176 protein-coding genes and 3 pseudogenes (1 of these 179 only partly in view) are annotated in these 203501 nt (G+C 66.9%); 85 read left to right on the top strand and 94 right to left on the bottom strand.

The features are described from left to right. The 5 genes from MX571_RS22995 to MX571_RS20455 form a co-directional block, all read left to right on the top strand. The coding region (locus MX571_RS22995) for a DUF8022 family protein (protein ID WP_497007254.1) at positions 1 to 165 on the top strand (165 nt) is incomplete at its 5' end. Between the two features lie 129 nt (positions 166 to 294). Then, positions 295 to 2124 (top strand): acetyl/propionyl/methylcrotonyl-CoA carboxylase subunit alpha, encoded by a 1830-nt coding sequence (locus MX571_RS20470; RefSeq protein ID WP_247420290.1) that lies wholly within the window; start codon positions 295 to 297, stop codon positions 2122 to 2124. Positions 2125 to 2662: 538 nt separating this feature from the next. Next, positions 2663 to 4009 carry an APC family permease gene (locus MX571_RS20465; protein ID WP_247420287.1) on the top strand — a complete coding sequence of 449 codons (1347 nt, stop codon included), beginning with the start codon at positions 2663 to 2665 and terminating at the stop codon, positions 4007 to 4009. A gap of 35 nt (positions 4010 to 4044) precedes the next feature. Next, positions 4045 to 4224 (top strand): AMP-binding enzyme, encoded by a 180-nt coding sequence (locus MX571_RS22820; RefSeq protein WP_247420285.1) that lies wholly within the window; start codon positions 4045 to 4047, stop codon positions 4222 to 4224. An 87-nt stretch (positions 4225 to 4311) separates the two neighbouring features. Beyond that, on the top strand, positions 4312 to 5487 hold the full coding sequence (locus MX571_RS20455) for a CaiB/BaiF CoA transferase family protein (RefSeq protein WP_247420283.1): 1176 nt from the start codon (positions 4312 to 4314) through the stop codon (positions 5485 to 5487). Positions 5488 to 5540: 53 nt separating this feature from the next. Here the strand turns inward: MX571_RS20455 and MX571_RS20450 are convergent, their stop codons facing one another. From MX571_RS20450 to MX571_RS20440, 3 genes are all read right to left on the bottom strand, one after another. After that, a complete protein-coding gene (locus MX571_RS20450) occupies positions 5541 to 5990 on the bottom strand; it encodes a MaoC family dehydratase (RefSeq protein ID WP_247420281.1) in 450 nt (149 codons plus the stop codon). Positions 5991 to 6042: 52 nt separating this feature from the next. Continuing rightward, on the bottom strand, positions 6043 to 7029 hold the full coding sequence (locus MX571_RS20445; RefSeq protein ID WP_247420278.1) for an LLM class flavin-dependent oxidoreductase: 987 nt from the start codon (positions 7027 to 7029) through the stop codon (positions 6043 to 6045). An 89-nt stretch (positions 7030 to 7118) separates the two neighbouring features. Further along, a complete protein-coding gene (locus tag MX571_RS20440; protein ID WP_247420275.1) occupies positions 7119 to 8708 on the bottom strand; it encodes a long-chain-fatty-acid--CoA ligase in 1590 nt (529 codons plus the stop codon). Between the two features lie 524 nt (positions 8709 to 9232). On the opposite strand from MX571_RS20440, the gene MX571_RS20435 reads away from it, so the two are divergent. Beyond that, complete coding sequence (locus MX571_RS20435) at positions 9233 to 10429, top strand: 3-hydroxyacyl-CoA dehydrogenase (protein WP_247420272.1); 1197 nt, start codon at positions 9233 to 9235, stop codon at positions 10427 to 10429. A gap of 916 nt (positions 10430 to 11345) precedes the next feature. On the opposite strand, the gene MX571_RS20430 is transcribed toward MX571_RS20435, so the two are convergent. Both MX571_RS20430 and MX571_RS20425 read right to left on the bottom strand, forming a co-directional pair. Then, positions 11346 to 13337, bottom strand: coding sequence for a TRAP transporter permease (locus tag MX571_RS20430; RefSeq protein ID WP_247420270.1), 1992 nt, complete (start codon positions 13335 to 13337; stop codon positions 11346 to 11348). A gap of 9 nt (positions 13338 to 13346) precedes the next feature. Beyond that, on the bottom strand, positions 13347 to 14432 hold the full coding sequence (locus MX571_RS20425) for a TAXI family TRAP transporter solute-binding subunit (protein WP_247420268.1): 1086 nt from the start codon (positions 14430 to 14432) through the stop codon (positions 13347 to 13349). 213 nt (positions 14433 to 14645) lie between these two features. On the opposite strand from MX571_RS20425, the gene MX571_RS20420 reads away from it, so the two are divergent. After that, the gene (locus tag MX571_RS20420; RefSeq protein ID WP_247420256.1) at positions 14646 to 15785 is read left to right on the top strand and encodes an acyl-CoA dehydrogenase family protein; all 1140 of its coding nucleotides are present in this window, start codon (positions 14646 to 14648) and stop codon (positions 15783 to 15785) included. A gap of 50 nt (positions 15786 to 15835) precedes the next feature. On the opposite strand, the gene MX571_RS20415 is transcribed toward MX571_RS20420, so the two are convergent. Together MX571_RS20415 and MX571_RS20410 are read right to left on the bottom strand one after the other, a co-directional pair. Next, positions 15836 to 16978 (bottom strand): thiolase family protein, encoded by a 1143-nt coding sequence (locus MX571_RS20415; protein WP_247420244.1) that lies wholly within the window; start codon positions 16976 to 16978, stop codon positions 15836 to 15838. Then, positions 16978 to 18141, bottom strand: a complete 1164-nt coding sequence (locus MX571_RS20410; RefSeq protein WP_247420935.1) for an acyl-CoA dehydrogenase family protein — start codon at positions 18139 to 18141, stop codon at positions 16978 to 16980. The genes MX571_RS20415 and MX571_RS20410 overlap by 1 nt, the downstream gene beginning before the upstream one ends. Before the next feature lie 133 nt (positions 18142 to 18274). Here MX571_RS20410 and MX571_RS20405 point away from each other — a divergent pair, with 133 nt between their 5' ends. The 4 genes and pseudogenes from MX571_RS20405 to MX571_RS20390 all read left to right on the top strand — a co-directional run. Further along, positions 18275 to 19066 carry an IclR family transcriptional regulator gene (locus MX571_RS20405; protein ID WP_247420932.1) on the top strand — a complete coding sequence of 264 codons (792 nt, stop codon included), beginning with the start codon at positions 18275 to 18277 and terminating at the stop codon, positions 19064 to 19066. 544 nt (positions 19067 to 19610) lie between these two features. Next, positions 19611 to 20765: a galactonate dehydratase gene (gene dgoD, locus MX571_RS20400; protein ID WP_247420929.1), complete on the top strand. Its 1155-nt coding sequence runs from the start codon at positions 19611 to 19613 to the stop codon at positions 20763 to 20765. A gap of 2 nt (positions 20766 to 20767) precedes the next feature. Further along, positions 20768 to 21619, top strand: coding sequence for an SDR family NAD(P)-dependent oxidoreductase (locus tag MX571_RS20395; protein WP_247420915.1), 852 nt, complete (start codon positions 20768 to 20770; stop codon positions 21617 to 21619). Between the two features lie 77 nt (positions 21620 to 21696). After that, positions 21697 to 22155 (top strand): annotated as a pseudogene (locus MX571_RS20390) (helix-turn-helix domain-containing protein); the annotation flags it as partial. Positions 22156 to 22447: 292 nt separating this feature from the next. On the opposite strand, the gene MX571_RS20385 reads toward MX571_RS20390, so the two are convergent. Together MX571_RS20385 and MX571_RS20380 are read right to left on the bottom strand one after the other, a co-directional pair. Beyond that, a complete protein-coding gene (locus tag MX571_RS20385; RefSeq protein ID WP_247420912.1) occupies positions 22448 to 22861 on the bottom strand; it encodes a potassium channel family protein in 414 nt (137 codons plus the stop codon). Positions 22862 to 22966: 105 nt separating this feature from the next. After that, entirely contained in the window at positions 22967 to 25216 is a 2250-nt protein-coding gene (locus tag MX571_RS20380; RefSeq protein WP_247420909.1) for an NADP-dependent malic enzyme, read from the bottom strand. A gap of 148 nt (positions 25217 to 25364) precedes the next feature. Here MX571_RS20380 and MX571_RS20375 point away from each other — a divergent pair, with 148 nt between their 5' ends. After that, entirely contained in the window at positions 25365 to 26336 is a 972-nt protein-coding gene (locus MX571_RS20375; protein WP_247420906.1) for an aldo/keto reductase, read from the top strand. Positions 26337 to 26382: 46 nt separating this feature from the next. Here MX571_RS20375 and MX571_RS20370 read toward each other — a convergent pair whose 3' ends face one another. From MX571_RS20370 to MX571_RS20355, 4 genes are all read right to left on the bottom strand, one after another. Further along, positions 26383 to 27153, bottom strand: coding sequence for an SDR family NAD(P)-dependent oxidoreductase (locus MX571_RS20370; protein ID WP_247420903.1), 771 nt, complete (start codon positions 27151 to 27153; stop codon positions 26383 to 26385). A 292-nt stretch (positions 27154 to 27445) separates the two neighbouring features. After that, positions 27446 to 28687, bottom strand: a complete 1242-nt coding sequence (locus tag MX571_RS20365; protein ID WP_247420898.1) for a mandelate racemase/muconate lactonizing enzyme family protein — start codon at positions 28685 to 28687, stop codon at positions 27446 to 27448. 222 nt (positions 28688 to 28909) lie between these two features. Then, positions 28910 to 30358 (bottom strand): 2,5-dioxovalerate dehydrogenase, encoded by a 1449-nt coding sequence (gene xacF / locus MX571_RS20360; protein ID WP_247420895.1) that lies wholly within the window; start codon positions 30356 to 30358, stop codon positions 28910 to 28912. Positions 30359 to 30474: 116 nt separating this feature from the next. Continuing rightward, complete coding sequence (locus MX571_RS20355; RefSeq protein ID WP_247420947.1) at positions 30475 to 32730, bottom strand: glycoside hydrolase family 3 N-terminal domain-containing protein; 2256 nt, start codon at positions 32728 to 32730, stop codon at positions 30475 to 30477. Between the two features lie 211 nt (positions 32731 to 32941). On the opposite strand from MX571_RS20355, the gene uxaC reads away from it, so the two are divergent. Together uxaC and MX571_RS20345 are read left to right on the top strand one after the other, a co-directional pair. Beyond that, positions 32942 to 34309, top strand: a complete 1368-nt coding sequence (gene uxaC / locus MX571_RS20350; RefSeq protein WP_247420892.1) for a glucuronate isomerase — start codon at positions 32942 to 32944, stop codon at positions 34307 to 34309. Positions 34310 to 34397: 88 nt separating this feature from the next. Then, entirely contained in the window at positions 34398 to 35141 is a 744-nt protein-coding gene (locus tag MX571_RS20345) for a ThuA domain-containing protein (protein ID WP_247420890.1), read from the top strand. A 62-nt stretch (positions 35142 to 35203) separates the two neighbouring features. Here the strand turns inward: MX571_RS20345 and MX571_RS20340 are convergent, their stop codons facing one another. Then, positions 35204 to 36298, bottom strand: coding sequence for a Gfo/Idh/MocA family protein (locus MX571_RS20340; protein WP_247420878.1), 1095 nt, complete (start codon positions 36296 to 36298; stop codon positions 35204 to 35206). A gap of 143 nt (positions 36299 to 36441) precedes the next feature. On the opposite strand from MX571_RS20340, the gene MX571_RS20335 reads away from it, so the two are divergent. Then, on the top strand, positions 36442 to 37362 hold the full coding sequence (locus MX571_RS20335) for an NAD-dependent epimerase/dehydratase family protein (RefSeq protein WP_247420875.1): 921 nt from the start codon (positions 36442 to 36444) through the stop codon (positions 37360 to 37362). Between the two features lie 427 nt (positions 37363 to 37789). Next, a complete protein-coding gene (gene gfo6, locus MX571_RS20330; protein WP_247420865.1) occupies positions 37790 to 38881 on the top strand; it encodes a D-xylose 1-dehydrogenase Gfo6 in 1092 nt (363 codons plus the stop codon). A 79-nt stretch (positions 38882 to 38960) separates the two neighbouring features. Here the strand turns inward: gfo6 and MX571_RS20325 are convergent, their stop codons facing one another. The 7 genes from MX571_RS20325 to MX571_RS20295 all read right to left on the bottom strand — a co-directional run bounded on the left by MX571_RS20325 (position 38961) and on the right by MX571_RS20295 (position 48312). Further along, on the bottom strand, positions 38961 to 41168 hold the full coding sequence (locus tag MX571_RS20325) for a glycoside hydrolase family 3 N-terminal domain-containing protein (protein WP_247420862.1): 2208 nt from the start codon (positions 41166 to 41168) through the stop codon (positions 38961 to 38963). A gap of 94 nt (positions 41169 to 41262) precedes the next feature. Then, complete coding sequence (locus tag MX571_RS20320) at positions 41263 to 41616, bottom strand: hypothetical protein (RefSeq protein WP_247420859.1); 354 nt, start codon at positions 41614 to 41616, stop codon at positions 41263 to 41265. Between the two features lie 112 nt (positions 41617 to 41728). Continuing rightward, positions 41729 to 42187 carry a universal stress protein gene (locus MX571_RS20315; RefSeq protein WP_247420855.1) on the bottom strand — a complete coding sequence of 153 codons (459 nt, stop codon included), beginning with the start codon at positions 42185 to 42187 and terminating at the stop codon, positions 41729 to 41731. A 100-nt stretch (positions 42188 to 42287) separates the two neighbouring features. Beyond that, positions 42288 to 44504, bottom strand: a complete 2217-nt coding sequence (locus tag MX571_RS20310) for an ABC transporter ATP-binding protein (protein WP_247420851.1) — start codon at positions 44502 to 44504, stop codon at positions 42288 to 42290. Further along, positions 44505 to 45527: an ABC transporter permease gene (locus MX571_RS20305; protein WP_247420846.1), complete on the bottom strand. Its 1023-nt coding sequence runs from the start codon at positions 45525 to 45527 to the stop codon at positions 44505 to 44507. Then, positions 45517 to 46515: an ABC transporter permease gene (locus MX571_RS20300; RefSeq protein ID WP_247420843.1), complete on the bottom strand. Its 999-nt coding sequence runs from the start codon at positions 46513 to 46515 to the stop codon at positions 45517 to 45519. The genes MX571_RS20305 and MX571_RS20300 overlap by 11 nt, the downstream gene beginning before the upstream one ends. Before the next feature lie 42 nt (positions 46516 to 46557). Further along, positions 46558 to 48312, bottom strand: coding sequence for an ABC transporter substrate-binding protein (locus MX571_RS20295; protein WP_379752048.1), 1755 nt, complete (start codon positions 48310 to 48312; stop codon positions 46558 to 46560). A gap of 276 nt (positions 48313 to 48588) precedes the next feature. On the opposite strand from MX571_RS20295, the gene MX571_RS20290 reads away from it, so the two are divergent. After that, on the top strand, positions 48589 to 48822 hold the full coding sequence (locus tag MX571_RS20290) for a hypothetical protein (RefSeq protein WP_247420836.1): 234 nt from the start codon (positions 48589 to 48591) through the stop codon (positions 48820 to 48822). 28 nt (positions 48823 to 48850) lie between these two features. Here MX571_RS20290 and MX571_RS20285 read toward each other — a convergent pair whose 3' ends face one another. Next, entirely contained in the window at positions 48851 to 49759 is a 909-nt protein-coding gene (locus tag MX571_RS20285; RefSeq protein WP_247420833.1) for a HEAT repeat domain-containing protein, read from the bottom strand. Positions 49760 to 49920: 161 nt separating this feature from the next. Between MX571_RS20285 and MX571_RS20280 the strand changes: the two genes are divergently transcribed. Continuing rightward, a complete protein-coding gene (locus MX571_RS20280; RefSeq protein WP_247420830.1) occupies positions 49921 to 51228 on the top strand; it encodes a DUF7405 family protein in 1308 nt (435 codons plus the stop codon). After that, positions 51225 to 52862, top strand: coding sequence for a CRTAC1 family protein (locus MX571_RS20275; RefSeq protein ID WP_247420827.1), 1638 nt, complete (start codon positions 51225 to 51227; stop codon positions 52860 to 52862). The genes MX571_RS20280 and MX571_RS20275 overlap by 4 nt, the downstream gene beginning before the upstream one ends. Before the next feature lie 21 nt (positions 52863 to 52883). Here the strand turns inward: MX571_RS20275 and MX571_RS20270 are convergent, their stop codons facing one another. Beyond that, complete coding sequence (locus MX571_RS20270; RefSeq protein ID WP_247420815.1) at positions 52884 to 54410, bottom strand: glycoside hydrolase family 43 protein; 1527 nt, start codon at positions 54408 to 54410, stop codon at positions 52884 to 52886. 118 nt (positions 54411 to 54528) lie between these two features. Here MX571_RS20270 and MX571_RS20265 point away from each other — a divergent pair, with 118 nt between their 5' ends. Beyond that, a complete protein-coding gene (locus MX571_RS20265; RefSeq protein ID WP_247420813.1) occupies positions 54529 to 55398 on the top strand; it encodes a fumarylacetoacetate hydrolase family protein in 870 nt (289 codons plus the stop codon). Between the two features lie 48 nt (positions 55399 to 55446). On the opposite strand, the gene MX571_RS20260 is transcribed toward MX571_RS20265, so the two are convergent. Continuing rightward, positions 55447 to 57636, bottom strand: a complete 2190-nt coding sequence (locus MX571_RS20260) for an endo-1,4-beta-xylanase (protein ID WP_247420797.1) — start codon at positions 57634 to 57636, stop codon at positions 55447 to 55449. A gap of 241 nt (positions 57637 to 57877) precedes the next feature. On the opposite strand from MX571_RS20260, the gene MX571_RS20255 reads away from it, so the two are divergent. After that, a complete protein-coding gene (locus MX571_RS20255) occupies positions 57878 to 58852 on the top strand; it encodes an endo-1,4-beta-xylanase (RefSeq protein ID WP_247420795.1) in 975 nt (324 codons plus the stop codon). A 45-nt stretch (positions 58853 to 58897) separates the two neighbouring features. Here MX571_RS20255 and MX571_RS20250 read toward each other — a convergent pair whose 3' ends face one another. The 3 genes from MX571_RS20250 to MX571_RS20240 form a co-directional block, all read right to left on the bottom strand. Beyond that, positions 58898 to 60340 (bottom strand): MATE family efflux transporter, encoded by a 1443-nt coding sequence (locus tag MX571_RS20250; protein ID WP_247420792.1) that lies wholly within the window; start codon positions 60338 to 60340, stop codon positions 58898 to 58900. A 70-nt stretch (positions 60341 to 60410) separates the two neighbouring features. Further along, on the bottom strand, positions 60411 to 61364 hold the full coding sequence (locus MX571_RS20245; RefSeq protein ID WP_247420788.1) for a mannonate dehydratase: 954 nt from the start codon (positions 61362 to 61364) through the stop codon (positions 60411 to 60413). 105 nt (positions 61365 to 61469) lie between these two features. Beyond that, entirely contained in the window at positions 61470 to 63548 is a 2079-nt protein-coding gene (locus MX571_RS20240; protein WP_247420785.1) for an alpha-glucuronidase family glycosyl hydrolase, read from the bottom strand. Positions 63549 to 63748: 200 nt separating this feature from the next. Between MX571_RS20240 and MX571_RS20235 the strand changes: the two genes are divergently transcribed. Next, positions 63749 to 64513: an IclR family transcriptional regulator gene (locus MX571_RS20235; RefSeq protein WP_247420783.1), complete on the top strand. Its 765-nt coding sequence runs from the start codon at positions 63749 to 63751 to the stop codon at positions 64511 to 64513. A 454-nt stretch (positions 64514 to 64967) separates the two neighbouring features. Then, positions 64968 to 65777: a hypothetical protein gene (locus MX571_RS20230; RefSeq protein WP_247420780.1), complete on the top strand. Its 810-nt coding sequence runs from the start codon at positions 64968 to 64970 to the stop codon at positions 65775 to 65777. 547 nt (positions 65778 to 66324) lie between these two features. Here MX571_RS20230 and MX571_RS20225 read toward each other — a convergent pair. Together MX571_RS20225 and MX571_RS20220 are read right to left on the bottom strand one after the other, a co-directional pair. After that, positions 66325 to 67317 carry an aldo/keto reductase gene (locus tag MX571_RS20225; protein ID WP_247420778.1) on the bottom strand — a complete coding sequence of 331 codons (993 nt, stop codon included), beginning with the start codon at positions 67315 to 67317 and terminating at the stop codon, positions 66325 to 66327. A gap of 368 nt (positions 67318 to 67685) precedes the next feature. Then, entirely contained in the window at positions 67686 to 68420 is a 735-nt protein-coding gene (locus MX571_RS20220) for a sugar phosphate isomerase/epimerase family protein (RefSeq protein ID WP_247420775.1), read from the bottom strand. Between the two features lie 133 nt (positions 68421 to 68553). On the opposite strand from MX571_RS20220, the gene MX571_RS20215 reads away from it, so the two are divergent. Then, complete coding sequence (locus MX571_RS20215) at positions 68554 to 69549, top strand: aldo/keto reductase (protein WP_247420772.1); 996 nt, start codon at positions 68554 to 68556, stop codon at positions 69547 to 69549. Positions 69550 to 69604: 55 nt separating this feature from the next. Here the strand turns inward: MX571_RS20215 and MX571_RS20210 are convergent, their stop codons facing one another. The 4 genes from MX571_RS20210 to MX571_RS20195 all read right to left on the bottom strand — a co-directional run bounded on the left by MX571_RS20210 (position 69605) and on the right by MX571_RS20195 (position 75642). Beyond that, complete coding sequence (locus MX571_RS20210; protein ID WP_247420769.1) at positions 69605 to 70621, bottom strand: NAD-dependent epimerase/dehydratase family protein; 1017 nt, start codon at positions 70619 to 70621, stop codon at positions 69605 to 69607. Between the two features lie 152 nt (positions 70622 to 70773). After that, entirely contained in the window at positions 70774 to 71871 is a 1098-nt protein-coding gene (locus MX571_RS20205) for a Gfo/Idh/MocA family protein (RefSeq protein ID WP_247420764.1), read from the bottom strand. Positions 71872 to 72206: 335 nt separating this feature from the next. After that, positions 72207 to 73481: an orc1/cdc6 family replication initiation protein gene (locus MX571_RS20200; protein WP_247420762.1), complete on the bottom strand. Its 1275-nt coding sequence runs from the start codon at positions 73479 to 73481 to the stop codon at positions 72207 to 72209. Between the two features lie 1417 nt (positions 73482 to 74898). Continuing rightward, positions 74899 to 75642 carry a DUF7260 family protein gene (locus MX571_RS20195; RefSeq protein ID WP_247420760.1) on the bottom strand — a complete coding sequence of 248 codons (744 nt, stop codon included), beginning with the start codon at positions 75640 to 75642 and terminating at the stop codon, positions 74899 to 74901. 730 nt (positions 75643 to 76372) lie between these two features. On the opposite strand from MX571_RS20195, the gene MX571_RS20190 reads away from it, so the two are divergent. Further along, positions 76373 to 76990, top strand: coding sequence for a class I SAM-dependent methyltransferase (locus MX571_RS20190; RefSeq protein ID WP_247420757.1), 618 nt, complete (start codon positions 76373 to 76375; stop codon positions 76988 to 76990). 62 nt (positions 76991 to 77052) lie between these two features. On the opposite strand, the gene MX571_RS20185 is transcribed toward MX571_RS20190, so the two are convergent. The 11 genes from MX571_RS20185 to MX571_RS20135 all read right to left on the bottom strand — a co-directional run bounded on the left by MX571_RS20185 (position 77053) and on the right by MX571_RS20135 (position 84724). Beyond that, the gene (locus tag MX571_RS20185) at positions 77053 to 77580 is read right to left on the bottom strand and encodes a PIN domain-containing protein (protein WP_247420755.1); all 528 of its coding nucleotides are present in this window, start codon (positions 77578 to 77580) and stop codon (positions 77053 to 77055) included. Continuing rightward, entirely contained in the window at positions 77581 to 77883 is a 303-nt protein-coding gene (locus tag MX571_RS20180) for a hypothetical protein (RefSeq protein WP_247420752.1), read from the bottom strand. Between the two features lie 238 nt (positions 77884 to 78121). Then, on the bottom strand, positions 78122 to 78277 hold the full coding sequence (locus tag MX571_RS20175) for a hypothetical protein (RefSeq protein ID WP_247420750.1): 156 nt from the start codon (positions 78275 to 78277) through the stop codon (positions 78122 to 78124). A 24-nt stretch (positions 78278 to 78301) separates the two neighbouring features. Then, entirely contained in the window at positions 78302 to 79579 is a 1278-nt protein-coding gene (locus MX571_RS20170) for an MFS transporter (RefSeq protein ID WP_247420747.1), read from the bottom strand. A 21-nt stretch (positions 79580 to 79600) separates the two neighbouring features. Further along, positions 79601 to 80725, bottom strand: coding sequence for an MBL fold metallo-hydrolase (locus tag MX571_RS20165; protein WP_247420745.1), 1125 nt, complete (start codon positions 80723 to 80725; stop codon positions 79601 to 79603). A 99-nt stretch (positions 80726 to 80824) separates the two neighbouring features. Beyond that, positions 80825 to 81229, bottom strand: coding sequence for a helix-turn-helix domain-containing protein (locus MX571_RS20160; protein ID WP_247420742.1), 405 nt, complete (start codon positions 81227 to 81229; stop codon positions 80825 to 80827). A gap of 66 nt (positions 81230 to 81295) precedes the next feature. Beyond that, positions 81296 to 82276 (bottom strand): sulfite exporter TauE/SafE family protein, encoded by a 981-nt coding sequence (locus MX571_RS20155; protein ID WP_368409084.1) that lies wholly within the window; start codon positions 82274 to 82276, stop codon positions 81296 to 81298. 17 nt (positions 82277 to 82293) lie between these two features. After that, positions 82294 to 82443, bottom strand: coding sequence for a DUF7512 family protein (locus tag MX571_RS20150; RefSeq protein WP_247420737.1), 150 nt, complete (start codon positions 82441 to 82443; stop codon positions 82294 to 82296). Between the two features lie 94 nt (positions 82444 to 82537). Further along, entirely contained in the window at positions 82538 to 83017 is a 480-nt protein-coding gene (locus MX571_RS20145; RefSeq protein ID WP_247420732.1) for a YeeE/YedE family protein, read from the bottom strand. Next, positions 83014 to 83511 carry a YeeE/YedE family protein gene (locus MX571_RS20140; protein ID WP_247420729.1) on the bottom strand — a complete coding sequence of 166 codons (498 nt, stop codon included), beginning with the start codon at positions 83509 to 83511 and terminating at the stop codon, positions 83014 to 83016. The genes MX571_RS20145 and MX571_RS20140 overlap by 4 nt, the downstream gene beginning before the upstream one ends. 22 nt (positions 83512 to 83533) lie before the next feature. Beyond that, positions 83534 to 84724, bottom strand: coding sequence for an MBL fold metallo-hydrolase (locus MX571_RS20135; protein WP_247420725.1), 1191 nt, complete (start codon positions 84722 to 84724; stop codon positions 83534 to 83536). Between the two features lie 230 nt (positions 84725 to 84954). On the opposite strand from MX571_RS20135, the gene MX571_RS20130 reads away from it, so the two are divergent. From MX571_RS20130 to MX571_RS20120, 3 genes are all read left to right on the top strand, one after another. Then, positions 84955 to 85200 carry a sulfurtransferase TusA family protein gene (locus MX571_RS20130; RefSeq protein WP_247420713.1) on the top strand — a complete coding sequence of 82 codons (246 nt, stop codon included), beginning with the start codon at positions 84955 to 84957 and terminating at the stop codon, positions 85198 to 85200. A gap of 2 nt (positions 85201 to 85202) precedes the next feature. Next, positions 85203 to 85811, top strand: coding sequence for a DsrE/DsrF/DrsH-like family protein (locus MX571_RS20125; RefSeq protein ID WP_247420711.1), 609 nt, complete (start codon positions 85203 to 85205; stop codon positions 85809 to 85811). 151 nt (positions 85812 to 85962) lie between these two features. Next, on the top strand, positions 85963 to 86628 hold the full coding sequence (locus MX571_RS20120; protein ID WP_247420944.1) for a DUF2270 domain-containing protein: 666 nt from the start codon (positions 85963 to 85965) through the stop codon (positions 86626 to 86628). Positions 86629 to 86814: 186 nt separating this feature from the next. Here MX571_RS20120 and MX571_RS20115 read toward each other — a convergent pair whose 3' ends face one another. From MX571_RS20115 to MX571_RS20100, 4 genes are all read right to left on the bottom strand, one after another. Beyond that, the gene (locus MX571_RS20115; protein WP_247420708.1) at positions 86815 to 88080 is read right to left on the bottom strand and encodes a PQQ-binding-like beta-propeller repeat protein; all 1266 of its coding nucleotides are present in this window, start codon (positions 88078 to 88080) and stop codon (positions 86815 to 86817) included. A 138-nt stretch (positions 88081 to 88218) separates the two neighbouring features. Next, complete coding sequence (locus MX571_RS20110; protein ID WP_247420706.1) at positions 88219 to 88974, bottom strand: halocyanin domain-containing protein; 756 nt, start codon at positions 88972 to 88974, stop codon at positions 88219 to 88221. 51 nt (positions 88975 to 89025) lie between these two features. Beyond that, on the bottom strand, positions 89026 to 89697 hold the full coding sequence (locus MX571_RS20105) for a halocyanin domain-containing protein (protein ID WP_247420703.1): 672 nt from the start codon (positions 89695 to 89697) through the stop codon (positions 89026 to 89028). Between the two features lie 201 nt (positions 89698 to 89898). Continuing rightward, entirely contained in the window at positions 89899 to 90834 is a 936-nt protein-coding gene (locus tag MX571_RS20100) for an FAD-dependent oxidoreductase (protein ID WP_247420700.1), read from the bottom strand. 680 nt (positions 90835 to 91514) lie between these two features. Here MX571_RS20100 and MX571_RS20095 point away from each other — a divergent pair. The 5 genes from MX571_RS20095 (at position 91515) to MX571_RS20075 (ending at position 98731) form a co-directional block, all read left to right on the top strand. After that, a complete protein-coding gene (locus MX571_RS20095; protein WP_247420698.1) occupies positions 91515 to 92438 on the top strand; it encodes a nucleoside hydrolase in 924 nt (307 codons plus the stop codon). 122 nt (positions 92439 to 92560) lie between these two features. Continuing rightward, on the top strand, positions 92561 to 93793 hold the full coding sequence (locus MX571_RS20090) for an iron-containing alcohol dehydrogenase (RefSeq protein WP_247420697.1): 1233 nt from the start codon (positions 92561 to 92563) through the stop codon (positions 93791 to 93793). 67 nt (positions 93794 to 93860) lie between these two features. Further along, entirely contained in the window at positions 93861 to 95339 is a 1479-nt protein-coding gene (locus tag MX571_RS20085; protein ID WP_247420695.1) for a CoA-acylating methylmalonate-semialdehyde dehydrogenase, read from the top strand. Positions 95340 to 95477: 138 nt separating this feature from the next. Beyond that, positions 95478 to 97376, top strand: a complete 1899-nt coding sequence (locus tag MX571_RS20080) for a CocE/NonD family hydrolase (protein ID WP_247420692.1) — start codon at positions 95478 to 95480, stop codon at positions 97374 to 97376. A gap of 140 nt (positions 97377 to 97516) precedes the next feature. After that, the gene (locus tag MX571_RS20075; protein ID WP_247420684.1) at positions 97517 to 98731 is read left to right on the top strand and encodes a CaiB/BaiF CoA transferase family protein; all 1215 of its coding nucleotides are present in this window, start codon (positions 97517 to 97519) and stop codon (positions 98729 to 98731) included. A 43-nt stretch (positions 98732 to 98774) separates the two neighbouring features. On the opposite strand, the gene MX571_RS20070 is transcribed toward MX571_RS20075, so the two are convergent. Further along, positions 98775 to 99464, bottom strand: a complete 690-nt coding sequence (locus MX571_RS20070) for a haloacid dehalogenase type II (RefSeq protein ID WP_247420681.1) — start codon at positions 99462 to 99464, stop codon at positions 98775 to 98777. A 161-nt stretch (positions 99465 to 99625) separates the two neighbouring features. Between MX571_RS20070 and MX571_RS20065 the strand changes: the two genes are divergently transcribed. Then, the gene (locus MX571_RS20065; RefSeq protein ID WP_247420678.1) at positions 99626 to 100513 is read left to right on the top strand and encodes a fumarylacetoacetate hydrolase family protein; all 888 of its coding nucleotides are present in this window, start codon (positions 99626 to 99628) and stop codon (positions 100511 to 100513) included. Between the two features lie 57 nt (positions 100514 to 100570). Here the strand turns inward: MX571_RS20065 and MX571_RS20060 are convergent, their stop codons facing one another. The 6 genes from MX571_RS20060 to MX571_RS20035 all read right to left on the bottom strand — a co-directional run bounded on the left by MX571_RS20060 (position 100571) and on the right by MX571_RS20035 (position 105698). Continuing rightward, on the bottom strand, positions 100571 to 101581 hold the full coding sequence (locus MX571_RS20060; protein ID WP_247420675.1) for a TatD family hydrolase: 1011 nt from the start codon (positions 101579 to 101581) through the stop codon (positions 100571 to 100573). A 129-nt stretch (positions 101582 to 101710) separates the two neighbouring features. Beyond that, positions 101711 to 102415 (bottom strand): 3,4-dihydroxy-2-butanone-4-phosphate synthase, encoded by a 705-nt coding sequence (gene ribB / locus MX571_RS20055; protein ID WP_368409080.1) that lies wholly within the window; start codon positions 102413 to 102415, stop codon positions 101711 to 101713. Between the two features lie 111 nt (positions 102416 to 102526). Next, positions 102527 to 102961, bottom strand: coding sequence for a DUF120 domain-containing protein (locus tag MX571_RS20050; protein WP_247420673.1), 435 nt, complete (start codon positions 102959 to 102961; stop codon positions 102527 to 102529). A gap of 88 nt (positions 102962 to 103049) precedes the next feature. After that, complete coding sequence (gene lipP1 / locus MX571_RS20045; RefSeq protein ID WP_247420670.1) at positions 103050 to 103991, bottom strand: LipP1 family hormone-sensitive lipase; 942 nt, start codon at positions 103989 to 103991, stop codon at positions 103050 to 103052. A gap of 60 nt (positions 103992 to 104051) precedes the next feature. Continuing rightward, positions 104052 to 104438: a VOC family protein gene (locus tag MX571_RS20040; protein WP_247420667.1), complete on the bottom strand. Its 387-nt coding sequence runs from the start codon at positions 104436 to 104438 to the stop codon at positions 104052 to 104054. Between the two features lie 93 nt (positions 104439 to 104531). Beyond that, complete coding sequence (locus tag MX571_RS20035; RefSeq protein WP_247420664.1) at positions 104532 to 105698, bottom strand: LLM class flavin-dependent oxidoreductase; 1167 nt, start codon at positions 105696 to 105698, stop codon at positions 104532 to 104534. A gap of 185 nt (positions 105699 to 105883) precedes the next feature. Between MX571_RS20035 and MX571_RS20030 the strand changes: the two genes are divergently transcribed. The 4 genes from MX571_RS20030 to MX571_RS20015 all read left to right on the top strand — a co-directional run bounded on the left by MX571_RS20030 (position 105884) and on the right by MX571_RS20015 (position 109223). Further along, complete coding sequence (locus MX571_RS20030; protein ID WP_247420661.1) at positions 105884 to 106312, top strand: nuclear transport factor 2 family protein; 429 nt, start codon at positions 105884 to 105886, stop codon at positions 106310 to 106312. A 79-nt stretch (positions 106313 to 106391) separates the two neighbouring features. After that, on the top strand, positions 106392 to 107123 hold the full coding sequence (locus MX571_RS20025) for an ABC transporter ATP-binding protein (RefSeq protein ID WP_247420657.1): 732 nt from the start codon (positions 106392 to 106394) through the stop codon (positions 107121 to 107123). Next, positions 107120 to 107818 carry an ABC transporter ATP-binding protein gene (locus tag MX571_RS20020; RefSeq protein WP_247420655.1) on the top strand — a complete coding sequence of 233 codons (699 nt, stop codon included), beginning with the start codon at positions 107120 to 107122 and terminating at the stop codon, positions 107816 to 107818. Before MX571_RS20025 ends, MX571_RS20020 begins: the two co-directional genes overlap by 4 nt. 202 nt (positions 107819 to 108020) lie before the next feature. Continuing rightward, positions 108021 to 109223 (top strand): ABC transporter substrate-binding protein, encoded by a 1203-nt coding sequence (locus MX571_RS20015; protein ID WP_247420652.1) that lies wholly within the window; start codon positions 108021 to 108023, stop codon positions 109221 to 109223. A 56-nt stretch (positions 109224 to 109279) separates the two neighbouring features. On the opposite strand, the gene MX571_RS20010 is transcribed toward MX571_RS20015, so the two are convergent. From MX571_RS20010 to MX571_RS19995, 4 genes are all read right to left on the bottom strand, one after another. Continuing rightward, positions 109280 to 110614, bottom strand: coding sequence for a nickel pincer cofactor-dependent isomerase, group 22 (locus MX571_RS20010; protein WP_247420650.1), 1335 nt, complete (start codon positions 110612 to 110614; stop codon positions 109280 to 109282). A gap of 133 nt (positions 110615 to 110747) precedes the next feature. After that, a complete protein-coding gene (locus MX571_RS20005; RefSeq protein WP_247420648.1) occupies positions 110748 to 111743 on the bottom strand; it encodes a branched-chain amino acid ABC transporter permease in 996 nt (331 codons plus the stop codon). After that, positions 111740 to 112603 carry a branched-chain amino acid ABC transporter permease gene (locus MX571_RS20000; protein WP_247420645.1) on the bottom strand — a complete coding sequence of 288 codons (864 nt, stop codon included), beginning with the start codon at positions 112601 to 112603 and terminating at the stop codon, positions 111740 to 111742. Before MX571_RS20000 ends, MX571_RS20005 begins: the two co-directional genes overlap by 4 nt. Before the next feature lie 240 nt (positions 112604 to 112843). Further along, entirely contained in the window at positions 112844 to 113470 is a 627-nt protein-coding gene (locus tag MX571_RS19995; protein WP_247420643.1) for an FAD-dependent oxidoreductase, read from the bottom strand. 120 nt (positions 113471 to 113590) lie between these two features. Here MX571_RS19995 and MX571_RS19990 point away from each other — a divergent pair, with 120 nt between their 5' ends. The 5 genes from MX571_RS19990 (at position 113591) to MX571_RS19970 (ending at position 118500) form a co-directional block, all read left to right on the top strand. Continuing rightward, positions 113591 to 114364 (top strand): SDR family NAD(P)-dependent oxidoreductase, encoded by a 774-nt coding sequence (locus MX571_RS19990; RefSeq protein WP_247420641.1) that lies wholly within the window; start codon positions 113591 to 113593, stop codon positions 114362 to 114364. Positions 114365 to 114487: 123 nt separating this feature from the next. Continuing rightward, positions 114488 to 115405 carry a CoA transferase subunit A gene (locus tag MX571_RS19985; protein WP_247420639.1) on the top strand — a complete coding sequence of 306 codons (918 nt, stop codon included), beginning with the start codon at positions 114488 to 114490 and terminating at the stop codon, positions 115403 to 115405. A 1-nt stretch (position 115406) separates the two neighbouring features. After that, positions 115407 to 116165: a CoA-transferase subunit beta gene (locus MX571_RS19980; RefSeq protein WP_247420636.1), complete on the top strand. Its 759-nt coding sequence runs from the start codon at positions 115407 to 115409 to the stop codon at positions 116163 to 116165. Positions 116166 to 116293: 128 nt separating this feature from the next. Then, entirely contained in the window at positions 116294 to 117259 is a 966-nt protein-coding gene (locus MX571_RS19975; RefSeq protein WP_247420634.1) for a VOC family protein, read from the top strand. A gap of 176 nt (positions 117260 to 117435) precedes the next feature. Next, positions 117436 to 118500 carry a 2,3-butanediol dehydrogenase gene (locus MX571_RS19970; protein WP_247420628.1) on the top strand — a complete coding sequence of 355 codons (1065 nt, stop codon included), beginning with the start codon at positions 117436 to 117438 and terminating at the stop codon, positions 118498 to 118500. Between the two features lie 27 nt (positions 118501 to 118527). On the opposite strand, the gene MX571_RS19965 is transcribed toward MX571_RS19970, so the two are convergent. Further along, the gene (locus MX571_RS19965) at positions 118528 to 119343 is read right to left on the bottom strand and encodes an IclR family transcriptional regulator (protein WP_247420626.1); all 816 of its coding nucleotides are present in this window, start codon (positions 119341 to 119343) and stop codon (positions 118528 to 118530) included. 1481 nt (positions 119344 to 120824) lie between these two features. On the opposite strand from MX571_RS19965, the gene MX571_RS19960 reads away from it, so the two are divergent. The 4 genes from MX571_RS19960 (at position 120825) to MX571_RS19945 (ending at position 125304) form a co-directional block, all read left to right on the top strand. After that, a complete protein-coding gene (locus tag MX571_RS19960; protein WP_247420623.1) occupies positions 120825 to 121613 on the top strand; it encodes an IclR family transcriptional regulator in 789 nt (262 codons plus the stop codon). 100 nt (positions 121614 to 121713) lie between these two features. Then, positions 121714 to 123195 (top strand): dihydrolipoamide acetyltransferase family protein, encoded by a 1482-nt coding sequence (locus MX571_RS19955; protein WP_247420621.1) that lies wholly within the window; start codon positions 121714 to 121716, stop codon positions 123193 to 123195. A gap of 70 nt (positions 123196 to 123265) precedes the next feature. Next, the gene (locus MX571_RS19950; protein ID WP_247420619.1) at positions 123266 to 124306 is read left to right on the top strand and encodes a thiamine pyrophosphate-dependent dehydrogenase E1 component subunit alpha; all 1041 of its coding nucleotides are present in this window, start codon (positions 123266 to 123268) and stop codon (positions 124304 to 124306) included. Next, positions 124306 to 125304, top strand: coding sequence for an alpha-ketoacid dehydrogenase subunit beta (locus tag MX571_RS19945; RefSeq protein ID WP_247420615.1), 999 nt, complete (start codon positions 124306 to 124308; stop codon positions 125302 to 125304). Before MX571_RS19950 ends, MX571_RS19945 begins: the two co-directional genes overlap by 1 nt. Before the next feature lie 75 nt (positions 125305 to 125379). Here the strand turns inward: MX571_RS19945 and lpdA are convergent, their stop codons facing one another. From lpdA to MX571_RS19920, 5 genes are all read right to left on the bottom strand, one after another. Continuing rightward, positions 125380 to 126792: a dihydrolipoyl dehydrogenase gene (gene lpdA, locus MX571_RS19940; RefSeq protein ID WP_379752020.1), complete on the bottom strand. Its 1413-nt coding sequence runs from the start codon at positions 126790 to 126792 to the stop codon at positions 125380 to 125382. Between the two features lie 112 nt (positions 126793 to 126904). Next, entirely contained in the window at positions 126905 to 127672 is a 768-nt protein-coding gene (locus tag MX571_RS19935; RefSeq protein WP_247420610.1) for an SDR family NAD(P)-dependent oxidoreductase, read from the bottom strand. Between the two features lie 84 nt (positions 127673 to 127756). Beyond that, positions 127757 to 128509 carry an MBL fold metallo-hydrolase gene (locus MX571_RS19930; protein ID WP_247420607.1) on the bottom strand — a complete coding sequence of 251 codons (753 nt, stop codon included), beginning with the start codon at positions 128507 to 128509 and terminating at the stop codon, positions 127757 to 127759. A 5-nt stretch (positions 128510 to 128514) separates the two neighbouring features. After that, on the bottom strand, positions 128515 to 129396 hold the full coding sequence (locus MX571_RS19925) for an MBL fold metallo-hydrolase (RefSeq protein WP_247420606.1): 882 nt from the start codon (positions 129394 to 129396) through the stop codon (positions 128515 to 128517). A 193-nt stretch (positions 129397 to 129589) separates the two neighbouring features. Then, a complete protein-coding gene (locus MX571_RS19920; RefSeq protein ID WP_247420603.1) occupies positions 129590 to 130681 on the bottom strand; it encodes a zinc-dependent alcohol dehydrogenase in 1092 nt (363 codons plus the stop codon). A 125-nt stretch (positions 130682 to 130806) separates the two neighbouring features. Here MX571_RS19920 and MX571_RS19915 point away from each other — a divergent pair, with 125 nt between their 5' ends. Next, the gene (locus MX571_RS19915; protein ID WP_247420601.1) at positions 130807 to 132297 is read left to right on the top strand and encodes an amidase; all 1491 of its coding nucleotides are present in this window, start codon (positions 130807 to 130809) and stop codon (positions 132295 to 132297) included. Here the strand turns inward: MX571_RS19915 and MX571_RS19910 are convergent, their stop codons facing one another. From MX571_RS19910 to MX571_RS19900, 3 genes are all read right to left on the bottom strand, one after another. Continuing rightward, a complete protein-coding gene (locus MX571_RS19910) occupies positions 132298 to 133245 on the bottom strand; it encodes a 3-hydroxyacyl-CoA dehydrogenase family protein (RefSeq protein ID WP_247420598.1) in 948 nt (315 codons plus the stop codon). Between the two features lie 64 nt (positions 133246 to 133309). Then, on the bottom strand, positions 133310 to 134143 hold the full coding sequence (locus MX571_RS19905) for an HpcH/HpaI aldolase/citrate lyase family protein (RefSeq protein ID WP_247420597.1): 834 nt from the start codon (positions 134141 to 134143) through the stop codon (positions 133310 to 133312). Continuing rightward, positions 134140 to 135483: an NAD(P)H-dependent oxidoreductase gene (locus MX571_RS19900; protein WP_247420594.1), complete on the bottom strand. Its 1344-nt coding sequence runs from the start codon at positions 135481 to 135483 to the stop codon at positions 134140 to 134142. Before MX571_RS19900 ends, MX571_RS19905 begins: the two co-directional genes overlap by 4 nt. A gap of 244 nt (positions 135484 to 135727) precedes the next feature. Between MX571_RS19900 and dctP the strand changes: the two genes are divergently transcribed. From dctP to MX571_RS19885, 3 genes are read left to right on the top strand one after another with little or no spacing between them, the layout of a single operon-like run. After that, a complete protein-coding gene (gene dctP / locus MX571_RS19895; RefSeq protein ID WP_247420592.1) occupies positions 135728 to 136777 on the top strand; it encodes a TRAP transporter substrate-binding protein DctP in 1050 nt (349 codons plus the stop codon). 25 nt (positions 136778 to 136802) lie between these two features. Next, positions 136803 to 137336 (top strand): TRAP transporter small permease, encoded by a 534-nt coding sequence (locus tag MX571_RS19890; protein WP_247420590.1) that lies wholly within the window; start codon positions 136803 to 136805, stop codon positions 137334 to 137336. Beyond that, positions 137333 to 138640, top strand: coding sequence for a TRAP transporter large permease (locus MX571_RS19885; protein WP_247420588.1), 1308 nt, complete (start codon positions 137333 to 137335; stop codon positions 138638 to 138640). Before MX571_RS19890 ends, MX571_RS19885 begins: the two co-directional genes overlap by 4 nt. Before the next feature lie 34 nt (positions 138641 to 138674). Here the strand turns inward: MX571_RS19885 and MX571_RS19880 are convergent, their stop codons facing one another. Together MX571_RS19880 and MX571_RS22815 are read right to left on the bottom strand one after the other, a co-directional pair. After that, positions 138675 to 139553 carry an alpha/beta fold hydrolase gene (locus MX571_RS19880; RefSeq protein WP_247420586.1) on the bottom strand — a complete coding sequence of 293 codons (879 nt, stop codon included), beginning with the start codon at positions 139551 to 139553 and terminating at the stop codon, positions 138675 to 138677. A gap of 721 nt (positions 139554 to 140274) precedes the next feature. Then, the gene (locus tag MX571_RS22815) at positions 140275 to 140517 is read right to left on the bottom strand and encodes an SDR family oxidoreductase (RefSeq protein ID WP_368409079.1); all 243 of its coding nucleotides are present in this window, start codon (positions 140515 to 140517) and stop codon (positions 140275 to 140277) included. A 118-nt stretch (positions 140518 to 140635) separates the two neighbouring features. Here MX571_RS22815 and MX571_RS19875 point away from each other — a divergent pair, with 118 nt between their 5' ends. The 3 genes from MX571_RS19875 to MX571_RS19865 all read left to right on the top strand — a co-directional run bounded on the left by MX571_RS19875 (position 140636) and on the right by MX571_RS19865 (position 143722). Next, positions 140636 to 141949, top strand: a complete 1314-nt coding sequence (locus MX571_RS19875) for a tyrosine-type recombinase/integrase (protein WP_247420584.1) — start codon at positions 140636 to 140638, stop codon at positions 141947 to 141949. A gap of 499 nt (positions 141950 to 142448) precedes the next feature. Beyond that, a complete protein-coding gene (locus tag MX571_RS19870; protein ID WP_247420582.1) occupies positions 142449 to 143324 on the top strand; it encodes a ParA family protein in 876 nt (291 codons plus the stop codon). Then, the gene (locus MX571_RS19865; protein ID WP_247420580.1) at positions 143321 to 143722 is read left to right on the top strand and encodes a DUF7970 domain-containing protein; all 402 of its coding nucleotides are present in this window, start codon (positions 143321 to 143323) and stop codon (positions 143720 to 143722) included. The genes MX571_RS19870 and MX571_RS19865 overlap by 4 nt, the downstream gene beginning before the upstream one ends. A gap of 361 nt (positions 143723 to 144083) precedes the next feature. Here the strand turns inward: MX571_RS19865 and MX571_RS19860 are convergent. Beyond that, positions 144084 to 144950, bottom strand: a pseudogene (locus MX571_RS19860) (alpha/beta fold hydrolase). A 371-nt stretch (positions 144951 to 145321) separates the two neighbouring features. On the opposite strand from MX571_RS19860, the gene MX571_RS22545 reads away from it, so the two are divergent. Together MX571_RS22545 and MX571_RS19850 are read left to right on the top strand one after the other, a co-directional pair. Further along, complete coding sequence (locus tag MX571_RS22545; RefSeq protein ID WP_368409082.1) at positions 145322 to 145537, top strand: transcriptional regulator FilR1 domain-containing protein; 216 nt, start codon at positions 145322 to 145324, stop codon at positions 145535 to 145537. 245 nt (positions 145538 to 145782) lie between these two features. Further along, positions 145783 to 146688: a DMT family transporter gene (locus MX571_RS19850; protein ID WP_247420573.1), complete on the top strand. Its 906-nt coding sequence runs from the start codon at positions 145783 to 145785 to the stop codon at positions 146686 to 146688. Positions 146689 to 146862: 174 nt separating this feature from the next. On the opposite strand, the gene MX571_RS19845 is transcribed toward MX571_RS19850, so the two are convergent. After that, positions 146863 to 148107 carry an MFS transporter gene (locus tag MX571_RS19845; RefSeq protein ID WP_247420571.1) on the bottom strand — a complete coding sequence of 415 codons (1245 nt, stop codon included), beginning with the start codon at positions 148105 to 148107 and terminating at the stop codon, positions 146863 to 146865. Between the two features lie 457 nt (positions 148108 to 148564). Between MX571_RS19845 and MX571_RS19840 the strand changes: the two genes are divergently transcribed. From MX571_RS19840 to MX571_RS19825, 4 genes are all read left to right on the top strand, one after another. Then, entirely contained in the window at positions 148565 to 151441 is a 2877-nt protein-coding gene (locus tag MX571_RS19840) for a bacterio-opsin activator domain-containing protein (protein WP_247420568.1), read from the top strand. 127 nt (positions 151442 to 151568) lie between these two features. Then, positions 151569 to 151760, top strand: coding sequence for a rubrerythrin-like domain-containing protein (locus tag MX571_RS19835; RefSeq protein WP_379752010.1), 192 nt, complete (start codon positions 151569 to 151571; stop codon positions 151758 to 151760). 3 nt (positions 151761 to 151763) lie between these two features. Then, a complete protein-coding gene (gdhB, locus tag MX571_RS19830; RefSeq protein ID WP_247420566.1) occupies positions 151764 to 153047 on the top strand; it encodes a glutamate dehydrogenase GdhB in 1284 nt (427 codons plus the stop codon). Between the two features lie 600 nt (positions 153048 to 153647). After that, positions 153648 to 155201, top strand: coding sequence for an alkaline phosphatase family protein (locus tag MX571_RS19825; RefSeq protein ID WP_247420562.1), 1554 nt, complete (start codon positions 153648 to 153650; stop codon positions 155199 to 155201). 1549 nt (positions 155202 to 156750) lie between these two features. Here MX571_RS19825 and MX571_RS19820 read toward each other — a convergent pair. Next, on the bottom strand, positions 156751 to 157524 hold the full coding sequence (locus MX571_RS19820) for an IclR family transcriptional regulator (RefSeq protein ID WP_247420560.1): 774 nt from the start codon (positions 157522 to 157524) through the stop codon (positions 156751 to 156753). Positions 157525 to 157618: 94 nt separating this feature from the next. Here MX571_RS19820 and MX571_RS19815 point away from each other — a divergent pair, with 94 nt between their 5' ends. From MX571_RS19815 to MX571_RS19740, 16 genes are all read left to right on the top strand, one after another. After that, positions 157619 to 158953 (top strand): MmgE/PrpD family protein, encoded by a 1335-nt coding sequence (locus tag MX571_RS19815; protein WP_247420558.1) that lies wholly within the window; start codon positions 157619 to 157621, stop codon positions 158951 to 158953. Between the two features lie 50 nt (positions 158954 to 159003). Then, positions 159004 to 160221 carry an acyl-CoA dehydrogenase family protein gene (locus MX571_RS19810; RefSeq protein ID WP_247420556.1) on the top strand — a complete coding sequence of 406 codons (1218 nt, stop codon included), beginning with the start codon at positions 159004 to 159006 and terminating at the stop codon, positions 160219 to 160221. Positions 160222 to 160226: 5 nt separating this feature from the next. Then, entirely contained in the window at positions 160227 to 160769 is a 543-nt protein-coding gene (locus MX571_RS19805; RefSeq protein WP_247420555.1) for a MaoC family dehydratase, read from the top strand. After that, positions 160769 to 162247, top strand: a complete 1479-nt coding sequence (gene scpC, locus MX571_RS19800) for a succinyl-CoA:acetate CoA-transferase ScpC (protein ID WP_247420553.1) — start codon at positions 160769 to 160771, stop codon at positions 162245 to 162247. Before MX571_RS19805 ends, scpC begins: the two co-directional genes overlap by 1 nt. A gap of 12 nt (positions 162248 to 162259) precedes the next feature. After that, complete coding sequence (locus tag MX571_RS19795) at positions 162260 to 162406, top strand: hypothetical protein (RefSeq protein WP_247420551.1); 147 nt, start codon at positions 162260 to 162262, stop codon at positions 162404 to 162406. Continuing rightward, positions 162406 to 163575, top strand: a complete 1170-nt coding sequence (locus tag MX571_RS19790) for a thiolase domain-containing protein (RefSeq protein ID WP_247420549.1) — start codon at positions 162406 to 162408, stop codon at positions 163573 to 163575. The genes MX571_RS19795 and MX571_RS19790 overlap by 1 nt, the downstream gene beginning before the upstream one ends. After that, on the top strand, positions 163572 to 164033 hold the full coding sequence (locus MX571_RS19785) for a Zn-ribbon domain-containing OB-fold protein (protein WP_247420546.1): 462 nt from the start codon (positions 163572 to 163574) through the stop codon (positions 164031 to 164033). The genes MX571_RS19790 and MX571_RS19785 overlap by 4 nt, the downstream gene beginning before the upstream one ends. 45 nt (positions 164034 to 164078) lie before the next feature. Next, complete coding sequence (locus MX571_RS19780; protein ID WP_247420544.1) at positions 164079 to 165713, top strand: class I adenylate-forming enzyme family protein; 1635 nt, start codon at positions 164079 to 164081, stop codon at positions 165711 to 165713. A 70-nt stretch (positions 165714 to 165783) separates the two neighbouring features. Continuing rightward, positions 165784 to 167052: an ABC transporter substrate-binding protein gene (locus MX571_RS19775; RefSeq protein WP_247420541.1), complete on the top strand. Its 1269-nt coding sequence runs from the start codon at positions 165784 to 165786 to the stop codon at positions 167050 to 167052. Positions 167053 to 167074: 22 nt separating this feature from the next. After that, a complete protein-coding gene (locus tag MX571_RS19770; RefSeq protein WP_247420538.1) occupies positions 167075 to 168004 on the top strand; it encodes a branched-chain amino acid ABC transporter permease in 930 nt (309 codons plus the stop codon). Continuing rightward, complete coding sequence (locus MX571_RS19765) at positions 168001 to 169029, top strand: branched-chain amino acid ABC transporter permease (RefSeq protein ID WP_247420535.1); 1029 nt, start codon at positions 168001 to 168003, stop codon at positions 169027 to 169029. Before MX571_RS19770 ends, MX571_RS19765 begins: the two co-directional genes overlap by 4 nt. After that, the gene (locus tag MX571_RS19760; protein ID WP_247420533.1) at positions 169011 to 169694 is read left to right on the top strand and encodes an ABC transporter ATP-binding protein; all 684 of its coding nucleotides are present in this window, start codon (positions 169011 to 169013) and stop codon (positions 169692 to 169694) included. Before MX571_RS19765 ends, MX571_RS19760 begins: the two co-directional genes overlap by 19 nt. Further along, positions 169691 to 170404 carry an ABC transporter ATP-binding protein gene (locus MX571_RS19755; RefSeq protein WP_247420518.1) on the top strand — a complete coding sequence of 238 codons (714 nt, stop codon included), beginning with the start codon at positions 169691 to 169693 and terminating at the stop codon, positions 170402 to 170404. Before MX571_RS19760 ends, MX571_RS19755 begins: the two co-directional genes overlap by 4 nt. Continuing rightward, entirely contained in the window at positions 170401 to 171153 is a 753-nt protein-coding gene (locus tag MX571_RS19750; RefSeq protein WP_247420517.1) for an enoyl-CoA hydratase/isomerase family protein, read from the top strand. The genes MX571_RS19755 and MX571_RS19750 overlap by 4 nt, the downstream gene beginning before the upstream one ends. After that, positions 171150 to 171527 (top strand): hypothetical protein, encoded by a 378-nt coding sequence (locus MX571_RS19745; protein ID WP_247420516.1) that lies wholly within the window; start codon positions 171150 to 171152, stop codon positions 171525 to 171527. The genes MX571_RS19750 and MX571_RS19745 overlap by 4 nt, the downstream gene beginning before the upstream one ends. After that, positions 171520 to 172317: an alpha/beta fold hydrolase gene (locus MX571_RS19740; protein ID WP_247420515.1), complete on the top strand. Its 798-nt coding sequence runs from the start codon at positions 171520 to 171522 to the stop codon at positions 172315 to 172317. Before MX571_RS19745 ends, MX571_RS19740 begins: the two co-directional genes overlap by 8 nt. 40 nt (positions 172318 to 172357) lie before the next feature. Here MX571_RS19740 and MX571_RS19735 read toward each other — a convergent pair whose 3' ends face one another. The 4 genes and pseudogenes from MX571_RS19735 to MX571_RS19720 form a co-directional block, all read right to left on the bottom strand. Next, complete coding sequence (locus MX571_RS19735) at positions 172358 to 173497, bottom strand: acyl-CoA dehydrogenase family protein (RefSeq protein WP_247420513.1); 1140 nt, start codon at positions 173495 to 173497, stop codon at positions 172358 to 172360. Positions 173498 to 173581: 84 nt separating this feature from the next. After that, positions 173582 to 174172 carry a flavin reductase family protein gene (locus MX571_RS19730; RefSeq protein WP_247420511.1) on the bottom strand — a complete coding sequence of 197 codons (591 nt, stop codon included), beginning with the start codon at positions 174170 to 174172 and terminating at the stop codon, positions 173582 to 173584. 73 nt (positions 174173 to 174245) lie between these two features. Beyond that, the gene (locus tag MX571_RS19725; RefSeq protein WP_247420509.1) at positions 174246 to 175871 is read right to left on the bottom strand and encodes a class I adenylate-forming enzyme family protein; all 1626 of its coding nucleotides are present in this window, start codon (positions 175869 to 175871) and stop codon (positions 174246 to 174248) included. 55 nt (positions 175872 to 175926) lie between these two features. Continuing rightward, positions 175927 to 176701: pseudogene (locus tag MX571_RS19720) on the bottom strand (enoyl-CoA hydratase/isomerase family protein). A 118-nt stretch (positions 176702 to 176819) separates the two neighbouring features. Here MX571_RS19720 and MX571_RS19715 point away from each other — a divergent pair. Further along, complete coding sequence (locus MX571_RS19715) at positions 176820 to 177575, top strand: citryl-CoA lyase (protein WP_247420506.1); 756 nt, start codon at positions 176820 to 176822, stop codon at positions 177573 to 177575. Positions 177576 to 177671: 96 nt separating this feature from the next. Here MX571_RS19715 and MX571_RS19710 read toward each other — a convergent pair whose 3' ends face one another. From MX571_RS19710 to MX571_RS19675, 8 genes are all read right to left on the bottom strand, one after another. Continuing rightward, positions 177672 to 178463, bottom strand: a complete 792-nt coding sequence (locus tag MX571_RS19710) for an IclR family transcriptional regulator (protein ID WP_247420504.1) — start codon at positions 178461 to 178463, stop codon at positions 177672 to 177674. Positions 178464 to 178512: 49 nt separating this feature from the next. Further along, on the bottom strand, positions 178513 to 179664 hold the full coding sequence (locus MX571_RS19705) for an acyl-CoA dehydrogenase family protein (protein WP_247420502.1): 1152 nt from the start codon (positions 179662 to 179664) through the stop codon (positions 178513 to 178515). An 80-nt stretch (positions 179665 to 179744) separates the two neighbouring features. Next, positions 179745 to 180923 carry a CaiB/BaiF CoA transferase family protein gene (locus tag MX571_RS19700; RefSeq protein WP_247420500.1) on the bottom strand — a complete coding sequence of 393 codons (1179 nt, stop codon included), beginning with the start codon at positions 180921 to 180923 and terminating at the stop codon, positions 179745 to 179747. A gap of 39 nt (positions 180924 to 180962) precedes the next feature. Next, positions 180963 to 181910 carry a branched-chain amino acid ABC transporter permease gene (locus MX571_RS19695; RefSeq protein WP_247420497.1) on the bottom strand — a complete coding sequence of 316 codons (948 nt, stop codon included), beginning with the start codon at positions 181908 to 181910 and terminating at the stop codon, positions 180963 to 180965. After that, positions 181903 to 182784, bottom strand: a complete 882-nt coding sequence (locus MX571_RS19690) for a branched-chain amino acid ABC transporter permease (protein ID WP_247420494.1) — start codon at positions 182782 to 182784, stop codon at positions 181903 to 181905. The genes MX571_RS19695 and MX571_RS19690 overlap by 8 nt, the downstream gene beginning before the upstream one ends. 4 nt (positions 182785 to 182788) lie before the next feature. Further along, positions 182789 to 184033, bottom strand: coding sequence for an ABC transporter substrate-binding protein (locus MX571_RS19685; RefSeq protein WP_247420491.1), 1245 nt, complete (start codon positions 184031 to 184033; stop codon positions 182789 to 182791). A gap of 83 nt (positions 184034 to 184116) precedes the next feature. Further along, positions 184117 to 184845 (bottom strand): ABC transporter ATP-binding protein, encoded by a 729-nt coding sequence (locus MX571_RS19680; protein ID WP_247420490.1) that lies wholly within the window; start codon positions 184843 to 184845, stop codon positions 184117 to 184119. Next, entirely contained in the window at positions 184842 to 185558 is a 717-nt protein-coding gene (locus tag MX571_RS19675; RefSeq protein WP_247420486.1) for an ABC transporter ATP-binding protein, read from the bottom strand. Before MX571_RS19675 ends, MX571_RS19680 begins: the two co-directional genes overlap by 4 nt. Before the next feature lie 114 nt (positions 185559 to 185672). Here MX571_RS19675 and MX571_RS19670 point away from each other — a divergent pair, with 114 nt between their 5' ends. Beyond that, positions 185673 to 186881: a CaiB/BaiF CoA transferase family protein gene (locus MX571_RS19670; protein WP_247420483.1), complete on the top strand. Its 1209-nt coding sequence runs from the start codon at positions 185673 to 185675 to the stop codon at positions 186879 to 186881. Positions 186882 to 186916: 35 nt separating this feature from the next. Here the strand turns inward: MX571_RS19670 and MX571_RS19665 are convergent, their stop codons facing one another. Next, positions 186917 to 187315: a MaoC family dehydratase gene (locus tag MX571_RS19665; RefSeq protein WP_247420480.1), complete on the bottom strand. Its 399-nt coding sequence runs from the start codon at positions 187313 to 187315 to the stop codon at positions 186917 to 186919. Next, on the bottom strand, positions 187312 to 187824 hold the full coding sequence (locus MX571_RS19660; RefSeq protein ID WP_247420477.1) for an FAS1-like dehydratase domain-containing protein: 513 nt from the start codon (positions 187822 to 187824) through the stop codon (positions 187312 to 187314). The genes MX571_RS19665 and MX571_RS19660 overlap by 4 nt, the downstream gene beginning before the upstream one ends. 76 nt (positions 187825 to 187900) lie before the next feature. On the opposite strand from MX571_RS19660, the gene MX571_RS19655 reads away from it, so the two are divergent. From MX571_RS19655 to MX571_RS19625, 7 genes are all read left to right on the top strand, one after another. Continuing rightward, the gene (locus tag MX571_RS19655; protein WP_247420473.1) at positions 187901 to 189163 is read left to right on the top strand and encodes an acyl-CoA dehydrogenase family protein; all 1263 of its coding nucleotides are present in this window, start codon (positions 187901 to 187903) and stop codon (positions 189161 to 189163) included. Further along, entirely contained in the window at positions 189093 to 190334 is a 1242-nt protein-coding gene (locus tag MX571_RS19650) for a thiolase family protein (RefSeq protein ID WP_247420471.1), read from the top strand. Before MX571_RS19655 ends, MX571_RS19650 begins: the two co-directional genes overlap by 71 nt. Next, complete coding sequence (locus MX571_RS19645; RefSeq protein ID WP_247420469.1) at positions 190327 to 190743, top strand: Zn-ribbon domain-containing OB-fold protein; 417 nt, start codon at positions 190327 to 190329, stop codon at positions 190741 to 190743. The genes MX571_RS19650 and MX571_RS19645 overlap by 8 nt, the downstream gene beginning before the upstream one ends. An 825-nt stretch (positions 190744 to 191568) precedes the next feature. Further along, complete coding sequence (locus MX571_RS19640; RefSeq protein WP_247420467.1) at positions 191569 to 192567, top strand: hypothetical protein; 999 nt, start codon at positions 191569 to 191571, stop codon at positions 192565 to 192567. Beyond that, a complete protein-coding gene (locus tag MX571_RS19635) occupies positions 192564 to 193001 on the top strand; it encodes an OB-fold domain-containing protein (protein ID WP_247420465.1) in 438 nt (145 codons plus the stop codon). Before MX571_RS19640 ends, MX571_RS19635 begins: the two co-directional genes overlap by 4 nt. Then, entirely contained in the window at positions 192998 to 194161 is a 1164-nt protein-coding gene (locus MX571_RS19630; RefSeq protein WP_247420451.1) for a thiolase family protein, read from the top strand. Before MX571_RS19635 ends, MX571_RS19630 begins: the two co-directional genes overlap by 4 nt. Before the next feature lie 108 nt (positions 194162 to 194269). After that, positions 194270 to 195052 (top strand): enoyl-CoA hydratase/isomerase family protein, encoded by a 783-nt coding sequence (locus MX571_RS19625; RefSeq protein ID WP_247420448.1) that lies wholly within the window; start codon positions 194270 to 194272, stop codon positions 195050 to 195052. 26 nt (positions 195053 to 195078) lie between these two features. On the opposite strand, the gene MX571_RS19620 is transcribed toward MX571_RS19625, so the two are convergent. From MX571_RS19620 to MX571_RS19590, 7 genes are all read right to left on the bottom strand, one after another. Next, a complete protein-coding gene (locus MX571_RS19620) occupies positions 195079 to 195870 on the bottom strand; it encodes an enoyl-CoA hydratase/isomerase family protein (RefSeq protein WP_247420444.1) in 792 nt (263 codons plus the stop codon). A 178-nt stretch (positions 195871 to 196048) separates the two neighbouring features. Further along, the gene (locus MX571_RS19615; RefSeq protein WP_247420441.1) at positions 196049 to 198382 is read right to left on the bottom strand and encodes a xanthine dehydrogenase family protein molybdopterin-binding subunit; all 2334 of its coding nucleotides are present in this window, start codon (positions 198380 to 198382) and stop codon (positions 196049 to 196051) included. 140 nt (positions 198383 to 198522) lie between these two features. Further along, on the bottom strand, positions 198523 to 199761 hold the full coding sequence (locus MX571_RS19610) for an acyl-CoA dehydrogenase family protein (protein WP_247420438.1): 1239 nt from the start codon (positions 199759 to 199761) through the stop codon (positions 198523 to 198525). Positions 199762 to 199838: 77 nt separating this feature from the next. Continuing rightward, positions 199839 to 200111 (bottom strand): AMP-binding enzyme, encoded by a 273-nt coding sequence (locus MX571_RS19605; RefSeq protein WP_247420430.1) that lies wholly within the window; start codon positions 200109 to 200111, stop codon positions 199839 to 199841. Positions 200112 to 201044: 933 nt separating this feature from the next. Next, positions 201045 to 201833 carry an enoyl-CoA hydratase/isomerase family protein gene (locus MX571_RS19600; protein WP_247420428.1) on the bottom strand — a complete coding sequence of 263 codons (789 nt, stop codon included), beginning with the start codon at positions 201831 to 201833 and terminating at the stop codon, positions 201045 to 201047. Between the two features lie 77 nt (positions 201834 to 201910). Next, a complete protein-coding gene (locus MX571_RS19595) occupies positions 201911 to 203245 on the bottom strand; it encodes an ABC transporter substrate-binding protein (RefSeq protein WP_247420426.1) in 1335 nt (444 codons plus the stop codon). A 168-nt stretch (positions 203246 to 203413) separates the two neighbouring features. Beyond that, positions 203414 to 203501, bottom strand: partial view of a branched-chain amino acid ABC transporter permease gene (locus MX571_RS19590; RefSeq protein WP_247420424.1) — the end only. The gene runs 947 nt beyond the window's last position; 88 of the gene's 1035 nt are visible here — the last part of the coding sequence; the start codon falls outside the window, past its right edge — the gene reads right to left on this strand; its stop codon occupies positions 203414 to 203416.

Here is a 203501-nt window from a genome sequence, read left to right as displayed (position 1 = left end):
GCCGCGGCCCGCACCGCCGACGAGGAGACAGAGGAGACGTGGGACGGCGAGCGATGGGCGTTCGCCGGTCGAGTCGCGACGCTCCAGCGTCGCGACGTGCGGGTACCGCGAGAAGCACCGACCGACCCCTGGACCGCCAGCGGCCGAACCGCTCGAATGCGCTGAGCGTGTCGAGACCCCCGGAGACGCCCCGAGCAGGAGTCGACGTTCCGACGGACGCGACTCGGCACCGGTTCGCTGGTGCGTGCGTCGACCGGTAGAGTAAGGTGCGCTGCGGGGGCAGATTGGGCCGAGATGTTCGAGAAGGTACTCGTCGCCAACCGTGGCGAGATAGCGGTCCGAGTCATGCGTGCGTGTGAGGACCTCGGAGTCGCTACCGTCGCCGTCTATAGTGACGCAGACAAGAACGCTGGACACGTCCGGTACGCGGACGAGGCGTACAACGTCGGTCCCGCGCGTGCGGCCGACTCCTACCTGGACCAGGGGGCCATCGTCGAGGCCGCGCAGCAGGCTGGCGCGGACGCCATCCACCCCGGCTACGGCTTCCTCGCGGAGAACGCCGACTTCGCCGCGCGCGTCGAGGAAGCAGAGGGCGTCACGTGGGTCGGGCCGAGCAGCGACTCGATGGAGCAGGCCGGTGAGAAGACCAACGCCCGCACGGTCATGCAGGCCGCGGACGTCCCCATCGTTCCGGGGACGACAGACCCCGTCGAGACGGTCGACGAGGTCGAGGCGTTCGGGAACGAGCACGGCTACCCGGTCGCCATCAAGGCGGAGGGCGGTGGCGGCGGTCGCGGGATGAAGGTCGTCGAGGACGAGAGCGAAGCCGCTGACCAACTGGAGGCCGCCAAACGCGAGGGGGAAGCGTACTTCGACAACGACTCGGTCTACCTCGAACGCTACCTGGAGAGCCCTCGACACATCGAGGTACAGATCCTCGCCGACCACCACGGCAACGTCCGCCACCTCGGGGAGCGCGACTGCTCGCTCCAGCGTCGCCACCAGAAGGTCATCGAGGAGGGCCCCTCGCCCGCGCTCACCGACGACCTCCGGGAGCAGATTGGGGAGGCCGCTCGGCGGGGTGCGGACGAGGCCGACTACTACAACGCCGGCACCTTCGAGTTCCTGGTCGAGGACGACGACGACCGGGAAGCGGGGGACCTGCTCGACGCCGATTCGGACTTCTACTTCCTGGAGGTCAACACCCGCATCCAGGTCGAGCACACCGTCACCGAGGAGATTACGGGCATCGACATCGTCAAGTGGCAACTGCGGGTCGCCGCCGGCGAGGAACTGACCTTCTCGCAGGACGACGTCGACCTGAGGGGTCACGCGATGGAGTTCCGCATCAACGCCGAGAACGCTGCCGAGGAGTTCGCCCCGGCTCAGGGCGGTGCACTGGAGACGTACGACCCGCCCGGCGGTATCGGCGTCCGGATGGACGACGCGCTCCGGCAGGGCGACGACCTCGTGACCGACTACGACTCGATGATAGCGAAACTCGTCGTCTCCGCGAGCGACCGCGAGGAGTGTATCGCCCGCTCGAAGCGCGCGCTCCGCGAGTACACCATCGAGGGTATCCACACCATCCGGCCGTTCCACCTGATGATGCTCGACGATGACGCGTTCGTCGGCGGCACGCACACGACGAACTACCTCGACGACCACATGGACGAGACGCCCATCGAGGAGTACCAGGGGCGGTACGGTACGGAGGCGTCGAGTTCGTCGACCGAGGAGGAGACCGTCACCCGCGAGTTCACGGTCGAGGTGAACGGCAAGCGGTTCCAGGTCGACCTCGAAGAGAGCGGCGTTCCGGAGGCGTCGACTCCCCAGCGACCCACCGACGACGGCCCCGCCCGCAAGGGTGGTTCCTCGAACGACGACGACACCACCGCCGTCGCTGGCGACGGGGAGGTAATCGAAGCCGAGATGCAGGGGACGGTCCTCGAGGTGGCCGTCGAAGAGGGAGAGACGGTCGAACCGGGCGACCCCGTCCTCGTCCTGGAGGCGATGAAGATGGAGAACGACATCGTCGCGGAGATGGGAGGGACGGTCACGGAGGTGGCCGTGGAGGCCGGTAACTCCGTCGACCAGGGCGACGCCCTCGTCGTGTTGGACTGACGGTCGCGCCGGGCCGACACGGACCGAGCCGTGCCGTGGCAGTCAACCGTGGACTGGCTGGCCGACAGCGGCCCCTTCGAACCGCCCCTCACACGGGCGGTGGCGCGTCCGATTCGGTGGAACGACTGTCACTCACCGACCGCGGACGTCCGACCGACCGTGCCCGGATTCCTCGGCCGGACCGTCGGCCCGTTGCTGTCGCAGGGGGCGCTCCACTCGTAGCCCGCTTCGTGAGTGAACACGAGCAGTCCCTCCCAGCCGTCGAGGAGACACCTGGAGAGCCACTACGGACTCGTGCTCGCGTCGGGTGGCCGTCAGGTCGTCGAGGGGTCCCGTCCGTCCCGGTAACGGACCGCCGCCCTCTGCTGGTCGCCGAGTGTTCCCCGATTACCTTTCGAATCGGTCTCCGACCAGAGGACGGTCGTCGAACGCACTGCTGGTCGAGGGGCACGCGCAGGTCGACTCCGGCCACTGCGACCGACCGGACCCGAAAACCGTGGATTCATGGGGACCTCGGGCGGAGGTCGTTCACGAACGCATGACGGACCAGCCCGCCTCCGAGTCGACCGATCATCTCGGTCTGTTCGACTGTCTCCTCCTGAGTGTCGGTGGCATGATCGGCTCGGCCATCTTCGTCTTCCCCGGGTCGACGGGGCGACTCGCCGGTCCCGCTGCCCCGCTCGCGTGGTTGCTCGCCGGCCTCCTGATGACCGCCATCGCGCTCTGTTACACCGAACTCACCCTCGCTTTCCCGCGCACCGGGGCGCTCGCCATCTTCCCGTACGAGACGCTAGGGCCGTCGACACGGCTCCGGGCGTTCGCCAGCTACCTCGAAGGGGTCGGCTACGCCATCGGCTGGGTGTTCGGCATCACGGTGTCGGCGCTCGCCATCGCGGGGTACCTCGGGACGGTCGTTCCGGCGGCGGCGGGCCACACGACCGGGGTCGCACTCGCGGCGGTCGCTCTCGTGACCGCAATCAACCTCCTCGGTGGGCAGGTCACGAGTCGGCTCAACCTGCTCCTCACGGCCGTCCTGCTCGCCGTCCTCGTCGCCTTCGTCGCCGTCGCCACAGCACGGGTCGACCCGGCGAGGACCGCTCCGCTCGCCGTCGGCGGCCCAGCGTCGTTCCTCGCCGCGGTCCAGATATCGATGACCGCGTACGGCGCCTGGACGGTCGTCCCGGCCGCTATCGGTGAGATACGCGAGCCAGCGTACACCGCACCGCGGGCCATCCTGCTCTCGCTCGGCGTCACGACCGTCCTGTACGCTCTCGTCGTCTTCGCCCTTCACGGCGTGGTACCGGTAGACCAGTTCCTGGCCGACGGTGCGACGCTCCGGACACCGCTGGCGACGGCCGCGACGATACTCGGCGTCGAGTGGCTGAGGTACGCGCTGGCGCTCGGCTCGGTCGCCGCCATCTTCACCACGATGCTCGTCGGGACGATGAGCGCGAGTCGCGTCCTGTTCGCGCTCGGCCAGAACGGGACGCTGCCGTCGCCGTTCGCGTCGGTCACCACGGGGACCGGAGTCCCCAGCGTCGGCGTCGTCGCGGTCGGCGGGTCGGCGGCCGTGCTCTCGCTGTTCCCGGGGTACTTCTACGAACTGCTCGTGGTCGCGTCTATCGTCGGGACCGGCATCCCGTACGGCATCAACCTCCTCTCGTTTCTGGGGCTCAGGCGGTATCGAACCGACGTGCAGCCGTCGTTCCGGGTTCCCGCTGGCCACCTGGTCGCCGGCGTCGCCGGCGTCGGACTGGTCGTCGCGATGGTCGGCCTCGGCCTCACAGAGGTTGTTTGGTCGACGGTCGCCATCGCGCTGCTGACAGGGTACTACGCGATCCGGCGGCTCTTCGGCTCCTCGCCAGCACGGTCGGCGTCTTCGTAGCGCGAGGTGGGCGGGGCCTGCCCCGGGGGGAGATAGTGAAGGCATTCGTCACCCTCACCGCGGGCCGGGAGGCGTCGCCGGAGTTGCGCGACGAGATCAGTTCGTTCGCACGCGAGACCCTCTCGAAACACGAGTACCCCCGCGAGGTGGCGATCGTCGACGAACTCCCGAAGACTGCCAGCGGGAAGATCAAGCGGGCGCAGTTACGCGAGTGACCGGGTCGGACCGGCCTCAGCCGGCGGGTCCCCGAGCCGCGACGACGACGGCGGGCTTTATTGCATGGGTGGGCGTCAGCATGCCACATGGACCTGCAGTCCATCACGGTACTCGACCTGTCACGCCTCCTGCCCGGCCCGTACGCGACGCACCTGCTGGCCGAGATGGGGGCGGACGTCGTCAAGGTAGAAGCGCCGAACGGCGGCGACTACGCTCGCTACGCCGAGCCGACCGTCGACGGCGACTACGGGGCGATGTTCGCGGCCATCAACCAGGGCAAGGAGAGCATCACGCTCGACCTCAAGTCCGACGAGGGTCGGGAGGCGTTCCTCCGACTCGCGGCCGAGGCGGACGTCGTCTTCGAGCAGTTCCGTCCCGGCGTCGTCGACCGACTGGGAATCGGGTACGACGACGTCGAAGAACGGAATCCCGACGTCATCTACTGCTCGCTGTCCGGGTACGGACAGTCCGGCCCGTACAGCGACCGGGTCGGTCACGACCTGAACTACGCGGGCTTCGCCGGTCTCCTCGACATGACGCGTCGCGACGAGGAGGAGCGCCCTCGCATCACCGGCTACCCCGTCGGCGACATGGCCGGCGGCGTGTTCTCGGCGCTCAGCATCGTCGGTGCGCTGCTCGGTCGGGAGCTAGGAAACACCGGCGGGAACTACCTCGACGTCTCGATGACGGACGCCGTCCTCTCGTTCTCCCAGGCGGTCGGGTCGCTGGCGAACGCCGGTGAGGACCCGCGCCCGGGCGAGACGAACCTGACGGGACTGTACCCCTGCTACGATATCTACGAGACGAGCAACGGGCGACACCTGACGCTGGCAGCACTCGAGCCGAAGTTCTGGGAGAACCTCTGTGCGGCCATCGACAGACCGGAACTCGTCGACAAACACCAGTCCGACGACCCGGCGGTCAGGCGGGCCGTTCGCGACGAACTGCGCGAGGTGTTCGGGTCACGGAGCCTCGCCGAGTGGGAAGCCGACCTCGGCGAGCAGGAGGTCATGATCGGGAAGGTGAACACGCCACGCGAAGCGCTCGACGACCCTCACCTCCGGAATCGCGGCGTCGTCGACGCCGACGGCGAGGGGTTCCCCAGAATCGGGTATCCGGCCGAGGTACACCATGGGCTCTCGGGCGGGGGGGGGCAGGCCCCCGGACTGGGCGAGCAGACGAGCGACGTGCTGCGACGGTTCGGCTTCGAGGCCGCGGAGATCGACGCGCTGTTCGACAGCGGTGCCGTCGAGGGCTCCTGACGCTCCGAAGCGCTGGTCGGCGCTGCGGCCGCGACCGAACGGCCGGCGCTCCGCTACCCGTCTGGGTCGCGCACCTCGACCATCCCGAGGCCGATCCACGAGATGACGACCTCGCCGTCCTGGTTGATGCCCTCCATCTTGTTGTCGACGTAGCCACGGCTGGGGTCGCTCTCCGAGCGGCGTTTGTCGACCACCTCGACCCGGAGGTGGAGCGTATCGCCAGGCGTCACCGGTTTCCGCCAGCGGAGTTCGTCGACGCCGCGTGCCCCCATGCTCGCCTGGTCGTGCACGTACCCGTCGACCAGCATCCGCATGCAGACGGCGGCGGTCTGCCAGCCGCTGGCGATGAGTTCGCCGTACGCGGTGTCCTGGGCCGCCTCCTCGTCCGTGTGGAACGGCTGCGGGTCGTACTTCTCCGCGAACTCGACGATCTCCGCTTTCTCGAACTGGTACTCCCCGAACTCGGAAGATTCCCCGACCGCTATGTCCTCGTAGTATCGCACACTGCGAGTGAAGGATGGTACCGACTATCAAATCATGGGTCCGACCGAGCGACTACTGTAGCTGCGTTATCGTCTCCCGGACGACGTCGTCGCTCGCCCACCGGCTCGGGAGGTACGCGACGGGCGAGTCCGCACCAGCATCGACGAAGCGCTCGAAGCTCTCGGCCGCCTGCTCCGGCGTGCCACAGGCGCCGATAGCCGAGACCATCTCGTCGGTGACCGCGTCCTCCGCACCGGCCTGCGTATCTGCCTTCCAGCCGTCCTGAATCGCTTCGGCCTCCTCCTCGAAGCCGAAGTTCGCCACCATCTGTGCGTAGTAGTCACCCATCGCCCCCACGTAGAACGCGATCATCGAGCGGACGGCTCCTTCGGCGGCCTCGGGGTCCGTCTCGGAGATGCAGGTCGGCACCCAGGGGGCGATGTCGACGTCCGCGAGCGACCGGTCGCCGCGGTCGGTGCCACGCTCGACGGCCTCCAGCGCGTCGCCGACGGCCGTGTTCGGGAGCAGCAGGGGTATCCACCCGTCCGCGAACTCGCCGGTGAGCTGGCGGTTGACCTCCCCCATCGCCGCGACGTAGATGGGACAGTCGTAGGTTCGCTCCACGTCCAGCGCGAACCCGGAGAGGTCGAACAGCTCACCGTCGTACTCTACCCGGTCGCCCGACAGGTACGCGCGGACGATTTCGACGTACTCGCGGGTTCGCCTGAGCGGCTCGTCGAACTCTGCGCCGTGGAAGTTCTCGATGACCGCGGGGCCGCTCATCCCCAGGCCGACGCGGAACCGCCCGTCCGACAGGTCGGCGAGGGTGTTCGCCGTCATCGCGACCAGCGCTGGCGAGCGTGTGTAGACGTTGAAGATGCCCGAGCAGACGTCGATGGACGCCGTCCGTTCGAGCAGCCGAGTCATGGTCGGGACGGAGCTCCGCCCCCAGGATTCGCCCTGCCAGTACGTTTCGAGTCCGGCGTTCTCCGCGAGTTCGACGTACTCGACGATGTCCTCCGGAGCGTCGCCGCCGAGGGTGAGACCGTTCGCGCGCATCGTTCGTGTTGCTCCGGTGGCACTCAAACGCTTTTCGGTGGTTGCACTGCGGCCGGTCGCCGTCGTCGAGCGTCGCACACCCCGATACCCTATATCGACGACCCATCGACGTCGGACGGCTGGAGTTCGAACTTCTGAATCTTGCCACTCGGGTTGCGTGGCAGTTCGTCGACGAAGTAGTACTCGCGGGGGCGTTTGAAGTCGGCGAGTTCGTCGCGGGAGCGGCAGAACTCGTCGAGGCTGTCGGCGTCCGCCCCGCTCCCGACGACGTACGCGACGACACGCTCCCCCCACTCGCCGTTCTCCTCGCCGACGACCGCGACCGCCTCGACCGCCTCGTGGTCGTAGAGGACGTTCTCTATCTCGGTCGGGTAGATGTTCTCGCCGCCCGAGATGATCATGTCGTCGATGCGGTCGACCAGGAACAGGTAGCCGTCCTCGTTGACGTACCCGGCGTCGCCGGTGAAGAACCAGCCGTCGCGGATGGCGTCCGCGGTCAGTCCGGGACGGTTCCAGTACTCGGTCAGCATCGGTGGCCCCTGGAGGATGATCTCGCCGACGTCGCCGCGCTGGACGACGTCCGTCGGAGCGACCGGGTCGTCGGGGGATTCGGTCTCGGTCGGCGAGACGATACGTAGCTCGTGGTTGGGCGCGGCCCGACCGACGCTCCCGAGCTGGTCGTGGACCTCGTCCGGCCGGATGAACGTCGCACAGGGCCCCATCTCGGTCATCCCGTACGCAGTCGCGTAGTCCTCGCAGAACGTCTCGATGCACTGTTCGAGGAGCGTGGGCGGCATCGGGGCGGCCCCGTAGATACCGAGCTGGAGGCTGCTCCCGTCGAAGTCGGCGGCGTCTTCGGCGGCAGACAGTAGCTCCGACCACGTCCGGGAGGCGACGAACAGGTGCGTGGCCTGCTCGGCGTCGACCACGTCGAGGACTCGCTCGGGGTCGAACTGGTGGAGGACGACCGTCGTCGCCCCGAGGTTCAGTCGCGGGCAGAGACCGCAGTTGAGTTCGGCGTTGTGGTACAGCGGCATGGCCGAGACGCCGACGTCCGTGTAGTCGAGGTCCAGCCGACCGAAGTACAGCATGTTGTGGTACGTCGCGTCCTGGTGGGAGTGGACGACACCCTTCGGTCGTCCCGTCGTCCCGGAGGTGTACATGATGGCGTACTGGTCGGTCGGTGCGACCTCGATCTCGACGGGACCGTCGTCCGCAGTCGAGACGGTCTCGTGGAACCCCCTCGCGTAGTCTGGCGTCGACTCGACGTCGTCGTCGACGTACAGGTACCGGTCGACCGTCCCGAACTCGTCGCGGCCGGCCTCGACGGTCTCTCGCGTCGCCTCCTCGAACAGGAGGACGCTCGAATCCGAGTCGTCGAGGATGTAGCCGACCTCCCCCGGTGCGAGACGGTAGTTGATAGGGTTGAACACCGCTCCCGCCCGGAGGAGCCCGAACATCGCCACGACGAACTCTGCGGAGTTGTACATGAGCAGCGAGACCCGGTCGCCCGGTTCGACGCCGAGGTCCCGGAGCGCGTTCGCACACCGCGTCACTCGGCGGTCGAGTTCCTCGTACGTCAACCGGACGTCCTTCCGCGGGTAGACGACGGCCTCCCGCTCGGGGTACTTCCGGGTCGTCCGGGCGAGCGTTCCCGGTAGCGTCGGCAGGTGAGTCACGTCGAGTCACTCGTCGGACTCGCTGTTAGACCTTTCGTCGCTCGAACACTCGTCGGGGGTCGGGAGTCGGGGACGGCCGGTTCGAGAGACCTCGCCGTGCGCCGCTCCGAGCAACGACGGGAAGTGACTGGTCCAGTCCGAGATGATTCGCCAGGTCGACGTCCGGCTAGCTCCGCCTCCCGGTCACCGACGACGGCGGCCTGGCAGGGCGCTCCTGCGAACACGTCGCTCGTGTGAGAGGCAGCAATCGATTCCGCAGCCGGAAGGAACAATGGTAACAAGCACCAACATCCTGACCCGGTCGGTGCTCCAGCCATGCTGCACCTGGCCGGTGGCGTACCGTTCATAAACGCTTGTCACGTGCGACTCCCCATCCCTGGGGACACTTTTCACGAGACGCTCGTCGGCTTCCTGGTGTCGCCGCTCTCGGTAGAAGGCCACGAGTATCATCTCCAACCGATAGGAAGCAGTCCGTCCGAATCCATACAGTATCCTTTTTCTCCCACCGTCTGTGAGCAGGTAGTATGGTCGTAGACCGCACCGAGATAGAGACCGTCGCCGTCGTCGGCAGTGGACAGATGGGCCGTGGCATCGCGGCCGTCGCCGCGCTCGCCGGCTACGACACCTACCTGAACGACATCGACGAATCACAGCTCGAGGAGGCGAGCGAGCGAATCGAGTGGTCGTACGACAAGTCCGTCGGGAACGGTCGAGTGACGCAAGAGGACGCCGACGCTGCCCTCGACCGACTGGAGTTCACGACCGACCTCGACGAGGCGGTCGGCGACGCCGACTTCGTCACCGAGGCCGCAGTCGAGCAGCAAGCGGTGAAAGAGGACATCTTCGAGGACCTCGACGAAGCCACCCCCTCCGAAGCGATTCTCGCGACCAACACGTCCGGGCTCAACATCACCCGCCTCGCAGAGGTCACGGACCGGCCAGCACAGGTGGTCGGTAGCCACTGGTTCAACCCGCCGATGCTGATGGATCTGGTCGAGGTGATCATGACCGAACACACGCCCGACGACGTGGCGGGGACCGTCGAATCGCTCGTCGAATCGTTCGGCAAGACACCGATTCGCTGTCGGATGGACGTCCCCTCGTTCATCGTCAACCGCCTGATGCGGCCCTACGGTGAGGGAGCGGCGTGGATGGTCTACAGGGGAGAGCACAGTATCGAGGAGATCGATTCGGCGATGAAGTACAAGGAACGGTTTCCGATGGGGCCGTTCGAACTCGCCGACTTCACGGGCGGCATCCAGATTCGCGTCGAGGGCGAGCAGGACCACCTGACCGAAGACCGCCCCATGGCGTACGACACGGAGGTCTGTCCGATACTGCACCAGTTGTACGACAAGGGGCGGTACGGTCGGAAGTCGGGGGCCGGGTACTACGACTACGACGAACGCGACGAGCCACAGATCGCGGTCGACGCTGGCCAGGGGTTCGATACCCTGCTCGTCTGGGCGCCGATCATCAACGAGGCCGCCAAGATGGTGCAACACGATGTCGCGAGCGTCGAGGACATCGACACGGGTGCGAAACTCGGCGGCAACTGGCCGGTCGGTCCACTCGAGAAGGCAGACGAGGTCGGTGCATCGGTCGTCCTCGACCGACTGACCGAGGTCGCGAGCCGTCACGACGACACCAACAAGCAGGCCGAGACGCTCCCGTGTGACCTGCTGGTCGAGAAGGCGAAGACCGGAGACACCTTCTACTAACGGGTCACCGACAGTCGAGGCCGATACTTTCCAGGGACTCCGGGGGGTAGTCACCGTCGTCTACGTCGTCGGGCGGGAACGGATGCGTGTCGACTCCTCTCACGTCTCGCTATCTGTACACGCGTAGGCGCTGGAGTGGCCAGGAACCGCCCCCGATTTCGGTCGAGTAGCCCGCTTCTATCGAGTTCCGAGTCTCCTACGGCCCCGCGAGGGTACTCCCTTCGGTTACGATTGCATCCGCACTCTCACGTCGCGATGGACGGGTCTGACCGGTGGTCGGTCGACGGAGTCTCGACTGCTCCAGGGAGGCCAGTCGTCTGGTACGTGCTTTCGCGCCGAAGAGAATACCAGTTCTAGTGCAATACACAACCTGTCGCACAACCGAAGTCCGGTTAGAGAATATCGTGTCCAGTACTTAGCCGAGGAAGGTTCAGTGTATATTTCCACTGTATCCTTCAGCGATAGCTTATTCCCAACACTATTCACTCATCGAAAACACACTCGCCCATATATGATAGTCCAGTATTGCCATTCTGGACAATACAACCCGGTTAGAAACCACCAACACACCCCCCGTGTGGCCGACGATAGCCTCCCGACAGACGTCCGCGAAGCGCAGACGACGGTCGGTCTCGACCGCGCCGGTGAGAGTGCAGACCACTCCCAGAACGTCGAGCTACGGAATCCAGCCGGCCCTGCTCGATTGCGCCCTGCCTCCCATCGCTAGCGAGTCCGTCGCGTCGAAGCGCTCGCCATCGGTGCGAGGGGTCGGCTCGACGCTCAGGGAGTCGACCCTGTAACGAGGGTCTCGTACTCACAGATCACCATTACGACACACCCTGCACGACACCTCGCCGCGGGTCGAGCGAGGTACGCCGTCTCGTGATACAGAGGGGCGACGGGGGACGCGAGACACCTACTTCGACGGTGACACGGCGGCTGGCAGGCGGTCGAGCTGGCTCAGTCCCAGCCCGGCGAGTGCGAGCGTCGCCGCGACGACCTGTACACCGGTCATCGGGGCGTAGAGCGCGACGAACGAGAGCGCGATGTACGCCGCCCGGTGGGGCAGGCCGAGGTGGTGTTTCCCGTCGAAGCCGGTGGTCGCCGCCACCAGTGCGACGACCCCCACGAAGACGATACCCGCGTGGAGCAGCGTCGCCGGGAACGACCAGAAGATGAGACTCCGATTGGAGATGAACGCGAAGGGGATGAAGAAGCCCGGCGCACCGATGCGCAGCGCCTGCTTCCCCGTCTGCAGGAAGTCAGCGTCCGCGATGCGCGCCCCGACGGCCACCGCCACAGCCACCGGTGGCGTGATAGCGGAGAGCATCGCGAAGTAGAAGACGAAGAGGTGGGCGGTTATCTGCGGGACGCCCACCTCGATGATGCCCGGCGCGACGAGGATGACCACCAGGATGTAGGCGGCGGGCGTCGGCATCCCCAGTCCGAACAGGATGCTGAGCACCATCGCCATCAGGAGCACCGCGACGAGGACGCCGCCAGCCAGCCCTACCATACGGATGCTGATCTTCTGGGCCAGACCGGTCTGGGTGAGCATGCTGATAATGATACCCATCGCGGCGAGCACGCCGACGAGCGGAGCCATCTCGACCGCGCCGTCGCGGAAGCCCCGGAGCGTCTCCCGGGTCGTCCCGACCAGCGTCCCGACGGACGGCCCGTCGACGACGAGGTTCCGGACGTACATCGTCACGACCATCGTCACGGTCGTGTAGAGCCCGGCGCTCAGCGGCGTGAGCCGCAGGACGACGAGCGTGTAGACCAGAACGGCCAGCGGGACGGCGAAGTGCGCACCCCCCCGGAGGACGCTCCGGTCGAACTCGCCGGTCCGCTCGGTGGTCCAGCCGAAGCGCAACACGACGAACTGGACGGCGATACCGACGCTGAAGTAGAACAGCAGTGCCGGAATCAGGCTGGCCTGGATGATGCGGACGTACGGCACCTGCAGGATGTCGGCCATGATGAACGCCGCGACGCCCATCACGGGCGGCATCATCTGTCCGCCCGAGGAGGCGACGCTCTCGATGGCCGCCGCGAAGTCGTCGCGGACGCCCTGTCGCTGCATCATCGGGATGGTGAAGCTCCCGGTCGTCGCGGTGTTGGCGGCGGCGCTCCCCGTGATGGAGCCCATCGCCATGCTGGAGACGACCGAGACCTGCACGACGCCCGACCGGAGCTTGTTGCCGAGTTCCGTCCCCACGTCGAGGATGTAGTCGAGCGCTCCGTAGGTCTTCGCCATCCCGGCGAACATGATGAAGATGGCGACCCAGGTCGTCCCGACGCCGAGGATGAACCCGTACGTGCCGGTGAGCCCCACGGCTCCGAACCGGGCGACGTCCTGCCAGGACATCCCCGTGTGACCGAGGAAGCCGGGGAGCCACGGCCCGGCCATCGCGTAGGCGACGGCGACGACGACCACCGAGGTGATGGCCAGGCCGTAGGCGCGTCTGGTCGCGTCGGCGACGAGCAGGACGATGAGCGCGCCGACGACGAAGTCCATCTCGGTGTACCCGAGGATGGGGGCGTCGAACTGGAGGCGCTGGAAGTTCAGCTCGATGTACGCCGCGACGGCGACCGCGACGACGGCCCCGAGCAGCGTGAAAATCCCGTCGTACGGTCCGAGGAGCGACCGGAGGCGGCTACCGAGGGAGCCGTCGTGGTCGAGGTCGCGGTCGCGGTACGCCTCGACATCCTCGGTGCCGAAGACGTGCTTCTTCGTCTCGTAGAGGTAGAACAGGGCGACGCCGACCCCGAGGAAGAGGTTGGAGTGTCTGACCCGGACGAACGGTCGTTCGTAGGCGTAGTACAGCATGTACGCTGTCAGCGCGACGCCGATGACGTAGATGAGCCCCGAGAGCGCCCGTTCGCGGGTGACGGTTGAGTCGTTCATCGCCGGAGGCTACTCCTCGCCGCGGGTGAACTCGTCGGACCAGAGTCCCTGCTCCTCGTAGAAGTCGGCGGCGGCCGGGTGGAAGGGGATGTCGTCGTAGGCGTTCTTCAGCCAGAACTCGCCGTCGGCGAGGTTGCCGAGCAGTCCGTGGTACTCGCTGAGCCCCTCGCGGTTCTCGTACATCGTCGCCAGGAGGTCGTAGACGGCGTCGTAGCTGAAGTCGTTCCTGACGATGAAGTTGTACGCCAGCGACGGCATCATCGCCGGTTCCGGGGTGTACGCGTAGTTCTCCAGGTCGCCGGTCTCCACCTCGGTGAGCAGCAGGCCGGGTTCCTCCTGCATCTTCGAGACGACGTCGTCGCTCCACCCGAGCATCCGGAGGTCGACCGTCCCCTTCATCTCCTGGAGCCAGCCGGGTTCGACCGAGAAGTTGACGAGCGTCGCCGCGCCGACGTCCAGACGGCCCTCGCTCATGGCGCTCCCCTGCCCGCCGTAGTCGATGCTGACGCGTTCGTAGTCCTCCGTCGCGTAACTCAGCGCGGTCTCCAGCATCTCGGCCGTCCCGGAGCCACGGGGGGTCGGCGAGACGCGGCTCCCCGACTCGATGTCGGAGGCCGTCTCCCACCCGCCGTTGGGCGTCGCGAGGAACCACCCGAGGTCGTAGAGGTGGAACACCTGGTTCGGCGTGAACGTGAGCTGGTCGAACGGCTTCTCGCCGGCGTTGATCTTCGCGGCGGCCCAGTTCTGGATGTACGCTATCTGGACCTCCTCGCGGTCGAGCCGACCGATGTTCGCGTTCGTCCCTTCGCTCGGTCGCGCGTCGACGCGGACCGCGTCGCTGTTCTCGTTGACGACCGCGGAGATACCCTGGCTCATGGCGTACGCCGCCGTCGTCTCCGTCGACGTCGTCATCACCATGTCGGTCCGGCCCGACCCGCCACCGGAGCCGTTGCCGTTCGACCCGTTGCCGTCGCCGCCGCTGCCGTTACCCCCCTGGCTCGAACAGCCAGCGACACCGGCCACACCGGCCGTTGCGACGGTCCCCTTCAAGAACGCGCGACGCTTGATACTCTCAGCCGTGGAATCGCTTCCCATTCTGAATCATCATTCAGAACACCGGCATTAGTAAGTTCTGGTATCGGCTACTATCCCCGAACAGCGTTCGACGCCGCTCGACCGGGACACAACGTTGTACATCCACATCTCTTCGCGATCGCTCGCCCGCGGAGGCGCTGACTCCAGCGCTCACCACTCGCCTCGTGAATCGACCATCGGTAGGTACTTGTGAACACGGTCGGACGTCGGGCCATGGCGTTCAGCCTCAGCGACGAGCATCGCGCGATACGGCAGGCGGTCCGCGAGTTCGCCGACGAAGAGATCGTGCCGGTCGCACAGGAACACGACGAACAGGGGACGTATCCCGAGGAGATCCGACGGACGGCGGCCGAGTACGACTTCGTCGCGCCGAACATCCCCATCGACTACGGCGGGGCCGGGATGGACAAGCTCTCGACGGTCCTCGTCACGGAGGAGCTGTGGCGCGCGGACCCCGGCATCGGGTCGGCCGTCGGGTCGGCCGGCTTCGGGACGGACATGATCATCGAGTTCGGCGACGAGTGGATGAAAGAGGAGTGGCTCCCGCGCATCGCCGACGGCGAGACCGCCTCCGCCAGCGCCATCTCCGAGCCCGCTCACGGCTCGAACGTCGCAGGCATCGAGACGCGGGCGGAGAAGGACGGTGACGAGTGGGTGCTCGACGGCAACAAGATGTGGATTACGAACGGTACCGTCGCCGACGTCGCCGTCGTGATGGCGAAGACGAGCCCCGATGAGGGCCACCGCGGCATCACCGCCTTCCTCGTCCCGACCGAGGTCGAGGGCTGGAAGCCGACGAAGATAGACAACAAGCTCGGTATCCGGGCGTCGGACCTCGCCGAAATCGTCCTTGACGACGCGCGGATTCCCGAGGAGAACGTCATCGGCGAGGTGGACCAGGGGTTCTACCAGCTGATGGAGTTCTTCGCCTCCGGGCGGACGAACGTCGCCGCCCAGGCCGTCGGGGCCGCACAGGGGGCGTTCGACGCGGCGCTCGACTACGCCGGCGAGCGCGAGCAGTTCGACCAGAAGATCGGCGAGTTCCAGGCCATCCGCCACAAACTCGCGGAGATGGCGACGAACGTCGAGGCCGCCCGGGCGCTCACCTACCGCGCCGCCTCGGCCGTCGAGGAGGGCGACCAGTCGATGGCCGCGCAGTTCTCGAGTATGGCGAAGCTGTTCGCCTCCGAGCGGTCGGTCGAGGTCGCCGACGAGTCCATCCAGGTCCACGGCGGGGCGGGCTACGTCTCCGACCACCCGGCCGAGCGCTACTACCGCGACGCCCGTATCACGAAGATCTACGAGGGGACGAGCGAGATCCAGAAGAACATCATCGCCGACCGACTCCTGTAGACGCAGTCGAATTCGGGGACGCCCGACGCGCGCCGATTCAGGGGGACGGATTACGGTGCGAACAACTCGACGGCCGCACCCTGCCCGTACCCGACGCACTCCGTGGCGAGCCCGGACGACGCGTCGCGACGCCGCATCTCGTGGACGAGCGTGACCGGGAGCCGTGCCCCCGACGCTCCCAGCGGGTGGCCGATGGCGATAGCGCCACCGTTGACGTTGAACACCTCGTCGTCGAAGCCGAGTTCGCGCTGGCAGTACAGCGTCTGGGACGCGAACGCCTCGTTCAGTTCGACGAGGTCGTAGTCGTCGGCCTCGGTGCCCGAGCGCTCGAACAGCCCCTCACACGCCGGAACCGGACCGATTCCCATCACTTCGGGGTCGACGCCGGCGACCTCGTGGTTCCCCACTTCGGCCAGTACGTCGAGGCCACGTTCCTCGGCGAACGCCCGCGAGGTGAGCAGGAGGCCCGCCGCGCCGTCCGATATCTGCGCCGCGGTCGCCGCGGTGACCGTCCCGTCCTCGTCGAAGGCGGGCGGGAGCCCCGCGATGGACTCGGCCGTCGTCCCGGGGCGGAGGCCCTCGTCCTCGGTGACCGTCCCGTCGGGCGTCTCGATGGGGACGATCTCGTCGTCGAACCGACCCGCCTCGGTGGCGGCGACCGCCCGCTGCTGGGAGCGCGCGCCGTACGCGTCCTGGTCCGCCCGGGAGACGCCGTAGCGGTTCGCCACCGCCTCGGCAGTTGCCCCCATCTGGAGGTCGTCCGGGTCCCAGGCGGCCGCGATGCCGGGGTAGTTCCCGATGCCGTACTTCCGCGAGACGCGGGACATCTGCTCGACGCCGCCGGCCACGACGCAGTCGCGCTGGCCGGCCCGGATGGCGTCGGCCGCGGAGAAGAGCGCCTCCGCGGAAGAGGCACAGAGCCGGTCGATGGTCGTCCCCGGCACGGACTCGCCGAGGTCCGAGAGGAGCGCGACGACGCGGGCGAGGTTGTTGCCCTGCTCGCCCTCCTGTTTGGCGCAGCCCCAGCGAACGTCGTCCACCTCATCGCCCGAGAGTCCAGTCTCGGCGAGCATCCGGTTCACCAGCGGCACCGAGAGCTCCTCGCTGCGGACCGCCGAGAAGACGCCACCCTCCTTCCCCTGAGCCGTCCGGACCGCGGAGACGACGACCGGTTGGTGTAGCTTCCCGGCCATCACTCGTAGGCGGCGAAGCCGGTGAGGTCCTGACCCAGAATCAGCGTGTGGATGTCGTGGGTCCCCTCGTAGGTGTAGACGGTCTCCAGGTTGGCCATGTGGCGCATCGGCGAGTAGTCCGCCGTGATGCCGTTCCCACCGAGCATCTCGCGGGCGATACGCGACTGGTCGCGCGCCATCCGCACGTTGTTGCGCTTGGCCATCGAGACGTGCTGAGGACGCATCTCGCCGCGCTCTTTCAGTTCCGCGAGGCGATGTGCCAACAGCTGACTCGTCGTGATCTGCGTCGCCATCTCCGCCAGCTTTTGCTGTTGGAGCTGGAACCGGGCGATGGGACCGCCGAACTGCTCGCGGTCGGTCGCGTACTCACGAGCCGTCTCGAAGCAGTCCCGCGCCGCACCGATAGCGCCCCACGCGATGCCGTAGCGCGCCTGCGTGAGACACGACAGCGGTCCTTTCATCCCCTCGACGTCCGGCAACAGGTTCTCCTCGGGGACGTAGACGTCGTTCAGACCGATCTCGCCCGTGATGGAGGCCCGCAGCGACAGCTTCTCGTCGATCTTGTTGGTGGAGACGCCGTCGCGGTCCGTCTCGACGAGGAAACCCCGAACCGGTGTGTCCTCGGCCGACCGGTCGCGCCCCCAGACGATGGCCACGTCCGCAATCGGCGAGTTCGTGATCCATGTCTTCGAGCCGTTCAGGACGTATCCTTCGTCCTCGGCTTCCGCGTAGGTCTCCATCGCGGTGGGGTTCGACCCGTGCTGTGGCTCGGTCAGACCGAAACAGCCGACCGCCTCGCCCCGCCCGAGAGCGGGCAACCACTCGTCTTTCTGCTCGTCGCTGCCGAACGCGTGGATGGGGTACATCACGAGCGCCCCCTGCACGCTTGCCATCGAACGCAGCCCCGAATCGCCCGCCTCGAGTTCCTGCATCAGCAGACCGTAGGCGGTCTCGCTCAGGTCGGGGAGGTCGTACCCATCCAGGTTGGGCGCGTAGAACCCCAGCTCGCCCATCTCCTCGACGAGGTCCGTCGGGAACGTCCCCTCGATCCAGTGCTCGCCGACGTCCGGGCGCACCTTCTCGTCGACGAACTCGCGGGCCGTGTCGCGAACCATCCGCTCCTCTCTCGTCAGGTCTCCCTCGAGACCCACGTAGTCGAGCATACACTGGTGGGTCGAGAGGGGCTGGCTTAACGGTTCGCACCGTGTCCGCAGGTGCCACAGGTCGGATTGCGTGACTCTGGCGTTTCTCGATAGTGAATTTGATAGTTCCCCGGCCGGATTACCCTGTAGACCGATGCCAACGCGTGAACCACCGGGAGAGGGGGAAGAAGGGGCGCGGCAGACGCTCAAGAGTATCGAGAATACGTTCGCCATCGTTACAGAGCTACAGGAGCGAGAGGAGGCGGGCGTCACGGAACTCGCGACGGCGACTGGGCTCTCGAAGAGTTCCGTCTACAAGCACCTCGCGACCCTCTCGGCCGGTGACTTCGTCGCCAAGGAGGGAGAGCAGTACCGACTCGGTCTCCGGTTCCTGGACATCGGCGCGCAGGTCCGCTCTCGCCTCGACGGTGCGCACGTCATCCGGACGAAGCTCCGTGAGATAGCCGAGGAGACCGAAGAGACCGCGCAGTTCAGCACGATGGAACACGACCGGGCGGTGGTGCTGTTCCGGGACACCGGGCGACGGGGCGTCCTCACGAAGGGCAGGGTCGGCAAGCGCTTCTACCTCCACCAGACGGCCGGCGGGAAGTCGATACTGGCACAGCTTCCCGACCACCGCATCCGCGAGATAATCGACGAGAACGGCCTTCCCGCCGCGACGCCGAACACAATCACCGACGAGGCGGCCCTGTTCGAGGAACTCGACGGGGTCCGCGAGCGAGGGTTCGCGTACAACTACGAGGAGAGCACGGAGGGTCTCCGCGCCGTCGGCGTCCCCCTTCGAGAGCCGGACGGGACGGTCCTGGGAGCGTTCGCGGTCGCCGCACCGACCCACCGACTGAAGGACGACCGCCTCGAGACCGAGATCCCCGACCTCGTGAAGAGCGTGGTGAACGAACTCGAACTGAACCTCGCACACTCCTAGTCCGAGCCGTTCGCCATCGGTGGAATATCAGTCGGAACGAACCAGCAGTCCGCTCGATGGAGCTGTGACGCCTCTCGACGACGAACGTGACGAATGAGAACGAGCCGTCTGGACGGCGACGACGTCCGCCACGATGTCGATGCCGTCGACACTGGCTGTCACTGGGGCTATCAGCCGATTGGGCAGAGATCAGACCGTATTTCACGATAGCTAGTTCCTCGAAGTCCGACCGGTGATGACTGGAGTCGGTCGACCCGACCGAGCGCTCCCCGGAGCGTCGTCGGCTCGACGAGGCCGTCGACGATCTCGCTGCTGAACCGCCGCGAGACGCAGGGGCCAACTCCGAATCTGCACGCGCCGCTGGATAACACCGCTAGAGTTGTTATCTATTCGCCCGCCCCCTGCATTGGGGAGACGCCCGACGGCGGAGGTGCCGACTGTCGAGGCGATGGGTCCGACACCACGAGTACGGCGGTCTCGCCGGACGGTGACTCCGGCGGACGCGAAGGGTTATTAGCGAACGGTCAGTTGGTGGCCGTAACACATGACGAAGGTCGTCGACTACGAACTGTTCGAAGTGCCCCCCCGGTGGCTGTTCCTCCGGGTCGAGACGAGCGACGGGCTCGTCGGCTGGGGCGAACCCGTCGTCGAGGGGCGCTCGAAGACGGTCCGGACCGCCGTCGAGGAGCTGCTGGACAACTACCTGCTCGGGGAGGACCCCCACCGCATCGAGGACCACTGGCAGGCGATGTACCGCGGCGGGTTCTACCGGGGCGGTCCCATCCTCATGAGCGCCATCGCGGGCGTCGACCAGGCGCTCTGGGACATCAAGGGGAAGGCGTTCGACGCGCCCGTCCACCAGTTGCTCGGCGGCCGCGCTCGCGACCGCATCCGCGTCTACCAGTGGATCGGCGGCGACCGCCCGGCCGACGTCGGCGAGGCCGCGGGTGAGAAGGTCGACGAGGGGTTCACCGCGCTGAAGATGAACGCCACCTCCGAGATGCGCTCGGTCGACACGCCCGCGAGCGTCCAGGCGGCGGCCGACCGCATCGCGTCGGTCCGCGAGGCCGTCGGGCCGGAGGTGGACATCGGCGTCGACTTCCACGGGCGCGTGGCGAAGCCGATGGCGAAGCGACTGGCGAGCGCGCTCGAACCGTACGATCCGTTCTTCATCGAGGAGCCGGTGTTGCCCGAGCAGAACGAGTCGCTCCCGGACCTCGCCGCTCACACCTCCATCCCCATCGCGACGGGCGAGCGGATGTTCTCGCGCTGGGACTTCAAACAGGTGCTCGCCGACGGGGCCGTCGATATCATCCAGCCCGACCTCTCGCACGCGGGGGGCATCACCGAGGTGAGGAAGATAGCGAGCATGGCCGAGGCGTACGACGTGGCGCTCGCGCCACACTGCCCGCTCGGTCCCATCGCGCTCGCGTCGTGCATCCAGGTCGACGCCTGCTCGCACAACGCGCTCATCCAGGAGCAGAGCCTCGACATCCACTACAACGAGGGCGGCGACGTGCTCGACTACCTCGCGGACCCGGACGTGTTCACCTACGACGAGGGCTACGTCGACGTACCGACCGGGCCCGGTCTCGGCATCGAGGTGAACGAGGAGTACGTCCGCGAGCAGGCGGAACGGGACGTCGACTGGCACAACCCCGTCTGGCGGCACGACGACGGGAGCGTCGCGGAGTGGTGACGATGGCGGACGACACCCCATCGGACGTGACCGCGACGCCCCGTACGACCGACCCGACCGAGAACGCAGTCCCCGGCCGGTTCGACGGGAAGACGGCGCTCGTCACCGGGAGCACCCGCGGCATCGGCGAGGGCGTCGCTCGACGGTTCGCCGCCGAGGGAGCGGCCGTCGTCGTGACCGGGCGCTCGGCGGAACCCGGAGAGGCGGTCGTCGAGGACATCCGCGACGCAGGGGGAGCGGCGCGGTTCGTCCGCGCCGACATGCGCGACCCGGACGACATCGAGGTCCTCGTCGGAGCCACCGTCGAGGAGTACGGCGGCCTCGACGTCCTCGTCAACAACGCCGGCGTCCAGACCGAGACCACGGCGCAGGACGCGACGATGGACGACTGGGCGTTCGTCGTGGAGACCGACTTCCGCTCGTTCTGGCTCGGTGCGAAACACGCCGTCGAACACATGGGCCGTGGCGCGAGCGTCCTCAACATGTCCTCGAACCACGCGCTCCTGACGATGCCGGGGCTGTTCCCCTACAACGCCGTGAAGGCCGGTATCGACGGGATGACGCGGGCGATGGCGCTCGACTTCAGCAGGCAGGGTGTCCGCGTCAACACCATCAACCCCGGCTGGGTGGAGATCGCTCGCACGCGCGAGGAACTGGCCGACGTCGACCGGGAGCGAGTCGAGGCGATGCACCCAACCGGCCGCATCGGTACCCCGGCGGACGTGGCTGGCGTCGCGGCGTTCCTCGCCAGCGACGACGCCGCGTTCGTCACGGGTGCCAGCCTCGTCGTCGACGGCGGCCGGAGCGCCGTGATGGAGGACGACGCCTACGTCGACTACCGGACGAGCGACTGACACGTCTGGCCGACTTCTCCCCCCGAGAACCGGGCAGTATTCGTTAGAACTAACTACTCGAAGTTCGTTGGTGGAGTATGGACCACCTCGACGACATCACCCTCGACGAACTCCGGCGGGCACTCCGGGAGATAGAGGGAAGTACGCCGGCCCAGCGACTCACGGCGGCCATCGCGTACAAGAACGGCGTCTCGCAGACGGAGCTCGCCGAGTGGTACGGCGTCGAGCGGCGGACCATCTACAGCTGGCTGAAACGACTCGACGACGACGAGTCACTGGTGGACGCCGTCTCCGACGAGGAGCGGAGCGGTCGACCGCGAAAGCTCGACGACGAGCAGCTACAGCGGCTGACGGAGACGTTGCACGCCCCACCGACGGACGCCGGGTACGACGCCACCGCCTGGTCGCCGTCGCTCGTGCAGCGGCACCTGGAGGAGGCGTTCGACGTGAACTACTCGCTCCCGAGCTGTCGTCGACTGATGAAGGAGGCGGGACTCTCGTATCAACGTCCGCTCCGCCCCGAGGACGACTCCGACGCAGGGGTCGACACCGGCCGCTGGACGCACTGAGTAGCCCGGATTCGAGACTCGAACACGACGGCGGGAACCCGGCAGAGGACGTCACCGTCGGCGCTCGCGTCTCCTCGAACGTCGATAGAACGCGTCTCCCCGTCGACGGTTCGAGACGAGCGCCCCCTTCGAGTTACGAGAGCGTCGCATCCCGTCACGTGAGTCGATTTCAGGGTGCGTACGGCCCCCGAAGTGAGCGGGAGACGGCCCGTCGTGACGACGAGTAGTGGGCGACGGGCGAGGGCGATAATTCGAGTCGTTACTTCTGACGGAGAAGGTGGTCCGCAGCGATGTCCGCGGCGGCGGCGGCCGGGTAGACGATGTCGTCGATGGCGGCGAGGTGCTGGTAGTCGCGTTCGCCGTCGTAGGCGACGCGGGCGAGCGTCCGGATCTCCGGAGCGATTTCGCGGGCTAGCCCGCAGACGATGACGTTCGTCGGCGTGTGGTCGGTGAGCGCGGCGACGACGTCCGCGTCTGCGACGCCCGCCTCTTCGAGGATAGCACGGTCCTCGCCGTCGCCCTCGACGACGTGACCGACCTGCTGGGTCGCCAGCGTCTCGCACTTTTCGGCGTCGCGTTCGACGACGGTGACCGTGTAGCCGTGGTCGATGAGTTGCGTCGCGGTGTGTCGACCGACGCGACCGCCTCCGACGATGACTGCGGTGCCGTTCATGGCTCCTCTTGTCACACCAGCGACTTGAGGACTTCGGCCACACAGGCGTGGCACCGACCGCCGACGGGCGCGGACAGTCGACGCAACTCGACTCTCGGACGTGACTCAGACGTCCGACACCGCGACGGCCGCCAGGTTGACGACGTCCCGCACCTCGTCCCCGCGCTGGAGGACGTGGACGGGCTTGTCCATGCCGACGAGCATCGGGCCGATGGCGTCCGCACCGCCGAGGCGCTGGAGGAGTTTGTAGCCGATGTTCCCCGCTTCCAGGTTCGGGAACACCAGGACGTTCGCCGGTTCGTCCAGGTCCGAGAACTCGTAGGTGTCCGTGAGCATCTCCTCGACGACGGCCGTGTCGGCCTGCATCTCACCGTCGACCGGGAAGTCGACGTTCGGGTCCGAACGAAGCAGCTCGGCCGCGCGACGTGGCTTCGCCGTCCCCCGGTTCTCGACGCTGCCGAAGTCGGAGTACGACAGCAGGGCGGCCCGCGGGTCGACGTCGAACCGGCGAGCGAGGTCCGCGGTCAGCCTTGTGACTTCCGCGAGCACGTCCTCGTCGGGGTCCTGATTGACCGTCGCGTCCGCACAGAACACGACGCGGTTCCCGAAGGTGAGCAGGTAGACGCCCGCGACGTAGTCGACGCCCGGTGCGGTGCCGACCACTTGCAGCGGCGGGCGCAGTGCATTCGGATAGTGGTGGACGAGGCCGGTAAGCATCGCGTCGGCGTCGCCCGTCTCCACCATCACGCTCGCCAGGTAGTCGGCGTCGCCGCGGAGGAGTTCCTCGGCCTCCCGTCGGGTGAGCCCCTTCCGTTTGCGCAGTTCGTGCAGGCGGTCGGCGTAGCGGTCGACGTCGGCAGTTGCGGGGTCGACGACCTCGGGGTCGAACTCCAGGCCGAGGTCCGTCCGCGTGCGCTCGACGTCGGCGGCGTCACCGACGAGCACCGGATGGGCGATGCCCTGGGTCGTCAACTGGAACGCGGCACGGAGAATCTTCTCGTCGGCCCCCTGCGCGAGGACGACGCGCTTCGGGTCCGCCTTGGCCTTCCCCCGGACGACGCGCATCAGTTCGCGGTCCTTGCCGAGGCGCGCTTCGAGTCGCCGCGCGTAGGCGTCGAGGTCCGCCTCGTTCCGGGCGACGCCGGAGTCCATCGCGGCCCCGGCGACGGCGGGCGCGACTTCGAGGAGGACGCGCGGGTCGAGCGGTTTCGGGATGATGTACTCCGGACCGAACTGCAGCGGCTGGTCGCCGTACGCCTTCACGACGGCGTCGGGGACGTCCTGACGGGCGAGGTCCGCGAGCGCCTCGGCGGCCGCGACCTTCATCGCCTCGTTGATCTCGGTCGCGCGCACGTCGAGCGCACCGCGGAAGATGAACGGGAAGCCCAGCACGTTGTTGACCTGGTTCGGGTAGTCCGACCGACCGGTGGCCATGACGACCGTGTCGTCGCGGGCCGACTTGGCGGCCTCGTAGCCGATCTCCGGGTCCGGGTTTGCCATCGCGAAGATGATGGGATTCTCGGCCATCGACTGCACCATCTCCTGGGAGACGATGCCGCCCACCGACAGCCCGACGAGGACGTCCGCCCCCTCGATGGCGTCGGCCAGGTCGCCGCCCTCGGTGCCGGCCGCGAACCGGCGCGTGCGGTCGTTGAGGTCGTCGCGGTCGGGCGTGAGGATGCCGTCGATGTCGCACATCGTGATGTTCGCCGGCGGGATGCCGAGGTGGGTGTAGAACTCCGCGGTCGCCGTCGCCGCCGCACCCGCACCGGAGAACGCCACCTGGAGGTCCTCGACGTCCTTGCCGAGGATGTCGGTCGCGTTGAGCAGCGCCGCCCCGGAGATGATGGCGGTGCCGTGCTGGTCGTCGTGGAACACCGGGACGGACATCTCCTCGCGGAGGCGGCGCTCTATCTCGAAGCATTCGGGAGCCTTGATGTCCTCCAGATTCACTCCCCCGAACGTCGGTTCCATCGCCGCGACCGTCTCGACGAACTCGTCGACGTCGGGGGTGTCGAGTTCGACGTCGAACACGTCGATGTCGGCGAAGCGCTTGAACAGCACGCCCTTCCCCTCCATGACTGGTTTCGACGCCTGCGCGCCGATGTCCCCCAGCCCCAGGACCGCACTCCCGTTCGAGACGACGCCCACGAGGTTCCCCTTAGCGGTGTAGGCGTAGGCGTCGTCGGGGTCGTCGGCGATGGCCCGGCACGGGGCGGCGACCCCCGGCGAGTACGCCAGCGAGAGTTCCGCCTGACTGCTCGTCGGCTTGGTCGTGGCTATCTCCACCTTGCCCGGCGTCGGGCTGCGGTGGTAGTCGCGCGCATCGTCGTCCAGTTCGTCGCCGTCGGGCATTGTCGTGGTCGAACGAGAGTTGGCCGCCTCGACGCATAGTTCTTCCCTCACGGTCGCCAGGGGTGCGCTGTCCGGTCGCCCCGGTCGGAATCAGTCAGTTCTGCCGGGAGACGAAGCTAGTGGGCGATCCCACGCGAGTCGCCAGACGATGGAGTACACGACCCTCGGAGAGACGGGCGTGGAGGTCTCGCGCATCTGTCTCGGCTGCATGAGCTTCGGGCGCGGCGAACCGTGGATGCTGGACGACGAGGAGGCGACCGACCTCATCGACCGCGCTATCGACCTCGGCGTCAACTTCTTCGACACGGCCAACGCCTACTCCGGCGGCGAGAGCGAACGCATCCTCGGGAACGCGCTGGCGGGCCACGACCGCGACGAACAGGTCGTCGCGACGAAGGTGTTCTTCCCGGTCGAGGAGGGGCCGAACCGCTCGGGGCTCTCGCGGAAGACCGTCGAGCAGGAACTCGACGCCTCGCTCGGCCGACTCGGGATGGACACGATAGACCTCTACCAGATTCACCGCTGGGACGACGACACGCCCATCGAGACGACGCTCCGCGCCCTCGACGACGCGGTCCGCCGAGGAAAGGTACGCTACCTCGGCGCGTCCTCGATGTGGGCCTACCAGTTCGCTGACGCACTCCACGCCAGCGACCGCCTCGGCCTCGACCGGTTCGCGACGATGCAGGACCACTACAACCTCGCCTACCGCGAGGAGGAGCGCGAGATGCTCCCCCTCTGCCAGCAGGAGGGTGTCGGCGTGATTCCGTGGGGACCGCTCGGACAGGGCTACCTCGCACGGCCGCACGAGCAGCTAGAGACGACGACCCGCGCCGACCCCTCGAACGTCCACAACCCGACGCCGGAGTACGGCGCGGCGGGCGGCGAGGAGGTGAACGAACGCGTCGAGGAACTCGCCGAGGAGTACGGCGTGACGATGGCCCAGCTAGCCCTCGCGTGGCTGTTCCAGAACGAGTTCGTCGACGCCCCCATCGTCGGCACGACGAGCGTCGAGCACCTCGAACAGGCCGTCGAAGCGCTCGACGTGGACCTCTCGGCGTCGGACGTGGAGTACCTCGAAGCGCCGTACGAGCCGAAACCCGTCATCGGGCACGACTGAGACGGCGAGGTGGCGGTGGGATGGTTACCGTTCGGTCACGGCGCGTTCACTGCGCGCTGTTGTCGTAGCCGCCGTCGACGACCACCACCTCGCCCGTCGTGAACGAGGCGGCGTCGCTCGCGAGGTAGATGGCCGTCCCCGCTATCTCGTCGGGCGTGGCGACGCGTTCCATCGGCGTCCGCTCGTCGACGGTCTCGCGGAACTCGGTGCCGTCGTCGAGTTTCGGCCCCGCCATCTCCGTCTTGACGAACCCCGGCGCGATGGCGTTGACGCGAATCTCCGGGGCGAGGTCGGCCGAGGCAGCGCGCGTGAGGCCGTCCACGCCGCTCTTCGCCGCGACGTAGGAGGCCCGCTCCTCGCGGGCCTGTCCGGCCGACATCGAGGAGATGTTGACGATGCTCCCCTCGCCCATCACCCGGCCGAACACCTGACACGCCCGGAAGACGCCGGTGAGGTCCACCTCGATGTCCTGTGCCCACTCCTCCTCGGTCATCTCGGTGATGGAGGCCTCCGCGTTTACCCCGGCGGAGTTGACGAGCACGTCGATGGAGCCGAGCGTCTCCTCGGCGACGGCACACAGCTCCTCGACGGACTCGCGGTCGGTCACGTCGCAGGTGACCGCCGTCGTCGTCGCCCCGCGTTCGCGGAGCTCCTCGGTGACCTGTTCGACGCTCTCCTCGGTCCGGCTGGTCGCGACGACGTCCGCACCGTCCTCGGCGAACGCGAGGGCGATGGCGCGGCCGATGCCGCTCGTGCCGCCGATGACGACCGCTGACTTCCCGTCGACGCTGACCGCTGGCGTGGAGTCGCTGTCCATGAACACCGCAAGCGTCCGGTGGCGACCTCTTATGTCTACCTGTCCGTAGACTGTCCGTGCAGACGAACTATCGGCTCGTTGGTCGGAAGCGGGGTGGCCACGGCGACCGCTCTCGGCGCGACACCTCCCCTGTTCGACTCGGCCGACGCTTCGTCGGACGACGCCGAGACGAGCCCCGCGAGTTCGGCGTCGCTTCGCTCGGTCGAACTGTTCGAATCGGAGGTTCGCGGGCTCGACGCGGCTTACGCCTCGTCGAACGTGTCGGACCAGCGGTCCGCTGGCTCGACGACCATCAGGCTTCGTCGAACAGCGTCTCACCCTCGACCATGTGCTCCTCGACGGCGTCGAGGTCGAGCGTCAGGCCGAGACCGGGCTCCTCGGGGATGGCCATCCGACCCTCCTCGATGAGGTCCTCTTCCTCGACGAGGTCCTCCCACCAGCCGAGCTGGTAGGAGTGGAACTCGACGGCCAGCGAGTTCGGGATGACCGCGGCGACCTGCGCGCTCGCCATCGTCCCGATGGGCGAGGAGACGTTGTGCATCGCGACGGGGATGTAGTACGTGTCGGCCATGTCCGCTATCTTCCGCGTCTCGCGCATCCCGCCGACGCGGGGCAGGTCGGGCGCGACGATGTCGACGGCCTGCTCCTCGAAGAGGCGGCGGTGGCCGTGTTTGCGGTAGACGTTCTCCCCGACTGTGATGGGCGTCGTCGGCGCGGACTGCGTGACGGTCTTCTGGACGTCGTGGTTCTCCGGCGGGACCGGGTCCTCCAGCCACCAGACGTCGTAGTCCGCGAGTTCGGCACAGAGGCGCTTGGCGCTGCCCGCGGAGAACGACCAGTGGCAGTCGAACGCGACGTCGGCGCGGTCGCCGACCTCCTCGCAGACGGCCTCGACGATGTCGACCTTGTGCTGTATCTCCGGGCCGCGCAGGTGGCGGTTCGCGCGGTCCTTCTCGTGGCCCGAGGGGACGTCGAGGTCGAACTTCAGCGCGTCGTAGCCCAGTTCCTCGACCACCCGTTTCGCCTCGCGGGCGTTCGACGCCGGTTCGGACTCGTCGCCCGCGTGGCAGTCACAGTAGATGCGCACCTCGTCGCGGTACTTCCCCCCCAGGAGCTGGTACGCCGGGATGTCGAGTACCTTCCCGGCGATGTCGTGGAGCGCGATCTCGATGCCCGAGATGCCCGAGACGACCTTCCCGGAGATGGAGCCCTCGCCGGACATCTTCTGGATGAGGTGTTCGTAGAGGCGGTCGATGTCGAGCGGGTTCTCGCCGATGATGAAGGGGGCCATCCGCTCGATGATCTCGGCGTCGCCGCCGCCCCAGTAGGACTCGCCGGTGCCGACGATGCCCGCGTCGGTGTAGACGCGGACGAGAATCCAGGGGTAGTTCCCGTCGACGAGCGTCGTCTGGACGTCCGTTATCTCGACGTCGCGGCCGCCGCCTCGCTTCGCCTCGAGGCCCATCGACTCCGCCGACAGGTCCCGCATGGTGTACTCTGCGTTCGGATCGCGAAGGCTCCGATAGTTCGGCATACACCTCCGACATCTGTGGCGGAGTATTTCACGTTTGGCATCGATAGAGCGACCGAGACGGCCACAGTCGTCACTCTCGCGGGTCGACATCGGACGGGACGGGCCCGTCCGTCAGACCGCGTCGGTCGACCGGTCGCACGCGACGACGCCGTGTCGTCTGCCATCCCGTCGAGAGCGCGTGGCGACGCGACGGCTTCGGCGACGACTACACCGCTGACCGTCTCAGAACTCGTCGTAGACGGTCCGCTGGATGGTGTAGAAGTCGATGCCGGCGTCACCCTGTTCGCGCCACGTCTCGGTAGAGGACTGCTTGAACCCGCCGAACGGGACGTGCAGTTCGAGGCCGGTCGTCTTCGCGTTCACCTTCGCGACGCCCGACTCCACCTCGTGGACGAACCGCTCGGCCTCCTCGTGGTCGTTCGTGACGATGCTGGCGGAGAGGCCGTACTGGGAGTCGTTGGCCGTCTCCAGCGCCTCCTCGAAGTCGGCGACCTCCGTGACCGAGACGAGGGGGCCGAACACCTCCTCCTGGAAGATGCGGAAGTCGCGCTCGACGCCGCTGAAGACGGTCGGTTCGACGTAGTAGCCGTCGCCCAGGTGCTCGCCTTCGGGCTGGCCGCCGCCGGTCTCGAGCGTCGCCCCCTCCTGCTCCGCGACGTCGACGTAGTCGAGGGTGCCCTCCAGTTCGGACTCGCTGACCTGCGGGCCCATGTCGTACTCGTCGCCGGGACCGATATCGATGTCCTCGGCGCGGGCGACGAGGGCGTCGACGAACTCGTCGTGGACCGACTCGTGGACGATGGCGCGCGAGCAGGCGGTGCAGGCCTGCCCGGTGACGCCGAACGCGCCGTTCGCGACGATGTCGGCGGCCTGTTCGACGTCGGCGCTCTCGCCGACGACGGTCGGGTTCTTGCCGCCCATCTCGCACTGCGCGCGCTTGCCGGCGTCCGTCGCGGACTGGTACACCTGCTGGCCGACCTCGGTCGACCCGGTGAACGAGACGGCGTCGACCTCTTCGTGTTCGATAAGCGGCGGACCGAGTTCCGACCCCTTGCCGGTGACGACGTTGACGACGCCGTCCGGGATGTCGGCCTCGTCGAGCGCTCCCGCGAGGGCGAGGGCCGTCCCTGGCGCGAGTTCGGCGGGCTTCAGGACGACCGTGTTGCCCGTCGCGAGCGCCGGGGCCATCTTCCACGCCGGGATGGCGATGGGGTAGTTCCACGGCGTGATGAGGCCCGCGACGCCGACCGGCTGGTCGACGGTGTAGAGGTCGGTGCCCGCGCTGCTCGCGGACTTCCGGCTCCCACCCAGGTCGCGGGTCTTCTCGGCGTAGTAGTAGAAGATGTCGATGGCCCGCTGTACCTCGCCGCCGGCCTCGCCGCTGGTCTTCCCCTCCTCGCGGACGAGCAACTGCGTCAGCTCCTCCTTCCGCTCGGCGAGGTTCGCCGCCGCCTCGCGGAGGATAGCCCCGCGCTGCGGGGCCGGCATCGTCGCCCACTCCTCGCTGGCGTCGGCCGCCGCCTCGACGGCCGACTCCACGTCGGCGGCCGTCGACCGCTGGTACTCGGCGACGACCTCGTCGGGGGCCGCCGGGTCGGTACACTCGAACGTCTCGCCGTTCTCGGAGTCGCTCCACTCTCCGTTCACGTAGTTCTGCTGCGTACTGGTCACAGGCGAGGCATTGCTCCACCGGTACACGACTCTTACGATTGCGGAGAAAACGCCCACTGGGCGGCTCGAACGGCTCCGTCGGTGACACGTTCGGGGAACGACCGGAGACTGCGCCCCTACTGCGGCTCGACGGACGTCTCGGCGAAGTACGTCCGACCGGTCCGCGGGACGGCCTTCGTGTCCGTCACCTCGACGGACGCGCTCGCGGCGACATCGGCGGCCGAGTGGCCGACGCGGAGTTCGTACGGACCCTCGTGCACGGTGAGGTCCATGGCCTGGTCGTGGTACGCCAGTTGCGTCGCGTCCACCTGGAACGAGACGCGGGCGGACTCACCGGCGTCGAGCGAGACGCGCTGGAACCCCGTCAGCTCCTGGACTGGGCGGGCCTGGTCGGGCGACTCGGCGCGGGCGTACAGCTGGACCACGTCGGTCCCCGCCCGGTCGCCGACGTTCGTGACGGTGACGCTCGCGGTGACGGACCCGGACGGGTGGAGTCGACTCGACGAGCAGTCGAAGTCGTCGTACTCGAAATCGGTGTAGCTCAGACCGTGGCCGAACGGGAACAGCGGCGAACTCTCCGTCGAGACGTAGTCCTTGGTCGCGGAGTTGGGCCGGCGGCTGTAGTGGACCGGCAGCTGGCCGACCGAGCGCGCGAACGAGACCGGGAGGTGGCCGGCGGGGTTGTAGTCGCCGAACAGCACGTCCGCGACGGCCGTGCCGCCCTCCTCGCCGGGGAGCCACGCCTGCAGGACCGCCGGGACCGTCTCGGCGACCCACTCGATGGCGTGGGGCTTCCCGCTGACGACGACGACGACCAGCGGCGTCCCCGTCTCGTGGAGTCGCTCGACGAGGTCCTGCTGGACGCCGGGAAGTCGGAGGTCGGTGACGTCAGAGCCCTCGCCGCTCGTCGGGAGCGTCGGGTTGTCGGCGTCGTCGACGTCGCGTTCCGACAGGTCGACGGCCGAGCGCGCGCCGACGAACGCCAGCGCCACGTCCGCGTCCGCCGCCGCGTCCGCGGCCGCGTCGAACCCCTCGGTGCTCGGGCCGGTCGTCGTACAGCCGTCCTCATGCGTGACGTCGAACCCGTCCGCGTCCGCCCGCGCCTCGACGGCGTCGAGCGGCGTCGTGGCGTTCGTCGCCACCTCCTGCTCGGGGTAGTGAGCGGCGTAGGCGTAGTCGCCCATCATCTCCGGGCCGTCGTCCGCCTTCGGGCCGACGACGGCGACGGAGTCGAGGCCAGCGTCGAGGGGGAGCAGGTCGTCGTCGTTCTTCAGGAGCACTATCGACTCGCGGGCCGCGCGCTCGGTGAGGTCGGTCGCAGCGTCGGTGTGGAACGCGTCGGCTGCCGCGTCGGCGTCGACGGTCGGCTCGTCGACGACGCCCTTCTCGAACTTCGTCCGGAGGACGCGCCGGACGGCCTCGTCGAGCGTCGCCTCCGCGAGTTCGCCGGCCTCGACGGCCTCGACGAGGTGCTCGCCGTAGCAGTCGGTCGCGGGCAGTTCCACGTCGATACCGGCTTCGAGCGCCGCCACCCCGGACTCGCGGTCGGAGTCGGTGACGCCGTGCTCCTCCCGCAGGAAGTCGATGCTGTAGTAGTCCGAGACGACGGTACCGTCGAAGCCGAACTCGCCGCGCAGCACGTCGGTCAGCAGCCACTCCGAACTCGCACAGGGGACGCCGTCGATGTCGTGGTAGGCGTTCATCACCGACTCGGCGTCCTGGGTCGCGATGACGGCCTCGTAGGGGAACAGGTGCGTCTCGCGGAGTTCGCGGCGACCCAGGTTCACCGAGGTCCGGTTGCGTCCGCCCTCGGTCGCACCGTGGGCGGCGAAGTGCTTCAGCGTCGCCGAGATACCCTCCTCGACGGAGTCGCCCTGGAGCCCCGAGACGTACCCGCTCGCCATCGCCGCGACGAGGTACGGGTCCTCGCCGAACGTCTCCTCGACGCGCCCCCACCGCAGGTCGCGGGCCACGTCGAGCACCGGTGAGAGCGCGTGTCTCGTCCCGATGGCCTCCATCTCCGAGCGGACGGTGGCGGTGACCTCCGCCATCAGGTCCGGGTCCCACGTGCTCGCCATCCCGATGGACTGGGGGAACGTGGTGCCCTCCGGACCCATGTAGCCGCTGAGACACTCCTCGTGGGGAATCGCGGGGACGCCGAGCCGTGTCTCGGCGAGGACGTCCTGCAGTTCGTTGGTGACCCGCGCCGCGTCGGTCGGCGAGAGACCGCCCTCGCCCCCGATGCGCGTCAGGTGGCCCATCCCCTCCGAGAGCAGGTCCTCGGCGGTCTCCCGGTCGAGTTCGCCATCGTCGTCGAGCAGCAGGTCCGCGTTGACCGAGCCGAGCTGTGCCGCCTTCTCCGCGAGCGTCATCCGTGAGAGCAGGTCCTCGACGCGCCGTTCAGTGGGTGCGGACTCGTCGCTGTACACCGCGTCCGCTGGAGCCTCGTGCATTACAGTCTGCGGCTTCAGCGGGCCACGGCTTAACGATTCGGTCCTCCTCCGACTCCGCGCCGAGACCACCGTCGGTGGAACGCCGTGACCTCCACGTTTTTGTCACCGCTGGCCGTCGGTCCAGTCGACAATGGGGTTCCTCGACGAGCGCTACCTCCTCGACTCGGAGACCGCTCACGACATCTACGAGCGTATCGCCGACCTGCCGATCGTCGACCCGCACAGCCACCTCGACGTCCGAGAGGTCGTCGAGAACGAGGGCTGGGACGACGTCTGGGCGGTCGAGGGCGCGACCGACCACTACGTCTGGGCCGCGATGCGCAAGCGGGGCGTCCCCGAGGAGCGCATCACGGGCGACGCCTCGAACCGCGAGAAGTGGACCGCGCTCGCCGAGGTGTTCCCGGACCTCGCGGGCAACCCGACCTACGAGTGGGTCCACCTCGACCTGAAGCGGCGGTTCGGCATCGAGACGCCCATCTCCGCCGAGACGGCCGACGACATCTGGGAGGAGACGGCTCGCCAGCTCGACGCCGACGAGAAGCGCCCGCAGGAACTGCTCCGCGAGATGAACGTCGAGGTGGTCTGCAGCACCGACGACCCCACCTCGTCGCTCGACCTGCACGACCGCGCCGCGCGCGAGGTCGAGGGCGTCGACGTCCTCCCGACGTGGCGCGCCGACCGCGCGGTTCACGTCGGCCACCGCGACTGGGGCGACTTCGTCCGGGAACTGGCCGACGCGACCGGCGTCGAGACGGGTGACTTCGAGGGGTTCCTCGACGCCCTCGCCGCCAGCCACGACCACTTCGCCGCCCACGGCTGCCGGGCCAGCGACCTGAGCGTCCGCGAACCCGTCTCCCGGCCGGTCGAGCGCTCGCGCGCCGCCGACATCTACGCGGCCGAGCGCCGCGGCGAGACGCTCTCCGACGAGCAGGTCCGCGAGTTCGAGGCGTTCGTGCTGGAGTACATCGGCGAACTGAACGTCGAGACGGACTGGGTCACGCAGCTCCACATCGGCCCGGTCCGCGACTACCGCGACGACCTGTTCGAGCGGCTGGGGTCGGCCGCGGGCGGCACCGTCACGACCGGCGAGGTGGAGATAGCGGAGGGCCTGCGACACTTCCTCAACGCGTTCGACGGCGACCTGGATATCGTCCTCTACGTCGTCGACCCGACCCACTACCCGACCGTCACGACCATCGCGCGCGCGTTCCCGAACGTGAGCGTCGGCCCCGCCTGGTGGTTCAACGACAGCCCCGTCGGGATGGAGCGCCAGCTGGAGTACGTCGGGTCGGTCGACCTGCTCGCCAACCACGCCGGGATGGTCAGCGACTCGCGGAAACTGCTGTCGTTCGACTCCCGGTTCGAGATGTTCCGCCGCACGCTGGCGAACGTCCTCGGAACGCAGGTCGAGCAGGGCCGGATGCCGACGGACGTCGCGCACGACCTGGCCGAACACGTCGCGTACGACCGCCCGAAGGAGCTGTTCGGGTTCGAGTAGGCCGGCGTCCTCGGGCAGCGAACTCCCAGTTTTCGACGCCGATTGCCGCTTCGGCAACCAGTTTCGAGCGCTCCCGCCACGGTCAGGTATGACGCAGACGGTCACGGTCTGGAACGAGTACGTCCACGAACGCGAAGACGACGAGGTGGCGGCCATCTACCCCGACGGCATCCACGGGACTATCGCCGACGCGCTCGCCGAACGGGGGTTCGACACGCAGACGGCGACGCTACAGGAGCCAGCGCACGGCCTGACGGAGTCGGTGCTGGCCGACACCGACGTCCTCGTCTGGTGGGGACACGTCGCCCACGACGAGGTGAGCGACGAGGTGGCCGACCGCGTCGCCGACCACGTCCGCGGCGGGATGGGCCTGCTCCTCCTCCACTCGTCGGCGCTGTCGAAACCGTTCCGGCGACTGCTCGGGACCACGGGGTCCCTGAAATGGCGCGAGGCAGACGAGCGCGAACGGCTGTGGGTGACCGACCCCGGCCACCCCATCGCCGCCGGCGTCGACGACTGCATCGAACTGGAGCGGACGGAGATGTACGGCGAACCGTTCGACGTGCCGACGCCCGACTCGGTGGTGTTCACCTCGTGGTTCGAGGGTGGCGAGGTGTTCCGCTCGGGGTGTTGCTGGCGGCGTGGGAAGGGCCGCGTCTTCTTCTTCCGACCCGGTCACGAGACGCTCCCCATCTACCACGATTCCGAGGTCCAGCACGTCCTGGCGAACGCCGTCGAGTGGGCGACGCCCGTCGACGACGTTGGCGAGCACGTCCCCCCGAACCTCCAGAACGTCGAGCCTCGCGAAGCCATCGAGGGGTACGACGGCTGACTGGGAGCCAGCACCCGCGACGACACCTCGTGAGGACACGCTCGTGACTGCCGCGACCTATCTCAGACCTCTCGGGCCGCGGTCTCGACGTCGGCGAGGAGCGACGGCACGTCGACCGCCTCGCCGGTCTCGGCGCTCTCGATGGCGGCGAACACGGTGGCCATCGACCGCAGGTTGTCCCGCGCGTTCGTCTCCATCGCGTCGCCGCCCGAACACCAGTCGGCGAACTGCTCGACGAGCCACGCGTTGCCCCACTTCGCCCGCTCGTCGAGGGGTATCGGCGTCCCCTCTTCGAAGCGGGTGCCCCCAGTGAACCCCTCCGCGTCGCGGTCGTACGGGAACGCCCGCAGTTCGTGGCCGTCGAGCGCCAGCGTCGCGTCCACGCAGTCGACGCGAACGTGCTCCGCGCCCCACCCGTTGAACGTCGCCGCGACGGTGTTCAGCCCTTCGTAAGTGACGCTCGTCCCCCCCTCGGTGACGAGGTGGACGGTCGCGTTCGGCGCACCCGCGAACTCGGAGTGTTCGGGGTTCCAGGCGTTGCAGAACACCGTCCGAACCCGGTCGTCGACCAGGTCCGCGAGCAGGTCGAGGTGGTGGATGGCCCCCTCGACGAGCATCGGGTGGTGTTCCTCGTCGTACAGTCGCTCGGGCTTCCAGGTGCCGTAGGAGCGAGCGTTGGTCGCGTATCGGCAGTAGCAGTTGTCGACCGGACCGTACTCGCCCGAGCGGACGTGCCGGCGGAGGGTCCGCACGTCCCGACGGAACCGCTGGGTCATCGTCACGCCGACCTTCAGACCCGCGTCCTCGGTGCGCTGAACGATGCGCGCCGCACTCTCCATGGCGTGGGCCAGCGGTTTCTCACAGAGCAGGTCGAGTCCGTGTTCGACCGCGAGGTCCACCAGCGGTTCGCGGACGTGCGGCGGGACGACGAGCGCCAGCGCGTCGGCCTCCCGTTCCTCGATGGCTGCCTCGGTGGAGGCGTAACAGCGCTCGGATGGGAGGTCGAGCAGTTCGCGGCCGCGTTCGAGCGCCTCCTCGTCGGGGTCGACGGCCGCGACCACCTCGACGGTGCCGTCCGCCTCGTTCGCCGGGAGGAACTCCCGCGCCCACGCCGCACCCTGATTACCGGTGCCGACCAGCACGATTCGAATCGTCACGGCGGGACGTTCGCGACGGTGCGGTTCACCCTACGGGAACCGGCAATCCGACGTCGTGGTGGCGTCACCTCTCAGCTATCCAGCGGCCTCACGCCCTCGCCGGTGTCCGTGGATTGAAGCACGCGACCGTCCACTCACGGACGATGAGCGACCATTCAGACGTGGTAGCCGTGACCGGCGGCCTCGGCGGCGTCGGGCGCTGGGTCGTCGACCGACTCGCGACCGACGGGAGCGACGTCGTCTGTATCGACCGGTACACGCCCGACGAACGCGTCGAGAACGTCGACTTCTACGAGGCGGACCTCACCGACGCGGGCGAGACGCTCGAACTGCTCGACAGCGCCGACCCGGACGCCGTGGTCCACCTCGCCGCCATCCCCGACCCGACCTCGCACGCCGGGTCGCGCGTCTTCTCGAACAACACGCTCTCGACGTACAACGTCCTCACCGCGGCGGGTCGCGTTGGTGCGCGCGTCTCGTGGGCGTCCAGCGAGTCCGCCTACGGGTTCCCCTTCTCGGAGGACCTCCTGCTGCCCGACTACCTCCCCATCGACGAGTCCCACCCGATGCGCCCGGAGGACCCCTACGGCACGTCGAAGGTGGCGGGGGAGGAGGTCGCCGAGATGGTGGTCCGGCGCTACGGGGTCCAGGTCGCCTCGATTCGCCCCTCGTGGGTGCAGTACCCCGGCGCGTACCAGACCACCGCCAACCGCGAGGCTGTCGACATCGGGGCCATCGAACCGGGCACCCGCCCGCCCGGCGTCGGCAACTTCTGGTCGTACGTCGACGTCCGCGACCTCGCCGACCAGTTCGTCCGGTCGATTCGGACGGACCTCGACGGCCACGAACCGTACCTCGCTCACGCGCCGGACAACTACGCGGGCGTCGACACCGAGCGCCTGTTCGAGGCGGTGACGGGCGGCGACCTGCCCGACCCGTTCGACGTCGAGGGCGAGGAGTGCGCGTTCACGACGGCGAAGGCACGGGAGGACCTCGGCTGGGAGGCGGAGCACACCTGGCGGGACGCCCGGAACGAGTCCGTCGACGGCCCGTCGTTCGGCTGAGGCGACGCGCTCGGGATGCTCGGGCGGTCGGACACTCGGGGACTCCGGACTCGTGAGTGCAGAGGGCCGTCGACGGACGCGCCGCTATCCGCGACGAACCTGGACACAGACCGCGGTCGAGGCCGTCGCATGGTGGGGCGCTCGGTGTCGTCTCGGCGTCGGCCGAACCGCGTCGCGTCAGTCGGCGCCGTGGGGCGGGGCGAACCCGCACTCCCCACAGACGACGTCGCCGCGACTGGTCCGTTCGACCCTTCCGCTACACTGCGGGCAGTCCGATACCATCGGTCGACACTGGGTGGCCAGCAGTACTTGGCTCTTGGTGATACGGCAGCGGTAGGCTACAGGCCGCGCGCTCGACGACGGTCACCCATCGCGAGAATCGACCGGAGTACGAGCCTATTTGTACGCGACGGACACAGGAGCGAGTATGATGTTCGAGCAAGGGGTCGACGGGTTCGACCGGCGGGACTGGCAGCGCTCGGAGGACGGGACCGTCCGCTTCGCACTGGTCGGCCTCGGCTGGTGGACGCGAGAGGAGGCCATGCCCGCCATCGAGTCGTCGACGTTCTGCGAGACGACCGTCGTCGTCAGCGGGTCACACGAGAAGGCAGACCGCGTCGCCGCGGACACCGACACCGTCACCGACGCGCTCACCTACGACGAGTTCCTCGACGGCGAGGCCAGAGACGCCTACGACGCCGTCTACGTCGTCACGCCGAACGCCCTCCACCTGCCGTACGTCGAGGCCGCCGCGGAGTACGGGAAGGCCGTGCTCTGCGAGAAACCCATCGAGGCGAGCGTCGAGCGCGCCGAACGGGTCGTCGCGGCGGCCGAGTCGGGAGACGTCCCGCTGATGGTCGCCTACCGGATGCAGACCGACCCGGCGGTCCGGCGGGCGCGGGAACTCGTCCGCGACGGCGAAATCGGCGACCCGGTGCAGGTCCACGGCCACATGTCCCAGCGACTCATGGAGGTCATCCCGGACCCCGACCAGTGGCGGCTGGACCCCGACCTCACCGGCTACGGCGCGACCGTGATGGACCTCGGCATCTACCCGCTCAACACCGCGCGGTTCGTCCTCGACGCCGACCCGGTGTCGGTCGGCGCGCAGTTCACCGCCGAACACGAGGCGTTCGCCGACGTCCCCGACGAACACGCCAGTTTCGAGGCCACCTTCGACGACGGGACGGAAGTGAGCTGTACCGCGAGTCAGAACGCCCAGCGCGCCAGCAGCTTCCGCGTCGTCGGCACCGAGGGCGAAATCCTGCTCGAGCCCGTCTTCTACCCCGACCAGACGAGGTTCATGACCGTCCGCAGTGGCGAACAGCGCGTCGAGGTACAGGTGCCGCCGGTGAATCAGATGACCGAGGAGTTCGACTACTTCGCGGACTGCCTGCTCTCCGGGGCGTCACCCCACCCGGACGGCGAACACGGACTGGCCGACCTGCGAGCCATCGCCGCCGTCTACGAGGCGGCCGACACCGGCGAGCGCGTCGTGGTCGGGTCGAACCGGAACTGACGGCAGTACGGCGGCGAACCTCCTCGCAGTGCTCGCGCATTTCTTCGCACAGGAATACCGACGGTCCCCGGTCCCGCGACTACATCGACGAGCGCGATTCCACGGTCAGCTCCACCCGCTCGTCGGCGCACTCGAAGACGAACGCCCCCGGTTCGACCCGCTCGTAGTCCCGCCCGTGGACCGCGAGGTCCTCGACCGCGACGTCCATCGAGAGCGTCGTCTCCTCGCCGGGGTCGAGCCGTGCCTTCGCACAGCCGACGTGCTCGCGGACGGGCGTCACCCGCGAACTGACGACGTCCTCGACGAACAGGTCGACCGCGCGTGCGCTCGAGCGCTCGCCGAGGTTCTCGACGGTCACCGACGCGGTGACCGTCCCGGCCGTGCCGACCGTCGCCGACGACAGGCGCAGGTCACGCACCTCGAAGTCGGTGTAGGTCAGGCCGTGGCCGAACGCGTACAGCGGGTCGTACGAGGGCGGGTGCTCGGCGTCGCCGATGGGCGTCGGGTGGCGCAGGTGGTCGAACCGCGTCGGCAGGTGACCGGTCGAGCGGGGGACCGAGATGGGTAACCGGCCGCTCGGGTCGTTCCGGCCGAACAGCGTCTCCGCGACGGCCGTCCCGCCGTCCATGCCGGGATAGTACGCGAACAGGACTCCGGGGACGTGCTCTGCTGCCCACGGAATCGACAGCGGACGGCCCGCTATCACCACGAGCGCCGTCGGCGTCCCCGTCTCCGTCACCGCCTCCAGCAGGTCGCGCTGGGCAGGAGGCAGTTCCAGTTGCGTCCGGGTCGGGAACTCGCCGGTCGGCTGGCTCACCTCGCGGGGGCCGAACTCGTGGAGGTACCAGTCCTCGCCGAGGACGACGACGGCGGCGTCGGCGTCGCTGGCGGCGTCGGCCGCCGCCTCCACGTCGAGTCGTTCGGTGATGCTCGCGCCCTGTTCGTAGGTCACGCGTTCCTCGCCGACGACGGCCTCGATGCCCTCTCGGACCGTCACGCCCTCCAGGTTCGACTCGTCCATCACGCTCCACCCGCCGAACTGGTGGTGCAGGTCGTCGGCGTTCGGTCCGGTGACGAGCACGTCGTCGACCGACTCGTCGAACGGGAGCGTGCCGTCGTTCTCCAGCAGCGTCATCGAGTCGCGGGCGGCGTCCAGCGACAGGTCGCGGTGGGCCGCGCAGCCGACGTCCTCGCCGACGCGCTCCGGGTCGACGTACGGGTCCTCGAACAGGCCGAGCGAGGCCTTCAGTTCGAGGACCGCCCGGGCGCTCTCGGTGAGCCGGCGCTCGGAGAGCTCCTCGTTCCTGACGAGTTCGCAGAGCGTCTCGGCGTAGTCGGGACCGCCGACGGAGACCAGGTCGAGGCCCGCTTCGAACGCCTGCCGTGCGGCGGTCGACCGCGAGTCGGCCGTGCGGTGGTACTGGTAGAGGTGGTCGACACCGCCCCAGTCGGACGTGACGACGCCGTCGAAGCCGAACTCGCCGCGCAGCAGGTCCGTCAGGAAGCGCTCGGAGGAGTGCCCCGGTTCGCCGTCGATGGAGTTGTAACAGGGCATCACCACGTCCGCGGCGTCGAGGACGCGCTCGAACGGCGGGAGGAAGTCCCGCCGGAGCGACGACTCCGAGACGTCGACGGCCGAGGCGTCCTCGCCGCGCGCTGGCTGGCCGTACGCCGGGAAGTGCTTCGCCGTGACCCCCATCGGGTCGTCCGGTGCGTGGAGCCCTCGAATCTCGGCCGCCGCGAGTTCGCCACAGAGGTACGCGCTCTCGCCGTACGTCTCGAAGACGCGCCCCCAGCGCTGGTCGCGGGCGACGTCGCAGGTCGGCCCGTAGTTCAGCGTCGCGCCCGTCGCCGTCAGTTCCCGCGACGTGGCCGTTCCGGCGCGTTCGACGAGGTCAGGGTCACGCGTCGCCGCCATGCCGATGCTGTGGGGGAACACCGTGGCGCCGTTGATGTACGCGTGGCCGTGGACGGCGTCGACGGGGACGAGCAGCGGGATGCCGAGCCTGGTCTCCTCGACGGCGACCCGCTGGAGTCGGTTCGCCGTCTCCACCGCCAGTTCGGGGTCGTCGCGCGTCGAGATGCCGATACCGAACGGTGAGACGGCACCGACGCCGGAGTCGACGATCTCTCGCTCGACGTCTTCGGGCGAGCGTTCGGCCTCGCCGAGTTTCCCGACGAAACTCCCGACGAGCTGTCCCGCCTTCTCTTCGAGCGTCATCTCCTGTAGCAGGTCGTCGATGGTCGAGGCCGACGCCTCGGGGACCGACCCGTCCTCGTGTGTCATCGTAGTTCGACCTCGCCGGGTGTGACTATAAAACCGGGCGGACGGCGGGGAGATGGCCTGCTATCCACCGGACCGTCCTGGCCGACCGGCCGTGTCAGTCGTCGGGGTCGCCCTGTCGGTCGAGGATGTCCACGAGTCGGTCCGCGAACATCACCGTCCGCGTGGGGAGCCCGTACCGCTCGGTCTCCATGCCGTACTCCCGGAGGTCCGCGACGAGGTCGTCGGTGTGGGTCAGCGTCGTCGCCGTCTCGCGGACGTCCACGTCGAGGCGCCCCTGGTCGTCGGTGTCGAGCCACGGCTGTGTCCGCTGGCGCTCGTCGTACGTGATGGTGTACGTCTCGCCGCCGACGGCGTCCACGACGTCGTCGACGGTCCCGACCTCCAGCCGGTCGTCGTCGCCGACGAGGAACAGCGTCCCGTCCCGACACTCGGGTTCGTACCGCGTCATGGCCGTCGTCGGTCGTGGGTCGGGCGGTGGGTCGGTCGATGGGTCTGTGTCGTCGTTCCGTGAGTCGACCTCACCGACCGGCGACTGGCGTCGAGTGACGGGGCGACTCGGTTCATCCGAGGCGAACCGTCACCTCCCCGTCGAAGTTCAACAGCACCTTCTGAACGGTGTCCCCGAACAGCACCTTCCCGGTCGGCGACCGTCGCTTCCCGGCGACGAAGACGTGATCGCAGTCGTGTTCGTCCGCGGCCGCGAGTATCTTCGACGCCCGGTCGCCTTCCTCCGTCACGACGCCGATGGTCTCGTAGTCGAACGGTGGGTCGTCGAACACCTCCGCGACGGTCCGTTCGAGGCGGGAGTGAACCGCCCCCATCGCGTCGGTCTTGCCGTAGGAGGTGTCCTCGACCTTCCCGATGGCGTCGAGCGCGGCCCTCGTCTCGTCGAACTCGTCGGGGTCGAGACTGGAGAACAGGTAGAGGTTCGCACCGACGCCGGCGGCGATGTCACCCGCCGCCCGGAGCAGTCGGTGGCTCTGTTCGCTATCGTCGACGACGACGAGGGCACGGTCCATGAGCCGTGGTACCGCTTCGATAACTAAAACGTTCGCATCGACGGACGATGGCTGCGGCGGGTGCCGCGACACGACGCGGACGGAACCACCGGGCGACGCGTCAGTTCTCCGCGAGTCCGTCCCGCTCCTCGACCGCCCCGGGGAGCGGTTCGCTGTCCCAGTACTCGTGGTTCGGGTCCTCGCGGAAGCAGGCGGCGCTCCCGTCGCCACCGTCGACCGCCTGCAACTCGGGGTGTTCCTCCCGGCAGGCCTCGCGGGCGACCGGACAGCGAGTGTGGAACCGGCAGCCGGAGGGCGGGTTGACCGGGTCCGGCACGTCGACCTCCCGGATGGGCGGGTCGTCGGCCTCCATCGCTTCGAGGTCGAGGTTCGGCGTCGCCCAGCGGAGCACCTCGGTGTAGGGGTGGCGCGGGTCGTGGATGAGACGCTCTGCCGTCCCGATCTCGACGATCTCTCCGAGGTACATCACGGCGATGCGACCGTCACCGTGTTCGGCGAAGTACCGCGCGTTCGAGAGGTCGTGGCTGATGAACAGGAACGAGGTGTCGAACTCCTCCTGTAGCTCCAGCATCAGGTCCATGATCTCGATGCGCAGCGAGACGTCCACCGCGCTGATGGCCTCGTCGGCGAGGATGGCGTTGGGGTTCATCAACAGCGCTCGTGCGAGGACGACGCGCTGTTTCTCGCCGCCCGAGAGCTGGTGTGGGTACCGGCTCATGAAGTCGTCCGCCGGCGTCATCCCGACGCGTTCGAGCAGCGAGTGGATACGGCTCCGCCGCTCGTTGACGCCGATGTTCGGGTGGGTGTGGCGCAGCGGCTCGGAGAGGATGTTGACGATACGCCGGTTGGGGTTGAGCGCGCTCCCCGGGTCCTGGTGGATGATCTGGAGCGCCGAGCGGATCTCCTCCTTCGTTATCTCGGTGTTCCGACCGGCCTCCCAGATGTCCTGTCCCTGGTACTCGATGGTGCCGCCGGTCGGCTTCTGGAGTCCGATCATCGTCTTGCCGAGCGTCGTCTTGCCACAGCCCGACTCGCCGAGGAGGCAGACGAGGTCCTGCTCCTCGATGTCGAGCGAGACGCCGTCGACGGCCCGGACCACGTCGGGGTCGCCGCCGAACCGATCGAGCAGTCCCTGTTCCTTCTCGAAGTGGACCTCGACGTCGTCGAGCGCGAGGAGCGGCTGTTCACCGGGGGCAGTGGTCCGGACCCCACCGTTCTGCTGGGTCCGCTGCTCGCCGGTCCGCTCGACCCGCTCGACCTCGGTTGCCGTCTCGCCGAAGTTGAGCGGTATCTCCTCGCGGGCCTCCTCCTTGTAGTGACACGCGCTGCGGTGCGTGCTGTCGTCGACGGCCGCGAGCGGCGGGTCGTCGACGATGCACTTCTCCGTCGCGAGCGGACAGCGCGGGTGGAACCGACAGCCCGACGGGAGGTTCACCGGGGCCGGTCCCTCGCCCTCGATGGGTTTCATCTCCTCCAGCGGCGCGTCGAGGTTCGGCGTCGCGTTCAGCAGCTTCCGCGTGTACGGGTGCGCGGAGTTCCCGATTATCTCGTCGCGCGGACCGATCTCGGCGAACTGGAACGCGTAGATGATGGCCATGCGGTCGGCCAGCGACGCCACCAGCGGTAGGTCGTGGGTGATGAAGATGATGGTCAGGTCGTACTCCGACTGCAGGGTGTCGAGCAGTCGGAGGATGGAGCGCTGCATCAGCAGGTCGAGCGCGGCCGTCGGCTCGTCCATCACCAGCACCTCCGGGTTCAGCACCATGCTCAGTGCGATGAGCGCGCGCTGCTGCATCCCACCCGAGAGCTCGTGGGGGTAGGAGTCGAGCACCCGCTCGGGTTCGAGATAGAGGTCGCGGAGGAGTTCGCGGGCGAACTCCATGCCCTCGGAGACGTTCTTGTCGTGGGTCTTCAGCGTCTCCGTGAAGTGCGTCTCGACCTTCATCGTCGGGTTGAACGAGCTCATCGCCCCCTGGAACACCATCGACACCTCCTCCCAGCGGAACTTGCGGAGCTCCTCGTCGCTCAACTCCAGGACGTCGACCGACGACCCGTCCTCGCGGTTGTAGCGGATGCTCCCCGTGAGTCTGCCGGGGTCGGGAACTGCGTCCAGCAGCGCCGAGGCGAACATCGACTTCCCGCTGCCGCTCTCGCCGACGATGCCGAGCACCTCGCGGCGCTCGATGTCGACGTTGACGTCCTCGAGGACGTGCGTCTCACCCCCGCTGTAGGTCACGTTCGTGTCGCTAATCTCCAGGATGGGGTCGCTGACCCCCCTCGATTCGGTCTGACCGCCGAGTGAACTGTTTGATGACATCTAGAACATCCCCGTGTTCGTCGAACTGCTCTCTTCTTCCTCGACGGACTCGGACTCGCCGCGGAGCCGGGTCCGGACTCTCGGGTTGAACAGCCGGTCCATCCCCTGGCTCACCAGGATGAGCCCGAAGGCCAGCCCGACGATGGCGATTATCGGGACCAGCAGCCAGTGGAGCGCCGACGTGCTGAACAGCGCACCCTGGTAGTACGCGTTGCTCAGCGTCACGCCCCAGTTCTGTCCGGTGTAGGGCAGCACACCGATGAGGTAGAGCCCGACGGACGCGAACACCGTGTAGCGTGCCGCGAACACGAAGTTCACCATCACGTACGGCATGATGTTCGGGAGCACGTCCTTGACGATGATGCGCGGCGTGCTCGTCCCCATCGTCCGGGCCGCCTCGACGTAGCTCGCCTCCCGGATCGAGAGGACCTGTGCCCGTATCGAACGGCCCAGCCCCGCCCAGTAGTTGATGGTCAGGACGACCCCGAGCAGGATAGGGTTCTCCGGACTCAGCGCGATGGCCAGGATGATGACGAGCGGGAGGCCGGGGATCGCCATGAAGAAGTCCGAGATGGACATGATGACGTTGTCGACCCGTCCGCCCTTGTACCCCGAGACGGTCCCGACGACGACCGCGAGGAACGTCGCCCAGACGCCGCCCGCGAGGACCATCAACAGGATGAACGGCGTGGACTCGATGATGAGCGCCAGCAGGTCCACGCCCGACCGGGTCGTCCCGAGCGGGTACGCCCAGTTCTCGAACGGCTGGAGCCACGCCTGGGCCTGGTTGGGACTCGGATTCCGCCAGAGTCCGGCGACCTCCACGACGGCCATGAGGAGGTAGACGCCCAGGATGAACAGGCCGATGCGCGTCCGCCAGTCGGACCACGCGATGACGGCCGGTTCGTAGACCCAGCTCCGGTAGAACTCCCGGAGCCGGTCGCCGCGGCTCATCTCGACCGACGACGACTCCGAGCGCCAGTCGATCTCCTCGGAGGACTGGGAGTCGGTCTCAGTAGCCATCGGCGTCCCCCGTGCTGATGCGTGGGTCGATGAGACCGTACGTCAGGTCGGCGATGTACACCCCGACGACCAGCGTCACCGTGATGACGAGGAAACAGCCCATCATCAGCGGGTAGTCGTTCGCGTTGACCGCCGAGATGAGGTAGTAGCCGAGCCCGGGGTACGAGAAGATCTCCTCGAGGACGACCGTGCCCCCGAGCCGGAACCCGATCAACAGGAGCAGGCCCGTGTACATCGGCAGGATGGCGTTCTGGGCGACGTAGCGGGTTGCGATGCGTCCGTCACCGAGGCCGCGGAGCCGTGCGACCTCGACGAACTCCTCGCCGAGCACCTGGACGCTGTTCGAGCGCATGCTGAGCGCCGTCGACCCGATACCGCCGATGGTGAACGCGAGGATCGGGAGCACCGCGTGCTTCGCGACGCTCACCAGGAAGTCGAGGTTGAAGCCTGGGGTGACGCCGCGTGCGTGCGCGTTCCCGGTCGGGAACCACCCCCACTGGTAGGCCAGCAGGTAGACGAAGATGACCGCGAAGATGTAGTACGGCACGGCCATCACGAAGATGGACCCGCCCGAGAGCGCCTTGTCGAACCGGGAGCCCTCCCAGTAGGCCTGTATCGCACCGATCAGGACGCCGAAGACGAACATCAACACCGTCGAGACGACGACGAGTAACACCGTCCAGGGGAGCGCCCTGGCGATGACGTCCATGACGGGGACGCCGAGCGAGATGGACTCCCCGAGGTCCAGTCGCGCGACCCCGGCGAGGTAGTCGAGGTACTGCTGCCACAGCGGCGCGTCGGGCCGGATGTTCTGGAGCGCCTCGATGCGCGCGTCGACCTGTTCGACGGGCACACCCTGGCGGAGCAGTTCGAGACGCAACTGCGTGAACGGTCCCCCCGGAAGCAGGCGAATCAGTCCGAACGTGAGCGTGGCGACCGCTAACACGGTGAGCGGAATCCTAGCCGTCCGTCTGAGGTAGTAGTTCATGAGAGATTGAACAGGAGTGGGTCAGTTAAACGTATCGAGAGGCTATCCCTTGTACTGCAGGTCGCCCGTCTGCGGCCACCAGAACTGCGGCCACTTGACGCGCCGGTTCTCGCTCCCCTCGGGTGCGACCGTCCACTCGTCGTTCGTCGTCCACGACTGTTCGAACTTCGAGACGAGGCCGAGGAACGGCAGGTCGATGTGGTTGTGCCACGCCGCCTCCTGGACGAACGGCCGCGACTCCTCGTCGGACGGCTGGCGTGCGATCTCTTTGACCGTGTCCAGCGGAGTGAGCGTCATCTCGCCGCCGCCGCGGGCGGGAATCGTCTGTTCGGACTGGGCGATCTCGCGGTAGTTGTGCCCGCCGCCGATCTCGGACTCCCAGAGCTGGTAGTACAGCGGGAAGTACGGGAACGCCGAGCGCGACCCGCCCGGCAGCCAGTACAGCGCACCCATCTTGAAGTTGCTGTTGGAGTACTGGTTGAACCAGTCGTTGGTCGGCTTGGAGCTGATGGAGAAGTCGAACCCGAAGTCGTTGAGCTGGCTGACGACCGTCTGGGTCATCGTCGTCCAGTCGGTCCAGCCCGCCGGCGTGTAGTACTGCCCGCTGGCCTTGTTGCCGTCGCCGTCGGTCCAGGTCCCGCCCTGCTTGGAGAAGCCGGCGTCCTCGAGGAGCTGCGTCGCCTTGTCGGTCTGGCTCGACTCCGGACCGTAGGTCTCGAAGTCGCCGAACCAGTCACCGAGCCAGTACTCCTGGTCGCGAGGCGCGATGCCACAGGGCGACGGAGCGACGAACTTCGACTCGGGACCCGCGTTGTCGACGATGGCCTGCCGGTTGATGACGTGAGCGACCGCCTGGCGGACCGCCCGCTGACCGAACACGGGGTCGTCGTGGTTGAAGACGATACCGTACCCCCACTTCGCGGGGACGTTCACCTCGACGACGTGGTCGGGGAACTGGTTCTTGATCTCCGGCGGCGTGAACAGGCTGGTCGCCGCGTCGACCTGGTTGCCCATCAGCGCCTGGTGCTGGGCGGTGTTCCCACCGTAGCTCTCGATGAGGTACGTCCCGAAGTTGACGTTGTCGGCGTCGTAGAAGTTCTCGTTGCGCTCGAACTCGAACGCCTGCTGGTCCTTGGTGACGAACGAGAACGGCCCGCTCGCGACCGGCTCCTCGTAGGACCACTGGAGGAACTCCGCCGCGTCCTGGTCGACGAACTCCCCGTGGACCTCCTTCTTCACGTCCACGAAGAAGTTCGTCAGCTCGAACTTGATGATCTGGGGGTTCGTCGGCCCGGAGAGCTGGAGGGTAGCGGTGCGCTCGTCGTCGATCTCGTACCCGTCGAGATAGCCCCAGATGGTCATCCCGGTCTTCTTCGCGAGCTGCATCTGCACGTCGAAGTCCTCGGTGGTCCAGTCGTCGCCGTTGTCCCACGACAGGTCCTCGCGGAACGTGAGCGTGACCTCCTGGTCCTGGATCTGGAGGTCGCTGAGGGCGCCGAGGAGGAACGTGCTCTTGTTGAACGAGTACTTCAGGAAGGGGGCGAAGACGGCCCGTCCCGCGGGCCAGCTGAAGTTCTGGGTCGCCTGGCTGTTGAAGTGGAGGTCGACCGGATTACCGGTGTACGCGTTGACGTAGGTCGCGTCGTAGACCTGGTTACCGCCGCCGTTGCTGCTGTTGTTACCGCCACCACCGCCACCGCCGTTCCCGTCGCCGCTACCGTTGCCGTCGGACTCCGGGTCACCACCACTACACCCCGCGAGGGCAGCCATGCCGGACGCGCCGGCCACCGCCAGCATCTTCCGGCGGCTGATAACACTCTCGTAGTCGGACCGACCGCTGTCGCTTGCCATAACATTGTAAGGGTGTGTGAGTTTCGGCATAAACATTGTGGATTATAATTCGATGTACGTCTATGAAACATACGTGAGCGTGCCCCAGACACCGCTCGACAGTGGGTACCGACCACGCGTCTAGCGACGGGCTAGCGGGGAGGAGAACCAGAACGCGGGGCCGGACGCGTCGGCGGGTCGACTTCCACTACACTTTTCGCCTCGGTCTGCCGACCGTACGACATGTCGAAGAGATCGGTGCTGCTCGACGCGGTCTGCGCCCAACGGCGTCAGATGCGACTGTTGCTCGCCCTCCTCATCACGATGGGCCTGTTCACCGCGCTCGCGGCACTGTTCGTCCGACCCGGCGACCGCTCGTTCCCCATCCTCGTCATCGACGCCGTCCTCGTGGTCGGCGGCATCGTCTTCTTCGGCGTGACACACTGGTACTGCACGAAGCGAGCGATGTCGGAGTGAACCGGCCAGCGGGTCGCTCCGCCTCCGGTCAGGCCTCCTCCGCCAGGTAGTTCGCGGTCGCCTCCGCGAGTTCTCTGACGTCCTCGTCGTCTTCTGCCGACGCGACGCGCCGCAGGTCCGATACGGCTGCATCGTCCCCGAGACGGCCGAGCGCCCTGACGGCCCGCGCACGGACGACCGTCGCTGGATGGTCGAGGCAGTCGACGAGTCGGTCTCCGACCGGCGCGACGGCGTCGGGGTCGGCCGCCACGAGTTCGCCGAGCGCGTCGACGGCGCCGCCCGTGACGGCCGCGTCGGGGTCGTCCAGTAGCGTCACGAGGTCCCCCGCGATGTCGAGCGACGAGCCGGGTCGGGCCTCCGTGACGGCGACCACGACGTTGACCAGCGTCCGTCGCGCGGAGATTCGCCGCTGCCGTTCGGCCTCCTCGTGCTCACGGATGGTCTGGCGGGTCGCCGAGTCCGACACGAACTCGTCGACCGCCGCCACCGTCTCGTCGGGTTCGGTCGCGCGGATGGCCTCGACGAGCCCGTCAGCGTGCGGGGCGACCAGGTCGGGGTGCTCCACGACGAGTCGGCCGAACAGGCCCGCGGCCCGCGACTGGACGTTCACCAGGTCCGAACCGGCGGCGGTCGCGAGGGGACCGAGTCGCCCGTCGAGCACCGCGGGAGCACGCTCCGCGACGGTGTCGAGGACGGCGCCGGCCCGCAGTGCGACGGGGGCGTGCTCGTCCGCTGTGAGCGCCGCGACGTCGTCGAGGAACCGACGGACGGCGTCGACGTCGTCCTCGGCGAGCGCCCCGCAGACTTCGACTCCCCGCTGCCGGACGAGCGGGTTCGAATGGGAGAGCGCAGCGCGCAGTTCGGCGTCGTCGACGTCGGCCGCGACGACCGACGCGGGATCGACTCCGTCGAGCGGGTCCGAGGTGTCCGGGGTCATGGGCGCACCGTACGTTCCGTCGGGTAAATACGTGCGGGGTCGGCCACCCAGCTACTCACTACGTAGACGGTGAGCGTCTCTGCGAACGTGATTGGTGAACTGTCGGTGAGCCATGATTTTAATAATAAATGATTTGTCGTCGGCCGCGTGAGACTCTCGGTATGACCTCCGACGACGCCCGGGGACTCTCACGGCGGTCACTGGTGAAGGCCGCGCTCGCTATCGGTGGGGCGAGCGCGCTGGCCGCCTGCCAGGAGGCCGAGCGCTCGACCGACGAGGGGACGCCCGACCCGCCCGAGTACCCGAGGGGAGTCGAGGAGCGATCCGAACTCCCCGACCGCCAGCACGCCTGGGACGACTACCTGGTGCGCAGCGTCCACGGGACGGTGACGCAGAGCCAGCACCAGTTGCTCCTCGGCCTCTCCTACGAGGGGTCGGTGCCGCCGACGGACGACGAACGCACGCAGGTCGAGGACGCGCTCCGGGTCCTCGAACGCGCCTTCCAGTGGGGGAGCGGCCTCGACACAAGCGGGAGTGTCAACAACGGACTGCTGTTCATGCTCGGCTACGCGCCGCGCTACCTCGACCGGGTCGGCGTCGAGGTGCCGACCGAACTCCAGCGACCGGAGACCGTCCTGTCGGAACTCGGCGAGGACACCGCGATGGCCGCCGACTTCGACGCCCTCCTGCTGCTCGACAGCGACTACGCCTCCATCCTGCTCGCCGCCGAACAAGCGCTGTTCGCGGAGCAGGAGGAACTCAACGGCGTCGCCGTCGACGCCCGCCTGACGGGCGTGTTCGAGGTGACCGAGCGCCGGACGGGCGTCCTCGGGAAGGGCCGGCCTGCCCAGGAGATAGACGACCCGAACATCCCCGAGGACGCGCCGCTGTCGATGGGGTTCCGGGCGGGGTTCGACAACAGCCTCCCGCCGGAGGACACGGCGACGCTCACCGAGGGGCCGTTCGCGGGCGGCACGACGCTGGCCGTCTCGCGCGTGAAGACGAAGCTCGACGACTGGTACGACCAGCCCCACGAGCAGCGACTGAAGGAGATGTACTGCCCCGCCCACGACACCGAACAGGTCGGCGACATCGGCGACGCGCTCGGCAACCACAGCGGCATCACGGAGGAGAACGTCGAGGACCTGGAGGCGCTGGCGGAGGAACACGGCATCGTCGGCCACGCCCAGAAGGTCGCCTCGGCTCGCGACGAGAACTTCCAGACCCAGATCCTCCGGCGCTCGGAGGGCGTCGCCACCGACGACGTGGACGGCTCGACGTTCAACTTCTCCTCCATCCAGACGGACACCCGCAAGTTCGTCGAGGTGCGCCGCGCGATGGACGTCGACCAGTACGACGTCGACGTCCCCGCCGACCGCCACGGCATCGTCGACTACCTCGGGACGCGCTCGCGGAGCACGTTCCTGGTTCCCTCGCGCGCCGACCGCGCCCTCCCGAGCGAGCGATGACGGGGCGGACAGGTCGGCACACCGCCATCGCGGCGCTGCTCGCCCTCCTCGTCGTCGCCGCGGGCTGTATGGGTGCGAGCGGTGCCCCCGACACCAGCATCGACTTCCGCGAGCGGACCGCCGCCTCCGGCCTGCACTACCAGACCGACGGCGGGGCGGCGGGCAACGGCAACGACGGCGTCTACGTTGCCGACTACGACCGCGACGGCTGGCAGGACGTGCTGGCCGTCGGCGGCGAGTACCCGGCGCTGTTCCGGAACACCGGTGGCGAGTTCGAACGCGTCGCGGAGTTCTCGACCTACGGCGAGGCGGTGAAGGGCGCGCTGTTCGTCGACTACGACGGCGACGGCTGGGAGGACCTGCTGTTGCTCCGGTCGCACGCCGAACCGGTGCTCCTGCACAACGACGAGGGGCAGTTCTCCGAGTCGGGCCACGACCTCGGGAACCTGAGCTACCCGATGGGGGCGACGGCCGACGACTACGACGGGGACGGCGACACCGACCTGCTCGTCTACCAGTCGGGTGACTGGGCGACCGGGAAGCCGGAGGGGTACTTCAGCCTCTACAAGTACGTCGAGGAGGACAACGGCCACCCGAACGTCCTCTACGAGAACACCGGCGACGGGTTCGAGCGCGTCGAGGACGCCGGACTGAGCGACGCCGCGCGGTGGAGCCTCGCCGCGAGTTTCGTCGACCTGAACGGCGACCGCCTGCCCGACGTCCACGTCGCGAACGACTACAACACCGACGTCGTCTACGTCAACCAGGGCGACGGCACCTTCGCGGAGCGCGTCCTGCAGGGCAACACCTCGCGCAACGGGATGGCCTCCGAGATAGCGGACGTGAACGGCGACGGCGCACAGGACGTGTTCACGACGAACATCTACCTCCCGCTGGAGGAGGTCGAGGACGAGGAGCGCTATGAGCGACTCAGACTTCTGTTCGGCTACGTCCTCAAGTCCGGCCGGACGAAGGGCAACACCCTGATGCTCAACGACGGGACGGGCAACCTCAGCGACGCCGCGGTGTCCTACGGCGTCCGAGAGGGTGGCTGGGGCTGGGCGGCGAGCCTGACCGACCTCGACAACGACGGCGACCGCGACCTCATCCACGCCACCCAGTACGTCGTCCAGATCGACCGCGACGACCCCCACTACACCTACCCGATGCTGTTCGAACGCGACGGCGACGGCTTCCAGAACCGCGACGCCTCGGCGCACAACCTGACCGAGCACGACGGTCGGGGCCTCGTCTCGCTCGACTACGACCGCGACGGCGACCGGGACGTCGTCGTCGCCCCGTACGACGGCGAGGTGACCGTCTACGAGAACGTCGGTGCGGCCGCCAACAGCGTCGAGTTCCGCGTCGCGGACGACGCCGGGTCGACAGTCTACGGTGCTGAGGTGACCGTCTCCACCGGGAGCGACTCGACGGTCGTCCAGCAGACGGTCCAGTCTGACTTCCTCTCACAGGAGAGCCGCGTCTCGCACCTCGGCGTCGGCGGCCACGAGTCGGTCGATATCGCCGTGACGTGGCCCGACGGCACCGAACGGACCTTCGAGGACGTGGACGCGAACCAGCGCGTCCGCATCACCAGAGACGGCGTCGAGACGGTCGTCGACTACGGCGACTGAGCGCCGAGCACGCGACCGCTCTCACTCGCCCGTCGGTTCGTAGACGAACCGCTCGAACCGGGCGGGCGTCGGGTCGTCATCGCCGCTTGTCGCGTACATCCCGAGGTAGACGCCGGTGAAACTTCCGCTCACCTCCGTCGCTAAATACCGCGTCGCGAGCGTCGCCAGTTCGGTCGGGTCGTCGGCACCGGACAGGAACCGGTAGCTGTCCGTCGTCGCGTCGACCGCGAGTCGCCAGGTGTCGCCGTCGCCGCTGACGGGCGACTCCGCGACCACCTCCGCGGCGTTCCCGATTCTGCGGCGGACGACGACGCTCGTCGTCCCGTCGCTCCGTGTGACCCCGACCTCGTAGCGGTGGCGCTCGTCCATCACGGCCGCGAGACCCGCCTCCTCGCCCGGTTCGGGGTCGAACGCGAGGTCCACGTACGTCCGGCAGTCGAAGTGGGCCTGTCGCCGACCGACGAACGTCGCCCCGTGCTGGCCGAGTCGCTCGGTCCGCCCACGGAGCGTCAGGCCGTCCCCGTCATCCAGCGAGTACGCCGACCGGTCCGGGTTCCGTCGGTACTCGAACGCGCCGTCGAGCGAGTCGCCGTCGAACGTCGTCCGGGTCGGTCGCGCCGGGGCAGGCGCGTCCGGGGGCGACCCGTCGCCGGGGAGCGACTCGACCTGCATCGTCGTGGTCACCGGGTCACCGCCGTCGACGACCGGCCAGCCGTCCTCCCACTCGACGGGGGCGAGGAACGTCTCGCGACCGAGGTGGTGCCAGCCGGGGTGGCCGCCGTGCTGGCGGACGCCGAGGAACACCAGCCACCACGACCCGTCGGGCGCTCGGACCAGGTCCCCGTGGCCGGTCGCCTTGACGTCCGCCATCGGGTGGCCGCGATGGGAGAGCACCGGGTTGTCGGGACAGCCCTCGAACGGACCGGTCGGGTGGTCGCTGCGGGCCGCGACGACCATGTGGTTCGTGTGGGTCCCGCCCTCGGCGGTGAGCAGGTAGTAGGTACCGTCGCGTTCGTAGAGGTGTGGTGCCTCGCTGAACGTCCCCTCGATACCCTGCCACAGTTCTCGCTCCTCGCCGACAGCGCCGGTATCGAGGTCCACCTCTGCCTGCCGAATCGTCGTCTCGGGGAGCGTCGACCCGTGGGCGTACGTGAGGTAGGCCGTCTCGCCGTCGACGAACAGGTCCGGGTCGAACCCCGGCGCGTCTAGCGAAATCGGGTCCGACCACTCGCCCGCCGGGTCGTCGGCGGTGACGAGGAAGTTCCCCGTCCCCGAGACGTCGGTCGTGACGAGGAAGAACGTCCCGTCGTGGTGGCGGAGCGTCGGCGCGTAGACGCCGTCCGAAGCGGCAGTGTCGGTGAGGTCGAGCTGTTCGTCGCGGGTCAGACAGTGACCGATTCGGTCCCAGGAGACGAGGTCATCGCTCCGGTAGAGCGGGACGCCCGGGAAGTACTCGAAGGAACTCGTCGCGAGGTAGAACGTCGAACCGACCCGGCAGACGGTCGGGTCCGGGTGGCAGCCAGGGACCACCGGATTGCGGTACTCCATGGTACGGTTCATCGTGGGTCGGCGATAAATCGTGGGGGAAGAGCGGGTGAATCCCCCGTTTCACACCCGAGAGGTCCATACCAAAACTATATGCCCGGCTATCCAGATGATTCGTCATATGCGCTACTACCAAGTCGGCGAGGAGGGAGCGTCTCGTCTCGTCCTGGAGACGGACGGCGATGTCTACGACCTGACCGCCGCGAACTCCAGCGTCGAGGCGTTCGGTGACCTCGCCCGCGCCGCGTCTATCGCCGACACCGACATCGACGAGATTGCGAGTCGCCTGACCGACTCCGCACCGACGCTGTCCGCCGAGACGGCGACCGACTCGCTGCAGACACCGGTCCACGCCGACGAGGTGTGGGCGGCGGGCGTCACCTACCACATCAGCGAGAAGGCCCGACAGGAGGAGAGCACGAAACCCGAGATGTACCTCGACGTCTACGAGGCCGACCGCCCGGAGGTGTTCCTGAAGGCGACGCCGAACCGCCTCGTCGGCCCCGACGACGCCGTCGGCATCCGGAACGACTCGGAGTGGGACGTCCCCGAACCGGAACTCGGCGTCGTCCTCTACAAGGGCGACATCGTCGGCTACACCGTCGGCAACGACATGAGCAGTCGCTCCATCGAGGGCGAGAACCCGCTGTACCTCCCGCAGGCGAAGGTGTACGACCGCTGTTGTTCCATCGGCCCCTGCGTCCGGTCGGCGTCGTCGCTCGACGACCCGCACGACCTGGAGATGTGGATGACCATCCAGCGCGACGGCGAGACGATGTACGAGGACACGACCAGCACCGGCGAGATGGTCCGGACGGTCCACGAACTCGTCGACTGCTACACCGACCACAACGCCGTCCCCGACCTCTCGGTGCTGCTCACCGGGACCGCCCTCGTCCCCGACGAGGGGTTCACCCTGCGCGACGACGACGTCGTCGACATCGGCATCGAGGACATCGGCCGGCTCTCGAACGACGTCACGACCGTCTGAACGGTCGCGACGACAGCCACGACCGCTCTCTTCTCCCCGTCTCGCCGTTCAGTTCGCCTCCCGGAACAGTGCGACCACGTCCCGGAAGTCGAGGTCGCCGTCGCCGTCGAAGTCGAACTGCTCCGGGTGCTCCTGCACGTCGTCCGAGCGGAGGTTCTTGAAGAACAGTCCGGCGTCCCTGTTGTCGACGTCGCCGTCGCCGTCGACGTCCTCCGTGCGGCCGTCGCCGTCCACGTCGGTCGCCACCTCGGAGAGCGGGCGGAGTTCGACCTCGACGGTCCCGTTCTCGTCGTCGAAGGTGGCCTCGGCGTGCCCGACGCGGTGGCCGTCGCTGGCGACGAGGTGGTAGTCGCCCTCGAAGCCGCGCGTCGAGAACGTCCCGTCTCGTCCGGTCCGGCCGACCTCCTCGGTCCACCACTCGTCGAACACCAGGTCGAGGTACTGCTCCCCGTTCGGTCGGAGCGTCCAGTCCTCGTCGTAGTACGCCCCGGTCGGTCGCCAGTGGTCGCCCGCCCAGAACCCCCACGAGAGGACGCCCTCGACGGCCTCGTGGCTGAACACGGCCGTCAGGAAGTCCCGAGTGTAGTCGCGCTGGACGTCGACGTCCTGTGCGTTCCGGCGACTGATGATCTCGATGTCGAACTCGGTGACGAGCAACGGGAGGTCGAACGCACCGAACCGGTCGAGTCCCGCCAGTAACTCGTCCACGTCGAGCAGCTGGCCCCACTGCTGCTGGTGATGGCCCATGAACCCGATACCGTCGATCGGGTAGTCCTCCTCGACCAGTCGCTGGACGAACTGGTAGTACGGGTCCTGCTGCCAGGTCCCGCCGATGGCCCCCATCTCGTTGGTGTACAGTTCGGCGTCGGTGGCGTCGTCGGCCGCCGCCCACCACTCGGCGACGGCGTCCCAGCCGAGCGCCTCGTCGTCGCGGAAGGCGGACTGCCAGATGGGGTGGTTGTGCATGTCCCACTCGGTCACCTGTCCGTCGAACCGTTCGCCGTGGTTCGCTATCTTCTCCGTGATGGTCTGTCGGACCTCGTCGGCCGGGAGGCCCGAGTCGACGTTCATCCCACCACCGCCGTCGGTGCCGTACTCCTCCCAGAGGAGGTAGTGGCCCCGCGTCGGGACGTCGTGGTCGTCGAGCCAGCCGAGCGTCTCGCGGGTCGCCTCGTTCGAGATGTCCCAGACGCCCTCCCAGGCGGGCCACTTCATCCCGTTCTCGACGACGGCCTTGTTGAACTCCTCCAGGAACACCTCGCGGTACGTCTCGTCGTCCTCGCTGTCGCCGGTGACGCGCGGGACGGCGACCGCACTCCCGAAGTCGAAGGCGTGTTCGGTCATGGCGACGTCGACGTATGCGTGGGGAACCGGCTCGCCATCACTGTCGACGACGGTCACCTCGACGTCCGTCTTCCGGATCTCGTCGATGCGCTCCTCGGCCGCTTCGCGCCACTCGGCGTCCTCCGCGCGTCCCTCGTAGTCGTAGGGCGGAAGCGTCCCGAGCGTGGGGACCGTCTCGGCGTCGCTGTAGTCGATGAGCGCGACGCCAGCGACCTCGACGGTCTGCTCGCAGGAACCGAGCAGGAACTCGAAGACAGGCGTCGCGTCCGAGCCGGGGGCCTCGCCGACCTCTATGGGGAAGAAGTAGCGCATCCACGTGTCGCCCGGTTCGACGAGCGCGGAGCGCTGGACGGCGTTGTCAGGCGACCCGCCGTCGTGGTCCTTCGCCGACCCGCCGTCCTCCTCTTGGGTCGAGGTGTCGTAACCGAACCTCGCCTCTACCTGCGCCTTCCGGCTGTCGCTCCGCAGGTAGGCGACGCCGAGGAGGACGTCCCCGGCGCTGAACGAGTGGTCCTCGACGGGACCCCGGTACGAGACGGCCCCCGGCCTGCCGTGGGCGTCCTCGACCTCGATTCGGGTCGCCGTCGTGATGGGGACCGCGTCGTCCTCGACGGCCGTGGTCGTGGCCGTCGCGTCGCCGACGACGGAGAAGGCGTCCATCGTCGCCGCCTCGGTCTCCCCGTAGACGTACTGCCCCGGCGGGAGCGTCTTGTTCCCGCCGCGGCCGGTCAGGTCGCTCCGGAGCGTCCGGTGGTAGGCGTCGCCGGAGGCGTCGTCGGACGAGGACTGTGCGGTCGCGACGGCCGACGTCCCGGCCGCCCCGACGCCCAGCGCCGCGAGGGTCTGCAGGTAGGTCCGGCGTCTGTACTGTCGACTGGTGGGCTTCTCGGACATAGTGTACCGCTACCGACACCTCGACCGCCCGGTATTTATCGCTTGTGTCGTTCGTTAATTCTGAACGCGCCCGTAGTTCACATTTTAAACTGTCGGGTCGATATCCGTGCGCATCGTTCGCGTCGATACAGCGTGACCGACAGTAGATGGCGGCCGAGCAGGGTCGTCCCGCCACCGCGAAGGGGAACCACCCTCACCGGAGCCCGTACGTTTTTTCCGTCACGACGCGACGCTCGGGACGATGTCGAACCAGGATTCACTCCGCGAGGTAGCCGACGGTCGCGCGTTCGACCTCGGAACGGCCGTCGACGCGGCAGCGCTTCGCGACGACGTGAGCTACCGGGACACCGTACGAACCGAGTTCAACGCGCTCACCCCCGAGAACGCGCTGAAGATGGGGCCGCTCCGACCCTCACTGAACACCTACGACTTCACCGACGCGGACGCTCTCGTGAACTTCGCGCGGGCCAACGACATGACCGTCCGCGGTCACACGCTCGTCTGGCACAACCAGACGCCCGAGTGGTTCCAGCCGTGGGATTACACCGACGACCAGCTCCGACGGTTCCTGCGCGAGCACGTCCAGACGGTCGTCGGCCGGTACCGGCGGAGCGTCGGGACGTGGGACGTCGTCAACGAGGCCGTCGCCGACGACGGGACGATGCGCGAGACGGTCTGGTACGACGCGATGGGCGAACAGTACCTCGACCGGGCGTTCGAGTGGGCGAACGAGGTGAACCCCGACGCCGACCTCTACTACAACGACTACGGCGCGGACGCGGTCAACGAGAAGTCCGACGCCGTCTACGACCTCGTCGAACGACTCCTCGACCGGGGCGTCCCCCTCGACGGCGTGGGGCTCCAGTTGCACGCGCTGGGGGAGTGGCCCGACCCCGACTCCGTCGCCGAGAACGTCCGACGGTTCCAGGCCCTCGGCCTCGACGTGCAGGTGACCGAGATGGACGTCGCCTTCCCCGCCGGCGAGGAACCCGACGACGCCCTCGAACGGCAGGCCGAGTTCTACGGAGACGTCCTCGACGCGTGTCTCGACACGGGCGTCGATACACTCGTGACGTGGGGCGTCGACGACGCGCGCTCGTGGATTCGGAGCTTCAGGGACTTCTCCGAGCGCTACACCGGCGACCCGCTACTGTTCGACGAGCGCAATCGTCCGAAACCCGCCTACCGCGCGGTCAGAGAGGCGCTCTCGACGTAGGCCGGGTGTCGGAAGCCGTCCCATGGCGCACCTCCGCACCGTCGGTCAGTCGTCGGCAGCGCCCGGTCGGTACGTCCGGCTGATGGCTCGCCACCGCCCCGAACGGAAGCGGTGAACGGTGACGAGCGCGGTCGGAAGGCTCTCGCCGAGGAAGGCCAGGTACAGTCCCCACAGCCCGAGCGACGGGACCGTCGCGGCGAGGTACGTGAGCGGGATGGCGAAACCGAACATCCCGACTACTCGCCCGTAGAACGGCCACCGCGTGTCGCCCGTCGAGTCGAGTGCGCCCGCGACGCTCTGGCCGACGCCCTGTGGAACGACGGCGACGCAGGCGGCGTACACCAGTCCGACCGCCACCGGGACCGTCCCGGACGCCGGGTCGTCGACGAACCCGCGGACGATGGGTTCGGCGAACAGTGCCACGACGGCCGCCGCGAGCAGGTAGGTCGCGGTCGTGAAGTACGTTATCTCGCGGCCGTACGTCGCCGCGCCGTCCTCGTGGTCGCCGCCGAGCGCCTGCCCGACGAGGCTACTCGCGGCGAGACCGAACCCCCAGCCGGGCGTGTTCATCAGCCCCCAGATACGTCGGCTGATGACGTACGCGGCGACGACGTTCGGACCGAGCAGTCCGACGAAGGCGAGGATGGGGAACCGGGCGACCGTCCAGACGGAGTTCCGGCCGACGACCGGCAGGCCGATGGAGACGAGGTCGGCGAGCGTTCCCCGGTCGACGTACCGGCTCGCGGGGTCGACGGTCATCGGGAGCGCACCGATTCCGGGGAGTCGCCCGGCGGTGAGCCCGATTGCAAACGCCGCCGTCACGAGGACGCTGGCGACGACGGTCCCGAGCGCTGCGCCGGCGACGCCCATGTCGAACCCGAAGACGAGGACCGCGTTGAGGGCGGCGTTCGTCACGGCACCGCCCGAGCGGACGACCATCGGCGTCCACGCGTCGTCGACGCCGACGAACACCCGACTCCCGATCTGGTTCAGGATAGCAAAGGGGACGCCCAGCGAGAGGATGCGGAGGTAGTCCGCGCCGTACGCGACGGCGGCGGGGTCGTCGCTCAACAGACCAATGAGTTCGACCGGGGCGACCCAGAACAGCGCCGCGACGGGGACGCCGACGACGGTCACGAGCAACGCGCTCGACCGGACGACCTGTCCGAGTCCGTCGTACGCCTCCGCACCGTAGCGCTGGGAGACGAGCGCGATGGTCCCGGCCGCCATCCCGCCGCCGATGGCGAACGTCATCCCCCAGTACGGGCCGGCGAACCCCATCCCGGCGATGGCCGTCGGCCCGACGGCGATACCGACCATCGCGACGTCGACGACGCTCTTCGACATCCGGGCGAGACCGGTGACGATGCGGGGCCACGCGAGGTCCGTCGTCTCGTGCACCCGTTCCGGCGCGACGAGGTGCAGACGCGCGAGGGCCGCGCCGATGCCGAGGAGCAGTAGCCGTATCGGGTTCTTCGCGAGTCCCACTACCTCGGGTCGCGACTCGGACGATAATAAGCGTGCGTTCGGCGGCGACAGTCGCCCCCGACCTACCGACCTACGGAGCTGTCTGCTCCAGCAGCCCTTTCATGTAGCCGATGGCGAACAGCCGTCCCGTGTCGGTGTACCCCGACATCGCGCCCTCGCGGTCCTCGTCGTCGAGCATCCGCGGGACGTGGTCGGGGCGTATCGGCCCGTCGAACCCCACCTCCCGGTACGCCCGCATCGCCGCGAGCATGTCGGTCTGACCCTCCTCGTGCCACGTCTCGACGAACTGCTCGGGCGTCCCCTCGACGTCCCGGAAGTGGACGAAGTGGATGCGGTCGCCGAACCGGCGGATGGTCTCCGGGACGTCGGTACCCATCGCCGAGAAGTTCCCCTGACAGAACGTGAGACCGTGGTTCGGGCTGTCGTGAAGGTCGAGGATGCGCTGGACGTTCTCGACCGAGGTGACGAGCCGGGGCACGCCACGGACGGGCGACACCGGCGGGTCGTCGGGGTGGAGCGCGAGGTCGACCCCCGCCTCCTCCGCGACCGGGACCACCTCGTCGAGGAAGTACTCCAGGTTCTCCCACAGTTCGGCCTCCGTGATGTCCACCGGGTGGTCTGGGGCGCGTTCCGACTGCTCGTGGTCGTAGGCCGTGGTCCGGGACTCCCCACGTAGTGGGACCGCGTCGGATGTCCGGAGGACGCCCACCGGGTTCTCCGTCCACACCCACGAGTAGACGCCGATGCCGACCTCGCCCATGTTCCGGAGGAGGCGTTTGACCGTCGCAATCTCCTCGTCGCGGCCGTCCTCGCCGAGGACGGTCTTCGTCATCGGCGGTCGGTCCTCGACCACGTCGAGCGAGAGGCCGTGGTCGGCGAACCGGTTGGCGGTCCGCAACAGCGAGTCGTACGTCCACCACTCCGTCTTCCCCCAGAATCGAACGACGGCCGTCGAGAGACCGAGTTGCCGGGCGAGCGTCCATCGACGGTCGGGACGCGGCGGGAGCATCCACGTTGGGTCCATACCCTCGGTTCGGAGAACCCCGACAAATAGCTTGTGCGGTGGCGAGCGGACGTGACCGGTCACCGAACACGACTCGCGTGCCCCACTGTCGGCCGGAACTCCCCCTCACTCGTCGCGTGGGACGCGCCCGAGCTCGTCGGGAACCCCCGAGTGGTCGTAGAAGAACGCGGTCAGCGTCTCGGCCCACCGCTCGGCCTGGACGACCTGCTCGTCGAACCGCTCGGCGACGTGGCGGAACCGCCTCTCGTCGACCCGTCCGTCGAGCGAACGCCAGCGCTCCCGCAACGTCTCGGCCAGTTCGACGCCGGCGAAGCAGTTGTCGTACAGCGTCTGGACGACCGTCCGCCCGTCGTCGAGTTCGTGGTCCCAGGGCAGGTGGTGGAAGAACAGCAGCAACTCCTCGGGGCACGTCTCGGGGTCGTCGTACCGGTCGGCGAGTGCGTCGGGGTACTGCTGGGCGAAGCCGTTCGCACGAGCGTTGCGGTCCACACCGATGCCGTCCTCGGACGCGCCGTGGTAGCCCGGCCACTCCTCGGGGTTCGGGTCGTAGTGGTTCTCCAGGCGGGCCTCGCCGTTGTACATCATGTGCATGAGGCCGAGGCCGCCGGTCGTGTAGTCGACGACGGCGGGCCAGCTGTCGTGCATGACGTCGGTGACGGTCTCGACGACCTCCGGGTCGTGGCCGAACGTCTGGCGGACCCACTCGTCGGTGATGGTGGCGGTGTCGAGGTCGGGGTTCCAGGCGAGACGGCCGTAGCCGTAGAGGTTCGCCTGCGCGAGGTAGTGGCCGGTCCAGTTCGGGTCCGCGCCGGGGCCGCCCACGCCCGCCAGTCCCGTTCCGGGGTCCGAGAACAGCTCCTTCACTCGCTTTCCGTGGCCCTCCGGGTCGGTGTCGAACTCCAGCACCTCCTTCCACATCGGGACGTGGTAGCAGGCGTGGACGTGTTGGCCGGTGTACTCGCCGGTTATCTGGAGCTCCAGGCCGAGGTCGGTGTCTGGCATCTGCCCGAACACCGGCGATATCGGCTCGCGGGGCTGGAAGTCGATGGGACCGTTCTTCACCTGAACCGTTACGTTGTCGTGGAACTCGCCGTCGAGCGGTTCGAACGTCTCGTACTGCTGGACCGCCCGGTCGCTGTGCGAGCCGTAGACGAACGCGCGCCACCAGACCCGGCCACCGTGCGGTTCGAGCGCTCGCGCGAGGACGTTCGCCCCGTCCACGTGGTCGGCGTCGTAGTTGTACGGTCCCGGCTGTCCCTCGGAGTCGGCCTTGACGACGAAACCGCCGAAGTCGGGTATCAGGTCGTACACCTCGTCGGCCTTCTCCGCCCACCACCGTTCGACTCGCTCGTCGGTCGGGTCTGACGTCTCGAGGTCGCCCACCTTCTCGGGCGCGCCGAAGTTCACCGAGAGGTAGGTGCGGATGCCGTACCTGCGGAACAGGGCGGCGAGGCCGGTCAGGTCCTCCAGGTACCGCGATTCGAGCAACCGCCACCCCGCCAGTTCGCTCATCGCGGGGTTCGCGCTCTCGCGGTCGGGAATCTCCGTGTTGACGTTGTTGAGGACGACGCCGTTGATTCCGACCGAGGCGAGGAGGCGGGCGTAGTCGACGTACCGGTCGTCGAGGTTCGGCAACGCCTCGAAGTCGAAGAGCGACTGGCCGGCGTACCCTCGCTCCATCGACCGACGGAACGGGTTGTCCCAGTGGTTGACGAGACGCTCGGCGTTCGCTGGCTCCTCGAACAGGTCCAGGTCGTCGACGGAGCGGCCGAGCGAGAGGTGCCGGAGGAGGTGGAACGTCCCGTACACGAGTCCCCGGTCGGTGGGGGCGGTGAGGACGAGGACGTCGCAGCCCTCCCACTCCGTCGTGCGCAGGTGGAACCCGCCGTCGGCGAGCGAGTCGACGGCGTCGACCGCCACCGAGTCGTGGACGACCTCCATCTCGTCGGGCGTCCCGACCGCGAGGAAGCCCTCGGCCGACCGGGGCGGATGTTGCCAGAGGTGGGGTTCTCGCCCGAGCAGGCCGTCGATTCCTCGCCGCAGTTCCTCGCGGACAGCGCCGAGTTCGGGCGCTCCGACGGACGCGTAGACGTTCGCGCAGTAGGTTCGATACGACTCCGGGAGCGACGCCCCGTCGACCTCGCCGTACCGGAGCCAGCAGTCGTCGTACGGTTCGAGTGCCATCTGCCGCGGATTCACCCGCGGCCGTCAAAGCCTTGGCGGTCGGCTGACCGGGCCGACGACGGCCGCTCCCGATGGTCTGGGCGCTCCATGGCGGTACGCACGCCCCCCGGCACTACGCTGGAACTCCCGTTCAGTAGTCCTGAATATCGTATCGGGTTTCGAAACAAATGTTTCAATAGACGGCTCCCTCAAGAGCACGCATGGGGAAGCAGGCGAAACACGCCGTGAAGTCGGTCGAGAACGCCTTCGAGATACTCGACGCACTGAAACAGCTCAACGGAGCAGGCGTCTCTGAGCTCTCGGAACACCTCGGACTGCCGAAGAGCACCATCCACAACTACCTGAGCACGCTGGTCCAGGAGGAGTACGTCGTCAAGGAGGGCTCGACGTACCACATCGGCATCCGGTTCCTCGAGTACGGCGCGTTCGCCCGCATCCAGATGGACATCTACGAGATCGCACGACCGGAGGTCGACGACCTGGCCGAACGCACGGGCGAACTGGCGAACCTCATGGTCGAGCAACACGGCCGCGGGTCGTACCTCCACCGGGCGCGCGGCGAGCGAGCGGTCCAGGTCGAAGCCCACGTCGGCACCCGCGTCTCGCTGCACGGGACGGCCCTCGGCAAGGCGATGCTGGCTCACTTCCCCGACGAACGCGTCGACGAGATCGTCGAGATGCACGGGCTGACGGGGTTCACGCCCACGACCATCACCGACCGGGACGAACTGGAGGCCGAACTGGCGGAGATACGCGAGACCGGCGTCGCGTTCGACGACGAGGAGCGACTGCCCGGACTGCGCTGCGTCGCCGCCCCAATCCTCAGCAACAACGGGCGCGTCCTCGGCGCGATCAGCGTCTCCGGCCCCTCGAACCGCATCCGCGACGACCGCTTCACCGAGGAACTGCCGAATCGGGTTCTCGAAGCGGTCAACGTCATCGAACTGAACGTCACCTACTCGTAGCACCCTCGCTCCCCGAACCCCGTTCCTCTCGTGTCACCCAGAACTCGAACCGGGCCGCTCGATAGTGGAACCACGCCCCCCCGAAAGGTGAAATGCTATTCCGCATACCACCCAATCTGTTCATCAATTATGAAAGCCCGAACGACCGCGCAGAGGCCCCAACATCAGCAGGTAATTCTCGTGTTTAGGTTAACAACGACGATATTACGTTCCGCTTCTGTCGCTTTTTGGAATATCGTGCTGGAGAGACGCCCCCGTGTGAGGAGTTAGCATTCAAGATTCCGGAACTCTCCGAACCGTTCCGACTGGGCGAGTTCTGCGTCTAGTATAACAGAGCTATGTTCGTTACGTTGCGTAGCTCAGCGACTACGTACCCTGCTTCGACTCACCTCAACCCGAGCGTGTCGGCAGGTCGACCCGCAGTTATTTGCGAGACGGGCGTGGACTGCCTCGCATGCGAGTACAGATCACCGGTGTTCTCGTCGTCTCCGTCCTGCTCGTGCTCGCCGGCTGTGGCGACGTCGTACCGCGGGAGTCCGCGTCGTCTGTCTCGCCGACCCCAGCCCCCGTCCCTACCGACGACCCACTGGCGACCCTCCCTCCGGGTCTCGCGGAGGACGGAATCGCCGACCCTATCGCCCTGGCGGCAGCTCACGACGCGGCGCTGTCCGAGTCCGCGTTCACCGAAGTCGCGACCCTGTCGGTGCAGTTCGCGAACGGGACCGTACTGGTCGACCGGACGCGCGTCCGACGAGTCGGCGAGGCCCGCGACCGATGGCTCGTGACCAGAACGTACGACTCCGTCCACCGGAGCTTCGACATCGCTCCGGGGACACGGGTCGACGGCTGGTACAACAGGACACACAGTTTCCAGCGCGTCCGTGGACCGAACCGGACCACGTACTCGGGGCCCGTCCCCCGCGTCCCGACCGATTCGCTCACGGGCGCTCACCGGCTGTCCGGCGTGTACATGGCAGCGACGGCCCCGACCGTCGATACCGAGGACGGCACGGTCACGCTCCGGACGACGACGGCACCCCCCTCGGACGACCTGACCGAGATGCGCCTCAGCGACCTCTCGGACTGGACGTTCACCGCCTCGCTGACGACCGACGGGCGCGTCCGGCAGTACCGGGTCGCCTTCGTCGGAGTTCTCGCCGACACCGACGTCACGGTGACTGGCGTTGCGACCGTCCGGTTCGGCGGGCTCGGTGAGACGACCGTCGCCCGTCCGGCATGGGTCGACGACGCCCGCGAGACGTGAGAGGACGAGCAGCCCCGCGTCTCGACGCTACGAGTAACAGGGATAGGACAGTGATGACCCTGGGTCGACGCCCGCGACGACGGCCGGGGCAATAGGTGGAAACCCGACGTTGAGAACACAAACGTCGTAAAGTAAAATGCTTTCAGATATCGCCATACAGTCAGTAGTTGCACATACATATTCCGTAAATGAGTCTTCTCAGACTACTCTATCATATTTGGTCAACAGTTTAGCTTTAACCTCGTGTTTTTATATATGAATAGAATAGAAATGTTCGTCACTTTCGGCGCTATTTTGGCACGATTGTGTTCCAACCGTCCAGTTGTGGAGAGAGGCGAACCGCTCGTTCCGCGACTCTCACGACGCGCGCATTCTCGGGGATGTCTCCTGAAGACGCCACCGACGCTCCGAGAACGATGCCTCTCGTACCCGCCACTCCAGAGGTCACGGAAGGCGCCATCGAGAGCCGGCCGGTGTTCCACGATACTGAATCGATGCAGATTGGGTATCCTACTCGTTGCACCGCTCGAAGCGGTGCTGTCAGCCCTTACCAGGCGTGGTGGACGTCGTCGTAGACGTACTCCTCGTAGACGTCCCGGACTGCGCCGTGGGTCTGGTTCGAGAGCGGAGGGACGTCGGCGACGGCGACGTTGTCGCGAATGTGCTCGGGCGACGTCGACCCGGGGATGACGGTCGTGACCGCTTCGTGGTCGAGTATCCAGCGCAGCGCGAACTGTGCCAGCGTGACGTCGTCGGGGACGTGCGGTCGAAGCGCCTCGACGGCGTCCAGCCCTCGGTCGAACGGGAGTCCGGCGAACGTCTCGCCGCGGTCGAACGCCTCGCCCTCCCGGTTGAAGTTGCGGTGGTCGTCCTCGGCGAACTCGCTGTCAGCGTCTAGCTGGCCGGTCAGCAGCCCGGAGGCGAGGGGGACGCGAACGATGACGCCGACGTCGCGACGCTTCGCCTCCCGGAAGAGCAGGTCGGCCGGACGCTGCCGGAACGGGTTGAAGATGATCTGGACCGTCTCGACGCCGGGGTACTCGATGGCCTTCAGCGCCTCCTCGACCTTCTCGACGCTGACTCCGTAGCTGGCTATCTTCCCGGACGACGCCAGCGATTCGAGCGCTTCGAACGTCGACGGCTGGTAGTACGCCTCGGTCGGCGGGCAGTGGAGCTGTAGCAGGTCGAGCGTGTCGGTCCCCAGGTTCTCCAGACTCCGGTCGACGAACCGTTCGAGGTGGTCGTGGTCGTAGTCCTCGGCCGTGTGGGGGTCGAGTCGTCGACCGGCCTTCGTCGCCACGGTGACGTCGGAGCGGTCGTAGTCGTCCTCGTCCAGGACCGTGCCGATGTGGCGCTCGCTACGTCCGTCGCCGTAGACGTCCGCCGTGTCGAGGAAGTCGATACCGGCGTCGAGCGCGGTTCGGACCGCCTCACGCCCCGCTTCGTCCGACACGTCCCCCCAGTCTCCGCCGATGTTCCACGTCCCGAGACCGACCTCAGTGACGTCGTAGCCCGTCGTACCGAGTTCGCGTCGTTCCATGGCCGACGTTCTCGCTCCCGTCAGTAAACCGTTCTCCCCCCGGCATCCGCGTCTGGTAGTTCGAATCCGATGGACGACATCGGGAGTGACGACCGAGGATGCAGAGGAGTGGTCGGGGCGCCCACTCGCCGACCGAGTCGTCCCGCGACGCGTTCACTACTACCGAACGGGGTCGTCATCGAACATTGATAGGTTCGACCACCGGTCGCTCTCGTACGGCCGCGTGACGATTCTCGGCGTTCAGACCAGATGAACGGTTCGTTCCGAGCCGTCACCGAGTGCACCGATGGTGTACGCTGCTTTCAGCCCGACGCGTTCGGTCGGGAGTTCGTGCCGGATAGCCAGGCGACGTGAGACCCGAGTGCGCTCTACCAGTAGGACGCGACGATATCGTCCGCGTAGTCGAGCGCGTCGTAGGTGTCGGGTCGCTGTTCGACCTCGTAGACCAGCCAGTCGACGTCGTGAGACCGGACCGCGTCGACGACCGCTTCGACGTCCAGGTCCCCTCGGCCGACCTCGGCGGGTTCGCCGGTCTCCGCGTCGTAGTCCTTCAGGTGCGCGATGTCGATACGTTCGGCGTGGCGGTCGAGGACCGTCAGCGGGTCGTACCCCGCTGCACCCGCCCAGCCGAGGTCGAGTTCGAACCCGACGCCATCGGTCAGTTCGAGGAGCGTGTCGATGGCCGGGCGGCCGTCGAGGTCGGTGAACTCCTGGGAGTGGTTGTGGTAGTGGAGGGAGAGTCCGTGGTCCGCGAGGGTGGCCGACGCATCGTTCAACCGCGTGGCGACCGCCCCCACCGAGTCGCGGTCCTCGAACTCCTCCGGGTCGAGCCAGGGGACGACGACGTCCGAACAGTCGAGCGACCCACAGACCTCCGCGAGTGCCGCGTGGTCGCCTTCGACCTCTTCGAGGCCGACGTGCGCTCCAGCGACGTCCAGACCGGTCTCGTCGAGCGTCGACTCGACGGCGTCGCGTTCCGTCGCCTCGGGGATACCCGCGAACTCGACGCCGTCGAACCGCGTCTCACCGACCCGTTCGAGGACGGTCGGAAGCGGGTCGTCGACGTCGTGGAGACTGTACAGCTGGAACCCAATCTGCGTCATACCGCGACGGACGAGGGTCGGGTCGATAAGTCCCGGTGGTCCGTATCCGCGAGTCGGAGCCGGCCGGTCGGCCCATCCCTCGCTCGCCGCCGTCCGACCGTTTATACACTCTGGGCGAGGCGTGTCGAACGTGATGGACTACGTTCGACTCGGCTCGACGGGACTGCAGGTGTCGCCCCTCTGCCTCGGCACGTGGCGCTTCGGGAAAGCACACGACGGCGTCGTGGAGACCGACCGCGAGGAGGCCCACACCCTCCTCGACGCGTTCGACGAGCGCGGCGGGAACTTCATCGACACCGCGAACGGCTACGGCGAGGGCGACTCCGAGCGCTGGATCGGCGAGTGGCTCGACGACCGCGACCGCGAGGACTACGTCGTCGCCTCGAAACTGTACTGGTCACAGGAGTCGCGCTTCCAGGAGAACCTCTCGCGGAAGAACGTCCGCGCGGAGATCGAGGGGACGCTCGACCGCCTCGACACCGACTACATCGACGTCTACTACATCCACCGCTGGGACGAGGGAACGCCCATCGAGACGACCTTGCGGGCGCTCAACGACCTCGTCGCGGAGGGGAAGGTCCACTACCTCGGCGCGTCGACGATGGCGGCGTGGCAACTGACGAAGGCGCTGTGGACGGCCGACGTCGACGGCCTCGACCGGTTCGAGGTGACCCAGCCGCTGTTCCACGCGGCGTACCGCGACGACGTGGCGGACTACCTCGACGTCTGTGCCGACCAGGACCTCGCGGTCTGCCCGTACTCCCCGCTCGCTGGTGGGTTCCTGACCGGGAAGTACGAACGCGCGGGCGACGGCAGCCGCGACGTCGTCTCCCCCGAGGGGTCGCGAGGCGACCTGGACGAACTGTTCACGGACTACTACGTCTCGGACCGCGGCTGGGAGGTCCTCAACGCGCTCCGCGAGGTGGCCGACGAGACGGGCTCGACTCCGGCACAGGTCGCCCTGCGCTGGCTCGTCGACCAGCCGGAGTTCTCCTGTGTCCCCATCGTCGGTGCGCGGACCGTCGACCAGCTAGACGAGAACCTCGGTGCGCTCGACGTTGACCTGAGCGGGGGGCAGTTCGACCGCATCGAGGAGGCGCGCTACGACGAGGGCGGCGACCGGTACTGAAGCCTCTCCAGAATCATCTCGGGGACGGGGGACCCGTGCGGCTGACTCGTGCAGATTACCTGCGTCGTCGTTCGACGGCAGCCTGGAACTCGTCGGTCGTCTCGCGCCACGCGTCGACGATGGCGTCGTCGTCTTCGCTGTCCCACGGGTCGACGGCGTCGTGGTCGTCCAGCCACGCGACGGTCCGGCGGACGCCCTCTTCGAGCGGAATCGAGTAGGTGAACCCGAGGTCGCGTCGCGCCTTCGCGTTGTCGAACATGGCCGAGTACTGGAAGTGTTTGTCCAGCATCTCCGTCCGGTCGGGCACCGCCGCGAACAGATGCTCGGTCGGGATGTGGACGAGGTCCGGGTCCGGTGCGTCGAGCGCCCGAGCGACACGGTGGTGGTACTGGTTCCACGTGATGGCCTCCTCCCCGGTGACGTGGTAGGCCTCGCCGTAGGCGTCGCGGTTGCCGACCGCGCCGACGAACGCGCGGGCCACGTCGTCGCGGTGACACGAGGCCCACAGCGACGTGCCGTCGCCGTGGACGACGATGGGTTTCCCCTTCCGGATCCGGTCGACGTAGTAAGACCCGGTGCCGAGCGTGTGGCGCATCGTCTCGCCGTCGCCGTAGGTGTCCCACGGTCTGAGGACGGTCGTCGCGAACGCGTCGCCGTGGGCGTCGAAGAACTCGTCCTCGGCGGCGGCCTTGTCCCGTCCGTACTCGCTGACCGGCGGCGAACGGGCGGCCGACTCGGTGACGGGGTTGCGCTCGGGGGGCCGGTGGTAGACGTCGATGGTGGAACAGAAGACGTACTGCTCGACGTCGCCCGCGAACGTCTCGACCGCGTGGCGGGCCTGCTCGGGGGTGAAACAGACCATGTCGACGACGCAGTCGACGTCGAGACTCCCGACCTGGTCGGCGAACTGGTCGTGGTCGTTGCGGTCGGCGTGGACGAACTCGACGGAACTCGGGACAGCGGCGTCCGTCTCGCCCCGGGTGAGACAGGTGACGTCGTGACCCGCAGCGACGAGCGAGCGCGTGATGCCGGTGCTGATGAGGCCGGTGCCGCCGACCACGAGGACGTGCATTGCTCGACGTTCGGCACGCGTGACCGTAAAGGTGGACACGGCGACGGGAGGTGGACACGGCAACGGGAGGTGAACACGGCGAAGGGAGGAATACGGCCAAGGGAGGATACGGTACCGGCGCCGGGACGTCTGCAGCTCCGACCGCCGACCAGTCAGTCGTCGGCTGGTTCCGGCGTGAGGTCGCCGTCTGCGACCATCGCCTCGAACGGGTTGTCGTCGACGTCCAGCGGGAGGTCGACGCGCGCGCGTCGGCGCACCGACTCGTAGCCGCCGAACAGTATCTCGGCGGTGTTGAGTCCGATTCGGCCCGAAAGTGGCGATTCCTCGCCTGTGTCGAGGGCGTGGACGACGCTCCCGACGGAGCGGTCCTGTAGCTGCGACCCGAACCGGCCCTCGTCGGCCGGCGTCCCGTGCATCGTCTCGCCGTCGACGTCGACGGTCTCGCGGGTGCCGTCCCGCCGCACGTCGAGCATCGGGCCGTCCCGAACGTCGATACGGATGGTCCCGTCGGCACCGTGGAGGGCGAGTGCGGCGTCGACGAGCGACGACCCCTCGCCGGTCGAGAGGACGCCGTGGACGCCGTTCTCGTAGCGCCACTGCGCCCACATCTGGTTTTCCTGATGCGCACCGAACCGCAGGTCCTCCTCGCGGTAGTCGAGTTGCGCGATGACCCACTCGGCGGGGTGTTCATCGTTGAACATCCCCGCGAGGTCGACCGTGTGTGCGCCGGTGTCGTAGAAGTCGCCCCAGCCGACCTCGACGCGCCGGAGCGGGCCGACCGCCCCCTCGTCGAGGAGCCGTTTCGCCTCGGTGAACGGCTTGCCGAACCGGCGCTGTCGGTTGAACGTCAGCTGTACGCCCCGCCGCCAGCACGTCTGGACCATCCGCTGGGCGCTCGCCCAGGTGTGGGCCATCGGCTTCTCGCAGTGAATCGCACCGACCGCACCGCTGGTCGCACAGCCGACCACGATGTCCTCGTGAATGGCGGGTGGCACGCACACCGAGACGATGTCGGGCGACACCTCGGCGACCAGCCGCTGGTAGTCCTCGTAGACGTGGTCGGCGGCGACGTCGAACTCCTCTGCGAACGCCCGGCCGTTCTCCGGGACGACGTCCGCGCAGGCGACCAGCCGACAGCGGTCGTCGTTCCGGTACGCCTCGGCGTGTCGGTACCCCATCGCGAACCCCTGGACGGTGGGGTTCGCCGGGTCGGGACCAGTTCCGATGACTGCGACGGTGTACTCACTCATCTGCTGTCGAGACACTGCGACGAGCAGTAGCAAATCGGTTTCGGCGTCGAACGTGGCTCGGTCCTCCGACGGCCGCTCGCTGCGTCTCGGAAAATGGCCCTCGTGGCGACCACCCCAACCGGGACCTATTCGGCGTGCAGTTCGTGTCAACATTTATCACCCCCCTCGCCTAACGACGACCCGGCGTGCGGGAGACAGCCTAGGCTACCTAGTCTGATCCCATTCCACGACGCCGACTAGTGACCGGTGTAGCGTTGTCCATAGAGACCCCGCACGCCACGTTCTCACGAGGAGCGGTGACGTCTCGGGAGGAACAGTGATTCACGAGCGACCGGTCAGGCGAGGTCCTTCAGCCGGTTGTCTCGCAGGACGGATTTGAGGACGATGCCGGTGTCCTGCACGAGTCGGTGTTCGAGGTAACTCCCCTGGCCCCGACCACCGCCGGTCCGCGTCGACTCGACGACGCCGAGAAACGCCTGTTCCTTGAGCAGTTCGTACACCCGGTGCTCGCTGAGGGCAGTCGCGTTCGTCTCGTTCGTGGTCGCCTGGTACCGTTCGTAGATGCGGCTGGTCGAGAACCCGTCCATATCGGGGTTCTCCTCGGTCAGCACCGCCAGCGAGTACAGTATGAACTTCACCTGCGTCGTCGACCCGCGAAGGAGCTCCTCGAACCGGTCGACCTCCGCCCACTCCTGGGCGTCGCGGACGTGGTCCTCCGTCACCGTGGAGACGTTCGCCCGTTCGGCGAGTTCGCCCGCGTGACGCAGTATCTCGATGGCTTTGCGGGCGTCGCCGTGTTCCTGTGCGGCGACGGCCGCGGTGAGCGGGATGACGTCGCTGGAGAGAACGTCGTCGTGGAACGCGTCGCGCCGGTGTTCCATTATCTCGCGGAGCTGATTCGCGTCGTAGGGCTGGAAGACGAACTCCTCCTCCCTGAGGCTCGACTTGACGCGTTCGTTCAGCTGGTTGCGGTACTCGATCTTGTTGCTCACGGCGACGACGCCGAGGTGACAGTCGGCCTTCCCCGACTCGCGGGCGCGCGTGAGCTGCATCAGGATGTCGTCGTCGTCCAACCGGTCGACCTCGTCGAGGATGATGATCGCCGCGTCGAACGCCGCGTTGAGTATCTCCCAGAGGTAGTCGTAGTACTCGCCGCTCCCGATACCGGTCCGCGGGATGTTGAAGTCGGTGACGTCCGTCTCGTTGAGCGTCCGCGTGACCGTCCGCGCGACGCGCGTCTGCGTGTTGTGCTGTGCGCAGTCGACGTAGACGGTTCCGACCGAGACCCCGTTGTTCTCCGCCGCGGCGCGCGCGCGCTCGGTGACGTGCCGTGCGACGAGGGACTTCCCGGTCCCCGTCTTCCCGTAGATCATGACGTTGTTCGGCGGGTCGGCGTGGACGATCGGCCGCAGTTCGGCCGCGACGGCCTCTATCTCGTCGTCTCGACCGACGATACGCGTGCTCTCGGGGACGTGTCCGACCTTCAGGAGTTCCTTCCGCGAGAAGATGTCGACCCGGCCCGTGTTCTCGTCGAGGCTGAACAGGGGGTCTTCCGCGGGGTCCTCGAACCGGTCGTCGAAGTCCGAGAGCGTTGAGGGGTCGTCGGCCATGTCTGCTTCGTACAGAGGAGGCCCAGTACTTAACTGTTCGGACCCGACCAAGAGTGTAAATCAGTCGGTGACACCCGAGCAGACGACTGACTCACCGACGGGTGTAGGGCTGACGAGGGGTCAGTCCAGAGTGATAGCGAGCCGTGAGGCAGGAGGTCGGCACGATGGGAGAGGGAAAGGACGCCGGCGCGCCGACTCGTCCGGTATCGATTTCGAGCGTGGGCCGGAGGGGACTACGACGCGCCGGGTCCAAACCGCACTCCCACGGCGGGGTAGGGTGGAGGGCACACCCCTGGTCAAGAGTGTAACGTGAGAGTCGGGTGAGGGACTCTTCGAAGGTCCGGTTCACTGATCGAGGATTTGGAATCTCGTCACGGGTCGCTCTGGAACGCTCGAACTCCCCACGGAGTCGTACTGACCAATCAGCGTGCAGGGTTCGTTCGGTAACCGGCGTATTGCGGCCCGTAGACCCCACTCTCTCCCGGTCCTGTGCACTCGCCGAGACCCTCTCCGGCTGGTTCGTGGTCCGATTCCACTCGTTTCGAAGTGCGGCTCTCTCGACCGGGGCCCCTCACCAAGAGTGTAACAGTGGAACGACCGCTACTGCCGTCCGCCCGGTAGCACACCCCTCGTCCAAAGTGTAACGACCGACCGCCACGACTCCAGTGACTCGTGGGTGATCGTAGTGAGGCGGTAACGTCTGACGTGCGTCGTACACCCCTCGTCAAGAGTGTATCTGAGCCACCGTTCGGTCGAGTGGTGGTCGGTTCAGCGCCGTGGGAATGGGACGTTCGGCGCTCTTCCTGTCGAAGCCTCCGACCACCCACACCCCTCGTCAAGAGTGTAAACGTGTGGAGGTGGGTGCCTGGGACGGTGCGATAGCGTTCCTCGACGTAGCATCGTCAGCGGTAGAACGAAGGAGAGCGACCAGCAGCCAGCGGTTACCGACGAATCTCGGTTGGACGATGGACGAATCACCCCTCGATCTCGTTACGGTTGTTACCTAGTACAACCGATGAGAATGTGTTGACGAGAGACTTGTCTAGAGATAGATTTGTATCTAGTGGGTTTATACTATAGCGGTGTTAACATCTCGACAAGTGCATTCGTAGCTAACGAAGAACGAAGGCGGCATTCGTTCGGCTTCACACGATCCGGAGTCTCTGGTCAAGCTCATCCTGCTGACGCTCCGCCGCGATATATCTCCAGAATTCGGCCTGTATAACCGTCGTACCGAGTATCTCGCGCTTCCCCTTCTCGTCGCCGACCTTCGTTTCCAGTCCACCCCTCCCCCCACACTCCCTCCCGTTACACTCTTGACGAGGGGTGTGCCTGCCCCGTTCGAATCGCTACTCCCGACTGCCACACTCCGACCGGCCACGACCACCGAGGAGGGCGTATTTCGTTCACCGAGGATTCACGGCGCGGAGAGCTGGTCCGCTCCCGTCCGCCGTTCGAGGGCGTCGGCGTCCCGCTGGAGCGAGGCCGTCACGGACAACACGGGGTACGTCCACCCGCCCGACTCACCGTAGAGGTAGGTACAGAGGTCGGTGCCGGTCGCGGAGAACGTCGACCGCCGGCCGTGGATGAGCGCCTGCCGTTCGAGAAGGACCGACCGAATCCGGTCTTCGACGTCCCGCAACCGACCGTCGACGTCACCGTCCGCCGCCATCAGTTCGTCCATCGTCTCCGTGACGGCCAGTAACTCCGACAGCGCGTCAGCCAGCGAGTCGATCTCGTCGTCCAGATGCTCGAGCACGGTACTCCGGCGTTCGACGGCCTGTGCGACACCGCTCCCGATCGCCCGTTTGAGCGGTTCCGAGAACGTCCCGCCGTTCTGGAAACTCGCCGCGACGTCGCTACCGAGTTCGCCGTCCACGTGGACGAGCAGCGGTTCGTCGTACACCTCCTCGAAGTGTGGGACCGCCATCACCGTCTCCCGGAACGCCGACCGAAGGCGCTGGAGCGGCGTCCGCTGCTGGTTCGTCACGACGGTCCGCTGGACCGACCGTGATGGTCCACCCTGGGGCTGCTGGACGTCGATGTCGGCGACTCTCTCCGCGAACGACTCGAACGCCTCCAGTTCGTCCCGGATCTGGTCTCGCTCGGTGGCGACTCGCTGTTGCGCCGCAGAGAGCGGCGCGAGTGTGTGGCGATGCATAGTTGGCTCCTCGAACGGCCATCGCCCGGGCCCGAGGACACGACCCAGCGACTGTGGCTGTACACTGTGTGCTAACACGTGACTAAAATTTGTATTTTACCCTTGCAGTGGTCCGTGTTCCTTCCCGCTTGTGATAAAGTTGGTATAACAGACACGTCTCACAATCACGAGCACTGTGTCGCCTCTACCGGACTCGTTCCACACCGGGTGTCCGTTCACCCAGACGCGCGTCACTCGGTGATATCGTTTCTGGCCGTCCCAGCAGGTCGACAGTTCCCCGGTGACTCCACACTCTCGTCTCGAGTCCGTCCACGGATGAACCCCTCCACTGACGTCGTCTCCTCCTGGAGAGAAGACACTAACAAACATTCATCGCTTGGGTTCATCTGTTGTGTTCACTGTATTCATTCATTGCTGTACTTCCTCCCGACGCGTGTTCCGTCCGCTCGTTCCCGCTCGGAGGAGGGGACTCCGAGAGTGAGTCGGCTCTCAGAGGGAGACCTCGTCGAGAAGCTAGCAGGATGAGCGCGACACCGACTGCTCGTGGCTGGTCAGGGCCGACCCGGCGGACGACGGCGCGATTCGTCGGCGGCACCGGACTCTGCCGAGCAGTGCGGACGCCTCAGCACGTCGCCGCTGTCGTCGCGAGCACGGACCGAAACGGCTCGGGAGTGCGGACCGCCAGGCCGCGACGACCGGCCTTAACTCCCTGCGCGTCCCGACTGTCGATATGGACCCGGAGGAGAACCATCGTGGGTGGGCCGAACGTTCGGGAGAGTTCTCTCCCGCGTACTACGCCCACATCGGGCCGAACGAGGTGAGCGAGACGCTGTCGAACGTGTTCGACTACTACGTCGACGAAAACGCGGCGGTCCTCGAAGTGGGCTGTAGTTCCGGGCGGCACCTCGCGCACCTCCTGGACGAGGGGTTCGAGAACCTCACCGGCATCGACCTCAACGACGAGTCGTTCGACGTGATGGCCGACCACTACCCCCGACTGGCCGAGACCGGGACGTTCCACACCGGGGCCATCGAGAGTCTCGTACCTGAGTTCCCCGACGACACGTTCGACGTCGTCTACTCCGTCGAGACGCTCCAGCACGTCCACCCGGACGACGACTGGGTGTTCGAGGAGCTGCTTCGGGTCACCGGCGACCTGCTGATAACGGCCGAGAACGAAGGGAACAGCCCACAGCGCGGCCGCGACGGACGAGAGGTCAGTTGCGTCAACGACGAGTTCCCGCTGTACCACCGCGACTGGAAGCACGTCTTCACCGAACGCGGGGCCGCGCAACTCCTCTGTGAGCCGACCAACCGCGACACCATCCGCGTGTTCCGCGTCCCCTGACCGATTCCCCCATTCACCGACCGAGAACGGGGGTCGTCGGCAGACGGTGGACGAGTCTGAACTCACTCAGCGTCGAGCAGCGAGCGTGCCCGCTGGACGTAGCTGTTTGCGCCCCAGCTACGCGACTCGCTGACGTCGTCGAGGAGTGCACGCGCGTCGTCGGGTTCGAGTCGGCCCGCACGCACGAACACCGAGAGGAGCGTCGGCGTCGTGACGAGGCGAGTGTCGGCCAGCGACGCGTGCACGAGACCGAGGCGGTTGAACTCGTCACAGAGGAAGAGGTCGGCTTGGGTCTCGTTCGCGAGCGTCACCGCCGCGTTCTCGCCGTCGTCGAGCGGGAAGTCGGCGTCCAGTTCGACCGACTGGACGGTCATCTCCCCGACACGGTCGAGAACGGCCTGCGCCGCCCGTCCGTGCCGGTCGTCGTACGACCCCATCTCGTCGAGTTCGTCGACCACCTCGTCGGGCGCGCGGACGTCGTACGCGTCGAGACAGAGCGCCAGCGGGTCGGCTTCCACGGCTTCACTGTCACCAACTGCGACGACCCCGAGGCTGACGAGTGCCAACGTGTCCGCGACCAGCACCGCCATTCAGAGTTCCGCGAGGTCGTCGACGTACCCCTCGTCGAGCTGCTGTTTCAGTACGCGGACGTTCGCGGCCTCCTCCGCCCCGACGAGCGCCTTCAGCTGCTCATAGCTGATCTCGTCGTCGTAGTACGCGCCCGCTATCTCCTGGACGAGAGCGTCGTCGTGGGCCGCCTCCTGCAGGTACTCGCGAAGCGCGGTCACGAGGACGTCGGTTCGGTCCTCGCCGAGTACGGTCGCCAGCGCGTCCGTCCGGTCGATGAGTCGATGGGGCGCACGGAACTGGACGCGCTTCTTCTCCGAACTCATGTGTGTACGTTGTGAGCCAGCGTACTTGGCTCTTGTCGTGTGTACGTTGTGAGCCAGGTCGATTCGCGTACCGTCGACCTCGGTACTCTCGTCTCCAGGCGGCACTCCGTTCGACGACGACTCCACGCGAGTCGCTTGCCAGACCTCCAGGAGTGACCGTGTGGTCACGAGTCCAACTCGGGTCGGGATGTCGCGACCAAGTTCGGCTTCGCGGGGTCGACCTCGACCCGTTCGAGGGTCACGGGCAGCGGGTGGAATCGGCGTTCGAGGTAGTCGACGATGGCTCTCGTGTCTCGCCCGGCGGGTTCTGCGTGTCCAGCGCCAGCAGGTCGAGCAGGACGGCTAGGGGTGTCTCGGAGTCGTTCGAGACGTACTGGACTGGGAGTTCGGTCATCGGGGTTCGGCCATGGAATCGAGGTCAGTCGGTGTCGGTCGGGCCCGCGGGGTCGGTCGCGGTCGGACTACTCGCCTCGCGGTCGGGGTGGGTCTCGCGCATCCAGAGGAGCGTGACCGCTCCCGAGAGGAACATCGCCGCGGCGACGACGTAGAAGGCGGCAGCCGTCGACAGCAGGTCGGCGGTCACGCCGATGAGGACTGCACCGAACCCGTAGCCGGCGTCGCGCCACATCCGGTACACGCCGAGACCCGTCGCCCGCCACGACGGGTGGGCAGCGTCGCCGACGACCGTGATGAGGTTCGGGTAGAGGAGCGCCATCCCGACGCCGGTCACGGCCGCCGCGCCGGTCCAGAGCCAGTAGCCGTCGACGACGGCCGTGAGCAAGACGCCCGCACCGGCGACGAACATCCCGGCGACCACCGGCGGGCGACGCCCGATTCGGTCGGCGAGCCGACCCGTGTACAGCTGGAGGAGGCCCCAGACGCCGCCGTAGACGCCGACGACCACGCCGACCTGCGCGACGGAGAGCCCGGCCGTCGTCAGGTACAGCGGGTACGCTATCCAGACGAGCGCGTCGACGAACTTCTCGACGCTCCCCGCCTGCGACGCCGCGAGCAGCGTCCTGTCCCCGTAGGTCGCCCGCTTCAGGACCTCGCGGAACGGCAGATCGGCGTCCTCGTCAGTCGTCTCCTCGTCGGCTTCCGCTCGCGCGTACGGGAGCGTCTCGTCGACGAACAGGACCGCGACGAGGAGGCCGAGCAGGACGACCCCAGCCAGGAAGTAGAACGGTTCGGGGCGCAAACCGTAGCGGGCCGCGATGACGCCGGTGACCCACGACCCGACGGCGACGCCGCCGTAGCCGAACGCTTCGTCCAGACCGACGGCGAAGCCGCGGGCGTCGCTCCCCGCGAGGTCGATCTTCGCGTTCACGCTCATGCTCCAGGCGAGCCCCTGGTTGACGCCCAGGAGGACGTTCCCGACGGTGACCCACCACCAGTTCGGCGCGAGGACGAGGATGACCGGAATCGGGAGGGCGACGACCCAGCCGGCCACGAGTACCGGTTTCCGGCCGTAGGACTCGGACCACTTCCCACCGTAGAGGTTGAGCAGGGCCTTCACGAACCCGAAGCTCATCACGAACGCCCCGACGACGAACACGGACTCGACGCCGAGCACGTCTCGACCGAGGACGGGCACGACGTTCCGTTCCGCTCCGATGGTGAGTCCGACCGCGAAGACCGTCAGCAACTGGAGCGAGAACTGCGTCCAGTTGCGCCTGATTCCCTGTGCGTACGACATTGGAAGGGACAGAGAGGGCCTTCAGTTCGCGGCGCAGTTGTTCGGGCCGAGTTCGAGCGACTCGACGTCGCTCCCGGGTTGCTCCTTGCCCCAGTTGATCTGCTTGATCTCGTTGTAGTTCGCCGGTTCGTCGGCGAGGCTCTCGACGATGGTCTCGACGAACGCCTCCTCGTCGCCATCTTCGACGTAGCTCAGCAGTTCGTTGGTGGACTCGGCCAGCAGGTCGCCGAGGTCGGTCGCGAGCGGTCGCACCTCCTCGTCGCTGAAGTGGCCGGGGAGGACGACCGTGTCGTCGGAGCGGTCGGTGAGGTCGTCGAGGCTGTCGAACAGGCGGTCGGACGCCTCGCGAATCGCGTCCTCGCCGCCGTCCTCCAGGTCGGGGCGGCCGACGCTCCGGAGGAACAGCGTGTCACCCGAGAGCAGGGCGTCGCCGTACTCGAAGGAGACGCTGCCGGGGGTGTGGCCGGGCGTGTGGCTGACGTCGAGTTCGCGGTTCCCGACCGGAATCGTGTCGCCGTCCGCTAGCTCGGTCGTCCCGCCGAGGTCGCCGGTGTCCTCGCCGTGGAGGTAGTAGGGGACGTCGAGTTCCCCGGCGAGGCGTCGTGCACCCGAGACGTGGTCCGCGTGCGCGTGGGTGTCCGCGACGCCGACGATCTCCAGGTCGCGCTCGTCGACGGCGTTCAGGTACCGGTCTACGTACTGTGAGGGGTCGACGACCACGGCCTCACCGTCGTCGTGGACGAGGTACGAGACGCACCCGGTCCCGGGACGGACGACCTGCACGACGCCGTCGACGGCGGCGGGTTCGTACTCGCGGTGGACCCGTCCCCAGGCGTTCATCCCGTCGGGGATGGACTTCGCGTCGAAGCCCTCGTCGCGGAGGAACTCGGCGGCACGGGCGGAGGTGATGCCGCCAACACAGACCACGGCGATCTCCTCGTCCTCGGGGAGGTCCTCGAGGTGTGCCTCCAGTCCGGAGAAGTCGTGGTCGAGCAGTTCGTCGTAGATCGGGAGGTTCCTGCTCTCGGGGATCGGCCACTCCTCGTAGTCGTCCTCGTTGCGCACGTCGAGGACGAACAGGTCCTCGCTGTCCTCGTCGGCGATACGGCGCGCGACCTCGGATGCTTCGATGTCTGTATTGTGCATTACACGCAATAGTAGCTGCCGGACGGGGATAAATGCGTTGATGAGACGGTCGACAACTCAGCGTGCGGTCGGCGGTATCGGTGCTCGTCGACGTCCGATTCAGCTCTCGGCAGGAGCGGGCGAGTGGAGGTCCTCGCCGTACTTCTCCTCGAACTCGCCGATGAGCTGTCCCATCTTCGCGTACCAGTCGTTGAGCGTCCGCTGCATCTCGCGGGCGACCTCGTCGGCGTCACGCAGCCGGTAGACGTGGTAGTAGCCGCCGTGGTCGTAGTTCACCTGCTCTTTCTGGATGAAGCCAGCTTGGAGGAGCCGCTGGATACCACGGTAGGCAGTCGACCGCTCTCGGTCGACCCGTTCGGCGATCTCGTCGACGGTGAGCGGCTCCCGTCGCTCGCTGAGCAGCTGGAAAATCTCCCTGTCGAGGGCCTTGAGGTCGTGGAAACACTCCAGCAGGCCCTCACACGCCATGTCCTTCCGGAGCATCTCGTTCATCGAGTCGGCCATGAGTGGTAGAACGTAGGGAGCGAGTGGCCAAAAGACTTTGTAAGCTCGATGCAATACTCCGCAGGGTTACGACGTGGTGAGCCGACACCACGTCCCGCTCTGGTCGTTCCGGAGCTGACAGACGGCGGCGAGGACGACCGCACCGCTCACCAGCAGCGCCGCCCCGAAGATGAGCACCGTACTCAGCGTGTTGAGGAGGTCGATACCGTAGACCGTTCCGAGCCTGTTGGCGGCGACGGCGGCGCTCCCGGCGAGGAGCATGGCGGCGAAGTACCCTTTGATGTCAGCCTCGTCGACGAGGTTCGTCGCGCCCGCCCCGATTCGGGCCCCGAGCGCGCTCCCGAGGAGCAGGAACCCGACGACGGGGAGCGCGACCGCCCCGGACTGCGCGTACGTGAACGCGCCGAACGCGCCGGATATGGTGATCTGGAAGATGTCCGTCCCGACGGCGATTGCGGCCGGGACACCGAGGCCGTACATCATCGCCGGCATCAGGAGGAAGCCGCCACCGACGCCCAGGAACCCCGAGAGGACGCCGATGACGAGACCGATGGCGAAGACGATACTCCCCGAGACGCGGACGCCTCCGCGCAGTGTCACCATCGGTGGGACGTGGATGGCCTGGACGCGGTCGGCGAGGTCGCCGCCGTCCGACCCCTCGTCGTCGGACCACGCGTCGTGGAGCGTGAACAGACCGACGGCAGCGAGCAGACCGACGTACGCGACGTTGATGACGAGGTCGGCCATCCCGCTCGCGTCGAGGAGGAAGACGACGCTCTTCCCGCCTTCGATGCCGAGGGTCATGGCCGCGGTCATGATGGCCGCGAGTTTGTAGTCGACCTGCCCGTGGTCGCGGTGGCGGAGCGCGCCGATGACGCTCGTCCCGAAGACGAACGCGAGGCCGCTCCCGACGGCGACCGTCGAGGGGTAGCCCACGACGAGCAACGCCGGTGTCACGAGGAACGAGCCGCCCATCCCGAAGAATCCGAACAGCGTCCCGATGAGCAGCCCGAAGCCGACGAACGTCGCGACCAGCAGCAGACTCATCCCGAGGAGTTCCATCCTCACTCACCTCCGGCCGCGTCGAGCACCCTGCTCCTGACGAGACCGTCGAGGACGCCGTACCCCACGTACAGCACTAACGCCTCCCCGAGGACGAGACCGACCGTCGTTACCGCACCTGTCGACCCGCTCAAGACTCCGATTACGGACATGTTACGTGTTTTCCTGTCGTATCGTTCGAAATTTCGTTTGCTGCACAGTACCTCTCGCGAGCACCGACCTGCGGTGGAGTGAGTACCACGGTCGTCAGTCGGTGGGGACGGTGTCCGAGCTGTCGGCGTCGTCGGCGCGGTACGAACGGACGTACCCCTGCGCGTACGCACCGAGGAACATCCCGAGGACCGCCCACAGGATGGGGAGGTTCCCGATACCGACGCTCGCGTACGCGGCACCGGGACAGATGCCCGAGACGCCCCACCCGACGCCGAAGATAGCACCGCCGGCGAGGACGTTGCGGTTCATCGACTTCAGCCGGCGGGTGTACGCCCGTCCGGTGAGGGGTGCGCGGTCGAGGAAGCGCGTGGCGACGAGGAACACCACCCCGGAGACCACTGCGGCCCCGCCCATCACGAACAGCAGGCCGAGGTCGTCGAACTGGAGGAAGTCCAGCACGATTTCGGGCTTCGCCATCCCGCTGAGCGCGAGACCGAACCCGAACACCAGGCCACCGAGCAGTATCAGGAGGGTGACCCCGAGGCCGCGGTCCTGGTCTGTCGCGGTGCTCACGGCGACACCCCCAGGGCGGCGACGACCTGGGCCGTCCCGATGGCGAAGGCCATGAACGTCGCGACGTTCACCAGCGAGGTCTCGGAGAGCGAGCCGACCCCACAGACCCCGTGTCCGGAGGTACAGCCCTTCCCGAGGCGCGTCCCGACGCCGACGAGGAACCCGCCACCGAGCAGTCGCCACGGCTGGACGGCGGTGGTCCAGCCGAACTCGCCGAAGGCGAGAGCGTACACCGCCGCGCCGCCGACGATACCGAGCGTGAACACGACGCGCCAGTCGCGCGAGGCCAGGTACTTCGCCCGGTTGAACCGGGGGACGGCCGAGACGTACGACAGCGTCGACTCGAGGAACGTGCTCGCGCCCGCGATGATGCCCGTCCCGAGGTAGATCGTCGCGACGCCCAGCCCGATGAGGAGGCCGCCAGCGGCGTACTGGACGATACCGCGCGGGAAGAGTTCCGCGAACGCGACCAGTGGGAGTGTGGGTGTGGTCATAGTCTGGTTTGGAGTCGGGTTCTCAGTCGCTCGTCATCGCGTCGCTGCTGGCGGCGCAGTTGTTCGGGCCGAGTTCGAGTTCGAACGCCTCCTCGTCGTCGGTCGCCCGCCGGCCGAGGTTCGTGCCGATGATCTCCTCGTAGTTCGCCGGGCGCGGCGGCATGTCCGAGAGGATGAACTCGACGAACCGCTCGCGGTCCATCGACAGGGCGTCCATCTCGCGTTTCAGGTCGCCGAGGCGGGTGGCGTAGGTCCCGTCGTCGCGCGACGTCGCCGAGTCGCTGAAGTGGGCGGGCGCGACGTGGACGTGGTCGCCGAGCGGCAGCACCGCCGACTGGAGCGTCTCGTGGAGCTCGGCGGCGGCCTCGTGGGCTTCCTCGTCGTTCGCCCCTTCGAGGTCCGGCCGAGCGACGCTCTCGGTGAACAGTCCGTCCCCGCTGAGGAGGACGGCGTCGTCGACGAGGTAGGACGTCATGCCCGAGGTGTGGCCGGGCGTGTGGAGGACGTCGACGTCGACCTCGCCGACGGTGAGCGTGTCGCCGTCGCCGACCGTCTCGTAGTCGACGTCGTACTCGACGCCGCGGTCGACCGCCGCTTCGGGGAGGACGACCTGCGCGCCGGTCTGGGCGGCGAGTTCGCGGACGCCGCTGACGTGGTCGGCGTGGACGTGCGTGTCGATGGCGTACGTGATGTCGACACCCATCGCGCGTGCGTCCTGGACGTAGTCGTCGACGAACGCCCGGAGCGGGTCGACGACCGCGGCCTCCCCGTCGCTGGCGACCATGTAGGCCATGCACCCGCTGGACGGGCGCTGGTACTGTGCGACGGTCGCGTCCGTGTCGGCGTCGAGTTCGCGGTACTCGTAGATGCCTGCCCAGCCGTTCATCCCGCGTTCGAGGTTGGCGGCGTCGACCCCTTCCTCGAGGAGCTGGCCAGCGACGTACTCGCTGGAGCCGCCCTTCGCGCAGACGACGACCGTCGGGTCGCCCGCCGGGATACGTTCGAGCTGCTCCTCGCTCACACCGTCGAGCAGTTCGAAGTACGGGACGTTGGCGACCTCTGCGGTCTCGCCGTCGATGCGCCACTCCTCGTACTCGCTCTCAGCACGTACGTCGAGTATCGTCACCGGTCGACCGTCGTCGATGCGCTGTTTGAGCGCCTCGGGGACGATCGACTCGACCTCCGCCTCCGGTTCGGGGAATCCGTCGTCCATCTGTATCCGTTCGTACTGACCGGCGACGCAAAAGGGTTTCTATGCTATTGTAAGGTTTGTGCAATTTCGTGGGTCCGGGGAGAGACGGAAATTCGGCGAAATACATCCAGAACGCCTCTGGAGCAGAGCTACGAGGTGGAGAAAAGTGAGCAGTGCCCAATAATCAACACACTTTTCAACGGTGGGGCAGTATTGTCTGACAAGCCCAATACGGAATGGGCCGAGCCACAATGAGTTCGGAATACACAGTCACAGAGACGCTCGACGTGAAAGGCGAATCGTGCCCGATGCCGGTCGTGAAGACGAAAGGCGCAATCGACGGTCTCAGCCAGGGCGACGTACTGCAGGTGCTCGCCACCGACTCCGGCAGTGTGAGCGACATCGCGGGGTGGGCCGAGACGACGAACGGCGTCGAACTCCTCGACCAGGGAGAGGACGGCGACGTGTTCGAACACTACGTGCGCAAGACCGAGTGACGATGAGCACGGACACACCCGACAGTTCGGAGACGGAGACGCCCGTCGACTCGAACGAGGACCCCGAGGACCTGACGCCGGCGGAACTGGCCGACGAGGTCGAAACGCTCCGCGAGGAGATGGCCGACCTCAGAGCGGAGGTGGGCGACGACCAGCAGTCGATGGTCATCGTCGCGACGAAGGGGAGCCTCGACATGGCGTACCCACCGCTCATCCTCGCGTCGACGGCGGCCGCGTTCGGCTGGGACGTCACCGTGTTCCACACCTTCTGGGGGCTCGACATCCTCCACGAGGAGAAGTCGAAGGAGCTCAAGCTCTCGGCGGTCGGGAACCCGAGCATGCCGATGCCGAACGCGCTGGCCGCGTTGCCGGGCATGGACTCGGTGGCGACGCGAATGATGAACCGGAAGATCGCCGACAACAACACCGCGACCATCGAGGAACTCGTCGACGTCTCGCTCGACCAGGGGGTCGACCTCCAGGCGTGCCAGATGACCATCGAGCTGATGGACTACGACGAGGACGAGTTCTACGACGGGGTCACGACCGGGGTCGGCGCGGCCACCGCGCTCCAGCGGATGGCCGACGCCGACATCCAGCTGCTGGTCTGAGCGCCACCGCCCACCGAACCACGACCTCACAGAGACGATCTCCATGACCGACCGACGAGCAAACACGACGAGCGACGGACAGTCCGACCCCGAGACCGCTGGCCCCGACTGCGACGAGTCGTTCGACGCGGTGAGCGAAGCGGCCCGGACGATGGGCCGCGGGTTCTTCGAGGAGTCGAGTGCTCCGGGATCGGCGATGGCGCACCTCTACCGCGGCGAGATCCATCGGATGAAGCTCTGGCGCGAGCGCCTCGACCGGACCTCGAACTGGGCGGTGACGCTCATCGCGGCCATCCTGACGTACGCCTTCTCGAGTGCCAACCGACCCCACTACGTCATCCTCGTCGGCGTCGTGATGGTGACGGTGTTCCTCGTCATCGAGGCTCGACGCTACCGTGGGTACGACATGTGGCGCTCTCGCGTCCGGATTCTCCAGCGCAACGTGTTCGCGTACTCGCTGGACCCCTCGCAGGGCATCGAGGACCCCGACTGGCGGCCGCGCCTCTCGCGTGACTACCGCGAGCCGCGCGCGAAGATATCCTACGAGGAGGCCATCGCCCACCGCCTGCGCCGGGTGTACCTGCCGCTGTTCACGGTACTGCTCGCGGCGTGGCTGGTCCGCATCCTCGTCACTCCCGACGCCGGCAGTGCGTGGCCCCCGAGCGCCGCGGTGGGAGCTGTCCCGGGGACGGTCGCCACGGCGCTCGTCGCCGCGTTCTACCTCGTGCTCGTCGGCATCACGTTCCGACCGCGCGTCTGGCAGGCGACCGGCGAACTCCGGCGAAGCGACGTCGGCGCGTGGGACGACATCAAGTGAATCGGCAGACGGCACTCGCCGACCGACCAGGGGGGTCGTGCTCGGTTCGTTCTCGCCACACCCAGGCTCACCCGCGGTCGTTCGGAACGGATACGACCGCGATTCGGGTTCACCACTGTACACTCCGCGGATGGACGTCCGAGAGAGCCGTTACAGTGCGCGTTTGCTCTCACGCGCCGCTCGACCCTATCCGTCGTACGTCAGCGAGACGACCCGCCCGTCGCCGTACCGGACGAACACCTCCGTCCTCCCGTCGCCGTCGACGTCCGCAGGCGTCAGATGCGTCCAGATGGGGACCTCCCGCTGGTACGCCGCGAGTTCGCTGCCGTCGGCCGGGTCGACGGCGGTGACGAGTCCGGACTGGGTCGGGACGAACAGCTCGTCGGTCCCGTCCCCGTCGCCGTCACCGAGTGTAGGTGCCCAGACCGTGCTGTCGCTCGCGAGCGTCGACGTCCACTCGGGGCGACCCGTGGCCAGGTCGAGCGCGCCGACGGTTCCGTTCTGATAGCCCACGTAGAGTTCGGCAGCGCCGTCACCGTCGCCGTCCGCCACCTCCCGGAACCGAACTGCTTCGTCCGCCTCTCGGCTCCACTCGGTCTCTCCGGACGCCCCGTCCAGCAGGGCGACCTGCGTCTGGTACCCCACCGCTATCTCGCGTTGCGGGTCGTCGTCGGCCTGACCGGACGCGAGGTACGACGCGGGGAGCGTCCGTTCCCACAGGAGTTCGCCGTCTGCGTCGAGGACGACGACGCCGTCGTTCGAGGAGACGACCACCTCGGCAGCGCCGTCCCCGTCCACGTCGCCGACGAGCGGCCGACTACTGACGGTGACGCCGTCCATGCCGGCCTGGGAGAGCGAGTACCGCCAGGCGACGTTCCCGTCCGCCTCGACGGCGACGACGTTCCCGTTCACGTCGCTGACGACCACCTCTCGACCGTCCGCCGGGAGTAGCTCACCGATGGTCGGACGCCCGTATCCGTAGGAGCGCCGCTCGCCTGCCGTCTCCACGAGGGGGACGCTCCACTCGCTCGCCCCGGTCCTGGCGTCGTACGCGACGAGGTCACCGCCGAACGTGGCGGCGACGACGGAGACGTTCCCGTTGCCGTCGAGGTCACCGATGTCCGGTTCGGTCAGGGCGTGTGTGAAACACTCGTCCGGTGGTACCGACGTCCGCCAGGCGACAGACCCGTTCGTCGCCGCCAACCTGGCCAGCGTGCAGGAGGTGTCGGTGTACTCAGCTTCGTCCCCTCCGGCCTCCGCGACGGGTGCGACGACGAGGTCCCGTCCGTCGCTCGCACCGACGGCGTGGTGGTTCCGTTCGTTCTCGCGTGCGGTGTCGCTGACCCAGTTCTCGGTGAACGTTCCGCTCGTGGGCGACCCGAGGCCGATGAACACGACGGCGCTCAACGCTACGACCACCAGGGCGACGGCTCCGTAGGTTCGGAGACGCATCGATTCAGCGGTCCGTGGTGCCCACGAGTCGGCTCTGGGGGTGACTACACACGACTGGCGGTGGTGACCGGTGTCGAACCCGCCGACGCGAGTGAGGGGCGACTGGTGACCGACGCTGGAACGGACATCCGAGAGCGGTCAGTTCCCACCCTTCGTGTGCGCGCTCTCGCCGTACTTGAGCAGGAAGAAGGTGAACATCAGCGACGAGACGATCATCAGAATCGTCGCGATGCCGACCCAGTGGGCCTGTATCGGCACGCCCATGTGTTCGGGGTCGGCCGGCTCGGCTTCCCCGCCGCCTGCTGCGGCGGCCTTCCGGGGGACGGAGCCGACGGCGACTGCGCCCTTCATGCCGAGGCTACGGTGTGGCTGGCAGTAGTACTCGTAGATGCCAGCGGTCTCGAAGGTGTGTTCGTAGGTGGTGCCGGAGCTGGACAGTTCGGAGTGCCCCTCCCAGGACGCGCCGTCGGGAATCGACTCCGGGAGGACGTTGTGGCCCGAACTGGCGTACTCGAACACGACGGTCGTGCCGGGGTCGACGTGGATGGCGGCGGGCTCGTACGCGTTGCCGCTGTTGACGCCACTGGGGCCGACGGTAACGGTCGCTTCCGACTGGCCGGTCATCTCCTGGGTAGAGCCGTCTCCACCCCAGTAGGGGACGTCCGAGAACCAGCCTCCGTAGTCGATGGGGCCACTACCGCCGCCACCGCCGCCGCCGGATGCGTTCCCACCGCCGCCGGACGCGTTTCCGCCGCCACCACCGGACTCGTTTCCTCCCGACGCGTTCCCACCGCCGCCACCGGAGCCGTTACCCTCCTGCGCAGCAACCGCGCCGCTGGTGGCGACCACAGTGGCTGCCCCGCCAGCGGTCTGGAGAAACCTCCGACGATTCATTGATAGTAGTCCTTCCCACCGTGGTCGTATAAACCGTACGATGGCACGGTGTTACTCATAGTCGCCTCCGTACTTGAGGAAGAAGAACGCCAGACTGAGCGTCGAGACCAACGCGATCATGGTCGCCACGCCTAGCGTCTTCGCCTGGTCGGACACAGCCGGTTCGACGGGAGCGGCGGGGGCCGACCGTGGGACGGTGCCGACGGCGACGGCGCCCTTCATCCCGAGGCCGAGGTGCGGTTCGCAGTAGTACTCGTAGATGCCAGCGGTCTCGAAGGTGTGCTCGTAGGTGGCGCCGGAGCTGGACAGTTCCGAGCTCCCCTCCCAGGACGCGCCGCCGGGAATCGACTCCGGGAGGACGTTGTGGCCCGACCCTTCCCACTCCCAGATGACGGTCGTGCCGGGGTCGACGTGGACCGCGCCGGGCTGGTAGGAGTTTCCGCTGTTGGCGCTGGCCCCGACGGCGATCGTCACTTCCGACTGGCCGGTCATCTCCTCGGTGGACCCCGGCCCACCCCAGTAGGGGACGTCCGAGAACCAGCCTCCGTAGTCGATGGGGCCGGTACCGCCGCCGCCACCACCCGAACCGTTACCTCCCGAACTGCCTCCCGATCCGTTACCACTACCACCGGACTCGTTCCCCTCCTGTGCACTGACTGACTGAGCAGAGGCACCAACGGCAGTCGCCCCTCCGACAGTACGGAGGAACGTTCGGCGGTTCATAGCTACAGTTCGTCGCCTGGGTTCTTTAAACGCATCGAATCCCGCTATACGGTTCGAATCGGTCGACTCGTGGCGACACCGTTCTCGAACTCGTCCGACGAGGTGAGGTACAGCGAGGCGACGAACCACGTTCGAGGGAACACAGTCGAGCGAACCGTGACGTCTCCGTTCGGCTCCCTCCGGTGACGACGGAGGAGGTGCTCACTCCTCGGGTGCTGCCGACTCGCGGGCGGCCTCGATGTCGCGGGCGGCGTCGAGTATCAGGTCGTCGTCGAGGTGGTCGAGGAGCCGTCGCTGTCCGCGCACGGCGCGACGCTCGACCGTCCCCTCGTCGACGTAGGTGTCGAACCGACGGTCGATCTCCTGTTCGCGCAGCGACTCCCAGCGCTCGTCGCTCATCTCGTGGCCCTCCGGTCGCTGGCCGTCGGCGTACTCCCGCCATCGGTCCCGGTCTGCCCACTCGCCGGTCAGTTCGGCCTCCTTCCGGAGCCAGTCCCAGTGGTCGGCCAGGCCCTCGGGATACCCCTGCTCGCGGCGCACGTCGGCGACGATGCTCCGGCCGACGCCCGCCCCGTGACCGGCGGCCATGATGGCCTGCGCCTCGGCGTCACCGGCCGGTGCTGCGACGTACAGGCCGTCGATGGGCGTCGTCCCGTCCTCCTCGGGGTAGTCGCGGTCGAAATGCTCGTGCTCTCCGTCGCCGTGGTCGTGAGTGTCGAACATCGCCGCCTCCTCGCCGAGCGGGCGGAGAAAATCCGCGTCGTAGCGCGCGGCCGGGACGACCCGCTGGCACGTGACGGTCCGTCCCTCCTGGGTCTCGACGACGAAGCCGTCGTCCTCGTGGTCGCGTTCGACGGACACGACCATGTCCGAGACGAGGTCACAGCCCGCCTCCTCGGCGTGGTCGTGCAGCAGCTCGTAGAGGGTGTCGATGTCGATGCCCGCGGGGAACCCGAGGTAGTTCTCCAGATACGCACACCGCCGAATCGAGGAGTTCCCCCGGTCGAATATCGCGGTGTCGAGCCCGTACCGCGCGGTGAACACGCCCGTCGAACAGCCGGCCGGACCGCCACCGACGACGACGACGTCGTAGTCACGGGCTGTCGATTCCTCCTCCAGAGCCGAACGGTCGTCCATGAGTTTAGGCCAGCCTAAAGAGTGATAGTGTTTTCGGGGAGCGGTCGGCGTCGTCGGTGTGACGCGTCGTCGAGCGCCCCCTCGTCGATTTTGGTGCGGAGGCGGTCGGTCGGAGTGCTCGGCTGGTCGTCCATTGCTCGTGGGGGGTGTCACCTCGCGGTGGAACACTCTTAACAGCTACTCGGTCATGTCGGACGACGGTAGGGTACCAGACGTCGGGTATCCTCGAACGACCGAACTGCGCTGAAAACGTCAGTAGAAGTCATTGCCCAAACTGCTCTGCCGCTTCGAGATGGCGCATATCGATTCAGATTCGTAGCGAATAGTCCAGATTTAGTTCGATACCGACGGTAGAATATGCCAATATTTCGAAATCAAAACAATAAACCGGTTCAAGATTTCAAAAGCATAATTCTGAATGGCGTAGGGTCAATCGTGACTGCGAGCCGTCGGCAGTGCGGAGTATCCGTGTATTGAGTGTCCTAAATCCTATCTGCTACACAGTGCGACCGTGGGCCCGAAGCGCGTCTCGGTCTTGACTGCTGGATTAGAGTGAGTAACTACTTTTAATAATACGAGAGAGGAGGTGTCCCCCGGTACGTCGACGTCGTCGGCGAGCGGTTCGACCAGAGGTGACCGGACATCCGACGTTTTATACGCGTCTGACCGGCTTGATGGGTATGAGCCAGAAGGTGCTGCTCGACGTCGACCCGGGGTGCGACGACGCCGTGATGCTGGCGATGGCGCTCGCCGCACCGGACATCGACGTCGTCGGACTCACGACGGTCGCCGGGAACACGACTGTCGACAACACGACGAGGAACGCGCTCGCCATCCTGGAACTGCTCGACGCCGCGGACGTGCCCGTAGCGCGTGGGGCTGGCCAGCCCATCGTCGGCGAACTGGACACGGCCGAGGAGATACACGGCCCGAACGGCATCCGGGGCGACCTCCCCGACCCGTCGACCGAACCGGTCGACCAGCACGCCGTCGACTTCACGATAGACCGCGCGCGGGAACTCGGGGACGACCTGACCATCCTCGCCGTCGGGCCGATGACCAACCTCGCGACGGCGCTCGTGAAGGAACCGGACCTCCCGTCGCTCGTCGACGACATCTACCTGATGGGCGGGTCGGCGTCCGGTATCGGGAACAAGACGGCGACGGCGGAGGCGAACTTCCACAACGACGCCGTCGCTGCCAAGCGCGTCGTCCGGTCTGCGCGACCCAGGATGGTCGGCCTCGACGCGACGAACAGAGCGACCGTCCCGCTCGACGACCTCGACGAGCTGCTCTCCTCGCCGCCGCCGCTGGACGCGTTCGGCGCGTGGCTCGACTACCCCGAGGAGGTCAGGCAGTTCGGGGAGGGCTCGGACCCGGCGGTCCACGACGCCGCCGTCGTCGCCCACGTACTCGACGACGTGCTCGCGTTCGAACCTGCGCACCTCGACGTCGAGGTGGGCGAGGGGCCGTTCCACGGCGCCGTCGCCTGCGACCGTCGCGACGAGGTGGGGAAGGAGCCGAACGCCGAGGTCGCGGTCGACATCGACGTCGAGGGGTTCCGTGCGCTCGTGGACCGGACGATAGAACGACTGCGGGGCTGACACACACTCTCTCACTGTCGGTCGGCGCTCGGGTGCGACGTGGGGCGCTCTCGCTCTTCTCCTCGGTCACCGACTGGGTGACTCGTCACAAGCTATATTCGGCCGCCTTCGGTAGGCGTGCCATGGTTGCCCAGGACCCGTCTCGCGAGTCCCGCCTGGTCGTATCGCCGGGGAACATCGAACTCGGTCGCGGTGCCGTCGAGACGCTCGGCGAGTACGCGACGACGTACGGTCGGAAGGTGCTCCTCGTCGCCTCTGAAGAGATATACGCCATCCACGGCGAGACCGTCGAGTCCGTCCTCGACGAGGCCGGTGTGGAGACCGTCGTCTACGACGAGGTCAGGCCGGACCCGACCGTCGAGAACATCGAGTCGGCGCACGCGCTGTACCGCGACGAGGACTGCGACGTTATCGTGACGCTCGGTGGCGGGTCGTCGATAGACACGGGGAAGGGCGTCGGCATCCTCGCGACCAACGACGGCGAGATACGCGACTTCGGCGTCGACGTCGCGGGCTACGAGGGCGTCCCGAACCCGACGCCGCCGCTCGTCGCGGTCAACACCACGACGGGGACCGGCAGCGAGGCGACGCGCTCGGTCGTCGTGAGCGACGAGTCGACGTCGACGAAGTTCCTCATCGTCTCGAAGAACGTCGTTCCGACCGTCGCCATCGAGGACCCGGAACTGACGCTCTCGCTCCCGCAGAGCCACACCGCGTTCACCGGTATCGACGCGCTCACGCACGCGGTCGAGGCGTACGTCTCCGTCGAGTCCTGGAGCGTCCCGGACGAGTTCGCCACCTCGGCCATCCGGCGGATGTCCCGCGCGCTCCCGAAGGCGTGGGCCGACGGGGAGAACGTCGAGGCGCGGACGGAGACGCTCATCGGCCAGTTGCAGGCGGGGCAGGCGTTCACGAACTCCTCCGTCGCGCTGGTCCACGGGATGGCCCGACCACTGGGGGCGCAGCTCCACATCCCGCACGGCCTCGCGAACGGGTTGCTCCTCCCGTACGTGATGGAGTTCTCGCTGATGGCGGCCCCGGAGGAGTACGCCGACATTGCGCGGGCGATGGGCGTCGCCGACGAGGACGACCCCGACCGGGAGGCTGCCGAGGCCGCCGTCGAGGGCGTCTACCGGCTCTGTGAGGACATCACACTCACCTCCTACCTCGACGACCACGGGACGATTCCCACCCGCGAGGAGTACGCGGACGTCGTCGGCAAGATGGCCCAGGACGCCGTCGACTCCGGGTCGCCCGACAACAACCCCCGGAAGCCGACCGTCGAGGAGATCGAGGAGCTGTTCCTACACGTCTACGACGACGCGCTCGCTCCCGACGCGCCACGCCGGTCCTGACGTGGTTCGCGACCGCGACGACCCCCGCAATCAAACGATTTAACCCCCGACCGCGTGTCCCCGACGTATGCCTTCATCAGCGGAGATGACCGACCTCGACGAGGTTCGCAACTACGTCGACGGCGACTGGACCACGAGTACGGGCGGGGAGCAGTTCGACGTGACCGACCCCGCGACAGGAGAGCGGCTGTCGACCCTCCGGTTCAGTTCCGACGACGAGGTCGACGAGGCCGTCTCGGCGGCCAACGACGCGTTCCAGTCGTGGAAGGAGACGGCCGTCGAGGAGCGCATCCAGCCGCTGTTCAGACTGAAGCAACTGCTCGAAGAGCACCAGGACGACATCGCGCGCACGCTCGTCAGCGAACACGGGAAGACGTTCGGCGAGGCGAAGGGGGAACTCCGACGGGGCATCGAGAACGTCGAGGTGGCCTGTGGCATCCCGAAGATGATGCAGGCCGGGACGCTCTCGAACGCCGCGCCGAACATCGACGAGAGCGCCGTCCGCCAGCCGCTGGGGGTGTTCGCGGCCGTCACGCCGTTCAACTTCCCCGGCATGATTCCGCTCTGGTTCCTCCCCTACGCGGTGGCGACCGGCAACAGCTTCGTCCTGAAGCCCAGCGAGCGCGACCCGCTGACCTCCCAGTACCTGTTCGAGCTCATCGACGAGGCCGGGTTCCCGCCGGGCGTCGTCAGCCTCGTCAACGGCGGCGCGGACACCGTGTCGGCGCTCATCGAACACGACGACGTGGCGGGCATCTCGTTCGTCGGGAGCACGCCCGTCGCCCGCTCCATCTACGAGCAAGCCGCGGCGGCTGGCAAGCGCGTGCAGGCGCAGGGCGGGGCGAAGAACCACGTCATTGTCAGCGACAGCGCCGATATCGAGTTCGCGGCCGCGCAGTCCGTGAGTTCGGCGCTCGCCTGTTCCGGCGAGCGCTGCCTCGCGAACGACGTTATCCTCGTCGACGAGTCGGTGTACGACGAGTTCCGTGACGCGACGCTGGCGGAGATAGAGTCACAGGTGCTCGGGAACGGTCTCGACGAGGAGACGACCATCGGCCCGCTCATCACCGAGGAGCACGAGCAGTCCGTCCGCGACATGGTCCAGACGGGCGTCGACGAGGGCGCGGACCTCGTCTACGACGGCCGCGACCAGACCGTCGAGGAGTACCCGGACGGCAACTTCCTCGGGCCGTGCCTGTTCGAGGACGTGACCCCCGACATGACGCTCGCCCAGGAGGAGATATTCGGCCCCGTCGTCTGTCTCGTCTCGGTGTCGGACCTCGACGAGGCGCTGGAGGTGCTCAACGGGAGTCGGTTCGGCAACGCGGCCAGCCTGTTCACCGAGAGCGGCCGCGACGCCCGCCGGTTCAAGCAGGAGGCGGAGGCCGGCAACCTCGCCATCAACGCCGGGACGGCCGCGCCGATGGCGTTCTTCCACTTCGGCGGGATGAAGGAGTCGTTCTTCGGCGACCTGCACGCCCAGGGCGAGGACATGATCCACTTCTACACGGACAAGAAGATCACAATCGAGCGCTGGGACTACTGAGTCCACCGTTCGACGCTCCCTCAGAGTGCGGGGCCCGACCGTCGCTGCTCTCGTGACTCCCCTCGGCACCCTTCGGTTCACGCTCGGCGTCTCGAATCGGTGTGAAAGATTATGTGTGGCACACCTGATACGGGAGTCATGACATCGACTCCGGAGTACAGTGTGCACGTCGACCTCGACGTGATGGTCGAGATGCGCGACGGGACGCGGCTGGCGACGGACGTGTTCCGTCCGGCGGACCCCGGGACGGGCGAGCCGCTCGACGAACCGGTTCCCGCCCTGCTCGAACGGACGCCGTACGACAAGCGGGGCAACCTCCAGCGCCACGGCGAGTGGTTCGCCGAGCGCGGCTACGCCGTCGCCGTCCAGGACGTCCGCGGCCGGTTCCGGAGCGAGGGCGAGTTCTACATCTTCGTGAACGAACCCGAGGACGGCCACGACACGGTCGAGTGGCTGGCCGAGCAGCCCTACTGCGACGGCCAGGTCGGGACGCTCGGGTCGTCGTACGGCGCTTGGGTCCAGTCCGGGCTGGCGACGCAGGACCCGCCACACCTCGAAGCGATGTTCGTCAACCAGGGTGCGGCCAACGGCTGGGAGGCGACGTTCCGGCACAACGGCGCGTTCGAACTGCGCTGGCTCTGCTGGGCGTTCGTCCACGGCAGCGGGTTCGCCAAGCGCGCGCTGGAGGACCCCGACCTCCAGACGATGCTGGCGAACGTCGACACCCGCGACCTGCTGGCCGACGGCCCGGTCCGGAAGGGAGAGTCGCCACTGCGGCACCTCCCGAACTACGAGGAGTGGGCGTTCGACGTCATGACGACCGACGGGACGGACGAACTCTGGCAGCGACCCGGACTCAACTTCGAGGCGCACTACGAGGAGAGCGCCGACGTCCCGACGGTGTACGCCGGGGCGTGGTACGACTCGTACGCGAAGGCGACCTGCGACAACTTCGAGGCGCTCGCCGAGCGGAAGGAGAGCGACCACTTCCTCGTGATGGGACCGTGGACCCACGGCTGGGAGGCGTACCCGCTGCCGTCCTGGAAGAAGACGTACTCGGGGGAACTGGAGTTCGGCCCGGAGTCGACCATCGACTACCAGACCCTCCGCCTCCGCTTCTTCGACCACTACCTGAAGGGCCGGGACACCTGGACCGACCAGCCGACCGTCCAGTACTGGCAGATGGGTACCGGGGACGGCCGGAAGACGGGCGAAGGGCGACTGTTCCACGGCGGCGAGTGGCGGACGGCCGACGAATGGCCCCTGCCGGACACCGAGTTCACGCGGTACTACGCCCATCCAAATGGCCGCCTCTCGCCCGAGGAACCGGCCGTCGACGTCGCCTCGACGACGTACCGGTTCGATCCGTCGAATCCAGTTCCTACCGTCGGCGGGAACTGTTCGTCGTACGCCGCGTTCGAGCAGCGCGACGAGCCGCTGCTGGAGTATCCGCTCTCCGAGCGCAAGAAGCTCAACATCACCGGGAGCGGCGGCTACGACCAGCGAACGCGTCCCGACACGTTCGGGGCGGAGGCGCCGTACGGCCCGCTCGAACGCCGGAGCGACGTGCTCGTCTACCGGACGCCACCGCTGGAGGAGGCCGTCGAGATAACGGGTCCCATCACCGTCCGCGTCCACGCCGAGACGGACGCGCCGGACACCGACTTCACCGCGAAACTCCTCGACGAGTACCCGCCCTCGAAAGAGTTCCCGCAGGGGTTCGCGGCGAACCTCTCGGACTCCATCTGTCGCGCACGCTACCGCGGCTACCGGACCGAACCTGACTTCGTGGAACCCGACACCGTCTACGAGTTCGAGATGGAGCCGTACCCGACGGCGAACGTGTTCGAGGCGGGCCACTCGATTCGCCTCGACGTCTCCTCCTCGAACTTCCCGCGGTACGACGTGAACGACAACACCGGTGGGTCGCTGTACGGTGGCCGCGACCGTCGAGTCGCTCACAACACGGTGTACCACTGCCGGGAGTATCCGACGCACGTCGAACTGCCGGTTCGGTCTGTCGTCGGTCGGGAGTAGGTCCGTCGCTCTGTCGTGGGCCGTCGTCGGGCGGACGGATAGATTTACCACGCGGTGCTTCGAGGTGAGCCTATGCGTACCGGACCGCTCCTGACGTCGCTACCGACCGACGACGGACGACCACCGACGCGACGATACCGATGAGTCAGAACAAGATACTCGACGGCGTCACCGTCCTCGACCTCTCCACGTTCGTCACCGGGGGGTTCTGCTCGGCGATGCTCGCGAACCAGGGCGCGGACGTGGTCAAGGTCGAACGCCCCGGCGTCGGCGACGACAACCGCCACTCCGGCCCGCCGTTCATCGAGGGCGAGTCGCCGTACTTCTGGACCATCAACTACGGGAAGCGGAGCCTCGAACTCGACCTGAAGAACCCGGAGGCGCTCGACGCGCTCTACGACCTCGTCGAGTCGGCCGACGTGTTCGTCCAGAACTACCGCCCCGGCACGGCCGAGCGCCTCGGCGTCGACTACGACACCCTCCGCGAACGGAACGACGATATCGTCTACCTCGCCATCTCGGCGTTCGGGCAGACCGGCCCCTGGCGCGAACGGCCGGGCTACGACCTGCTCGTCCAGGGGATGAGCGGCATCATGAGCGTGACCGGCGAGGAGGGTCGCCAGCCCGCGAAGGTCGGGTTGCCGATGACCGACCTCATCACCGCGATGTGGGGGGCGTTCGGCGTCGTCGGCGCGCTCTACCGGCGGGACCGGACGGGCGAGGGCGAGTACATCGACCTCGGGATGCTCGACGCGACGCTCCCGTGGCTCACGAAGCAGGCGGGGAAGGTGTTCGCCGACGAGTCACCGGGACGGATGGGGACGCGCGACCCGGTGCTGGCTCCCTACCAGACGTTCGAGACGGCGGACGGCTACATCAACGTCGCCTGCCTGAACCAGAAGCTCTGGTACGGCCTCTGCGAGGCGCTCGACCGCCCGGACCTCGCCGCCGACGAGCGGTTCGAGACGAACGCCGACCGCGTCGAGCACATGGACGAACTGGAGACCGAACTCCAGTCCACGTTCCGCGAGCGGTCCACCGACGAGTGGATGGAGATAATCGTCGAGGACGCCGGTATCCCCGCCGGGCCAGTGTACGACGTCGAGGACGCGCTGGACAACCCGCAGACCAACGCCCGCGGGATGGTGACCGAACTCGACCACCCGGACCTCGGGTCGGTGCCGGTCATCGAACACCCGCTCAACTTCGCGCACGCGGAGAGCGGGTTCGAGAGTCCGCCGCCGCTGCTCGGCGAACACAACCGCGAGGTGTTCGAGGACCTCGGCCTCTCGGAGTCGGCCATCGACGAACTGGCGGAGGCGGGCGTCTTCGGCGACGACGAATCGAGCGACTAACCGACCGCGACCATCCGTTCTCCGTCCAGGTCGGCCTCCCTGCTCAGCAGTCGAGCAGGTCGCACAGGTCGTCGAGCGAGTCGACGACGAGCGACGGGTCGCTTCCGAACGCCGTCCACTCGCCGCCCGTGCGGTTCAGCCAGACGCCCTGCATCCCGGCGTTCGTCGCTCCCTGGACGTCCATCCAGTGGGCCGTGACGTGCGCGACGGACTCCACCGTCCCGTCGAGGCGCGTGGCGGCGTGGTCGTAGAGTTCTCGCGACGGCTTGAACGTCCGAATCTCGTCGGCGCTGACGCACTCGCTCACCGTCTCTCCGACGCCGAGCGACTCGACCAGCGAGTCGAGCATCGCCGGGTCGCCGTTCGAGAGGATGGCCGGCCCGTACCCGGCGTTAGCGAGTCGCTCGAAGGCGGGGGCGACGTCGGGGTACGGTTCGAGGCGGTGGTAGACGTCGTTCAGCTCGGCGGTGTCCACCTCGTCGGGGTCTACTCCCTCCGTCCGGAGGGCGTCGCGCAACCCCATCTCGTGCAGGTCGTCGTACGTCTCGTACTCGTCGAGGTCGCCCGCGACGACCGAGAAGAACAGCGCGTTCTCCCGCCAGCGGGCCGCGACGGCGTCCGGGTCGTCGACGACTCCGTCGAGCACCGACGCGGCCACGCTCGTGTCGACGAGCGTGCCGTAGGAGTCGAACGTCACCCGCTCGACGCGGTCCGGGTCGAAAGTCGAGTCCATGGACGTACTCCCCCGGCTGGCGTGATAATAGTTCACAGTGGCGGGACGTCGTTCGCGGCGGTGGCGGTTCGCGGCGGCTCGCCGCGACGACGGTCGCGACACTGGTGACACCGACGACGTCCCACCGACAGCTAAATAACTGCGCGTAGTAGCTCCCGACGATGCGTATTGGGCAATTCAGCGGTTCGGACGCGGAGACGCCGTGGTGTGGCGCGCTACTGGACGAGGAGACGGTGGTCGATCTCCACACGGCGGGCATGGAGGCCGGAATCGATATCCCCAGGGGGACGGCCGCCCTGCTCGACCAGTGGAACTGGGAGGAGAAGGCCTCGCTCGCGGTCGAGTTCGCCGAGGAGGCGGGTGTCGCACAGCACGACCGCGACTCGCTGGAGAGACACGAACCGGTGTCGGACCCGGAGAAGATCGTCTGCGTCGGCCTGAACTACCGCGACCACGCCGAGGAGGGGGACAACCCCATCCCCGACGAACCGGTGCTGTTCTCGAAGTTCCCGACCACGCTCGTCGGACCGGGCGACGACGTCGTCTGGGACCCGAGCTACGCCGAGCAGGTCGACTACGAGGCGGAACTCGTCGTCGTCGTCGGCCGGGAGGCGCGGGACGTCTCGGCGGACGAGGCGCTCGACCACGTCGCGGGCGTCACGGTCGGCAACGACGTCTCGGCGCGCGACCTCCAGCACGGCGACGGCCAGTGGGTCCGGGGGAAGAGCCTCGACACGTTCGCGCCGACCGGTCCGGACCTCGTGACGCTCGACGACATCGACGACCCCCACGACCTCGACATCTGGACGGAGGTGAACGGCGACCGGGTCCAGGACTCGACGACGGCGAACCTCATCTTCGGCCTCGACGAACTCGTCTCCTTCTGCAGTCGCGCGTTCACGCTGAAACCGGGCGACCTGATATTCACCGGGACGCCCCCGGGCGTGGGCGTCTACCGGGAGCCACAGGTGCTGCTCGACGACGGCGACAGCGTGACCGTCGGTATCGAAGGTGTGGGAGAGCTGACGAACGGCTGTCGACACCGCTGAACGGCGCTCGGCACCGCTAGCTCGACTGCCACTCTCGGCCCCTCGCTTCTAGGTCCCTCAGTCGAGACCGAACACGTCGCGCGGGTTCTCCAGCACGACCTGCCGGATGGTGTCCTCGTCGATGCCCTGTCGGTAGAGTTCGAGGATGCTGCGTTTGACGGAGAACACGTCCGTCTTGAGGATGTTCGCGCAGTCCGTGTCCATCATGACGCGGTCGGGCCCGTACTCCTCGATGGTGTTCGCGACGTCGGTCGCGTCGATGCCGGTCAGCCACGGGTAGCCGACCGTGAAGCTGACGTGGCAGTCGGTCTCCTCCAGCAGGTACTCGACGTTGTTCGTGTCGGCGTGGGAGGCGACGATGCGGTCCTCGGGTAGGCCGGCGTCGGCGGCCACCTCGACGTCTATCTTCACCGACTCCAGCGCCGGGTTCTCGCCGGTCAGGACCGGCTCCTGGACGAGCGACGTGTTGCTCTCGTAGCCCGGCAGCCCGATTCCCGACCGGTACTCCGGCCCCGAGTCGGTCCCGACGTTCGGCGTGTGGAGGATGACCGGCAGGTCCTCGTCGGCGGCGAGTTCCATCTGCGACCCGACGACCGCTCGCTGCTCGTCCAGGGCCCACGACTCGGCGTGCTGGGCGGGCGTGATGCCCGTCTCGCCGATGGCGACGACGTCGTCGAGGCGGCTGTACTCGGCCATCCGGTCGAGCAGCGTGTCGGGGTCCTCGATGCGGACGCCGGTGTGGACGCCCAGTGCGAGGTTCGCGTCGAAGAGGTGGTCGCGCTCGATGGCCCGCTTCCTGTTGATGACGTCGTCCCAGAGGAACTGGACGTCCTCGGCGGCGACGGGCTTGTACGGCGTCCAGTGGTAGCCCGACGCGACCATCACCATCGCCGCACAGCCCGACAGCGAGTAGCGCTCGCGGTCCTCCCACGACAGCGTGTGGGCGTGGTTGTGACAGTCGACCCACGGCAGGTTGAGGAGCGACGTCGGCGGGTCGAACCGGTCGGCGTCGAGGTACGACTCGTCCGTCGGTCGGCGAGTCGGGTACTCGGCTGGCTGCTGTGACATACTGGCCCATCGGCGGCTGGTATCTTGAAGCTTGGTTCGGGCGAACCGCCCGACGACCGCTCACCCCGTGAGAAACCGGAGTGCGAAGACTCGAGAAGTGGGAAGCGCGGGAACGGGGGCTGGCCGTACTCAGTCGGCCCGAACCGCTTCGAGGACGGTGCTGCCGTTCAGGAACACCGAGTCGGTGTCCCGCGCGTAGGACTTCGCGCTGGACCGTGAGAGCGCACCGCCGGTCTCGTCGTCGAGCATCTCGCAGACGACGACCGCCGGCGGGACGTCGGCGAGGTCCGCGAGCGCGATGCCGAGTTCGGTGTGGCCCTGCCGGTCGTCGAGGAGGCCCGGTGCGGCCCGCAGCAGGTGGACGTGGCCCGGCGTGTCGAACTCCCCGGCGAAGTCCGCCGCCGCGGGGTTGCGGGCCGCCGCGCCGAGTTCGGCGATGGTACGTGCTCGGTCGTTGTCGACGACGCCCGTGAACGTCTCGCGGTGGTTCACCGTCAGCGAGAACGACGAGCGGTCGTCGTACTGGATGTCAGTCGTCCGTCCGGCGGGGTGGTCGACTGCGTCGTGGAGGAACGGGAGGTCGAACGTCTCCGCCACGTCGTGGGAGAGCGCCACGCAGATGAGGCCGCCGGCGTCGTTGCGCATCCGCGCCACGTCAGACGGCGTGACGGCGTGTGCGGGGTACACCAGGTCCACCTCGTTCTCCCGGTCGGCGTCGTCGTGGACGAGCACCGGTTCCCCGTGGCCGAACGCCTCGATGGCGTCGTCGAGGGTCTCCCGAATCTCCTTCTGGGGGTAGCTGTAACTGTCCGGTAGTAGCGTATCACTCCACACGTCCGCTCACCTCGGTCCGTATCGGTGCGACCGAAACCATGCTAGGTAGCCGTTGGCACGAATGATAAGCGTTGTCCCGGCGCGGGTCGGCTCCGAGTCGAGGGTCCTCGTTCAGTCCGTCGACCGGTTCGGCGTCTCCTGTTCCTCGCGCGAGGCGACGCGAATCGACACCCGGTCGTCGTCGCTCAGGTCGAACCGGTCTCGCAGCTTCACCGGCGAGACCAGTTCTATCGTCGACGCGTCGTGGTCGGTCCGCCGAGGGACGATGGCGTGTACCCGGACCGAGGCGTCCACGGAGACGAGCGTGGTCGGATAGCAGTCGACCGCGCCGAACGACCGGCCGTCCTCGCTCCACCCCTCGATGGTGACCGACTGGAGTGTCGCGAACTGGTCGGCCACCGAGCGGGAGAGCGCGAGGTTCAGCGTGCCGGGGAACGGCTCGTACCCGAGCTTCTCCTCGAACTGCCGCGCGTACCCCGGTAGCGCGACGAACTCCTCGCCACGGCCGAGACCGCTCGTCACTGCCCCTTCTACCGTGAACGTCACGCGTCGACACCTCCTGCTCCCGAACCGCGGCCGTTCGTCCGCTCCGTTGCCGCCTCCCCCGACGCGGGAGACGTGCGGTCGTGCGGGGTCACTCCGCGAGCGCGTCGCGCAGGTCGCCTGCGGCGTCGTCGAACGCCTCGGCGGAGCGCTCGAAGCCGAACGGTGCGACCCCCATCTGGACGAACGCGTGGATGACGTCGTCGTAGTGGTGGTGGGTCACCGCGACGCCGGCGTCTTCCAGTCGCTCGGCGTACGCGACGCCCTGGTCGCGAAGCGGGTCGAAGCCCGCCGTCACGACCGTCGCCGGGGGCAGGTCCTCGAAGTCGGCCGCGAGGAGCGGCGAGGCGTAGACGTTCATCGCGTCGATCTCGTGCTCGAAGTACTGCTCGTCGAACCACGCCAGGTCCTCGGCGGTGATGAAGTAGCCCTCGCCGTTCTCCTCGGCGGACGGCCAGTCCAGGTGCGGCGACACGGTCGGGTAGAGGAGCAACTGGTACCGGAGGTCGGGACCGCCCCGGTCGCGGGCCATGTGCGCGACGACGGCCGCGAGGTTCCCCCCGGCGGAGTCGCCAGCGACGGCGAGTCTGCTGGCGTCACCGCCGAACTCGTCTGCGTTCTCCGCGACCCACTCGGTCGCGGTGTAGGCGTCCTCGACCGCCGCCGGGAAGGGGTCCTCCGGTGCCAGACGGTAGTCGACGGCGACGACTGCTACCCCGGTGTCGTTCGCCAGCACCCGACACAGTTCGTCGTGACTCTCCAGATTCCCCGAGACGAACCCGCCGCCGTGGAAGAACATCGTCACCGGGAACGGCCCGTCGCCCTCCGGGACGTAGATTCGAATCGGTAGCTCTCCCCCTTCACCCGGTATCGTCCGGTCGACGACCTCCCCGACGGGAGTCGGCTCCTCCACCGAGAAGACGCCTACGGTCATCCCCCGGACCTCCTCCATCGGCATCTCGTGGAAGGCCGGCGCGTCCTCGGTCTCGTCGATGAACGCCTGAATCTCGGGATGTGGCTCTTGTGCACGCATCACACCCAACGAGGGACCTCGTTCGTTAAATATGTTCAGGTGGGACGGTTCGAGGGTTCGTCACAGCGGCGCCGATATCTCGACGGCGTAGTCGTCGGGGTCCGAGACGATGGCCATCCGACGACCCCAGTCGACGTCCGTCGGCGCGAGGCGAACGTCCTCGTCGGGGACCGCCTCGCACACTTCGTCGACCGCGTCCGGGCCGTCCACCTCGATGGCGACGATGACGCCACGACCGCGTTCGTCGCCGGGGTCGTCCAGGCCGAACGCGTCGAGCACGTCGGGTTCGAAGTCCGATTCGAGGACGAGCGTCGCCTGCCCGGTGTCGAACTCGACGTTGCCGTCGGCCTCCCGGTCGACCGCCAACCCGACGGTGTCCCGGTAGAACGCGGTCGACTCCTCCAGCTCCGTGACCATCAGCAGCGACTGGTGCAACGACGGTGGCATGTACTGTCACGCTTCGACCGCCGCCGAGTAAGAGGTTTCGACCGGGCGTGCCGTGGCTCGAGTAGCCACTGCGTGCCGAAAAGGGAGGTCGGGTTACGACTCGGGGTTCACGCCGCCTATCTCGTCGACCTCTGGTTTGACCTCCTCGGCGTACAGCTGGAGGCTCTTCCGGATCTTCCAGTCCGGCAGGTCGCCGAAGTGGAACTGCCCGACGATGCGGCCGAACCCGCCGACGACCTCGTACTGCCGTTTCAGCTCCTCGACGACGTACTCCGGGGTGCCGACGATGGTCTCGCCGTAGTCCTGGAACTTCTCGAAGTCGTAGTTGTACGCGAGTTCGCCGTGCGGGTGGAGTTCGTCGACGTACGTATCCCACTTGTCGGGGTCCCACGGCTGGTCGCCCATCATGCCCGCGGTCACGCCGATGTGGACGCCGGCGGTGAGCGTCCGGTAGAACTTCCGGAGGTGCGGCTCGGCCTCCTCGCGGGCCTTCTCCATCGAGTCGGCGACGTAGATGGCGCGCATCGTCGAGAAGTGCTCGTCGCCCGGCGTCCAGCCGTACTCGTCGGCGTACCCCCGGTACTCGTCGAACTTCTCGGCGATGGTCTCGACGGGCTGGAAGACGAGGCCGATTGGTATCTGCTTGTTCGCGGCGAACCGCAGCGACTCCTCGCTCTCGGCGGGCATCCAGAGCCGCGGGTGGGGGTCCTGGTACGGCTTCGGCCAGATGTTGACCTGCTCGTACTGGAAGTGCTCGCCGTCCCAGTCGAACGGCTCGTCGGCGGTCCACGCCTTCACGATGAGGTCCCAGGCCTCCTCGAAGCGACTCCGGGACTCCTCCATCGGGATGCCGTACGCCAGGTACTCGCTCGGGATGCCCCGCGGGAACCCGCTGATGATGTTCCCCTCGGTGATGTTGTCGAGCATCGCGAGTTCCTCGGCGAGTCGAATCGGGTTCTCGCGCAGGGCGGGCAGGTTCCCGAAGAACGCGATGGTCGTGTCGCCGACCCGACCCGCGAGGTTCGCGGCCGTGATGTTCGGACTGGGCTGGAGACCGTACGCGTTGTAGTGGTGTTCGTTGACCGCGACGCCGTCGAATCCGAGCTCCGCGGCGTACTCGAGCTGACCGAGGTAGTCGTCGTAGTACTTCGCTCCCTTCTCGGGGTCGTAGTCGTACTCCGCCCACGGCCAGGCCGCGTGACGCTCGTCTATCTCCTCGACATCCTGATACGGCATCAGGTGGAACGCAAAGGTTTCCATGTGGTCACAATCCGCACGGTGTTACTTAATTGTACGTACTCCCGCGGGGGCTGGCGAACAGTGGTCGTTCAGCACCACCGATACGTTACCCGCGTTCGGGTCGTCGACTGTCTCGCCCCTGGATAGCTCTTCCGGGGGACTCGCTCGGCGGAATCGTTACCTTCCCGCGACACTGTTGCACCCCCATGGCCGAGACCACTGCCGACGACATCGACCGCAAAGCCATCGTCCTCGACTACTTCCGGCGTCTGGACCGGGGCGACGACTTCCTCGACCTGTTCGCCGAGGACGCGAGGGTGTTCTATCCGAAGTGGGGCGTCGCGACCGGTCACGACGAGATCGGCGCCATGTTCGGCGACGTCGGGTCGACGGTGAACGCGATGGCCCACGACTACGAGACGTTCAACTACGTCATCGACGGCGACGTGGTCGTCGTCGAAGGGACCAGCACCGGCGAGTCCGCGGACGGCGTCGAGTGGCGGCCGGACGGAACCCCCGGTGGGGGACGCTGGTGTGACGTGTTCGAGGTGCGCGACGACCGCATCCAGCGTCTGTTCATCTACCTCGACCCGGACTACGCCGGGGCGGACACCGACCGGTACCCCTGGCTCTGAGTCCCGTCGGGTCCGGACGACCGCCACCGTACGGAACTGGACCCTATGTTTTATGTGGTGTTCAGCGAAACGCCAAGCCATGTTAACGGTCAGCAATGTGACCAAGCGGTTCGGGGGGCTCACCGCCGTCGACTCGGTCGACTTCACCATCGACGACCGGGAGGTCGTCGGACTCATCGGTCCGAACGGGGCCGGGAAGACCACGCTGTTCAACACCATCGCCGGGGTCTACCCTGCTGACGAGGGGTCGATAACGTTCGACGGCACGGAACTCGTCGGGCGGAAACCCCACCAGGTCGCCCGCCTCGGCATCGCCCGCACGTTCCAGACGGCCCGGACGTTCAACGAGTCGACGGTCCTCGACAACGTCCTGACGGGAGCCGTCTTCGGGAAGGACGACGCGGCCTCCCTCGACGAGGAGCGCGAGGCGGCCTGGGAGTACCTGGAGTTCATCGGCCTGGAGGACCAGGCGCACAACCTGGCGAGCGAGTTGACGCTCGCCGACCGCAAGCAACTCGAACTGGCGAAGGGGCTCGCGTCGAAGCCGCGGCTCATCCTGGTCGACGAGATCGGGAGCGGGCTGACCCCGTCGGAGATTCAGGACCTCTCCCGGACGCTCCAGCGCGTCCGCTCGGAGCTCGGCGTCTCCGTCTTCTGGATCGAGCACGTGATGGACGCCATCATGTCCGCCACCGACCGCATCATCGTCCTCAACCAGGGGGCGAAGATCGCCGACGCGACGCCAGCGGAGGTCCGACAGGACCCGCACGTCGCGGAGGCGTACCTGGGCGGGGTGGAGGCCTCGTCATGATCACCGTCCGGGACCTCGACGTCCACTACGGCGACCTCCAGGTGCTCTGGGACGTCTCGCTCGACGTTCGAGACGACGACTCGGTCGTCGTCATCGTCGGGCCGAACGGGGCGGGGAAAACGACGCTCCTGAAGACGCTCTCGGGCGTCCTGACGCCGACCGACGGCGAGATACGGCTGTTCGACACGCCGACGTCGACGCTGTCGGCAAGCGACATCGTCCGCCGGGGGTTCGTCCACGTCCCCGAGAAGCGCAACCTGTTCGGCGACCTCTCGGTGTACGAGAACCTCCGGATGGGGTCGTACACCCAGCGCGACGACTTCGAGGCGACACGGCAGGAGGTCGTCGAGATGTTCCCGGTCCTCGAAGAGCGCCGCGACCAGAAGGCGAGCACGCTCAGCGGTGGCGAACAGCAGATGCTCGCCATCGGCCGGGGGCTGATGGCCAAACCGAAGGTGCTCGCCCTGGACGAGCCCTCGGGAGCGCTCGCACCCCAGTTGGCCGAACGCGTGTTCCAGAAGATAGACACCATCAGCGACGACGTCACGGTCATCCTCGTCGAACAGCACGTCGACCAGGCGCTGGGGCTCGCCGACCGCGCCTACCTCCTGGAGAACGGGCGCATCGCCACCGAGGGGACCGGCCGGGAGCTCCTGGAGAGCGAACACGTCCGGGAGAGCTACCTCAGCGGCTAGCCGTTCGTCGGGAGACCACCGCTCCGCCGACAGTACGCGTTCGAGACGTGTTCGTGCCCGTTTCAGTTCCGTTATCTTATAACACGAAAAATTAAACAAACTATAAATATCTCCGTATACCCGGTAGGGGATAGTGGTAATGACTCGCAAGCCCACAGCAGTCACGAAGAGACGTAACTTCCTGAAAGCGACCGGTGCCGGTGTGACAGCCACGCTCGCTGCCGGCTGTCTCACCGACCTGACGAGCGGCGGCGGCGGTGATGGCAACGGGAGCGGTGACGGCAGCCCCATCGTCATCTCGGCGCTCGAACCGCTCTCCGGCCCGTTCTCGGTCTACGGCCCTCGACATCGGGCCGGAGCGGAGTTCGCAGCCAAGCAGATCAACGACGAGGGCGGCGTCCGCGACCGGCAGATCCGCATCCGGACGGTCGACACCGCGTCGAACGCGCAGGACGCCGTGAGCGCGTTCACCGAGGCGGTCGAGCAGAACGACGCCGTCGCCGGTATCGGTCCCGGAGCTTCCGAGGTGGGTATCCGGGTCGGCGACGTCGCCGAGCAGAAGGAGGTCCCGCTCTACCTCCACGCGGCCGGTGCCGTGGCGGTCGTCCCGAAAGAAGCACGCTACACGTTCCGGACGGCGCTCCCGGCCACCCCTACCGTCGGCCGTGCGCAGGCCCAACTCGTCGAGGACCGCGGGTACACGGAGATCGGCCTCATCTACGAGGACGGCGTCTGGGGCGACGAGTACGGGGCGGCCGTCGAGGAGTACTTCCCTGACGACATCAACATCACCAGCGACAGCGCGCCCATCCCGCAGACGGACTTCGTCCCGCAGCTTCGGAACTTCCCGGACGACATCGAGGTGTTCCTCGGCACCGCCCACCCGGCGGGTGTGAGCTCCCTCTACCCGCAGATGTACGAGATCGGGCTGGAGCCGGACCTGTTCCTCGGTGCCATCACGCCGATGGAGGCCGACTACAACGCCATGGGCGACAACATCGGCCAGTCGTTCGCCTCGTTCAACCTCACCGACATGTACAGCGACAAGTACGCCGAGCAAGCGTCGGCGTTCAACGAGGACAGCGAGTTCGGGGGGCTGTTCGACCACGCACAGGTCGCGGGCTACACCGCGGTGCAGTTGGTCGCCCAGTCCATCGAGGAGGCCGGGTCGACGGACCCGACGGACATCGCGGAGGCCACCCGGACGGGGAGCTTCGACCTGCTGTACGCGAGTCCCCTGGAGTACACTGAGTGGGGCGAACCGAAGAACACCGTCCAGATCTACAACGGCTTCGACGTCGAGAGCTCACCCGAGTTCTGGTCCGACGGCGCGTTCGCCCCTGTCGAGGAGTTCCGGACGGACCCGCTCCCGGCGTTCGAACCGGGCTCGCTCGACCTCAACTGAGCGCCGAGTCGGCCCCGTCTCTTCTCGCTCTCTCCTCTCCCCGCCAGCGCCGCTGCTCACACCTCGTCTGGTGGTGGAGCAGCGAACTCCCCGTCGTCGAACTCGATGGGCGCTGGCTCCCGGACGACGCGGAGGTCGGAGCGCTCCCGTGCCGCCTCGACGAGCGCTTCCGAGGCGTACAGCCGGTTCAGGTGCATCGTGTCGGTCGCCCGGAGGACGCGGACGGACTCGGGGTCGACGACTCCGATGGTCGACAGCGAGGCGACGAGTCCGGCGCGGTCCGTCTCGACGACGGGCGGGAGTCGAACCCCCCGCGTCGTGCTCGCCGTGATAGCGTTGATGAGCGACTTCGAGGCGTCGATGGCCTCGTAGAGGTCGCGGTGGACGAAGTCGGCCGAGCCGACGCCCATCGCGTTCCCCTTCGTCGTCTCGGTGAGCGAGCGGACGTAGATGCGCTTCACGTCCGGCGCGTCCGGTTCGGGCTCGTTGATGGCGAACGGGCGGCGACCGATGACGTTCGTGTCGATGCCCTGCCCGCTGATGTCCTTGCCCTGCCGGTCGAAGACGACCACGTCCACCTCGTCGAACGGGAGCTTCGGCATGACCTCGTAGGCCGTCTCCAGCAGCTCGCGCTCCCGGTCGAGGAACCCCGACGGCGGGATGCCTTCGAGGATGGTCGTCTCGTCGCGCTGGTCCTCGACGATGGCGACGCCGCCGACGATGGGGAGTGCGTCGAGGAGCTGCGTCGTTATCTCGGGGATCATGTTCCGGAAGCTCCAGTCGACGGCCCAGTCGTGGGCGACTTTCGCGCCGCGCTGTTTTCCGAGGCCGATGACGATCATCTTCGACAGGCCGCTCTCGACGCTCCCGTCGAAGTCGGTGTGGGGCTTGACGCGGTTGACGGGGACGATGGCGTCGGCCTCGGCGGCGACGGCGTCGAAGTACAGCGGGACGCCACGCTCGGGCGTCTCGCCGACCTGCACGACGTCCATGCTCGACCTGACCTCGCAGTCGACCCGCTCCTCGGTGACGCCGAGTGCGGCGAGTTTCTCGCGCTGGCCCTCGGCCGTCGCTCCGCCGTGGCTCCCCATCGCCGGGACGACGATGGGCTCGAACCCCAGGTCGCGGACGCCCTCGACGACGCCAGCGACGATGGTCGGCAGGTTGGCGATGCCGCGACTCCCGACCCCGAGGGCGACGGTGCCGCCGTCGGGGACGTCGTCGAACGGGAGCGAGCGGACTGCCTCCGCCGCTCGTTCGGCGAGGTCGGCCTCCGGAATCGGGTCGCGTTCCCACACCTGCTCTATCAGCCCCATCGCTGGCAGCGGCGTCTCGCCGCAGGTGTCCTCGACGACGCGTTCGGGGACGGTCAGGTCGGGTAGCTCTGGCATGGCTCGGCGGTAGGTGAGGGGCCGATAAATAGCCTCGTGGTGGCGAGCGGGCGGTGATGGTGGTGCTGGCAGGCCCGGTGTGCGGTCACGAGTCAGCTACCTCGGGCGACCGAGACGCGTCACTCGGCCGCCGTCACGAACCGGGGCGTAAGTTCACCACCCGGCGTTTGATGTTGTACCGTTCGAGGTGGCTGTCGACGAACGGGACGACGCCGTCCCGGAAGTAGAGGAACAGGAAGATGAGCAGGACGCCGAAGATGATGGAGCGGTACTCGGCGAAGTTCCTGAGCTGCTGGTCGAGGAGGATGATGACGAACGCGCCGACGAGCGGGCCGTACATCGTCCGCAGTCCGCCGACGATGAGCATGATGAGGATGAGCACGTCGATGGAGTTGAACGAGAACAGCCGCGGCGTCGCGTACCCCGCCAACTGCGCGAAGAACGGCCCCGTGAGCCCCATGACGAACGTCGCGGTGAACCCGGCGATGGTCTTGTACCGGACCACGTCGAGACCGGCGGACTCGGCCGCCACCTCGTCCTGTCGGATCATGTCGAACGCCAGCCCGTACTTCGAGTTCATCAGGAACTGGTAGAACACCATGAGACCGAGGAGGAGCGCCCCCAGGACGTAGAAGAGGACGACGTTCGGACTCACCCCGAGCGCCTCCTCTAGCTGTTCGATACGGAGGCCGGTGAAGGTCAGTCCCGTCACCCCACCAGTGATGGCCCGCTGGCTGTTGATGAGCTCGATGATGGAGAACTGCAGGGCCAGCGTGAGGATGGAGATGACGATGACCGTCAGTTCGCGGATGGCGGCCACGTAACAGACGAGCGCACCGATGAGCGCCGCGACGACGGCTCCGAAGAGGAGCGTCAGCCACGGCGAGACGCCGAGGGCCTCGGCGGAGAGCGCGGTGGTGTACGCGCCGATGCCCGTGACGGCGCCGGTGAACAGGAGCAGCTGGTCGGTGTGGCCGAAGACGATGTTGAGGGAGATGGTGAGGATGGCGTACAGCGCCATCAGGATGAAGATGCGGGAGATGTAGGTCACGCTCTCGCTGAAGAACAGCGGCGGGATGAGCAGGAGGACGACCGCGACGGGCGCGATGCGGCGGAGGTCCCAGTTCATTGGATACCCTCCGGTTTGGCGAGGAGGACCACGATAGCCGCCCCGAACAGCGCGATGGTCGAGATGTACGACCCCAGGAACGCGCTGATGAACGTCGTCAGGATGCCCAGCAGGATACCGGCGACGACGACGCCGAGGATGCTCGTCACGCCGCCGACGATGGAGACGATGACCGCGGTGATGGTGAGGTCGAACGAGTCGGAGACTCCGGCCTCGAACGAGAGGCCGTAGAGGATGCCCGCGAACGCGGCGATACCGATGCTCAGTACGAAGACGAGCGACCGCATCCGGCCCGTGTCGATGCCACAGAGCGTCGCCCCCGTCTCGTCCTGCATGATTGTCCGCGTGGCCATCCCGGTGTACGTCCGACTGAAGAACAGGTACATCGCCAGCAGCGTCACCAGCGAGAGGGCGATGATGGTGACCGAACTCCCCCGGACGACCGTCCCGAACAGGTTGTACGACGAGAACTCCATCGGTATCGAGAACAGCCCCGAGTACTCCAGCGAGAGCACCCCCTGGAGGAGGATGGAGAGGCCGAGCGTCGTGAAGATGCCCAGCAGGAGTCGGTCGTCGCCCTCCGACCGGTAGACGAGCCTGAACAGCGTCTGTTCGGTCGTCAACCCGAGCGCCGCCGTCGCCACGACGGCGATGACCACCGCGGCGACGAGGGGGACCGCTCCGGCCAGTTCGAAGACGATGAGCAGTGCGATGACGCAGAACACGCCGAGCGCCAGGTTCAGGATACCGCCGAGCCCGAACACCAGTGTGATTCCGAGGCCGAGCATCGCGTAGAGGAGACCGATGCTCAGCCCATCGACCAGTAATGCCCCGATACGGGACAGTTGGGCAACTATCATGGACATTCGCTTGAGTCCTGTGCGGACTGGTTTCTTATAGGTTTTGGTGAGGGCAGACCGCAACTGGGCTCAGACGGCGCTCTCAGAACCGCTCGGAGGCGACGTCGGCCGGTAGTGATATTCTCACGCACGGCACCGCGCTCTCTCGTGCACGCTCCCGCTTCGTTGGGTCGTCTCCCGTCCTCGGCGGCGCACGGCTGCGCTACTGGTGCTGACGGTCGCTCGTCGTCCGCCGGTGGCTCACTCCGGGCCGAACCCCTCTATCTCGACGTCGTCGAGGTCGACGCCCGCGTCGGTCAGCGCCGCTCTGGCCTCCTCGACGAACCCGCGGAACCCGAACACGTACGTCTGGACCCCGTCGACGTCGAGCGACCCGACCGCCGAGGCCAGGTCGTCCGAGAGGACGACCGTCGCTCCCGCTTCCTCCAGCGCCGTCAGCCGGCGACCGTGCGGTGGTTCGCTGCCACCGTAGACGACCGTCGCCTCGTGCCCCGTGTCGAGCGCTCGCTCGGCGATACCGACCGCCGGGCCGATACCCGGTCCACCTGCCAGCACGAGGACGTCGCCGTCGTCGGTGTACTGGACGTCGCCGAACGGTCCCTCGACGGTGACGTCGTCGCCTAGCGTCCGCCCTCCCAGCCACGGGCCGAGCGTCCCGTCGGGGTCGACGGCCACGGTCATCTCGAACGTCTCGCCGACCGTCGGCGAGGAGATGGTGTAGTACCCCGACTCCTCCTCGCCGTCGACGGTCGCCCGTACCAGGACGAACTGACCAGGCCGGGCCTCGAACCCGGCCGGTGTCTCGACCTCGATGGCAATCGTGTCGGTCCCGACGGTCTCCAGCCTCGTGATGCTCGACTCGGGCATGTCCACCACACCTGCCGAGTCGGTAATAAAGGTATCCACGCTCTCGGTGTTGCCTGGCGCCCACGCGGTCTCGTCCCCCCGACCGGAGCTTTGATATCGGGTCGTGGTAACTGTGCGCACATGTCGGACCTGAGTGGAAAGACGGCAATCGTCACCGGCGGTGCCAGCGGTATCGGGCGCGGAATAACACTGACACTCGCGGAGAAGGGGGCGGACGTGGTCGTCGCCGACCTGAACGACCAGCCACGGACGCCGGACACGACGCCGACGCTGGAGGCGGTCGACGACGAGACGGACTCGCGGGGCCTGTTCGTCGAGTGCGACGTGACGGACTACGACGACCTCGTCGGAGCGGTCGACGAGGCCGAGGCGTTCGGCGGCGTCGACGTGATGGTGAACAACGCGGGCATCGTCCACTCGGTGGAGTTCTTCGAGACGACCGACGAGGACTTCGACACGCTCGTCGACGTGAACCTGAAGGGGGCGTACTACGGCTGTCAGGCCGCCGGCGAACGGATGCTGGAGAACGGCGGCGGCTCCATCGTCAACGTCGCGAGCACCGCGGCCGACCAGGGGTTCGTCGAACCGGGCTCTATCCTCTACTGCGCCGCGAAAGGTGGCGTGAAGTCGATGACCTACGCCATCGCGGACCTCCTCGGGCCGGAGGTGCGCGTCAACGCCGTCCAGCCGGGGTTCACAGACGAGACCGGACTCGCCGAGAACCACGACCCCGAGGCCGCGACGGCGCGGGCCGAGGAGACGGTGATGGAGCGACTCGGGACGCCCAGGGACGTCGGGAACGTCACCGCGTTCCTCGCCAGCGACCAGGCGTCGTACGTCACCGCGGAGTCCATCCTCGTCGACGGTGGGTGGGTGAACATCGGTGGGCCGTAGTCTGCCGTGGCCCCACCGGCGCGTCGTACCACCGACCGGAGAGTTATAATAGACGGACTGATACCAAGGCGCATGGGCAACGCAGCGTGTCGAGTAGCGTCGGCGTTCGGGAGGGTCCCGTAGATGCCGGAGCTAGTCGAGATGGACCGGGCGATAGCGGAGACGGTCGAGGACGGCCAGAGCCTCTATCTGGGCGGGTTCACCCACCTCATCCCGTTCGCGGCCGGCCACGAGATAATCCGACAGGGACGACGGGACCTGACGCTCGTCAGGGCGACGCCGGACCTCGTCTACGACCAGATGATAGCGGCTGGCTGTGCGAGCGCGGTCACCTTCTCGTGGGCGGGGAACCCAGGCGTCGGGAGCCTGCGGGCGTTCCGTCGCGCAGTGGAGGAGGGCGTCCCGAACGAACTCGCCCTCGAGGAGTACTCGCACTTCGGCCTCGTCACCCGCCTCGCGGCGGGCGCACAGGACCTTCCGTTCCTTCCGCTCCGGACGTACGTCGGGTCGAGCTACCCCGAGCACACCGACGGCATCCGGACCGTCGAGAACCCCTACGACGACGGCCCGCCCGAGATTCCGGTCGTTCCGCCGCTGAATCCGGACATAGCGGTCGTCAGGGCACAGCGGGCCGACGCGGACGGCAACGGACAGCTCTGGGGTATCGTCGGCGAGATGGTCGAGGCCGCCTTCGCGGCCGACACCGTCGTCCTGAGCGTCGAGGAGATCGTCGACTCGGACGTGATTCGGAGCGACCCGAACCGGACGCTGATACCGGGGACGGTGGTCGACTACGTCGTCGAGGAACCGTACGGCTCCCACCCGTCGTACGCGCAGGGCTACTACGACCGGGACAACGACGCCTACCTCGACTGGGACCAGCAGTCGGAGTCCCACGAGACGACCGTCGAGTGGCTCGACGAGTGGGTGTACGGCGTCGACAGTCGACGGGAGTACCTCGCGAAACTGGGTACCGAGCGGTTCCTCGACCTGCAGCCACGGTCGAACTACGGGACGCCCATCGACATGGGGGAGTACTGAGATGACGGACTACACCGACACCGAACTGATGGTCAGCCGAGCGGCGACGGAACTGGAGAACGGCGACACGACGCTGGTCGGCGTCGGCGTCCCGAACCTCGCGTGCAACCTCGCGAAGCGGACGCACGCCCCCGACCTGGAGATGGTGTACGAGTCGGGGACCATCGACTCCAACCCCTCGAAACTGCCGCTGTCCATCGGGGACCCGGTGCTCGCGACGAACGCCCGCAGCATCGTCCCGATGGTACAGGGCTTCGGCTACTACCTGCAGTCCGGTCGCATCGACGTCGGGTTCCTCGGCGGTGCACAGATCGACCGGCACGGCAACATAAACTCGACGGTCATCGGGGAGTACGACGACCCGACCGTCCGACTCCCGGGGAGCGGCGGGGCCTGCGAGATAGCGAGCAACACCCACCGTACCATCGTCATCACGCCACACAGCGAGCGCCGCTTTCCCGAGGAGGTGGACTTCGTGACGAGTCCGGGCTACGTCGGGGGTCGTCAGAACCGAAAGGACCTCGGTCTCAGAGGCGGCCCCGAGGCGGTCATCACGGACATGGCGGTGATGCGGTTCGACGACGAGGGCGAGATGTACGTCGAGTCGCTCCATCCCGGCGTCGAGCGTGAGGCGGTCCAGGACGCGACCGGCTGGGACCTCCAGTTCGCGTCGGACCTGGAGACGACCGACCCCCCGACGGACCGGGAGGTCGCGCTCATCCGAAACGAACTCGACCCAGACGGCATCTACACCGGGTAGCCGGCTGTCCCGAGCGATAGCCCTCGCGACCCGGTGACGCGTCGAACATTGTTCGGGGAATCCCCGTCGCGGTATTTTTCAGCAAAGGTTATGACGGGGGCCACGTTACTGTTGAGTTGTATCATACCATGCCAGACATCAATGGGATACACCACGTAACGGCGTTCTGTGACGACCCGCAGGTGAACCACGACTTCTTCGTGGACGTGCTCGGTCTGCGATTCGTCAAGCGAACCGTCCGGTTCGACGTCCCGGAGAAGATCTACCACCTCTACTACGCCGACGAGACGGGGACGCCCGGCACCGTCGTGACGTACTTCCCGATGACCAACATGCCGATGGAGGAGGGCATGGTGGGCAAGGGGATGATGAGTTCGGTCGGCCTGACGATTCCCGAAGGCTCCGTCGACTACTGGACCGACCGCTTCGAGGACCACGATGTCGAGTACACGGTCGAAGAGCGCTTCGACGAGACGGCCATCGGGTTCACCGACCCGGACGGCCTCCCCTACGAACTCGTCACGGGCGAGTCCGACATCGAGCCGTGGACCGGCGACAGCGATGTCCCGGCCGAACACGGCATCCGCGGGATGTTCAACACGACGCTCCACTCGTCGGACCCGGCCGGGACGATGGACGTCCTCGAGGTCATGGGCTGGGACTGCATCGGCGAGGCGACCCACCCGCAGGCGGGTGACCGCTTCCGCTACGAAGCGCCCGGTGACGCGCCGTGTGGCCGGTACGTCGACGTCCTCATCCGTCCGAACGCGCCGACCGGCGTGATGGGCATCGGGACGTACCTCCACGTCGCGTTCCAGGTGGAGAACGACTGGGAGCAGGACCAGATAAGCGACGACCTCCGGGAGAACGGCTACATCACCACCTCGCGGAAGGACCGCGACTACTTCCACTCGCGGTACATCACCGAACCCGGTGGAGCCATCTTCGAGTACGCGACGATGGGTCCCGGCTTCGACATCGACCAGGACCCCTCCGAGTACGGCGACGAACTGAAGGTGCCGGAGTGGCTGGACGTCGACATCGAGCGCATCGAGGAGATGCTGCCGACGCTCGACACCAAGCGAAACCGGTAGACCGGTCGTCCCTCGTCCCCATTCTCTGCCGACGGTTTTTCTGGACCCCTCTCCGTTCTTCACTACCCCTCTCACTCCCGCTCGCGCGTTCTCTCGTCGCTTCGCCCCTCGTTTCTCGCTCCTGTCCCCTCGGGTCGACGCCAAGGCTTATTGCCTGCTGCTCGGTAGCGAGTGGCATGCGTGCAGCACGGTACTACGGGCCGCAGGACGTCCGCGTCGAGGAGGTCGAACCGCAGTCGCTCGGGCCGAATCAGGTACGCGTCGAGGTGGCGGCGTGTGGCATCTGTGGCTCGGACCTCCACGAGTACGCCGCCGGACCCATCACCATCCCCGACTCCCCGCACCCGGTCACCGGCGAGTCGCTTCCCATCACCATCGGCCACGAGTTCGCCGGCACCGTGACGGAGGGGGGCGACGGCGCCGAGGTCTCCACTGGAACCGAGGTCGCGGTCAACCCCATCGTCTGGTGTGGCGACTGTCGGTACTGCGCCGAGGGGAACTACCACCTCTGCGCTTCGGGCGGGTTCGTCGGCCTCTCGGGCGGCGGTGGCGGGTTCGCCGAGAACGTCGTCGTCTCGGCCGACCAGGTCGTCCCGCTCCCGGAGGCGGTGCCCGTCGAAGTCGCGGCGCTCGCCGAACCGTTCACCGTCGGCGTCCACGCCGTCGAGCGTTCGGGGCTCGGTCTGGGCGACAGCGTCGCCGTGTTCGGGAGCGGTCCCATCGGTCTCGCCGTCGTGCAGGCCGCGGCTGCCACTGGTGCAGACCCGGTCTACGTCTCCGAACCGAACCCCCACCGACGCGAGTTGGCTGAAGAGTGCGGTGCCGACGAGGTGCTCGACCCCACCGCGACCGACCCGGTGGAGTACCTGACCGAACGGACTGATGGCGGTGTAGACGTGACCTTCGAGGTCGCTGGCGTCGAACCGTCGCTGAATCAGGCGCTCACTAGCACCCGGTCGGGAGGGACGACGACCATCGTCAGCCTGTTCGAGGAGGCGGTGTCGATTGAGCCCATCCACCTCGTGACCGCCGAACGCACCGTCGTCGGCACGGCGGCGTTCCACGGCGGCCCACGCTCCGCCGAGGAGTTCGGGGTCACGCTCGAGAAGTTTGCCTCGGGTGCCTTCGACCCGGAGCCGCTGATCACGTCGCGAATCGACCTGGGCGACGTCGTCGACGAGGGGTTCGAGCGACTGCTCGACGAGGAGAGCGACGCGGTGAAGGTCCTCGTCGAGCCGTAGCCAGCGACGAAACGAGAGTACGGAGGACTACTCCGGACAGAACATCTGGACGGGGCCGTTCGAGTGCGTGATGTTCAGTTCGAGTTCGTTGACGACGCTGAGCAACAGGTCGGGTATCTCCTCCGTGAGTCGCTGTTCGCTCATCCGGTGACGGGGGCCACAGACCCCACACGCGCCGACGACGTTCCCGTCGGGGGTCAGCGGAACCGAGACGGCTTCCAGGCCGTTCGTGCTCTCCTCGCGGTTCAGTGCGAACCCCTGTTCCCGGATCGTCTCCAGTTCCTCGAGCAGTTCGTCCAGGTCGGTGATCGTGTTCTCGTTGGCGGCTGGCAGGCCGACCCGGTCGACGAGTCCCCGAACCTCGGCCTCCGAGAACTGCGAGAGCATCGCCTTCCCGCCGGCCGTCTGGTTCATGAAGAGGCGGCGACCCAGGCGGGTTCGCGTGTGGACGCCGTTGCTCCCGTTCTCCCGGAACAGCGTGATCACCCGGTCTTTCTCCGGGATAGCGAACAGGGCGACCTCGTTCGTCGTCTCCGCCAGGTCCTGGATCTGCGGTTTGATCAGCTCCGACCCGATGTAGTTCGCGCGGAGGTAGCCACCGTAGTCGAGGAAGCGGAACCCCAGCGTGTACTGGTGGCCACGCTTCACGACGAAGTCGTGGCCCATCAGCGTCGTGAGGTGTTTGTACACGGCGCCCTTCGACAGTCCCGTCGCGTCCACGATGTCGGTGACTCGTCCACCACCCATCGCTTTCAGCGCCTCGACGATCTCGAACGACGTCTCGACGGCCTGGACGCCGTTCTTCGACCCCGCGGAGTTGTGTTGGTCGTTGGCTTGCCCCATGACCCGAACCAGCACCCACTACCAGAAATATTTTACCATGGGTAAACCGATTCCTGGCTCCGTTTGTATTGGGTAACCACATCCATATATTCGATGTACGTGTGATGGAGACGAACGCCAGCCGCCGACCGGCGGTCGGAACAGAGTGTAGCACGAGCACGTTGGACAGCCACTCTCGCGGTCGTCACCCTGTCGCTCGACCGTGGAAGCACAGAATAGCCGCAGAGTGGTACCTCGATGGCTGTCGTACACCAACTCGCTGGCGGGACGGAATCTACTTGAGAGCCGGCGAGGGCGGTCAGGCGGCGCGAACTGTTCCTCCGCGACCACGCGGGCGATCCCTCGGGACGAGAAGACGTACCAAAATCGGTTTCACTGTCAGATATTGCCGTTCCCGAGACGAAATATGTGACTTTACTCCTGTCTGCCTCCAAACCATACGAAAATACGAAATATAGGCCGAATAAGACGCAATTCGTATTTTATAACGGGGTAAACTCGTCAAATGGTGCTTTCTATCCCTCGTGTACAGTATCGGGTGCGAGAATGACTCATGAAACGACCAAACGCTGGTGGGGTCCGTCGGAGCAGTGAGATGGCGACAGCGGTCGGCACAGTTGCTTCTGGATAACGAAAATAGGCTTGTTACGAGGGGGCTGTCTCGTTATCGAGTGGTGCCGGCGACCGTATCGATTCGCTCCCGAAGAGTACTCCAGATGAGATTTCAGGTTATAACAGGAATACTGTTGTTATGAACGCTGGTGGTCTCCGGCTCTGAGTTCGTCGGACCGGGCACTCGAAGAGTCGTCTTCGACCACTGTGACTGGCATTCGGTGATCGCACCTTCGACCGTCGCACGTGGTGTGGTGGTGAATGACATTCTGTACGAAATATGGGAACTCGGCTGAACCACCCTACGTCGAATCCGATAACGGTATGATACGAAAAGGGTGGTAATAGAAATTACTGAAGAGGCGTTCGACGAATCGGGAATCACCGGGCCTAATCATCGATCGTAAAAGACCGTTCGAATATCGCGAACACTGACAGAAGTCGATAGATACGACTGTCCTCACCGTCGAGATACACTTACGACTACTCTCGAGCGCTCACGGTTCGCGAAGCGGGAGGCCAGAGGCAAAATTACTGAACGTATATCGTTCAGTGCGGTAGTCGTCGTGAATATCGTCAGTGCACCGATCGATGAAGATGTCGGTGTCGGTCGAGGGGGTTCATTGGTTACCATTGTCGAGGGGGGATGGTCTCGTCTCACCTCATCGTACTCGAATCGGACAGTAGAGCAAGATACGGGACGCATTTTGGGACCTCGCCTCCTGCAGTTCCTCTGAGGGTTCTCTCACTGATTCGTCCTAGCACTGGTCGAACGGGACGTGATGGTGGGGAACCGACCGGTCCAGCCGGTGAGAACATCGTTTCACATATACCGAACCGTTATTGTCCATCGGAACGACGCATACTCTATGACCGCCCCCTCCCCTGGCCGGGAACTGACGACGGTGACGACCGCGATCGACGTTCTGGAGTACGTCAAACAGTGCAACGGGGCGACGATGGCCGAACTCGCCGAGGAGTTCGGCGTCGCGAAGAGTACGATCCACGGGTACCTGTCTACGCTGGAACGGAACGGGCTCCTCGTTCGCGAGGACAACGAGTATCTGCTCGGTCTCCGACTCGCGAACCTGGGTGAACACGCCAAGGTAAGGAACGAACTGTATCCGTTCGCGGAGTCGAAGGTGGGACGGTTGGCCGACCGACTCGACGAGGGGGCGAACTTCCTCGTCCCCGAGGGCGACCGGATGATCGGGCTGTACTGCAAGCAGAACAACCCGAGAGACCCGATATTCACCGTCGGCGAGTACTTCGATCTCCACAACACCGTCAGCGGGAAGGCGGTGCTCGCGGAGCTCCCCGACTCCCGACTCGAAGCGACGCTCGACCGCATCGAACTGGAAGCGACCACGCCCAGGACGATCACGGACCGGGCGGAACTCCGGACCGAGATAGAGCGAGTCCGCGAACAGGGGTACGCGACCATCGACGGCGAACTGGTCGAGGGACTCCGGTCCGTCGGTGCGGCCGTCACGTACCCCGATGGGCGCATCTTCGGCGCGTTCGGTGTCGGCGGTCCCGAGTACCGTATCGACGACCAGCGACTCCGCTCGGAGTTCGTCGCCGTACTGCTCGAGGTCGTGAACGAACTGGAGGCCGACATCGAGCGGGAACTGCAGGAGGAGTCCACCGTCGACTGACGGCGTGAGCGGCTACCGGCACGGCACCGATTCCGCCGAATCTCGCCGTATCGTTCCCCAACACAGGTTTTTTGTACGGGAGTATCGACGCTACGGGTAGATGGCGTACATCGTCCGGATGCCCAAGATGGGCGTAGAGATGCAGACGGGGATTCTCCTCGACTGGCACGTCGAAGAGGGCGACGCCGTCGAGGACGGCGACGTGCTCGCGGAGATCGAATCCGAGAAGACGACCGCCGAGGTCACCGCCCGCGAGAACGGCGTGTTCCGCCACAGAGTGCTGGAGGCGGGCGTCGAGGTCCCCCCGGGCACCGCACTGGGGGTCGTCGCGGACGCCGAGGCAGCTATCGACGACCTGCTGGCCGACATCGAGGAGGAGAACGGCGAGGTCGACGCGGCGACGGGCGGGGCGTCCGCAGATACCGCGGCCACCGCGGTGACCGACGACCAGGGACAGTCGCATGGGGGGTCGGAGTCGTCGCGCGTGGCGCAGTCGTCGGCTGGCGGCCCGTCGACCGAGCAGCCAGCCGCGGGTGAGTCGACCGGCGACGGGCGGGCGACGCCGAAAGCGCGGCGACGGGCGTCCGAGGCCAATCTGCCGCTGTCGTCGGTCAGTGGCTCCGGTCCGAAGGGTGCGGTGACCGAGGCGGACGTGACCGCTACGCTCGACAGCGGTTCGTCGTCGGCCCCGGGCGGGGCCACGGTCGAACGAGCCGGGTCGACCGCGGCACCGGCGACGCCCCGGGCCAGGAAACGGGCGTCTGATCTGGGTGTCGACCTTGCGACGCTGTCGGGGAGCGGGCCCGGGGGAGCGATCCGCGCAGCCGACGTCGAGTCGGCCGGTGAGGGAGGCACGTCCGCGACCCAGCAGACATCCGGTGACGAGGTCACGTCGGTCTCGTCGGGCCAGGACGGGCGGACGCTGGTCGAAGAGCGGCCGCTCGGCGGGATGCGCTCGACCATCGCTCGACGGTTGAGCGGGAGCTGGGAGGCTCCACACGTCACCGTCGACAGGCGCGTCGACGCCGAGGCGCTCCTCCGGGCGAGTTCGGCGGCCGACGACGTCGTGTCGGTCTCCGACATCTTGCTGAAGGCGGTCAGCGTCACGCTCGGCGAGCACCCGGCGTTCAACGCGACGTTCGAGGACGACACCCACCGACTGTACGAGGAGCACAACGTCGGCGTCGCCGTCGACGTCGACGCCGGACTGGTGACGCCGGTCCTGCGGGACGTCGAGTCGAAGACTGTCACCGAGATCGCGTACGAACGCGGCTCACTGACGGAGCGAGTACAGGGCGGCCGACAGCGTCCGGGCGACCTCCAGGGCGGGACGTTCACGGTCTCGAACCTCGGCGTGTTCGGCGTCGACACGTTCACGCCCATCATCAATCCGCCGCAGGTCGCCATCCTCGGCGTCAACGCCATCCGCGAGGACCCCGCCCGGACGGAGACGGGCATCGAGTTCAGACGGACCATCGGGTTCAGCCTCTCGTTCGACCACCGGGTCGTCGACGGGGCCGACGCGGCGCGGTTCCTCGACACGCTCGCCACGACGCTCGAAGACGCCCCCGACCTCGTCTGACGGTTCTCCCACGCGCTCGGGACCCTCACCATCGAAACCACTATGTGCGAACGTAGGCAATCGATTCTCGATGACGCAGATTGACTTCGGCACAGCCGACGGTACCGTCGAGGCACTCCGTCGGATGCTCCTCGCGCGGGAGTTCGAGGACACCGTCCAGGACCGGTTCGCCGACGGAGAGATACCCGGTTTCGTACACCTCTCGCAGGGCCAGGAGGCGGTCGCGGTCGGCGTCTGCGGGACGCTCACCGTCGACGACTACATCACCAGTACGCACCGAGCGCACGGCCACAGTATCGCGAAGGGACTCGACCCCGACCGGGCGCTGGCCGAACTGTACGCGAAGGAGACGGGGTACTGCGAGGGGAAGGGTGGGTCGATGCACGTGGCCTCCCTCGAAGAGGGGATGCTCGGTGCGCAACCCATCGTCGGCGCGAGCGCCCCGCTGGCGGTCGGTGCCGGTATCACCGCCCAGTACGAGGACGCGGACTGGATCTCCGTCGCGTTCGTCGGTGACGGCGCCACCGCTGCCGGGCAGGTCCACGAGGCGTTCAACCTCGCCGCCACGTGGGGCCTGCCGGTCGTATTCGTCGTCGAGAACAACCTCTACTCGGAGGGGATGCGGTTCGACGAGCAGCACAACGTCGAGGACCTCGCTGACATGGCAGCGAGCTACGGCATCCCCGGCGAGATCGTCGACGGACAGGACGTCGAAGCGGTACACGACGTGATGGCAGAGGCGAAGGCGCGCGCCCTCGCCGAGGGACCGACGCTGATCGAGGCGAAGACCTACCGCTACCGGGGCCACTTCGAGGGCGACCAGCAGCCCTACCGTACCGACGAGGAGATCGAGGAGTGGCGTGAACACCGCGACCCCATCCGGAACTACGCCGACACCCTCCTCGACGAGGGTGTCATCACCGAGGACGACTACGAGGCGCTCCGGAACGAGGTCGAGGCCGTCATGGAGGAGGCACTGGCGTTCGCCAGGGAGAGCGAGGAGGCCCCCGCAGAAGCGGCGTACGACGACGTGTTCGTCGACGCAGTGCCCGACGTCGAGGCGCACAGGAGTCGACTCGCGCGCGAGGAACCGGACTGGGGGGCGTACTGATGGCCCAGTCCGACGCGCGCAGCGGCGACGGCACCGAGACGATGACCGTCCGCGAGGCCATCCGGCAGGGGCTCCGCGAGGAGTTACAGCGCGACGAGCAGGTGATGCTGTACGGGCAGGACGAACGCGACGGCGAGTCGTTCGAGGTCACCGCTGGCCTCTACGACGAGTTCGGCGGTCGACGCGTGAAGAACACGCCCATCAGCGAAGCGGCACAGGTCGGTGCCGCCGTCGGTGCGGCGGCGACCGGCCTCCGACCGGTCGTCGAACTCAGCTTCTCGGATTTCATCGGGGTCTGCTTCGACCAGATCATGAACCAGGTCGGAAAGACCCGGTACATGTACGGCGGCGAGAGCGAGGTACCGCTCGTCCTCCGCGCGACGGAGGGTGGGACCGTCAGCGCCGCGGCCCAGCACTCCGGGACCGTCCACACGCTCGTCTCCCACCTGCCCGGCATCAAGGTCGTCGCGCCCGCGACGCCAGCGGCAGCGAAGGGCCTCATCAAGGAGAGCATCCGGTCGGACGACCCGGTGATGTTCTTCGAGAACAAGTCCATCTACAGCGAACGCGGCGAGGTGCGCACTGGCGAGCAGACGGTGCCACTGGGCGAGGCGAGCGTCGAACGGACCGGCGATGACGTCACCGTCGTCGCCACCCAGCGACTGTTCGGCGAGGCGATGAACGTCGCCGACGACCTGGCCGGCGAGGCGGACGTCGAGGTCATCGACCCGCGGTCGCTGTACCCGCTCGACACCGAGACGATACTGGACAGCGTGGCGAAGACGGGTCGGCTGGTCGTCGCCGACGAGAGCCCGATGTCCTACGGGTTCCACGCCGAGGTGATGGCCCGGGTGATGGAGGAGGGGTTCTTCACGCTCGACGCCCCGCCACAGCGCGTGGGCGTCGCCGACACGCCGATACCGTTCGCGCCGGGCCTCGAAGCAGAGGTGCTGCCGAGCGCTCCGGATGTCGAACGCGCCGTTCGTCGCGTTCTCTGAGGGCCGAGAGTGGGGTCGTCGGACTCGACGACCGTCCCCGAGACGAGGCGGCCGCTGTGCCCCGCTTCGTTCGGGTTAGCTGGTGTGAATCGCTTCGTCGAGAGCGTCGGCACACGCCTCCATCACCGCCTCCGACAGCGTCGGGTGCGGGTGGACGGTCGCGCTGACGGCGGCCGGAGAGAGACCCGCCTGGATCGCGACACAGAGTTCGCCGACGAGTTCGGAGGCGTCCGCACCGACGACCTGCGCGCCGAGAATCGCGTCGCTCTCCGCGTCGACGACGACGCGGACGAATCCTTCTTGGCTGTCGGCGGTCAGCGCCCGGCCGTTAGCGCCGAACGGCATCTCCCCGACGACGGGGGAGTAGCCAGCGTCGTCGGCGTCCGTCTCCGAGAGGCCCACTGTGGCGACCTCGGGGTCGGTGAAGATGACGGCGGGTATCGTCCGATTCGCCATCGACGCGTCCTGGCCGGCGAGCACCTCGGCCGCGACGTGGCCCTCCGCGCTCGCCTTGTGCGCGAGCATCGGTTCGCCGGCGACGTCGCCGATGGCGAACACGTGGTCGAGGGACGTCCGGCACCGCTCGTCGACGTCGACGAACCCGCGCTCGGTCGTCTCGACGCCGAGATGCTCCAGTCCGGCGGTGTCGGTCACGGGCTGGCGACCGACGGCGACGACGACCCGGTCGGCCTCGTGGTCCGTCTCGGTGCCGTCCTCTGCCGCCGTCGAGACCACTACGCCCGACGAGCCGACCGTACAGCCCGTCGCTCGCTGCCCGAACGCGAACTCGACGCCGAGCGATTCGAGGTGCTCGCGGAGCAGCCCCCGTAGCTCGTCGTCCCAGCCGGGGAGGACGTCGTCCTCGAACTCCACGACGCGGACCTCGGTCCCGAGCTTCGCGAACAGGGTCGCCAGTTCGAGGCCGATGTACCCCGCCCCGACGACGACCAGGCGTCGCGGGACGTCGGCCATCGAGAAGACGTCACGCGAGGTGAGGACCGCCTCCTCGTCGAACGGGAACGTCTCCAGTTCGACCGCTCGGCTCCCCGTCGCGACGACCGCACGGTCGAACGCGAGGTCGTTGTCGGTCCCGTCGGGCGTCGTCACCGTCGCGCTGTGCTCGTCGACGAACCGGGCGTGACCGTCGACGAGGTCGACGCCCGCTCCGCGGCAGAGCGCCTTCACGCCGTCGGTGAGCCGGGCGACGACGCCCGCCTGCCACTCCAGGAGTTCGTCCCAGTCGACGTACGGGTCGGCGTAGATGCCCATCGACTCCCGGTGGCCTGCGTCGTGGACGACGTCGGCCGCCGACAGCAGCGCCTTCGACGGGATACAGCCGTAGTTCAGGCAGACGCCGCCGAACGCGTCAGCGTCCACGAGCGTCACGTCGAGTCCGAGCTGTCCGGCCCGAATCGCGGCGACGTACCCGCCGGGGCCAGCACCGACTACCAGGACGTCCGTCTCCGTGGGGGGTGAGGACATTGTCACCGGATAGGTCACTCGCGCGGTGATAGTTCTTGTGTTCCACGGGGCGTCGCCGGGTCGGTAGGCGACTCGCCGCACGTCGCACTGGCGAGGACCGCCGTCTCCCGCCGCACGCTCACCTGATGGTGTAACCGCCGTCGACGACGAGCGTCGTCCCGGTCACGAACGACGTCAGGTCCGAGGAGAGCGCCACGACCGCTCGACCGATGTCGGCGGGGTCTCCCATCCGCCGGAGGGGGATGTCGTCTCGGGCGACCGACCCGTGGCCGTCGCCGTCGTTGAGCCCGCTCATCGTCTCCGTCTCGGTCGGACCGGGGCAGATGGCGTTGACCCTGACGCCTCGCGGCCCGTACTCCTCGGCGACGTGCTTCGTGAGGCCGATGACGCCCCACTTCGACGTGGTGTAGTGTGCGCCCGCCAGCACGCTGATGCGCTTGCCCGCTATCGAGGAGATGTTGACGATGGACCCGCCACCCGAGCGGGCGATGAGGGGCGCACCGGTCGAACAGCAGTGGTGGACGCCGTCGAGGTTGACCGACATCACCCGCCGCCACCCCTCGGGCGATATCTCGTCGTACTCCGCGGGGTCGATGATGGCCGCGTTGTTCACGAGGACGTCGAGACCGCCGAACCGGTCTTCGACCTCGTCGAACAGCAGTTCGACCTCGTCGGGGTCCGAGACGTCGGCTTCGAGCCCGACCACCTCGCCTCCGGCGTCGGTCAGGTCCGCCGCCGTCTCCTCCAGCTGGTCACCGTCGACGTCGTTGACGACGACGGTACAGCCGTACGACGAGAGCGTCTCCGCGATTCCGCGACCGATTCCCCGGGCTGCACCGGTCACCAGCGCTGTCCGTCCGTCGAACTCGCTCCTGCTCACACTCATCTATGGCTTGCGACAGGGTCGACCCTGATAAATCCTCGTTTCGACCCAGCGTTTACGAGAGCGGGTCGGAATCCCGCGTCGGCGTCACTCGGCGTCGACGGGCGGGACGTCGTACCCGTCGGCGATGCGACTCGCTGCCGCTTCGAGGCGGTCGAGGTAGTCCGGGAGGTCCGCTGCCAGTATCGGGTTGCCGTGGATGGGTGCGACCGCCGACACCTCGTACCGGTCGAAGATGTCGTCGAGCGCTCGCCGGAGTTTGGCGGGGTCGACGTACCGGAGCCAGACGAGGTTCTCGGCGTGGTACCGGTAGATGGCCTCGACCGGAACGCCACCGTCGAACTCCGTCGAGAGGCGGTCGCACCCGTCGTCGTGGTAGTTGCCGAACCCGTCGGCGGTGAACAGCACCTTCGACTCGTCGTCGTGTATCCACGTCGTGTGCGAGCGGTCGGCGAGCGGGGGGTCGACGAACGAGAACGTCCGCCCGAGGACGTCGAGGTCCTCCCCGATGACGCAGCGCCGGGCGTCGCTGAGCCCCTGGATGGCCGGCGACCCGGAGGAGGCGACCAGTTCGACGTCGGCCCACTCCTCGCGGAACGGTTCGACGTTCGCGGAGTGGGGGTAGTCCGAGTGCGAGAGGAGTATCGCGTCGATGCCCGCGCCGTCGGTCGCCGCCTCGATGGCAGACCGTATCTCCGCCTCGTGGTGGAACGAGCCGGAGTCGACGAGGAGGTACGAGCCGTCGTGTTCGACCAGGTAGACCGAGACGTGTTCGTGGTGGCCCTCGACCGGGTGACAGACCGACAGCCACTCCACCGTCGGGGTGAGTCGTCGCGCCATCCTCGTCACCCCAGCGCCCCGATGCGGTCGCGTCGTTCGATCTCGGCGACGACGTCGGTCATCCGTTCGAGGTACTCCGTCGCCCGCTCCCGGATGACGAGTCCGTGCGTCGGGAGCACCAGTTCGGGGTCGTACGTCTCGACGACCCGGCGTATCTCGCGCTGGACCTTCTCGACGTCGACGTACTGGTGCCAGAACAGGACGCGGCCGTGGAACTCGACGAGCTGGTCGAGCGCGAGGTCGCCGTCGAGTTCGTCGACGCAGGTCAGTCGGTCGGCGTGGAGGTGTGGGAACCCCATCCAGTCGACGGGGAGCAGCATCTCGCGGGTCCGTTCGGTCATCCACAGCGAGACGGGCGCGTCGAGGAACGTCGCCTCGTGGAAGGCCACCTCGAACCCGCCGAGGTCGATGTCGTCGCCCTCGCCGACGTGCATCGCCTCGTCGAGGTGGTAGAGGTCGTGGCCGTTCCCGTACCGCGGCGCGACGAGCGTGACGTCGTCGTACGCGTCGCGGATGGCCGACGCGTTGCCAGCGTGGGGGACGTCCGGGTGCGAGACGACGAGGTAGTCGAGCGACCCGCCGTCGAGCGCGTCGTCGAGCTCCGCGAGTATCTCGTCACGGCTCGCTGGCGAGAGTGTGTCGAACAGCAGCGACTGTTCGCCCTCGAACAGGTACGCACACTGCGGTATCCGGACCGCCGCCCCCGGCTCGTACCAGTCCGGGCCGTCCCCGTCTTCGACGACCATCCCGCGCCGGTCCGGCCCCGGTTCGTAGAACCAGTGGAGTCCGGGCAGTACCTCCCGACCCATCAGTCCGTCCTCCCGGGCCGTCGGCGTCGACGGGGTGTCTCTGCTGGGCGCTGCCTCCGTGCTGCTGTCGAACGCCACGGGCGACGGCGGGGCCGTCCGCGGGCGGGTCGAGTGCGTGGTAGACGAGTCATCGGTGGGTCCCCGGCATCCTGCCGCGGGTGCGTTCTACGTGACCCCACCGCACAATAAGCGTACGTGAACTGGCCGCGGCGTTCCGGGCTGTCGGTACGTCGGCTGGCGTTCGTCGGTCGGGGTCGTCGGACCGGGCCCGTCAGGCGTCGCCCGGGTCCGTCCCGTCCGGGGTGAGCGCCGCGTGGACGAGGTCCGGGTCGTACTCCTCGCCCGGGAGCTGGCGGCGGATGGCCGTCTCGGCGTCGTCGACGGGGAACACGTGGGAGTTGATACGGGCGACTGCCTCCGCGTTCCGGCCGAGGATGTCCATCGCCCGTTCGACGTCGAGGGCCTGGCCACGGCCGCCGAGCAGCGATATCTCGTCGACGACGACCCGGTCGAGGTCGACCGACACCGGTTCGCCCGACATCCCGACGAGGACGACCGTCCCCCGCTCCCGGACGACGTCGATACCGAACTGGAGCGCGGGCGCGGACGGTGCGGCGACGACCACCACGTCGTACCCGTCAACGATAGCCCGTGCCTGCTCGACCGCACCCTCCTGGTCGGAGAAGACGGTGTGGGTCGCACCGAGCTCCTCGGCCACCGAGAGCTTCGTCGCGTCGGCCTCCAGTCCGAACGCCGCGATGGGTGCCGCGCCCGCCTCGCTGGCGACGACGGTGGCCGCGAGTCCCTGTGCGCCGGGGCCGACGACGGCGACGCTGTCGCCCGCGGTGACGCCGCCCTTCGTGAGCACCCACCGGACGCCGTTCCCGACCACGGTGCCGAGACAGGCCGCACGCGGCGGGACGGCGGTCGCGTCGTGGACGCGGGAGTCCGGGTCGAGGTACATGTAGTCGCCGTAGCCGCCCCACAGGTGCGGAGGCTCGTCGGCGGAGATGGTCACGCCGTAGGCCCGTCCCTCCTCGCACATGTGGTAGTTCCCGCTCAGGCAGTTCCGACAGCGCCGACACGGGACGTACGGTTCCGGCACTACGCGGTCGCCGACGGTCACGTCCCACGCGTCGAGTGTCGCCGGGTCGCCGTCCACGATACGCCCGACCACCTCGTGCCCGAGGACGACGGGAGCGGTCCCCATCGCCGACTTCCCCCCGTAGAGGCCGACGTCGGTCCCGCAGACCGACGTCATCTCGACCTCGAGCAGTGCTCCCTCGGTGACCGACTCGGGGCGCTCGAACGTCCGCGGTTCGAGGCGGCCCGGCTCCGCCAGTACCATCGATGTCGTCTGCATGGTGACGACTCGACGAACCGTCGGCACCGGTATGAGTGTTCCTCCCACTCGACCGGTCCCCGGACCCTCCATCGACCCCGTCCGTCCGACGGGTGTTTTTTGCTCCCCGGGCGGGAGGAGAGGGCATGGACGAGCTATCGGCGGCCGAACTCGACGAGTTGAGCGACGCCATCGGACTCCCGGTGGACGACGCGGAGATGGACGACCTCGTTGCGACGGTCGCGACGCTCCGCGAGGACCTCGACGAGGTGGACGCCCTGCCGACGGCGGGGACGGTGTCGGTGAGCGAGCGCCGGTGGTCGCCCCCGGAGTCGAACCCCTACAACGCCGTCTCACGGTGGTGTGACGTCCCACCGACGGCGGACCACTCCGGGGAACTCTCGGGGGTCGAGGTCGGTCTCAAGGAGATCATCGCCGTCGCCGGCGTGCCGATGGAGTGCGGGTCGGGGGCGATGGCGGGGTACGTCCCTCGTCGGGACGCGACGGTCGTCGACCGACTCCGCGAGGCGGGGGCAACCGTCACGGCGACGCTCGCACTCGACGAGTTCGCCGGCAGCGCCAGCGGCACGACGGGGGTCGACGGCCCGATTCGGAACCCCCACGACCCCGACCGGACTGCGGGGGGGTCCTCGGGCGGGAGCGCGGTCGCCGTCGCCACGGACGACGTCGACGTCGCGCTAGGAACCGACACCGGCGGCTCGGTCCGTATCCCGGCGTCGTTCTGCGGCGTCGTCGGACTGAAACCCTCCTACGGGCTGGTTCCACTGACCGGAGTCGGCGAGAACACGTACACCCTCGACCACGTCGGCACCTTCGCGGACTCCGTCGAGACGACGGCGCGCGTCCTTGACGTGCTCGCGGGCCGTGGCGAGGCGGACCCGGCGAGCCTCCAGGCGGCTGGCAGAGCGGGCTACCGGGTCGGGAACTACGAGGAGGCCGCCGGGACGGGGAGCGTGGGGGAGGTGACGGTCGGCGTCCTCGAAGAGGGGTTCGGCGACGGCGTCTCGGCGGCCGTCGCCGACCACACGCGAGCGACCGTCGACGGACTCGACGCCGAGGGGGTGGCCGTCGAGTCGGTCTCCGTCGAGCACTTCGCCGCCGGGAGGGCGGTCAAGAACCTACTCAGTCTCACCGAACTCGCGACGCTCTGGCGCGACGGCGGGGTGCCGTACCGGCGAGCGAGCGTCGTCGACGACGGCTACCGGGCGGGGTTCGCCGCCCGGTCGCGCGCGTCGGGCCGACGACTCAGCACGTGGTACAAGAGCAAGCTCCTCGCCGGAGCGGCTCTGGTCGAGCGCGACCACGGCCTGCGGTACGGGAGAGCGCAGGCGGCCCGCGACCTGCTCGCGCGCGAAGTCGCCGACGCCCTCGACGGCGTCGACTGCCTGCTGTTGCCGACGATGCCCGAGACGGCTCCTCACCTCGACGACGCCCCGTCGCCCGACTTCGACTACGCCCGGAACACCCGACTGGCTAACGTCACCCGCGTGCCAGCCATCACGCTCCCGAACGGGACCGTCGACGGCCTGCCGGTCGGCCTCCAGCTCGTCGCCGGAGAGTTCGAGGAACGGACGCTGCTGCGTGTCGCCTCCCACCTCGAACCACGGCTCGGGTAGTCAGCGTTCGTCGTTGGCGTCGAGGGCGTTCCGGACACGTGCTATCTCGCGGTCCCGGCGACGGACGACGGACTCGAGAGACTCGTCGTACTCGTGGAACCCCGCGCCAGCAGCGACGCCCTCTCGGCCGGCGTCGAGCAGGTCGTCGAACCGTTCGCTCGGCGTCTGTCGCGCGGAGAGTTCCGGGTACAGCCCCTCGGCGATGGTCCGGAACAGGTCCACGCCGGAGATGTCGACCGTCTCGAACGGCCCGACGGTCGCGGTCCGCAGCGCGTACCCCTCCCGGACGGCGGTGTCGACGGCCTCGACCGAGGCGATGCCCTCGTCGACGATGTGCATGCACTCCCTGAGCACCGCGAACTGGACGCGGTTCCAGACGAACCCCGGCGCGTCCCGCTGGACGCGGATGGGCGTCCTGTCGACCGACTCGACGAGCCGTTCCAGTTCGTCCATCGTCTCGTCGCTCGTCGCCTCGCCAGGGACCAGTTCGACGAGCGGCATGACGTACGGTGGGTTCCACCAGTGACAGCCGACGATGCGGTCGGCGTACCGCTCCGCGCCCGCCGCGATGTCGGTGATGCGAAGCCCCGAGGTGTTCGACGCCAGTATGGCGTCGTCGGGGGCGGCCGCCCCGACGTCGCGGAACAGCGCTCGCTTCACGTCGATGTCCTCGGAGACCGACTCGACGACGAGCGCTGCCGACGAGACGCCCGCATCCTGGTCGAGCGTGAACTCGACGCGTTCGAACAGTTCCTCCGCCGTCGTCTCGGCGAGCGACTCCTCGACGAGGAGGTCGACCGCGTCCGCGATTCGCAGCCGAGCGTCGTCGAGGTTCGCCTGACGGTGGTCGACGAGCGTCACCCGGTGGCCGTGTCGCGCGAACTGGACGGCCAGCCCCGCACCCATCGTCCCGGCACCGATGACGGAGACCGTGGTCGGTGAATCCATACCTCGACACTGCCGCCGGCCGGCTTAAAACTGGAGGTCGCCGCGGGCCCCTCGTCGCCCGGTCTCACTCAGCGGCCCGGTCGAGCAGCCGTCGCTGCTGCTCGACGACGGGCCGGTCGACGAACGTCCCCTCGAAGGAGACGACGCCGGAGTCGGTCTCCTCGAACGCCGCGACGAGGCGACGCGCCCGGTCGAGTTCCCGCTCGGTCGGCGCGAACCCCTCGTGGACGTCCGGAATCTGGGACTCCGCGATGGCCATCTTGCCGTCGAACCCGATGCGACGCGCCTCGCGGGTCTCCGCACGGAGTCCGGCGGCGTCCTCGCAATCGAGGAACACGGTGTCGAGCGCCCGGCAGCCAGCCGCGCTGGCCGCCATCGAGACGAGGTACCGCGGGAGGTAGACGTCGGCGTCCGTGTCGAGTGCCGACAGGCCGACGTTCATCCGGAAGTCGACCGAGCCGAACGCGAGCGCGACCGTCCGGTCGCTCGCGGTCGCGATCTCGTGAGCGCGGAACACCGCCTCCGGCCGTTCGACCAGCGGGACGAGACCGACGGCCGACGACGCCGCGTCGAGGACATCGGCGACGATGTCGACCTCCGTGGCGCTCCGGACGTCGGGGACGACCAGTGCCTCGGGTGCGCCGTCACAGTCGAGAACGGCCGCCACGTCGGTCAACGCGTACTCGGTGTCCAGCCCGTTGACGCGGATGTACAGCGTGGGGTCCGACGGCGACCACTCCTCGACGGTCCGCACTACGACCCGCCGGGCCGCCTCCTTCGCCGACTCGGCCACCGTGTCCTCCAGGTCGAGGATGACGGCGTCAGTACTGGACCCTCTCGCCGATTCGACGGCCCCCTCGTCGTCACCGGGGACGAACAGGTAGCTCCGGTCGCTCATCGGTCCTCCTGTAGCTGACGGAGGTGGTAGATGAACGAGTCGGTCCGAAGGTCGACGTCGTCGTAACCGAGGACGGCGTCGCGGTCGACGGTGTCGGTGACCGTCGCGCCGTCGAGCAGTTCGAACGGGACGTGATCGGCCTCGTCCGCCGTCGCGGCGTCTTCGAGGACGCCGTAGACGGTGTAGCCACCACCACCGTCGAGTTCCTCACCCGGTTCGAGCTCGCGTTTCGCCCGCGCGACCACCTCACCCGTTCGGTGACGGGAGGTGCCGGTCGGTTCGCCGTACAGGACGGCGTTGGCGATGCTGACCGACGTCTCGACGCCCGGGAGGTGGTACGGCCGGTAGAACACCTGGTAGTCGCCGTCGTCGGAGACGTAGTAGCCCGTCCCCGCGTTCTCCGCCATGTACGTTCGCGCTCGCTCGGTGGGCGTCGTCGTCACGACGAAGACGCCGAAGCTGATGTCGCGGTCGACGCTCGACCCGTCCGGATGCAGTGAGCTCACGGTGTCGACGACGCCCGTCTCTTCAAGCAGCCCGCCGTCGCGTTCCGGCCGCAGGAGGTCGGGAATCTCGGGGATCTCGGCGGTCGGGAGGTGCATCCCCGTCCGGTCGGGGCGCAGGCCGGTCGCGTTGGCGACGGCGCACATCTCGACGGCCACCTTCGTCCCGTCGAGGAAGGAGTTGTACATCCGCGCGTTCAGGTCGTGGGAGTCGACGAACGACTCGTCGAACCCCATTCGCTCGAACACGTCGTCGGGGGTGCCGTACCGGTACTCTTCGAGGTACGTGTTCCCCTTCCCGGCGGCCACGACGTCCAGTCCCACGGTCTCCGCCCAGTCGCACAGTTCGACGATGAGCGCTGGCTGGTCGCCGTACGCCATCGAGTAGACGACCCCGCACTGCTCGGCGAGTTCCGTGAGCGCTGGCCCGACGACGGAGTCGGCTTCGACCGTCGCCATCACGACGTGCGTGCCGTTCACGATGGCGTCGTAGGCGTGACGAGCGCCGAGGTTCGGGATACCCGTCGCCTCCACGACGACGTCCAGGTCCGCGCGCACCAGGTCGAGCCCGTCGTCGAGCACCGCTCGCTCGCCGCCGCCGATGGCCTCGGTCGCTTCTTCGGGAGTATTCGCCGTTACGACGGCGGCATCGTCCACGCCAGCGGTTCGATACGTCTCGGTCGCCTTCTCCGTGTCGACGTCCGCGATAGCCGCCGTCGTCATCCCGGGCGCACGCTCGACCTGCGTGACCGTGTTGCTTCCGAACAGTCCCGCACCGATGACCCCGACCCGGACCGGCGACTCACGGTCGGCGAGCTTTCGCGCTGTGTTCAGCATCGTCCGTCCCGTCTGCCGGTGGCCTACTAAGTGTGTTGCAGAGTGACACTCGAGGTGTGGGGCAGTCCGTAGACAGCGACCGGGTCTGTGTCCCGGTGAGACTGTCGTTCTCGTGGGGGCTTCGGCGTTCTCGACTCCCCAGCACCGTCGCAGTGCGAGGACCGTTGGGAGCCTTCGTCCGCCAGCTGAGGCGGAGCTTCCGATAAATATAAGTATACACACCATGGCTAGACAGTCGTTAACAATGGTAAGCAGACGGGACGTGCTAAAGACCGGTATAGGCGTATCTGCGGCTGGACTCGTCGGACTCAGTGGCTGTACCGACGCACTCGGGGGCGGGGGGAACGGAAACAACAGCAGTGGCGGTGGTGGTGGCGGGACGATCCGCGCCGCGACGGTGTTCAATCAGGACCACATCCAGGCGCAAATCCTCGAACGGGGTGTGAACAACTTCATCGAGAACGCCGAGGGCGACTACAGCCTCAACCTCCTCGCTGGCTCCATCGGGGGCGAGGAGGACCAGATGGAGGCGGCCGCGAGTGGCAGCATCGACGTCCACAGTACGAGCTACGGGGGGCTGGCGAACCGGTACGCTTCGGGGTACGGGTTCCTCTCGGCACCGTTCGTCGCCCAGGGCTGGGAGCACCTCCAGGCGATGGAGGCGGAGTACGTCGAGGGCGAGGACGGACTGAACAGCGTCCTCACCGAGGAGGGGAACCAGCGTGTCGTCCGGGCGGCGTACCGTGGCGTCCGTCACACCACGTCGAACAAGCCGGTCACCTCGCCCGAGGACCTCGAGGGCGTCCCGATGCGGATGCCGGAGATCGACTCGTGGATCGGTCCGTGGAACGCCATCGGCGTGGACGTGACGCCGGTCCAGGCGGACGAACTGTACTCCGCCCTCCAGACCGGCGTCGTCGAGGCGTCGGAGGGGCCGATCGGCCAGTTCGTCGACTTCAGCCTCTACGAGGTCCAGTCGCACTTCTCGAAGACGGGTCACATGACCCAGGCGTATCCGCAGGTCGTCAGCACGCAGTTCTGGGACAGTCTCTCGGACGGCGACAAGGAGACGTTCAACACGGCCATCGACGACGCGGTCAGCTGGGGGTACGAGACGATTCAGAGCGAGTTCGAGGAGCTGGAGCAGATGGTCCAGGAGGAACACGACACGACGATCGTCCCCGCCGAGGAGGTCGACCAGCAGGCGTTTCAGGAGGCCGCCGCTCCGAAGATCAGGCAACTGTTCGAGGAGAACTGGAACGCGAGCTACGACGACGTACAGAGCCTGGCGTAACCCCTCGACTGCGAACCCACCACCATTGACATCATACAATATCCTCGGGAAGGTCCACACGGCTCTGGAGATCATCGGCGTCCTGCTCGTCGGCGTCATCGGTGTCACGGTGACGCTCCGGATCGCCTCACGGCCCCTCGAATTCCTTCCCGACCTCCTCTGGACCGGCGAAATCGCGCGGTACTGTCTGGTCATCCTCACCATCGTCGGCATCCCGTACGCGATGCGGACCAACGACCACATCTCCATCCGGCCGCTCCTGAAGTCCCTCTCGGGGAACTACCAGTCGGTGCTGTTCATGGTAACGAACGTCCTCGTGCTGGCGTTCTGTCTGTTCATCGCGTACTCGTCGTACGTCGTCGCTGGCCGGACGCTCGGGAACCCGTTGCCGACGGTCCGGTGGCTGAACTACGGCTACGTCAACATCATCATGGCCGTCATGTTCCTCCTGACGGCGGCCTACACCGCCGCCGACACACGGGACCTCTGGCGGGAGTACCGGACGCCGAGCAGTGACGGCACCGACTCCGCCGACGCCACCACGGAGGCCGGGCGATGAGCGGCGAACTCCTGCTAGCAGCGGCCTTCCTCGTCATCCTGCTGGCGCTGTACCTGCTCGGAGTCCACGTCGCGTTCGCCATCGGCATCTCGTCGGTCGTCATCATGCTCCTGCCCTTCGGCCCCGGGTTCAACGTGCAGGTGGTCGCCCAGCGGTTCTACACGGGGTTGAACAGCTTCATCCTCATCGCCGTCCCGTTCTTCCTGCTCGCGGGACGCATCATGAACGAGGTCGGGATGACCGAGGACATCTTCGACTTCGCCGAGGAACTCGTCGGCCCCGTCCCCGGCGGACTCGGTCACGTCAACGTCGTCGTCAGCATGATATTCTCGGGGATGAGCGGCTCGGCGGTCGCCGACGCCGCCGGGCTCGGTGTCATCGAGTACCGCTCGATGGTCGACCGGGGGTACGACGAGAACTTCGCTGCGGGCATCACCGGCGCCTCGTCGACTATCGGGCCTATCATCCCGCCGAGCATCCCGATCATCGTCTACGGCGTGCTGGCGAACGTCTCCATCGGCGCCCTCTTCATCGCTGGAGTGATTCCGGGGCTCCTGATGGGACTCAGTCTGATGGCGACGGTGCTCGTCCTGAGCTTCCGCGGAGAGGAGGTGGGTTCGGTCCGATCGTACAACGCGAGTCGGCTCGGTCGGACGTTCCTCCGGTCGATTCCCGCGCTCGTGACGCCCGTCATCATCGTCGGGGGCATCCTGACGGGGATGTTCACGCCCACGGAGGCCGCCATCGTCGCGACCATCTACGCGCTGATAATCGGGTTCGTCTACTACCGGAGTCTGAGTCTCTCGATGCTCTACGAGACGACCCGGAAGACGTTCCTCGACACGGCCGTCCTACTGTTCATCATCGGCATCGCGAACCTCTACGGCTACCTGCTGGTCCTCTCGGGGGTTCCTGGCCTCCTCGCCGACCAGCTGCTGACCCTGTCGAGCGACCCGACGGTGGTCGTCCTCATCCTCGCGGTCATCTTCCTCCTGCTGGGGACGTTCATGGAGACGCTCGCAATCATCACTGTGATGGTGCCCATCCTCATCCCCATCTTCCCGGACCTCGGCATCAACCCGCTCTCGTTCGGTATCGTCATGATGGTCGTGCTGATGATCGGTATCGTCACCCCTCCGTTCGGTATCGCGCTGTTCTCGCTCGAAAGAGTGACCGACCGGGAACTGGAAGATATCGTCCGAGGGGTCGCTCCGTTCTACGTCCCGCTGGTGTTCATCGTCCTGCTGCTAATCTTCGTCCCGGACCTCATCCTCGCGCTCCCCCGGTCGTTCGGTCTCTACTGACCCGGAAGCGCGATTTCCGTTCTCGCCGCGGCGCTCACGTTACCGACGAGAAGAACGCGTCTATCTCCTCGTTCGCGCGCTCCGGACGTTCGTAATGCGCGAAGTGGCCCGCGTCCGGGAGACTGTCGAACTCGCAGTCAGAGAAGTACTCGTCCAGTCGGTCGGCCCACTCCACCCTGAGTACCGGGTCGAGTTCCCCCCAGAGGACGCGGGTCGGGATGTCTATCGTCGGCAGTGACGGCGCACCCTCGCGCATCAACCGCTTGCGGGCGTCGTCGGCCGCGACGTACCAGTTGAACCCACCCTGGAGGTTGCCCTCGCGCATGAAGTTGTCAATCCAGGCGTCGCGGTCCTCCCGGTCGAACGCATCCGGGTCGCCCGCCCAGTGAGAGAGGAAGTGGCCGATGTACGTCTCGCACGTCTCCCTGGACGCACCCACGAGGTCGGCGGCCCACGGCTGCTGGTTGAACGACTGGTACCATATCTCGCCGAGACGGTCGGCTCGGAGCCACCGGTCGCCGATACCGGGGTACGGGCAGTCGAAGAAGAACAGGCCGGTCACCGATTCGGGGTACTCGCGTGCGAACTGCTGGGCGACGAGCGCGCCAAGGTCGTGGCTCACCAGGCCGAACTCGTCGAGGTCGAGTGCCGTCGTCAGGGCCCGCAGGTCGGCGACGTGGTCCGCGACGGTGTACCCCTCCTCGGCCGGCAGGTCCGGCTTCTCGGTCGCGCCGAACCCCCGGAGGTCGGGTGCGACGACGTCGTAGCTCTCCGAGAGCGGGGTCAGGTTCCTCCGCCACGTCCGCCAGAACTCGGGCCACCCGTGAAGGAAGACGAGCGGCAACCCGGACCCCTCCCGGACGTAGTGGACGTCGATACCGTTGGCCGACACCTTCGAGTGAACTGGTGGCACAGGCGGTAGAGTGTGGGAAGGAATATCAAACAATCACACACGTATCCCTGTCCGTGAACTACCGTCGAGACGGCAGCTCTCCCCAGCATCCGTAAAAATTTTTGCACACCTCTCGTAGGGTGCCCAACGGACTCGTTTCGAGGGGTGGACGTAGGCTCCGATGTGCCGCCTCGAGGTGTAGTGGCTGGCATCCCTTTTCGTGGTCGCACTTGCTCACACGTACGGCCTCCTTCGATGGGGTACTCAGAGCTTCGATACGACAGCTACCACACGACCCCGTCGAGTCGGTCGATGAGGTCCGGAAACGACCGTCGGCGGGGATCGTTAGAGACCCCCTCTGAACGAACGAGAGCACGGAACGTCGGACTCCTCACACGGGCCCTGAAAGCGCGTGGGACGGCGTCGACCGGTGACGTCCGCTTCAGCCCCCCGTAGCAGTCGCTCTGCACCGAGTGGACTGCCACAGTGACCGGGTTACGACTCTCCACCTCCAATCAGAGCTCTTCGCCGTTTCACGGGCTCTAAGAGGTTGTTCTGGTAACCCCCGATAGTCCGGCGCGTGGTCTACGTTCCACACTCCGTCTCGTGGTGTGTTGGTTTCCCTAACAATTGGGCAGCTACTTTTGACCGAGTACACCGACGGCCAGTGACTCGGCCGCTCACTGCGGTTGGCGTCTCTCGTGCGACTTGAGGCTCATCCTCGAGTCCGATACTGGGCCGTCTATCCATCGTTGACGACGAACGACTGGCCCGTGATGAACCGTGCATAGTCCGATGCGAGGAACGCCGTCATGGCACCGATTCCGTCCGGCGTACCGAGATAGGGGAGTGGCGTCCGTGATTCGTTCCGACTGTGCTCCTCGCGTTCGCCACGCCCGCTCCCGAGAGCGCCCCCGTCGAGGAGTACGGACGACTCTTCGACGAAGGCTGGTAGCTCGCACCGACAGTATCGGTATAGCCACATACAATTCATACATCGCCAGCACGAGCGCGCCCGACGTCCGTGGGTCGAACAGACTCAACCAGTCCGTTGTACCCACAGAGTTATCTGGAATCGTGAACTATCTCCGAACCTCACGAACATGGCCGACTCAGAATCCACCCAGAAGGCAGCGAGCGGGCTTCCACCCACGGACGACCCGTTCGAGGGCGTGCGGTGGTCGACGCTTGACCGCCAGGGGTTCGCAGAACTGTATCGGGAGGAGCTTGCTCCGCGATTCGAGGCGGACGGTCACGACGCCGAGATGGAGAAACCGACGCACCAGTGGTTCCGCGACGAGGGGCTACGAGCGTTCCTCGCCGCGTTGAGACGGCACCACGACTGCTCGTTCGGGGAGTTCTGGGACGCGGACCTCTGCGGAGACTCGCAGGACAGGGGCTACGACTGGGCAACGGACGACGAGGCGACCGTCGAGGTTCTCGAACGGTTCCTCGACCGTCGCCGGAACCGCCACGACCTCTCCGACTCTTCTATCGACGCGATGCGGACGCGCCTGAACCTCTACGTCCGGGCGTACACGGCCGCGAACGACACCGACGACCTCCTCTCGCCGGTCCGACGGGATTCGGAGCGCCCGGCCTACGAAGCTGTCGACGCGTGCTACGCCGCGTTCGACTGGTTGAACGACGAGGGCTACGCCGCCCGGACGAAACGCCGCGTCAGGGGCGTCGTCGACGACTGGTACCAGCACCTCGTCGGGCGGCGAGTAGCGGCTACGAACCCCGCTACGGGCCTGTACGCGGAGTTCAAGTGGCAGATCGACGCCACCGACCCGCCAGCACTCACGGCCGACCACGTCCGTTCGTTGATGATGGCGGCCGACGGGCGGCGCGAACGCCTGCTCGTCGTCGCACTCGCCGGGTGGGGCCTCCGAGCGAACGAGGTCGCCTCGTTGCACGTCTCGCAGGTCCACCGCGACGACGACGTGCCCTACCTGACGTTCGAGGAGCGCAAGAACGGACCGGGAGAGGTGAACCTGCTCTACGGGGTCGACGCGCTCGACGATCGAATCGACGAGCTGAGTGCTGCCTCTGGAGTTGATTCGGGAGATAGCGGAGACGACTGGCACGGCTACCTCTTCCCCTCGTCGTACGAAGGGGTCGAGCACGTCGGCCGCGAGCGTATCTGGGCCTGGTTCCGGGACCTCGCCGAGCGGGCGGACCTGCCGGAGACGGTCGGCGACGAGCACCCCTCGCCACAGCTCTGTCGTCGCTTCTGGTACGACACCTACACGGCCGCTCTGGGTGAGTTTCTGGAGGGTGTCGGCGACATCGCGGCCGAGCAGGGCTCTTCTGACCCCGCCGTCGTCCACGACAACTACCTCTCCGACGAACGAGCACGGCGAACGCGGCGGGAGTTCATGCGTTCGCGGCTCGCCGAAGCGTTCGAGGGATAGGAGTACACCGACTCTGTGTACTCTCCGTGGTCTTCACGGGTGACGTCGGCGTGGGGGTGTACACGCGCCAGGTTCTGCCAACGTTTGCTACGACCCGTCCCACGCAGTAGTTGTCTCTTTTGGTGGTGTTCATCGACGAGGTTCACTACCAACATTCATTAATGGTGTTCGCCGATGATTGGATCTGGTACTGTTCAGTCGGACAATGCTCCGTCGAGATCACCGACCAGTTGTTCCTTATCCTGGTCAATATTCATCGCAAGTACATCTTGAAGCCACTAATTCACCATCTCATTGGGTTTCACCAACTACAGCAAGCACTCTCTGGGTCTAATTAATGAAGTTAATTGATTGTGTTCTTGGCTGGTGTTCATTGGGTGTGTTCATCGTTGGTGTTCATCCGGCGACTCCATGAATTGAGTTCGTTGGGTTCGGTAACCACAGTGGTTCATGAATTGTCTGACGTGGATTCAAGTGGGGGGAGTCGTATGTCCTCCTTATGTTGGCGTACTCCACGTACAGTGAGGCCGGCGGGGTCGGGAAGACCACCACGGCGGCGAATCTGGCTGTCGCGCACGCACGCGCCGGTCTGAAGCCCCTCGTCGTCCCGCTCGACCCGCAGGACGGCGACCTGTCGCGCCTGTTCGGCGTCGACGACGAGCGAACCGAACCGGTCGACAACCTCGTTCGGCATATGATCCGACGACCGAAGGGCGAGTTCACCGACCTCATCCGCACTGTCGAGGGGGTGGACGTCGTACCGGAACACAACATGCTCTCGGACTTGTCGACGTTCCTCCAGCGCGAGAAAGAGCAGGCGGAGGCGATGGGCGAGGCGTACGGGATGCACGCCCAGCTACTTCGCGTCCTCCGGGAGGCGGGCATCCCCGACGAGTACGACGTCCTGATCTGTGACCCACCAGCGACGGAGGGGCCCCACCTCTACAACGCGATTCACGCGACGCGGTCGCTGGTCATCCCCGTCGAGCCGAGCGCGAAGGGTCGCGCGGCAGTCGAGGGGCTGGAAGCGCTCGTCGCCGGGTTCGAGGACCAGCTCGAGATCGACGTCGGCGTCCTCGCGGCCGTCCCGGTCGGGTTCAAGGACACGCGTGATCAGCGGACGGTCCTCGACGAGATCGAGTACGCCATCCCCGAAGTCTTCGGCGAGCGGGCGTCGCTGATGGAAGGGTGCTGGATGCAGCAGTGCTCCGCGTTCAGGTACGTTCGCGAGTTCCGCGACCGCCAGCGCGATTACGAGCGGGAGACCCTCGCGCAGTTCGACCGCCTCGCACGCTATCTGGAACGCGAGGTGGGCCTGGAGGCACCGAACCCACCGGAACCGGGCGACGTAGATCACGAGGTGGCGACGATATGACGGGGATGAAGGAGGGAGCGGGAGAGGACCCGTTCGCCGAGGAGTCCAGCCCGAGCGAAAGCCCGGAGCGCGATGCATCCGAGTCGGAAACGGTCGAGGAGCAAGAGTCATCGACTGCAGAGACAGAATCGAAGGGCGCTACGCAGCAACGGACGATGCAGATACCGTACAAGTTCCGTCGCGACGGCGTTCAGGACGGGCGTGACAGAGTGCCGCTGTTCCTCATGCCCGACACGAAGAGTGCAGAACGGGACGCGCTCCGCGAACTCGAAGACCGGTTCGACGACGACGTCTCGCTAACAGACCTTCGGGAGGCGCTGATGATGGTCGGTCTCGACCACCTCGACGAGGTAGCGGGTCACCTAGAAGGGTGGGGCTACGGGATGACGTTCGAGTAAGTCACCCAGTCGACCCTGACTCGAAGCGTGATTCCACCATCTTCCCTCGAAAAGGCTCCTCAGTTCAACGTCCATGGGCCACGTCGATCCAACAACGCGAGTGCTAGCAGATACAGTTGTCCTTCGGAGTATACGAGAGTAGCCTCTCGAAGGAGGTGTTCAGTCGCATCTGGAGTTGTGACCACGGATCATCAGCTCCTGGCTTCTTTAAATCTCATGTCGCTATACACTCTTGGAGTATCCACGCTCACAAAGGCTCGGCGTTCGAATCTCTACGGACCACAATACAAGAATTACCCCCTCTAACGACAGCAGGGGCTGATTCGGCTGAGGGTACCGAATGGGTTCGTCGTCGGGTCGTTCAGCCTGCAGCATCGTCGGTCGGAGTGTCCAGTGCACTATCGAAGAACCCCCGGAGCCGTTCGATGAGGTACGCCGGTCGCTCTTCTGGTATCCAGTGACCCGTCTCCTCGAGCACTTCGCTTTCAACGTTCGTCGCGACGGCCTCCATGTCTCGTACGGTTAGCGAACCGAAGGACCATTCACCGGATAGTGCCAACACGGGCATCTCTAATGGTGTTTCGGCGTGTCGTTCGTTCTGTTCGGCATCGGTGTCGTACGCCCGATAGTACTCGAACCCACATCTCAATCCGCCAGCCGAAGAGTAACATCGGACGTACTCGTCACGGGCTTCGGAATCGATCTTCGAGGGGTCCCCGCTCAAGTCATTGTAGAACCAAGAGAGATAAGCCCGCTCGTTGCCCGAGACGAGCAGTTCGGGCAGGTCACGTTGCTGATGAAAGTACATGTGCCACATTCGTCTCGGTTTCTCGTCCTCGCGGACTCCCGGCAACATTGCGTCCAACACTGCTAATGCATGGACTTCATCTCGATACTGTGCCGCGTAGGCGTACGCCGTCGGCATACCCCAGTCGTGGCCGACGAGCGCCACCGATTCGAAGCCGAGGTGGTGAACCAGTTCCCGAACGTCCGTCGAGACCGTATCCTTGTCGAACCCATCCACCGGTCTCTCGGAATCACCCAAGCCTCGAAGGTCCGGTGCGACGACGGTGTAGTCGGTAGCCAAATCGGAGATTACGTGTCGCCACTCGTATCAGGTCTGTGGCCATCCGTGTAGAAGGACCACCGGCTCTCCCCCGCCAGCGAGCGCGTAGTGCAGTCGAACGCCATTGACCTGTGCGGTGTCGTGCGTGATATCGACAGGCATAGTGTGCTGTTACATCCCTACCGATTGGGTCTTTGGGTTGGTGACCGTCCTCACTGCAGAAAGGATGGTGCAGTCGTGTCTCGGCCCGCTGAAGAAAGGGCGTTCCAACGCCGATTCGTGTCGGTGACGAGATCGTCGCCGATCCAAGTGGATGTGGTGTTGAGCGTGTAGGCTCCTCCGAAATATGCGGCAATAATCTTGTGCTGGTCCCACGAAAATTCGATCTTCGATCCGACACTCTTTCGCGCCTATGATAAGCTCCTGAAACTCGGACTTGCCGGCGAGGCGATCGTCGATTACTCGGTCTACACTCATCTTCATGAGGAAGGACTCGATCATTTCCTCGACGATAGCGAGTACGGGACTTCCAGATCGGCTATCTTGAAGAGTCACTGACCCTCGGTATTGGCCTGTACAACGATCGAAAGGTCGCCATCGGAGCGTACAACGAGACCGGTGAAGGGGACCACATTGCGATGCTGCTCAGTTCTAACGACGCACTCGTCGAGTGGGGCAGCGATCTCTACGAAGCCTATCGCACGGCAGCGGTCCCGGCCGAAAAGCCAGTGGATTCTACCGGGAAGTAAGGAATCCGTGAGACCGATAGACAGAGAGCGTTGGTCTATCAGCTACTTCGAGTACTGCTTCGGAGACGCTGTCCGTCGCCTGCCGAACAGAGGAGTCGATATCAGGGGTGGACGAACGGAATCTGTCTGGACGCAACGCTCTCGGGGTGGCCGACCGTTACATCTGGAGAACCGTCGGCATATCGACGTTGCACGTGGCGACGACCAGGCCTGCCTTTATTACTCTCACTTTCGAGTGTCCGGTCGTGGATTCGACCCAGCGCCGCGATCTCGCGCTGTTCGTCGGCCTCTCGGTGATGGGCGGCGGGGCGTTTCCTGCCGTCGAGGCGGCCCTGTCCTACATGCCTCCGTTACTGATCGCAGCGTTCCGATTCGACCTCGCCGGGGTGTTTCTGCTGGGGTATGCGATCACCACCACCCGTAACTGGCGCCCATCCACTCGCGGTGACGTGCTCGCTATCGTAGGTGGAGGGACGCTGTTCTTCCCGTTCGGACAGGGCATCTGGTATATCGGCCAGGCACTGACGACGAGCGCTCTCTCCGGACTGATGGCAAGTCTCATCCCGCTGTTGACCGCTGCGTGGTCGTGGGTACTCGTCCCCCAAGACCGGGTATCGAAAGACGAGCTCGTAGGACTCGGCATCGGGGTCGTGGGCGTACTTCTTACCCTGGTCCCAGGGGCTACCTCACTCGTCGACCAGGGCATCGTCGGAAAACTGGTGATATTCGTCTCAGCTATCGGAACAGCGCTGGGGAGTGTCCTGATTCGACGGGCGGAGAACGCCATCTCCGTGCCCGCGGTGACCGCGTGGTCGATGCTTCTCGGCGCTGGCCTGATGCACGCGCTCAGTCCGGTTGTCGGCGAGTCGCTGGCGGACGTAACGATAAACCCGACAGCAGTCCTCGCTCTCGGCTATCTGACGGTGATTTCGACCGCGCTCGCGTACATCATCTACTTCGTCCTGATCGACCGGCGGTCTGCCGTGGAGACCAACCTGATTCACTACCTCTTCCCGGTCGTCGCTATCGTGGCGGGGTACGTGCTGTTCGGCGAAGCGCTCCCGCCGTCGGCACTGCTGGGGTTCGTGTTCATAGCGGTGGGCTTCGGGGTTCTCAAACGACGGACGATTGCCGTCGAACTCTTCGACTAACCGGTTCTCTGAATGCACACCGCGACTGCATCTGCTAACTAGCTGGTCGGACCCGGTCGTACTTTACGCGGTGCGTGTCGAACTGGCCCACAGCACGACCACTGATGGGGGGTACTACAACAACATCCGTACGAAGAATTTGTGTACGGACACTGGCAACGGGACTAGTCCTCTCTACCCTCGTGTCGGTGCTGATTCAGGAGCCATCCAGGCAAGTACGATTCCTCCGATCGCCACACCTCCAGCTACGAGAAATGCGACTTCGAACCCACCCGTATCGACCAGTCTCCCTCCGATGATCGGAGCGACGAACGCCCCAGCGAGCCCAACACTCGTTTGAAATGCGACTGCGGTTGCTGCGACTTGTTCGGTGACCAACTCCCGCACGTAGGTAAACGAGAGGCCAAGCGTTAGTTGGACTGCAAAGCCCGTGACGAGCAATATCGCTACGAGCACAGGAATCGACTGGAGCCAGGTGAATGACAAGACGAGTGGTGTCGCTACCACGAACGAGCCCAGAACAATCGGTCGCCGCCTCCCTGCGAAGACCCTGTCCGAGAGTAGTCCACTACTCGTCCGCGCGAAGATACCGATCGCTGGGAAGACGGCGACGAGTGCTCCACTGACGGTCACCGACAAGCCGAGTTCTTGGGTGAGATACGGCCCACCCCAGCTATTGACGAAGAGATACAGGGCGTACCCAGCAAATCCGAGGCCGCCAACGAGCCAAACCTCTCGATTTCGGAGAACTGCACCGAACTCGCTAAGGGTTGGTGCATCGCCAGAACTGTGCCCGAGGCCACGACTCGTCGGCCAAAATATGAGCAGGCCCAGTAGCGCGATGCCAACGAACACGATGAAGATCGCAGGCCACCCGAAGTGAGACGCGACGAGTGGGCCTCCGCCTTGTCCCAGCGCGAACCCGACGGGCCCACTGGCGGTGAAGACTCCAACAGCCGTTGCTCGCCGGTCTGGCCCTACTGACCGACTGACGATATCGATTCCCGCATTCCATACAGCAACGTACGCGATTCCACCGAGAATCCGTGAGAGGATGAGCTGACGGTAGTTCCCGCTTTGTCCAGCCACCCACCCCCATCCCCCCGCGATGCAGAGCAGAAAAACGGCGAGTACCATTGCGGTACGAGTGTTCATTCGGTCGAGAAGAGCTCCGGTCGGGAGGCTCGCGACGACAGCTGTGCCGAACATCGTTCCGACGAGGAGGCCGGCCGCAGTCGCGTCGATGCCGAGCGAGTCACGAATTACGGGCGTCACGCTCGCCGGGACGATTTCGTATGCTGCCAGACCGGTTGAGATGAGACTGGCTCCAACGACGAGCCCCCACGTTGCTCGAGGATTCCGGTTCTGAGTACCCTCTGATCGACCGGGAGAAGTCACCGTGTCGGGCGAGCTCGTCATGTGAAGAGAGATTCGACCGTCTGTGCTGGCCTCGCTGTACGTGTTCTGGCTGGTTGTGATTGGGCGCCATACGCACTCGGAGCGCTGGAGCGACGATTCTCGTCTCCCCTACCCGTCGAGCGATGGCCGAGGGCGTATTCATCTGGTGTCAAGACTCTCCACTCAGTGTTGGGTGCTCGTGAATGCACTTTCAACTACTCATGCCCCTCCAATCTTACCGGTGAACGTTCAACATCACACGTCTACCGAGGGTAGTAGATATGGGTGCTCGGTATCCGGGACCGTCTGCTATCTTCGATACGACGCCGAGAACCCAGCCCTAAACCGGGCTTGGTCGACGTGCACGTAACCATCTGGAGTATGCTCGCCTCCTCACAAACCTAACACGGTAGTGGGGGGTTCATCATCACACCCATGGTCGTATATTCAACGGGGTCGTGGAGACGAGAGAGTACCGATGGTGACTCCCTCCGAATCGCTGCGCTCGGTGCGCGTCCTCCTCGTGGGTCCTCCCCCCTGGATGACGTCGTTCGAGCAGTATCTGGCAGCACAGACTGAGACAGCTATCGAGTCTGTCGAAACAACTGAGGAAGCGGTAGCGCGACTCGAGGAGCGCTCGATCGACTGCCTCGTCTGTGAGTACGACCTCGACACATCGACAGGTGTGGAACTGGTCGAGAAGGTGCGTGAGCATGCGCCGTCGCTTCCCGTCGTCATGTGTACCGGTTCCGGAAGTGAAACGGTCGCCAGCCGTGCGATTGCTGCTGGTGTTTCGGACTATGTGGCCCTCGACGGACCGCCTGCCGAGCAGTTCGACAACCTCATCGAACGGATCGACCGCAGCGTTCGGACCGCAAAGCGGTCAGTTACGCAACGCGACCGAGCACGCCAGTTCGACGCTATCTTCCACGACACTCGGACGGCGACGTGGGTGCTCGATCCGAATGGAGCCCTCCTTCGCGCGAACGAGACGGCACGCGAGCAGATTGAAGCACCCATAGACACCGTCGTCGGTGATCCGTTCTGGATGCTCCCGTGGTGGGCTGGTGAAGAGGACGTGCAGTCGGACATCCGTGGCGTTGTCGAACCTGCACTCGATGGGACATTCGGGAACGCAGTCGTCACAATAGCGACAGAGGGCGACCCGACGGTCGTCGAACTGTCCGCCCAGCCAGTACACGACGAGCGTGGAGCACTCGTCTCAGTCGTCGTCACTGGTGTCGATATCACCGACCGCGTCACGCTCGAACGTGAGTTACGTCAGTCAGAGGAGCTCCACCGGGTTACTCTGAATAATATGACGGACACAGTTCTGATTACGGACGAAGATGGCGAGTACACCTACGTCTGCCCCAACGTTCACTTCATCTTCGGCTACACCGACGAGGAAATCCATGAGCAGGGGACGATAGACGACCTCCTCGGCACGGACCTGTTCGACCGTGAGGAACTCGCGGCGAAGGGAGTCCTCAAGAACATCGAGTGTACCGCGACCGACAAGGCTGGACGTGAGCATACGCTCCTCGTCAATGTCCGAGAAGTCTCGATTCAGGACGGCTCAATCCTCTTCAGCTGCCGGGACATCACGAAACGGAAACAGCGGGAAGAAGCGCTAGCAACGCTTCACGGGACGGCACGTGACCTCCTCTATGCCGAGACGCCGTACGAGATCGCTCAACACATCGTCGATGATACGCCCGGCGTCGTCAATCTCGGTGCGAGTGCTGTCTATCTGTTCGATGACGACGCGAACGAACTGCGACCAACGGCTCAGTCGTCACGGATGAAGGAGCTACACGGCCCACTCCCGAGCGTGCGAGCAGACGCGCCAGGACTCACGAGCGATAGCTTCCTCGACGATGAGTCACTGTTCTTCGACGACGTCCACGATGCGGATTGCCTCGAAAATCGCGCCACAGAGCTTCGGAGTGCGGCGTACATCCCGCTCGGCGAGCACGGCGTGTTCATCGCTGGCTCGTCGGACGTCGGACAGTTCGACGCCGTGACCCGCGAACTCGCGGATTTGCTCGCAGCGACCGCCGAAGCCGCCCTCGACCGCGTGCAACGTGAGTCTCGACTCCGGAGTCAGGACCGAGCGCTCCAGACACGCAACACCCAGCTCACCGCGCTGAACCAGATCAACGAGATCATCCGCGAAATCGACCAGGCGCTCGTCCAGGCCGAAACCCGCACGGAAATCGAGCACGCCGTCTGCGAACGGCTGACGGCGAACGACCGCTTCGCGTTCGCGTGGATCGGGACGGTCGATTCACCATCGAACACGGTCGAACCCCGAGCGTGGGCCGGGTCGGAACGTGGCTATCTGGACGAATTATCCTTCTCGGTCGCGGAGTCCGCTGTCGAACCGGCTGGTCGCACCGCGGCTACGCAGCGGGTAACGACTGTTAGCAACGTCGCCGGTGGACTCAGGGAGGAAGCGTGGCGGAAGAATGCGTTGTCGCGTGACTATCTCTCGGTGGTGAGTGTGCCGCTCGCGTACGACGAATTCACGTACGGAGTGTTGACGGTCTACGCGAACGAGCAGCAGGCGTTCGACGAACTGATTCGGGAGGTGCTCTCCGAACTCGGGGAGACAGTCGCCTCTGCGACGAGTGCTGTCGAGCGAAAGAACGCGTTGCTCTCGACGTCGGTGACGCGCGCTGAATTCGAGTTCGACGACCCAGCGTTCGTCCTCTCACGCCTCGCTCGAGAAGCAGCATGTCGCCTCACGTACCGAGGGGGTGTCCAGCAGACCGACCAGGGAAGCTACCTGTTCGTTACTGTAGACGGGGCGTCACCGTCGGACATCGAGCAGGTCGCGGAGCGACTCGTCGGCATCGACGACTTCCAGCAGATTCGATCGACCAACGCTGGTGGAGTGGTTCGACTCAAACTCTCACAGCCGTTTCTCGCCCTGGAGCTAGCCGACCACGGGGCGATACTCCAGCACCTCACTGTCGATGAGACGATTGGGACCGTAGTCATCGATATCCCGCAGACGGTGGACCTTCGTCACATCAGCCGGCTCGTGTCCAACTCGCTCGATACGATCGACCTCCAGTCGAAGCAAACGCTGGATCGGTCCTCGACACAGGACCTGTATTCGCAGTTCCTCGAGCGGGTGACCGACCGGCAGCTGGAAGTGGTGCAGACGGCCTACTACAGCGGATTCTTTGACTCTCCCCGCGAGAGCACAGGTGAGGATGTTGCGGCCACGCTCGACATCTCACCGACGGCGTTCTATCGACACGCTCGGACCGTCCAGCGCAAACTGTTCTCGACCCTGTTCGAAGAGATCGGTGTGACGGTGAGCCCCTCCCCAGATCGTACCTGACAGCTGTCCTTATCGAGTCCCGTCACTGTGGTTCGGCCGATGAGTCGCTCGATTAACCGCGCGTCGACGAAGAGACCGCTCGTGGGGGGTTGAACATCGAACACCAGGCACCGGTACGTGTTCGCCATTGAACGAGAGCGCCGATGCGGCGAGCGGCCGGACAGCGTTCATACCGATGCGAGATATCGAGTACGACCCCCGTGAAGAGTCGGCGTACGAGTGCTTCGAGTGCGGGACGATCGTTCGGGTCGAGGACTATCCAGAGTCCTGCCCGGACTGTGGAGGGTCGATGCGCAATCGTCAGACGACGTTCGAATAACGCATGGCGACAGAGACCCCCCAGACACGACCACATGAAGCGACCGACGACGAACCGGCTGTCGAAACCGCGCGGCGGCAACTCGACCACGCTGCCACCCTGTTCGACCTCGACCGCGATGTCGTCGAACGGCTCAAACAACCCGCGAAAGTAACGGAGGTGTCGGTGCCCGTCGAAATGGACGATGGGACAGTCGAGATGTTCTCCGGCTACCGTGCGCAACACGATAGCGTCCGCGGGCCATACAAAGGCGGCCTCAGATACCACCCCGACGTCACGCGCGGCGAGTGCATCGGGCTATCCATGTGGATGAGCTGGAAGTGTGCGGTGATGAACATCCCGTTCGGTGGTGCGAAAGGGGGTGTCGTCGTCGACCCCAAGCGCCTGAGCGACGACGAAACTGAGCGACTCACGCGCCGGTTCACGCAGGAGATCCGTGACGTGATTGGGCCGAATCGGGACATTCCGGCACCGGATATGGGTACGAATGCCCGGACGATGGCCTGGATGATGGACGCCTACAGCATGCAGGTCGGTGAGACGACGCCGGGTGTCGTGACGGGAAAACCGCCAGTCGTTGGTGGAAGCTACGGGCGTGAGGAAGCACCGGGGCGGAGCGTCGCCCTCGTGACGCGTGAGACTTGCGAGTACTACGGGACACCGCTTGACGAGTCGACCGTCGCAGTGCAAGGGTTCGGAAGCGTCGGTGCGAATGCCGCCCGTTTGCTCGATGACTGGGGTGCCGACGTCGTCGCCGTCAGTGACGTCAACGGTGCACTCTACGATCAGGATGGTCTCGATATCGCCGCGATTCCGACACACGACGATGAGCCCGAGGCAGTCACGCGGAATGCCGATGCTGCCCTCTCGAACGAGGAGCTCCTGGAACTCGATGTCGATGTGTTGATCCCTGCTGCGGTCGGGAACGTCATCACCGACGCCAACGCCGACGATATTCGGGCCGGGCTCGTCGTCGAAGGAGCGAACGGTCCGACAACGACGAGTGCCGACGGCATCTTGCAGGAACGAGGGGTTCCTGTCGTGCCAGACATCTTAGCGAATGCGGGCGGTGTGACGGTGAGTTACTTCGAGTGGTTGCAGGACATCAATCGTCGTGCGTGGACACTCGACCGGGTCAACGACGAACTCGAAGCCGAGATGCAGACGGCCTGGGAGGAAGTTCGGACCGCAGTCGACGATAACGACGTATCGTGGCGAGACGCGGCGTACAGCGTCGCGCTGTCTCGAATCGCCGAAGCACATGACGCGAGAGGACTTTGGCCGTAGTGGTGCTCGCCTTGAATGGTGAGTCATAGCCGGGCACGCACCCTCGTCACCCTGCCCGTTCGGTCGACATACTACGGAGGTGTACAGACTTCCTCCCGACTTCTCTCTTCATCTATTCTGATTGTGACCGCCGAATAATACGCACACCAATGACCATCGATTGGCTCTTGTGTCGATAGCCGAGTCATGAAGTACTGAGTCTGGGCGCCCCCGATGCTGCGGGCGTATGTAGTGCACTCGCACCGACTATCGTCAAGGAGTCGTGGGACGATTACGTCATCTCCAGTGTGAATTCTCACCACCCTCTGGCAGACCGATACGCGGATTAGGAGGCCTGTGATTCGGCCCCTTGCCCATACGTCGGTAACTCCTTCCCCTGTGTTTGCGGTGGTCAGATATGGGGCCCAAGCCGATAGTGTTGGTCATCGGCGGCGTCTGTGGATATTACTCCGACAAGACGTGAATCATCAGAATTTAGCCATCCAACACATAGAGACGTTTACTGTGCAGCGAACGGAGTTAAGATAGTAGCATTGTTTAGAATACATCGTTATACAATGGTTCTCGACACCAATAACGGAACGGAGGGGGTTTCGGTGGATGACTGAATATGAACCCGGTGATGGGGAGACGTTACTCATCGGTATCGACGCGGGGAGCTTCGCCATCTTCGACCGCCTCATCGAAGAGGGACACGCGCCGAATATGGAGGCGCTCTGTACTGGTGGGGTGGCGGGGTCACTCGAATCACAGGTGCCACCGTGGACGCCGAGCGCGTGGCCCTCGATGTACACGGGCACCAACCCCGGCAAGCACGGCGCATTCGGGTTCACTGGATACGACGGCTACGACTGGCATATCGTCGGCGCGGACCACGTCCAGGAGCACGCCCTGTGGGAACTACTCGACGAGCGGGGACTGACGAGCGTCGTCGTCAACGTCCCGATGACCCACCCACCGGGTGACATCGACGGCGCAATCCTCCCGGGGTTTATGGCACCCGAGGACCCGAATTGCCATCCGAAGGGACTTCTTGCTGACGTCCGAGCGGCCATCGGCGACTACCGAGTGTATCGCTCCTATGATGTCGAGAGCGACGACGAAGAGCTCACCGAGGCCGAGAAACTCGTAGACTACCGCGAGTGCATCCGAATGCGTGGGGAGGCGTACCGCTATCTCGCCGACCGGTTCGACCCCGACTTCGGGTTCGTCGAGTTCCAGCACACGGACAAACTGTTCCACGAGTTCGGTGGCGACGACTGGGAGCAGGTCCGAACGGTGTACGAGGCGCTCGACGAACAGGTCGGCGCGTTGCTCAATGCCCGTGACCCTGAGCGCGTGTTCATCGCCAGCGACCACGGCATCGGTCGCTACGATGGCTGGCAGGTTCACGTCAACGATATCTTGCGCGAGTTGGGGTATGTCGAGACGACGACGGACAGTACCGCGATGCCCTCTTGGAGCCCGATTCGGGATACGCTCCGGGAGGGGACCACCGACGCCACTGACGGCGGTAGCGTTGACGGTAATGGTGACGGCGGCAACGGAGGTGAGGAGGCTGTCGATTTCGCCGAATCAGTCGCCTATATGCGCCATCGGTCGGAACTCGGCGTCCGCATCAACCGCGAGGGACGCGACCCAGCAGGCGTCGTCCCCGATGGAGAGTTCGAGGCTATCCGCGAGGAGATCATTGCAGAACTCACAGACCTGAGGGCACCTGACGGTAGACCTGTCTTCGAGGATGTCGCTCCAGTTGAGACGTACTTCGAGGGATCCGAGACTGACCGCGCCGTCGACATCATCACGGTCCCGCGAGCGTTCGACAATCTTCTTCATACGGAATTGGCTGGGGAAGCGTTCACCGTTGCTGATAACCTCTGGAACCACAAGCGCGACGGGATGATCGTCGCCGTAGGCAACAGCATCGACTCCTCGGAGTCACTCGCCGACGCACACCTCTTTGATATTGCCCCGAGTGTCCTCGCGGCGCTGGATGTCCCCTATAGCGACCGAATGGACGGTAAGGTCCTTCCCGTAATCAAGAACGACGGCGAAGCCGTCGCGTACCCGGAGTACGAAGGGGTGCGTCCACATGACAGCGCCGCAGATAACGCTGTCAAGCAACGCCTCTCTGACCTCGGTTACCTGGAGTAGCCAGGTGAGAGCGACCCCTAACTCGGGTTCAGCTGCTGTATAGGAGTTCAATGTCTCGATGATCTCGGCGGCCCACTGCTCCGGCACGCCCGACGCGGGGTCGCGACAGTCGTCGAGGTCGACCCCCACGAACAGGTCCTCTTCGGTGAAGACGAACCCGACACCGCCACTGTCGCCACACACCCCAACGTCGACCACGTCTTCGAATATTTCCCCACGTCTCTGGGTCCGTCACGGGCGCGTACTGCCCCGTCGACGAATCGATGGGAATCTTCGTCCGCTTTCCGTCACGTTCATCCGAGCGCCCCCCGACCCATTGTGGTTCGTCGTTGAGTGCATCCGGCAGGGCACTACGGTCCGGGAGGCCTCGAGTCACTATGCACCCACTTCAGCTAGAAAGATCGCGCTGTCAACCAGACTGTCCACATCCAGATAACCTGATTGTTCAGTCTGTGATTCGTTCATAGTTCGAAGGGCGACTCGAAGCGGCCCGTTCCATCGGGCCGCTCGATAGACTCGTTGGAGATGTTCCAAACCGACCTTGCTCGACAGGGGCCGACCGGATTCTGGCTGTCATCAGAGCTCTCGACGATTAGGGCTCCCATGAGGAGTACAGTATTCGGAAAATTCGAGTGTGGCAATAGTAGGGCTGTAATCGCTAAAATTGCAATTCGTTTAGGATTAGTCGGAGTTTCCAAACAGTTCTAGTGACTCCGACGCAAACACGCTGGGTTTCGAACGAACTGACGAGGAGAACTTCGGGGAGAAGGCAAAGCCGAGCGCGATGATAAATGCCTTGGACGACGGTATCCTGACAGGCCGATTGGAGGAAGCGGTCTCGATTCCCCTGGGAGTATGCACTACCATTTCTGCCGTTTCGAAGTGTGTGGCTCGTTGCCGTGATTGGTCCACAGGCCGGAAGCAGTGGGTCACCCTCGTATTACCAGGACACCTCTCCACGCTCGTCATGAGATACGAGAATAACTATTACTTCTTTCGTACCGTCGTCTATCGAACCGCTATATAATCGAATCTTGGCAATCGTTATTAGCATCCAATGTCCGCCAGTGTACTCCTCTCGCGCCAACATCACGTCATTCCGCCAGTTCCATTCCCACTTCGACACTGCAATCTCATATTCAACACTTTTATTTCCTACTATCCGGTTATATACCGGATATTCGGGGCGGTATGTGACAATACATTCGCATTTCCGTGATTCAGTATGGCGAATCCAAAGTGAGACAGGACGACATTGATAGAATAAAATAGGCGCAATTCGAATACGGTCTGTGCTGATTTACCGTGTGGGATCCGGTTCGCATCGGCGAGGCCGATCGATAACACTAGATATTCGGACCCAATTACGGCCAGCTTCGGCAACTTACTAGTATCTTATATGACAATGCTGGATGGTGCGACCCCCCGAACATAACAATACTATTTTTGTTATCGGCAGTGCTGGATGTCCATCGGGAACCAGGTACGGGACGGTTCCGACAAGGGATGGTTGAGGGCGTTAGGATAGTTCGGTAATGACTGGAACGCCCTACGCGTACGCGATGTTGAGTTCGAGTTCGTTCGCCGCCCCGAGCAGCAGCGCGGGGAGTTCGTTCTCGAACCAGTCACCGGTGAGGCGGTGGCTGGGACCGGACACGCTGAGCGCGCCGATGATGGTATCGTCGGGCCCGGTCACCGGGACGCCCACGGCGTGGAGGCCGTCCACGTTCTCCTGGCGATTGAAGGCGTACCCGCGTTCCGTGATGCGAGCGAGTTCCTCGTCGAGTTCCTCTGGGTCGGTGATGGTCTCCCCCGTGATGGCGTCGAACGCGGTCTGTTCGATAATGCGGGACCGCCGTTCGTCGGTCATCGAGGCGAGAATCGCCTTTCCCGCGGACGTAGCGTGCAGCGGGATGCGTTTCCCGATGCCGGGGTCGGTTCGAACGGCGTGCGCGCCGAACGTCCGGTGGATGTAGACCGCCTCCCCGTGCTCCTCGACGATGAACTGGGCGCGCTCGTCGGTCTCGGCGGCGAGTTCGTCCACCTTGTCGCGAGCGAGGCGGTACGCGCGGTGACGGTTGCGCGCCTGCTGACCGAGTTCGAGAAAGCGCAGGCCGACGTAGTAGCCGCCGTCTCTCACGACGTACCCACACTGTTCGAGCGTCGTGAGGTGTCGGTGGACGGTACTCTTCGCGTAGTCGAGGTTCGACGCGATCTCCGAGACGGTCTGTCCCTCCGCCTCCGAGATGTATTCGACGATTTCGAACAGCGTCTCGGCGGAGCTGACCGTGTCGACGCCCCCCGGCCGCGTGTCGTCGTTCATGTGCACACCGACGGACGCTCTACACTTAAAGTCCCGTATCGTCGAACACGCGTGTCTGGTCAACGTTTATCCGCTCTCCTCGTCGATGTCCGGTATGGCTTCACCCGAGACCGAACTCGCCGAGTTCGCGGCCACGCTCACGTTCGCCGAGGTACCAGACGACGCCCGCGAGACCGTCCGCCGGGCGTTCCTCGACACGGCGGGCGTCACGCTCGCCGGCGCAGTCGAGGGCGCCGGGGAGACGACGTTCGAGGCGTTGGACAGTCGGCCAGACGACGGCGACGTCGCCGCGACGCTCGGCCTCACCACGTCCGCGAGCGCCGCCGAGCGAGCCCTGCGAACGGGTACCGCGAGCCACGCGCTCGACTACGACGACCTCTCGTGGGCGATGGACGGCCACCCGAGCGTCACGCTCGTCCCGGCGCTCTTCGCACTCGCCGGGGAGCGGGGGGCGTCCGGCGAAGCGCTCGTCGCCGCGTATGCGGCTGGCTTCGAAGTGGAGTGCGCGCTCGCCGACCCCATCAGTCCCGACCACTACGAGGCAGGCTGGCACGCCACCGCCACGTTCGGCGCGTTCGGCGCGGCGGCGGCCGTCGCCTCGTTGCTGGACCTCGACACCGAGGAGACGCGCCACGCGCTGAACGTGGCCGCGTCGACGCCAGCGGGGCTGAAGCGGAACTTCGGGTCGATGACGAAACCCCTCCACGCCGGCCTCTGTGCGCGCTCGGGCGTCACGGCGGCGCTGCTCGCGGAGAACGGGTTCACCGCCGACGCGACCGCTGTCAGCGGCGACCGGGGGTTCTGGGACCTCTACGGCCCCGAAGAACGGGACGAGTTCGCCTTCGACCCCGACGAGTGGGCGCTGGAGACGGAGGGCATCCACGTCAAGTACTACCCCTGTTGCTACTTCACGCACACCAGCATCGCCGCGACCCAGGCGCTGGTGGAGGAGCACGGAGTCGACCCGGAGGACGTCGAGCGCATCCAGGTCCGCGCCGCCCAGGGGGCCGCCGACGCACTCCACCACGTCGACCCCGAAACGGGGCTGGAGGCGAAGTTCTCGATGGAGTACGCCGTCGCCAGCGGCGCGGTCCGCGAGCGGGTCGGTCTCGCCACGTTCGAGGACGACGCTATCGACGATGCCACCGTCCAGCGGGTTCGCGAGAGAGTCGAGTTCAGCGTCGACGAGTCGTTCCACTACGACTCTCACGAAGCGGTCGTACGTATCGAGACGGCCGACGGGACGTACGAGCGCCGGCAGGAGAACCCGCCGGGTACCCACGGCGACCCGCTCACCGAGTCAGAACTCCGTGAGAAGTTCGCGGAGTGCGCAGGCCGTGCCGTCCCCGACACCGCCGTGGACCGACTCGCGGACACCCTCCTGACCCTCGACGACCATCCGGACGTCGCCGACGCGCTCGCCGAGTAACGCCCACCCGTAATTTTAATACTGCAGGTAGCTGATTCCTCCCACACTCAATGGTGAGTACTGACACGGTCGAACTCTCGAACCAGCAACAACTGGTCCGGGAGTCGATACGAGACGTCTGCGACGAGTACGACGCGGCCTACTGGCGCGAGAAGGACGCCGCAGGAGAGTACCCGAGCGAGTTCGTCGACACGCTCGGAGAGCACGGCTGGTTCGGCGCGTTGCTCCCCGAGGAGTACGGCGGGGCGGGCATGACGACCGAGGAGGTCGTCGTCATGATGGAGGAGATAGCGGCCTCCGGCGGCGGGTTCAGTGCCGCACAGGCGGTCCACGGTGCCATCTACAACTCCGTCCCGCTCGTCGAGTACGGGAGCGAGCAGATGAAAGAGGAGATCGTCCCCGAGGTGGCCCGCGGCGAGACGTCCATCCAGGCGTTCGGACTCACCGAGCCGAACGCCGGCTCCGACTCGACGGCCATCGAGACGCGCGCCGAACGGGGCGCGGGCGACGCCGACGAGGACGAGTACCTCGTCAACGGCCAGAAGATATGGATCTCCCGCGTCGACGCCAGCGACTACCTCATTCTGATGGCTCGCACCACGCCGCGCGACGAGGTCGAGAAGCGGACGAGAGGCCTGACGATGTTCCTCGTCGATCTGGAGGAGGCGTACGACCAGGGCGGACTGGAGCTCAAGCAGATCGACAAGACGGCGAGTAACTTCGTCCACTCCTACGAGCTGTTCTTCGAGGACCTCCGGCTCCCGGTGTCGGCGGCCATCGGCGAGGAGGGCGAGGGGTTCTACCAGATGCTCGACGGTCTCAACGAGGAGCGTCTGGTCATCGCCGCCGAGTGCGTCGGTCTCGGCGAGGCGGCCATCGAGGCGGGCGTCGGGTACGCGAACGAACGCGAGGTGTTCGGTCGACCCATCGGCTCGAACCAGGCGATTCAGCACCCGCTGGCCGAGGCACACGCGCACGTCCAGGCCGCCAAGCAGATGGTGTACAGCGCGGCGAGCGCCGCCGTCGGCGACGACGACGCGAAGGACGTCGGCGCGCGGGCGAACATGTCGAAGTTCCTCGCCGCGAACGCCGCGTTCGAGGCCGCCGACGCCGCCGTCCAGACCCACGGCGGGTTCGGCATCGCCCGCGAGTACGACGTCGAGCGCTACTTCCGCGAGGCTCGGCTGACCAGGCTGGTCCCCATCACGCAACAGCTCGCACTGAACTTCATCGGGGAGAACGTCCTCGACCTCCCACGGAGCTACTGATTACGATGAGCGAACGCACACTCAAAGACGGCTGGCAGGGACGGTTCTACGAAGACTTCGAGATCGGCGACGTCTACAAGCACCCGTACGGGCGGACGGTGACCGAGACGGACGACGTCTGGTTCACCAACGTCACGATGAACGTCAACCCGATGCACTTCAACGAGGCGTACGCCGCGGAGACGGAGTTCGGCGAACGACTCGTCAACGGGACGTTCGTCATCGCCCTCGTCGTCGGGATGAGCGTCATCGACGTCTCGATGAACGCGACGGCGAACCTGGGCTACGACGACATCCGCCATCACGCGCCCGTCTTCCACGGCGACACGCTGTTCTCCGAGTCGGAGGTGGTTTCGAAGCGCGAAACGGAGAGCCGAGACCACGTCGGCATCGTCACGACCGAACTCCGGGCGTACAATCAGGACGACGACCTGGTGCTCTCGCTGGAGCGGACGCCGATGGTACTCAAACGCGAGTACGCCGAACCCTCGGCCGCCAAGCCGCCGGGGTGGCCAGCGGGCGTCGGCACGCAACCGGAGGACGACTGATGGGCGGCGAGCGTTCGACCACAGCCCGCTTACAGGGCGACCTCCCCGTCCGAAGCGCCGCGGACGTGGCCGCCGACGTCGAGGACGACGCGACGCTGCTGGTCAGCGGGTTCGGGAGCGTCGGCTACCCGAAGGCGGTCCCGCTCGCGCTGGCCGACTCTGGGCGTGACCTCGCCCTGACCGTCGTCAGCGGCGGGAGCGTCGGCGAGGAGATAGACGTCGCCCTCGTCGAGGCCGACGCAATCGCCCGCCGGTTTCCGTATCAGGCGCGACCGCCAGCGCGGGCGGCGGTCAACGACGGCCGTATCGCGTTCCACGACCGAGACGTCAGCACGCTCGGCGACGAAGTGCAGTTCGGCGGTCTCACCGGAGAGGGAGAGCGCGTCGCCGTCGTCGAGGCGCTGGCGGTCGGCGCGGACTGGCTGATTCCCTCGACGAGCATCGGTCAGACGCCCGCGTTCGTCGAGAGCGCCGACCGCCTCGTCGTCGAGGTCAACGAGACGGTCCCGACCGAACTCGCCGCGTTCCACGACGTCTACCGCCCGGGGACGCCGCCGAACCGCGACCCGATTCCGCTCACCGACCCCGGTGGGCGAATCGGGGGCGAGCGCGTCACGTTCGACCCCGAGAAACTCGATGCGGTGGTCGAGACCGACCGGCGCGACCAGCCGTACTCGTTCCGCGACCCGACCGACGACGACCGGACCATCGCCGCGAACCTCCGCGAGTTCGTCGAACGCGAGGTCGAGCGCTCGCCGCTGTTCGAGGAGTCGCTGCGCATCCAGTTCGGGGTCGGCAGCCTCGGCAACGCCCTGATGGGGGCGCTCGGCGACACCGACCTCGGGGACCGGGACCTGATCTACTTCGGCGAGGTCATCCAGGACGGCCTGCTCGACCTGCTCGACGAGGGCGAACTGACCGCCGCGAGCGCGACGTCGCTCGCGCTCTCGACCGAGGGCCAGGACCGTCTGTTCGAGAACGCCGAGCGCTACGCCGAGGACGTCGTCCTCCGGCCCGCCGACCTCTCGAACAGCGGGGCGCTCATCGACCGGTTCGGCGTCGTCGCCGTCAACAGCGCGCTCGAACTCGACCTGTTCGGGCACGTCAACTCGACGCACGTCGACGGGACGCGGGCGATGAACGGCGTCGGCGGCAGCGGCGACTTCAACCGCCACTCGCCGCTGGCCGTCGTCGCCCTGCCGTCGACGGCGGCCGGTGGCGACATCTCTCGCATCGTCCCGATGGTCCCGCACGTCGACCACACCGAACACGACGTCGACGTGGTCGTCACCGAACAGGGGGTCGCGGACCTCCGGGGGAACGCTCCCAGGGAGACCGCCCGTGCGCTCGTCGAGGAGTGCGCCCACCCCGACTACCGGGACGACCTGACCGACTACCTGAACCGCGGCCGCTCACGCGGCGGCCACATCCCACACGACATCGAAACTGCGCTCGACTGGCACGCCGACAGAGACTGAGAGCTACGACTCATGAGTGACATTCCGGACGAGAAGCGGTGTATCGCCACCGTCGACGGCCACGGCACCGGTCGCACGACGGCGAGAGAACTCGACTACCCCGACGCGACGGTAGTCGTCGACAGCTCCACGAGGGACGGGTCGGGAGGTGTGGTCTGATGGCCGAGTCCGTGTACGTCGCTGGTGCGTTCGAACACCCGACGCGGGAGGCTCCGGACCGGTCGACCATGCAACTGACCGCCGACGTGGCGGCGGGGGCACTGGACGACGCCGGCCTCTCGAAGGACGCGGTCGACGCGTACTTCACGGCGGGCGTCCCGGAGATGGAGCACTCGCTGACGCCGCTGATGGCAGCCGACTACCTCGGCCTCGACCTGTCGTACGCGGACACGACGGACTACGGCGGGTCGTCGTACGTCGCCCACGTCGGGCACGCGGCGAGCGCGATCCGCGACGGGAAGTGCGACGTCGCGCTCGTCACGCTCGCCGGGCGGCCACGCTCGCGGGGGCAGGCCACCGGGTCGGGAACCCGGAAGCTCCGGACCGTCCAGGACAGCTACGAGCGCATCTACGGCACGACGAACGTGACGATGTACGGGATGACGGCACGTCGCCACATGCACGAGTACGGGACGACGAGCGCCCAGTTGGCGGAGGTTCGCGCCGCCGCCTCCTACCACGCGCAGTACAACGACGACGCGATGTACCAGGACCCCGTCTCGGTCGACGACGTCCTCGACTCGCCCGTCGTCGCCGACCCCCTCCACCTGCTGGACTGCTGTGTCATCTCCGACGGCGGCGGTGCGTTGCTGGTCGTCAGCGAGGACGTTCGTGCCGACCTCGACCGCGAGTGCGTCGAGGTGCTCGGCCACGGCGAGGCCCCGAAACACCACGACGCGGGGCGCGTCGACGTGACGACGACCGGCGCGGTCCAGTCCGGCGAGCGGGCGTTCGCGGAGGCCGGTCTCGGCCCCGAACACGTCGACTACGCCTCCATCTACGACTCGTTCACCATCACCGTCCTCGAAGCGCTGGAGGACCTGGGATTCTGCGAGAAGGGCGAGGGCGGGCGGTTCGTCGAGGGCGGCACCCTCAGAGCGGACGGCGACCTGCCGTTCAACACCGACGGCGGGGGCCTCTGCTCGAACCACCCCGGGAACCGCGGCGGGATGACGAAGGTCATCGAGGCCGTCCGGCAGGTGCGCGGCGAGGCCAACGAGGAGGTGCAGGTCGACGCCGACGTCGCACTCGCCCACGGCACGGGCGGCTCCATCGCCACCAGACACGGGGCGGCGACGCTCGTCCTCGGCGCGGAGGGCCGGACATGAGCGACGGGTCGGACGACGAGCGCGACGGGTCGGACGAGATGAGCGACGCACCGGAGACATGGGAGCCGCGACCGCTGCCCGACGTGACACCCGAGAGCGAACGGTACTGGGCGGCCGCGAGCGACGGGGTGTTGCTGCTCAGTCGCTGTCCCGACTGCGGCCTCGTCGTCCACTACCCGCGGGCGCGGTGCCCGGACTGCTTCGCGGAGACGGAGTGGACCGAGGCGTCCGGTGAGGGGACCGTCTACACCTACTCCGTCGCCGAGCGGATGGAGGGGTGGCCGGAGGCGGACCTGCCGCTGGTCGTCGCGTACGTCGAACTCGTCGAGGGGCCGCGGGTGATGACGAATCTGGTCGACTGCGACCCGGACGACGTCGAGGTGGGCGCGAGCGTCGGCGTCGAGTTCGTTCCCACCGAACGCGAGGACGTGTCCGTCCCGGTGTTCGGACTGGACTGACCCCAACCCGAATTCTTTTGTCTGTGGTAATCGTCCTCGCGGTATATGTTGCGCTGGCCGGAGGCCACGGTCTACCAGGGGATAGCCGACGTCGCGAGCGACGACCCGGACGCCGTCGCGCTTCACTTCGAGGGCGAGGAGACGACTTACGCCACCCTCGTCGAGGAGAGTCGGGCGCTCGCACACGGCCTCGCCGACCTGGGCGTCGGCGAGGACGACACCATCGCGGTCTGGTTGAGCAACCGCCCGGAGTGGATCCAGGCACAACTGGCGGCATCGTACCTCGGTGCGGCTATCGTCGCCGTCAACACGCGCTACCGGACCCACGAACTGGAGTACATGCTGACCGACTCCGGGTGTTCGGTCCTGCTCACCGAGGAGTCGTTCCTGGGTAACCAGTATCTGGACATGGTGGCCGACGTCGTCCCCGAGATAGCGACGAGCGCACCCTCCGCGTTCGCCCCCGACTCGGTCCCGTCGCTGGACCAGGTAATCGCGCTCGACGCACACGAGGACTATCCGGCTGTCCGGGACTACGACGCCGTCACGGAGGCGGGCGCGGGGCGCGACGATGTCCCGGCAGCGACCGACCCGGAGGCGCCGGTCTGCGTCTTCTACACCAGCGGGACGACGAGCGACCCGAAGGGCGTCCTCCAGTCGAACCGGTCGATGCTCAATCACTCCCATCAGGTCGGGGTCCACTTCGGCCTCGACGGAGACGACGTCGCGCTGGGCCTCCTCCCGTTCTGTGGCGTCTGGGGGTACAACATGTTCATGAGCGCGCTGACCCACGGCGTCCCACAGGTCGTTCAGACGCACTTCGAGCCCGAGTGGACCGTCGAGAACGTCGAACGCTACGGTGTGACCTACATGTCGGCACTGGCGACGATGTTCCAGCGCCTGCTCGACCACGACGCGTTCGACGAGGCCCGCGTCGAGAGCCTCTCGAAGGGAGCGACCGGCTTCGTCAGCATAGGGTACGACGAGGCGCTGTTCGAGGAGATAGAGCGCAGGACTGGTATCCCGGTCTGCCAGCCCTACGGCCTCTCGGAGGCGAACAGCCAGGTGTTCGTCGGCGACCCGGACGCCGACCCCGAGACGCGCAAGCAGGTCGGCGGCCCCATGATATTTCCGGAGGAGGAAGCGGCGCGGGTCGTCGACGTCGAGACGAACGAGGAACGCCCGGACGGCGAGGCGGGCGAACTGTGTCTCCGCGGGTTCAACGTCATGGAGGGCTACCTCGGGAAACCCGAGAAGACCGAGGCGGCCTTCGACGACGAGGGCTGGTTCCACACGGGTGACCTCGCAGTCCGCGACCCCGAGTCTGGGAACCTCTACTACCAGTCGCGGATGGACGACGCCCTCCGGATTCGCGGGTTCCTCGTCGCACCGCGGGACATCGAGACCGTCCTCGACGAGCACCCCGGCGTCGAACTCTCGCAGGTCGTCGGCGTTCCTCACCCCCGCCACGGTCAGGTCGCTGTGGCGTTCGTCAAGCGTGCGGACGACGGGCTCACCACCGAGGCCCTGTACGAGTACCTCGACGACCGGGTGGCGGACTACAAGGAACCGGAGGACGTGGAGTTCGTCGACGCGTTCCCCCGGTCGGAGGGGCCCCACGGCGAGAAGATACAGAAGACGGAGCTCCGGGACCGAATCGCCGGTCGCTATCAGGGATGAGCAACGTACTTCGAACTCACCGATACCTTTAACACATTATGCGGGGATTGTCCGCGCAGAGTGTTCGTACATGGATAACACACGGCGACGTTTCCTCAGACGGAGTAGTGCAGTAGCGGCTACCCTCGGGACGGCCGGTCTGGCGGGCTGTACCGGTGTGCTCGGCGGCGGCGGTGGGGGGAAGATAAAACTCGGAGCGATCAACCCCCTCTCGGGGGCGGCGGCGTTCTACGGCGAACTCGCGACGGAGACGCAGACGGCCTGGAAGAACAGAATCAACGAGGACGGTGGTATCGACGTCGACGGCACCCAGCGCGAGGTGTCGCTCGTCGAGTACGACGACGAGTCCAACAACAGCGCTGCGCGGTCGGCGGCGAAACGTCTCGCGACCGTCGACAACGTGGCGATGATTCTCTCGTCGTGGCGGAGCACGGGTGCGATCGCCATCGCGCCCATCGCGAACGACAACGAGATTCCGACGTTCACCCACGGGTTCACGCCCGAAGTGAACGAACCCGGGTCGTACATGATGCGGATGACGGTGAGCACCGTCATGGACGCGTACCCCGCGCTCCGGCAGGTCCAGCAGAGCGACGACATCCAGAACATCGGTGTCATCGCCGAGACGGGCGACTGGGGTGACGACACGCTCGCGCTGATGGACTGGTGGTTCGACCAGCCGGACAACGACGGCGGCTACACCGAACTTGGTCGCTTCTCGTTCAGCCAGCAGGACTTCTCCTCGTACATCACCAAGGCCAAGCGGGCGTACAACAACGACAACATCGACGCCGTCTACGTACAGACGTGGGCCTCCGCGATGCAACGGTTCATCCAGCAGCAGGCTCGGGAGGGCCTCAACGAGCAGATGCCGATTCTGACGGGACTGGGAGGCGCGGACTACAACAGCATCGACGAGGTGGGAGCGGCGATGGACAACGTCTACGCGCTGGGCGTCTACACCCGCCTCGCGTACGCCGACAACCCGGCCATCGCCGAGACGCTCTCCGAGGACGCGCTCTCGCAGTTCGAGGAGTACAAGGGCCTCGACGCGCCGATGCACCCGACCGCGTTCAACGTCTACGCCGACGCACAGGCGGCCCGGCAGGGAATCGCGGAGGCGGGCAGTACGGAGGGGTCGGAGATCCGCGACGCCCTCGTCGGGACCGAGATCACGACCCTGCTCGGGAAGACGACGATAAACGACCGGGGACAGCCAGCTATCCCGGGGTCGCTCATCAAGTTCGGTGCCGACGGCGACTCGGCCGTCGTCGAAGACGTCGCGTGGAGCGGTCAACTGCCACCGATCACGAGCATCCCACCCAACGTCGACCTGTGAACCAGCGCTCAACTCACTACTCATGGTACTACTAGAGAGCCTCGTCAACGGACTCATCCAGGGGAGCATCTACGCGCTGTTCGCAGCGAGCTTCACCATCATCTTCGGCGTGATGGACATCCCGAACATGGGGCACGCGGCCCTGTTCGCGGGCGGCGCGTACGTCTTCTACCAGGTCACGATGCTCTCGGGACTCCCGTGGCCGGTCGGCATCGTCGCGGCCGTCGTCGTCATCGGCGCACTGGGGGCCATCGTCGAGCGGGGGCTCCTGGCACCGCTGTACGACCGGTCGGAGTCGGAGTACGTCTTCGGCGTCATCCTCCTCACGCTCGGCCTCGCTCGCATCTTCGAGCGAGCGTTCGCCCAGATCTGGGGCCACGAGCCACACTCCGTCTCCCTGGCGGGCCTGCAGCGGGGGAGCCTCGAAGCGTTCGGCGTCTCGGTGACGACGCTCGAACTCCTGGTCGTCGTGTTCTCGATCGCCAACTTCGCGGTCCTCTACTGGCTCATCAACTACACGAACACGGGCCTCGGACTGCAGGCCATCGTCCAGGACCGCGATCTCGCGCGACTCAAGGGGGTCAACGTCAGCCGGACGTTCCTCGTCGCGTTCGTCCTCGGGAGCGCCATGGCGGCCGTCGCCGGCGTGATGAACGCGGCGATGTTCTCGCTGACGCCCGACATGGGCGCATCGCTCCTCATCAAGGCGTTCATCGTCGTCATCCTCGGCGGAATCGGGCGAGTGCTCGGCGCGGCCGTCGCGGGCTACGCGCTGGGCGTCTACGAGGCGTTCGCCATCCTCTACCTGTCGTCGTACTACATCTACGCCTCCGAGTTCGCCATCCTCATCCTGTTCTTCCTCGCCAAGGCCGTGTTGCTGGACGAGGGAGAGGAGAACCTGGGGGCCGTCCTCGTCGACCGCGTTCGCGGTCTTCGCGGGGTGGCCCGATGAGCACCGACACCGCGAGCGGCGTCGCAGGCGAGCAGATCGACGGCGACCTCGAACGCATCGAGTGGCAGTCGGTCGCACGGTCCGTCGGCATAACGCTCGTACTGGGGCTCCTCGCCATCCCGCTCGTGTCGGCGTCGAGCTACGTGGGTTACACCGCGCTGCTCGTCCTCGTGTTCGCCGTGATGGCCTCGGGGTACAACCTGATGCTCGGCTGGCCGAACCTGCTCGTGTTCTGTCCGGCGGCGCTGGCCGTCATCGGCGGGGTCACCTCGGCGCTCCTCGTGAACGTGTTCGGCGTCCCCTACCTGCTGGCGATGCTCGCCGGGGGCGTCGTCGCCGCCGTCGTGGGGAGCCTCGTCGCACTCTCGGCTATCGCCATCGGGTCGTCGTTCGAGATCATCATCGCGACGCTCGCCTTCGAGGAGATCGTCTACTACCTGTTCACGAACTGGGGAGCGGTCGGACCGACCGGCATCAGCGGCATCCCCGCCCCCGCCATCGGCCCCGTGACGTTCGAGACGCAGGTGGCTCAGTACCTCTTCTTGCTGGCCGTGCTCACCGTGGCCGTCGCCGTCGTGGCGACGTTCGACCGCTCGCTGGTCGGGACGCTCGCGGTGGCGACGAGCGAGAACGAGGACCTGCTCCGCTCCATTGGGTACAACCCGACGCGCTACAAGTTCGTCTCGGTCGTCGTCGGTGCCCTGCTGCTTGGCGTCGGCGGGTCGCTGTACGCTCACGTCAACGGCCTCATCACGCCCGGCGGGTTCACCCTCGACCAGACCGTCTTCCTGCTCGTCATCGCCGTCGTCGGGGGGCTCAGGACGGTCCACGGCCCCATCATCGGTGCCATCATCCTCGTCGGACTGCCGGAGGTCGTGCGGACGTTCGGCCTCTCGGACATGAAGCCCTACATCGTCGGCGGGATGCTCATCGTCGTCGTCCTGTTCCTCCCGCGGGGAGTCCTCGGGGGCCTGTACGACCGACTCGGCAACGGAGGTGACCGCTCGTGGCGCTTCTGGAGGTGAACGACCTCGAACGGACGTTCGGCGGTATCGTCGCCCTCGACGGCGTCACGTTCGACGTCGCGTCCGGGGAGACGAACGTCATCATCGGCCCGAACGGGGCTGGCAAGACGACGCTGTTCAACTGCATCACGGGCTACCACATCCCCGACCACGGCACCGTCAGGTTCCAGGGGACCGACATCACGTCGACACCCGACTACAAGACCGCCCGGACGGGCATCCGACGCACCTTCCAGGAGGTCGACGTGTTCGACGAACTCACCGTCGCCGAGAACATCAGTCTCGGCGCGTTCGAGTCCTCGCCCCGCGAGATGATGGAACTGCTCGACCTCCTCGACATCCACGACAAGGAGGGGAGCGAACTGACGCTGTTCGAGCGCAAGCGCGTCTCGCTGGCGCTGGCCAGCGAGGGCGAACTCCTCCTGCTCGACGAGGTGTTCTCGGGACTCAACCCGACCGAGAAGCCGGCGATGGTCGGCTACCTCGACGCCCTCGCCGAGCGGAAGACGCTGATGCTCATCGAACACGACATCGAGACGGCGTTCGACCTCGCGGACACCGTCACCATCCTCGCACAGGGGCAGGTGATGAAACGCGGCACGCCGGAGGAGATGCTCGACGACGAGACGGTTCGGGAGGACTTCCTGGGGGAGATGGCGATATGACGCGCGAACTCCTCACGGTCGACGACCTCCACGTCTCGTACGGCGACATGGAGGTCATCCGGGACGCGGACCTGAACGTCCCGGCCGGTGACGTCGTGGCCATCGTCGGCGCGAACGGCGCTGGCAAGACGACGCTCCTCGACGCGGTCGCTGGCGTGAAGGCCATCGACAGCGGGGACGTCAGGTTCGACGGCGAGTCCATCGTGGGCGAGGAACCGTTCGAGCGCATCGACAGGGGCCTCGCGTACGTCCCGGAGCGTCACCGCATCTTCCCGGAGATGACCGTCCGGAACAACCTCCAGACGGCGATGATTCCGGCGGCCGACGTCTCGCGAGACGAGCAACTCGACCGTGTGTTCGACCTGTTCCCCATCCTTCGGGACCGCCAGTCGCAGGTCGCCGGGACGATGAGCGGCGGCCAACAGCAGATGCTCGCCATCGCGCAGGGTCTCGTCATCGACCCGGACCTCATCATGTTCGACGAACCGACCCTCGGCCTCGCACCGAAGATCGTCGAGGACATCCGGGATACCATCGTCGACATCAGCGAGTCGGGTGTCACCGTGTTGCTCGTCGACGAGCAGATACGGATGGCAAAGCAGGTCTCCGACCGGATGTACCTGATGCGCAAGAACACGCTCCAGTACCTCGGCGAGCGAGGCGAGTTCGAGGACGCCTACCAGAACGCCGTCGACCAGGTGCTCGAATGACCGACGCCCACCACGCCGTCACGACCGACGGCGAACAGGTGACGGTGACGCTCGACCGCCCCGGCGCGTACAACGCGCTTCCCGTCGACGCGGTGGACGCGCTCGTCGACGCCATCCGCGACCTCGACCGGACCGACGGCTCGGTGGTCGTCGTCCGGGGGGCGGGCGACCACTTCTCGGTGGGTGCAGACCTCGACGACCTCGACCCCGCGGACGACGCCGAAGCGCGGGCGCTCTCGGAGACGTACGTCGACCTGACGCTCGCGGTCCGCGAGTGTCCGCTGCCGGTCGTCGCGGCCGTGCAGGGGCGGGCGCTCGGGTTCGGCTTCCTGCTCGCGCTGGCCGCCGACCTCGTCGTCGCGACGGAGGACGCGACGTTCGCCGTACCCGAAGTCCGACTCGGCATCCCCATCTCGGGACTCGCGGTGGCGCTCCTCCCGCGACTGGTCGGTGAGCGTCGCGCGCGCGACTGGCTCCTCACCGGCCGCGACGTGTCCGCAGCGGAGGCGCTGTCCGCCGGGTTCGTCAGCCGAACGGCGGCGAGCGACGACCTCGACGAGGCGGTAGCGGACCTCACGAATACGCTCGAAGCGAACAGCGGCCACACCATCGCCGCGCTGAAACGACGACTCGGTGCGCCCGTGCCGTCCGCCGACGTCTCGACGCTCCGCGAGGAGGCGGCGGACGCGATGGCACGGGCGTTCGACGACGGTGACGCACGCGGACGACTCGACGAGTTCAGATCATGACCACGATTCTCGACGAAGACGACTGGCGAGACGACCTCGCCGACCACGCATCGACCGAAGCGTTCGAACGAGCGGCGTCGCAGTTCGACGGCTCCGTGGCCTTCGAGGTCGGCGACGAGACGGCCTGGTTCAAGGTGTACCGCGGTCGCGTCATCGACACCGAACCGTACGTCCCGGCGTTCGGCGCGACGTTCCGGGTCGTCGGCGACCGCGGGGCGTGGAGACGCGTCGCGAGCGGCGAGACGTCCCTCTCGGGGGCCATCCACGTCGCCGAATTGCGGACCGTGGGCGACAAACTCGAGGCCAACCGGATGCGCGAGATGCTGGAACTGCTCGTCCGGAGCCTGCAGGACCTGGAGGCCGCCCATGAGTGACTCCGACCTCGTCGGCCGGTACGTGACGGTGCAGGACACCCGGACGTACGTCGAGACGGCCGGAAGCGAGGACGACCCCGCCATCGTGGCGATTCACACCGCGGGGGCCGACGGTCGACAGTGGCGACACGTCGCGCCGCCGCTCGTCGACGCGGGGTACCGTCTCGTCGTGCCGGACCTGCCGGGCCACGGGAAGTCCTACCCGGTCGACTGGGAGCCTCACGACACCATCCACCAGCACGCCGAGTTCGTCCTCGACCTCGTCCGGGAACTCGGCCTCGACGCGCCCGCCGTGATGGGGTGTTCCATCGGCGGCGACACGGCGCTGGACCTCGCCGTCGAGCACCCCGACGCCTTCCGGTGTGCGCTCGCGTTCGAGGGAGCGGGCCGGACGCGGGGCGCACAGCTCGGACGGCTGTCACACCCTCACGCGCTCCCCGGCTGGCAGAACGTGCTGGAGTACTCCGTCGTCGACTCCACCGCGAAGAGCGTCCCCGACGCCGCCCGCCGCGAACTCGTCTGGCAACACCGGAGCGCGCACGAGGTCGGCACGAACGACCTGCAGGGCTGGGCCGACCACGACGTCTCCGACAGGCTGGACGAGGCGACGCTTCCCGTCCTGCTGGTCCGGGGGACCGAGGACTTCTATATCCAGGACGACGTGTTCGAGGAGACGATAGCCGGCCTCCCCGACTGTACGCCGGTCACGATGGAGGAGACCGGCCATTACCCGATGATGGAGCGCCCGGACGAGACGGCCTCGCTGGTCGTCGAGTTCCTCGAGGAGTGAGCCGAGGCGCGGCAGCGCGTCGGCGGAATGAAGCGACCGGTCAGACGACGTGGTCGAGTCCGTCGTGCTTGACGACGTTCGCTATCTGGTTCTTCTGTATCTCGTCGGTACCCGCGCCGATGCGCCAGCCGCGGATGTCCCGGTAGAGGTACTCCAGCGGGTGGCCCTGCTGGTAGGCGTTCGCGCCGTGTATCTGTACGCACTCGCTGACGACGCGCTCGGCTATCTCGGAGGCGTACAGCGTCGCGACCGACGCGTCGAGTCGGCTCGGCGTCCGGTCGGCTGCAACGGCGTTCCGCGCCGCCCGGTGCGTCAACCCCTGTGCGGCCTTGTAGTGTTTCACGAGGTCGGCTAGCTTCCACTCGATGCCCTGGAACTCCCCGATAGGCTGGCCGAACTGCTCGCGATCCTCCGCGTACTCGATGGCGCGGTCGATGGCGAACGCCATCTTCCCGGTTATCATCGCGGCGTTCCCGAGGCGCTCCCAGTTCAGCGAGACGAGCTGTTCCTTGAACGCCGACTCCCCCCGAGTGAGGACGTTCTCGGCCGGGACGTAGACGTCGTCCATGTAGAACTGCGTCTGGGTGTGCCCGGCCATGTTCGTGAAGTGGTTCGTCATCTCGACGCCTTCCGCGTCGAAGTCGAGGACGAGCGAACCCAGCCCCTCGCCGGGGAACCGGACCCACACGACCGACGACCCGCAGTAGCCCACGTCGCTCACCCAGGTCTTCTCGCCGTTGACCCGGAACCCGTCGCCGTCTTCCTCGGCGGTCGTGTTCATCGCGCCGACGTCGGACCCGGCACCCGGCTCCGAGATGGAGAGGGCGATGCCGTCCTCGGCGTTCATCACCGGCGGGAGGTAGCGCTCCTTGGCGGCCTCGGTGCCGAACTCGGCGACGGCCCGGGGGCCGAGCATCGTCTGCGAGTCGAGGAACAGTCCCGTGTCGGGACACACCCGCGAGACGATCTCGATCGTCAACAGCGCCTCCACCTCGGTCATGCCACCGCCGCCGTACTGCTCGTCGAAGTTCAGTCCGAGGAACCCCCGGTCGGCCAGCAGTTCGACGTTCTCCCAGGGCGTCTCGTCGTGCCACGTGCACGCCTTCTCGGCGAAGTTCTGTTCGGCGAGGTCTCGAACCGTCTCGAGGACCATCCGCTGCTCGTCGGAGAGGTCGTCCATCGGGAGGAAGAGGGACCAGCCGGGGCATAAAGATAGCGATGGTACCGTCTGACACGGTGGCAGCAGTACCGGTCGACCGACCGGTCAGTAGTCGGTGCGCCGGGTGAGCGAGAGGCGGTCGACTCGGGTGAAGTAGGGGCCGCCGAGGCGACCGACCGCGTCCACCTTCGCGGCGTCGACCCGGCCGTTTGTGAGCATCGCGTCGTCGACGCGGACGTACTGGACGTCGCCGAAGACGAGCGTGCTGCCGTGGATTCGCTTCGTGTCCCGAACGGTGCACTCGAGGTGTGCGGCCGCGTCCGCGACCCGGGGCACGTCGACCGTCGTCGCCGGGACGGCCTCCAGACCGACCTCCTCGAACTCGTTCACTTCCGGGGGCGCGGCCAGCGACGTCCGGTCCATCCGGTCGGCCAGCGGTTCCGTGACGAGGTTCACGACGAACGCACCGGTGTCGACGGCGTTGGTCGGCGTGTCCTTCCGTCGCTCGCCGTCGTCCTCGGCCGCGAACATCACGACCGGCGGGTCGGTGTGGACGAGGTTGAAGTAACTGTAGGGGGCGAGGTTCGTAACGCCGGACTCGTCGACGGTGCTCGTCCACGCGATGGGCCGGGGCGTCACGACGCTCGTGAGCAGACGGTGGACGCCCGACACGTCCTCTCGCAGGTCGGTCTCCATACCCGTCGTTTGGGACACCGTCGCATAGTCGCGTCGGTCGGTCGCCGCGTGGGTCCGCTCGTCTGGCGTCCGGTCAGGCGTCGCGTCCGGTCTCGGCGGCCAGTTCCTCGCGGACCTCGAACGTCCTGACCTTCCCTGTGTCCGTCCGCGGGAAGGCCTCGTCTCTGACCACGACGACGTCGGGGACCTTGTACGCCGAGATGCGCTCCGCGCAGAACTCGATCACGTCGTCGCCCGTCAGGTCGTGCCCATCGGCCGGTCGGACCGCTGCAGCGACGACCTCGTCCCGCCGGTCGTCGGGGAGGCCGACGACGACCGCTTCCTCGACGCCGGGGTGTTCGCCGACGACGCGCCGGACCTCCTCCGGGGAGACGTTGATGCCTCCGGTCTTGATCATGTCCGTGATGCGGCCCTCGAAGACGAGGCGGCCGTCGGCCTCCAGCCACCCCAGGTCGCCCGTGCGGAAGTACCCCGCCTCGTCGAACGCTTCCCGGGTCTTCTCCGGGCGCTTCAGGTACTCCCGGAACATCGTTCGACTCCGGATGCGAATCTCCCCCCGCTCGCCCGGCGCGACCTCGACGTCCGTCTCCGGGTCCTTGACGCGAACGTCGACGTTCGCCAGGGGATGACCGACCGTCTCCCGTCGCGAGCGCTCGTCGCTGTCGTGGTGCGTGATTGCACAGATGGCCGACACCTCGGTCAACCCGTAGCAGTTCAGCGCACGGTCGACGCCGTGTTCCTCTTCGAGTCGCCGTCGGACGGGCCGTGGGGCGACGGCGAGGGCGACCCGGACCGAGTCGAACGCCGCCCGGAGGTCGGTGTCGAGGCGCTCCATCGATTTGAACATGTTCCCCATTCCGTACAGCACGGTGCACTCCTCCTCCCGGACGAGGTCGACCGCCTCCCGGGCGTCGAACCGTTCCTGCACGACGAGCGTCGCCCCGTGGGCGAACGCCGTTATCGACTCGTTGCAGGCCGCGAAGCTGAAGAACAGCGGCAGCCCGAGCCAGAACCGGTCGCCAGCGTCGACGCCGAGTCGAGCGCCGATGCTGCGCGGGTTCGTCACCAGTCCGTCGTGTTCGAGCACGATGGGTTTCGGGCGTCCCGTGGTCCCGGAGGAGAAGAGGACGTACGCCTCGTCGTCCGGTTCGACCGCCTCTGCGGTCGCGGCCAACCGGTCGCCCGTCACGCCGTCCGCGCGGTCGACGACCTCGTCCCAGTGCACGGTCCACGACGGTGCGTCCCCCACCACGACGACGGTCTGGAGCACGGGGAGCACCGTGGAGTTCACGTTCGTCCCGTCGCCCTCGACGATGGCGGGGTCGACGCTCGTCAGCATCTCGAGGTAGTCGTTGTCGAGGAACGAGTCGAGCGTCACCAGCGTCGAGACGTCGGCCTGTCGGAGGGCGTAGCGGAGTTCGTCAGGTTTGTACCAGGTGTTGAGGCCGACCATCGTCGCCCCCACGCGCTCGGTGGCGTAGGTGGCGACGAACCACTCGACCCGGTTGCTGAGGAGCACGCCGACCCTGTCGCCGGTCCGGACCCCTAGCGAGAGGAGTCCACGCGCGAACTCGCGGACCCTGTCGTGCAGTTCGGCGTACGTGAGCCGTTCGTCCGCCGTGACGAGCGCCTCGGTGTCGGCGTGCTCGTCCGCGGCGGTGTCCAGCAGCTGGTTCAGTGTCGCTCCGCGCCAACTCATACCACACGTACCGGGAAGCGCCGGAAATAGCTTGTCATCACCGCGGCCGGCCGAATCAGTACTCCGGGGTCCGCCCCGCTTCGTAGGCCGCTCGTCCCTCGTCGACGTCGTCGCTCTCGAGGGCGGACACCCCGACCGCCGACTCGATGGCGAACGCCTCTTCGCGCGGGACGCGGCCGCCGCGCCGGACGATCTCCTTGATAGCGCGTATCGCGTCCGGACTGTTCGAGGCGATTCGGCGGGCGACCGCCATCGCGCGTTCGACCACCTCGTCGGCTGGCACGACGTCGTTCACGAGGCCGACCCGGTACGCGTGGTCGGCCGAGAAGAGGTCACCCGTCAGCAGGAACTCCATCGCGTGACAGTACGCGAGGTCACGGGGCAGGCGGACCGTCGACCCGGTCGCCGAACCCCCACCGCGGTTCCTGGAGGCCGAACTTGGCCTCTTCGGCCGCGATACGCAGGTCCGTCGCCTGCAGGAACTCCATCCCGGCAGCGATACAGTGGCCGTTGACCGCCGCGACGACGGGCGTGTAGATGGGGTCCCCCCGGAGCGTGAAGTCCCGGAAGTCGGAGTCGACGTCCAGCATCCGCGCGGTCTCCTCACGGGAGAACTCCTCGAGGTCCATCCCCGAACAGAACGCCTCGCCAGCGCCCGTGACGACGACGGCGCGGACGGAGTCGTCGGCGTCGGCGTCGAGGAGACAGTCGGCGACGGTCTCTCGCATCTCCACCGTGAGCGCGTTGAGTGTCGCCGGGCGGTCGAGCGTGACGACGGCGACGTGGCCGTCGCGTTCGTACTGAACCGTGTCGGACTCCGGGTCGAACATACGCGGTCGACGTCGGGCACCCTCCTCAAGATTGCCCCAGTAGCGCGGCGTGATGGTAGCCTCCGGCAGTCCGACGCCCGCTAGATTTATACGACATACCGCGGCAGTTCCCGGTACGATGCCCGACAGCTACGAGACGCGACTCTCGACGCACGACGAGGAATCGGTGACCGTTCGCGGGAAGGACCTCACGACCGAGATAATGGGAGAGATGGACTTCGGGTCCGCGTTCGTCCACCTCCTGAGCGGCGAGACGCCCACGGTCGCCGAACGGCGACTGATCAACGCGATGCTCTCCTCGCTGATGGTCCACGGCACGACCCCGCACGCCATCGCCACGCGCCTCACCCTGCTCTCGGAACCGTCGTCGACGCAGGGAGCGGTGGCGAGCGGTCTGCTCGGCGTCGGGTCCCGGTTCGCGGGAGCGATGGAGCAGTGTGCGACCGACCTCCAGGCCGTCGCTGCGGCCGACGACCGCGAGGCCGCGACGGCGGAACTCGTCGCCGCCTACCGCGAGAGCGAGAAGCGGTTCTCTGGCATCGGCCACCCCGAGTTCGACCCCGTCGACCCGCGCGCCCAGCGCCTCTTCGACCTCGCAGACGACGCCGACGTCACCGGCGACCACGTCGCCATCCTCCGCGACCTCCAGGGGGCGTTCGAGGACGAGGCGGGCCGTGACCTCCCCATCAACGTCACCGGCGCCATCGGCGCACTCGCGTCCGACCTCGGCCTGGCCCCGGAGGCCGCACGGGGGTTCGCCATCGTCAGTCGCGCCGCCGGCCTCGTCGCGGAGGTCATCGAGGAGCGTGAGTCGCCCGTCGGTATGGACGTCTGGCAGACGGTCGACGAGCGGATGACCTACGTCGAGGACTGAGCGCAGTCGATAGACGACCGAACGGCGGCTGAGACTCGGCCGCAGGGGTCAGAGCAGTCGCGCGAGTGAGCGGAGCCGTTTCGCCGTCGCGAACGGCTACTCGTACGCGAGGTTCAGTTCGAGTTCGTTGACGGTGCTGAGGAGCACGTTCGGCAACTCCTCTTCGAGCAGGTCGCCCCGGAGTCGGTGGCTCGGTCCGGAGACGACGCAGGCTCCCAGGACCCGCTCGTCGGGGTCGAGCATCGGGACGGCGACGGCGTTGAGGCCGCGCGTGCTCTCGCCCAGCGAGTACGAGACCCCCCGCTCGCGGATGGTCGCGAGTTCCTCGTCGAGCGCGTCCCGGTCGGTGATGGTCGACTCGGTCGCCCGCGGCAGGCCGTGTCTGGCGACGATCTCGTCCACTCGCCAGTCGGGGAGGTTCGCGAGGATGGCCTTCCCGGCCGCGATCTGGTGGAGGTAGAGGCGTTTCCCGACGCGAGTCCGGGTGTTGACGCCGTGCGGGCCGACCTCCCGGTAGAGGACGACCGAGCGACCGCGCTCCTCGGCGATGAACTGCACCAGCTCCTCCGTCTGTTCGCTCAGGTGCCGAACTTTCCGCTTGATCCGGTCGGCACCCGGAAACTGCTTCCGCACGTCGCCGCCGACGTCGAGGAACCGCAGGCCGAGGCGGTAGCTGTCGTCGTTCTTCACGACGAAATCCCGCTCCCGGAGCGTCGCGAGGTGTTTGTGGACGGTGCTCTTCGAGCAGTCGAGGTCGGCGGCGAGCGTCGTGACACCCGCGCCCTGGTGGCGCTGGAGTGCGTCGATGACGTCGAGCGTCGTCGTCACCGACTGGACGGTCACCCGTTCCCCCGCTCCCGTGTCGCCCCCTTCGCGTGACGATGCCATGGCACACACTCTCCTCCAGTCGCACTTAACGTTTCTTCACGAGAAATCTTCACGTGATGGACGGGAACCCGTCGCGCTTCAGGACGCGCGCGATCTGGTTCTTCTGTATCTCGTCGGTGCCGGCCGCGATACGACGACCCCGCGCCATGCGGTAGAGGTACTCCAGCGGGTGGCCCCGCTGGTAGCCGTTCGCGCCGAACACCTGCAGCGCCTCGCTGACGACACGCTCGACCGTCTCCGACGCGTAGAGCTTCGCGACCGACGTCTCCATCCGAGCGGGGATGCGTCCGGCGTCGACGGCCGACTGCGCGGCGGAGAAGGTGAGCGCACGCGAGGCCTGCAGTCGCTTGGTCATGTCCGCGAACTTCCACTCGATGCCCTGGAAGTCGGCGATGGGCTGGCCGAACTGGTTCCGGTCGCCGGCGTAGTCGAGCGCCCGTTCCAGCCCGTTCCGGGCGAGGGCGTTGGCGAGCGCACTCGACCCCAGGCGCTCCCAGTTCAGCGCCTGGAGTTGCTTCACGAACGCGTCCTCGCCGCGAGCGAGCACGTTCGCCTCGGGGACGTGCACGTCGTTCAGGAAGAACTGCGACTGGGTGTGACCGGCCATGTTGGTGAAGTGTTCGCCGACCTCGACGCCGTCGCTGTCGAAGTCGACCACGAGCGTCCCGAGTCCCTCCGGGAACTTCACCCAGAGGAGTACCGCGTCGGCGTCCCGGACGCTCGACACCCACGTCTTCTCGCCGTCGACGACCAGTGCGTCGCCGTCCGCGTCCGCGCTGGCGGGTTCGGCGGTGGTGTTCATCGCGGCGACGTCGCTGCCGGCCTCGGGTTCGCTGATGCCGACCGCGACACACGTCTCGCCGCTGGTGACGCCCGGCAGGTAGCGCTCTTTGAGGTCCTCGCTCCCGAACATCTCGATGGCTCGCGGCGCGACCATCTGCTGCTCGTAGATGTACTGCGCCGTGTCCGGACAGACGCGCCCGACAGCCTCGATGGTGAGGATGGCCGCCAGTTCGGTCATGCCCCCGCCGCCGTACTCCGTGCCGATGTTGACGCCGAGGAAGCCCCGCTCGGCGAGCGTCTCGATGTTCTCCCACGGCGTCTCGTCGCCCCACTCGAAGGCGCGCTCCGCGAACTCGTTCTCCGCGAGGTCCGAGAGCGTCTCGACCAGCATCCGCTGCTCCTCGTTCAGTGCGAGCATACCACACGTACACCCAGCGAGCGCATAAGTGACGGGGGAAGGAGCCACAGGAGCAGGGCTCGACCCGGAACGTGGCCGGCTCAAATGACGTTCCGGTCGGCGAGGTCGGCGATGTCGTCGTCGTCGTACCCGAGCGCACCGAGGACGGTCTCGGTGTGCTGGCCGAGCGTCGGTGGTGCCTGCGAGGTGTCCGTCTCCAGCGTCGAGAAGTTCACCGGGTTGCCGGGTGCCCGGAACGTCCCCAGGTCGGGGTGGTCCATCTCGGCGACCATCTCTCGGGCCTCGACGTGCTCGGACTCGGCGATGTCCGCGACCGAGTTGAGGGGCGTGCAGGGGACGTCGTGCTGACGGAGGCGCTCGACCCACTCCGCGGTCGTCTTCTCGGCGAAGATGTCGTCGAGGAGCGCGTCGAACTCCTCGCGGTTCTCCACCCGGTCGGTGAACGTCTCGAAGCGGTCGAGTTCCAGCCACTCTTCGTGGTCGAGGGCCTCGCAGAACGACGGCCAGTGCGCCTCGGTGATGACGCCGACGACGACCCAGTCGTCCGCCGTCTCGAGCGCCTGGTACGGCGTCAGGTTCGGGTGGCGCGTCCCCATTCGCTGCGGCGTCTCGCCGGTCGCGAAGAAGTTCGTGACGTGGTAGAGGAGCCACTGGAAGCTCGTGTCGAGCAGGGCGATGTCGATGTACTGTCCCTCGCCGGTCCGCTCGCGGTGGTAGAGCGCCGTGAGCGTCGCGTACGTCGCGGTCATCGCCGCCGAGACGTCGCTGATGGAGATGCCCACGCGGGCGGGCTGGTCCTCGCTGCCCGTGACGGACATGATGCCCGACTCGCCCTGGAGGACGATGTCGAAGGACTTCCGGTCGCCGTGCGGACTGTCGTCGCCGTAGCCCGAGACGTCGGTGTAAATCAGGTCCTCGTTCAGGTCGGCGAGCGTGTCGTAGTCGGCGTCGAGTCGCTCGGCGACGCCCGGCCCGAAGTTCTGGACGAACACGTCCGCCTCCGCGACCAGGTCGTGCAGGACGTCGCGGCCCTCCTCGGACGCGAGGTCGAGCGTGATGGACTGCTTGTTCCGGTTGAGGCTCACGAAGTACGCCGACAGGTCGCCGTAGGCGGGCGCGAAGTCGCGCGTCAGGTCGCCCGTCCCCGGACGTTCGATCTTGATGACCTCCGCACCCATATCGCCGAACGTCTGGGTCGCGAACGGGCCGACGAGCGCCTGTGATGCATCTACGACGACGACATCGTCGAGTGGTTGCATAGGACATAATCCGAGCGTGCCGGAATAAAACTTCCTGCCTCAGACCCCCCGCGACCGGGGAAGGTACCCGCGCTCCTGGAGTTCGTTCACCAGTCCCTCGGGCATGAGGAGGATGAGCACGATGAGCACCACGCCGAACGCGAGCATGTGGTAGTCCGAGACGTTCTGCGTGAGTATCTCCTGGGTCGGGATGAGGATGAGCGCGCCGAGCGCCGGCCCCCAGACCGTCCCGATGCCGCCCAGGACGACCAGCAGGATGAGCGTGATGGTCATCGAGATGCTGAACACCGTGCTCGGGAAGAGAAAGCCCAGCGAGAGGGCGTAGAGGCTCCCCGCGAGCCCGGTGAGCACGCCGTGGACGACGAACGCCGAGAGCTTGTACCGGAGGGGGTTGACCCCGATGGTCGACAGCGCCTGTTCGTCCTCGCGGACGGCGAGCATCCGCAGCCCGAACCGCGAGGTCGCCGTCTCGTAGGTCAGCACGAGACAGGCGAACGCGAGCACCATGAACGCGAAGTACGCCTCCGTGTTCGTCAGCGGCGCCACGTTCAGGCCGATGGAGCCCTTCAGGTACGTCGTCTCGATGAGCACGCCCTGTCTGAGTCCCTCGGCGACGAGCAGCGTCGCGATGGCGAAGTAGATGCCCGATATCCGGAGCAGGATGACCCCGAGGACGAGCGCGAACACCGCCACGAAGGCGGTGGTGCCGACGAGCGCGAGCGGCCACGCCAGGTTGAGGTAGACGACCTGGACGGCCGTGGCGTACGCCCCCAGTCCGATGAACGCGAACGGGCCGAACGTTCCGTACCCCGTGTACCCCGAGAGGAAGTTCCAGGCGTACGCGAGCGCCGCGTACATGAACAGGAAGTAGACGACCTTCATCCCGTAGGGGGTGAGACTGACGGGACCGGTGGCCAGCACCAGCGCGGCGACGACGATGATACCGTAGAAGGTCCGTCGGTCGTCGATGGGCGGCAGGTCAACCATGGAGTCGGTCCTCCGGTTCACCGAACAGTCCGTGCGGGCGCACGAGCAGGACGACGGCGATACCGAGGTACATGACGAGGAGCGCCCGGTGCGAGCCGGCGTAGTACTCCGCGAACGTCTGGAACACGCCGATGAGGACGGCGGCGACGCCCGCACCCTTGATGCTCCCCATGCCGCCGAGGACGATGACGACGAACGCGATGAGCAGCAGGTGGCGACCACCGATGGGACTGATACCGTAGGAGATGAAGTACGCCGTCCCGCCGATGCCGGCCAGCAACGAGCCGACGCCGAACGTGATGGCACGGATACGTGGCGCGTTGATGCCCGAGGCCTCCGCGAGGTCGGGAGCCTGACTCGTCGCGCGGATGGCCTGCCCGAGGGAGCTCCGGGAGAGGAACGCGAACAGCACGCCCGTGACGACGAACCCGATGCCGCCCGAGGCGACCTCCTTCAGCGACAGCCCGATGGAGGCGACGTCGACGCCCTGCGAGAGGTAGGGGATGGTCACCGTCTCCGTCGAGAAGACGACGCGGAACGTCGACTCGAGCACCAGCAACAGCCCGAACGTCAGCAACAGACTGTAGAGGTCTTCTTCGCCGACGACGTGTTCGACGAACACCCACTGGGCGGCGTACCCGACGGCGAACATCGCCGGGATGACGACGACGAGGCTCAGTATGGGGTCGACGCCGACTTCGGTGAACAGCCAGTAGGTGATGTAGCCGCCGGCCATGATGAGGCCGCCGTGCGCGAAGTTGACGACCTCCATCACGCCGAACACGAGCGCCATTCCCATCGACGTGAGCATGTAGACGCCGGCGAGCAGGAGACCGCTCGCCAGCAACGAGAGGATGATAGTTACGTCGACCACTGTCTCACCAGGGTTTCGGCCACGTGACGTCGCCTGTCGCGCGTTCCTCCGGGAAGACGAGTTGCTTCGACTTGGTGTCCTGCCACTGGAGGAGGCTCCACGGGATGCCGTCCTGGACGCCGTTCTCGTTGAACGACGCCGTCCCCGCGACCGTCTCGAACTCCGAGTTCATCATCTGTTGCTGGAGCTCCGACCCCTCGGCACTCCCGGCGTTCGCGTACGCGCCCTCGAACGTCTGGAGCGCCCCGTACGCGAGCGCCGCGTGGTAGTCCGCGGAGATCTCCTCGCTCGAACGGATGCTCTTGAACGTCTCGAGGAACTCCTCGTTCCCGGCCGTGTCGAACTGCTGCATGTACATCGTCGGGGCAGCCAGCCCTTCGACGAGGGAGCCGAGGTCGTTGCCGATGCTCGCCGCGGTCGCGGTCTGGGCGTCGACGTACTTCGGCGTGAAGTTCCGCGCTGCCATCGACCGGACCATGTTGACGACGTGGTGGGAGTAGTTCGTCGCCACGAACGACTGCGCGCCGGCCTGCTTCGCCCGGAGCATGAACGAGTCGAAGTCCGTCGTCTCGCGCGCGTGGGTCGCCGAGTAGACGACCTCGAGCCCGTTGTCGGGGGCGACCTGTTCGACGAACCGCTTCTGGCTCAGTCGCGCCCAGCCGAGGTCGACCGCGAGCGCCGCGACCTTCTTCCCGTCGTCGTGCTGGGAGAGGATGGAGCCCGCGCCCTTCCGGGCGAGCGGCGGTTCGAACATGAACATGTAGTCGAACCCCTGGTGGATCTCGTAGTTCAGCGAGCCGGTGGTGATGAGCGGTATCTGGGCGTCCTCGAGAGCGGGTGCCATCGCGCGGCTGAGCGGCGACGAGTAGGCGTTGACGACGTAGTCGACCTCGTCGTTGGCGAACTGGCTGGCGATCTCGCTCGCCTGTGACTCCGAACTCTGGTTGTCCTCCTTCCGCAGTTCGACCGATGTCCCGTCGAGTCCCCCGCTGTCCTCGACGTTCTGCTCCCACGCGTCGAACGCCGTCTCGTAGATAGAGCCGAGATTCGAGAAGTCACCGGAGAGCGGGACGGAGATACCGATGGTCAGCGAGTCACCGCCTCCGCCACCCCCGCTCAACGCGGTACAGCCCGCGAGTCCGGTGAGCCCGGCAGTCCCGAGCGCGCCGGTCGCTCTCAGGAACGTCCGTCGAGTACTGTCGCTATCGCTCGTCGACCCCCGATGGGTATGCTGGTGGTTGTCTGGCATAGCTGGTAACGCTACTTAGCGTTGTAAGGAGCCAACATAAATAACTAGCGTTGGCTGCAGGTGAAGTACGGCTCGCCGCGCGCTCACGCCGACGTCGACCCGCCGAGGTAGAGGTCGCCGAGTTCCTCGCCCTCCAGGAAGCGCTCGCTGGCACCGTCGCCGACCACTTCGCCGTTCCGGAGAACGTACGTTCGGTCCGTGTTCTCCAGCAGTACGGGAACGTTCTGCTCGATGATGAGGAAGGTGAGGTTGCGCTCCTCGCGGATGGTACCGATACGGTCGAACACCTGCTGGACGTACTTGGGCATCAGCCCGGCGCTCGGTTCGTCGAACAGGACGAGGTCGGGGTCGGCGATGAGCGCCCGCGCGACGGCGACCATCTTCTGCTCGCCGCCGCTCATCGTGCGTACCTGCTGGTGCCGGCGCTCGTCGAGCCGCGGGAACAGCTCCAGGAGGTCCTCGGCACGCTCCTCGAACGCGCTCCCGTCGACGGTGTACGCGCCCATCCGCAGGTTCTCCATCACGTCCATCTTCGGGAACGTGTTCTGGGTCTGGGGGACGTAGCCGATGCCGAGTTTCACCAGGTCGCTGGGCTGGACGTCGCCAACGCGTTCACCGTCGTAGCGGATCTCTCCCTCCCACGGCGAGAGGTACCCCATGACCGTCTTGAACACGGTCGACTTCCCCGCCCCGTTCGGACCGATGAGACCGACCACCTCGCCGCGGTCGACGTGCAGGTCGACGTCCTTCAACACCGGCACTTCGTTGTAGCCCGCTACGACTCCGTCGACGTCGAGTAATGGGTCGGTCATAGTCCGAGGTAGGATTCGCGAACCCGGTCGTCCTCGCGCACGACGCTCGGTTCGTCTTTCAGCAACTGGTGGCCGTCGACGAGGACGACGAGTTCGTCGCAGAGCGAGCTGATCTCGTCGATCTCGTGGTCCACGACGAGCACCGTCTTGCCCTCCTCCGTCCGGAGGCGTTCGAGCAGGGCGGCGATGTCGTCGACGAGGCCGGGGTTGACGCCGGCGAACGGTTCGTCGAGCAGGATGAGGTCCGGGTCGAGCATCAACGTCCGGGCGATGCCGAGCAGCACCTGCTGTCCCCCCGAGAGGTTCCCCGCGTAGTGGTGCCGGTGGTCGTCGAGTTCGACGAACGACAGCCACCGGTCGACGGCCTCGTCGACGTCGTCGTCCGGCGTCTCGACGGTCCGGAGGTTCTCCTCGAGGGTCATCTCGTCGAACACCCGTGCCTGCTGGAACGTCCGCCCGAGTCCCTCGTTGGCGATTCGGTACGGTTTCCAGCCCGTGATGTCCGTTCCCCGGAACTCGACGCGCCCCGAGTCGGGTTGTAGCAGACCCGTGATGAGGTTGAACGTCGTGGTCTTCCCGGACCCGTTCGGACCGATCATCCCCGTAATCGACTCGCTGTCGACGCTCATCGTCAGGTCGTCCACGGCCTGCTGGCCGCCGAACGACCTGCTGAGGTCGACGACATCGATGATGCCCATGTGTCTCGTATGCATACCCCTGCCAGCCGGAGCGATAAGCGTTGGGGTCGGACCGGTGACGCCGGTCTCCTCGATCGCCCGACGGTCGCCTGAGGTAAGATTAAGCCGGTCGGTTACAGACACGGTGACATGCCACTCTCGGACGTACGCGTCGTCGAGTGCGGACAGGTCATCGCCGGACCGCTGACCGGGACGTTCCTCGGTGACCTCGGGGCCGACGTCGTCAAGGTCGAACCCCACCGCGGCGAACTGTTCCGCACGGACCGTCGACAGCTCGACGGCGAACCGTTCAACCCCGGTTTCGAACTGTACAACCGGAACAAGCGGTCGCTGAGCCTCGACCTGAAGGCCGACGCCGGACAGGAGAGCCTGCACGACCTCGTCGAGGTCGCGGACGTGTTCGTCCAGAACTGGCCCCCCGGCGTCGCCGAGCGCCTCGGGGCGGACTACGAGACGCTCAGCGAGGTCAACGAGGACCTCGTCTACGTCCACGTGACGGGGTTCGGCGAGACGGGGCCGCTGGCGAAGAATCCGGGGATGGACACCGTCGTCCAGCACGTCTCCGGGTTCACGAGCCTGATGGGCGACGGCCTCGACGAGGGGCCGCCGATTCGCTCCCAGTCGTCGCTGGGGGACGTCTACGCGGCGTACAGCGCGGCACTCAGCGCCATCGCCGCGCTCCGCCACGTCGACCGGGGCGGTGAGGGTCAGAAGGTCGACGTCTCGTTGCTCGAATCGCTCGTCCACAACGTCGACGCCGCCTTCGAGTACTACAACAACCTGGACGAGGTGCCCGCCGCGGGCGGCCGGAACACGTTCAGCCAGCCCGACATGCTGTACGGGGCAGCCGAGGCCGCCGACGGCTACGTCGTCGTCGCCCTGCTCCTCTACTCCGACCGCATCTGGGAGGCGTACTGCGACCTGCTCGGCCGCGAGGACCTGCGCGAGGAGGAGCGCTATCGGACAGAGGAGGGGCGACTGGAGGACGCGTCGAAACTGTCGCGCATCTTCGAGGGCTGGCTCGTCGAGCAACCCGCCGACGAGGCCGTCGAGGCGATGAACGCCGCCGGCATCCCGGCCGCACACGTCAACGACATCCGCGAGGCGGCCGAACTGGACCACCTCGCGGAACGGGGGACGTTCGTCGACGTCGACCACCCCCGGTACGGGGAACTGACGCTCACGGACACGCCGCTCGACCTCTCGGAGACGCCCCCGTCCATCCGCCGCCACGCGCCGCTGCTCGGCGAGCACTCGCGCGAGGTCCTCGAAGAGGTGGGGTACGACGACGCGACGCTCGACCGCCTCGTCGAAGCGGGGGTCCTCGAGCAGCGCTAGGCAATGAGAGAGCGTCGGAGGACGACGACCGGCCGTCAGACGACGGCGACCGCCCGCCCCTCCACGACCGTCTCGCCGTCCTGGTCGGTGACCGTCACGTCGGCCTCGACACGGTCGCCGGCGTCGGTCTCCTCGACGGCGGTCACCGCGACGGTCGTCGTCAGGTCGTCGCCCGGCCAGACCTGCGAGACGAACCGCGTCTCGAACTCGCGGAGCCCCTGGAGGCCGAACGCCTCGCGGACGGCGCGCGAGGCGACGCCGCTCGTGAACATCCCCTGGCCGAACGGCGACTCGTAGCCCGACGACCGCGCGTGCGGTTCGTCGAAGTGGATGGGGTTGAAGTCGCCGCTCGCGCCGGCGTAACGCACGAAGTCGGCACGCTCGATTCCCTCGACGGTCCGCTCGACGGTGTCCCCGACGCTGTGGTCGCTCATTCGCGCTCCCCCTCGATGGCCCGTCCCGTCTCGATGCGGGTGTTCCAGTCCGAGACGACGTGCTCGCCCGCCGTGTCGGTGAAGTCCGTGCGGAGGACGGCGAACGTGAGCGTTCCGCCTCGTCTCCCGTCCCGTTCGAAGACATCCTCCAGCGTCGTCCGGCCCGTCAGTTCGTCGCCGAGGAGGAGCGGCCGGTCGTACTCGTAGCGCTGCTCGCCGTGGACGGTCCGCGGCTGGTGGAAGCCGAGGTCCTCGTGGAAGCCGAGTCCCTGGTCGGTATCGTCCGGCCGGTACCGCGGGAAGTACGCCGTCCGGACGAACGTGGGCGGCGCGGGAATCGTCTCGTATCCGGCGGCGACGGCGGCCCGTTCGTCGAGGTAGACGTCGGCGGGGTCGTGGATGGCGCGGGCGAACTCCGCGACCTTGCCCCGTTCGACCACGAACTCCGACACCGTCCGTCTCGTCTCACCGACGAGGCCCTGTAGCTCGTCGACCGATTTCGATGGCACCCCAGACAGTCCCGTCTCCCGTCGCAAAAATCTACCGTGGGAAACAGTTATCCGACGACTGCCAGAACCACGGCCCATGATAGGTGAAGACACATCACTCACCGAGGCGGAGCGAGAGTACCTCGAGGAGACGGTCGAGACGCTGCGCAGCGACGTGTTCGTCGGCGACCTGGACCAGGACCACTTCCGCGCGCTCGACGAGAACCGCGAGTCCGCGGCCGACTGGCAGGAGTTCGTCTCGCGGGCCGGCGACGCGGGCCTGCTCGGCATCTCGGTCCCGGAGGAGTACAACGGCGGGGGCCTGGGCGTCGTGGAGACCGTCCTCGCGGAACAGGCGCTGGGGTACGCCGGCACCATCGTCCACGCCTGTCAGGTGTCGCTGACCCAGCACATCGGTCGAACGCTGTACGAACACGGCAGCGACCACGTGCGGGACACCTACCTGAAACCGCTCCTCGACGGCGAGGTGGTGCTCGCGCAGGCGTTCACCGAACCGAGCAGCGGCACCGACATGGCTCACCTCGACACCAGCGCCCGACGCGAGGGCGAGGAGTGGGTGCTGAACGGCGAGAAGCGGTTCGTCGACTTCGCGCGCTACGGCGACCTGTTCGTCGTCCCGGCCCGGACCGGCGGCGAGGCGGGCGACCGCGACGGCCTCTCCATCCTCCTCGTCGAGGGCGACGCCGACGGTCTCTCCATCGAGATGGACCTCTCGGACTGGCACGGGTTCCGGGGGACCGGCGCGGCGTGGATACGGTTCGACGACGTTCACGTCCCCGCGGAGAACGTCGTCGGCGACCCCGGCGCGGCGTGGTCGTACCTCACGAACGAACTGAACCTCGAACACCTCACCATCGCGCGGTACTGTCTCGGTGCGGCCGAGCGCGCCCTCGAGATCGCGGCGAACTACACCGACAACCGCATCGTCAACGAGCGGCCGCTCTCGCGGTACCAGGCGGTCAACCACGGTATCGCCGACGCGGCGACGAAACTCGACGCGGCGTACCTCCTCAACACCCGCGCCGCCCGGCTACTGGACGAGGGGGGCCTCTCGGCGGGCCGGATGGAGGGGGCGATGGCGAAGGCGTTCGGGAACGACGCGGCCCACGAGGTGGCCGACACCGCGATGCAGGTGATGGGTGGGGTCGGGACGACCACGCTCTACCCCGTCGAGCGCATCCAGCGCGACGTTCGTGCGGGTCGCTTCCTCGGCGGAGCCAGCGAGGTGATGCGCAGCATCGTCCAGCACGACGCCTACGACGAACTCCGTGACGACGCGTTCGCCGGCGAGTACGTCGGTGCCGAACTGGACGGTACGCCGTGGGTCGAACAGCGATGACGGGGCCACGGCGATGACCGCACACGCCATCGGCGTGAGCGCGCTTCCGAACGGGACCTACGACGTGCCGACGTGGCAGATGGCCGCCGAAGTGCTCCGGGAGGCCGTCGACGACGCCGCCCTCGCCCTCGCCGACGTCGACGGTCTCTACATGCCCAAGCCGCGGCCCTGGACGGAGCAGGGGTTCTTCTCGACCGCACTGGCGAACCGCCTCGGTCTCGACCTCGCGCGGAACGTCGAGACCTACACCGGCGGGACGAGCGGCGGGAGCGCGTTCCGACTCGCCGTCGCGGACGTCGAACGCGGTGTGACCGACGTGGCCGTCGTCCTCGCCGCGGAGCGGAACTCACACGTCGAGACCGACGACTACCTCTCGTACATCCTCGGGACGTTCGAACGGGACCTCCAGTCACCCGTCGGGCCGACCGTCCCCGGACTGTACGCGCAGAGCCTCCAGCGCTACTGCCACGAGTACGACGTCTCCCGGGAGGCCGTCGCCGAGGTCGTCGTGAAGAACCGCGAGAACGCCGCCTCGAACCCCGAGGCGATTCGTTCGAGCGGCACCACCGTCTCGGACGTCCTCGACTCCCGGCCGGTCGCCCGCCCGTTGCGACTGTACGAGTGCCCGGCACCCTGCGACGGTGCGGCGGCCGTCGTCGTCACTGGTGCGGACCACGCCGGCCGGACCGACGGCCCGGTTCCCATCGCTGGGACCGGCTACGACCACGCACCGAGCCACTACCTCGGCGTCCGCGGCGAGTCGCTCGCCCGGCACCCGGCGATGGCGGCCGCCGCGGACGAGGCTCTCGACGACGCCGACCGCGAAGTGGGCGACGTCGACGTGTTCGAACTGTACGCGCCGTTCCCCCACACGGAGGCGATTCTCTCCGAGGAACTCGACTTGTTCGACCGAGGAGACGGTGCGCTCGCCGCCGTCGACAGGCAGACTGCTGTCGACGGGACGACGCCAATCAGCCCGTCGGGAGGGTGTATCGGTCGGGGCCACCCGGCGATGGTGTCTCCGCTGCTCAACCACGTCGAGGCGGTTCGCCAGGTTCGAGGGACCGCGGCCAACCAGGTGCGGGACGCGACGACGGTGCTGACGTCGGCCGAGCACGGGCACGTCGACGGCGTGAACGTGACGGTGTTCGGGGGTGACGACGATGCGTGAGGGTGCACTCGCCGCACCGTTCTTCGAGGCGCTCGCGGACGGCGAGTTCGCCGTCCAGCGGTGCTCGGCGTGTAGCGAGGCGTTCCTGCCGCCCTCCCCGGTCTGTCCGGTCTGTCACGCTGACGACGTGGGCTGGGAGCGGACCGATGCGACCGGGACGCTCCACGCGTTCACCGAACTCACGCGCACGCCGCCGGGATTCGACGCGCCGGCGGTCGTCGGAACGGTCGACCTCGACGTCGGGGTCCGTCTCCTCGTCCGGGTTTCCGCGGCGTACGACGACCTCACCATCGGCGAACGTCTGGTCGTCGAACCGAGTCCAGCCCCGGGAACGCTCGACCGGGGTCGGTGGTCCGACTACCCATTCTTCAGCGCGACGCTCCCCGACGAGTCGGCGTCTCCCCGCTGACACTGCGACCTCGACGAGCGGGGGCCGCTTCAGCGGACGAGCACCCTTCGTTCTACCAACTCGATCACGCTCACGAGCCGCGACCTGCCTCCTCGATTCGGCCGGAGTAGCACTGTGTTCCCGCCTGTATGCCCCCCACCACACGCCGCTGATAGGTGCGTGCACGATACCCACTATATCAAAAGTAGTTGCACGGTCGACGTTCGGCATCAATTAGGAGCGTCCTCGGCGACGTGTCGGCAGACGACGCCCGAGCCAGGCCACGGCGTATCGGCGTGAAGAACTCAGGAGCTCCCGTGGCCGCTCTCGACCGCAGAGAGGGCTTGCATAGGCCCCTATCGATAACCGGCGAAGCGACGTTCGTACGAAAGTTTACAGAAAACTCTAGTACGACAACGCACGGCCACTTTTAGAAGCGATATTTGGCGATGGCCGGCCTGATCGCCGTAGAAGATATCGCTCATTCGCTTCAGAATCCCGTTGGCGAGTGTTGCTACGGAGTACCACGTCAACCGATCTCGTCCACGAATCGTGTTATCATTTATCATCGGTGGCCGACGTGCGGTGTGACGTCGTCTTCTCACTGGAACGCCCGCTGGGGCAGGCGAATCACGATTCGAGAGACGTACCGGTCCTCGACGGTTCGTCGATTGTAGCGTCACCGAACTGGTCGTCCCGAACGGATATGCTAGGGAGGTCCACTCAGCGCCGACACCACCGGGGGTACCGGCGACTCTCTGCAGCCACCGATACAGTTTACGGTGCGGAGCGTGTGCAATCGTTCACAATGGTACCACGGTGCACGGTACGGTCCGAGGTGAAGCGATGGTCGTAGTCGACGGGCACGGCGGCTACGTCCCGCTGTATCGCGTCGATCGGCGCGACGTCGCCGACCAGCACGGCGGACGGGCGAGCGGCGAGAGCGCCGTCCCGGCCCGCGACGAGAACCACGTGACGATGGCGTGTGAGGCCGCAGCGACGGCGCTCGCGCGGTCTGCCGCCGACGCGGCCGAGGTCGACGCGGTGTTGTCCGCGAGCGTCACCGACCCGTTCGCCGAACACGGAATCGCCGCACAGGTGGCCTACCGACTCGACGCGACCGGCGACGTCCGGACGGGTGACTTTCGGTCGAGCCGTCGGGCCGTCACCGACGCGCTCGGGGCGGCAGCGGCGTTCGCGACTGGCGGCGAGACCGTCCTGCTCGTCGCGGTCGACGTGCTTCCGGCAGACCCCGACGACGACGGGAGCCCGACCGCCGGAGCGGGGGCCGGAGCGCTCCTCCTGCGGTCCGACGCCGACGGCCCGGTCGCCACGCTCCTCGCCAGCGGGCGAGAGACGTCGGGGTTCGTCGAACACCACCGCGAACACGGTTCGGTCGCCGAGACGGGCGACGCCCGGTTCGAACGGCGACACGGCGTCGCACCGGCGGTCGAGTCCGCGGTCGGACGGGTCCTCGACGGGTCGGAGACGGAGCCCGAACGAGCCGTCGCTGGCGCACCCGACACCCGGATGGCCAGTACGGCGGTCGGCGAGGTGGACGCCGACCACGTGTCACATCGGGAGGCCGTGGGGGACGCCGGGACGGCGTCGTTCGCGCTCGACCTCGTCGCAGCGTTCGAGACGAGCGACCCCGGAACGTCCGTCCTGGGGGTCAACTACGGGGGCGGCGGGGCCGACGCGCTGCTGTTCGAGACCGGTCCGGGCGCGGACCGTACCGACGGCCTGTCCGTCGCCGAACTGCTCGACGCGAAGGAGTACGTCTCGTACGCCCGGCACCTCGAGTACCGCGAACCCGTCGAGTACGAGGGGGTGAGCGGCGCATGAGCGGCCCGCGCTATCACCGAACCCGTCGGCAGGACCAGCGCCTCGTCGGCTTCGAGTGCCAGGACTGCGGGTGGGTGTCGTACCCAGAGGAGAAACGCGTCTGCAAGCGGTGTGGAGACGCGCCCGCCACCTTCGAGGAAGTCGTCCTGGCGGAACGCGGGACCGTCGAGACGTTCGTCGTCCAGCAGTATCTCCCCGACGACATCGAGACGCCCCAGCCGGTCGCAGTCGTGGACCTGCCCCAGGCGGACGGTGAGGGGGAGGCCGCGCGCGTCTACGGTCTGCTCACCGAGACCGACCTGGAGGAAATCGAGGTCGGCACCGAGGTCGTCGCCCGGTTCCGCGAACTGTTCAGCGACGGCCGTCGGCCGGTCAACTCGTTCAAGTTCAGCGTCCCGCGTTCGAACAAGGGAGAGACCGGAGGTGCGCGATGACGCGCGACGTCCACGTCGTCGGCGCCGGGATGATCGACTTCGGCGAACTGTACGACCAGTCGTTCGACGACCTGCTGGAGTCGGCGTACCTCGAACTGCTCGACGACGTCGACCACGGCGTCGACCCGACGGCAGACATCGACGCCGCCTGGTACGGCACCATCGACATGGCCGGCGAGGGCTCGTCCGGAGCCGCGGTCGCACACGCGACAGGGCTATTCGAGAAGCCCATCACGCGCGTCGAGAACGCCTGTGCGACGGGGAGCGACGCGTTCCGGAACGCGTCGATAGCCATCCGGGCGGGCACGGCGGACGTCGCGCTCGTCATCGGCGCGGAGAAGATGCTTGACGACACCGCCGGCCTCATCCAGAGCGCGGCGCTCGAACGGCTCTGGCGCGGTCGCGGCGTGACGATGCCCGCGTTCTTCGGGATGCGTGCGACCCGCCACATGGAGGAGTACGGCACGACCCGCGAGCAGATCGCGGAGGTGAGCGTCAAGAACCACGCGAACGGGACGAAGTACCCCCACGCCCACCAGCAGTTCGAGTGCTCCGTCGAGGACGTCGCAGAGTCGCCGACGGTGAGCTACCCGCTGAACCTCTACGACTGCTGTCCGGTCACCGACGGCGCCTGTGCGGTGTTGCTCGCCAGCGAGGACCGGGCCGAGGAGTTCACCGACCGACCGGTCCGCCACGCCGGGTGGGGCCTGTCGACGGACACGTTCCAGCGTGGCGCGGACGCCGCGCTGACGAACTTCCCGGCGTCTCGTCACGCCTCGTCGCAGGCGTACGAACGCGCCGGTATCGCGCCGGACGACGTCGACGTCGCGGAGGTCCACGACTGCTTCTCCATCACGGAACTCGTCACCTACGAGGACCTCGGGTTCTGCGGCGAGGGCGAGGGCGGCCGCTTCGTCGAGGAGGGCCACACCCGCCTCGACGGCGACACGCCCGTCAACCCGTCGGGCGGTCTGCTGTCGAAGGGCCATCCTATCGGCGCGACGGGCGTCGCACAGGTCGCGGAGGTGTACGAACAGTTGCGCGACGAGGCCGGTGCGGTCCAGGTCGACGACCCGCAGGTCGGTCTCCAGCACAACATCGGCATCGGCCGGAACGCGACGGGCGCGGTCAGTTGCGTCAACGTGTTCGAGCGGCCGTGACGGGTCGACCGGTCTCTCCTCCTCGCCGACCACAGGTACACTGATGACGACGCGCCCGGACGGGTGAGGTATCGCCTGACCGGCGCTCGACGCCGGCGGTGGTTCCCTATGTACGAAGATGTCCGCTACGAGACGACCCGTGGTATCGCCACGATAACGATCGACCGACCGGAGGTGTACGACGCGTTCCGTCGACAGACCATCCTGGAACTCAACGCCGCACTGCGCGACGCCGCGGAGGACGACGGCGTCTACGCGCTCGTGCTGACCGGGGCCGGTGACGCGTTCTGCGCCGGGGCCGACGTGAACGACATGCCCGACTGGCACGAGACGATGACCAAGGAGGAGTACGCCGGCTACCTCTGGGGCGTCCAGAACGTCGTCCGACAGCTCCGCGGTATGGCGACGCCGAGCGTCGCCGCCGTCGGTGGGCCGGCCATCGGCGCGGGCTGCGACTTCGCGCTCGCCTGCGACGCACGGGTCGTCGGCCCCGAAGCGGTGCTCCGGGAGGGGTTCGTCCACGTCGGGCTCGTCCCCGGTGACGGTGGGGGATGGCTGCTCCCCAGACTCGTCGGCGAGTCGAAGGCCAAGGAGTACCTCCTGACGGGCCGGGACATCACGCCCGAGGATGCAGTGGACCTGGGCCTCGCCGTCGAGGAGGCCGACGACCCGCTGGCGAGTGCGACGGCGTTCGCCGAGGAGATGCGCGACCTCCCGGCGCTGGCCGTCCAGCACACCAAGCGCCTCGTCGACCCGCAGCGCTCGTTCGAGGAGTACTGTGAGCGAGCGATGGAGTACCAGTGGGACTGCGTCAACGACCCGGAGCACCACGAAGCGGTCGACGCGTTCTCGGAGCGTCGCGACCCCGAGTACGACCGGGACTACGCCTGAGCGGGCCGCAGATACCGAGTGGCCGACTACCGGCCTTCGAACTCCGGTTCCCGACCCTCGATTCTTGCGGTGAACCCCTCTGTGTAGTCGTCGGTCTCGGTCAATCGCTCGCCCATCGCCGACTCGTGAGCGAGGCCCTCGTCGAGCGGCACGTCGAGCGCAGAGTTGAGGAGTCCGCGGGCGGCCGCCATCCCGAGGGGGGCGTTCTCCGCGAGGTCGTCCGCGTACTCCCTCGCTCGCTCGTCGATCGCCTCGGGGTCGTCGACCACCTCGTGGACGAGGCCGATCTCCCTCGCCTCCTCCGGGTCGACGAACTCCCCCGAGAGGACGATCTCCTTGGCCTTCGAGAGCCCGACGAGTCGGGGCAGCCGCTGCGTCGCACCTCCGGAGGGGAATATCCCGAGTGTCACCTCGATGACCCCGTACTTCGCGTCACGACTGATGAGTCGGAAGTCGACGGGGAGGACGAGTTCGAACGCGCCCGCGATCGCCCCTCGCTTGATGCTGGCGACCGACACGACGTCCATGTCCTCGATGTAGTGCGTGACGTCGTTCAGGCCGACGTCGAGGCCCTCGGCGTCCTCCTCGCCACGTTCTCGCATCATCTCCAGGTCCATCCCGGCACAGAACACCGACCCCTTCCCGGAGAGCGTCATCACGCGGACTCCGTCGGTCGCGTCCACCTCCTCGAGGGCCTGCCTGAGGTCGCGGAGCAACGCCTGGTTCATCGCGTTTCGCTTCTCCGGTCGATTGAGTACGACGTCCGCCCGGTGGCCCTCGACGTCGAGCAGGACGTTTCCGTCGCCGATCTCTCGCATGGTACTCGTTCTCTCGGGGAGGACCGGTAAATAACTTCAGTACGGTTCTCATCACGAGGCCACGAACGAGAGCGCGAGCACGTCTCGAACGAGACCGAGGACACGGTCGACACGCGGAGAATCGGCCGGTCGGCAGCGACTCCGGCCGGGTCGGGGAGCGTGGTCGCCCCCGACCGACTCAGGGGCCGTTCACTGCCGCCCAGACGCGCTGCGCCGTCAGGGGCATGTCGAGACCGTCGGGGTCCAGCGGTGCGAGGGCGTCGGCCACCGCGTTCACGACGGCAGGCGGCGCGGCGATGGCTCCGGCCTCGCCGACCCCCTTGACGCCCAGTGGGTTGTGCGGGCACGGGGTGACCGTCGACTCGGTCTCTATCTCCGGGACATCGACGGACTTCGGGACGGCGTAGTCCTGGAGCGATTCGGTGAGGAGCTGTCCGTTCTCGTCGTACTCGACGTCCTCGTAGATGGCCTGCCCGATGCCCTGGACGACCCCACCGTGTATCTGTCCCTCGACGATCTTCGGGTTGATCTGGTTTCCGACGTCGTCGACGGCGCAGTACCGAAGGAGGTCGATAGCACCGACCTCGGGGTCGACCTCGACCACCACGACGTGCGTTCCGAAGGGGAACGTGTAGTTGGGCGGGTCGTAGGCGGTCGTTGCGTCCAGTCCCCGTTCGTCGTCCGGGCTACTATCCTCCGCGACGACGCTGGCGATCTCGGCGAGGCTCACCGACCGGTCGGGGACCCCGACGAGGTGGACGTCGCCACCCTCCACGACGAGGTCGTCGGGTGAGGCCTCGAGCAGGTCGCTCGCGACGTCGACCGCCTGCTCGCGGACCGCGACGGCGCTCTGCTGTACGGCACTGCCGCCGAGCGGCATCGACCGACTTCCGGCGGTACCGCCACCGACCTCCACCTCTCCGGTGTCGCCCTCGACGACGGTTACGTCCTCGAAGTCGACCCCGAGTTCCGCGGCCGCGATCTGGGTGTACGCCGTCCGGTGGCCGGTCCCGATCTCGGCGGTCCCCGACTTCACCACGACGGTGCCCGAGGGGCGGACTTCGACGACGCCGCTCTCCTGCCAGCCGGGGGCCGCGCCACACGCCTCGACGTAGCAGGAGACGCCCACGCCGAGGTATCGCCCGTCGTCACGGGCACGTCGCTGTCGCTCGCGGAACTCGTCGTAGTCGACCATCTCGAGCGCGCGGTCGAGCGTCTTCTCGTAGTCGCCGCTGTCGTAGGTGTGGCCCAGCCCCGTCTCGTACGGGAACGCGTCTGCGGGCACGAAGTTCCGTCGCCGAAGTTCGACCGGGTCGATGTCGAGTTCGTCCGCGACGGTACGCAGCAGCCGCTCGATGAAGTACGTCGCCTCCGGACGACCCGCCCCTCGGTACGCCGCCATCGGGGCCGTGTGCGTGAACGCGCCGGTGACGCGGACGTGGACGGCCGGGATGTCGTACTGGCCGCTCGCCATCAGCCCGAGGTTCGTCGGGACGATCTTCCCGCCGGGGACGAGGTAGCCCCCGACCGGTGCCACCGACTCCGCCCGGACGCCGCGGACGGTGCCGTCGTCGTCGACCGCGGCCTCCGCCGTGATCGACTGCTGGCGCGAGTGGACCATCGACAGGGAGTCCTCGGTTCTGGTCGCCACCCACTTCACCGGGCGCTCCTGGCGTTTCGCCGCCCAGGCCGCGAGCAGCTGGCCCGCGTAGGGCTGGAGCTTCCCGCCGAACCCGCCTCCGACGTCCGGCGGTCGGACGCGGACCTTCTCAGCCGGGTGGTCGAGCGTGTGAGCGACGTCGTCCCTGATCGTGTGGGGGTTCTGCGTCGAGAGCTCCAGTGAGAGTTCGTCGCTCGACGGGTCGTAGCGCGCGGTGGCGGCCCGCGGTTCCATCGCCGTCGGGAGGACCCGGTTTATCTCGATGTCCGTCGAGACGACCGTATCCGCCTCGGCGAACGCGCTCTCGACGGCGGACTCGTCCCCGACCTCCCAGTCGAACGCGACGTTGTCCGGCGCGGACTCGTGGACCGTCGGACCGTCTTCGCCGACGGCCGCGACCGGGTCTACGACCGCGTCTTTCCGTTCGTAGTCGACGTCGATAGCGCCGATGGCGTCTCGGGCGGCGTAGCGCTCGGTGGCGACGACGGCGGCGACGGGCTGTCCCCTGTACCGCGCTCGGTCGCCTGCCAGCAGGGGGTTGTCCGGGGCCGTCCCGTCCTCCGGAGCTCCGACGCGCAGGACCCCGTCGATGCCGGACGCCGTGACGTCGTCCTGGGTGTAGACCGCCACCACGCGGTCGTCGGCCAGCGCCTCGCTGGCGTCGACCGACTGGATCGTCGCGTGGCCGTACCGACTGCCGAGCAACGCCAGGTGGAGTTCCCCCTCGTACGCGATGTCGTCGGTGTACTCCGCGTCGCCCGTGAGGAGATGCGGGTCCTCGCGGCGCTGGATGGCCGAGCCGACGAGTTCGCTCGGTCGGGCGTCGCTCGGTTCGATGGGGTCGATCGCCACCGCCTCACACCCTCGCTACCGCGACGAGGTTCGTGCCATTCGATATCATAAGACACGGCTTGGCGCTCCCGGAATAAAAACGTTCGTCGGACACGACGGGCGAGGGGTGGACTCCCCTGACCCCGGTCCGTGCCCGGTCGTCAGGTCATGTCGAGGTCCGAGTCGAACGTGAGCACGTTCTCCATGTCCTCGTCGTAGACGTCGTCGAAGGCGTGCCGGGCGATGCTGCGCCGGTGGACTTCGTCGGCCCCGTCGACGATGCGGAAGGGTCGGACGGACTCGTAGAAGTACGCGACGGGGAGGTCCTTCCCGATGCCGTTCCCGCCGAGACACTGCACGGCCAGGTCCATGATGTCGTTCGTGACGTTCGCGGTGAACAGCTTCGCCATCGCCACCTCGATGCGGGCGTCGCTGTCGTCGAGTTCGCGCGCGGCGTGGCGCACCATCGTCCGTGCGGCGTGGAGCTGGGTCTCGGCGTTCGCGATGCGGTGGCGCAGCGCCTGCTTCTCCGAGAGCGTCCCGTCGAACGCGTGGCGGTCCTGGAGGTACGCCTTCGATATCTCGAGGGACCGTTCGGCCATCCCCGAGTAGCGCATGCAGTGGGTCAGTCGGCCGCCGCCGAGGCGCAGTTGCGCCAGGCGGAACCCGCCGCCCTCCTCTCCAAGGAGCGCCTCCTCCGGGACCCGCACGCCCTCGTACTTGATCTCGGCGTGGCCTCGCTCGATGTCGACGATACCGTGACCGCCGAGATGCCCCACGTTCCGGACGACGTTGACGCCGTCGAGGTCGGTCGGAACGAGGAAGATGGACGTCCCCTCGTAGGGGTGGGCGTCGAGGTCCGTCCGGGCCATCACCAGCAGGACGTCGGCGTTGTACCCATCTGAAGTCCACCACTTGTGGCCGTTGATGACCCACTCGTCGCCGTCTTTCCGTGCTGTGGTCTTGAGCATCTTCGGGTCGGAGCCACCGCCGTCGAGCGGTTCGGTCATCGAGAACGCCGACCGGATGTCTCCCTGCACGAGCGGGTGCAGGTACTCCTCTTTCTGTTCGTCGGTGCCCGCCATCTCGATGGTGTGCATGTTGCCCTCCTGCGGAGCGTTCGCCCGGATGGAGAGTGCGCCGAACAGCGACCGCCCGACCTGCTCGAACGACGGGAGCATGTCCTGGAAGTTCAGGCCCTGCCCCCCGTACTCCTCGGGCACCTGCGGCGCGAACAGGTCGCGCTCTTTCGCCAGCTCCCAGAACTCGTGGATCTCGTCTTCGCTGATGCGCTCCTGGGTCCGTAGCGCTTCCCGCTCTCGGGGCAGCACTTCCTCTTCCATGAACGCCTCGACGCGGGCCGCTACTTCGACCGCTTTCTCGGAGTCGTGGTACTCCATGTCGTATGGCACGACCACCCAGGACGTAAATCCACGGTCCGAGGCGACCTGGGCGAGGTCGGGGACACGAGGGCCGGTCAGGAGTCCCACCCGACCACGACGCTCTCCTCGTCTTCGAGCGGCGCTTTCAGCACCTTCCCGGTCGGGTTCCGCGGGAGGGCGTCGAGGAACACGAACTCGCGGGGCTTCTTGAAGTCGGCGAGTCGCTCGCCCACGAACGTCTGTAGCTCCTCGGGCGTCGGTTCCGCTCCCGGTACGGGCGTGACCGCGGCCTCGACGCGCTCACCCCACGTCTCGTCGGGGACGCCGACGACGGCCACCTCGTCGACGTCGGGATGTTCGTGGAGCACCTCCTCTATCTCGGCCGGGTAGATGTTCTCCCCGCCCGAGATGACAATTTCGTGGTCGCTCGCTCGGACGGCCGTTTACACCAGGTCACAGTGGAGTTCGAGGCGGCTCCGTTCGCTGAGGTCGAATGGAGGTACTCCTAGTGTCATTCGGAGTTCTACTGACTGAGCGACTCCAACACAGAGGGATAGACGGGTAACGTCGGCGAGATGGCGTTCGATGTGGTTGAATGTACTCGGTTCGGCGGTCCTTCACTGTGCAGCGTAGCACTCTCGTCCGGACCGATGACCCGTTACTTCCTCGGTCGGTGGTCGAATGTGTGCCGCGGAGGTCGTGAGCCGGTCGTTGATAGAACGTACCCCCGCTTCGTCCGCTCCACGGGGAGCACCGATTACTCGGCCACAGACGGCTGTCCGACCGATCTCGTGACGCCTTGTTGCCGCCACAACCATAACACACGTATCCTTGTGAGCCGAACTGGTAACCGGCGAACGCTCGAGATGGCGATTTCACGTCAGTCGGAGGCGCTGGTGCCGATGGAGCCAGGAATCCCGAGAGACGCCTCCCCGCCACGTTCCGAACGAACCGTCCGACTGACTCTCGAACGGTCCCGTTCACCCCTGATGAACGACTTTCCGTTTCCGTGTCGTTTCCTCTAACGATAGTAATATCCCGGCCAAATTCTGCGAAATGTGTTGTTTCAGAGCCCACTACACCGACCGACGTGTCCCGTTCGTTGCCCCGGTCTCGCCGTACACAGGCGTCGCGGTCCGTACAGGAAGAGGGTTCACGGTGTGCAGAGAGCGACGGTAACGTTCGACCATGTAGGACGCGCGTATCGTGATCCGCACGACGGGAGCCGAGAGAGCGACACGCTCAGTCGACATCGGGGGGAAGAGTGAAGCGGCTTCACGGGACGCCGGTTGCAGTCGGGACTATCGTCCTTCGAACTCGGGGGACTGCTTCTCGGCGAACGCGCTGACACCCTCCTGGAAGTCGTCGGTCTTCGCCGTCTCCGCGATGACGTCCGTCTCCGCGGCGAGTTGCGCCTCGATGCCTCGCGACGTACTCTCGGTCAGCAGTCGCTGGGTCCGGCCGAGTGCGACGGTCGGTCCCTCGGCGATTCGCGCTGCGACCGCTCCGAGGCGGTCCTCGAACTCCTCGTCGGGGACTGCTTCGGTCGCCAGTCCCAGGTCCACCGCCTCCTCTGGGTCGATGCGCTCGTTCAGCAGCGCGATACGTTTGGCCTGTCGGAGGCCCACGACCCGCGGCAGGAAGTACGTCGAGGCGCCGTCGCCCGTCGCGCCGATGCCGGGGTAGCCGAACTGGAAGTACGACGCCTCGCTGGCGAGGACGAAGTCGCCGAAGATGCCGAGACTGAACCCCGCACCGACAGCCGCGCCGTTGACCCCCACGACGACCGGCACCTCCGCCTGGTGGAACTGGACGATGGCGTCGTGGAGCAGCGACGCCCCCTTGCGCATCTCGCTGGGCGCGTCGTCGCTGCCGAACGTCTCCACGTCGCCGCCCGCACAGAACACGCCGTCGGAGCCGGTGAGCACGAAACACCGAATCGGCTCCTCGTGGAGGCGGACCGCGAGGTCCAGCAACTCCTCGGTCATCGTGTCGTTGAGCGCGTTCATCTTCGACGTGCCGTGTATCTCCGCGCGGAGGACGCCGTCGTCGAGCGTCGTCTCGAAGTTCTCGTAGCTCTCGGTCGCCATGGTACCCGCTCCGAGCGCGAGGGTAAAAATGGTTGGATATTTCGGGTGCGCCGGGCCGTCTATCCACCTCGACGAGTTCAGAGACTACAGCCGGTCTCCTCGCAGGGTCGCAGGTTCGAGTCGGCTTCGTGTTTGGCGAGGAACTCCGGAATCGGATAGTCGAACTCGGTGCCCTCCGGCGAGACGAGTCGAGTAGACCAAATCGCGTTCGTCGCCTGGTGGTCGCACGCGCGGATTTTCATCTGACCCTTCGGACCGGTGAGCGAGAGTCCCTCAAGCGAGGAGACGAGGTCGTTCGCACTCGCCGACCCCGACTCGGCGGCCGCTTTCGCGAGGAAGCGAACGCCCATGTACGACGTGAACGAGTATGTGCTCGGGTCGCTCCCGTCTCCGATCGAGCGGTAGTCTTCGACGAACCGGGCGTTCTGTTCGTTGCCCGTCTGCTCGCTGCTGAGGGCCGCGTGGTACGGAACCATACCGTAGTTCCCGATACACGCCTCTCCCGCGCCTTGCGCGAGGATTCCCGTCTGGTTGGTGATGACGTCCATCTGCTCTTTCAGTCCGAAGCTGGCGATCTGCTTCGCCGAGTTGATGCCGTCCGTCCCGGAGCACCGAACGAGGAGGAAGTCTGCGTCCGTCGACGCGACCCGCTGGATCTCCGTCGAGTAGTCCGTCGCACCCAGCTTCGGCCACACCTGTTCGACCACCTCCCCGCCGTTCTGTTCGGCGACCTCGACGAACGCCCCGACGCTCGCGCGACCCCAGGCGTAGTCGGCGCCCATCGTCGCGAACGTCTTCCCGAGGTTCTCCATCGCCCACTCCGCGTTCGGCTTCTGGTTCTGGTACGTGTGGGTGTTCGACCGAAAGGTGTACTGGTTGCAGTCCTCTCCAGTGATCGCCTCGTTGGTCGCTGTCGTGACCATCAACGGCACCTGGTTCTGCCGGGCGAAGTTGGAGACGGCGGTGGCGACCGACGAACTCCCCAGCCCGGTGAACACGTCGACGTCTCCGGACAACTCACGCGCTCGCCGAAGCCCCTGTTCGGGGTCGAGTTGCGTGTCGGCGACCTCCGTCTCGACCGTGACGTTCGTGTCGCTATCCTCGATGTGGCGCAGTGCGACCTCCATCCCGACGCGCTGGTCCACCCCGATGGCCGAGTACGGGCCACTGGTCGGGAACAGGCCACCGATTCGCAACGTGACGTCACCCCCGCCACCGCCACCGGTGCTGTTGCCCGACCCCGTCGAGTTGCCACCACCTCCGTCGTCTTCGCCACCACCACCGCCGCCGCCGCCGCCACCTGCCTGCTCGCTCGTACAGCCCGCGAGCGCTACTATTCCCCCTGCCAGCGCGCCGCCGCTCGCACGCTGGAGAAACTGTCGTCTCGTGTCCGCTGGCTCGCCTCGTGACATGAGCTATCATAGCGTAGACGAGCGTCCGGTTAAGCGTTGCCCCGGCTTCTCCCGTCTCTCGGCGGCGGCCGAGGCTCCGGGGGGGCCGTGTGGCTCGACTCGGGGCGCTCGCGGACGACTACTGCGTGATACAGCGGTACCGAGGGCGAAGTCGACGGGGAAGCGCTCTCAGTCGTCGTCGTCCCCGTCCCCTCCCCGGAGGTCGGCGAGGACGTCCCAGGTCGAGCGGCTCCGGTCGGTGAGGAAGCCGGCGATG

It is taken from the genome of Halomarina salina (genome assembly GCF_023074835.1).
GTDB lineage: Archaea > Halobacteriota > Halobacteria > Halobacteriales > Haloarculaceae > Halomarina > Halomarina salina.
The sequence above is the reverse complement of the archived record's forward strand: the minus strand, read 5'-3'. Positions and strand labels throughout refer to the sequence as shown.

Excerpts from the sequence above, each read along its gene's own strand:
- MX571_RS20470 (WP_247420290.1), top strand. The coding sequence starts at position 295 with ATGTTCGAGAAGGTACTCGTCGCCAACCGTGGCGAGATAGCGGTCCGA.
- MX571_RS20465 (WP_247420287.1), top strand. The coding sequence starts at position 2,663 with ATGACGGACCAGCCCGCCTCCGAGTCGACCGATCATCTCGGTCTGTTC.
- MX571_RS20455 (WP_247420283.1), top strand. The coding sequence starts at position 4,312 with ATGGACCTGCAGTCCATCACGGTACTCGACCTGTCACGCCTCCTGCCC.
- MX571_RS20445 (WP_247420278.1), bottom strand. The coding sequence starts at position 7,029 with ATGCGCGCGAACGGTCTCACCCTCGGCGGCGACGCTCCGGAGGACATC.
- MX571_RS20435 (WP_247420272.1), top strand. The coding sequence starts at position 9,233 with ATGGTCGTAGACCGCACCGAGATAGAGACCGTCGCCGTCGTCGGCAGT.
- MX571_RS20430 (WP_247420270.1), bottom strand. The coding sequence starts at position 13,337 with ATGAACGACTCAACCGTCACCCGCGAACGGGCGCTCTCGGGGCTCATC.
- MX571_RS20425 (WP_247420268.1), bottom strand. The coding sequence starts at position 14,432 with ATGGGAAGCGATTCCACGGCTGAGAGTATCAAGCGTCGCGCGTTCTTG.
- MX571_RS20420 (WP_247420256.1), top strand. The coding sequence starts at position 14,646 with ATGGCGTTCAGCCTCAGCGACGAGCATCGCGCGATACGGCAGGCGGTC.
- MX571_RS20415 (WP_247420244.1), bottom strand. The coding sequence starts at position 16,978 with ATGGCCGGGAAGCTACACCAACCGGTCGTCGTCTCCGCGGTCCGGACG.
- MX571_RS20410 (WP_247420935.1), bottom strand. The coding sequence starts at position 18,141 with ATGCTCGACTACGTGGGTCTCGAGGGAGACCTGACGAGAGAGGAGCGG.
- MX571_RS20405 (WP_247420932.1), top strand. The coding sequence starts at position 18,275 with ATGCCAACGCGTGAACCACCGGGAGAGGGGGAAGAAGGGGCGCGGCAG.
- dgoD (WP_247420929.1), top strand. The coding sequence starts at position 19,611 with ATGACGAAGGTCGTCGACTACGAACTGTTCGAAGTGCCCCCCCGGTGG.
- MX571_RS20395 (WP_247420915.1), top strand. The coding sequence starts at position 20,768 with ATGGCGGACGACACCCCATCGGACGTGACCGCGACGCCCCGTACGACC.
- MX571_RS20385 (WP_247420912.1), bottom strand. The coding sequence starts at position 22,861 with ATGAACGGCACCGCAGTCATCGTCGGAGGCGGTCGCGTCGGTCGACAC.
- MX571_RS20380 (WP_247420909.1), bottom strand. The coding sequence starts at position 25,216 with ATGCCCGACGGCGACGAACTGGACGACGATGCGCGCGACTACCACCGC.
- MX571_RS20375 (WP_247420906.1), top strand. The coding sequence starts at position 25,365 with ATGGAGTACACGACCCTCGGAGAGACGGGCGTGGAGGTCTCGCGCATC.
- MX571_RS20370 (WP_247420903.1), bottom strand. The coding sequence starts at position 27,153 with ATGGACAGCGACTCCACGCCAGCGGTCAGCGTCGACGGGAAGTCAGCG.
- MX571_RS20365 (WP_247420898.1), bottom strand. The coding sequence starts at position 28,687 with ATGCCGAACTATCGGAGCCTTCGCGATCCGAACGCAGAGTACACCATG.
- MX571_RS20355 (WP_247420947.1), bottom strand. The coding sequence starts at position 32,730 with ATGACGCTCGCGGAGAAGGCGGCACAGCTCGGCTCGGTCAACGCGGAC.
- uxaC (WP_247420892.1), top strand. The coding sequence starts at position 32,942 with ATGGGGTTCCTCGACGAGCGCTACCTCCTCGACTCGGAGACCGCTCAC.
- MX571_RS20345 (WP_247420890.1), top strand. The coding sequence starts at position 34,398 with ATGACGCAGACGGTCACGGTCTGGAACGAGTACGTCCACGAACGCGAA.
- MX571_RS20335 (WP_247420875.1), top strand. The coding sequence starts at position 36,442 with ATGAGCGACCATTCAGACGTGGTAGCCGTGACCGGCGGCCTCGGCGGC.
- gfo6 (WP_247420865.1), top strand. The coding sequence starts at position 37,790 with ATGATGTTCGAGCAAGGGGTCGACGGGTTCGACCGGCGGGACTGGCAG.
- MX571_RS20325 (WP_247420862.1), bottom strand. The coding sequence starts at position 41,168 with ATGACACACGAGGACGGGTCGGTCCCCGAGGCGTCGGCCTCGACCATC.
- MX571_RS20320 (WP_247420859.1), bottom strand. The coding sequence starts at position 41,616 with ATGACGCGGTACGAACCCGAGTGTCGGGACGGGACGCTGTTCCTCGTC.
- MX571_RS20315 (WP_247420855.1), bottom strand. The coding sequence starts at position 42,187 with ATGGACCGTGCCCTCGTCGTCGTCGACGATAGCGAACAGAGCCACCGA.
- MX571_RS20310 (WP_247420851.1), bottom strand. The coding sequence starts at position 44,504 with ATGTCATCAAACAGTTCACTCGGCGGTCAGACCGAATCGAGGGGGGTC.
- MX571_RS20305 (WP_247420846.1), bottom strand. The coding sequence starts at position 45,527 with ATGGCTACTGAGACCGACTCCCAGTCCTCCGAGGAGATCGACTGGCGC.
- MX571_RS20300 (WP_247420843.1), bottom strand. The coding sequence starts at position 46,515 with ATGAACTACTACCTCAGACGGACGGCTAGGATTCCGCTCACCGTGTTA.
- MX571_RS20295 (WP_379752048.1), bottom strand. The coding sequence starts at position 48,312 with ATGCTGGCGGTGGCCGGCGCGTCCGGCATGGCTGCCCTCGCGGGGTGT.
- MX571_RS20290 (WP_247420836.1), top strand. The coding sequence starts at position 48,589 with ATGTCGAAGAGATCGGTGCTGCTCGACGCGGTCTGCGCCCAACGGCGT.
- MX571_RS20285 (WP_247420833.1), bottom strand. The coding sequence starts at position 49,759 with ATGACCCCGGACACCTCGGACCCGCTCGACGGAGTCGATCCCGCGTCG.
- MX571_RS20280 (WP_247420830.1), top strand. The coding sequence starts at position 49,921 with ATGACCTCCGACGACGCCCGGGGACTCTCACGGCGGTCACTGGTGAAG.
- MX571_RS20275 (WP_247420827.1), top strand. The coding sequence starts at position 51,225 with ATGACGGGGCGGACAGGTCGGCACACCGCCATCGCGGCGCTGCTCGCC.
- MX571_RS20270 (WP_247420815.1), bottom strand. The coding sequence starts at position 54,410 with ATGGAGTACCGCAATCCGGTGGTCCCTGGCTGCCACCCGGACCCGACC.
- MX571_RS20265 (WP_247420813.1), top strand. The coding sequence starts at position 54,529 with ATGCGCTACTACCAAGTCGGCGAGGAGGGAGCGTCTCGTCTCGTCCTG.
- MX571_RS20260 (WP_247420797.1), bottom strand. The coding sequence starts at position 57,636 with ATGTCCGAGAAGCCCACCAGTCGACAGTACAGACGCCGGACCTACCTG.
- MX571_RS20255 (WP_247420795.1), top strand. The coding sequence starts at position 57,878 with ATGTCGAACCAGGATTCACTCCGCGAGGTAGCCGACGGTCGCGCGTTC.
- MX571_RS20245 (WP_247420788.1), bottom strand. The coding sequence starts at position 61,364 with ATGGACCCAACGTGGATGCTCCCGCCGCGTCCCGACCGTCGATGGACG.
- MX571_RS20240 (WP_247420785.1), bottom strand. The coding sequence starts at position 63,548 with ATGGCACTCGAACCGTACGACGACTGCTGGCTCCGGTACGGCGAGGTC.
- MX571_RS20235 (WP_247420783.1), top strand. The coding sequence starts at position 63,749 with ATGGGGAAGCAGGCGAAACACGCCGTGAAGTCGGTCGAGAACGCCTTC.
- MX571_RS20230 (WP_247420780.1), top strand. The coding sequence starts at position 64,968 with ATGCGAGTACAGATCACCGGTGTTCTCGTCGTCTCCGTCCTGCTCGTG.
- MX571_RS20225 (WP_247420778.1), bottom strand. The coding sequence starts at position 67,317 with ATGGAACGACGCGAACTCGGTACGACGGGCTACGACGTCACTGAGGTC.
- MX571_RS20220 (WP_247420775.1), bottom strand. The coding sequence starts at position 68,420 with ATGACGCAGATTGGGTTCCAGCTGTACAGTCTCCACGACGTCGACGAC.
- MX571_RS20215 (WP_247420772.1), top strand. The coding sequence starts at position 68,554 with ATGGACTACGTTCGACTCGGCTCGACGGGACTGCAGGTGTCGCCCCTC.
- MX571_RS20210 (WP_247420769.1), bottom strand. The coding sequence starts at position 70,621 with ATGCACGTCCTCGTGGTCGGCGGCACCGGCCTCATCAGCACCGGCATC.
- MX571_RS20205 (WP_247420764.1), bottom strand. The coding sequence starts at position 71,871 with ATGAGTGAGTACACCGTCGCAGTCATCGGAACTGGTCCCGACCCGGCG.
- MX571_RS20200 (WP_247420762.1), bottom strand. The coding sequence starts at position 73,481 with ATGGCCGACGACCCCTCAACGCTCTCGGACTTCGACGACCGGTTCGAG.
- MX571_RS20195 (WP_247420760.1), bottom strand. The coding sequence starts at position 75,642 with ATGCATCGCCACACACTCGCGCCGCTCTCTGCGGCGCAACAGCGAGTC.
- MX571_RS20190 (WP_247420757.1), top strand. The coding sequence starts at position 76,373 with ATGGACCCGGAGGAGAACCATCGTGGGTGGGCCGAACGTTCGGGAGAG.
- MX571_RS20185 (WP_247420755.1), bottom strand. The coding sequence starts at position 77,580 with ATGGCGGTGCTGGTCGCGGACACGTTGGCACTCGTCAGCCTCGGGGTC.
- MX571_RS20180 (WP_247420752.1), bottom strand. The coding sequence starts at position 77,883 with ATGAGTTCGGAGAAGAAGCGCGTCCAGTTCCGTGCGCCCCATCGACTC.
- MX571_RS20175 (WP_247420750.1), bottom strand. The coding sequence starts at position 78,277 with ATGACCGAACTCCCAGTCCAGTACGTCTCGAACGACTCCGAGACACCC.
- MX571_RS20170 (WP_247420747.1), bottom strand. The coding sequence starts at position 79,579 with ATGTCGTACGCACAGGGAATCAGGCGCAACTGGACGCAGTTCTCGCTC.
- MX571_RS20165 (WP_247420745.1), bottom strand. The coding sequence starts at position 80,725 with ATGCACAATACAGACATCGAAGCATCCGAGGTCGCGCGCCGTATCGCC.
- MX571_RS20160 (WP_247420742.1), bottom strand. The coding sequence starts at position 81,229 with ATGGCCGACTCGATGAACGAGATGCTCCGGAAGGACATGGCGTGTGAG.
- MX571_RS20155 (WP_368409084.1), bottom strand. The coding sequence starts at position 82,276 with ATGAGTCTGCTGCTGGTCGCGACGTTCGTCGGCTTCGGGCTGCTCATC.
- MX571_RS20150 (WP_247420737.1), bottom strand. The coding sequence starts at position 82,443 with ATGTCCGTAATCGGAGTCTTGAGCGGGTCGACAGGTGCGGTAACGACG.
- MX571_RS20140 (WP_247420729.1), bottom strand. The coding sequence starts at position 83,511 with ATGACCACACCCACACTCCCACTGGTCGCGTTCGCGGAACTCTTCCCG.
- MX571_RS20135 (WP_247420725.1), bottom strand. The coding sequence starts at position 84,724 with ATGGACGACGGATTCCCCGAACCGGAGGCGGAGGTCGAGTCGATCGTC.
- MX571_RS20130 (WP_247420713.1), top strand. The coding sequence starts at position 84,955 with ATGAGTTCGGAATACACAGTCACAGAGACGCTCGACGTGAAAGGCGAA.
- MX571_RS20125 (WP_247420711.1), top strand. The coding sequence starts at position 85,203 with ATGAGCACGGACACACCCGACAGTTCGGAGACGGAGACGCCCGTCGAC.
- MX571_RS20120 (WP_247420944.1), top strand. The coding sequence starts at position 85,963 with ATGGGCCGCGGGTTCTTCGAGGAGTCGAGTGCTCCGGGATCGGCGATG.
- MX571_RS20115 (WP_247420708.1), bottom strand. The coding sequence starts at position 88,080 with ATGCGTCTCCGAACCTACGGAGCCGTCGCCCTGGTGGTCGTAGCGTTG.
- MX571_RS20110 (WP_247420706.1), bottom strand. The coding sequence starts at position 88,974 with ATGAATCGTCGGAGGTTTCTCCAGACCGCTGGCGGGGCAGCCACTGTG.
- MX571_RS20105 (WP_247420703.1), bottom strand. The coding sequence starts at position 89,697 with ATGAACCGCCGAACGTTCCTCCGTACTGTCGGAGGGGCGACTGCCGTT.
- MX571_RS20100 (WP_247420700.1), bottom strand. The coding sequence starts at position 90,834 with ATGGACGACCGTTCGGCTCTGGAGGAGGAATCGACAGCCCGTGACTAC.
- MX571_RS20095 (WP_247420698.1), top strand. The coding sequence starts at position 91,515 with ATGAGCCAGAAGGTGCTGCTCGACGTCGACCCGGGGTGCGACGACGCC.
- MX571_RS20090 (WP_247420697.1), top strand. The coding sequence starts at position 92,561 with ATGGTTGCCCAGGACCCGTCTCGCGAGTCCCGCCTGGTCGTATCGCCG.
- MX571_RS20085 (WP_247420695.1), top strand. The coding sequence starts at position 93,861 with ATGCCTTCATCAGCGGAGATGACCGACCTCGACGAGGTTCGCAACTAC.
- MX571_RS20080 (WP_247420692.1), top strand. The coding sequence starts at position 95,478 with ATGACATCGACTCCGGAGTACAGTGTGCACGTCGACCTCGACGTGATG.
- MX571_RS20075 (WP_247420684.1), top strand. The coding sequence starts at position 97,517 with ATGAGTCAGAACAAGATACTCGACGGCGTCACCGTCCTCGACCTCTCC.
- MX571_RS20070 (WP_247420681.1), bottom strand. The coding sequence starts at position 99,464 with ATGGACTCGACTTTCGACCCGGACCGCGTCGAGCGGGTGACGTTCGAC.
- MX571_RS20065 (WP_247420678.1), top strand. The coding sequence starts at position 99,626 with ATGCGTATTGGGCAATTCAGCGGTTCGGACGCGGAGACGCCGTGGTGT.
- MX571_RS20060 (WP_247420675.1), bottom strand. The coding sequence starts at position 101,581 with ATGTCACAGCAGCCAGCCGAGTACCCGACTCGCCGACCGACGGACGAG.
- lipP1 (WP_247420670.1), bottom strand. The coding sequence starts at position 103,991 with ATGCGTGCACAAGAGCCACATCCCGAGATTCAGGCGTTCATCGACGAG.
- MX571_RS20040 (WP_247420667.1), bottom strand. The coding sequence starts at position 104,438 with ATGCCACCGTCGTTGCACCAGTCGCTGCTGATGGTCACGGAGCTGGAG.
- MX571_RS20035 (WP_247420664.1), bottom strand. The coding sequence starts at position 105,698 with ATGGAAACCTTTGCGTTCCACCTGATGCCGTATCAGGATGTCGAGGAG.
- MX571_RS20030 (WP_247420661.1), top strand. The coding sequence starts at position 105,884 with ATGGCCGAGACCACTGCCGACGACATCGACCGCAAAGCCATCGTCCTC.
- MX571_RS20025 (WP_247420657.1), top strand. The coding sequence starts at position 106,392 with ATGTTAACGGTCAGCAATGTGACCAAGCGGTTCGGGGGGCTCACCGCC.
- MX571_RS20020 (WP_247420655.1), top strand. The coding sequence starts at position 107,120 with ATGATCACCGTCCGGGACCTCGACGTCCACTACGGCGACCTCCAGGTG.
- MX571_RS20010 (WP_247420650.1), bottom strand. The coding sequence starts at position 110,614 with ATGCCAGAGCTACCCGACCTGACCGTCCCCGAACGCGTCGTCGAGGAC.
- MX571_RS20005 (WP_247420648.1), bottom strand. The coding sequence starts at position 111,743 with ATGAACTGGGACCTCCGCCGCATCGCGCCCGTCGCGGTCGTCCTCCTG.
- MX571_RS20000 (WP_247420645.1), bottom strand. The coding sequence starts at position 112,603 with ATGATAGTTGCCCAACTGTCCCGTATCGGGGCATTACTGGTCGATGGG.
- MX571_RS19995 (WP_247420643.1), bottom strand. The coding sequence starts at position 113,470 with ATGCCCGAGTCGAGCATCACGAGGCTGGAGACCGTCGGGACCGACACG.
- MX571_RS19990 (WP_247420641.1), top strand. The coding sequence starts at position 113,591 with ATGTCGGACCTGAGTGGAAAGACGGCAATCGTCACCGGCGGTGCCAGC.
- MX571_RS19985 (WP_247420639.1), top strand. The coding sequence starts at position 114,488 with ATGCCGGAGCTAGTCGAGATGGACCGGGCGATAGCGGAGACGGTCGAG.
- MX571_RS19980 (WP_247420636.1), top strand. The coding sequence starts at position 115,407 with ATGACGGACTACACCGACACCGAACTGATGGTCAGCCGAGCGGCGACG.
- MX571_RS19975 (WP_247420634.1), top strand. The coding sequence starts at position 116,294 with ATGCCAGACATCAATGGGATACACCACGTAACGGCGTTCTGTGACGAC.
- MX571_RS19970 (WP_247420628.1), top strand. The coding sequence starts at position 117,436 with ATGCGTGCAGCACGGTACTACGGGCCGCAGGACGTCCGCGTCGAGGAG.
- MX571_RS19965 (WP_247420626.1), bottom strand. The coding sequence starts at position 119,343 with ATGGGGCAAGCCAACGACCAACACAACTCCGCGGGGTCGAAGAACGGC.
- MX571_RS19960 (WP_247420623.1), top strand. The coding sequence starts at position 120,825 with ATGACCGCCCCCTCCCCTGGCCGGGAACTGACGACGGTGACGACCGCG.
- MX571_RS19955 (WP_247420621.1), top strand. The coding sequence starts at position 121,714 with ATGGCGTACATCGTCCGGATGCCCAAGATGGGCGTAGAGATGCAGACG.
- MX571_RS19950 (WP_247420619.1), top strand. The coding sequence starts at position 123,266 with ATGACGCAGATTGACTTCGGCACAGCCGACGGTACCGTCGAGGCACTC.
- MX571_RS19945 (WP_247420615.1), top strand. The coding sequence starts at position 124,306 with ATGGCCCAGTCCGACGCGCGCAGCGGCGACGGCACCGAGACGATGACC.
- MX571_RS19935 (WP_247420610.1), bottom strand. The coding sequence starts at position 127,672 with ATGAGTGTGAGCAGGAGCGAGTTCGACGGACGGACAGCGCTGGTGACC.
- MX571_RS19930 (WP_247420607.1), bottom strand. The coding sequence starts at position 128,509 with ATGGCGCGACGACTCACCCCGACGGTGGAGTGGCTGTCGGTCTGTCAC.
- MX571_RS19920 (WP_247420603.1), bottom strand. The coding sequence starts at position 130,681 with ATGCAGACGACATCGATGGTACTGGCGGAGCCGGGCCGCCTCGAACCG.
- MX571_RS19915 (WP_247420601.1), top strand. The coding sequence starts at position 130,807 with ATGGACGAGCTATCGGCGGCCGAACTCGACGAGTTGAGCGACGCCATC.
- MX571_RS19910 (WP_247420598.1), bottom strand. The coding sequence starts at position 133,245 with ATGGATTCACCGACCACGGTCTCCGTCATCGGTGCCGGGACGATGGGT.
- MX571_RS19905 (WP_247420597.1), bottom strand. The coding sequence starts at position 134,143 with ATGAGCGACCGGAGCTACCTGTTCGTCCCCGGTGACGACGAGGGGGCC.
- MX571_RS19900 (WP_247420594.1), bottom strand. The coding sequence starts at position 135,483 with ATGCTGAACACAGCGCGAAAGCTCGCCGACCGTGAGTCGCCGGTCCGG.
- dctP (WP_247420592.1), top strand. The coding sequence starts at position 135,728 with ATGGTAAGCAGACGGGACGTGCTAAAGACCGGTATAGGCGTATCTGCG.
- MX571_RS19885 (WP_247420588.1), top strand. The coding sequence starts at position 137,333 with ATGAGCGGCGAACTCCTGCTAGCAGCGGCCTTCCTCGTCATCCTGCTG.
- MX571_RS22815 (WP_368409079.1), bottom strand. The coding sequence starts at position 140,517 with ATGTGGCTATACCGATACTGTCGGTGCGAGCTACCAGCCTTCGTCGAA.
- MX571_RS19875 (WP_247420584.1), top strand. The coding sequence starts at position 140,636 with ATGGCCGACTCAGAATCCACCCAGAAGGCAGCGAGCGGGCTTCCACCC.
- MX571_RS19870 (WP_247420582.1), top strand. The coding sequence starts at position 142,449 with ATGTTGGCGTACTCCACGTACAGTGAGGCCGGCGGGGTCGGGAAGACC.
- MX571_RS19865 (WP_247420580.1), top strand. The coding sequence starts at position 143,321 with ATGACGGGGATGAAGGAGGGAGCGGGAGAGGACCCGTTCGCCGAGGAG.
- MX571_RS19845 (WP_247420571.1), bottom strand. The coding sequence starts at position 148,107 with ATGACGAGCTCGCCCGACACGGTGACTTCTCCCGGTCGATCAGAGGGT.
- MX571_RS19840 (WP_247420568.1), top strand. The coding sequence starts at position 148,565 with ATGGTGACTCCCTCCGAATCGCTGCGCTCGGTGCGCGTCCTCCTCGTG.
- gdhB (WP_247420566.1), top strand. The coding sequence starts at position 151,764 with ATGGCGACAGAGACCCCCCAGACACGACCACATGAAGCGACCGACGAC.
- MX571_RS19825 (WP_247420562.1), top strand. The coding sequence starts at position 153,648 with ATGACTGAATATGAACCCGGTGATGGGGAGACGTTACTCATCGGTATC.
- MX571_RS19820 (WP_247420560.1), bottom strand. The coding sequence starts at position 157,524 with ATGAACGACGACACGCGGCCGGGGGGCGTCGACACGGTCAGCTCCGCC.
- MX571_RS19815 (WP_247420558.1), top strand. The coding sequence starts at position 157,619 with ATGGCTTCACCCGAGACCGAACTCGCCGAGTTCGCGGCCACGCTCACG.
- MX571_RS19810 (WP_247420556.1), top strand. The coding sequence starts at position 159,004 with ATGGTGAGTACTGACACGGTCGAACTCTCGAACCAGCAACAACTGGTC.
- MX571_RS19805 (WP_247420555.1), top strand. The coding sequence starts at position 160,227 with ATGAGCGAACGCACACTCAAAGACGGCTGGCAGGGACGGTTCTACGAA.
- scpC (WP_247420553.1), top strand. The coding sequence starts at position 160,769 with ATGGGCGGCGAGCGTTCGACCACAGCCCGCTTACAGGGCGACCTCCCC.
- MX571_RS19795 (WP_247420551.1), top strand. The coding sequence starts at position 162,260 with ATGAGTGACATTCCGGACGAGAAGCGGTGTATCGCCACCGTCGACGGC.
- MX571_RS19790 (WP_247420549.1), top strand. The coding sequence starts at position 162,406 with ATGGCCGAGTCCGTGTACGTCGCTGGTGCGTTCGAACACCCGACGCGG.
- MX571_RS19785 (WP_247420546.1), top strand. The coding sequence starts at position 163,572 with ATGAGCGACGGGTCGGACGACGAGCGCGACGGGTCGGACGAGATGAGC.
- MX571_RS19780 (WP_247420544.1), top strand. The coding sequence starts at position 164,079 with ATGTTGCGCTGGCCGGAGGCCACGGTCTACCAGGGGATAGCCGACGTC.
- MX571_RS19775 (WP_247420541.1), top strand. The coding sequence starts at position 165,784 with ATGGATAACACACGGCGACGTTTCCTCAGACGGAGTAGTGCAGTAGCG.
- MX571_RS19770 (WP_247420538.1), top strand. The coding sequence starts at position 167,075 with ATGGTACTACTAGAGAGCCTCGTCAACGGACTCATCCAGGGGAGCATC.
- MX571_RS19765 (WP_247420535.1), top strand. The coding sequence starts at position 168,001 with ATGAGCACCGACACCGCGAGCGGCGTCGCAGGCGAGCAGATCGACGGC.
- MX571_RS19755 (WP_247420518.1), top strand. The coding sequence starts at position 169,691 with ATGACGCGCGAACTCCTCACGGTCGACGACCTCCACGTCTCGTACGGC.
- MX571_RS19750 (WP_247420517.1), top strand. The coding sequence starts at position 170,401 with ATGACCGACGCCCACCACGCCGTCACGACCGACGGCGAACAGGTGACG.
- MX571_RS19745 (WP_247420516.1), top strand. The coding sequence starts at position 171,150 with ATGACCACGATTCTCGACGAAGACGACTGGCGAGACGACCTCGCCGAC.
- MX571_RS19740 (WP_247420515.1), top strand. The coding sequence starts at position 171,520 with ATGAGTGACTCCGACCTCGTCGGCCGGTACGTGACGGTGCAGGACACC.
- MX571_RS19735 (WP_247420513.1), bottom strand. The coding sequence starts at position 173,497 with ATGGACGACCTCTCCGACGAGCAGCGGATGGTCCTCGAGACGGTTCGA.
- MX571_RS19730 (WP_247420511.1), bottom strand. The coding sequence starts at position 174,172 with ATGGAGACCGACCTGCGAGAGGACGTGTCGGGCGTCCACCGTCTGCTC.
- MX571_RS19725 (WP_247420509.1), bottom strand. The coding sequence starts at position 175,871 with ATGAGTTGGCGCGGAGCGACACTGAACCAGCTGCTGGACACCGCCGCG.
- MX571_RS19715 (WP_247420506.1), top strand. The coding sequence starts at position 176,820 with ATGCCCGACAGCTACGAGACGCGACTCTCGACGCACGACGAGGAATCG.
- MX571_RS19710 (WP_247420504.1), bottom strand. The coding sequence starts at position 178,463 with ATGGCATCGTCACGCGAAGGGGGCGACACGGGAGCGGGGGAACGGGTG.
- MX571_RS19705 (WP_247420502.1), bottom strand. The coding sequence starts at position 179,664 with ATGCTCGCACTGAACGAGGAGCAGCGGATGCTGGTCGAGACGCTCTCG.
- MX571_RS19700 (WP_247420500.1), bottom strand. The coding sequence starts at position 180,923 with ATGCAACCACTCGACGATGTCGTCGTCGTAGATGCATCACAGGCGCTC.
- MX571_RS19695 (WP_247420497.1), bottom strand. The coding sequence starts at position 181,910 with ATGGTTGACCTGCCGCCCATCGACGACCGACGGACCTTCTACGGTATC.
- MX571_RS19685 (WP_247420491.1), bottom strand. The coding sequence starts at position 184,033 with ATGCCAGACAACCACCAGCATACCCATCGGGGGTCGACGAGCGATAGC.
- MX571_RS19680 (WP_247420490.1), bottom strand. The coding sequence starts at position 184,845 with ATGACCGACCCATTACTCGACGTCGACGGAGTCGTAGCGGGCTACAAC.
- MX571_RS19675 (WP_247420486.1), bottom strand. The coding sequence starts at position 185,558 with ATGCATACGAGACACATGGGCATCATCGATGTCGTCGACCTCAGCAGG.
- MX571_RS19670 (WP_247420483.1), top strand. The coding sequence starts at position 185,673 with ATGCCACTCTCGGACGTACGCGTCGTCGAGTGCGGACAGGTCATCGCC.
- MX571_RS19665 (WP_247420480.1), bottom strand. The coding sequence starts at position 187,315 with ATGAGCGACCACAGCGTCGGGGACACCGTCGAGCGGACCGTCGAGGGA.
- MX571_RS19655 (WP_247420473.1), top strand. The coding sequence starts at position 187,901 with ATGATAGGTGAAGACACATCACTCACCGAGGCGGAGCGAGAGTACCTC.
- MX571_RS19645 (WP_247420469.1), top strand. The coding sequence starts at position 190,327 with ATGCGTGAGGGTGCACTCGCCGCACCGTTCTTCGAGGCGCTCGCGGAC.
- MX571_RS19640 (WP_247420467.1), top strand. The coding sequence starts at position 191,569 with ATGGTCGTAGTCGACGGGCACGGCGGCTACGTCCCGCTGTATCGCGTC.
- MX571_RS19635 (WP_247420465.1), top strand. The coding sequence starts at position 192,564 with ATGAGCGGCCCGCGCTATCACCGAACCCGTCGGCAGGACCAGCGCCTC.
- MX571_RS19630 (WP_247420451.1), top strand. The coding sequence starts at position 192,998 with ATGACGCGCGACGTCCACGTCGTCGGCGCCGGGATGATCGACTTCGGC.
- MX571_RS19625 (WP_247420448.1), top strand. The coding sequence starts at position 194,270 with ATGTACGAAGATGTCCGCTACGAGACGACCCGTGGTATCGCCACGATA.
- MX571_RS19620 (WP_247420444.1), bottom strand. The coding sequence starts at position 195,870 with ATGCGAGAGATCGGCGACGGAAACGTCCTGCTCGACGTCGAGGGCCAC.
- MX571_RS19610 (WP_247420438.1), bottom strand. The coding sequence starts at position 199,761 with ATGGAGTACCACGACTCCGAGAAAGCGGTCGAAGTAGCGGCCCGCGTC.
- MX571_RS19600 (WP_247420428.1), bottom strand. The coding sequence starts at position 201,833 with ATGGCGACCGAGAGCTACGAGAACTTCGAGACGACGCTCGACGACGGC.
- MX571_RS19595 (WP_247420426.1), bottom strand. The coding sequence starts at position 203,245 with ATGTCACGAGGCGAGCCAGCGGACACGAGACGACAGTTTCTCCAGCGT.